At 71.4% G+C, this 230,686-nt stretch carries 185 protein-coding genes, 3 tRNA genes and 1 pseudogene (2 of these 189 only partly in view); 95 read left to right on the top strand and 94 right to left on the bottom strand.

The annotated features are described in order from the left end of the window. The 8 genes from NQO67_RS14285 to NQO67_RS14250 all read left to right on the top strand — a co-directional run. Positions 1 to 698 carry the 3' portion of a hypothetical protein gene (locus tag NQO67_RS14285; RefSeq protein ID WP_255950289.1) on the top strand. Its footprint begins 202 nt before the window's first position, so the window shows 698 of its 900 coding nt (coding positions 203-900); its start codon lies beyond the left edge, outside the window; its stop codon occupies positions 696 to 698. A gap of 6 nt (positions 699 to 704) precedes the next feature. Further along, positions 705 to 775 (top strand) — tRNA-Gln (locus tag NQO67_RS14280). Between the two features lie 136 nt (positions 776 to 911). Next, entirely contained in the window at positions 912 to 2,477 is a 1,566-nt protein-coding gene (glmU, locus tag NQO67_RS14275; protein ID WP_255950288.1) for a bifunctional UDP-N-acetylglucosamine diphosphorylase/glucosamine-1-phosphate N-acetyltransferase GlmU, read from the top strand. A gap of 369 nt (positions 2,478 to 2,846) precedes the next feature. Then, positions 2,847 to 3,833 (top strand): ribose-phosphate diphosphokinase, encoded by a 987-nt coding sequence (locus tag NQO67_RS14270; RefSeq protein ID WP_255950287.1) that lies wholly within the window; start codon positions 2,847 to 2,849, stop codon positions 3,831 to 3,833. A gap of 340 nt (positions 3,834 to 4,173) precedes the next feature. Beyond that, positions 4,174 to 4,767, top strand: a complete 594-nt coding sequence (locus tag NQO67_RS14265) for a 50S ribosomal protein L25/general stress protein Ctc (protein ID WP_255950286.1) — start codon at positions 4,174 to 4,176, stop codon at positions 4,765 to 4,767. Positions 4,768 to 4,908: 141 nt separating this feature from the next. Next, on the top strand, positions 4,909 to 5,505 hold the full coding sequence (gene pth / locus NQO67_RS14260) for an aminoacyl-tRNA hydrolase (RefSeq protein ID WP_255950285.1): 597 nt from the start codon (positions 4,909 to 4,911) through the stop codon (positions 5,503 to 5,505). A 192-nt stretch (positions 5,506 to 5,697) separates the two neighbouring features. Next, a complete protein-coding gene (locus NQO67_RS14255; protein WP_255950284.1) occupies positions 5,698 to 6,246 on the top strand; it encodes a hypothetical protein in 549 nt (182 codons plus the stop codon). A 232-nt stretch (positions 6,247 to 6,478) separates the two neighbouring features. Further along, a complete protein-coding gene (locus NQO67_RS14250; RefSeq protein WP_255950283.1) occupies positions 6,479 to 7,147 on the top strand; it encodes an LAETG motif-containing sortase-dependent surface protein in 669 nt (222 codons plus the stop codon). Between the two features lie 402 nt (positions 7,148 to 7,549). Here NQO67_RS14250 and ppc read toward each other — a convergent pair whose 3' ends face one another. Beyond that, complete coding sequence (gene ppc / locus NQO67_RS14245) at positions 7,550 to 10,270, bottom strand: phosphoenolpyruvate carboxylase (protein ID WP_255950401.1); 2,721 nt, start codon at positions 10,268 to 10,270, stop codon at positions 7,550 to 7,552. Positions 10,271 to 10,713: 443 nt separating this feature from the next. Between ppc and NQO67_RS14240 the strand changes: the two genes are divergently transcribed. Both NQO67_RS14240 and NQO67_RS14235 read left to right on the top strand, forming a co-directional pair. Next, positions 10,714 to 11,685, top strand: a complete 972-nt coding sequence (locus NQO67_RS14240) for an acyl-CoA desaturase (protein WP_255950282.1) — start codon at positions 10,714 to 10,716, stop codon at positions 11,683 to 11,685. Between the two features lie 59 nt (positions 11,686 to 11,744). Continuing rightward, positions 11,745 to 12,419 carry a TetR/AcrR family transcriptional regulator gene (locus tag NQO67_RS14235; protein ID WP_255950281.1) on the top strand — a complete coding sequence of 225 codons (675 nt, stop codon included), beginning with the start codon at positions 11,745 to 11,747 and terminating at the stop codon, positions 12,417 to 12,419. A 422-nt stretch (positions 12,420 to 12,841) separates the two neighbouring features. Here the strand turns inward: NQO67_RS14235 and NQO67_RS14230 are convergent, their stop codons facing one another. Together NQO67_RS14230 and NQO67_RS14225 are read right to left on the bottom strand one after the other, a co-directional pair. Continuing rightward, on the bottom strand, positions 12,842 to 13,261 hold the full coding sequence (locus tag NQO67_RS14230) for a VOC family protein (protein WP_255950279.1): 420 nt from the start codon (positions 13,259 to 13,261) through the stop codon (positions 12,842 to 12,844). Then, entirely contained in the window at positions 13,261 to 14,193 is a 933-nt protein-coding gene (locus tag NQO67_RS14225; RefSeq protein WP_255950278.1) for a trans-aconitate 2-methyltransferase, read from the bottom strand. The genes NQO67_RS14230 and NQO67_RS14225 overlap by 1 nt, the downstream gene beginning before the upstream one ends. A gap of 155 nt (positions 14,194 to 14,348) precedes the next feature. Between NQO67_RS14225 and NQO67_RS14220 the strand changes: the two genes are divergently transcribed. After that, entirely contained in the window at positions 14,349 to 14,846 is a 498-nt protein-coding gene (locus tag NQO67_RS14220; RefSeq protein ID WP_255950277.1) for a MarR family winged helix-turn-helix transcriptional regulator, read from the top strand. 304 nt (positions 14,847 to 15,150) lie between these two features. Then, positions 15,151 to 15,768 carry a hypothetical protein gene (locus NQO67_RS14215; RefSeq protein WP_255950276.1) on the top strand — a complete coding sequence of 206 codons (618 nt, stop codon included), beginning with the start codon at positions 15,151 to 15,153 and terminating at the stop codon, positions 15,766 to 15,768. A 115-nt stretch (positions 15,769 to 15,883) separates the two neighbouring features. On the opposite strand, the gene NQO67_RS14210 is transcribed toward NQO67_RS14215, so the two are convergent. Continuing rightward, positions 15,884 to 16,672 (bottom strand): LuxR C-terminal-related transcriptional regulator, encoded by a 789-nt coding sequence (locus NQO67_RS14210; protein WP_255950275.1) that lies wholly within the window; start codon positions 16,670 to 16,672, stop codon positions 15,884 to 15,886. A gap of 327 nt (positions 16,673 to 16,999) precedes the next feature. Between NQO67_RS14210 and NQO67_RS14205 the strand changes: the two genes are divergently transcribed. The 8 genes from NQO67_RS14205 (at position 17,000) to ccrA (ending at position 26,641) form a co-directional block, all read left to right on the top strand. Then, positions 17,000 to 17,500, top strand: a complete 501-nt coding sequence (locus NQO67_RS14205; RefSeq protein ID WP_255950274.1) for a GNAT family N-acetyltransferase — start codon at positions 17,000 to 17,002, stop codon at positions 17,498 to 17,500. Between the two features lie 98 nt (positions 17,501 to 17,598). Next, positions 17,599 to 18,828 (top strand): PucR family transcriptional regulator, encoded by a 1,230-nt coding sequence (locus tag NQO67_RS14200; protein WP_255950273.1) that lies wholly within the window; start codon positions 17,599 to 17,601, stop codon positions 18,826 to 18,828. 294 nt (positions 18,829 to 19,122) lie between these two features. Continuing rightward, positions 19,123 to 19,398, top strand: coding sequence for a DUF3311 domain-containing protein (locus NQO67_RS14195; RefSeq protein ID WP_255950272.1), 276 nt, complete (start codon positions 19,123 to 19,125; stop codon positions 19,396 to 19,398). Then, positions 19,395 to 20,969 carry a monocarboxylate uptake permease MctP gene (mctP, locus tag NQO67_RS14190; protein WP_255950271.1) on the top strand — a complete coding sequence of 525 codons (1,575 nt, stop codon included), beginning with the start codon at positions 19,395 to 19,397 and terminating at the stop codon, positions 20,967 to 20,969. The genes NQO67_RS14195 and mctP overlap by 4 nt, the downstream gene beginning before the upstream one ends. Positions 20,970 to 21,000: 31 nt before the next feature. Beyond that, positions 21,001 to 21,807, top strand: a complete 807-nt coding sequence (locus NQO67_RS14185) for an enoyl-CoA hydratase/isomerase family protein (RefSeq protein ID WP_255950270.1) — start codon at positions 21,001 to 21,003, stop codon at positions 21,805 to 21,807. Then, positions 21,804 to 23,936, top strand: coding sequence for an acetate--CoA ligase family protein (locus NQO67_RS14180; protein ID WP_255950269.1), 2,133 nt, complete (start codon positions 21,804 to 21,806; stop codon positions 23,934 to 23,936). Before NQO67_RS14185 ends, NQO67_RS14180 begins: the two co-directional genes overlap by 4 nt. Before the next feature lie 2 nt (positions 23,937 to 23,938). After that, positions 23,939 to 25,168 (top strand): MFS transporter, encoded by a 1,230-nt coding sequence (locus NQO67_RS14175; RefSeq protein ID WP_255950268.1) that lies wholly within the window; start codon positions 23,939 to 23,941, stop codon positions 25,166 to 25,168. Positions 25,169 to 25,363: 195 nt separating this feature from the next. Further along, complete coding sequence (gene ccrA, locus NQO67_RS14170) at positions 25,364 to 26,641, top strand: crotonyl-CoA carboxylase/reductase (RefSeq protein WP_255950267.1); 1,278 nt, start codon at positions 25,364 to 25,366, stop codon at positions 26,639 to 26,641. A gap of 93 nt (positions 26,642 to 26,734) precedes the next feature. Here ccrA and galK read toward each other — a convergent pair whose 3' ends face one another. The 3 genes from galK to galT form a co-directional block, all read right to left on the bottom strand. Further along, positions 26,735 to 27,901 (bottom strand): galactokinase, encoded by a 1,167-nt coding sequence (galK, locus tag NQO67_RS14165; RefSeq protein ID WP_255950266.1) that lies wholly within the window; start codon positions 27,899 to 27,901, stop codon positions 26,735 to 26,737. An 85-nt stretch (positions 27,902 to 27,986) separates the two neighbouring features. Continuing rightward, complete coding sequence (gene galE, locus NQO67_RS14160) at positions 27,987 to 28,949, bottom strand: UDP-glucose 4-epimerase GalE (RefSeq protein ID WP_255950265.1); 963 nt, start codon at positions 28,947 to 28,949, stop codon at positions 27,987 to 27,989. Then, entirely contained in the window at positions 28,949 to 30,052 is a 1,104-nt protein-coding gene (gene galT, locus NQO67_RS14155) for a galactose-1-phosphate uridylyltransferase (protein ID WP_255950264.1), read from the bottom strand. The genes galE and galT overlap by 1 nt, the downstream gene beginning before the upstream one ends. 279 nt (positions 30,053 to 30,331) lie before the next feature. On the opposite strand from galT, the gene NQO67_RS14150 reads away from it, so the two are divergent. Together NQO67_RS14150 and NQO67_RS14145 are read left to right on the top strand one after the other, a co-directional pair. Then, a complete protein-coding gene (locus tag NQO67_RS14150) occupies positions 30,332 to 32,002 on the top strand; it encodes a sodium:solute symporter family protein (protein WP_255950263.1) in 1,671 nt (556 codons plus the stop codon). 77 nt (positions 32,003 to 32,079) lie between these two features. Then, complete coding sequence (locus NQO67_RS14145; RefSeq protein WP_255950262.1) at positions 32,080 to 32,427, top strand: hypothetical protein; 348 nt, start codon at positions 32,080 to 32,082, stop codon at positions 32,425 to 32,427. Positions 32,428 to 32,468: 41 nt separating this feature from the next. Here NQO67_RS14145 and NQO67_RS14140 read toward each other — a convergent pair whose 3' ends face one another. The 10 genes from NQO67_RS14140 to rsmI all read right to left on the bottom strand — a co-directional run bounded on the left by NQO67_RS14140 (position 32,469) and on the right by rsmI (position 46,289). Continuing rightward, the gene (locus NQO67_RS14140) at positions 32,469 to 33,173 is read right to left on the bottom strand and encodes a response regulator transcription factor (protein ID WP_255950261.1); all 705 of its coding nucleotides are present in this window, start codon (positions 33,171 to 33,173) and stop codon (positions 32,469 to 32,471) included. A 311-nt stretch (positions 33,174 to 33,484) separates the two neighbouring features. After that, the gene (locus NQO67_RS14135) at positions 33,485 to 35,395 is read right to left on the bottom strand and encodes an outer membrane protein assembly factor BamB family protein (RefSeq protein WP_255950260.1); all 1,911 of its coding nucleotides are present in this window, start codon (positions 35,393 to 35,395) and stop codon (positions 33,485 to 33,487) included. 90 nt (positions 35,396 to 35,485) lie between these two features. Continuing rightward, positions 35,486 to 37,270 carry an outer membrane protein assembly factor BamB family protein gene (locus NQO67_RS14130; protein WP_255950259.1) on the bottom strand — a complete coding sequence of 595 codons (1,785 nt, stop codon included), beginning with the start codon at positions 37,268 to 37,270 and terminating at the stop codon, positions 35,486 to 35,488. A gap of 302 nt (positions 37,271 to 37,572) precedes the next feature. Beyond that, on the bottom strand, positions 37,573 to 39,390 hold the full coding sequence (locus tag NQO67_RS14125) for an ABC-F family ATP-binding cassette domain-containing protein (RefSeq protein WP_255950258.1): 1,818 nt from the start codon (positions 39,388 to 39,390) through the stop codon (positions 37,573 to 37,575). Positions 39,391 to 39,701: 311 nt separating this feature from the next. Next, positions 39,702 to 40,640, bottom strand: coding sequence for a 4-(cytidine 5'-diphospho)-2-C-methyl-D-erythritol kinase (locus NQO67_RS14120; protein ID WP_255950400.1), 939 nt, complete (start codon positions 40,638 to 40,640; stop codon positions 39,702 to 39,704). A 112-nt stretch (positions 40,641 to 40,752) separates the two neighbouring features. Next, positions 40,753 to 41,643, bottom strand: a complete 891-nt coding sequence (gene rsmA / locus NQO67_RS14115) for a 16S rRNA (adenine(1518)-N(6)/adenine(1519)-N(6))-dimethyltransferase RsmA (protein WP_255950257.1) — start codon at positions 41,641 to 41,643, stop codon at positions 40,753 to 40,755. 128 nt (positions 41,644 to 41,771) lie between these two features. Then, the gene (locus NQO67_RS14110; protein WP_255950256.1) at positions 41,772 to 43,565 is read right to left on the bottom strand and encodes a resuscitation-promoting factor; all 1,794 of its coding nucleotides are present in this window, start codon (positions 43,563 to 43,565) and stop codon (positions 41,772 to 41,774) included. Between the two features lie 135 nt (positions 43,566 to 43,700). Beyond that, positions 43,701 to 44,603 carry a TatD family hydrolase gene (locus tag NQO67_RS14105; RefSeq protein ID WP_255950255.1) on the bottom strand — a complete coding sequence of 301 codons (903 nt, stop codon included), beginning with the start codon at positions 44,601 to 44,603 and terminating at the stop codon, positions 43,701 to 43,703. Positions 44,604 to 44,664: 61 nt separating this feature from the next. Next, a complete protein-coding gene (locus NQO67_RS14100) occupies positions 44,665 to 45,189 on the bottom strand; it encodes a hypothetical protein (protein ID WP_255950254.1) in 525 nt (174 codons plus the stop codon). Between the two features lie 227 nt (positions 45,190 to 45,416). Beyond that, positions 45,417 to 46,289, bottom strand: coding sequence for a 16S rRNA (cytidine(1402)-2'-O)-methyltransferase (gene rsmI, locus NQO67_RS14095; protein WP_308295664.1), 873 nt, complete (start codon positions 46,287 to 46,289; stop codon positions 45,417 to 45,419). 179 nt (positions 46,290 to 46,468) lie between these two features. Here rsmI and NQO67_RS14090 point away from each other — a divergent pair, with 179 nt between their 5' ends. The 4 genes from NQO67_RS14090 to NQO67_RS14075 all read left to right on the top strand — a co-directional run bounded on the left by NQO67_RS14090 (position 46,469) and on the right by NQO67_RS14075 (position 50,947). After that, positions 46,469 to 48,226 carry a dolichyl-phosphate-mannose--protein mannosyltransferase gene (locus NQO67_RS14090; protein ID WP_255950253.1) on the top strand — a complete coding sequence of 586 codons (1,758 nt, stop codon included), beginning with the start codon at positions 46,469 to 46,471 and terminating at the stop codon, positions 48,224 to 48,226. 199 nt (positions 48,227 to 48,425) lie between these two features. After that, entirely contained in the window at positions 48,426 to 49,043 is a 618-nt protein-coding gene (locus NQO67_RS14085) for a YbaK/EbsC family protein (protein WP_374118985.1), read from the top strand. Further along, positions 49,040 to 49,894 (top strand): EamA family transporter, encoded by an 855-nt coding sequence (locus NQO67_RS14080; protein WP_255950252.1) that lies wholly within the window; start codon positions 49,040 to 49,042, stop codon positions 49,892 to 49,894. The genes NQO67_RS14085 and NQO67_RS14080 overlap by 4 nt, the downstream gene beginning before the upstream one ends. 99 nt (positions 49,895 to 49,993) lie before the next feature. Continuing rightward, positions 49,994 to 50,947, top strand: a complete 954-nt coding sequence (locus tag NQO67_RS14075; protein WP_255950251.1) for a TIGR03621 family F420-dependent LLM class oxidoreductase — start codon at positions 49,994 to 49,996, stop codon at positions 50,945 to 50,947. A gap of 30 nt (positions 50,948 to 50,977) precedes the next feature. Here NQO67_RS14075 and NQO67_RS14070 read toward each other — a convergent pair whose 3' ends face one another. From NQO67_RS14070 to NQO67_RS14060, 3 genes are read right to left on the bottom strand one after another with little or no spacing between them, the layout of a single operon-like run. Further along, a complete protein-coding gene (locus NQO67_RS14070; RefSeq protein ID WP_255950250.1) occupies positions 50,978 to 51,802 on the bottom strand; it encodes an energy-coupling factor ABC transporter ATP-binding protein in 825 nt (274 codons plus the stop codon). Beyond that, on the bottom strand, positions 51,790 to 52,551 hold the full coding sequence (gene cbiQ / locus NQO67_RS14065) for a cobalt ECF transporter T component CbiQ (protein ID WP_255950249.1): 762 nt from the start codon (positions 52,549 to 52,551) through the stop codon (positions 51,790 to 51,792). The genes NQO67_RS14070 and cbiQ overlap by 13 nt, the downstream gene beginning before the upstream one ends. Position 52,552: 1 nt before the next feature. Further along, on the bottom strand, positions 52,553 to 53,683 hold the full coding sequence (locus tag NQO67_RS14060) for an energy-coupling factor ABC transporter permease (protein WP_255950248.1): 1,131 nt from the start codon (positions 53,681 to 53,683) through the stop codon (positions 52,553 to 52,555). Between the two features lie 257 nt (positions 53,684 to 53,940). Between NQO67_RS14060 and NQO67_RS14055 the strand changes: the two genes are divergently transcribed. The 3 genes from NQO67_RS14055 to NQO67_RS14045 all read left to right on the top strand — a co-directional run bounded on the left by NQO67_RS14055 (position 53,941) and on the right by NQO67_RS14045 (position 58,866). After that, entirely contained in the window at positions 53,941 to 54,396 is a 456-nt protein-coding gene (locus NQO67_RS14055; protein WP_308295660.1) for an SsgA family sporulation/cell division regulator, read from the top strand. 164 nt (positions 54,397 to 54,560) lie between these two features. Continuing rightward, on the top strand, positions 54,561 to 58,577 hold the full coding sequence (locus NQO67_RS14050; RefSeq protein WP_374118984.1) for a S41 family peptidase: 4,017 nt from the start codon (positions 54,561 to 54,563) through the stop codon (positions 58,575 to 58,577). Between the two features lie 49 nt (positions 58,578 to 58,626). Further along, a complete protein-coding gene (locus NQO67_RS14045; protein WP_255950246.1) occupies positions 58,627 to 58,866 on the top strand; it encodes a hypothetical protein in 240 nt (79 codons plus the stop codon). Positions 58,867 to 58,909: 43 nt separating this feature from the next. Here the strand turns inward: NQO67_RS14045 and NQO67_RS14040 are convergent, their stop codons facing one another. Genes NQO67_RS14040 through NQO67_RS14030 form a run of 3 tightly spaced genes read right to left on the bottom strand, consistent with a single transcriptional unit; the run spans position 58,910 to position 62,468 of the window. Then, positions 58,910 to 59,803 (bottom strand): SDR family oxidoreductase, encoded by an 894-nt coding sequence (locus NQO67_RS14040; RefSeq protein ID WP_255950245.1) that lies wholly within the window; start codon positions 59,801 to 59,803, stop codon positions 58,910 to 58,912. Continuing rightward, positions 59,800 to 60,870, bottom strand: coding sequence for an alpha/beta fold hydrolase (locus NQO67_RS14035; RefSeq protein WP_255950244.1), 1,071 nt, complete (start codon positions 60,868 to 60,870; stop codon positions 59,800 to 59,802). Before NQO67_RS14035 ends, NQO67_RS14040 begins: the two co-directional genes overlap by 4 nt. Further along, complete coding sequence (locus NQO67_RS14030) at positions 60,867 to 62,468, bottom strand: flavin-containing monooxygenase (RefSeq protein ID WP_255950243.1); 1,602 nt, start codon at positions 62,466 to 62,468, stop codon at positions 60,867 to 60,869. Before NQO67_RS14030 ends, NQO67_RS14035 begins: the two co-directional genes overlap by 4 nt. 302 nt (positions 62,469 to 62,770) lie before the next feature. Between NQO67_RS14030 and NQO67_RS14025 the strand changes: the two genes are divergently transcribed. Continuing rightward, the gene (locus NQO67_RS14025) at positions 62,771 to 63,502 is read left to right on the top strand and encodes a MerR family transcriptional regulator (protein WP_255950242.1); all 732 of its coding nucleotides are present in this window, start codon (positions 62,771 to 62,773) and stop codon (positions 63,500 to 63,502) included. A gap of 131 nt (positions 63,503 to 63,633) precedes the next feature. Further along, a complete protein-coding gene (locus NQO67_RS14020) occupies positions 63,634 to 64,245 on the top strand; it encodes a GNAT family N-acetyltransferase (protein ID WP_255950241.1) in 612 nt (203 codons plus the stop codon). Positions 64,246 to 64,306: 61 nt separating this feature from the next. Here the strand turns inward: NQO67_RS14020 and NQO67_RS14015 are convergent, their stop codons facing one another. The 3 genes from NQO67_RS14015 to NQO67_RS14005 form a co-directional block, all read right to left on the bottom strand. Next, entirely contained in the window at positions 64,307 to 64,876 is a 570-nt protein-coding gene (locus tag NQO67_RS14015) for a hypothetical protein (RefSeq protein WP_255950240.1), read from the bottom strand. Positions 64,877 to 64,942: 66 nt separating this feature from the next. Then, a complete protein-coding gene (locus NQO67_RS14010; protein ID WP_255950239.1) occupies positions 64,943 to 66,766 on the bottom strand; it encodes an alpha/beta hydrolase in 1,824 nt (607 codons plus the stop codon). A 10-nt stretch (positions 66,767 to 66,776) separates the two neighbouring features. Further along, a complete protein-coding gene (locus tag NQO67_RS14005) occupies positions 66,777 to 67,241 on the bottom strand; it encodes a hypothetical protein (RefSeq protein ID WP_255950238.1) in 465 nt (154 codons plus the stop codon). A 312-nt stretch (positions 67,242 to 67,553) separates the two neighbouring features. Between NQO67_RS14005 and NQO67_RS14000 the strand changes: the two genes are divergently transcribed. The 4 genes from NQO67_RS14000 to NQO67_RS13985 all read left to right on the top strand — a co-directional run bounded on the left by NQO67_RS14000 (position 67,554) and on the right by NQO67_RS13985 (position 72,013). Further along, positions 67,554 to 68,501 (top strand): 2-dehydropantoate 2-reductase, encoded by a 948-nt coding sequence (locus NQO67_RS14000; protein ID WP_255950237.1) that lies wholly within the window; start codon positions 67,554 to 67,556, stop codon positions 68,499 to 68,501. Positions 68,502 to 68,587: 86 nt separating this feature from the next. Continuing rightward, on the top strand, positions 68,588 to 69,676 hold the full coding sequence (locus NQO67_RS13995; protein WP_255950236.1) for a mandelate racemase/muconate lactonizing enzyme family protein: 1,089 nt from the start codon (positions 68,588 to 68,590) through the stop codon (positions 69,674 to 69,676). Positions 69,677 to 69,754: 78 nt separating this feature from the next. Next, on the top strand, positions 69,755 to 71,116 hold the full coding sequence (locus tag NQO67_RS13990; RefSeq protein WP_255950235.1) for an MFS transporter: 1,362 nt from the start codon (positions 69,755 to 69,757) through the stop codon (positions 71,114 to 71,116). 84 nt (positions 71,117 to 71,200) lie between these two features. Continuing rightward, the gene (locus NQO67_RS13985; protein ID WP_255950234.1) at positions 71,201 to 72,013 is read left to right on the top strand and encodes an SDR family NAD(P)-dependent oxidoreductase; all 813 of its coding nucleotides are present in this window, start codon (positions 71,201 to 71,203) and stop codon (positions 72,011 to 72,013) included. Between the two features lie 61 nt (positions 72,014 to 72,074). Here NQO67_RS13985 and NQO67_RS13980 read toward each other — a convergent pair whose 3' ends face one another. From NQO67_RS13980 to NQO67_RS13940, 10 genes and pseudogenes are all read right to left on the bottom strand, one after another. Continuing rightward, positions 72,075 to 72,770, bottom strand: coding sequence for a GntR family transcriptional regulator (locus tag NQO67_RS13980; RefSeq protein ID WP_255950233.1), 696 nt, complete (start codon positions 72,768 to 72,770; stop codon positions 72,075 to 72,077). An 83-nt stretch (positions 72,771 to 72,853) separates the two neighbouring features. Next, positions 72,854 to 72,955 (bottom strand): annotated as a pseudogene (locus NQO67_RS44565) (IS481 family transposase); the annotation flags it as partial. Then, on the bottom strand, positions 72,942 to 73,538 hold the full coding sequence (locus NQO67_RS13975) for a TetR/AcrR family transcriptional regulator (protein WP_255950232.1): 597 nt from the start codon (positions 73,536 to 73,538) through the stop codon (positions 72,942 to 72,944). The gene NQO67_RS13975 and the pseudogene NQO67_RS44565, both read right to left, overlap by 14 nt. Before the next feature lie 21 nt (positions 73,539 to 73,559). After that, positions 73,560 to 74,330 carry an ABC transporter permease gene (locus tag NQO67_RS13970; protein ID WP_255950231.1) on the bottom strand — a complete coding sequence of 257 codons (771 nt, stop codon included), beginning with the start codon at positions 74,328 to 74,330 and terminating at the stop codon, positions 73,560 to 73,562. Next, positions 74,330 to 75,097: an ABC transporter ATP-binding protein gene (locus NQO67_RS13965; RefSeq protein WP_255950230.1), complete on the bottom strand. Its 768-nt coding sequence runs from the start codon at positions 75,095 to 75,097 to the stop codon at positions 74,330 to 74,332. The genes NQO67_RS13970 and NQO67_RS13965 overlap by 1 nt, the downstream gene beginning before the upstream one ends. A 101-nt stretch (positions 75,098 to 75,198) precedes the next feature. After that, positions 75,199 to 76,596, bottom strand: a complete 1,398-nt coding sequence (locus NQO67_RS13960; RefSeq protein WP_255950229.1) for an MFS transporter — start codon at positions 76,594 to 76,596, stop codon at positions 75,199 to 75,201. A gap of 49 nt (positions 76,597 to 76,645) precedes the next feature. Next, positions 76,646 to 77,722 carry a zinc-dependent alcohol dehydrogenase gene (locus NQO67_RS13955; RefSeq protein ID WP_255950228.1) on the bottom strand — a complete coding sequence of 359 codons (1,077 nt, stop codon included), beginning with the start codon at positions 77,720 to 77,722 and terminating at the stop codon, positions 76,646 to 76,648. Beyond that, positions 77,719 to 78,444 carry a TSUP family transporter gene (locus NQO67_RS13950; protein WP_255950227.1) on the bottom strand — a complete coding sequence of 242 codons (726 nt, stop codon included), beginning with the start codon at positions 78,442 to 78,444 and terminating at the stop codon, positions 77,719 to 77,721. Before NQO67_RS13950 ends, NQO67_RS13955 begins: the two co-directional genes overlap by 4 nt. Before the next feature lie 45 nt (positions 78,445 to 78,489). Further along, positions 78,490 to 79,386 (bottom strand): hypothetical protein, encoded by an 897-nt coding sequence (locus tag NQO67_RS13945; protein WP_255950226.1) that lies wholly within the window; start codon positions 79,384 to 79,386, stop codon positions 78,490 to 78,492. A 48-nt stretch (positions 79,387 to 79,434) separates the two neighbouring features. Then, the gene (locus NQO67_RS13940) at positions 79,435 to 80,397 is read right to left on the bottom strand and encodes a carbohydrate kinase family protein (RefSeq protein ID WP_255950397.1); all 963 of its coding nucleotides are present in this window, start codon (positions 80,395 to 80,397) and stop codon (positions 79,435 to 79,437) included. Between the two features lie 241 nt (positions 80,398 to 80,638). On the opposite strand from NQO67_RS13940, the gene NQO67_RS13935 reads away from it, so the two are divergent. Then, positions 80,639 to 81,463 (top strand): DeoR/GlpR family DNA-binding transcription regulator, encoded by an 825-nt coding sequence (locus NQO67_RS13935; RefSeq protein ID WP_255950225.1) that lies wholly within the window; start codon positions 80,639 to 80,641, stop codon positions 81,461 to 81,463. 139 nt (positions 81,464 to 81,602) lie between these two features. Beyond that, a complete protein-coding gene (locus NQO67_RS13930) occupies positions 81,603 to 82,637 on the top strand; it encodes a hypothetical protein (RefSeq protein ID WP_255950224.1) in 1,035 nt (344 codons plus the stop codon). Between the two features lie 98 nt (positions 82,638 to 82,735). Here the strand turns inward: NQO67_RS13930 and NQO67_RS13925 are convergent, their stop codons facing one another. The 8 genes from NQO67_RS13925 to galU form a co-directional block, all read right to left on the bottom strand. Then, on the bottom strand, positions 82,736 to 84,187 hold the full coding sequence (locus NQO67_RS13925) for an FG-GAP-like repeat-containing protein (RefSeq protein WP_255950223.1): 1,452 nt from the start codon (positions 84,185 to 84,187) through the stop codon (positions 82,736 to 82,738). Between the two features lie 589 nt (positions 84,188 to 84,776). Then, positions 84,777 to 84,850, bottom strand: a tRNA-Ala gene (locus NQO67_RS13920). A 152-nt stretch (positions 84,851 to 85,002) separates the two neighbouring features. After that, entirely contained in the window at positions 85,003 to 86,394 is a 1,392-nt protein-coding gene (sepX, locus tag NQO67_RS13915) for a divisome protein SepX/GlpR (protein ID WP_255950222.1), read from the bottom strand. 433 nt (positions 86,395 to 86,827) lie between these two features. After that, positions 86,828 to 87,463, bottom strand: coding sequence for a GNAT family N-acetyltransferase (locus NQO67_RS13910; RefSeq protein WP_255950396.1), 636 nt, complete (start codon positions 87,461 to 87,463; stop codon positions 86,828 to 86,830). After that, on the bottom strand, positions 87,460 to 88,089 hold the full coding sequence (locus NQO67_RS13905; protein WP_374118983.1) for a MogA/MoaB family molybdenum cofactor biosynthesis protein: 630 nt from the start codon (positions 88,087 to 88,089) through the stop codon (positions 87,460 to 87,462). Before NQO67_RS13905 ends, NQO67_RS13910 begins: the two co-directional genes overlap by 4 nt. Further along, positions 88,086 to 88,670, bottom strand: coding sequence for a cyclic pyranopterin monophosphate synthase MoaC (moaC, locus tag NQO67_RS13900; protein WP_255950221.1), 585 nt, complete (start codon positions 88,668 to 88,670; stop codon positions 88,086 to 88,088). The genes NQO67_RS13905 and moaC overlap by 4 nt, the downstream gene beginning before the upstream one ends. 116 nt (positions 88,671 to 88,786) lie before the next feature. Further along, positions 88,787 to 90,145, bottom strand: a complete 1,359-nt coding sequence (gene glp, locus NQO67_RS13895) for a molybdotransferase-like divisome protein Glp (protein WP_255950220.1) — start codon at positions 90,143 to 90,145, stop codon at positions 88,787 to 88,789. A 4-nt stretch (positions 90,146 to 90,149) separates the two neighbouring features. Beyond that, positions 90,150 to 91,055 carry a UTP--glucose-1-phosphate uridylyltransferase GalU gene (gene galU / locus NQO67_RS13890; protein WP_255950219.1) on the bottom strand — a complete coding sequence of 302 codons (906 nt, stop codon included), beginning with the start codon at positions 91,053 to 91,055 and terminating at the stop codon, positions 90,150 to 90,152. A 94-nt stretch (positions 91,056 to 91,149) separates the two neighbouring features. Between galU and NQO67_RS13885 the strand changes: the two genes are divergently transcribed. Then, positions 91,150 to 91,773 (top strand): 5-formyltetrahydrofolate cyclo-ligase, encoded by a 624-nt coding sequence (locus NQO67_RS13885; RefSeq protein ID WP_255950218.1) that lies wholly within the window; start codon positions 91,150 to 91,152, stop codon positions 91,771 to 91,773. A gap of 249 nt (positions 91,774 to 92,022) precedes the next feature. Here the strand turns inward: NQO67_RS13885 and NQO67_RS13880 are convergent, their stop codons facing one another. Beyond that, positions 92,023 to 94,833 (bottom strand): penicillin acylase family protein, encoded by a 2,811-nt coding sequence (locus NQO67_RS13880; protein WP_255950217.1) that lies wholly within the window; start codon positions 94,831 to 94,833, stop codon positions 92,023 to 92,025. Between the two features lie 294 nt (positions 94,834 to 95,127). On the opposite strand from NQO67_RS13880, the gene NQO67_RS13875 reads away from it, so the two are divergent. From NQO67_RS13875 to mscL, 5 genes are all read left to right on the top strand, one after another. Continuing rightward, positions 95,128 to 96,816 (top strand): potassium/proton antiporter, encoded by a 1,689-nt coding sequence (locus tag NQO67_RS13875; protein ID WP_255950216.1) that lies wholly within the window; start codon positions 95,128 to 95,130, stop codon positions 96,814 to 96,816. A gap of 189 nt (positions 96,817 to 97,005) precedes the next feature. Further along, entirely contained in the window at positions 97,006 to 97,359 is a 354-nt protein-coding gene (locus NQO67_RS13870; protein ID WP_255950215.1) for an FmdB family zinc ribbon protein, read from the top strand. 106 nt (positions 97,360 to 97,465) lie between these two features. Next, on the top strand, positions 97,466 to 98,317 hold the full coding sequence (locus tag NQO67_RS13865) for an S-methyl-5'-thioadenosine phosphorylase (RefSeq protein WP_255950214.1): 852 nt from the start codon (positions 97,466 to 97,468) through the stop codon (positions 98,315 to 98,317). Between the two features lie 397 nt (positions 98,318 to 98,714). After that, a complete protein-coding gene (locus NQO67_RS13860; RefSeq protein ID WP_255950213.1) occupies positions 98,715 to 99,413 on the top strand; it encodes a hypothetical protein in 699 nt (232 codons plus the stop codon). A gap of 147 nt (positions 99,414 to 99,560) precedes the next feature. After that, positions 99,561 to 100,061, top strand: a complete 501-nt coding sequence (mscL, locus tag NQO67_RS13855; RefSeq protein WP_255950212.1) for a large conductance mechanosensitive channel protein MscL — start codon at positions 99,561 to 99,563, stop codon at positions 100,059 to 100,061. 109 nt (positions 100,062 to 100,170) lie between these two features. Here mscL and NQO67_RS13850 read toward each other — a convergent pair whose 3' ends face one another. Next, the gene (locus NQO67_RS13850) at positions 100,171 to 100,353 is read right to left on the bottom strand and encodes a hypothetical protein (protein ID WP_255950211.1); all 183 of its coding nucleotides are present in this window, start codon (positions 100,351 to 100,353) and stop codon (positions 100,171 to 100,173) included. Between the two features lie 199 nt (positions 100,354 to 100,552). Between NQO67_RS13850 and NQO67_RS13845 the strand changes: the two genes are divergently transcribed. From NQO67_RS13845 to NQO67_RS13835, 3 genes are all read left to right on the top strand, one after another. Beyond that, the gene (locus NQO67_RS13845; protein ID WP_374118992.1) at positions 100,553 to 101,755 is read left to right on the top strand and encodes a P1 family peptidase; all 1,203 of its coding nucleotides are present in this window, start codon (positions 100,553 to 100,555) and stop codon (positions 101,753 to 101,755) included. A 342-nt stretch (positions 101,756 to 102,097) separates the two neighbouring features. After that, the gene (locus NQO67_RS13840) at positions 102,098 to 103,351 is read left to right on the top strand and encodes a L,D-transpeptidase (RefSeq protein ID WP_374118981.1); all 1,254 of its coding nucleotides are present in this window, start codon (positions 102,098 to 102,100) and stop codon (positions 103,349 to 103,351) included. 286 nt (positions 103,352 to 103,637) lie between these two features. Beyond that, positions 103,638 to 104,516, top strand: coding sequence for a DUF6227 family protein (locus tag NQO67_RS13835; protein ID WP_255950209.1), 879 nt, complete (start codon positions 103,638 to 103,640; stop codon positions 104,514 to 104,516). A gap of 823 nt (positions 104,517 to 105,339) precedes the next feature. On the opposite strand, the gene NQO67_RS13830 is transcribed toward NQO67_RS13835, so the two are convergent. Beyond that, positions 105,340 to 106,350, bottom strand: coding sequence for a sigma-70 family RNA polymerase sigma factor (locus tag NQO67_RS13830; RefSeq protein ID WP_255950208.1), 1,011 nt, complete (start codon positions 106,348 to 106,350; stop codon positions 105,340 to 105,342). A gap of 495 nt (positions 106,351 to 106,845) precedes the next feature. On the opposite strand from NQO67_RS13830, the gene NQO67_RS13825 reads away from it, so the two are divergent. Then, positions 106,846 to 107,370, top strand: coding sequence for a MarR family winged helix-turn-helix transcriptional regulator (locus NQO67_RS13825; RefSeq protein ID WP_255950207.1), 525 nt, complete (start codon positions 106,846 to 106,848; stop codon positions 107,368 to 107,370). Positions 107,371 to 107,582: 212 nt separating this feature from the next. On the opposite strand, the gene NQO67_RS13820 is transcribed toward NQO67_RS13825, so the two are convergent. Together NQO67_RS13820 and NQO67_RS13815 are read right to left on the bottom strand one after the other, a co-directional pair. Then, positions 107,583 to 109,232, bottom strand: coding sequence for an MFS transporter (locus tag NQO67_RS13820; protein ID WP_255950206.1), 1,650 nt, complete (start codon positions 109,230 to 109,232; stop codon positions 107,583 to 107,585). Between the two features lie 337 nt (positions 109,233 to 109,569). Beyond that, complete coding sequence (locus NQO67_RS13815) at positions 109,570 to 110,244, bottom strand: TetR/AcrR family transcriptional regulator (RefSeq protein WP_255950205.1); 675 nt, start codon at positions 110,242 to 110,244, stop codon at positions 109,570 to 109,572. A gap of 328 nt (positions 110,245 to 110,572) precedes the next feature. On the opposite strand from NQO67_RS13815, the gene NQO67_RS13810 reads away from it, so the two are divergent. The 3 genes from NQO67_RS13810 to NQO67_RS13800 all read left to right on the top strand — a co-directional run bounded on the left by NQO67_RS13810 (position 110,573) and on the right by NQO67_RS13800 (position 113,942). Next, entirely contained in the window at positions 110,573 to 111,853 is a 1,281-nt protein-coding gene (locus NQO67_RS13810) for a M6 family metalloprotease domain-containing protein (protein WP_255950204.1), read from the top strand. Positions 111,854 to 112,390: 537 nt separating this feature from the next. Then, positions 112,391 to 112,858, top strand: coding sequence for a VOC family protein (locus NQO67_RS13805; protein ID WP_374118990.1), 468 nt, complete (start codon positions 112,391 to 112,393; stop codon positions 112,856 to 112,858). A 322-nt stretch (positions 112,859 to 113,180) separates the two neighbouring features. Then, positions 113,181 to 113,942, top strand: a complete 762-nt coding sequence (locus NQO67_RS13800; RefSeq protein ID WP_255950203.1) for a DUF2127 domain-containing protein — start codon at positions 113,181 to 113,183, stop codon at positions 113,940 to 113,942. Between the two features lie 250 nt (positions 113,943 to 114,192). Here NQO67_RS13800 and NQO67_RS13795 read toward each other — a convergent pair whose 3' ends face one another. After that, positions 114,193 to 115,953 carry a cellulase family glycosylhydrolase gene (locus NQO67_RS13795; RefSeq protein ID WP_255950202.1) on the bottom strand — a complete coding sequence of 587 codons (1,761 nt, stop codon included), beginning with the start codon at positions 115,951 to 115,953 and terminating at the stop codon, positions 114,193 to 114,195. 605 nt (positions 115,954 to 116,558) lie between these two features. Here NQO67_RS13795 and NQO67_RS13790 point away from each other — a divergent pair. Continuing rightward, positions 116,559 to 118,904, top strand: coding sequence for a protein kinase domain-containing protein (locus NQO67_RS13790; RefSeq protein ID WP_255950201.1), 2,346 nt, complete (start codon positions 116,559 to 116,561; stop codon positions 118,902 to 118,904). Beyond that, positions 118,901 to 121,462, top strand: a complete 2,562-nt coding sequence (locus tag NQO67_RS13785) for a protein kinase domain-containing protein (protein WP_255950200.1) — start codon at positions 118,901 to 118,903, stop codon at positions 121,460 to 121,462. The genes NQO67_RS13790 and NQO67_RS13785 overlap by 4 nt, the downstream gene beginning before the upstream one ends. Before the next feature lie 88 nt (positions 121,463 to 121,550). Here the strand turns inward: NQO67_RS13785 and NQO67_RS13780 are convergent, their stop codons facing one another. The 3 genes from NQO67_RS13780 to NQO67_RS13770 form a co-directional block, all read right to left on the bottom strand. Next, entirely contained in the window at positions 121,551 to 123,197 is a 1,647-nt protein-coding gene (locus NQO67_RS13780) for an FAD-dependent monooxygenase (protein ID WP_255950199.1), read from the bottom strand. Positions 123,198 to 123,703: 506 nt separating this feature from the next. Next, the gene (locus NQO67_RS13775; RefSeq protein ID WP_255950198.1) at positions 123,704 to 125,242 is read right to left on the bottom strand and encodes a sodium:solute symporter family protein; all 1,539 of its coding nucleotides are present in this window, start codon (positions 125,240 to 125,242) and stop codon (positions 123,704 to 123,706) included. Next, positions 125,239 to 125,496 (bottom strand): hypothetical protein, encoded by a 258-nt coding sequence (locus tag NQO67_RS13770; protein ID WP_255950197.1) that lies wholly within the window; start codon positions 125,494 to 125,496, stop codon positions 125,239 to 125,241. The genes NQO67_RS13775 and NQO67_RS13770 overlap by 4 nt, the downstream gene beginning before the upstream one ends. Before the next feature lie 307 nt (positions 125,497 to 125,803). Here NQO67_RS13770 and NQO67_RS13765 point away from each other — a divergent pair, with 307 nt between their 5' ends. Continuing rightward, complete coding sequence (locus NQO67_RS13765) at positions 125,804 to 126,535, top strand: FadR/GntR family transcriptional regulator (RefSeq protein WP_255950196.1); 732 nt, start codon at positions 125,804 to 125,806, stop codon at positions 126,533 to 126,535. 75 nt (positions 126,536 to 126,610) lie between these two features. On the opposite strand, the gene NQO67_RS44235 is transcribed toward NQO67_RS13765, so the two are convergent. From NQO67_RS44235 to NQO67_RS13730, 7 genes are all read right to left on the bottom strand, one after another. Continuing rightward, positions 126,611 to 127,501: an NAD(P)-dependent oxidoreductase gene (locus NQO67_RS44235; RefSeq protein WP_255950195.1), complete on the bottom strand. Its 891-nt coding sequence runs from the start codon at positions 127,499 to 127,501 to the stop codon at positions 126,611 to 126,613. Then, on the bottom strand, positions 127,498 to 129,018 hold the full coding sequence (locus tag NQO67_RS13755) for an MFS transporter (RefSeq protein WP_255950194.1): 1,521 nt from the start codon (positions 129,016 to 129,018) through the stop codon (positions 127,498 to 127,500). Before NQO67_RS13755 ends, NQO67_RS44235 begins: the two co-directional genes overlap by 4 nt. Positions 129,019 to 129,129: 111 nt before the next feature. Next, positions 129,130 to 130,173: an Ldh family oxidoreductase gene (locus NQO67_RS13750; RefSeq protein ID WP_255950193.1), complete on the bottom strand. Its 1,044-nt coding sequence runs from the start codon at positions 130,171 to 130,173 to the stop codon at positions 129,130 to 129,132. Then, positions 130,170 to 131,183, bottom strand: coding sequence for a hydroxyacid dehydrogenase (locus NQO67_RS13745; RefSeq protein WP_255950192.1), 1,014 nt, complete (start codon positions 131,181 to 131,183; stop codon positions 130,170 to 130,172). The genes NQO67_RS13750 and NQO67_RS13745 overlap by 4 nt, the downstream gene beginning before the upstream one ends. Beyond that, entirely contained in the window at positions 131,180 to 132,619 is a 1,440-nt protein-coding gene (locus tag NQO67_RS13740; RefSeq protein ID WP_255950191.1) for an NAD-dependent succinate-semialdehyde dehydrogenase, read from the bottom strand. Before NQO67_RS13740 ends, NQO67_RS13745 begins: the two co-directional genes overlap by 4 nt. 28 nt (positions 132,620 to 132,647) lie before the next feature. Then, entirely contained in the window at positions 132,648 to 133,811 is a 1,164-nt protein-coding gene (locus tag NQO67_RS13735) for a UxaA family hydrolase (protein ID WP_255950190.1), read from the bottom strand. Then, positions 133,787 to 134,104 carry a UxaA family hydrolase gene (locus NQO67_RS13730; protein WP_255950189.1) on the bottom strand — a complete coding sequence of 106 codons (318 nt, stop codon included), beginning with the start codon at positions 134,102 to 134,104 and terminating at the stop codon, positions 133,787 to 133,789. Before NQO67_RS13730 ends, NQO67_RS13735 begins: the two co-directional genes overlap by 25 nt. A gap of 437 nt (positions 134,105 to 134,541) precedes the next feature. Here NQO67_RS13730 and NQO67_RS13725 point away from each other — a divergent pair, with 437 nt between their 5' ends. From NQO67_RS13725 to msrA, 3 genes are all read left to right on the top strand, one after another. Then, complete coding sequence (locus NQO67_RS13725; RefSeq protein WP_255950188.1) at positions 134,542 to 135,591, top strand: YeiH family protein; 1,050 nt, start codon at positions 134,542 to 134,544, stop codon at positions 135,589 to 135,591. An 861-nt stretch (positions 135,592 to 136,452) separates the two neighbouring features. Next, on the top strand, positions 136,453 to 136,974 hold the full coding sequence (msrB, locus tag NQO67_RS13720) for a peptide-methionine (R)-S-oxide reductase MsrB (protein ID WP_255950187.1): 522 nt from the start codon (positions 136,453 to 136,455) through the stop codon (positions 136,972 to 136,974). Then, a complete protein-coding gene (gene msrA, locus NQO67_RS13715; RefSeq protein WP_255950186.1) occupies positions 136,971 to 137,519 on the top strand; it encodes a peptide-methionine (S)-S-oxide reductase MsrA in 549 nt (182 codons plus the stop codon). Before msrB ends, msrA begins: the two co-directional genes overlap by 4 nt. 40 nt (positions 137,520 to 137,559) lie before the next feature. Here the strand turns inward: msrA and NQO67_RS13710 are convergent, their stop codons facing one another. Next, positions 137,560 to 138,471: a LysR family transcriptional regulator gene (locus NQO67_RS13710; RefSeq protein WP_255950185.1), complete on the bottom strand. Its 912-nt coding sequence runs from the start codon at positions 138,469 to 138,471 to the stop codon at positions 137,560 to 137,562. Between the two features lie 235 nt (positions 138,472 to 138,706). After that, positions 138,707 to 139,042 (bottom strand): hypothetical protein, encoded by a 336-nt coding sequence (locus NQO67_RS13705; protein ID WP_255950184.1) that lies wholly within the window; start codon positions 139,040 to 139,042, stop codon positions 138,707 to 138,709. 227 nt (positions 139,043 to 139,269) lie between these two features. Between NQO67_RS13705 and NQO67_RS13700 the strand changes: the two genes are divergently transcribed. Continuing rightward, positions 139,270 to 141,036: a serine/threonine-protein kinase gene (locus NQO67_RS13700; protein ID WP_255950183.1), complete on the top strand. Its 1,767-nt coding sequence runs from the start codon at positions 139,270 to 139,272 to the stop codon at positions 141,034 to 141,036. Between the two features lie 60 nt (positions 141,037 to 141,096). Here the strand turns inward: NQO67_RS13700 and NQO67_RS13695 are convergent, their stop codons facing one another. The 5 genes from NQO67_RS13695 to NQO67_RS13675 form a co-directional block, all read right to left on the bottom strand. Next, entirely contained in the window at positions 141,097 to 141,759 is a 663-nt protein-coding gene (locus NQO67_RS13695; protein WP_308295658.1) for a hypothetical protein, read from the bottom strand. Continuing rightward, complete coding sequence (locus NQO67_RS13690; protein ID WP_255950182.1) at positions 141,756 to 143,018, bottom strand: hypothetical protein; 1,263 nt, start codon at positions 143,016 to 143,018, stop codon at positions 141,756 to 141,758. Before NQO67_RS13690 ends, NQO67_RS13695 begins: the two co-directional genes overlap by 4 nt. 203 nt (positions 143,019 to 143,221) lie before the next feature. Beyond that, a complete protein-coding gene (locus tag NQO67_RS13685) occupies positions 143,222 to 143,992 on the bottom strand; it encodes an ATP-binding cassette domain-containing protein (RefSeq protein WP_255950391.1) in 771 nt (256 codons plus the stop codon). A 104-nt stretch (positions 143,993 to 144,096) separates the two neighbouring features. Continuing rightward, positions 144,097 to 145,104 (bottom strand): zf-HC2 domain-containing protein, encoded by a 1,008-nt coding sequence (locus NQO67_RS13680; protein WP_255950181.1) that lies wholly within the window; start codon positions 145,102 to 145,104, stop codon positions 144,097 to 144,099. A gap of 65 nt (positions 145,105 to 145,169) precedes the next feature. After that, positions 145,170 to 145,754 (bottom strand): RNA polymerase sigma factor, encoded by a 585-nt coding sequence (locus NQO67_RS13675; RefSeq protein ID WP_255950180.1) that lies wholly within the window; start codon positions 145,752 to 145,754, stop codon positions 145,170 to 145,172. 156 nt (positions 145,755 to 145,910) lie between these two features. On the opposite strand from NQO67_RS13675, the gene NQO67_RS13670 reads away from it, so the two are divergent. After that, entirely contained in the window at positions 145,911 to 147,986 is a 2,076-nt protein-coding gene (locus tag NQO67_RS13670; protein WP_255950179.1) for a S9 family peptidase, read from the top strand. Between the two features lie 56 nt (positions 147,987 to 148,042). On the opposite strand, the gene NQO67_RS13665 is transcribed toward NQO67_RS13670, so the two are convergent. The 4 genes from NQO67_RS13665 to NQO67_RS13650 form a co-directional block, all read right to left on the bottom strand. After that, the gene (locus tag NQO67_RS13665) at positions 148,043 to 149,125 is read right to left on the bottom strand and encodes a WD40 repeat domain-containing protein (protein ID WP_255950177.1); all 1,083 of its coding nucleotides are present in this window, start codon (positions 149,123 to 149,125) and stop codon (positions 148,043 to 148,045) included. Between the two features lie 93 nt (positions 149,126 to 149,218). Then, positions 149,219 to 149,539, bottom strand: a complete 321-nt coding sequence (locus NQO67_RS13660; RefSeq protein ID WP_255950175.1) for a GYD domain-containing protein — start codon at positions 149,537 to 149,539, stop codon at positions 149,219 to 149,221. A 149-nt stretch (positions 149,540 to 149,688) separates the two neighbouring features. Continuing rightward, on the bottom strand, positions 149,689 to 151,065 hold the full coding sequence (locus NQO67_RS13655; protein WP_255950174.1) for a glycoside hydrolase family 43 protein: 1,377 nt from the start codon (positions 151,063 to 151,065) through the stop codon (positions 149,689 to 149,691). Positions 151,066 to 151,492: 427 nt separating this feature from the next. Continuing rightward, positions 151,493 to 152,317 carry a transporter substrate-binding domain-containing protein gene (locus NQO67_RS13650; RefSeq protein WP_255950173.1) on the bottom strand — a complete coding sequence of 275 codons (825 nt, stop codon included), beginning with the start codon at positions 152,315 to 152,317 and terminating at the stop codon, positions 151,493 to 151,495. A gap of 417 nt (positions 152,318 to 152,734) precedes the next feature. Here NQO67_RS13650 and NQO67_RS13645 point away from each other — a divergent pair, with 417 nt between their 5' ends. The 3 genes from NQO67_RS13645 (at position 152,735) to NQO67_RS13635 (ending at position 155,036) form a co-directional block, all read left to right on the top strand. Next, entirely contained in the window at positions 152,735 to 153,175 is a 441-nt protein-coding gene (locus tag NQO67_RS13645) for a hypothetical protein (protein WP_255950172.1), read from the top strand. A gap of 541 nt (positions 153,176 to 153,716) precedes the next feature. After that, the gene (locus NQO67_RS13640) at positions 153,717 to 153,920 is read left to right on the top strand and encodes a hypothetical protein (protein ID WP_255950171.1); all 204 of its coding nucleotides are present in this window, start codon (positions 153,717 to 153,719) and stop codon (positions 153,918 to 153,920) included. A gap of 474 nt (positions 153,921 to 154,394) precedes the next feature. Then, complete coding sequence (locus tag NQO67_RS13635; protein ID WP_255950170.1) at positions 154,395 to 155,036, top strand: DUF4232 domain-containing protein; 642 nt, start codon at positions 154,395 to 154,397, stop codon at positions 155,034 to 155,036. A 307-nt stretch (positions 155,037 to 155,343) separates the two neighbouring features. On the opposite strand, the gene NQO67_RS13630 is transcribed toward NQO67_RS13635, so the two are convergent. Together NQO67_RS13630 and NQO67_RS13625 are read right to left on the bottom strand one after the other, a co-directional pair. Next, a complete protein-coding gene (locus tag NQO67_RS13630; protein ID WP_255950169.1) occupies positions 155,344 to 156,462 on the bottom strand; it encodes a sialidase family protein in 1,119 nt (372 codons plus the stop codon). Between the two features lie 450 nt (positions 156,463 to 156,912). Further along, positions 156,913 to 157,041: a hypothetical protein gene (locus NQO67_RS13625; RefSeq protein ID WP_255950168.1), complete on the bottom strand. Its 129-nt coding sequence runs from the start codon at positions 157,039 to 157,041 to the stop codon at positions 156,913 to 156,915. 139 nt (positions 157,042 to 157,180) lie between these two features. Between NQO67_RS13625 and NQO67_RS13620 the strand changes: the two genes are divergently transcribed. Beyond that, entirely contained in the window at positions 157,181 to 158,398 is a 1,218-nt protein-coding gene (locus NQO67_RS13620; protein WP_255950166.1) for an ROK family transcriptional regulator, read from the top strand. A 95-nt stretch (positions 158,399 to 158,493) separates the two neighbouring features. Here NQO67_RS13620 and NQO67_RS13615 read toward each other — a convergent pair whose 3' ends face one another. Further along, complete coding sequence (locus NQO67_RS13615) at positions 158,494 to 159,615, bottom strand: serine hydrolase domain-containing protein (RefSeq protein ID WP_255950165.1); 1,122 nt, start codon at positions 159,613 to 159,615, stop codon at positions 158,494 to 158,496. A 290-nt stretch (positions 159,616 to 159,905) separates the two neighbouring features. Continuing rightward, complete coding sequence (locus tag NQO67_RS13610) at positions 159,906 to 161,117, bottom strand: serine hydrolase domain-containing protein (protein WP_255950164.1); 1,212 nt, start codon at positions 161,115 to 161,117, stop codon at positions 159,906 to 159,908. A gap of 682 nt (positions 161,118 to 161,799) precedes the next feature. Between NQO67_RS13610 and NQO67_RS13605 the strand changes: the two genes are divergently transcribed. After that, positions 161,800 to 162,267: a DUF4240 domain-containing protein gene (locus NQO67_RS13605; protein ID WP_255950390.1), complete on the top strand. Its 468-nt coding sequence runs from the start codon at positions 161,800 to 161,802 to the stop codon at positions 162,265 to 162,267. Positions 162,268 to 162,956: 689 nt separating this feature from the next. Beyond that, positions 162,957 to 163,808: an enoyl-CoA hydratase/isomerase family protein gene (locus tag NQO67_RS13600; protein ID WP_255950163.1), complete on the top strand. Its 852-nt coding sequence runs from the start codon at positions 162,957 to 162,959 to the stop codon at positions 163,806 to 163,808. Positions 163,809 to 164,675: 867 nt separating this feature from the next. On the opposite strand, the gene NQO67_RS13590 is transcribed toward NQO67_RS13600, so the two are convergent. Further along, complete coding sequence (locus NQO67_RS13590; protein WP_255950162.1) at positions 164,676 to 164,966, bottom strand: CPCC family cysteine-rich protein; 291 nt, start codon at positions 164,964 to 164,966, stop codon at positions 164,676 to 164,678. A 270-nt stretch (positions 164,967 to 165,236) separates the two neighbouring features. Between NQO67_RS13590 and NQO67_RS44560 the strand changes: the two genes are divergently transcribed. Further along, positions 165,237 to 166,442: a YaaC family protein gene (locus tag NQO67_RS44560; RefSeq protein ID WP_374118980.1), complete on the top strand. Its 1,206-nt coding sequence runs from the start codon at positions 165,237 to 165,239 to the stop codon at positions 166,440 to 166,442. Between the two features lie 783 nt (positions 166,443 to 167,225). Here NQO67_RS44560 and NQO67_RS13580 read toward each other — a convergent pair. After that, positions 167,226 to 167,678 carry an ATP-binding protein gene (locus NQO67_RS13580; protein WP_255950160.1) on the bottom strand — a complete coding sequence of 151 codons (453 nt, stop codon included), beginning with the start codon at positions 167,676 to 167,678 and terminating at the stop codon, positions 167,226 to 167,228. A 57-nt stretch (positions 167,679 to 167,735) separates the two neighbouring features. Then, positions 167,736 to 168,143, bottom strand: coding sequence for an NUDIX hydrolase (locus NQO67_RS13575; protein WP_255950389.1), 408 nt, complete (start codon positions 168,141 to 168,143; stop codon positions 167,736 to 167,738). A gap of 112 nt (positions 168,144 to 168,255) precedes the next feature. Here NQO67_RS13575 and NQO67_RS13570 point away from each other — a divergent pair, with 112 nt between their 5' ends. The 10 genes from NQO67_RS13570 to NQO67_RS13525 all read left to right on the top strand — a co-directional run bounded on the left by NQO67_RS13570 (position 168,256) and on the right by NQO67_RS13525 (position 175,311). Further along, the gene (locus tag NQO67_RS13570) at positions 168,256 to 169,044 is read left to right on the top strand and encodes a GntR family transcriptional regulator (RefSeq protein WP_255950159.1); all 789 of its coding nucleotides are present in this window, start codon (positions 168,256 to 168,258) and stop codon (positions 169,042 to 169,044) included. Positions 169,045 to 169,246: 202 nt separating this feature from the next. Then, positions 169,247 to 169,597 (top strand): SCO3933 family regulatory protein, encoded by a 351-nt coding sequence (locus tag NQO67_RS13565; protein WP_255950158.1) that lies wholly within the window; start codon positions 169,247 to 169,249, stop codon positions 169,595 to 169,597. A gap of 2 nt (positions 169,598 to 169,599) precedes the next feature. Further along, positions 169,600 to 170,985, top strand: a complete 1,386-nt coding sequence (locus tag NQO67_RS13560) for an FtsK/SpoIIIE domain-containing protein (RefSeq protein WP_255950157.1) — start codon at positions 169,600 to 169,602, stop codon at positions 170,983 to 170,985. 85 nt (positions 170,986 to 171,070) lie between these two features. Then, on the top strand, positions 171,071 to 171,739 hold the full coding sequence (locus NQO67_RS13555) for a DUF2637 domain-containing protein (RefSeq protein WP_255950156.1): 669 nt from the start codon (positions 171,071 to 171,073) through the stop codon (positions 171,737 to 171,739). Between the two features lie 22 nt (positions 171,740 to 171,761). Then, positions 171,762 to 171,953: a mobile element transfer protein gene (locus NQO67_RS13550; RefSeq protein ID WP_255950155.1), complete on the top strand. Its 192-nt coding sequence runs from the start codon at positions 171,762 to 171,764 to the stop codon at positions 171,951 to 171,953. A 20-nt stretch (positions 171,954 to 171,973) separates the two neighbouring features. Beyond that, positions 171,974 to 172,168: a hypothetical protein gene (locus tag NQO67_RS13545; protein ID WP_255950154.1), complete on the top strand. Its 195-nt coding sequence runs from the start codon at positions 171,974 to 171,976 to the stop codon at positions 172,166 to 172,168. Positions 172,169 to 172,182: 14 nt separating this feature from the next. Next, on the top strand, positions 172,183 to 172,491 hold the full coding sequence (locus tag NQO67_RS13540) for a SpdD protein (RefSeq protein WP_255950153.1): 309 nt from the start codon (positions 172,183 to 172,185) through the stop codon (positions 172,489 to 172,491). A 138-nt stretch (positions 172,492 to 172,629) separates the two neighbouring features. After that, complete coding sequence (locus NQO67_RS13535) at positions 172,630 to 173,988, top strand: replication initiator (protein ID WP_255950388.1); 1,359 nt, start codon at positions 172,630 to 172,632, stop codon at positions 173,986 to 173,988. Continuing rightward, positions 173,981 to 174,160, top strand: a complete 180-nt coding sequence (locus NQO67_RS13530) for a helix-turn-helix domain-containing protein (protein WP_255950152.1) — start codon at positions 173,981 to 173,983, stop codon at positions 174,158 to 174,160. Before NQO67_RS13535 ends, NQO67_RS13530 begins: the two co-directional genes overlap by 8 nt. Continuing rightward, on the top strand, positions 174,160 to 175,311 hold the full coding sequence (locus tag NQO67_RS13525) for a tyrosine-type recombinase/integrase (protein ID WP_255950151.1): 1,152 nt from the start codon (positions 174,160 to 174,162) through the stop codon (positions 175,309 to 175,311). Before NQO67_RS13530 ends, NQO67_RS13525 begins: the two co-directional genes overlap by 1 nt. Positions 175,312 to 175,439: 128 nt before the next feature. On the opposite strand, the gene NQO67_RS13520 is transcribed toward NQO67_RS13525, so the two are convergent. Together NQO67_RS13520 and NQO67_RS13515 are read right to left on the bottom strand one after the other, a co-directional pair. Then, positions 175,440 to 175,512, bottom strand: a tRNA-Arg gene (locus NQO67_RS13520). A gap of 209 nt (positions 175,513 to 175,721) precedes the next feature. Continuing rightward, complete coding sequence (locus tag NQO67_RS13515; protein WP_255950150.1) at positions 175,722 to 176,930, bottom strand: phosphotransferase family protein; 1,209 nt, start codon at positions 176,928 to 176,930, stop codon at positions 175,722 to 175,724. A gap of 555 nt (positions 176,931 to 177,485) precedes the next feature. Here NQO67_RS13515 and NQO67_RS13510 point away from each other — a divergent pair. The 3 genes from NQO67_RS13510 (at position 177,486) to NQO67_RS13500 (ending at position 180,096) form a co-directional block, all read left to right on the top strand. Beyond that, positions 177,486 to 178,208 carry a chitinase gene (locus NQO67_RS13510; protein WP_255950387.1) on the top strand — a complete coding sequence of 241 codons (723 nt, stop codon included), beginning with the start codon at positions 177,486 to 177,488 and terminating at the stop codon, positions 178,206 to 178,208. 165 nt (positions 178,209 to 178,373) lie between these two features. Continuing rightward, positions 178,374 to 178,895 carry a glutathione peroxidase gene (locus tag NQO67_RS13505; protein WP_255950149.1) on the top strand — a complete coding sequence of 174 codons (522 nt, stop codon included), beginning with the start codon at positions 178,374 to 178,376 and terminating at the stop codon, positions 178,893 to 178,895. A gap of 310 nt (positions 178,896 to 179,205) precedes the next feature. Continuing rightward, a complete protein-coding gene (locus tag NQO67_RS13500; protein ID WP_255950386.1) occupies positions 179,206 to 180,096 on the top strand; it encodes a MerR family transcriptional regulator in 891 nt (296 codons plus the stop codon). 128 nt (positions 180,097 to 180,224) lie between these two features. On the opposite strand, the gene NQO67_RS13495 is transcribed toward NQO67_RS13500, so the two are convergent. Next, positions 180,225 to 181,916, bottom strand: a complete 1,692-nt coding sequence (locus tag NQO67_RS13495; protein WP_255950148.1) for a DUF8823 domain-containing protein — start codon at positions 181,914 to 181,916, stop codon at positions 180,225 to 180,227. A gap of 647 nt (positions 181,917 to 182,563) precedes the next feature. Beyond that, positions 182,564 to 185,437 (bottom strand): D-alanyl-D-alanine carboxypeptidase, encoded by a 2,874-nt coding sequence (locus tag NQO67_RS13490; protein ID WP_255950147.1) that lies wholly within the window; start codon positions 185,435 to 185,437, stop codon positions 182,564 to 182,566. 328 nt (positions 185,438 to 185,765) lie between these two features. On the opposite strand from NQO67_RS13490, the gene NQO67_RS13485 reads away from it, so the two are divergent. From NQO67_RS13485 to NQO67_RS13460, 5 genes are all read left to right on the top strand, one after another. Continuing rightward, the gene (locus NQO67_RS13485; protein ID WP_255950146.1) at positions 185,766 to 186,527 is read left to right on the top strand and encodes a GOLPH3/VPS74 family protein; all 762 of its coding nucleotides are present in this window, start codon (positions 185,766 to 185,768) and stop codon (positions 186,525 to 186,527) included. A 533-nt stretch (positions 186,528 to 187,060) separates the two neighbouring features. Next, positions 187,061 to 187,918 carry a helix-turn-helix domain-containing protein gene (locus NQO67_RS13480; RefSeq protein WP_255950145.1) on the top strand — a complete coding sequence of 286 codons (858 nt, stop codon included), beginning with the start codon at positions 187,061 to 187,063 and terminating at the stop codon, positions 187,916 to 187,918. A 274-nt stretch (positions 187,919 to 188,192) separates the two neighbouring features. Next, entirely contained in the window at positions 188,193 to 188,402 is a 210-nt protein-coding gene (locus NQO67_RS13475) for a DUF397 domain-containing protein (RefSeq protein ID WP_255950385.1), read from the top strand. 407 nt (positions 188,403 to 188,809) lie between these two features. After that, positions 188,810 to 190,390: a sodium:solute symporter family protein gene (locus NQO67_RS13470; protein WP_255950144.1), complete on the top strand. Its 1,581-nt coding sequence runs from the start codon at positions 188,810 to 188,812 to the stop codon at positions 190,388 to 190,390. 809 nt (positions 190,391 to 191,199) lie between these two features. Further along, positions 191,200 to 191,442, top strand: coding sequence for a hypothetical protein (locus NQO67_RS13460; protein WP_255950415.1), 243 nt, complete (start codon positions 191,200 to 191,202; stop codon positions 191,440 to 191,442). 51 nt (positions 191,443 to 191,493) lie between these two features. On the opposite strand, the gene NQO67_RS13455 is transcribed toward NQO67_RS13460, so the two are convergent. The 4 genes from NQO67_RS13455 to NQO67_RS13440 all read right to left on the bottom strand — a co-directional run bounded on the left by NQO67_RS13455 (position 191,494) and on the right by NQO67_RS13440 (position 200,040). Then, entirely contained in the window at positions 191,494 to 192,621 is a 1,128-nt protein-coding gene (locus NQO67_RS13455; RefSeq protein ID WP_255950143.1) for an ADP-ribosylglycohydrolase family protein, read from the bottom strand. Positions 192,622 to 192,845: 224 nt separating this feature from the next. Further along, positions 192,846 to 196,214, bottom strand: a complete 3,369-nt coding sequence (locus NQO67_RS43775; protein WP_305125775.1) for a tetratricopeptide repeat protein — start codon at positions 196,212 to 196,214, stop codon at positions 192,846 to 192,848. Positions 196,215 to 196,502: 288 nt separating this feature from the next. Beyond that, on the bottom strand, positions 196,503 to 199,058 hold the full coding sequence (locus NQO67_RS13445) for a bifunctional FO biosynthesis protein CofGH (protein WP_255950384.1): 2,556 nt from the start codon (positions 199,056 to 199,058) through the stop codon (positions 196,503 to 196,505). A gap of 157 nt (positions 199,059 to 199,215) precedes the next feature. Beyond that, the gene (locus NQO67_RS13440) at positions 199,216 to 200,040 is read right to left on the bottom strand and encodes an oxidoreductase (RefSeq protein ID WP_255950142.1); all 825 of its coding nucleotides are present in this window, start codon (positions 200,038 to 200,040) and stop codon (positions 199,216 to 199,218) included. Between the two features lie 176 nt (positions 200,041 to 200,216). On the opposite strand from NQO67_RS13440, the gene NQO67_RS13435 reads away from it, so the two are divergent. The 3 genes from NQO67_RS13435 to NQO67_RS13425 all read left to right on the top strand — a co-directional run bounded on the left by NQO67_RS13435 (position 200,217) and on the right by NQO67_RS13425 (position 203,134). Next, positions 200,217 to 201,125 carry a LysR family transcriptional regulator gene (locus NQO67_RS13435; protein ID WP_374118979.1) on the top strand — a complete coding sequence of 303 codons (909 nt, stop codon included), beginning with the start codon at positions 200,217 to 200,219 and terminating at the stop codon, positions 201,123 to 201,125. A gap of 154 nt (positions 201,126 to 201,279) precedes the next feature. Next, a complete protein-coding gene (locus NQO67_RS13430; RefSeq protein ID WP_255950140.1) occupies positions 201,280 to 202,308 on the top strand; it encodes an SDR family oxidoreductase in 1,029 nt (342 codons plus the stop codon). 10 nt (positions 202,309 to 202,318) lie between these two features. Beyond that, positions 202,319 to 203,134, top strand: a complete 816-nt coding sequence (locus NQO67_RS13425; protein WP_255950139.1) for a helix-turn-helix domain-containing protein — start codon at positions 202,319 to 202,321, stop codon at positions 203,132 to 203,134. Positions 203,135 to 203,172: 38 nt separating this feature from the next. Here NQO67_RS13425 and NQO67_RS13420 read toward each other — a convergent pair whose 3' ends face one another. Both NQO67_RS13420 and NQO67_RS13415 read right to left on the bottom strand, forming a co-directional pair. Then, positions 203,173 to 203,730 carry a DinB family protein gene (locus tag NQO67_RS13420; protein WP_255950138.1) on the bottom strand — a complete coding sequence of 186 codons (558 nt, stop codon included), beginning with the start codon at positions 203,728 to 203,730 and terminating at the stop codon, positions 203,173 to 203,175. Between the two features lie 110 nt (positions 203,731 to 203,840). Continuing rightward, positions 203,841 to 205,625 carry a VCBS repeat-containing protein gene (locus tag NQO67_RS13415; protein ID WP_255950137.1) on the bottom strand — a complete coding sequence of 595 codons (1,785 nt, stop codon included), beginning with the start codon at positions 205,623 to 205,625 and terminating at the stop codon, positions 203,841 to 203,843. Positions 205,626 to 205,939: 314 nt separating this feature from the next. Here NQO67_RS13415 and NQO67_RS13410 point away from each other — a divergent pair, with 314 nt between their 5' ends. From NQO67_RS13410 to leuS, 4 genes are all read left to right on the top strand, one after another. Continuing rightward, positions 205,940 to 207,493, top strand: a complete 1,554-nt coding sequence (locus tag NQO67_RS13410) for a CehA/McbA family metallohydrolase (RefSeq protein ID WP_255950136.1) — start codon at positions 205,940 to 205,942, stop codon at positions 207,491 to 207,493. 514 nt (positions 207,494 to 208,007) lie between these two features. Beyond that, a complete protein-coding gene (gene afsR / locus NQO67_RS13405) occupies positions 208,008 to 210,965 on the top strand; it encodes an SARP-family global regulator AfsR (protein ID WP_255950135.1) in 2,958 nt (985 codons plus the stop codon). Between the two features lie 210 nt (positions 210,966 to 211,175). Then, positions 211,176 to 211,535 carry a hypothetical protein gene (locus NQO67_RS13400; RefSeq protein WP_255950134.1) on the top strand — a complete coding sequence of 120 codons (360 nt, stop codon included), beginning with the start codon at positions 211,176 to 211,178 and terminating at the stop codon, positions 211,533 to 211,535. 352 nt (positions 211,536 to 211,887) lie between these two features. Beyond that, entirely contained in the window at positions 211,888 to 214,353 is a 2,466-nt protein-coding gene (leuS, locus tag NQO67_RS13395; protein WP_255950133.1) for a leucine--tRNA ligase, read from the top strand. 139 nt (positions 214,354 to 214,492) lie between these two features. Here leuS and NQO67_RS13390 read toward each other — a convergent pair whose 3' ends face one another. Further along, entirely contained in the window at positions 214,493 to 215,155 is a 663-nt protein-coding gene (locus tag NQO67_RS13390; protein WP_255950132.1) for a GNAT family N-acetyltransferase, read from the bottom strand. Between the two features lie 247 nt (positions 215,156 to 215,402). On the opposite strand from NQO67_RS13390, the gene NQO67_RS13385 reads away from it, so the two are divergent. The 3 genes from NQO67_RS13385 to NQO67_RS13375 all read left to right on the top strand — a co-directional run bounded on the left by NQO67_RS13385 (position 215,403) and on the right by NQO67_RS13375 (position 217,925). Next, positions 215,403 to 215,828, top strand: a complete 426-nt coding sequence (locus tag NQO67_RS13385; RefSeq protein ID WP_255950383.1) for a MarR family winged helix-turn-helix transcriptional regulator — start codon at positions 215,403 to 215,405, stop codon at positions 215,826 to 215,828. 83 nt (positions 215,829 to 215,911) lie between these two features. Beyond that, positions 215,912 to 217,303, top strand: coding sequence for an MFS transporter (locus NQO67_RS13380; RefSeq protein ID WP_374118989.1), 1,392 nt, complete (start codon positions 215,912 to 215,914; stop codon positions 217,301 to 217,303). A 61-nt stretch (positions 217,304 to 217,364) separates the two neighbouring features. Then, positions 217,365 to 217,925, top strand: a complete 561-nt coding sequence (locus NQO67_RS13375; RefSeq protein WP_255950131.1) for a cysteine hydrolase family protein — start codon at positions 217,365 to 217,367, stop codon at positions 217,923 to 217,925. Positions 217,926 to 218,009: 84 nt separating this feature from the next. On the opposite strand, the gene NQO67_RS13370 is transcribed toward NQO67_RS13375, so the two are convergent. Both NQO67_RS13370 and NQO67_RS13365 read right to left on the bottom strand, forming a co-directional pair. Next, positions 218,010 to 218,663: a LuxR C-terminal-related transcriptional regulator gene (locus tag NQO67_RS13370; RefSeq protein WP_255950381.1), complete on the bottom strand. Its 654-nt coding sequence runs from the start codon at positions 218,661 to 218,663 to the stop codon at positions 218,010 to 218,012. A 236-nt stretch (positions 218,664 to 218,899) separates the two neighbouring features. After that, entirely contained in the window at positions 218,900 to 220,144 is a 1,245-nt protein-coding gene (locus NQO67_RS13365; RefSeq protein ID WP_255950130.1) for a sensor histidine kinase, read from the bottom strand. A gap of 236 nt (positions 220,145 to 220,380) precedes the next feature. Between NQO67_RS13365 and NQO67_RS13360 the strand changes: the two genes are divergently transcribed. After that, positions 220,381 to 222,378, top strand: coding sequence for a serine hydrolase domain-containing protein (locus NQO67_RS13360; protein WP_255950129.1), 1,998 nt, complete (start codon positions 220,381 to 220,383; stop codon positions 222,376 to 222,378). Between the two features lie 406 nt (positions 222,379 to 222,784). Next, entirely contained in the window at positions 222,785 to 224,284 is a 1,500-nt protein-coding gene (locus tag NQO67_RS13355; RefSeq protein WP_255950128.1) for an alkaline phosphatase family protein, read from the top strand. A 139-nt stretch (positions 224,285 to 224,423) separates the two neighbouring features. Here NQO67_RS13355 and NQO67_RS13350 read toward each other — a convergent pair whose 3' ends face one another. The 3 genes from NQO67_RS13350 to NQO67_RS13340 form a co-directional block, all read right to left on the bottom strand. Continuing rightward, complete coding sequence (locus NQO67_RS13350) at positions 224,424 to 225,446, bottom strand: SCO1860 family LAETG-anchored protein (protein WP_255950127.1); 1,023 nt, start codon at positions 225,444 to 225,446, stop codon at positions 224,424 to 224,426. Between the two features lie 244 nt (positions 225,447 to 225,690). Next, a complete protein-coding gene (locus tag NQO67_RS13345; protein WP_255950126.1) occupies positions 225,691 to 228,960 on the bottom strand; it encodes a tetratricopeptide repeat protein in 3,270 nt (1,089 codons plus the stop codon). Positions 228,961 to 228,995: 35 nt separating this feature from the next. After that, positions 228,996 to 230,686: the 3' portion of a tetratricopeptide repeat protein gene (locus NQO67_RS13340; RefSeq protein WP_255950125.1), read on the bottom strand. 670 nt of this gene lie beyond the right edge of the window; only the last 1,691 of its 2,361 coding nucleotides appear in the window; its start codon lies off the right edge, out of view — the gene reads right to left on this strand; its stop codon occupies positions 228,996 to 228,998.

The following is a 230,686-nucleotide window of genomic DNA, read 5'->3' as shown; positions in this document are numbered from 1 at the left end:
GCCCGAACGCCAAGGACGACCTGCGCGACAGGGCCCGCGAGCTGCGCCTCCAGGGGTGGACGTACGACCGGATACAGGCGGAGCTGGGGTGCTCGAAGAGTTCGATCTCGTTGTGGGTGCGGGATCTGCCGAGGCCGGAGCAGCGCCCGCCGTCCGAGCAGGCGAAGCTGGCGGCGACGAAACGCTGGGAGCACGAGCACGCCGTGCGTGACGCCGAGCGGCAGCAGACCAAGCACACCGCCAAGCAGGAAATCGGCGCCCTGAGCGACCGGGATCTCCTCCTCACGGGCGTGGCGCTCTACTGGTCAGAGGGAGCGAAAGACAAGTCGTACGCCAGACGGGAGAGGGTCACCATCGTCAACAGCGACCCAGAGCTCATCCGGGTATTCCTCGACTGGCTCCGCCTACTGGAGATCGAACCCGAACGGCTGCGGTGCCACGTCATGATCCACGAATCCGCGGACGTGTCAGCAGCCGAGCAGTACTGGGCCCGCGTCGTCGGCCCGAATGTGCGCTTCGGCAAGACAACACTCAAGAAGCACAACCCGAAGACCATCCGGAAGAACGTGAGCGAGGCTTACCGCGGCTGCCTGATGCTCAGGGTCTTACAGAGCGCCGACCTGTACCGTCGCATCGAGGGGTGGTGGTACGGCATAGTAGGGGCTGCCTCCGCACACGGTCCGGAAAATCGGGCATAGCGGCAATCCCGGGTCGTCTAAGGGCAAGACGTCAGATTTTGGTTCTGATCATGGGGGTTCGAGTCCTCCCCCGGGAGCTTGATGCTCGGTTCGGGTCCTGACCTCCCAGGTCAGGACCCGCTTCCATGCTCGCCCCCGCTCCCCCCAGTATTCTGCGGATATCCCCTCACCCGAACACCAGGACGTCTCCCGCACCCCAGCCGAAGGGCAACCATGAGCTCCAACCTTCCCCACGTTCCCGACTCGGCCGAAGCCGGGGAGGGTACGCCCGCACCGGCCGCCGTCGTCGTGCTCGCCGCTGGGGAGGGCACCCGCATGAAGTCGGCCACACCGAAGGTGCTGCACGAGATCTGCGGCCGTTCGCTGCTGGGCCATGTGCTCGCCGCGGCGCGGGAGTTGGAGCCGGAGCAGGTCGTCGTCGTGGTGGGGCACGCGCGCGAGCAGGTGGCCGCGCACTGTGCCGAGGTCGACCCGGCGGCGCGTACGGCGGTGCAGCACGAGCAGCGGGGCACGGGGCATGCCGTGCGGATCGCCCTGGAGGAGCTGGGCGGCGCCGCTCGGGAACCGGTGGCGTCGGCGGCGGTTCCGCCGGTGGACGGCACCGTGGTCGTGGTCTGCGGGGACACCCCGCTGCTCACTGGGGAAACGCTCCGGCAGCTGTCCGCCGCGCACGCCGCCGACGGCAACGCGGTCACGGTGCTGACGGCTCAGGTACCGGATGCGACGGGTTACGGCCGGATCGTGCGGGACGAGGCGACCGGCGCGGTGACCGCGATCGTGGAGCACAAGGACGCGACGGATGTGCAGCGTGCGATCCGGGAGATCAATTCGGGCGTGTTCGCGTTCGACGGCCGGTTGCTGGCCGAGGCGCTGGGGCAGGTGCGTACGGACAACAGTCAGGGCGAGGAGTACCTGACCGATGTGCTCGGCATCCTGCGGGCGGCCGGGCACCGGGTGGGTGCGGCGTTGGCGGACGACCACCGTGAGATCGCCGGGATCAACAACCGGGTCCAGCTGGCCGAGGCGCGCGGGATTCTCAACGACCGCCTGCTGGAGCGGGCGATGCTGGCCGGTGTGACGGTGGTGGATCCCGCGTCGACCTGGGTCGACGTGGGGGTGACGTTCGGCCGGGATGCGGTGGTGCAGCCGGGGACGCAGTTGCTCGGGTCGACGCATCTGGCGGAGGGCTGCGAGGTGGGGCCCCACTCGCGGTTGCGGGACACCCTGGTCGGCGCGGGCGCGCGGGTGGAGTTCGCGGTGGCGGACGCGGCTGAGGTGGGTGCCGGGGCGAGTGTGGGTCCGTATGCGTATCTGCGTCCGGGTACTCGGCTGGGTCCGAAGTCGAAGGCCGGGACGTATGTGGAGATGAAGAACGCGTCGGTGGGTGAGGGCACGAAGGTGCCGCATCTGTCGTACGTGGGGGATGCGACGATTGGTGAGTACACGAATATCGGTGCGGCGAGCGTGTTCGTGAACTACGACGGTCAGGAAAAGCACCACACGACGGTGGGGTCGCATTGCCGTACGGGTTCAGACAACATGTTTGTGGCACCGGTGACGGTTGGCGATGGTGCGTACACCGCCGCCGGTTCGGTGATCACGAAGGATGTGCCGCCTGGTTCGTTGGCGGTGGCGCGCGGTCAGCAGCGGAACATCGCGGGCTGGGTGGCGCGTAAGCGTCCGGGGAGTGCGGCGGCGAAGGCCGCGGAGGCAGCTGAGGAGGCCGCGGCCGCGGAGGCGTCGGGCGAGGTTTCCGGCGGGTCGGACGACGGCGACTGATCCGCGGGCGGGTGTGACGGGTTCGCGGGGCGCTGGGCTCGCGGGTCCGGGTTACGGGTACGGGCGCGCGTCGTGTTCAGCGGGCGTGGGTCCGGGTCATGGGTCGGCCGGTCGAGTGGCCGGGTGCCATGGATTGTCGTGGGCTACAGCGTCGTAGCGCTCCGCAGTGGATCGTAACGCCTCGTTCTGGCCAGGAAGTGGCCAGAAGGTGGCCGGAAAGTGGCGCGCCAAAGACGGCGTACCGTGTTACGTGCACAAATGCGGGGGCCCGGGGGCTGTCCCCCCGAACACATCGTGGCTGGCTCGTCGCACAGGGACGCGTGCGGGTGCAGCGGCTGAGAACCCTGAGACTGCCGAGGAGACAGTGCTGTGACCGGGATCAAGACGGCGGGCGAGAAGAAGCTGATGTTCTTCACCGGCCGGGCGCACCCCGCGCTGGCGGAGGAAGTGGCCCATCAGCTCGGCGTCGCGACCGTGCCGACGAAGGCATTTGATTTCGCCAATGGCGAGATCTACGTCCGCTACCAGGAGTCCGCTCGTGGGGCGGACTGTTTTCTGATTCAGAGCCACACCGCGCCGATCAATAAATGGATCATGGAACAGTTGATCATGATCGATGCGCTGAAGCGGGCCTCGGCTCGGAGCATCACCGTGATCGTGCCGTTCTACGGGTATGCGCGCCAGGACAAGAAGCACCGGGGCCGTGAGCCGATCTCGGCGCGCCTGGTGGCGGACCTGATGAAGACGGCCGGCGCGGACCGGATCCTCACGGTGGATCTGCACACGGACCAGATCCAGGGCTTCTTCAACGGTCCGGTGGACCATCTCTTCGCGCTGCCGATCCTTGCGGACTACGTGGGTGCCAAGGTCGACCGGAACAAGCTGACGGTGGTCTCGCCGGACGCCGGCCGGGTGCGGGTGGCGGACCGCTGGTGCGACCGGCTCGGTGCGCCGCTGGCGATCGTGCACAAGCGCCGCGACAAGGACGTGGCGAACCAGGTGACGGTGCACGAGGTGGTCGGCGATGTGAAGGACCGGGTCTGCGTCCTGGTGGACGACATGATCGACACCGGGGGCACGATCTGCGCGGCGGCCGAGGCGCTGTTCGCGCACGGTGCGGCCGATGTGATCGTGACCGCGACGCACGGTGTGCTGTCCGGGCCTGCCGCGGACCGTCTGAAGAACTCGAAGGTCAGCGAGTTCGTGCTGACGAACACCCTGCCGACGCCGAGCGAGCTGGAGCTGGACAAGATCACGGTGCTGTCGATCGCGCCGACGATCGCGACGGCGGTGCGCGAGGTCTTCGAGGACGGCTCGGTGACGAGCCTGTTCGAGGAGCAGGAGCAGTACCAGTAGCGGGGCAGGAGCGGGAGACGCCCGCCCTTCGTCGCCGGTCGCATGACGCCCGCCCCCTCTCCGACGGTGAGGGGGCGGGCGTGTGGTCGGGGTCGGGCGCGTCGGCCGTTTTGGGGGCTGCTTTGCCCGCCGGGTAGTCTGGGGGACGTTGCTCGGCGAGGGAGGTCGCACTTCGTGTGCGGCGGTCCGTTATCGACGCGCTCTTCGTGGCAGGCCAGTCGTCTGGCCGGGTGACCTTTCCAGCTCATCGAGCAGGCTCACCGAGCAGCTCATCGAGCCGGGAACCCGATCATCCGAGGTCGGCGCCCGACCGGGTGTCGACGAGTTGCGAGGAGTGCAGATGTCCGAAGTGAAGCTGGCCGCAGAGCCCCGTACCGAGTTCGGCAAGGGCGCCGCGCGCCGTATCCGCCGTGCGAACAAGGTGCCGGGTGTGCTCTACGGCCACGGCGCCGACCCCGTTCACATCACGCTGCCGGGCCATGACCTCCAGATGGCGCTGCGTACGCCGAACGTTCTGCTCTCGCTGGACATCGAGGGCAAGAACGAGCTGGCGATCCCGAAGGCGATCCAGCGCGACCCGCTGAAGGGCTTCCTGGAGCACGTGGACCTGCTGCTGGTGAACCGCGGCGAGACGGTGTCCGTCGAGATCCGCGTGCTCACCGAGGGTGCGCTCGCGCCGGGCGGCAACCTGCTGGAGCACGTGCTGGACGCCCTGCCCGTGGAGGCCGAGGCGACCCACATCCCCGAGTCGGTGTCGGTGTCCATCGAGGGTCTGGCGGCCGGTGCGTCGGTGCTGGCGCGTGACATCGCCCTGCCGTCCGGTGTGGCCCTGGCCGTGGAGGACGACGCGGTGGTCCTCCAGGTGCTGGCGGCGCAGGCCGAGGAGGCGCCGGCCGAGGGTGCCGAGGCCGAAGAGGAGGCCGTGGAGGCCTGAGGGTTTCCGGCCACGGTCGCAACCCTGCGGATTTCCGGCCGCTTGGCCGGCCGCTGAGGTCTTCAAGGAGGCCGGTGCGTCGACGGTGTCGGCGCACCGGCCTCGCCGGTACGGGAGTGCGGGAGAGGAGGTCCGGGGCCGGTGGCGTCGGACGAAGGCGGGCTTTGGCTGGTGGCGGGGCTGGGGAATCCGGGGCCCGGCTATGCGGGGAACCGGCACAACGTGGGTTTCATGGTGGCCGATCTGCTGGCCGAGCGGATGGGCGGCGGCTTCAAGAGGGCTGCTCGGGCGCAGGCGCAGGTGGTGGAGGGCCGGATCGGGCCGCCGGGTCCGGGCAGCCGGCGGGTGGTGCTGGCGAAGCCGCTGTCGTACATGAATCTGTCGGGTGGGCCGGTGACGGCGCTGCGGGATTTCTACAAGGTGCCGACGGAGCGGATCGTCGCCGTCCACGATGAGCTGGACATCGACTACGGCACGCTGCGGCTGAAGCTCGGCGGCGGTGACAACGGCCACAACGGTCTGAAGTCGATGACGAAGGCGATGGGGCCCGAGTACCACCGGGTGCGGTTCGGTATCGGTCGGCCGCCGGGGCGGATGCAGGTGGCGGACTTCGTGCTGAAGGACTTCTCGTCGGGTGAGCGCAAGGAGCTCGACTACTTCGTCGATCGGGCAGCGGATGCGGTGGAGTGTCTGATCATGGAGGGGTTGGAGCGGGCGCAGGGGACGTACAACTCGTGAGGCGGGTTTCCTCTCGCTCGTGAGGTGGGCTCCCGCCACGTACATCGGTCCCGTGCGTCAGTCACCCGTATCAGTCCACGAGATCCCCACAACTCCTGACGTCTACGGTCACTTGTGACCTGTCGGCGCACTTGCGACGACTGTGGGGGAGGACATTGACCGACCTCCGTCCTATGGCCAAGGCTTGCCGGCATGGCTGACCTGGCTGACGAGACGGATGTGACGGGCTCGGCGCGGCGTGTCGGCGGGGCGGCCCGGCGCGGTCGACTGCGGCGGGCGGGTGAGAGCGCGTACGGGCTTTTGTTGCTGGCCCGTCAGGTGGCCCTGGTGGGGCTGGTGCTGCTGATCGTGGCCGCTGGGGTGCGTACGTCGTGGAGTGCGGCCGGGTGGGCGGCGGCCAAGGACGGGCGGGGCACGATGACGGTGGCGCACTGCTCGGACGAGGAGTGCACGGGGTCCTTCGAGCCGGCCGCGGTGGATGCGGCGCCGCAGGATCGGGTGGTCCTCAAGGACACCGTCGGCACCAAGGTGGGTGAGCGGGTCGCCGTGGCGACCCGGCCCGGCACCGCGGAGGTGGTGCGTACCGGTGCGGCGGGCGTCTTCCGTGCGTGCCTGCCGGTCGGGGGCGCGTTGGTGTTGGCGGCGGTGGTGATCGCCGGGGGGTTGCGGATGCGGCGTACGGCGTGGGTGACCGGCGTCGCGGGCTTGGGCGTGCTGGTCGGCGCGTTCGTCACCATGTGAGACGCCTCAGCCCCGGTGCGGACCTGGGCCCGGACATATCCGCTTATTCCACTTGTTCCGCTTATTCAAGGGTTTCGCAGGTCACCTGATTGTTATGCGGAATGTATGGGGCAAGAGGGACTGTCAGGTACCTATGGAACGCTAGGTTCCTTGACGGTCCGTGAGGACAACGGGAGGCTGGCTCCCTTCTGCGCCACCCCCCTCCACGTTTCCTCACCACGTTGGACTGCCCATGCGCACCTACGCTCTCTCCGGTACGACGGCGGCCGTTGCAGGCGTCGCTCTGCTGTTCGCCCCGGTCGCCCAAGCGCACACCGCTCCCGGCGACAACGGCACCGTCAAGATCCACGATGCCGCCACCGGCGCCGAACTCCACAAGAACGAACCGCATGTCTGCACCTTCTATCTCGACGCCTTCGGTTTCGACTCCGCCCAGCAGGTGACCTGGCACATCGAGGCGTGGGCCCCGACCGCCGGCACCAAGGGCGAGACGGTGAAGTCGGGCACGTTGACGCTGGACGGCTCGGGCCATGGCCGTACCGCCGACCTCGGCCTGCCCGACGGCCACTACAAGCTGTTCTGGAACTTCGACGGCGAGCACGGCAAGGCGAAGCAGAAGGTCTTCTGGACGGACTGCAAGGGCGAGGGCGGTGGCGGCAAGCCCACCGGCACGCCGTCCGCCACGCCGGTGCCGTCGACGACCGCCACGTCGTCCCCGACGTCGAGCGCGCCGGCGGGGGCGTCCGCCGCCCCGTCGCCGTCCGGTCAGGGCGACAGCGGTGACCTGGCCGAGACGGGCTCCGGTGCCCCCGTGGGAGCACTGGCGGGCGCCGCGGTGGCGCTGCTGGCGCTGGGCGGCGGCTTCCTGATGTTCCGCCGCCGCCGGACCGGCCAGCACTGATCCCAGCGGCCCAGGGCGCCCACGGTGCCCTGGGCCCTTAGGCCCTGTCGTCAAACTCCCGTCTGCCTGGCGACGCCATGCACGCCCTCTCGCCGCACCGGGCACAAGCCCACGTACATCCAGTACGCGGACTCGCGCCCGCCGCGCCGAGAGCACGCACCTGACGCCGCCAGGGCCGCCCTTCGGGCAACGACGGGAGTTTGACGACAGGACCTAGGGGCGCGGGGAACTGCGCAATCCACCACCGGCCGGTGGTCCGGCTACGACAGAAACAGCCCCTTCGGGCCGGTGGCGACCCGCAAGGTCGCGTCGTGGCCGGTCGCGCAGTTCCCCGCGCCCCTTTTCGGGCACCGGGGTACCCGAAGTCAGGGTGCGGGGTGGCCCAGAGGGCGGCGTCCGGTGTCAGCCGGTGTTGCGCAGGCCCGCCGCGACTCCGTTGACCGTGAGCAGGAGGGCGCGGCCGAGGAGGGGGTCGGCCTCGGCGCCTTGTTCGGCGGCGGCGCGCTGGCGGGCCAGTAGGGCTACCTGGAGGTAGGAGATGGGGTCGAGGTAGGCGTCCCGGATGGCGAAGGTCTGCTGGAGGACCGGCTGGTTGTCCAGGAGCTTCTCCTCGCCGGTGATCTTCAGGACCTCGGTGACGGTCAGCTCGTGTTCGGCTTCGATGGTCGTGAAGACGTGGCGGAGTTCGTCGGGCACGAGAGATTCGACGTAGTGCCGGGCGATGCGCAGGTCGGTCTTGGCGAGGGTCATCTCCACGTTGGAGATGAAGTTGCGGAAGAAGTGCCACTGCTCGTGCATCTCGTCCAGGACCGGGTCGAGTCCGGCTTCACGCAGGGCCTTCAGGCCGGAGCCGACGCCGAACCAACCGGGCACGATCTGGCGGGACTGGGTCCAGCCGAACACCCACGGGATGGCGCGCAGCCCGTCGAGCGAGACGCCCGAGCCGGGGCGGCGGGAGGGCCGCGAGCCCAGGTGCAGGTCGGCGAGCTGGTCGACCGGTGTGGAGGCGAGGAAGTACGTCGGCAGGTCGGGGTCTTCGACGAGGCGCCGGTAGGCGGCGTGTGCGGCGTCGGAGACGACGTCCATGGCGGCGTCCCAGCGGGCCAGGGCCTCGACGGACTGGCGGGGCGCGGTGTGCAGGGCGGAGGCCTGGAGGGTGGCGGCGACGGTGAGTTCCAGGTTCTCGCGGGCCAGGGACGGCACGAGGTACTTGTCGGAGATCACCTCGCCCTGTTCGGTGACCTTGATCTCACCTTCGAGGGTGCCCCAGGGCTGGGCGAGGATCGCGTCGTGGGAGGGGCCGCCACCGCGGCCGACGGTGCCGCCGCGGCCGTGGAAGAGGCGGAGCCGTACGCCGTAGCGGTGCGCGACGTCGCGCAGTCGGCGTTGGGCGCGGTGGATCTCCCACTGGCTGGTGGTGATGCCGCCGAACTTGGAGGAGTCGGAGTAGCCGAGCATCACTTCCTGGACGTCGCCGCGGAGGGCCACCAGGCGGCGGTAGGAGGGGTCGGCGAGCATCTCGTCGAGGATGACGTCGGCGGCGCGCAGCTCTTCGGTGGTCTCCAGCAGCGGCACGATGCCGATCTTGGCCCAGCCGGCGTGCAGGTCGAGCAGGCCCGCCTCGCGGGCGAGGACGGCGGCGGCGAAGACGTCGTCGGCTCCCTGGCACATCGAGATGATGTAGGACTCGATCACTTCGGGTCCGAAGGTGGCCAGGGCGCGCCGCATGGTGTGGAAGACACCGAGGGTCTTCTCGCCGGCGGCGTCGAGCGGTGCCGGGGTGGGGGCGAGCGGGCGGCGCGAGCGCAGTTCCTTGGCGAGCAGCTTGGCGCGGTATTCGCGCGGCATGTCCGCATAGCGCCAGGATTCCTCGCCGAGCCGGTCGAAGAGCTGGCCGAGGGTGTGGTGGTGGGCGTCGGCGTGCTCGCGTACGTCCATGGTGGCGAGCTGGAGGCCGAAGGCGGCGAGGGTGCGGATGATGCGGTTCATCCGGCCGTCGGCGAACAGGGCTCCGCGGTGTTCGCGCAGTGACGACTGGATGAGGACGAGGTCGTCGAGGAGTTCGGCGGTGCCCAGGTAGTCGCGGCCCGGCTGGTGGGCGGTGCCCTTGGCGAGGCGCAGCTTGGTGTTGATGAGCTTCTGCCGGATGCAGGTGGCCTTGAGGCGGTAGGGCTCCTCGGCGTTCAGCCGCTTGTAGCGGGGGCTGATCTCGGGGAGGTGGTCCAGGTCGGCCTGGAGGGAGCCGTGGAGTTCGTCGGTGGCCCCGGCGTAGCGGATGGAGTTGGACAGGAAGCCGCGGAGTTCGTCGATGAGTTCCAGGGCGTCGTTGATGCCGTGTTCGTGCTGGAGGATCAGGACGTCCCAGGTGACGTCGGGGGTGACGTTCGGGTTGCCGTCGCGGTCGCCGCCGATCCAGGTGCCGAAGGTGAGCGGCCGGGTGGCCTCGGGTACCTGGACGCCGACGCGGGCCAGCTCGGCGGTGAGGTCCTCCAGGACGTCGCCGACGGCACCGGCGTGCAGCTCGTCGAGGTAGTAGATGGCGTTGCGGGCCTCGTCGGCGGGCTCGGGGCGTACCACGCGCAGCTCGTCGGTCTGCCAGACGAGGTCGATGTTCTCGGCGAGCCGGGTGTCGTAGCGGCGCCGGTCGGACTCGATGACGGGGGTTTCGAGCAGTTCGGCGATGCGGCGCAGCTTGTTGAGTACGGAGCGGCGGGCGGCCTCGGTGGGGTGGGCGGTGAAGACCGGGCGGACGTTCAGGTTCCGCACCGTGTCGCTCAGGTGGTGGGGGTCGGCGTCCTTGAGGCGGTCGGCGGTGCGGGCCAGCAGGCCGCCTTCGGCGGCGCGCCGGGCGCGGAGCTCGCGGCCACGGTGTACCTGCTCGGTGACGTTCGCCAGGTGGAAGTAGGTGGAGAAGGCACGGACCAGCTTGGCGGCGGTCTCCAGCTCGGTCTCGCCGAGCAGGCGTGCGGCGGCCTCGCCGTCTTCCCGGGTGAGGCGGCGGACCCGCTCGACGAGCTCGAGGAGGTCGCTGCCTTCCTGGCGGACCAGGGTCTCGCCCAGGAGGTCACCCAGTCGGCGGATGTCGGCGCGTAGTTCGGCGCCGGGCTGGGTGCCCGAGCTGATGGTGGCCCGGCGGCTCGGGGTATCCCCTGCTCGAACCCGGTTGAGAGCTTGGGGAAGGTCGTCTGCACTGCTCACAGGTGCGGCTCCTTGCAGGTGAGGTTGGTCTCACGGCTGGGGGAGGTGTACCGGTTCCACGGGGTCGCCACTGGTCAGTGCCGGGCCGGGTCGCCGGGTGGCGCTCTCCCCGGTTTTCTGCGTCCGTGGGTCGGGGACCCGGGAAGGAACACAGCGGACCACGCTGTCCGACCGAGACCCAGGATAGGTGGCCGGGCGGTGCGGGTGGTGCGAAGCTCCTCAGTGGGGCCTGAGTGACGGATGAGCTCGGATGTGCGGGCTCTTGCTGCTCGGCGACGCGCTGCCATACTTACGATGCCGTAGGTTACGGGATCGTAGGGTTCCGGCCGGGCACCTTCATCGCCCTCGACACCCCCCAGGGGATGCCCATGAGCACAAGCTCAGATCTGATCGAAGACGCCGCACCGGCGCCAACCGACACCGCTGTTCCCTCCGCGACGCTGGGCGGTGAGCAGAAGCGTTCGATCGAGCAGATCACGCTGCTGCTGTTCATCACCGTCCCGTTCCTCGCCCTGGTCGCGGCGGTGCCGCTGGCCTGGGGGTGGGGGGTGAGCTGGCTCGATCTTGGCCTGCTGGTGGTCTTCTACTATCTGGGCTGCCACGGGATCACCATCGGTTTCCACCGCTACTTCACGCACGGGTCGTTCAAGGCCCGGCGTCCGCTGCGGATCGCGCTGGCCGTCGCGGGGTCGCTGGCCGTGGAGGGCCCGCTGGTCCGCTGGGTGGCGGACCACCGCAAGCACCACAAGTTCTCGGACGCGGAGGGTGACCCGCATTCGCCGTGGCGTTACGGCGAGACGGTGCCGGCGCTGATGAAGGGCCTGTGGTGGGCCCACGTCGGATGGATGTTCGACGAGGAGCAGACGTCGCAGGAGAAGTACGCACCGGATCTGATCAAGGACCCGGCGATCCGCGCGATCTCCCGGCAGTTCGTGCTGTGGACGGTGGTGTCGCTGCTGCTGCCGGCGGTGATCGGCGGTCTGGTGACGATGTCGTGGTGGGGCGCGGTCACGGCGTTCTTCTGGGGTTCGCTGGTGCGGGTGGCGCTGCTGCACCACGTCACCTGGTCGATCAACTCGATCTGCCACGCGGTCGGCAAGCGCCCCTTCAAGTCCCGGGACCGCTCGGGCAACGTGTGGTGGCTCGCGGTGCTGTCCTGCGGCGAGTCCTGGCACAACCTGCACCACGCGGATCCCACCTCGGCGCGGCACGGCGTGATGCGCGGCCAGATCGACTCTTCGGCGCGCATCATCCGCTGGTGCGAGCAGCTCGGCTGGGCGTACGACGTGCGCTGGCCGTCGCAGTCACGGATCGCCTCGCGCCGCAAGCAGCCCGTGTAGCGGTGTCCGGCTGCGCGGGGAGTCCGGCTCCCGGGGGATCGCCGGCCTGACGGCACGGCATGATGGAGAGCGTGGCGACCGATTCCAGCACACCGAGCAACGAGAAGCCGCGACGGGCCCGTCGGGTCCGCATGACGGGTGCGGAGCGACGCCAGCAACTCCTGGTGGTCGGTCGCACGCTGTTCGCCGCCCGAGGTTTCGAAGGCACGTCGGTGGAGGAGATCGCGGCCAAGGCCGGGGTCTCCAAGCCGGTGGTCTACGAGCACTTCGGCGGCAAGGAGGGCCTGTACGCGGTGGTGGTGGACCGCGAGATGCGGCGGCTGCTGGACATGGTGACCAGTTCGCTGACCGCGGGCCATCCGCGCGAGCTGTGCGAGCAGGCGGCGTTCGCGCTCCTCGACTACATCGAGGAGCACACGGACGGGTTCCGCATCCTGGTCCGGGACTCCCCCATCCCGCAGTCCACGGGCAGCTTCGCCTCGCTGATCTCGGACATCGCCACCCAGGTCGAGGACATCCTCGGCCGTGAGTTCAAGAGCCGCGGCTTCGACCCGAAGCTGGCCCCCCTGTACGCCCAGGCACTGGTCGGCATGGTCGCGCTGACCGGCCAGTGGTGGCTGGACGTCCGCAAGCCGAAGAAGGCGGAGGTTGCGGCGCATCTGGTGAATCTGGCGTGGCATGGGCTGGATGGGCTGGAGCAGAAGCCGCGGCTGATCGGTCACCGGAAGTGTTAGCACCTCCGGTCGCCACCGCGGCGGCGGTCAGCATCGTGGTGCCTGACTCCACCGTGGTGCCTGCCTCCACCTCGGCGGCGGTCACCGCCGTCGTGCCCGACTCCACCGCGGGCCGGGCCGCGCGCCCGTTTCGGCGTCCGGTGCCCACGCAATAAGGGGCGCGGGGCTGTGACATCTTGCGGCTCCGCCGCGGGGCGCGACCGGCCACGACGCGACCTTGCGGTCGCCACCGGCCTGAAGGGGCTGTTTCTGTCGTGTTCGGGCCACCGGCCGGTGGGGGCTGGTCGCGCAGTTCCCCGCGCCCCTATCGGGCGCCTTCGGCGCCACTGGGGGCACCCCGGCGTTCAGGTCGCGCCCACGCGGCGAAGCCGCAGATCGACACAGCCCCGCGCCCCTTGTAGGCGCCTTCGGCGCCATCGCGCTCAGGCGCCGGTCGGCTCCAGGAACTCCAACCGGTTGCCCACCGGATCCTCCGAGTAGAAGCGGCGGTGCCCGGGGAGGTCGTCGTCCCAGACGACCTTCGCGCCGCGCTCGGCGAGCCGTGCCGCGTAGGCCGCGATGCCGTGCACGCGCAGGCCGGGGTGCGCCTTGCGGGCGGCGCGGAAGTCCTGCTCGATGCCCAGATGGAGCTGGACGCCCGCCCGTCTCGCACCACCGCCCTCAGTCGACTGAGCTGCGCTCGTGCCGCTCTGCTCGGCCTCGAACCAGCAGCCGCCGCGGGCCGCCAGCGCCGGGGGCTTGGGGATTTCCCGCATGCCGAGGACGCCGACGTAGTACGCGCGCAGGGCGTCCTCGGAGCCGGGTGGTGCGGCGAGCTGGACGTGGTCGACGGCGATCAGCATCAGGCACCTCCCAGCCCGCCGGCAGCCTCGGCGCCCCGGGGCTTCGTGGCCACCGCGAAGATCCGTCGGAACGGCAGCACCGTGCCGTGCTCCGTGGTCGGATACGCCTGCCGCAGCAGGTCGCGGTACTCGGCGAGGAACGCCTCCGTCGCCGCCGGGTCGTCGGCGAGCGCGGTGAGGACGGGCCGCAGGCCGGTGCCCTTGACCCAGTCGAGCACCGGGTCGTCGCCGGTCAGCAGGTGCAGGTAGGTGGTTTCCCAGACATCGGCCGAGCAGCCCAGGGTGGTCAGCCGGTGCAGGTACTCGGCCGGCTCCAGCACCGCGTCGGCGTGCCGCAGCAGCCCGGCGAGACGGTCCTTCCACCGTTCGGACTCGGCCATCTTGCGCATCAGGGCATGGCTCGGTGCGTCGAAGTTGCCGGGCACCTGGAAGGCGAAGCTGCCGCCGGGCGCCAGGCCGTCCAGCCAGGCCGGGAACGACTCGGGGTGCCCCGGGACCCATTGCAGGGTGGCGTTGGTGATGATCAGGTCGTACGGCTCTCCCCCGCTGCCTTCAAGGGCTCCCCCACTGCCTTGAGGGCGTGGGTGGTGCCCCCGTCCGGTGCCCCCGGGCGAGGGCGTCCAGTCGCGGGCGTCGGCGTGCGCGAAGTCGAGACGGCCGCCGCCGGCCGTGGGGCCCGCGTGGTCACGGCGGGCCTGCCGCAGCATCTCGGGCGAGTTGTCCAGGCCGGTGATGTGCGCGGTCGGCCAGCGCTCGGCGAGCAGCCGGGTGACGTTTCCCGGGCCGCAGCCCAGGTCGGCGACGCGTAGCGGCCGGTCCTTCGGTGCCGGCGGCTCGGGTACCCGGGCGAGCAGGTCGGCGAAGGGGCGGGCGCGGTGTCCCGAGTGACGCAGGTACTGGCCGGGGTCCCAGGTGGGTGTGGTGCTGGGCATGACGGTGCTGCCTCCTCGGTCTCCGCGGGGCGGTGCCGAAACCCCTCCCCGCACCGGGTCGTGTTCGCTGCCGGACTCCTGAACGGCATCGTGTCGCCCATGATAAATCTTGATGTCAAGAGACTTCACGTCGACAGACCGATTAGACTGATCGCATGGAGGACGAGGTCGATCGGCTGGTCGCAGCGTGGCGCCGGGAGCGCCCGGACCTCGATGTGGAGCCGCTGGAAGTGCTCAGCCGGGTGAGCCGGCTGGCCCGGCATCTCGACCGTGCCCGGCGACTGGCGTTCTCGGAGCACAACCTGGAGCCCTGGGAGTTCGACGTGCTGACGTCGCTGCGGCGCGCCGGAGCGCCGTACCAGCTCTCCCCCGGGCAGTTGCTCACCCAGACCCTCGTCACCTCCGGCACCATGACGAACCGCATCGACCGGCTCGCGAAGAAGGGCCTCGTCGAGCGGCTGCCCGATCCCAGTGACCGCCGCGGAGTGCTGGTGCGGCTCACGCCGGACGGCCGGGACCGGGCCGATGAGGCGCTGGCCGGGTTGCTGGTGCAGGAGCGGGCGTTGCTGGCTGAGCTGTCCCGGGCGCAGCGCAGCGAACTGGCGGCGTTGCTGCGGCAGCTGACGGCCCCGTTCGACAACACGCCGGGCTGACGCCCGGGTGCCCGGTCCGTGCCGGGTTCCCGTCAGGGGCGCGGGGAGTTGGTGGGTACTTCCACGCGGGCCGCGGGCCGCGGGCGGTCCCGGTCCGGGGGAAAACCCCCGGGCAGAGAGGGGGCGGCCATGAGTGACGTGGCCTTCGCCGGCTGGGATCGTTCTGGGTATGAAGCCGACAACGAGCCGCATGGCGACTCCGACAGCTCAGGTGGCTCGGACACCTCAGGTGACTCAGACGCCTCAGACGACTCGGACGCCTCAGACGACTCGGACGCCAGCGACGACTCCGACCGTACGCCTGTTGTTCGCCGCCGCACCGGCGTGCTTTCTCGCCGGGTGGCTGCTGATGCGGCCGATCGGCGGGCAGGCGGAGCCCGGTGGCTGGTGGACCGCCGCGCACGCGGTCTGGCTGGCGGGGTTCGTGATGTTCGCGGCGATGGGCCTGCGCTTCGGTGGGCTGATCACCGCGGATGACGCCGGAGCTGCGACGGGACCGACGGCCGGGCGTAGGGCCGTGCTGCGGGCGAGTGTGCTGCTGGTCCTGCTCAGTTCACTGGCGAACGTGGTGCAGTTGGCGCTGGACCTGGTGGGCGGGTTCCGCGCGGCGGACCGGGCGGAGTTGCAGGACATGTTCGGGGGCGTGAAGGACATTCCCGGCGCGGAACAACTGATCTACGGCGTCGGAGCCCAGCTCGTCTTCGTCGGCCTGGTGGCGTTCGCCATACTGGCCGCGGTCGCGCGGCGGGCCGAGGCGTGGACGGCGGCGCTGGTGACCGGAGGCACGGTGGTGCTGGCGGTCGCGATGGGCTTCGGACGCAACCACTGGCTGGTGCCGGTCGGTATGACCGTCCTGCTGGCCGGGCTCGCCGTGCTGGGCGGGCAGTTGACGCGACGCCCGGCCCGCGCAGCGGATTCGTGACCGTCGTGGTGGCCGTCGACCCGTCGCGGGTGAACTCTTCCATCGCCCGGCGCCTTGTGTCCGCCCTCAAGAAGGCAGTCGGCGAGGTGGACGTCCTCACGCGGCCGGCCGCGGTTCAGGACGCCGCCTCCTCCAAGTCCGCCGGGCCGACGCCCGCCCGGCGGGCCAGGGCCACGGCGGCGAGGGTGGAGTGGACGCCGAGCTTGCCCAGCACGTTCTGCATGTGGGTGCGGACGGTGTGCGGGGAGAGGAAGAGGCGCTCGGCGACGGCCTGCCGGCCGAGGCCGGCGACCATGCAGCGCAGTACCTCGCGCTCACGCGGGGTCAGCGACTCGATCAGGCGCTCGCTCTCGGTGCGGTGCTTGCGCGCCGCGGTCAGCTCCCGCAGCACGCCGGTGAGCAGGGCGGGCGGCAGATGCGTTTCATCACGGAGTACGCCGCGTACGACCGTGAGCAGTCGGGAGAGCGAGCAGTCCTTGGCGACCCAACCGCAGGCGCCCGCGGCGAGCGCGAGCGCGGCTCGGTGCGGGTCGTCCCGCTCGGCGAGCACCACGCTGCGCACCGCGGGCTGTGCCGCTCGCACGCCGGCCACCAGGGAGATGCCGTCGACGACACGGTCCGCCCCGCCGTCCGGGACCGCCACGGCGCGCCGCACGCCGTGCTCCGCGGCCCTGCCGGGACCGGCGGCGGCTGCCGCGTCCAACGCGAGGCTGCCGAGGTCGGCGTCGACGAGCAGCACGTCGAACGGCCGCCCCACGGCGGCCGCACGCTCCAGGCAGCGCAGCGCCATGCGGCCGCTGCCGGCCGGCGTGACATCGACATCGGGCTCTGCGGCGAGGGCCGCGGCCAGCGACTCGGCGAAAATACGGTGGTCGTCGACGACCAGGACTCGGATCCGAACCACGTCACACCCCCACAGGCCGGGGGGCGACCGGTGCGGGTACGGCGCCCGGAGTGATGCGAACCGGACCGTACCGGCCCGGATTCCTGCGGGTCACCACAGCCGCACGGCCGCCGCCGTACTGGAACTGTCTCCCCCACACCGGGCGTCGTACCCGACTTCTCTCGCCCCCTGATCGGCACCGGCCCCCACCGGTGCAGTACTCAGAGTAAGGCTGCCTGGCCTGAGCGGAAGGAGATTTACAGAACTCGTCGTCGGCGGGCGCGTCACGACGGGGCGTGCCGAGCGGTCGGGCGAGCGGCGCTCGCCGGTGTGGCGGGGCAGGAGTTTATGGTGAGACGCATGTTTCGGCTTGAGACGGAGATCGACAGCGTCGACAAGGCACGGCAGGCCCTTCTCAGGTCCCGGCTGCGGCAGACCAACACCGAGGCGTCCGCTGAGCTGCGCGCCCTGCGCGGGACTGCGCACGAGCGCGAAGCCCCCGTGCAGTTGTGGGTGTACACGGACGAGAGTGCCGGCGGCAGCGGCGGGGCCGCGGCGTCGGACGGGAACCTGGTGGCCGGGCTCGACGCGCACACCTGGGCGGGGTGGCTGCACGTCAACCTGCTCTGGGTCGACGCCGGCCAGCGCGGCACCGGCATCGGTTCCCGGCTGCTCGCGGAAGCCGAGCGGATCGCCCGTGAGCAGCGCGGCTGTCGCCACTCCCGGGTCTGGACCTGGGACTTCCAGGCCCCGAAGTTCTACCAGAAGTACGGCTACGAGATCGTGTGCACGATCCCCGACTATCCGCCGGGCATCACGGAGTACACGCTGACCAAACGCATCGGCTGAACCGACGTCCCGGCTCGCCCGACGACCGCACGGACGCGCCGTCCTGGTGGGGCCTGAGGTGCACGGGCCAGGCCCCGGACCGCACCGCAGGAGGGCCGATGGCACCGAGGAGGGCGCCGGCCGGTTATGACGAGCGGCGCCGTGAGGTGCTCGCCCGGCTCCATGCGCGCCGGCACGAGCTGGCGCACGAACTCGTCGGCGCGTACCGGAGCGTGATCACCGAGTACCGCGAGCTGCCCGAGTCGGTGCTGTCGCGTGATGTGTTCGAGGTGGCGGTACGGAACATCGAGCACCTTGTGGGCACGTTCGAGGACGGCTTCGAGGTCAGCGAGCAGGACCAGGACTGGTTGTTCCGCAGCGCCGCACGCCGGGTGCACCAGCAGGTCAGCCTGCCGTCGCTGCTGCGCACGTTCCGGCTGTGGGGCAACCATCTGTGGCGTTCGATGGCCGAGCTCGCGGGCGACGACGACGTGGGGCGGCAGCTCACCATCGACGCGGCGGACGGGGTGATGGCCTACGTCGACCAGGTGTCGCTGGGCGTGAGCCGGGCCTACGAGCAGGAGTCCGCCGAGGTGGCCTCCGACGAGCGGACCCTGCGCACCGACGTGCTGGAGACCCTGCTGTCCGGGGAGCCGGTGAACGAGCGGGCGCGCCGGCAGGTCGCCCTGCTGAACATGACCCTGCGGCAGCGGCTGCTGGTCGTCGTGGTGCGCACCACCGACCGGGCGCGGACGCCGCAGGCGGTGCGGGACGCGCGTGAGCTGCTGGCACCGCTGGCGAAGGTCTGCCTGGTGGGAGCGCGTGGCGCCGAGGTGGTGTGCATCTGCTCGGCCGAGTCGGGTGCGGAGGCCGCCGCGCTCGAACGCGCCGCGCACTCGCTCGCCGCCGGGCTGGGCCTCGTGGTGGGCATCGGCCGGGCGCACCCGCATCTCGACGGGGTGCGCCGCTCCTACGCCGAGGCGCGCGACGCGGCACGGCTCGGCGCGGCGGCCCGCCCCGGTCGGGCGGTCAGGTTCCCCGACGTGCTGCTGGACCAGGTGCTCCAGTCCATCCGCCCGATCGACGCGCTCCTGGAAGAGACGGTTCAGCCGCTGGTCGAGTACGACGCGCGCAAAGGTGCCGGACTGCTTCTGACCCTGCGGGCGTACGTGGCGGCCCGCAGCAACCTGACGCACGCCGCCGAGCAGCTGTCGGTCAGCCCGAACACCGTCGTCTACCGGCTGCGGCGAATCCACACGCTGACCGGCTGGAACCCGTCGGACGTCGACGATCTCCTGCTGCTCACCCTGGGCCTGCGGCTGCACGACTCGTCCCCGCCGCTGCACTGACGGACCCTGCCACTGACGGCCCTCCGCTCGTGCGGTGTCCCTCCCCCTCTCGGTTTCCGCGAAGGACCGGGGTCGAAGACCTCGGTTTCTGCCATGACGTGCCTTCCGCCCCGGCCGTAGCGTGGCCACACCGCGATCGCCATGAACGGCCGTAAATCGTAGGAAAACCTGCTTTCAGCCGGCACCGCTGCACCCAGTGCGTGCGCGCACCGTGCGTCTCGCCGCCGCTGCGGCGCACCGCAGGTTCCGCCGTCCCACCTGATGCTCAAGGGAGAGTTCGTGATGGGCCACCGCATGTCTGCGCCCGCCCCCGCACCCGACCCCGCACCGGCCACCGCTTCGGGCCGCCGCCGTCTGCGGATCGTGCTGTGCACGGTGCTGATCGGCGCTCCGGTCGCCCTCGGGCTGGCCGTACCGCTGTACCAGCGCCAGGGTCCCGCGCTGGCCGGCATACCGTTCTTCTACTGGTTCCAGATGTCGATGGCGGTGCTGGCCGCGCTCGGTACCGGCAGCGTCTACCGGCTGCTGTTCGCCGGGGCGGACGACGCGTACGGGCAGGCACCGTCATGAGGTTCGACGGTGTCGCCTTCGGGGTGTTCGCCACGCTGCTGGCGCTGATCACCGGCATCGGGTTCGTCGCGGGCCGGTGGCGGCGCGCCGGAGCCGACAGCCTCGACGAATGGGCGCTGGGCGGCCGTACGTTCGGGCCGTTCATCACCTGGTTCCTGCTCGGCGGCGACCTGTACAGCGCCTACACCCTCATCGCGGTGCCCGCGGCGGTCTTCAGCATGGGCGCCTTCGGCTTCTACTCGATCCCCAACGCGATCGTCCTGTACGCCCTGGGCTTCCTGTTCCTGCCGAGGCTGGTCGCGCTCGCGCACGCACGCGGCTATGTGACGCTGACCGACTTCGTGAACGAGCGGTTCGGTTCGCGGACGCTGGGGCTGGCCATCACCCTGACCGGGCTGCTCGCCACGCTGCCCTACCTCGCGCTGCAACTCGTCGGACTCGAAGTGGTCTTCGGGGCGCTGGGCCTGGGCGGTTCGGCGGACCAGAACTGGTTCGTCCGTGATCTTCCGCTGCTGATCGCCTTCGCCATCCTGGCGGCCTTCACCTACTCGTCGGGGGTCAGGGCGCCGGCGCTGATCTCCTTCGTCAAGGACGGTCTGACGTATCTCGTGGTCATCGTCGCCGTCGTGGTCATCCCGGTCAGGCTCGGTGGGTTCGGTGCGGCCTTCGAGAAGGCGTCGGCGGCGTTTTCGTCCGGAGGTGCGGGCGGCGGTGATGCGCTGCTCTCCGTCCAGCCGAGCGTCTACGTCACGCTGGCGCTCGGGTCCGGCATGGCCTTCTTCCTGTACCCGCACTCGATGACCGGGGTGTTCGCGGCCCGGGGGCCGAAGACGGTCCGGCGGAACATGTCGGTGCTGCCGATCTACACGGTGCTGCTGGGGTTCGTCGCGTTGCTGGGCGTGCTGGCGCTGGCGGCCGGGGTGCGGCCCTGGGGCGGCAATCCGCAGTACGCCGTTCCGCAGTTGCTGGCCGGGATGTTCCCGTCCTGGTTCGTCGGGGTCGCCTTCGCCGCCATCGCCATGAGCGCCCTGGTACCGGCCGCGATCATGGCCATCGCCGCGGGCAACCTGGTCAGCCGGAACCTGTACCGCGAGTTCGCCCGCCATGAGGTGTCGCAGCACGCCGAGACCCGCGTCTCCAAGATCGTCTCCGTGCTGGTGAAGGTCGGCGCGCTGGTCTTCGTGCTCACCATGGACAGCAACTTCGCGCTGAACTTCCAGCTGCTCGGCGGGATCTGGATCCTCCAGACGCTGCCCGCCGTGCTGCTGGGCCTGTTCACGCGGCACTTCGCCGACCGGTGGGCCGTGCTCGCCGGCTGGGCGGTCGGCATCGGCTACGGGACCTGGGCGGCCTACGGAGTGAAATCGCCGTCCGGAGGGCCGTTCGGCGGCTCCACCGCCATCCCCTTCTTCGTCCACAGTCCGCTCTACATCGCGATCTCGGCGCTGCTGCTCAACCTGGTCGTGGCGGTCGCCGGATCCACCGTGCGGCGCGCGTTCGCGCCACGGCCCCGGGCCGGCGGCCTCCCGCACGCGGACGTCCCCGTGCCGGTGACCGCGCACGAGGCCTGACCCACGCCCGCCCCCCCAAACTGGAGGTTCCATGGCTCCCGGAATCCGCGTGTCCGACCAGGGCCCGGTGCGCATCCTGACCATCGACAACCCGGCCAAACGAGGCGCCTTCGGCCACGGCATGGCCCCCGCTCTGCTCGCCGAGCTCGACCGGGCGGACGCCGACCCGGCGGTGCGCGTCATCGTGGTCACCGGCACGGACGGCTGCTTCTCTTCGGGGCACGACCTGCAAGAGGTGCTCGACGCCCCCGAGACGGCCGGGGACCCGGTGGCCAACGCCGCGTTCACCCGCCCCGCGGAACTGACCACCCCCGTCATCGCCGCGATCGACGGGCCCGCGTACGCGGCGGGTTTCATCCTGGCGCTCAACTGCGACCTGCGGGTGGCCGGCGCCGGTGCCCGGTTCTGCGCGGTGGGCGCCGCGATCGGTCTGGTGCCGGTCGGCGGGCAGCTCAGCAGGCTGCTCGACGTGGTGAGCTATCCGGTCGCCTTCGCATGGCTGGCCACCGCGGCTCCGTTCGACGCCGAGGAGGCGCTCCGGCACGGGTTCGTCGAGCGGATCGGCGACGGCGACCGCGCACTCGACGACGCGCTCGCGCTGGCCCGGGACATCGCCGAGGTCTCGCCGGCGGTGCTGGCGGCGGTCAAGTCGGGTCTGCGGCACACCCTGGCGCACGGGCTCGACGCCGGCCGGGCGGCGGAGCCGCTGCTCGCGGCCCTCGTGCAGCGGCTGCCCGACGGTGCGGAGGGCGTGCGCGCGTTCCTCGAACGCCGCCCTGCCGACTATCCCGACGCCCCCGGGGACCTGCGCGAGCGCATCGCGAAGGTGCTCGCGTGAGCGCCGCGAACTCCCCCGCCGCTGCGCCGGTGCCCGCGCCCCGGCGGCTGCGCGAGGACGTCGTGCGTGACCTGGCCGCCCGTTACGGCCTGCCCGCCAACCCCGTCGTCTTCGCGCCGGGCGCCGAGGAGGCCGCCGCCGCCGCGCGGCGGCTGGGGCGGCCCGTCGCCGTGAAGCTGGTGGCCGACGGCGTGGTGCACAAGAGCAGGGCCGGCGGCGTGCTGCTCGGCGTGGCGCCCGACGATGTCCTGGACGCCACCGAACGGCTGCTCACCGAGCAGCGCGCCAGCGGCGTCGAGGTGCGCGGGGTGACCGTCGAGCCGATGGTCGAACCGGGTCTCGAGGCCGTGGTGGGCGCCCTGTACGAGCCCTCGTTCGGGCCGGTCGTGATGGTCGGCTCCGGTGGTGTGGACGTCGAGACGCTCGGCGACGTCGCGTTCGCCCTGGCGCCCGTCGACCACGGCGGCGCGATACGGCTGCTGGAGCGGACCAGGATCGGCGCGATCCTGCGCCGCCGGCTCCCGCCGGCGCACGAGAGGCTGGCCGAGTTGCTGGTCGGCATCGGCGGCGCCGACGGCATGCTGCTGAACGAGCCGGTCGACCAGATCGACCTCAACCCCGTCGTGGTGAGCGCCACCGGCATCGTCGCCGTCGACGCACGCGCCGTGGCCCGGGAACCCGCCGGAGACGTGCACCCGGCGGCGCACGCGCCCGACCCCGCCGAGGCCTACGAGGCGCTGCACCCTGGCATCTACCCGGGCTCGCTCGCCGTGCTCGGCGCCTCGGCCGACCCGCGCAAGATGGGTCACCGCGCCGTGCGCACCGCGGTCGAGCTGGGATTTCGTGGCTCCGTCCACCCGGTCAGCCGGTCGGCGGCCGAGATCCTCGGCCGGCCTGCGGTCGGCTCCGTCGACGAACTGCCCACGGGCATCGACCGGGCCGTGGTGGCGCTGCCCGCCCCCGCCGTGCCCGACGCGCTGCGCCGGCTGGCGGCCCTGGGCACCAGAACGGCCCATGTGTACACCGCCGACACCGAGGACCTGGCGGCCGTGGTCGCGGGGACCCCGATGCGGGTGTTCGGGCCGAACTGCATCGGCCACTACACCCCGTACGCCCAGCTCACCATGATCGGCTCCGGCGCCTCGCCGACGCGGCGGGGCGGCATCGCGGTGGTCTCGCAGTCCGGCACCTACGCGGGCGACGTGGTGCGGCGCGGCAACGAGCTGGGCCTGGAGTTCAGCTTCGTCAGCTCGGTCGGCAACTGCCACGACGTGTCGCCGTCGGAGCTGCTGGCCTTCTGCGAGGCCGACGAGCGGACCACGGTCGCCGCGTTCTACCTGGAGGACGACCGCGACGCCGGCCGCTTCTTCCGTCTTGCGGCGGGCATGAGCACACCGGTCGTGCTGTTCAAGGGGGGTCGCAGCGCGGTCGGAACGGCCGCCGCCGCCTCGCACACCGGCGCGCTGGCGGCCGATCCGCGACTGCTCGCCGACGCCGCACACGCCGCCGGTGTGACGCTGGTGGACAGCCTCGACGCGCTCCTCGACACCCTGCTCGTGCTCCAGCACGTGCCCCACCCGGCGGGTCCTCGCCTCGGTCTTGTCGGCAGCGGCGGCGGCGTGGCCGTCGTCGGAGCCGACGTGGCCGGCGCGCACGGGCTGCGCCTGGCCCCGCTGGGCGAGGCCACCGCCGGTGCGCTGGCCCGGTTCGCGGCGCCGGGCACGAGCCTGGCCAATCCGGTCGACATACCGGTGTGGTCGCTGTTCGACGACAGCGGGCCGTTCACCGGCGCGCTGGTGCGGGCCGTCGCCACCGACCCGTCGATCGACTGCGTGTGCGCCTATCTGGACGTCGGCACGGTGTACGACCTGCTGGACGGTGCCGAGGCCGCGGCGCTCGTCACCGCGCTGACCGATGACCTGCTCGCCGCCGACCGCGACGGCACCCCCCTGGTGCTGGTGCTGCGCAGCAGCACCAGCCGGGAGCAGGACGAGCTGGTGCGCGGGCTGCGGGAGCGCGCCGCGGCGCACGGCGTGCCGCTGCTCGACTCGGTCGACCGTGCCATCGCCGCCGTCGGCCGCGGATGGCAGGCCGCCGGCCGGCCCAGGAGCGCGGAGGGGACACTCTGACCATGGCCGACACCACCACGTCCGCGAGCGACACCGGCACCCGCCTGCGGCGTCGCGCGCGACTTGCCCTGGCCACCATCGCCCTGAGCACGTTCCTGTCGATGAGCGTCTGGTTCTCGGCCTCGTTCGTGATCCCGCAGTTCCAGCAGCTGTGGGCGCTCAGCGGCAACGAGTCGGCGCTGCTGACCATCGCGGTCCAGCTGGGATTCGTGCTGGGCGCGGTGACGCTCGCCGGCACCGGTCTCGCCGACGCGGTGCCCGGCGCCCGGCTGATGAGCGTGGGCGCGACGGGTGCGGCCATCGCCAACCTGCTGCTGCTCTGGGCGCCCGGATACGGGATCGCGCTCGGCCTGCGCGCACTGACCGGCGCGTTCCTGGCCGCGGTCTATCCGCCGGCGCTCAAGCTGGTCTCCTCGTGGTTCCGCACGGGCCGGGGCACCGCGCTCGGGGTGATGATCGGCGCCCTCACCCTCGGCTCGGCGGCCCCGCAGCTGGTCAAGGCCACCGGCGGGCTCGGCTGGCAGTCGGTGATCGTCGCGACGTCGGTGCTCACAGCGGCCGGCGGCCTGCTGATCCTGCTGGTACGGGGCTCGGGCCCCCACCCGTTCCCGCGCTCCGCTTTCCACCTCCCGTCGGCGCTGCGTGCGGTGCGCAGCCGGCCCGTGCTGCTCGCGAACCTCGGCTACGTCGGGCACATGTGGGAGCTGTACGCCATGTGGGCGTGGGTGGGCACGTTCCTCGCCTCGCTCGGCCCGTTCGCGCACCGCCCCGACGGTCCGCGTGAGGCGTCGCTGGCGGCGTTCTGCTGCATCGGTGTCGGGGCGGTGGGTTGCCTGGTCGGCGGGCTGCTCAGCGACCGCTTCGGCCGGGCCAAGGCCGCGCTGCTCAGCCTGGTGATGTCCGGCGGTGCCGCCGTGCTGCTGTCCGCGGTGCGCACGCTGCCGCTGCCGGTCGTGCTCGCCGTGGCCTGCTTCTGGGGCTTCTGGGTGATCGCCGACTCGGCGCAGTTCTCGGCGCTGGTCACCGAGAACGCCGATCCGCGGTACGTGGGCAGCGCGGTCACCCTCCAGCTCGCGGTCGGCTACGTCACGACCGCGGCGACCATCTGGCTCGTCCCGGTGCTCGTCGACCGCGCCTCGTGGTCGGTGGCCCTGCTGGTGCTCGCGATCGGTCCGGTGGTCGGCATCGCGGCCATGGCCGGCTACCTGCGAGGACAACGCGCCACGGCGTGAACCCCGGCGTCCGGCCGGGGGCTTCGCTTCCGCCGGACCGTGGCTTCGCTTCCGTCGGCCGGTGGCTTCGCTTCGGCCGAGCGGCGGCTCCTCGCTTCGGGTGCGGGGCGCTCGTCCCCGCCTCGCCCCGTTCCCACCTGACAACCCGTTCATCTCTCTCCCTTGAACCAGTTCACAACCGTCGGAGGTAGTGGCATGTCCGAAACAGATCAGCGGCGCAGTGTCGTGACGGCGGGGACCGACGTGGTCCCGGTGGGCGAGCTGCCTCCGCTGGGGCGGGTGCCCTCGCACATGCATGCGCAGGTGGTGCGCCAGGACCGCTACGGCGACCCGGCCGAGGCGTTCCGCCCCGAGGTGGTGCCGACCCCCGAGATCGGGCCCCACGAGGTGCTGATCGCCGTCATGGCCGCCGGGATCAACTACAACAACGTGTGGGCGGCCCGCGGCTACCCGGTCGACCAGGTGGCCGTGCGGCAGAAGCGCGGCGAACCGGAGGACTTCCACATCGGCGGCTCCGACGCCTCCGGCATCGTCTACGCCGTCGGCTCGGACGTCACCGGAATCGAGGTCGGCCAGCACGTCATCACGCACCCCGGCTGGTGGGACGCGCAGGACCCGTGGGTGCGCGAAGGCCGTGACCCGATGATCGCGAACTCGGCCCGGATCTACGGCTACGACACCAACTACGGTTCGTTCGGCCAGTTCACCCGGGTCCAGGCCCATCAGGTGCTGCCCAAGGCGGAGCACCTGACCTGGGCGGAGGCCGCCGCGCCGACGCTGGTGGGCACCACCGCCTACCGGATGCTGCACGGTTGGGCGGGCAACACCGTCGAGAAGGACGACGTGGTGCTGATCTGGGGCGGGTCCGGCGGCCTGGGCACCCAGGCCAGCCAGCTCGCCCGGCTCGCCGGCGCCGTCCCGGTGGCCGTCGTCTCGGACGCCGAGCGCGGCGCCTACGCCGAGAAGTACGGGGCCGCGGGCTGGATCGACCGCCGGCGGTTCTCGCACTGGGGCATTCCGCCGCTGGTCGACGACAAGGCCGGGCAGCGGGAGTGGACCGCGGGCGCCCGGGCGTTCGGCAAGCGGGTCTGGGAGATCGTCGGCTCCCGCCGGGACCCCGCGCTGGTCTTCGAGCATCCCGGGGCGGCGACCATCCCCACCAGCATCTTCGTCTGCCGCCCCGGGGGCATGGTGGTGATCTGCGCCGGCACCACCGGCTACGACGCCATGGTCGACCTGCGGTACCACTGGACGCGGCAGAAGCGCCTCCAGGGATCGCACGGCACGAACGACGCCCAGGCGATCGCCTACAACGACCTGGTCAGGAGCGGGAAGATCGACCCGGTGCTGGGGCGCACCGTCGCCTTCGGCGAGATCGGTGCCGCGCACGCGACCATGGGCCGCGGCGAGGACGTCTTCGGGAACGTCTCCGCACTCGTCGGCGCGGCCTCGCCGGACGCGGGCCGTGCATGAGAGGCGGCACGTGAGAGGCGGCACGTGAGAGGCCGCGCGTGAGCGTGGGTGTGCGCGCCGGCGCCGGTCGGCGCGCACACCGTCCCACCCCGCTCACACCACCCGGTGCGCCCCTTCCGACGGCACCGCGGTGAAGACCCGGGGTGCCGTGAAGTCCGCGCGGGCGAAGGCGTCGCGTACCGCACGGGTCACGTCCTCGGTGCGGTCCTGGTCCACCAGGACGATCGCCGAGCCGCCGAAGCCGCCGCCGGTCATCCGGGCGCCCAGCGCGCCGGCCGCGTTCGCGGTGTCGACGACGAGGTCGAGTTCCGGGCAGGAGACGCGGAAGTCGTCCCTGAGGGATATGTGTCCCTGGGTCAGGACCGGTCCCACGGCACGGACCTGACCGGCGTCGAGCAGCCGGATCACCTCCGTCACCCGGTGGTCCTCGGTCACCACGTGCCGCACGCAGCTGCGCACTTCTTCGTCGTCGATCCGGCGCAGCGCGGCGTCGAGCTCCGCGTGCGCCACGTCGCGCAGCGCGGGGACACCCAGGGCCGCGGCGCCCGCCTCGCAGGACCTGCGCCGGCTCGCGTAGGCGCCGTCGGCCAGCGTGTGCTTGACGCGGGTGTCGACGACGAGCAGGCACAGGCCGTGCACGGTGAGGTCGAAGGGGACCTGGCGTTCGGTGAGGTCCCGGGTGTCCAGGTAGAGGGCGTGGCCCGACGTGCAGCTCGCGGAGGCCATCTGGTCCATGATCCCGCAGGGCATGCCCACGAAGTCGTTCTCCGCGTGCTGGCACAGGCGGGCCATGCGCGCCCGGGACAGGCCGAGCGAGAACAGCCCGTCCAGGGCGAACGCCGTGGCGACCTCCAGCGCCGCCGACGACGAGAGGCCGGCGCCGGTCGGCACCGCGCTCGCGAAGTGCAGGTCGGCGCCGCCGACGGGCAGCCCTGCCGCGCGCAGCGCCCACAGCACCCCGGCCGGGTACGCGGCCCAGCCGCCGTCCGGGCCCGGCTCCAGCTCGTCGAGACGCAGCTCGTAGGTGCCGCCTGGCACGTCGGCCGAGTGCAGGCGCAGGATCCCGTCGGTGCGCGAAGCGGCGGCGGCGAGCACGGTGTGCGGCAGGGCGAGCGGCATCACGAAGCCGTCGTTGTAGTCGGTGTGCTCACCGATCAGGTTCACCCGGCCCGGTGCCGCCCAGACGCCGTCCGGTGCGCGCCCGTACAACTCCTGAAAGCCCTTGGCCACTGTCTCGGCCGACTCCGTGGACGACGTCACGGCTCCCCCTCCTCCTGCTGGATGCTGCTCCGGGACGACTGCCGTCCTGGACGACTGCTGGCTCGCCGGGGTCGGCCCCGGTCGGCTACTCCGCCGCCACCCGCTGGGCGAACGCCCAGGCGTCGGCCACGATGTCGGCGAGGTCCGGGCGGGCCGGACGCCAGCCGAGGCGGTCGCGTGCGGCGTCGGCGGACGCGACCAGGACGGCGGGGTCGCCGGCGCGGCGGGGTGCGGTCACCTCGGGGACGGGGTGCCCGGTGACCCGTCGGACGGTCTCGATGACCTCGCGCACCGAGAAGCCGGCGCCGTTGCCGAGGTTGCAGATCAGATGCTCGCCGGGCCGTGCCGCCTGCACCGCGAGCAGGTGCGCTTCGGCCAGGTCGGCGACGTGGATGTAGTCGCGGATGCAGGTGCCGTCCGCGGTCGGGTAGTCCTCGCCGAAGACGGAGATCGCCTCGCGGCGGCCCTGGGCGACCTGGAGGACCAGCGGGATCAGGTGCGACTCGGGGTCGTGCCGCTCTCCGCAGTCGCCGTACGCGCCCGCCACGTTGAAGTAGCGCAGCGAGACCGCGGCGAGGCCGTGCGCGACCGCCTCGCCGGTGATCATGTGGTCGACGGCGAGCTTGGACGCACCGTACGGAGAGGTCGGCGCGGTCGGGTCGGTCTCGGTGATCGGGGTGTTGACCGGCTCGCCGTACGTGGCGGCGGTGGACGAGAAGACCAGCGTGCGCACCCCGGCCGTGCGCATCGCGGCGAGCAGCTCCATCGTCCCGCCGACGTTGTTGTCCCAGTACTTCTCGGGCTTCACGACCGACTCGCCGACCTGCGAGAACGCGGCGAAGTGCAGGACCGCGTCGTACGAGGGGTCGAGCCACTTGCCCGCGTCGCGGATGTCGCCCTCGACGAACGTCGCCCCGGCGGGGACGCCCTCGCGAAAGCCGGTGGAGAGATTGTCGAGGACGGTGACCTCGTGGTCCGCCTCCAGCAGATGCTGGGCGACGACGCTGCCGACGTATCCCGCACCACCCGTGACCAGGTACTTGCCCATTACTCGCTCGCTACCTCTCGCAGTCGCATCGCCGCGGCCTCCGGCGGCACATCGTTGATGAACACACTCATGCCGGATTCGGAACCCGCGAGGAACTTCAGCTTGCCGGAAGTGCGGCGGATGGTGAAAAGCTCGAGGTGGAGCGCGAAGTCGTCGCGGTCCACCCGGTACTCGCCGAGATCGCCGAACGGGGCCTGGTGCCAGGCCGAAATGTACGGGGTCGGGGGGCGGCGGACGGGCCCGGCGCCTTCTCCAGCCGGCGTGTCGCCCGCCTCGGCGTCGAAGATGCGGTCGAAGCGCCTCAGGAGCTCCAGGTAGATCCGCGGGAACTCGGCCCGCGCCGTCTCGTCGAGGGCGAGCAGGTCCGGTACCCGGCGCTTGGGGTAGAGGTGCAACTCGTAGGGCCAGTGCGCGGCGTACGGGACGAAGGCGACCCAGTGGTCGGTGTCCAGGACGACGCGGCGGCCGTCGGACAGCTCGTCGGCGACGACGTCGTCGAAGAGGTTGCGTCCGGTGTCGTCGCGGTGCGCGGCCAGCGAGCGGAGCATCAGGGCGGTGCGCGGGGTGACGAAGGAATAGCCGTATATCTGGCCGTGCGGGTGGCCGAGGGTGACGCCGATCTCGGCGCCGCGGTTCTCGAAGCAGAACACCTGGGTCACGGCGGGCAGCCGGCCCAGTTCGGCGGTGCGGTCCGTCCAGGCCTGAAGGACCAGACCGGCCTGCTCCTCGGTGAGGTCGGCGAAGGACGCGTCGTGATCCTCCGTGAAGCAGACCACCTCGCAGCGGCCGGAGTCGCCGGCGAGCGACGGGAAACGGTTCTCGAACACGGCCACGTCGTACGTGGCGTCCGGGACCTCGCTCATGCGGCCCTCGCGTGACGGGCAGAGCGGGCACTCGTCGGCGGGCGGGTGGTAGGTGCGGGCCTGGCGGTGCGAGGCGACGGCGACCGCGTCGCCGAGCAGCCGGTCCCGGCGGATCTCGGAGCGTTCCGGGCCGGCCGGATCGAGCGGGCGACGGTCGACGGCGTCGCGTACCGCGTCATCCCGCAGGTCGTAGTAGATGAGCTCGCGACCGTCGGCCAGCCGGGTCGACGTCTTCTTCACTCCTCGATCCCCCGCTTTCTGCACCCATATCCATGCCCACGGCCATCAAACACACAACTAAACATAACAGACCACAACCAAACAGGTGCGTCAATCCCCCGGACCCCCCGAAGCTGGGTGATCCCTGTGAACTTCCCCTCACATTAGCGCGACGATACAAGGACAAAAGCACCCGCTCGATCACAATCAAACAAAGAACATCAACCCAACGGTTCAATTCTTGAACGAATCGGCGTAGGTTCCGGGCAGTTCAGTTCGCGCAACGAAGCGAGTACCCCCATGACTTACCTCGCCGACGGGCTCCGGCTCCCCACGAACGGGCTCGACTACACGATCCTGGCGATCTACTTCGCCGTGGTGCTGGGCATCGGCTTCGCCGCCCGGCGCTCGGTCAAGACGTCCCTCGACTTCTTCCTCTCGGGCCGTTCGCTGCCCGCCTGGATCACCGGCCTCGCGTTCGTCGCGGCCAACCTCGGTGCCACCGAGATCCTGGGCATGGCGGCCAACGGCGTCCAGTACGGCGCCTACACCGTGCACTGGTACTGGATCGGCGCCATCCCCGCCATGGTCTTCCTCGGCCTGGTGATGATGCCCTTCTACTACGGCTCGAAGGTGCGCTCCGTCCCGGAGTTCCTGCTGCACCGCTTCGGACCCTCCTCGCACCTGCTCTCCTCGATCATCTTCGCGGTGTCGTCCGTCCTGATCGCGGGCGTCAACCTCTACGCGATGGCGATCGTCCTCCAGGCGCTGCTCGGTTGGCCACAGTGGGTGGCGATCGTGGTCGCGGGCGCCTTCGTGCTGGTGTACATCACCGTGGGCGGCCTGTCCTCGGCGATCTACAACGAGGTGCTCCAGTTCTTCGTGATCCTCGCCGCGCTGATCCCGCTGACCATCGTCGGCCTGAAGCGGGTCGGCGGCTGGGACGGCATGAGCGACAAGCTCACCGCCACGCACGGGGACGACTTCATGAGCGCCTGGGGCGGCACCGGCATCGGCTCGGCCAACCCGCTCGGCGCGAACTGGCTCACCATCGTGCTCGGCCTCGGCTTCGTGATGAGCTTCGGCTACTGGACCACCAACTTCGCCGAGGTGCAGCGGGCGCTGTCCGCCAAGAACCTCTCCGCGGCCCGGCGCACCCCGCTCATCGCCGCCTTCCCCAAGATCCTGATACCCATGGTCGTGGTGGTCCCCGGCCTGATCGCGCTGGTGATGGAGCCGGCCATCGGCACCGAGCACAGCGACCTGACCTACAACGACGCCATCCCCGTCCTCATGCGCGACCTGCTGCCCAACGGGGTGCTGGGCATCGCCGTGACCGGGCTGCTCGCCGCGTTCATGGCCGGTATGGCGGCCAACGTCTCGTCGTTCAACACCGTCTTCACCAACGACATCTGGGCGGCGTACCTGAAGAAGGGCCAGAGCGACCGGCACTACCTGCTCACCGGGCGGGTCGTCACCGCCGTCGGGGTGCTGATCGGCATGGGCACGGCGTTCATCGCGTCCAGCTTCAGCAACATCATGAACTACCTCCAGACGCTGTTCTCGTTCTTCAACGTGCCGCTGTTCGTGGTGTTCATCATCGGCATGTTCTGGAAGCGCACCACGGCCGCCGCCGGGTTCTGGGGGCTGCTCTCCGGCACCGTCGCCGCGATGGTCAACTACTTCTGGTTCTACAAGCAGGGCGTCATCGACATCCCGAGCGATCAGGGCGCCAACTTCGTCTCCTCGATCGTCGCCTTCGTGGTCGGCGCGGTGGTGATGGTGGTGATCTCCTACGCCACGAAGCCCAAGGCCGCCGAGGAGCTGGCCGGTCTGGTGTACGGCACCAGGTCGCCCGGCATGACGGAGCCGCCGGCCGCGGGCGACGAGGCGTGGTACCGCAGGCCCGCGCTGCTCGGCTGGGGCGCGGTCGTGCTGGCCGCCGCGTGCTACGTGCCGTTCTCGTTCTGAGCGGCCACCGCGCCAGCCCTGGCCCAAGCGCCGCCCCGACCCTCCACACGCCTCGCACACCGAAGGACGTAAGCACCATGTCTGACGACCACGTCAACCGAACAGACGGCGCGCCGGACGGCGCCGTGCCACCGGAGACCGAGTACCAGCACGAGGTCAGCCAGCTCGAGAAGCGCTCCGCGACGGCCGCGCGGCTCTTCGACATCCGGCTGATCATCGGCGGGCTGTTCGTGATCTACGGGGTGATCGTCACGATCGCCGGCATCACCGCCTCCGACGCCGACCTGAAGAAGGCCCAGGACATCAACATCAACCTGTGGACGGGACTCGGCATGCTCGTCCTGGGGCTGCTGTTCCTGCTGTGGCTCAAACTCCGCCCGACCCCGCCGGCGCCCCCGTCGGTGCACGACCAGCCGTCGTCCTGACGGCCGCGGAGGGCACCGGCCCCGGCAGCCGGCGGCCCGGACTACCGGGCGCCCCTGCCGGGGCCGGTGTCCTCCGGCCGGCTGCCCGCCCGGTCGAGCAGGCCCGTGCGGGCGGCCAGCGCCGCCGCCTCGAGGCGTGAACCCACGCCCAGCTTCATCAGGACCCGCTGCACATGCGTGCGCGCGGTGGACGGCGCGATGCCCATACCCGCCGCGATCAGCCGCGTCCCCTCCCCGTCGGCGACCCGCACCAGGACCTCCACCTCGCGCGGGGTGAGCATCCCCAGCAACCGCTGGCCCTCGTCGTCCGGTTGGGCCACGGGGTTCAGCAACTCGGCGAAGGCGCCCTGCAACAGGGTGGGGGCGATCGCCGCCTCCCCGGCACGGGCCTTCATGATCGCCCGTTCCACGCCCTCGATCCGCTCGTCGTGGCGCACGTAGCCGCTGGCGCCCGCAGCGAACGCGGCGGCGATGCCGCGCGGTGACGGGACCGGGCCGAGCACCACCACCGCCACCGTCGACCGATCCTGCTTGATCTTCACCACCGGATCGAAGATCCCCGGCCGGTCCGGTGCGGCGGTGCCCAGCAGGCAGACCTCCGGCGCACGGTTGATCACCAGCTCCGCCGCCCCGGCGGCGGGTGCGGCGGCCGCCAGCACCCGGTGCCCGCGCAGTTTGAGCGCCGAGGCAAGCGCCTCGGCGTGAAGTCTGTGGTCATCCACCACCACGAGTCGCACCGCCGCCATGAGCAACCCCCCAGTCCCCTCCGCACCGAGCCGGCGCCCCGGCCAGGTCGGTAAACACCCCAACCCCCCGTCGTCCATCTCGGGAAACTACACGCCTGTTCGACATTGCGCTCCCCCACCGGCGAGATCGCCGTGTCGCCGACCGAAATCCTCTCCTTCGCCCCCCTGTCGCTCGTCGTTCCGGCCACCCTCCCGCGAACAGCCACCCGACCCGCGAACACGCAGACGACCCCGCCCGAGAGGGGGCGGGGTCGTCGGGTCGTGCTGCCGGTCACTCGGTGCGGGCGGTCACAACCCGCACCTCCGCCGGACTAGTCGGCGGCGAAGCCGAGCACCGTGTAGTTCTTCTCGTCCGCGGAGAGCGGCTTGCTGATCAGCTCCTTTCCGAGGAACAGCCGCCCGTCGGCGTACCAGATCTCCGCCGAGTCGGGGACCATGCTCATCAGCGCGTCGAGCACCGTCTGCGACGCAGGAGTCTCCAGCAGGGTGGTCTGCTTCGACGTCTTGGTGTTGATCGTCACGATCTGCGAGCCCTTGTCGTACGGGCCGTCCTTGTAGGCGAGGACGTTGGAGCCGTCCATCCGCACCGGGAACATCGTGTACTGGTCGCCCGCGTCGAACCGGTCACCGGTGGACTTGCCGGTGGCCAGGTCGAACGACACGATCTCGTTGGTGTTGCCGTACTCGCCGCCGCCCTGGTGCTGCTCGGTCGGCACGTACACCCGGTTGTTGCCGACGATGATGCCGTGGCAGTCGTGGACGTGGTTGACGTCGCAGTCGTGGCTGTACTTGCCGTCCGGCAGCGTGATCTTCGTCAGCAGCTTGCCGCTGTCGTCGAGCGAGAACACGTCGGTGACACCGCTCGCGGTGATCTCACCGGAGTCCACACCGAAGACGACGGGCTTGGTGGAGATCACCTTGGCGTTGTCGATGCCGGCGGGCAGCTTGTACGACCACTTCGGGTTGCCGTTGCTGGGGTCGAGCAGCTGCACTTCCAGTTTCGGGTTGTCGTAGTCGCCGCACTGGCGGACCGCGACCAGCTGCTCACCGCCCCGGTAGCCATCGTCCTTGCAGGTGTCGGCGGCCTGCGGGGACCACAGCAGCTTCCCGGACTTCAGGTCGAAGGCGGCGCCGCCGTCGGTGTCACCGCCCAGGGCGACCGTGTTGCCGCTGATGCTGGCCTCTTCGAACCGGGCCTTGTCGTCGCCGTTGTCGACCTGCTTGGTCCACAGCTTCTGGCCGGTGTTGAGGTCGATGGCGGAGATCTTGCTGCACGGCTGGACGTCGTGCGCGCCCTTGACCTTGGCCTCCTCGTAGATGACCGCGGTGATCCCGTCGTCGGTGACCTCGGGTGCGCTGCCGCAGGTCTGGCCGTCCAGCGGCATCTTCCAGGTCTGCTTGCCGGAGTCCGTGTCGTAGCCGATGATCTCGTTCAGGCCGGCCTTGGCGAACACCTTCTTGTACAGCCAGGACCCGGGCACCGAGTACACGGCGTCCTTGGGAACCTCGGGCTGGGGCACCTGGAAGAGGACCTTGGCCGACGTGTTGCCGGGCACCTTCTCCGCACCGCCGCTGCCCTGGCCGCCGCTCCCGCCGTCCTTGCCTTCCTTGCCGCCGGAGCCGCCCGAGCCGCCCGAGGACGACGATGCCTCGTCCTTCTTGTCGTCGGACCCGGACTTGGAGTACCAGATGCCGCCACCGACGATCAGCGCGATCGCGACGACCGCCGCGACGATGATCACCAGCTGGGAGTTGACCTTCTTGCCCGGGGACACCGCCGCCTGCGGCGCCGTCGGCGACTGGTAGCCGCCGTAGTTCTGCTGCTGGCCCGGGTAGCCGTAGCCCTGCTGCTGACCGGGCTGGACCGCGGGCTGCGCGAAGACGGTCGGCTGCTGGGCCACGGAGGCGTCCTGCGGGGAGCCCTGTGGGGAGCCGTAAGCGGGCTGTCCCTGCGGCTGCGCCGGCGGCTGGCCGGGCGGCGGTGGCGTCTGCGGGGGTGCCGCGGGCGGCGGGGGCGTGCCCTGGCCGGCACCCGGCCCGGGGTAGCCGTACCCGGGCCCCTGCTGCTCCGGGGGCTTGGCGAAGTCGGGCGGGGTGGATGGCGGGCCCTGCGGCGGTGCGGGCGGCGGCTGCGGGGTCCCGTAGCCCCCGGGCTGGGGGCTCTGCGGGGTGCCGTAGCCCCCCTGGGGCGGGCCGTTGGGCGGCTGAGGCGGCTGGGTCATGGCGGTCACCTTCGGAAACGGGCTTCGGAACGGGTCGGGGACGACGCCCGGGGCCCGCGGGGACGCGGGCTCACCGGAGCGTGGGTGCAGTCACTTGCCGAAGGCCATCATGAGTTTCTCCTGCGCCTTGTCACTGCCGGTCAGCTGGGTGGTGGAGATGACGAAGCGGCCGTCCACGTAGGCGATCTCCGCCGAGTAGAAGCCGTTCTCGATGTCCGCGGTGCTCGCGGGGTGCTGGAGCAGCTTCGTCGGCTTGTGGCCGCCGCTGGTCGGGATCGACAGCACCGCGCCGCCCGCCTCGTACGTGGGCTTCTGGTAGGCGATGACGTTGCCGCCCTCCACCCGCAGCGGCAGCATGCTGCTCTCGGCGGGCGCCTTCACGCGCCAGCGCTCCTTGCCGGTGTCCAGGTTGACGGCGACGATCTCGTTGGCGCCGGTGTCCGCCTCGGTGGGCAGGTAGAGGGTGTCGGCGTCGGCAGCCGTGCCGTTACAGCCCTGTAGCTCGGACTCGATGATCGACATGGGGCAGTCGGGCGAGAAGCTCTCGTTGATGTCGACCTGCGAACGCGTCGTACCGCTGCCGTTCTTCAGCGTGCTGATGTTCCACTGCTTCTTGTCCTCGTTGGTGAGGTAGAGGACGACGGGGCTGGTGGAGTAGACGCGCTTGAGGGACCAGCCCTTGGGGATCTCCTTGGTCCACTTGGTCTTGCCGGTGTCGGGGTCGAGTTCCTCCACCCGCTCGTGCTCGGTGTCCTTCCCCGCCGAGCACCCCATCGACAGGAGCACCTTGGAGCCGCCGGTGAAGGCCTGCGGGAAGCAGACCCCGTCCTCCTCTTCCTTCTTGGTCCACAGCTGGTGGCCGTCGCTCATCGACAGGCCGGTGCCGGACTGGGAACGGCCGACTATCAGCGTGTTCTTGGAGATGTACATCTCCAAGCTCAGCGAGCTGTCGAACAGTCCCTCTTCCTTGATGTTCCTGGTCCAGCCCTTCTCACCGGTGTTCAGGTCGACTTCCACCAGCTGGTTGCACTTGGCGGTGTCCTTCACGCCCTCCTTGTAGGCGACGACGATCTTGCCGTCGGCGGTCGCCTGCTTGGAGGTGGCGCAGATCTCCTGAGGGAAGGTGATGGGCTCCCAGGCCTGGCTGCCGTTGGCCACGTTGTAGCCGAACAGCTGCTTGTACGCGGCCTTGGCGGCGATCTTGTCGGTGACCCACATGCCGTTGGCCTCGGCACCGTTGCCGGGCGCGTCGGGCGCCCCCTTGTACCAGAGCACCTTCGCCTCGCCGGGCTGGCGGTCGGCGTTGAAGTCCTCGGGGTCGTCGCCCCTGCTGCCGCCGTTGCCGCTGCCGTCGCCCTCGTCGGCCGACGCCGAGGGGCCGGGCGAACTGGTGTGCTTGGCGACCGGCTTGTCGTCGTCCCCGCCGCTGGTGACCGCCCACACCACACCGCCGGCCACCAGTACGAGGGCCACCGCCGCGCCGATGAGCACCGCGGGCTTGCCCTTGAAGGGGTTACGGCCGCCACCGCCGGGGCCGCCACCGGGCACCGTCGGGTACTGCTGCTGAGGCGGGTAGCCGTACTGCGGCTGGGTGTAGGGCCCGGGCTGCTGCTGCGGGGCGTACGGGCCCGGCTGCTGCGGCTGGCCGAAGCCGCCCGGCTGCTGGGGCGGGCCGAACCCGCCCGACTGCTGCGGGTAGCCGTAACCCGGCTGGCCCGCGGGCGGCGTGGGCGGTTGCTGGGGGTACCCGTAGCCGGGCTGGCCCGCGGGCTGGGCCGGCGGCTGCTGGGGCGGCGGCGGGGGTGTGCCGTGCGGCGGCGGGTCCTGCGGAGCTCCGAAGCCGCCCTGGGGCGGTTGGTTGGGTGGCTGAGTCACAGCGCTCCCCCTCTTTCACTGAAATCTCGCCTCGCCGGCCCCCGCTGTGACCCGCGTGTCCTGACGTGCTGGAGGTGTCCCGCTGGATACCCTCTAGCCCTTGAGGCACCCCCGAGGGGACCACGGCGCTGGTTTTCGGCATGCCTGACGGGTCTCGGACATGTCCCGAGGCCGCCTTTCTATCACTTGGTCGCCCTAGCACACCTGGCCGGTCCATGCCCTGTTCCCAAGGGCGGACCGGCCCGTGATGGCACTGTTACGCGGTTTTCACGCATCCTTCGCGATCAGAAAGCGGGGGCCTCTCATCCGGCTTCACCCAACTCGTCGGCGAGTTCCAGCCAGCGGTTCTCCAACTCCTCGCGGCGGGTGACGAGTTCCCTCAGCTCGCCGTCGAGCACGGCCACCTTCGCGAAGTCGGTGGCGTGATCGGCGATCTGCGTGTGCAGCGCCGTCTCGTCCTGCGAGATCTTGTCCAGCTGCCGCTCGATCCGCTGGAGTTCCTTCTTCGCGGCGCGCGCCTCGGCGGCGGAGACGGCCTTCTCCTTCTTCGCCGGCGTGGCCGCGGGCGCCGGGGCGGCCTCCTGGAGCATCCGACGGCGGCGTTCCAGGTACTCGTCGACGCCGCGCGGCAGCATCCGCAGGGTCCGGTCGCCGAGCAGCGCGAACACCCGGTCCGTGGTGCGCTCGAGGAAGAACCGGTCGTGGGAGATCACGACGAGGGTGCCGGGCCAGCCGTCGAGCAGGTCCTCCAGCTGGGTCAGGGTCTCGATGTCCAGGTCGTTGGTGGGCTCGTCGAGGAAGAGCACGTTGGGCTCGTCCATCAGCAGCCGCAGCAGCTGCAACCGGCGCCGCTCACCACCCGAGAGGTCGGCGACGGGCGTCCACTGCTTCTCCTTGCCGAAGCCGAACGTCTCGCAGAGCTGCCCCGCCGTCATCTCCCGGCCCTTGCCAAGGTCGACCCGCTCGCGTACCTGCTGCACCGCCTCCAGCACCCGCAGCCCCGGATCGAGTTCGTGCACCTCCTGCGAGAGGTAGGCGGGCCTGACCGTCTTGCCCACCACGATCCGGCCGCCGGCCGGCTGTCGCTCGCCGTCGCTCGCCGCGGCCTCGGTCATGGCCCGCACCAGCGATGTCTTGCCCGCGCCGTTCACGCCGACCAGGGCGATGCGGTCGCCCGGTCCGAGCTGCCAGGTCACCCGCTCCAGCAGCGTCTTCGGACCGGCCTGGACGGTGATGTCCTCCAGGTCGAAGACGGTCTTGCCGAGCCGGGACGAGGCGAACTTCATCAGTTCGCTGGTGTCGCGCGGCATCGGCACGTCCTTGATCAGCTCGTTGGCGGCCTCGATGCGGAAGCGCGGCTTGGACGTGCGCGCGGGCGCGCCACGGCGCAGCCAGGCCAGCTCCTTGCGGATCAGGTTCTGCCGCTTGGCCTCCTCGCTCGCCGCGATGCGCTCGCGCTCGGCACGCGCGAAGACGTAGTCCGAGTAGCCGCCCTCGTACTCGAAGACGGTGCCGCGCTGCACGTCCCACATGCGGGTGCAGACCTGGTCGAGGAACCACCGGTCGTGCGTGACGCAGACCAGGGCGGAGCGGCGGGCGCGCAGGTGCTCGGCGAGCCAGGCGATGCCCTCCACGTCCAGGTGGTTGGTGGGCTCGTCGAGGACGATCAGGTCCTGCTCGGCGATGAGCAGCTTGGCGAGCGCGATGCGCCGGCGCTCGCCGCCGGACAGCGGGCCGATGACGGTGTCCAGGCCGTGCGGGAAGCCCGGCAGGGCGAGGCCGCCGAAGAGGCCGGTCAGCACATCCCTGATGCGGGCGTCGCCGGCCCACTCGTGGTCGGCGAGGTCGCCGATCACCTCATGGCGGACGGTGGCCGCCGAGTCGAGCGAGTCGTGCTGGGTGAGCACGCCGAGCCGCAGCCCGCCACTGTGCGTGACGCGGCCCGTGTCGGCCTCCTCCAGCTTGGACAGGATGCGGATCAGGGTCGTCTTCCCGTCGCCGTTGCGCCCGACGACGCCGATCCGGTCCCCTTCCGAGACCCCGAGGGACACCGAGTCGAGCAGTGCACGCGTGCCGTACACCTTGCCTACGGCCTCGACATTGACCAGATTGACGGCCACCAGCACTCCTGACCCGACGCTGCGGTTTGATCGATCAGCGTTCCAGGTTACGGGACCCGGACGCCCGGGGTGCGCCCCGTGGGGGCGCGGGGAACTGCGCGACCAACCCCGACGAGACCGTCGGGTCGTCATCGGCCCGAAGGGGCTGTCTCCGTCGTATCCGGACCACCGGCCGGTGGGGGCTTGTCGCGCAGTTCCCCGCGCCCCTTTATAGGCGCCTTTGGCGCCATCCCAGGGGCTCACGGCACCCCGGCCCACCTATTAGGGGCGCGGGGAACTGCGCGACAGGCCCCGACGAGACCGTCGGGTCGTCACCGGGCCGAAGCGGACGCTTTGGTCACCGTCGCCCCCGCCGCAGGCGAGGAGGCGACCCGTACGGCGCGGCACGTGCCGGAGTCCTGTAGTGCCGCCGCGACGGCCGGCGCCGTGGCGGCGTCCGTGAGGAACGCCGTGGTCGGGCCCGAACCGGACACCAGTGCGGCGAGGGCGCCCCCCTTGGTGCCGGCCGCGAGGGTGTCCGCGAGGGCGGGGTACAGGGAGAGCGCCGCCGGCTGAAGGTCGTTGCTCACCGCGGCGGCCAACGCCGCCGCGTCACCGTCCCGTAGCGCCCGGAGCAGCGCTTCGGAGGCCACCGGCGCCGGCACCGGACGGCCCGCCGCGGCGGCGAGGCGGTCGAACTCGCGGTACACGGCGGGGGTGGAGAGACCGCCCTCGGCCAGGGCGAACACCCAGTGGAACGAGTCACCGACCGGCAGCGGTCGCACCTGCTCGCCGCGTCCGGTGCCCAGCGCCGCCCCGCCGATGAGGCTGAAGGGCACGTCGCTGCCGAGTTCGGCGCAGAGTTGCAGGAGTCGGGCGCGGGACAGGCCGGTGTCCCAGAGCGCGTCACAGGCCAGCAGGGCCCCGGCACCGTCCGCGCTGCCGCCCGCCATGCCGCCGGCGACGGGGATGTTCTTGTCGATGTGGATGTGCACGGCGGGCGCGCGCCCGGTCCGCTCTGCGAGCGCCGTCGCGGCCCGCGCGGCCAGGTTGCCGCCGTCCAGGGGCACCTCGGCGGAGCCGGGCCCGTCGCAGGTCAGCCGTAGTTCGTCGGCGGGGGTGACGGTGATCTCGTCGTAGAGGCCGACGGCCAGGAAGACGTTGGCCAGGTCGTGGAACCCGTCGGGGCGCGCGGGCCCCACGGCGAGCTGCACGTTGACCTTGGCCGGGACCCGGACGGTCACGGCCGGGGTCTTGGGGTTCCGGTTCACCACGTACTCCGCATCCGGGCTGCCGCCCTGTACTCCGCCGGGCGCCGGTCCCACACGGTCGACGCCCGGTCCCTTCCGGTCGCCGTTCGCCACGGCACCGTCACCGTCACCGTCAAGGCTGTTCCGGCTGCTGGTCCGACCGGCCCGGCCGTTGTTCGGCGATCCGGGCGAACTCCGCCACGGTCAGCGACTCACCGCGCGCCTGGACCGGCACACCGGCGGCGACCAGGGCCGCCTCGGCCGCCGCCGCGGATCCGGCCCAGCCCGCCAGGGCGGCCCTGAGCGTCTTCCGCCGCTGCGCGAAGGCCGCGTCGACGACCGCGAAGACCTCTTGCCGGGAGGCCGTCGTCGCCACCGGCTCGGTCCTGCGGACCAGCGACACCAGGCCGCTGTCCACGTTCGGCGCCGGCCAGAAGACCGTACGGCCGATGGCACCGGCCCGTTTGACGTGCGCGTACCAGCCGGCCTTGACCGACGGGACGCCGTACACCTTCGAGCCGGGGGCCGCGCAGAGCCGGTCGGCGACCTCGGACTGGACCATGACCAGGACGCGTTCGATGCTCGGGAAGATGTCGAGCATGTGCAGCAGGACGGGCACGGCGACGTTGTAGGGGAGGTTGGCGACGAGGGCGGTGGGGGGCGGTCCCGGCAGCTCGCGCACGTGCAGGGCGTCGGCGTGCACCAGCGCGAAGCGTGCGGCGCGCTCCGGCAGCCGGGCAGCGACGGTCGCGGGCAGCGCTGCGGCCAGCGCGGCGTCGATCTCCACGGCCGTGACGCGGTCCGCCGCCTCCAGCAGTGCCAGGGTCAGCGAGCCGAGCCCCGGCCCCACCTCCACCACCACGTCGTCGGGCCGTACCTGGGCGGTGCGGACGATACGGCGGACCGTGTTGGCGTCGATCACGAAGTTCTGGCCGCGCTGCTTGGTGGGGCGGATACCGAGTCCGGCGGCGAGTTCGCGGATGTCGGCGGGGCCGAGGAGGGGGTCGGGGCGGGTGGGCGTCACGGGCCCAAGCCTACGGCCGGCGGGGTCGGGGGCCCGCCGGCCGGGTGGTCGGCCCGGGGTGCCGTCGGTCGACGGCACCCTCGTGAGGTCGTGGGGGTGCACCCTCGTGAGGGTCGTGAAGGTGGCCGTTACCCCGTCAGGTGGCGCCCGCAGACCGGCCAGGGTGCCGCGCCGCGCCGGGCGTAGAGGAGCTTCGCCAGGCGCGTCTGCTCGCCCGGGGACGCGTCCTGCGGACGGCCGATGCCGCCGAGCCCACGCCAGGTGCCGATGTCGAACTGGTACAGCCCGCCGTACTTCCCGGACGGGTCGACCGCTCTGGCCCGGCCACCGGACTCGCAGCGCGCCAGCGCCGCCCAGTCCAGGCCGTCGACGCGCCCGGGCACGCCGGGACCGGTCTCCTTGCGTGCCGGGGACCAACCGGATCCCGAGCCGCTCGCCCGGGCGCCGCCGCCACCGTCCGGTGCCGGCGGTTTCGTGCCCACCCGCAGGTGCTCGGGGCGTGGCCCGCGTACCACTTCGGACGCGAGCCAGCGCAGCGGCTGGGGCACCCCGTCGACGGTGCGGGTGGCGTAGGTGACCCGGCGGACGCCGGGGTGGCCGGCGCGTGCCACGATCTCGGTGCCGCGCGGCAGGCCGGGGTCCGCGGTCCGGCGCACCGGGTACGGGATGGTCTCGGAACGTACCTTGCGGCCGATCCGGATCCGGGTGACGGCGATGGTCTGCCCGTCGTGCGGGAAGCTGCCGGCCGCCATGGACAGGGTGTCCCTGCCGTGCAGCCGGATGCCGGCCGCGCGGACGGCCGCCGCTGCGCTCGCGGCGTTGGTGTGCAGGGTGCGGGTGCGGCCGTCGGCCCGGACGTGCACGGTGCGCTCGGTGCGTACCTGCAACGTGAGGCCGGTGCGGGCGATGGACCGGGACCGGGACACAGACACGTACGCGCCCTCGGGGCGTACCCCGAGGACGCGTAGTGCTCCGTCGACCGTGTGCGCGGTCGTCCACACGTGGCGGCGGCGGCCGTCGACGGTGATCCGCAGCGCGCGTGCGTGGCGCACGGTCACCTCGTCGCCGTCGGACAGCGGGGCGTCGGGTGTGGGTGCGACCACGTCGTGGGTGCCGACGACGACCCCCTCGTCGTCGAGGAGCTCGGCGACGTCGTCGGCGAACGTATGCAGTATGTGCGGCTTGCCGTCGATACTGAGCTGCACGGACTTGTCATGGGCCACGAATGCCGTCGTGCCGCCAGCGAGACAGGCCACGACCAGCGCCTGCGGAAGCAACCGGCGCAGCGGTTCGCGCCTGACGACCCCGGCGCGCCCGGCGCGCGACCCGCGTGACGTGCTCCGTCCCGAGCGGGCCTCGCCGTGACCGGTGTGCAGCTCACCGTGGACGGTCCTGGCTTCGCCGTGGCCGCCGTGGCCGCCGGAGCGCGCCGCGTCCCGGCCGGCCCGCCGGGCGGCCCGTCCCTGGGCCCCGCACACGGCCCGCGCCGCGCTCAGCGCCCCGCGCGCCCCGCGGATCCCCGTCACTCCGCGCCCCGCGCACAGCGGCCTACGGCGCGCCCCGTCCTCGCGCTCCTCGTCAGGGCACCCGTCCTCGCGCTCCTCGTGAGGGCGCCCGTCGTCCGCATCCTCGTGCCGGCGTCCTTCGTCCGCGCTCGTCTCCCGGTCGTGCGCTTCGGGCTCCTGCCCGGTCCCGGTCGCGGCGGTGCCCGTCTCCGGGGCGCCCGTCTCCCGGCTGCCCGTCTCCGGGGCGCCCGTCTCCGGGGCGCCCGCGCCGGTGCGGACCGCCGTGCCCTCGGGCCGCCCGGTGAGGCCCCCCGTACCCTCAGGCCCTTCGGTGGCGTCTGGCACGGCGGCGTCCCGCTCGCCGTCTGGTGGACCGATCGGCGTGTCGATCGGTCTCTCGCTGCTGCTCGTGGTCATGCAACGCTCCAGGTGAGTCCGGTCTGGTGGACCGAAACTAATGAGCGTTGGTCACTCTCCCAAGCAAGTCGATCACTCCGTGTCGCGGATCGCTCCCACGAATGGCCGCATCCACGCGTTTCGTACCGTAATCATTCAGTAACCGAAAGCACGGGCGGTATTGGCGGATACGGCCGTCGACAGCATCTCCTCGGAGACACCCTTCACCTGAGCCATGGCGCGCACCGTGATCGGAATGAGATACGGAGCGTTCGGCCGTCCGCGGTACGGCGCCGGGGTGAGGAAGGGGGCGTCGGTCTCGACGAGGACGAGGTCGAGCGGGGCGACGGCGAGCGCGTCACGCAGCGGCTGGGCGTTCTTGAAGGTGATGTTGCCGGCGAAGGACATGTAGTAGCCGTGCGCGGCGCACTCCTCGGCCATCGCGGCATCGCCCGAGTAGCAGTGGAAGACGGTGCGCTCGGGCGCGCCCTCTTCCTTGAGGATGCGCAGCACGTCGGCGTGGGCCTCGCGGTCGTGGATGACCAGGGCCTTGCGGCGCCGCTTGGCGATCTCGATGTGGGCGCGGAAGGAGAGCTCCTGGGCGGCCCGGCCCTCGTCCCCGGTACGGAAGTAGTCGAGACCGGTCTCGCCCACCGCTCTGACCTGGTCGAGCCCGGCGAGCCGGTCGATCTCGGCCAGCGCCTCATCCAGCGCGGCGGCACCTCCACCCGGCCGCTCCCCCTGCCGTGACCAACCGTCCGGGTCGCCGTGCACGATCCGCGGCGCCTCGTTCGGATGCAGGGCGACGGCGGCGTGGATGGCGTCGTGGGCGGCCGCCGTCTCGGCCGCCCACCGGGAACCGGTCACGTCGCAGCCGACCTGGACGAGGGTGGTGACCCCCACCGCCGCGGCCTTGGCCACCGCCTCGTCGACCGTTCCTGGCTGCATGTCCAGGTGGGTGTGCGAGTCGGCGGCCGGCACCGTCAGTGGCTCGGGCGGCGGTGGCGGGGAGTTCCGCGCGGCTGTTTCTTTCGCGGATTTCGCGGATTTCGCGGGCATGTCCCCGATCCTACGAAGCCAGCGCGCGGCGCTTCACCCGGCAGTCCGGCCACCTGGCCCCTCAGCGCGCCCGGCGCGCCAGGTGCAGCGTGCGCAGCAGGTGCGACGCGTGCCACAGGTCCCGCCCCGCCCGGCCCGGCCGGCCGGCTCCGCCCTGCTGCGCGCCCTCGTCGGTCGCGCCGCCGCCCGCGGCTCCGGTGTCACGCGGGGCGCGCGTCGAGCCGCCGGGCCGGCGGGCCTGCATCGACTCGAGCACCGTGGAGACCCGTCCCGGGCGCATGATCCGGACGACATGGCCTTCGCAGTGGCCGCAGGTGGGACGGCTGAGCGGCGAGGGCACCTCGCGTCCTTCGGCCCTGTAGACGACGACCTCAGCGCCACGGGCGTCGACACGGTGCTCTATCTCGTACGACTGTTCCCAGCCATGGCCACACCGCAGACAGGCGAACGAGTACGACTCGTGTCCGACCCGGGTGCCCGTGGACGCCCGGCCGGTGACGGGGGGTGCGGTGCCGGCGCCGGTGCCCTTGCGGGCGCCGCTGTCCGTGTCGGTGGTGTGGCGGCCGGTCCCTGTGCTCTCACTCATGCCAGCTCCTCATGTCTGCTGGACGAGCACTTCCGGGGCCGGAATCCCCGCCTTCCCCGGCCCCCACGAAGTGCGGGGACGAAGCGTCCCTCCGCAGTCCAGTGGACGCCTTCCGACGGCGTGGACGCATCAGGCCTGTCGAGTGTTGAAGGGGATTTGGCCATTCACTAGAAATCGGTAGTGAATATGCCGAAAACCGCCTGGTGCGCGGCGCTTCCTTTTGCTTTTCACGATAGTCCTTTGGGGCGCTGCGGAGCGCTTCGAGCCGCGTTCTTTGCGGCCACCACGGCGTCGAAGACCTCGCGTTTGGGTAGCCCCGCCTCGGCCGCCACGGCGGCGATCGCCTCCTTGCGCCGCTCCCCCGCCTCCTCGCGCACCCGCACCCTGCGCACCAGCTCGTCCGGGTCCGCGCCGGCGCCCGCAGGGGCCGCACCGGCGCCCTCCACCACGATGGTGATCTCGCCACGGGCGCCGCCCTCCGCCCACGCCGCCAGCTCGCCGAGGGTGCCGCGCCTGACCTCCTCGTAGGTCTTGGTCAGCTCCCGGCAGACGGCGGCGCGGCGCTCGGCGCCGAACGTCTCGGCCATCGCGGCGAGGCAGGCGGCCAGCCGGTGCGGCGCCTCGAAGTAGACGAGGGTGCGGCGCTCCGCTGCCGCCTCGGCGAGCCGGGCCCGCCGCTCGCCGCCCTTGCGGGGCAGGAAGCCCTCGAAGCAGAACCGGTCGACCGGCAGCCCGGACAGCGCAAGCGCGGTGAGCACGGCCGACGGGCCGGGCACCGCGGTGACCCGGATGTTCCGTTCGACGGCGGCGGCGACGAGCCGGTAGCCGGGGTCGGAGACCGACGGCATGCCCGCGTCGGTGACCAGCAACACTCGGGCGCCGCCCTCGAGCGCCGCCACCAGGTCCGGGGTGCGGGCCGCCTCGTTGCCCTCGAAGTACGACACCACGCGCCCCGCGGGCCGCACCTCGAGTGCCTGGGTGAGCCGGCGCAACCGGCGGGTGTCCTCGGCGGCGACCAGATCGGCGCCGGCCAGTTCGGCGGCCAGCCGGGGCGGCGCGTCCGCCATGTCGCCGATCGGCGTCCCTGCGAGCACCAGCACACCCCCCGACGTGCGGGAATCGTCCCCCGAGCGGTCCCGGGAGCCGGCCGGAGCGGCGTCCGGCGCGGTGTGCGGGTACGGCTCGGGCGGGGCGTCTGACGCGGATCCATGGGTCACGGATCCATCCTCGCAGGGGCGGTCGGCAGGTATCACACAGCCACGTTCCCTACGATGGCGCGGTGACCAGTACGGCCTCTTCCACCAACGCCACCGACGCAGAGGCGGGCCGGATCCCGCCCGAGCAGCTGCCTTCCTGGCAGCAGCACCTGCGCCGGTTCGGCTACGTGGCGCGCCCCGTGATCGACGTCCGCGAGCGGCTGGTGCCCCCGTACACCGCGCCCAGCCCCCGCCTATGGGCGGCGCTCGGCATGGCCGGAGGGACCACCGAGCGTGCGGAACGGCTGGTCCGCCGGGGTGCCTGGCTGGGTCCGCTGCTGGTGACGCTCGTCGCGGGCGTCCTGCGGTTCTGGAACCTGGGCAGCCCGCGCGCGGTGATATTCGACGAGACGTACTACGCCAAGGACGCCTGGGCGCTGATCCACCGCGGCTACGAGGTGAACTGGCCCAAGGACGCCAACGACCTGGTCCTGGCGCACGGCTCCCATGTGACGCTGCCCACGGACGCGGCGTACGTGGTGCATCCGCCGGTCGGCAAGTACGTGATCGGCATCGGCGAGTGGCTGTTCGGGCTCACGCCGTTCGGCTGGCGCTTCATGACGGCGCTGCTCGGCACGCTGTCCGTGCTGATGCTGTGCCGCATCGGACGCCGGCTGTTCCGCTCCACCTTCCTGGGCTGCCTGGCGGGCGCGCTGCTCGCGGTCGACGGGCTGCACTTCGTGATGAGCCGCACCGCGCTGCTCGACCAGGTGCTGATGTTCTTCGTGCTGGCCGCCTTCGGCTGCCTGCTGATCGACCGGGACCGGGCGCGCGCCCGGCTGGCGGCTGCGCTGCCCGTCGGCCCGGACGGTGTGGTGCGGCCGGACGAGGAGGTGGGGCAGCACCTGCGGCTCGGGCTGCGGCCCTGGCGGCTGCTCGCGGGCGTCTGCCTGGGCCTGGCGTTCGGCACCAAGTGGAACGGCCTGTACGTGCTGGCCGCGTTCGCGCTGATGGCCGTCTGGTGGGACGTGGGCGCCCGCCGGGTCGCCGGGGCACGCCGCCCGTATGCGGCGGTGCTCCGCCACGACGTGCTGTGGGGCTTCGTCTCGACGGTGCCGGTGGCGGTGGCGACGTACCTGCTGTCCTGGCTCGGCTGGATCCTGTCGCCCGACGACGGCCACGGCGGCTACTTCCGCAACTGGGCGGTGACCGACGGCAAGGGCGGGAGCTGGACGTGGCTGCCGGACTGGCTGCGCAGCCTGTGGCACTACGAGCACGAGGTGTACCGGTTCCACGTGACCCTGGACGCCCCGCACACCTACCAGTCGAACCCGTGGAGCTGGCTGGTCCTCGGCCGCCCCGTCTCGTACTTCTACGACTCGCCCTCCCCCGGCAAGGACGGCTGCCCCGTCGACGCGGGCGGCAAGTGCGCCCGCGAGGTGCTGGCGCTCGGCACCCCCCTGCTGTGGTGGGCCGCCGTCATCGCGCTGGCCTACCTGCTGTGGCGCTGGGGCCTGCGACGCGACTGGCGCGCCGGCGCGATCCTGTGCGGCGTGGCGGCCGGCTACCTCCCCTGGTTCATGTACCAGCAGCGCACCATCTTCTTCTTCTACGCCGTCGTCTTCGTGCCGTTCCTGTGCCTGGCCGTGACCATGATGGTCGGCGCGCTCCTGGGCCCACCGGGCGCCACGGAACGCCGCCGCGTGATCGGCGCGGCGGCGTCCGGCGTGCTCGTCCTGATGATCACCTGGAACTTCATCTACTTCTGGCCGCTGTACACGGGGGACGCGATCCCGCTGGACGCGTGGCGGGCGCGGATGTGGCTGGATTCGTGGATCTAGCCACATAGCCGCTTGGCCACCTGGCCGTCTGGCCGTCTGGCCGGGCAGACGCGGTGGCGCCGTTCGCGCTACGTCACCGGGCGTAGCCGCCGGTGCGCGGTGCCGGACATATCGAAGCCGCGGTCGTGGACGGCCATGAGGGCGGTAGCCCCCAATACCCGCTCGCCCACCCCCCGCACCGCCTACTAGCGTGCCGCTCATGACACCTTCAGCCCGCTCCGGATCCCAGGCCACCGACCCCTCCCAGGCGGCGGAGGCCGCCCCGGGTGCAGCGGAAGCGGCCGGGCACGACGCCCATCCGCGCTTCGCCGCCGCCCTGCACGAGATGGGGCTCGCGGAGTTGCTGCCGCGGGTGCGGCGGTTCCCGGACGCGGCCAGGACCGCCGCCGAGGCCGCCGCGGCGATCGGGTGCGAGCTCGACCAGATCTGCAAGTCGCTGGTGTTCGCGGCGTGGGAGGCGCCGCTGGACGAGTCGGACGGGCCGGAGCAGGGCCGCGGGGAGGCCGAACCGGTGCTGGTGCTCATGGACGGCGCCTCGCGGGTCGACGTCGAGCTGGTGCGGCGCGAACTGGGCGTGGGCGCCGTGACGCAGGCCAAGGCCCGGCTGGTGCGGGACGCCACCGGGTACGCGATCGGCGGGGTGCCGCCCTTCGGGCACCGCACCGCCGTCCGGGTGCTCGCCGACCGGTCGCTGCTGGCCCATGCCACCGTCTGGGCCGCCGCAGGCGACCCGCATGCCGTCTTCCCGATCGACCCCGCGGCGCTGGTCAGGCATGCCGGCGCCACCCTGGTGGACGTCCGCGAGCCGGCACGGTGACGCCGCTGGTCGCAGCCGCGGTGCTGCTGGCCGCCGTCACCCACGCCGGGTGGAACGCCCTTGCGCATGCGATCAGGGACCAGCTGGCCGCCTTCACCCTGATCGGCGCCGGCGCGGTGCTCGGCGGCACGGTGCTGGCCTGCCTGACGGCGCCGCCGGCCGCGGCCGCCTGGCCGTATCTGGTGGTGTCGGGGCTGCTGCACACCGCGTACCAGCTGCTGCTGATGCGGTCGTTCTCGCTGGGTGACTTCGGGCAGATGTATCCGATCGCCCGGGGCACGGCGCCCCTGGTGGTGACCGTGCTCGCCGCCGTCTTCGTCGGCGAGACGCTGGACGGGGCGCAGGCGGCGGGGGTCACGGTGTGCTGCGCCGGCCTGGTGGGCGTCGCGCTGTGGGGCATCCGGGGCTCCGGCGCCCGACCGCACTGGCCCGCGCTGACGGCGGCCCTCGGGACCGGCCTGGCGATCGCCTCGTACACGGTGGTGGACGGCGTCGGGGTGCGCGCCTCGGACTCCCCGCTCAGCTACCTCGCCTGGTTGATGATCTTCGAGGGGGTGCTGATCCCGGTCTACGCGGTGTGGGTGCGCCGCGGCCGCCTGCTCGACGACCTACGCCCGCACGTGGTGCGCGGGGTGCTCGGCGGGGTCATGTCGATGGTCGCCTACGGGCTGGTGCTGTGGGCGCAGACCCGGGCCGCCCTGGCGCCGGTGGCCGCGTTGCGGGAGTCCTCGATCATCGTGGGCGCCGCCATCGGCGCGGTCTTCTTCCGGGAGCGCTTCGGGCTGCCGAGGATCGCGGCGGCCGGGCTGATGGTGGCCGGGATCGGGCTGATGCTGCACACCGGTCAGTGACCGCTCCCGGACACCGGCCCGGCCCCGCCTCGCCAAGCCGGCTTCTGCCAGCGGCTGTTTCCCTGGTGTTCGCGCGAGGTCTTGGCCACGATGCACGTTATGCGTCCGTTCCGCTTCCTCACCGACACCAGCGAACACCACGACGGTCCCGGCCTGGCCGCGTTCGCGCGCCGCGCCGAGTCGATCGGCTACAGCGCCCTGGTGATGCCCGACCATCTCGTCGCCCAGTACGCGCCGATCCCGTTCCTCACCGCCGTGGCCGCGGCCACCGAGACGCTCCGCGTCGGCACCTTCGTGTTCAACAGCAACCTGCGGCACCCCGCGCTCCTGGCCAAGGACCTCGCGACGGTCGACCGGCTGTCCGGCGGGCGCGTGGAGATCGGTCTCGGAGCCGGCTGGAACAAGCCCGAGCACGATGCGATCGGCATTCCCTTCGAGCCGGTCGGCACCCGGGTCGCCAAGCTCGCCGAAGCCGTTCGGGTCTTCAAGGGCTGCTTCGGAGACGAGAAGTTCTCCTTCGACGGCAGGCACTACACGATCACCGACCACGATGGTCAGCCGAAGCCGGTCCAGCGCCCGCACCCGCCGATCTTCATCGGCGGTGGAGGGAAGCGGCTCCTGACGCTGGCCGGCGGTCAGGCCCAGATCATCGGCCTGGCTCCCCGGCTCACGAAGGACGACGAGGGCCGGCCGCGCATCGACACGCCGAGCCTCACCGCCGCGGCCACGGAGGAGAAGATCGGCTGGGTCCGTGAGGCGGCCGGCGACCGCTTCGACGAGCTCGAGCTGAACAGCTACCCGGCCGGCGGCCCGATGGTGCTGACCAGCGACGCCAGGGGCGAGGCCCGCAGACGGGCCGACCGGCTGCGCGAGCGCTCCGGCGTCGAGCTCACCGTCGAGGAGATCATGGAATCCCCGCACGTGTTCATCGGCTCCGTCAGGGAGCTGACACAGAAGTTCATCGACCTGCGTGAACGCTTCGGCATCAGCTCGTTCCTCCTCGACGACATGGAGACGTTCGCTCCGATCGTCGAGAAGTTGGCGGGGGCCTGACCGCGCGGCACCCCGCGGTCGAGCGGCCGGTCAGGCGCCCGTTCCGACCGCCCGCCGCGGGTCGAAGCCGAAGGGCAGTTCCAGGCGGTGGCGGCGCATCAGGTCCTCGTCGGCGAGCAGGTCGGCGGTGCTGCCGTCCGCGGTGATGACGCCCTCGCTGAGGATGGCGGCGCGGGGGCACAGCTCCAGCGCGTACGGCAGGTCGTGGGTGACCATCAGGACCGTGACGTCCAGGGAGCGCAGGATGTCGGCGAGTTCGCGGCGGGACGCCGGGTCCAGGTTGGACGACGGCTCGTCCAGGACCAGGATCTCCGGCTCCATCGCCAGGACGGTGGCGACGGCGACGCGGCGGCGCTGGCCGAACGAGAGGTGGTGCGGCGGCCGGTCGGCGAACTCGGCCATCCCGACCCGCTCCAGCGCCCGGTGCACCCGCTCCTGAAGCTCGGCGCCCTTGGCTCCGGCGGCCGCCGGCCCGAAGGCCACGTCCTCGCGCACCGTCGGCATGAAGAGCTGGTCGTCCGGGTCCTGGAAGACGATGCCGACCCGGCGCCGCACCTCGGCCATGGTCCGCTTGCCGACCGGCAGCCCGGCGACCGTGACGGTGCCGATGCCGCCGGACAGGATGCCGTTGAGGTGCAGCACGAGGGTGGTCTTGCCGGCCCCGTTCGGGCCGAGCAGGGCGACGCGCTCGCCGCGGCCGATGGTGAGGTCGACGCCGAAGAGGGCCTGGTGGCCGTCCGGGTAGGCGAAGGCCAGGCCGGCGACTTCGAGCGACGGCACGTCCGGTGACGGCGGGGCGGACGGCGACGGCGACGGGGGCGAGGAGGGGGCGGAGGAAGTGCTCACAGGGTCCATCCCAACAGGCAGACGACAAGGGAGGTGCAGGGCAGGGCCAGCGCGTACGACCACTGGGCACGGGACGCCACGACCTCGTCGATCACCGGCATCGTTCCGGAGTAGCCGCGGCTGACCATGGCGAGGTGCACCCGCTCGCCGCGTTCGTAGGAGCGGATGAACAGCGCGCCGGCGGACTTGGCGAGGACGCCCCAGTGCCGTACGCCCTTCGCTTCGAAGCCGCGTGACTCGCGCGCGATCCTCATCCGCCGCATCTCGTCCGTGATCACATCCCCGTAGCGGATCATGAACGAGGCGATCTGCACCAGCAGCGGCGGCAGCCTCAGGCGCTCCAGGCCGAGCAGCAGCGCGCGCAGGTCGGTGGTGGCGGCCAGCAGGACGGAGGCGGCGACGCCCAGGGTGCCCTTGGCCAGCACGTTCCAGGCGCCCCACAGGCCGCTCACGCTGAGCGAGAGGCCGAGTACCTGCACCCGCTCGCCCTGCGCGACGAACGGCATCAGCACCGCGAAGGCCACGAACGGCACCTCGATGAGCAGCCGCTTCAGCAGGAAGCCGGCCGGGACGCGGGCGATGCCGGCGGTCACCGCGAGCAGCACCGCGTAGAGCGGGAACGCCCACACGGCCGCGCGGGGGGTGGAGACGACGATCACGACGAAGCCGAGCGCCGCCGCGATCTTGGTCTGCGGGGGCAGCGCGTGCACCGGGGAGTGCCCGTGCCGGTAGAGCGCGTGCGTGTGTCCTGCGCCCATGTCAGACGGTCTCCTGATCCGGTACGGCGGCCGGGCCGGCTGCCGCGCTGCCGCCGCCGCGGCGCCGCAGCGCCCAGAAGACGCCGGTGCCGGCGACGACGGTGACACCGACGCCGATCACGCCCGCGAGACCGCCGGAGAGCCGGGCGTCGGTGATGTCCTTGACGCCGTAGCCGGCGAGCGGCGAGTCCTCGGACGCGTGCTTGCGCTCCTTGTCGTCGATGCCCTTGTCGTGCGCGACCTTCTCCAGGCCGTCCGGGCTGGCCGACGCGTAGAAGCTGGCGAAGCCCGCCAGGAACAGGGAGGTGACCAGGCCGGTGATCCAGAAGGCGCGGTGCGGGTGGCGGGGCCGGGACGCGGGCCCGGCGGACGGGGCCGGGGTGGCAAAGGCGGCTGCCGCGGGTGCGTCGACCAGTTCGCCGCCGATGCGCAGCTTCAGCGGCTGGGCCAGGCCGCGGGCCCCGTACACCAGGTCGGGGCGTACGGCAACGACCGCGCCGACGGTGAGCGCGGTGATCGCGGCCTCGCCCAGGCCGATGAGGACATGGACGCCGATCATGGCGGTGGCGACCTTGCCGATCGAGACGTCGGTGGTGCCGCCGACGGCGTAGATCAGCGTGAAGACGACGGCGGCGGCCGGCACGGAGAGCAGTGCGGCCACGAACGCGGCGATCGGCACCGAGCGGCGGCCGCGCGGCAGCAGCTTCACCAGGACCCGGAAGACGGCGTAGGCGACGACGGTGGTGGTGATCGCCATGTCGCTGATGTTCACGCCGAGCGCGGTCAGCCCGCCGTCGGCGAAGAGCACGCCCTGCATGAGCAGCACCACGCTGACGCAGAGCACTCCCGTGTAGGGGCCGACGAGTATCGCCGCCAGCGCACCGCCCAGCAGATGGCCGCTGGTCCCCGCGGCCACCGGGAAGTTCAGCATCTGGACGGCGAAGATGAACGCGGCGACCAGCCCGGCGAGCGGTGCGGTGCGCTCCGCCCCGGATCCCGGCGCCGTCGAGATGCCGGGCGCGCCGCCCAGCTCCCGGCGGGCGCCGCGGAGACTGACGGCGATGGCGCCGGCGGCCACGACACCGGCCGCGGCCGACACGGGGGCGTTGATGAACCCGTCGGGGACATGCATGGGGGCTCCGCATCCGGGGGTAGCCGATGGTCCGCCGACCATCATGCCTTATTGCGATTCGCTTGCAATAGCGAGGTCCGGTCAAATAGGCGCGCGCCGCAGTCCCCGGCGCCGCCTGCCACCACCCCTCCCTCCGCTCCCGCCCGGCCCCCCCGCCCGGCTCCCCGTCCCGCCGTTTCGCCGCGCCGAAAATATGGGACATTAAGGACGTAGGGCGAGTGAGTACGACGAGGAGCGAATGAGCGTGAGGAGCGGCCATGTCCTTCGCCGTCGAGCAGCACGCACGGGCCCGCGTCGTCATGGGCGCCACCGACGAGGAGCGCAGCGCGGTGCCCGTGGAGTTGCGCTACGACCCTGACGCCGCCCCGCGCAGCGTCTGCATCAGCCTCCCGGACTCCCCCGGCGCCGTCCCGCACGACTGGGTCTTCGCCCGTGACCTGCTGGAACGCGGACTGCGCGGGCCCGCGAGCACCCTCGACGGCGAGGTGCGGATCTGGCCGAGCGGCCGGGTGCGCGCCGTGGTCGAACTGCACTCGACGGAGGGCGTGGCCCTCGTCCAGTTCGACTCGTCGGCACTGGCCCGCTTCTTGCGCCGGACCTACGCGGCGGCGGCAACGACGGCGCGGGCGACAGCGGCCCCGGCGGCGGCACCCGCACCCGCACCGGCACCGACACCGGCACCGGCACCGACGGCGGCGCAGCGGGGGCTGTGAGCCACGGGCCGCCCCGGCCGGGCCCGAGGCCGCGCCCGCGGCCAGACGCTACGGCAGCCGGAGACCCGGCCGACGGTGCACGACGGCGGGACGGCGGCCTGCGGGAGACCGGAACCCGGGCCGCCCGAGTTGCCGCGTCCCGCACGCCGGAAAAGCATGGTGGGGTGAGTGATACGCGCGAGAACGCACCGGTTTCTCCCGATTTCCGAGGCTACCTACGCTTTCCGCATCTGCACGGCAATCGACTCTGCTTCGTGGCCGAGGACGACCTGTGGGTGGCGCCGCTGGCGGAGGAAGGCAGCACGGCGGACCGGGCCTGGCGGCTGACCGTCGACCGCACCAAGGTCGGGGCCCCCCGTTTCTCCCCGGACGGCCGCCACATCGCGTACACCACGTGGCGCAGCATCGACCCCGAGGTGCACCTGGCGCCGGTCGACGGCGGGCCGGCGGAGCGGCTCACCTACTGGGGCAGTACCGACACCCGCGTGTGCGGCTGGACGCCGGCGCACCCGAACCGCCCGCCCGGCATCCTCGCCGTCGCCTCGCACGGCCAGCCGTTCCCGCACTTCACCCGCGGATACCTGCTGCCCACCGACGGCTCGCCTGGCACCCAGCTGCCGTGGGGCCCGATGGCCGACATCGCGGTCACCGACCTCGAAGGAGAGCATCTCGCCCTGGTGCTCACGGGCAAACCGGTGCACGAGCCGGCTGCCTGGAAGCGGTACCGCGGCGGCGCGATGGGACGCCTGTGGCTGGTCCCGCACACCCTGCAAGGCGAGACCGGAACCCCGCGGCGGCTGCTCCCGGACCTCGACGGGCATCTGGAGAGCCCGATGTTCGTCGGCGACCGGATCGCGTTCCTCTCCGACCACCAGGGCATCGGCAACCTGTACTCGTGCCGTCCGGACGGCTCCGACCTGCACCGGCACACCGACCACGACCGCTTCTACGCCCGCAACGCCACCACCGACGGCCACCGCGTCGTCTACCAGTGCGCGGGCGATCTGTGGCTGGTCGACCGGCTCACCCCCGACTCCGTGCCGCGCCGGCTCGATGTGCGCTTCGCGGGCCAGCGCGCCGGGCGCCGCCCCTACCAGGTGCCCGCGGCGCAGAACCTGAGCGGTCTGTCCGTCGACACCACCGGACGCGCCAGCGCCGTCGTCGTACGGGGCAGCCTGTACTGGCTCACCCACCGCGACGGTCCCGCGCGCGCCGTCGCCGACACCCCTGGCGTACGGGTCCGGCTGCCGGTGATGCTGGGCTCGGGCGGACGGGTCGCGTACATCACCGACGCGGCGGGCGACGACGCCATCGAGATCGCCTACCTGCCGCGCGCCACCGGCGTCCACCCGCCGCAACGGTATGCCGCCGGGCAGCTGGGCCGGGTGCTGGAGATGGTCGCCGACCCGGGAGGCAACCGGCTCGCCATCGCCTCGCACGACGGCCGGCTGCTGATCGCCGATGTGCCGGCGGAGCCGGAGGCCATGACCGAGATCGAGGCCGCGGCGTTCGCGGGGCTGCCCCCGACGGACGGCGGCCGGATCCCGGCGGGCGCCGGGGTGCCGGCGGGGGCGGGCGTACGGGAGTACCAGGACGACGGTTCCGCGGCACGTCGCGGCGCGTCTTCGGAGGCGGGGAACGCGGAGGCTGCGGGGGCACGCGGGGACCGTGACGCGGGGGATGCGGGACCCCGTCGTGACGCTTCCGCTTCCGAGCGCCGCCCCGACGCCTCCGCTTCCGAGCCCCGCCGTGACGCCTCCGCTTCCGAGCCCCGCCGTGACACCTCCGCTTCGGAGCGCCGTCAGGGGCGCGCGGTGGCGACCACCGCCGAGCGGCCGGCCGGACCCGCGGCCTCCGCCGCGCCGCCCGAACGCTCCGGCGCCACCGGCACCGGCGGCACCGGCGACCCCACCCGCTTCGTCGACCCCTCCCACCTCCACCCCGAGGACCCGTTCGCCCCCACCGACACGGCCGTGACGGAGCTGATCCGGTCCGACAACGGCCCCGTACGCAATCTCGCCTTCTCCCCCGACGGCGCCTGGCTCGCCTGGTCCCACCCGGGCATCGGACGCTCGCTGCGGCAGATCAAGCTGGCCCGGATCACGGGAAGCGCCGGCTCCACGGCGGTCTCGGCGGCGAGCGTGGCGGGTGAAGCGGGTGAAGCGGGCGCGGCCGGTCAGTCGGGTGCGTCGAGTGAGGCAGGGGCGCCGGACGAGGCGAGCGCGTCCGGCGCGTCGACCGCACCCGGTGTCCCGCAGCCCCCGCCCCGTCTGCCGCGAACCGTCGTCGACGTCACCGACGGCCGCTTCGAGGACGAGAGCCCGGTCTTCACGCGGGACGGCCGCTATCTGGCGTTCCTGTCCTGGCGCGGCTTCGACCCGGTCTACGACGTGCACACCGGCGACCTGTCCTTCCCGCTCGGCTGCCGGCCCTATCTCGTGCCGCTGTCCTCCGCGACCCCGTCACCGTTCGCCCTGCTGCCCGACGGGCGGCCGGCCGGGGGCGGGCACGATCCCGTCGCGGTGGATCCGCTGGACGCCCGCAGCCAGACCACGATGGCCGGCGGCGCCGCCGCGGTGGAGGTGGAGGGCCTGGAGAGCCGGGTGACACCGTTCCCGGTGGCCGCGTCCAAGTACTCCTCGCTGGCCCCGGTCGCCGGCGGCGGCCTGGTGTGGCTGCGCTGGCCGATCTCCGGCGCGCTCGGCGAGACCTTCGTGAACCCGGCCGACACCTCGGGACTCCCGACCCTGGAGTACTTCGACCTGGCCCGCGCCCGGACGATCGAACTCGTGCCGCACCTCGACTCGTTCGGCGTCAGCGGCGACGGCACCCGACTGGTGGTGGCCAGCGAGGGCGACCTGCGCGCGATGCCGCTCGCCGACGCCGGCCGCGGCGACACCACCGTCTGGATCGACCTGCGCCGCATCCTGCACGAGGTCGACCCGCCGGCCGAGTGGCGGGACGCCTACGACGAGGCCGGCCGGCTCATCCGGGACTACTACTGGGAGCCGCACATGGCCGGCATCGACTGGCCCGGCGTGCTCGCCCAGTACCGTCCGCTGGTCGAACGGGTGGCGTCCCCGGACGAGTTCGCCGATCTGCTGCGCGAGGTCATGGGCGAACTGGGCACGTCACACGCGTATGTGATCCCGGCCCGGCGCAACGAGGGCCCGCCGCACTACCAGCGTCTGATCGGGCTGCTCGGCGTCGACCTGGAGCGCCGCGGCGACGACTGGGTGGTCCGGCGCATCCTGCCCGGCGACTCGTCCGACTCCAAGGCACGCTCCCCGCTGGCCGGCTCGGGCATCCGCGACGGCGCCGTCCTCACGCACGTCGACGGCCGTCCGGTGGACCCGGTGCGGGGACCCTACCCGCTGCTGTCGGCGGCCGGCGGGACCACGGTCGAGCTGACCTTCCGGCCCACGGAGTCCGCGGACACCCAGGGCGGGGGGCGTCCACGCCGGATCGCGATCGTCCCGCTGATCGACGATCGCCCGCTGCGCTACCAGGACTGGGTGGCGGGGCGCCGTCGGGTGGTACGGGAGCTGAGCGACGGCAGGTGCGGCTACCTGCACATCCCGGACCTGGGCGGCTCCGGCTGGGCGCAGTTCAACCGCGATCTGCGCCGCGAGGTCTCGCGTCCGGCCCTGATCGTCGACGTCCGGGGCAACGCGGGCGGCAACATCAGCGAACTCGTCGTGGAGAAGCTCACCCGCACCATCCTGGGCTGGGACCTGACCCGCGGCGCCCAGCCGGTGTCGTACGCCTCGAACGCGCCGCGCGGCCCGATCGTCGCGCTCGCCGACGAGTCCACGTCCTCCGACGGGGACGTGATCATCGCCGCCATCAAGTTGCTGAACCTCGGGCCGGTCGTCGGCCAGCGCACCTGGGGCGGCGTGGTCGGCGTGACGGGCCGGCACCGGCTCGCGGACGGCACGGTGATCACGGTGCCGATGAACGCGGCCTGGTTCGACGCGTACGGGTGGTCGATCGAGAACCACGGGGTGGCCCCGGACGTTCCCGCGCTGCGCGACCCCCTCGAATGGGCCGAGGGCCACTACACCCAGCTCCACGACGCGGTCCGCATCGCCCTCGACCTGCTCAGGGACCATCCCCCGGCCACCCCGCCCGACCACACCCACGTACCGGCCAGAATCCGCCCCAAACTGCCGCCGCGGTGACCCGCTGCCCTGCGGGGCGCACCGCCGAGCGAGCGTGGAAGGAGACGCCATGGCCATGGACAAGGACCAGAAGAACAAGGGAACGGAAGCGGAACGGAACAAGGGCAAGGACCAGGAGCAGGAATTCGCACGGGAACACGAGCAGCGCAGGTCGCGGCGGGAGACCGGGCCCGCGGGTCGGGCCTCCGAACTGACGGAGGAGGAGCAGCGTCGCCATCTGTTCCTGGAGGACGAGCCGCGCTCGGCCCAGGAGGAGCAGGACCGCTACGAGCAGTGCTACGAGTGTTAGAAGCCCGCGGGGCGCCCCTGACACCGGAGGCGCCCCGGAACCGTCACTGCCCGCGTGCCGCCTCGTCCGCCGCGCCCCCGGCGCCGACCAGACCCCGGGGCACGTCGTCGAGACGGTCCCCGAAGTGCCGTACCTCCCGCTTCCCGACGGCACCGATCAGGGCCGGCAACAGGCCCCGCACCGGCTGCATCACGCGGAGCCAGCCCTGCCCGTACACATGCGTGGCGCGCCGCTCGATCCCGGCGACCAGCCGGTCGACGGAGGGCCCCAGCGGATACGTCTTGTTGGACGGCCACGGCAGCCGCTGCCGCATCTCCCGCATCACGTCGTCCCGGTCGGCGCCGCGCACCATGTCGGTGTCGGTCCAGGACAGATAGGCGATGCCGACCGTCACACCGCGCGCGCCGGCTTCGGGGCGCAGGCTGTGCGCGAACGCCTCGACACCCGACTTGGACGCGCAGTACGCGGTCATCAGCGGTGAGGGCGTGACCGCGGCGAGCGAGGCGACCTGGAGCAGATAGCCGCGGCTCTCCATCAGCAGCGGCAGGAACGCCCGTGCGGTGACCGCCGAGCCGATGAGGTTGACCTCGATGACCCGGCGCCACGCGTCCGGGTCCGAGGTGGCGAACGGTCCGCCGATGGCGACGCCCGCGTTGGCCACCACGATGTCGACCCGGCCGAACCGCTCCCCCACCTGCTCGGCCACCTCGGCCATCGCCACGTGGTCCGTGACGTCCGCGTGCCAGTACGCGCTCTCCCCGTGCAGCCGTTCCGAGACCCGCTTCAACGCGTCGGGTTCCAGGCCGACCAGCGCGACCTTCACGCCACGCGCCGACAGCTTGCGCGCCAGGAGTTCTCCGACGCCGCGCGCCGCCCCGGTGACGACGGCGACCCGCCCTTCGAGTACGGCGCCCCGAGCGCCCTTCACCTTGCTCATGCCGATGTCGCTCCCTTCGCGGGCAGTTGCTCGCCCTTCGCAGGCGGTTGCTCGCCCTTCACGGGCAGATGCTCGACGACCAGGGCGCGGATGCGCGAGGTCACCTCGTCCGGCACCTCCACCGGGGTCATGTGCCCCGGCCCGGTCAGCACGGTCAGGCCCGCGCACTGCGGCAGCGCGGCCGCGATGGCGCGCGCGTGGCCGGCCGGGGTGAGCCGGTCGGCCGAGCCGGCGAGGACCATGGTGGGCACGTCGAGAGCCCGCACCTCGGCGTCCACGTCGAGATGGGCGAGCACCCGGGACCACTCGTAGCGCGGACCACGCCTGCAAGCGTGCACGATGCGCGCGCAGACCTCCACCATCTCGGGCGTCGCGGTGCGCCCCATCGTCCCGTACTTGAGGATCCGCTTGGCGAGCGGCGTGACCGGCCCGAGCGGGGCGCGCGACGCGAGCAGCACGCCGGTGAGTCGGGTGCGCAGCCGTCCGGGGCGGAGCGGGACGATGCGGGACTCGGCGGTCAGCCGGGAGCTGCCGGTGCTGCACAACAGGGCGGCGGCCGTGCGCTCCCGCACGCCGTCCCTGCGGGCCGCCGCCATGATCGTCATCCCGCCCATGGAGTGCCCTGCCAGCACCGCCCGCCGCCCCGGCGGCAGGGTCTCGGCAAGCACCGCTTCGAGGTCGTCGACGAGTTGCCGGGTGCCGTACCCGCCGGGCCCGTCCGGCGCCGGACTGCGGCCGTGGCCGCGCTGGTCGTAGACGACGACCCGGTGGTCGGCGGCGAGGTCGCGCACCTGGGCCGCCCAGAACGCGGTCGAGCACGCCCAGCCGTGCACCAGCACCACGGCGGGCGCGTCCTCGGGACCGTGCAGTTCCACGTGCAACCGGGCTCCGTCGGTGGAGCCGACGGTCAGCTCGCGGACCGGGGTGGGCGGGGCATAACGACCGCCGCCTTGAACCTCCCGGACCTCCCTGCTCCCCCGGACCTCCCTGCTCTCGCGGTCCTTCTGGTCCTCCCGGTCCTCCCGGTCCTCCCGGCCTTCCTGGGTCTCGCCGCTCGCTCGGCTCATGCGCCGGCCACCGCCTTCTTCTCGTCCTGCCCGGAATCGTGGGATCCCTCGGCCGCCTTCGCCGTCGCCGGCCTGATCACCTGGTACTCGGCGAGGTCGAGGTGCCGGGTCGCGGTGCGGAACTCGGTGGTCGTGCCGGGCCAGAGGGTGGTGTTGCGGCCGCTGTCGTCGAGGTACCAGCTGGTGCAGCCGCCGGTGTTCCACACGGTTCGCTTCATGCGCTCCTGGACGGCCCGGTTCCAGTCGCTCACCGCGTTCGTACGGGCGTCGAGGGCGGCCGGCCCGCCCGGCCCGGCGCCCAGCACGTCGAGTTGGCGCAGGTAGTCGGCCAGGTAGTTCAGCTGGGCCTCGATCATGAGGATCATCGAGGTGTTCCCGAGCCCGGTGTTGGGCCCGATGACCATCATGAAGTTGGGGAAGCCCGCCGCCGTCGTGCCGCGCAACGCCTGGACCCCGTCCTTCCAGGCCGCCGCGAGGGTCTGCCCGCCGGTGCCCACCACCCGTTCCACGGCCGGCGTGTCGGTGACATGGAATCCGGTGGCGAACACGATCGCGTCGACCTCGGCCGTGCTGCCGTCCGCCGCCACCAGCGTGGTGCCGCGCACCTCGGTGAGCCCGGCGGTGACGACGCCGACGTTGGGCCGGGTGAGTGCCGGATAGTACGAGTTGGAGAGCAGGATGCGCTTGCAGCCGATGCGGTAGGTGGGCGTCAGCCGCTCCCGCAGCGCCGGGTCCTTGATGGCGCGCGCCAGGTTCCGCCTGGCGAGGCGCTCGGCGATGCCGAGGCGTTCCGGGTGCTTGGTGAAGGCCTGCACCTGGAGTTCGCGTATGCCCCAGAGCAGCCCGCGGCGCAGCCGGGCGGTCACCGGCAGCCGCCGGTGCAACGCGCGTTCCAGACCGGTGATGGCCCGGTCGGTGCGCGGCATGACCCAGGGCGGGGTGCGCTGGAAGAGCGTCAGGTGGGCCACGTCCGGCTGGATGGCGGGCACGATCTGGATCGCGGACGCGCCGGTGCCGACCACGGCGACGCGCTTGCCGCGCAGGTCGTAGTCGTGGTCCCAGCGCGACGAGTGGAAGACCTTGCCGGGGAAGGTGTCCAGACCGGGGATCTCGGGGATCTTCGGTTCGGCCAGCGACCCGATGGCCGAGATGACGACGTCGGCGGTGAGGGCGCGCTCCCCGGCGACGTACAGCTCCCAGCGCAGCCGTTCCTCGTCCCACACCATCTTGGTCACCGGGCTGCCGAGCCGGAGGTGCGGGCGCAGCCGGAAGACATCGGCGACGTGTTCCAGGTAGCCGCGGATGTGCTGGTGTCCGGAGAAGGTGCGCGGCCAGTCGGGGTGCGGCGCGAAGGAGAACGAGTACAGGTGCGACGGCACGTCGCAGGCGCAGCCCGGATAGCTGTTGTCCCGCCAGGTGCCGCCGATGGCGTCGGCCCGCTCCAGCACGACGAAGTCGGTGAGGCCCTCGCGGCGCAACCGGATGGCGGCGCCCAGGCCGCCGAAGCCGGATCCGATCACCGCGACCCGTACGTGCTCGGGCGGCGCACCGCCGGTCCCGCGCGCGCCGTCCGCCTCAACAGGCTCCTGCCCAGCCATCCCGCTCCTCCCGCCATCCCACAACCGCGCCAGTGAACACTGGCATCGTTGGGAGGGTAGGGCAGCGACGTACTCATGGGTAGGGGTTCGGGGAGGACAGTTACCGTCGGTACGGCAACGCTCACACGGGGCGCACGTTCCGGCGGGCCCCGCAGGCGGCCACCGGAACGTCCTAGGGTGATCCCGTGGGACACGGAGGAAGAGTGCGAGGAACGGCCCAGGGGCACGGGACGCCACCCGAAAAGGGACTCGACAAGGGACCCGGCAAGGGACCCGTACGGCCCGCATCCGGCGGAGCCTCCGTGCCGCACCAGGACGAAGCCCCGGCCACCGCACCGCGCGAGTACCGCACGGAAGAGCTCGCGAAGGCGGCCGGCATCACGGTCCGCACCCTCCGCTTCTACCGCGAGCGCAAGCTGCTTCCGCCGCCGCGCCGCCAGGGTCGCATCGCCTGGTACGACGAGCACCACCTGGCCCGGCTGCGCACCATCTCCGCCCTCCTGGAACGCGGCCACACCCTCACCGGCATCGCGGAGCTGGCGGAGGCCTTCGACCACGGCCGCGACATGGGTGACCTGCTGGGACTCGGCAAGCCCACGGAGGAGACCCCGGTCCGCCTCACCCCCGAGGAGCTGGCGGACCACTTCGCCGGCCAGGTCACTGCGGAGAACCTGTCCACCGCCCTGGACCTGGGCTACCTCGGCACGGACGGCGACGAGTTCGTGCACGTCAGCCGGCGACTGCTCGATGTGTCGACGGAGCTGGTCCACGAGGGCATCCCGCTCGCCGCCGTCCTGACGGCCGCCCGCCGGGTCCGCAACCACGCGGACGCACTGGCGGAACTCTTCACCGACCTGGTCACCGCCCACCTCCCGACCGCCACCCCCGAGGACCTGCACCGGCTGCGCCCGCTCGCCAAGGAGGTCTTCGAGGCGGAGATCTCCCTGGCCCTGGACCGCAGAACGGCACCGCAGCACCCCGCCCCGCCCGGCGGGCACGCGACGCCACGGCCGGGCGACGACGGCCCGCGTTGACCGCATCACATCGACGGCTCCACCGCACCGATCGACGACGCCGCCCCGCGCCCACCCCACGCACGTACGCTGGCACCACCGGACCGAAGACCGGCGCCACCCATTGTCTGCATAGAAGTACGCTAGTCCGCATGAACATACATCGCGTCTCCTACGCCCACCCCGACGCCATCGCACTCGACGCCCGCGTCCAGCGCGAGTACGCCGTGCGCTACGGAGAGGGGGACGGGGACGAAACCCCCCTGGACCCGACGATGTTCGAACCGCCGCAGGGCCTCTACCTCATCGGGTACGACGACGACGGCACGCCCGTCGCGACCGGTGGCTGGCGCTCCATGGAGGCGGACGGCTCCGGCGGGTACGCGGACGGCGACGCGGAGATCAAGCGGATGTACGTCGTGCCCGAGGCACGCGGTCGCGGCCTGTCCCGTGTGATCCTGGCCGCACTGGAGGCCGACGCACGGGCCGCGGGCCGCATCCGGATGGTCCTGGAGACCGGCATGGAACAGCCGGAAGCGATCGCGCTCTACACGTCGAGCGACTACGAACCGTGCACGAAGTTCGGCCACTACCGCGACTCGCCGCTCTCCCTCTGCTACGCCAAGCCCCTCGCACCCACGGCCGCCCAGGATCCGGCTTCGACCACACCCGAAGCGATCACGATCCCGTCCCAGCCCACCGCCCAGCCCACCACCACGGCCACCACCGCGGCGGCGGCCTGCGTGACGCCGGCCGACGAATAGCGCCTGGACAGGCCCCTCGCGCCCGAGGACGGGGTTTCGCCCCTGCGCGAAGGCCTCACGGTCAGAAGTGCTCGACCGTCTGCCCCTCGGGTGCCCGGTAGCAACCCGATGTGACCTCGATGCCGAGGCTGGGGGTGTCGCGCTCGGCGTACGCGACGATCCAGACGCTCATCTTCTTGGAGTCGTTGTCCGCGACCAGGTTGAGGTTCTTGTTGGGGCTGTTGTCGTGGTAGCTGTCCTTGAGGACCCAGCCCCCGGTGTTCAACTTCTTCTTGAGGTTCGCCACGGCCAGGTCGGTGTCGTCGGCGTTCTTCGGAGCGAAGTTCCACGGGTGGTAGACCACGAAGTACTTCTTCGGGTCCTTGCCCTCGCATTCCTTGACACCGGGCCCGGGTTCGGACGCTTTGCCGGGAACGCCCGTGAAGTCGAAAATCTGGCTGGAGACGTCCTTCACCGCGGCGACCGCGTCATCGGTGCTGGCGGTACCTGCGTCGGGGATCCCCGAACCGGCGTCGTCGGTCTTGTCGTCAGTCATGCCACATCCGCTGAGGAGGAGTCCGGTCAGTGCGAGCGCCACGGCGACGCCGGTCGCGTACGGCCGGCGAGCGGTGGAGCGTGGTACGTGGAGCATGGGGGTCCTAGGTTCCTTGGGCGGGCCGGTGACAGTGCGGGCGCCTGGGTGGTACGGCCGCGGCGCTCACCGGGGCTCCGTGACGTCGCCGTACTCGCCGACCACGACCAGAGCCTGATTCTTCAACGCGGTCGAGCCCCGGTTCCAGTACTGGCTGTGGCCTTCCGATCCCGTGGTGGCCGTGGGGCCGCTGCCCTCGGCGTGCGTGTTCATCTGGTTGGCGCCGAAGGCCTCGTCACTGGGGATGAGGAAGACGCCGCCACCGAGTTTCCACTGGCTGCCGCCGTGTCCCCAACGGCCGATGTCCGGGACCTTGTCCCCGTCGGCCTCCTCGTTCCACACGTGCCCCTTCGGTACGTCCATCTCCTCGGCCGAACCGACCTTGACGCCGGGGCTCCCCGCGAAGATCACGTCATCGGCGTTGAGGTGGCCGGTCTGGGCGGCGGCGCCGATGAGGGTGGTGCCGTAGGAGTGTCCGATGGCCGTGCGATGGGGTTCGCCCGTGCCGCTGTACGACGCGTCGAGGCCGTCCATGAAGTGCCGGTAGGCCGGTGCCCCGTCGTAGGCATAGTGCTCGAACGGGGCGTCCTTGACGATGTCCTGCGGGGCGTCGTACCCGAGCCAGGTGATGGTGGAGACCGAGGCGTTCGGGTCCGCCTGGTTCGTCTGGCGCCACAGTTCGGTCATCCGGTCGATGTTGCCGCCGATTGAGCCCAGGTTCGACGTCGTGCCCGGCACGTACACCGCCTGGTGCCGAGCCGTGTCCGGGTTGCCGTTGGCGACGATGGCCCGGCCGTTGCCCTCGGGGCTGAAGCCGAGCAGATACGCCTCGGGCAGTCCCTCCTTCCCGGTGGCGTCGAAGCGGCTGCTGATCGCCTTCATGCCGTTGAGGGAGGCGGTGAGATGGCGGTACTCGTCGCCGTACTTCCTGTCCCACGCCATCCACTCGTCGGTATGGACCTTGGACGGGAACATGCCCGCCGTGATCCACGTCCACTCGTTCGCGGGTGGTTTCGGGATCGAGTCCAGCTCGAGCTGGTACTCGGCCTGCTTCTCGGCGAACACGATCCGGTTGGCCTCGTCCCGGACCTCGGAGGGCAGACCGTCCAGGCTGCCCACGAGATCGGGGTGCGTGGAGAGGTACGCCTCCCGCTCCTCCGGCGTCAGCTCCCGCCACCAGTCGGCGTTCTGCTGGGGGGTGGCGTCCTTGGGAGGGCCGCCTATGGAGTCGAGGTACTTCTTTCCCGCCTCCCGAACGCCGCCCATGTCCGACAGGGCGTCCTTGAGGTCCCGGTTGGACACGGTGAGGTCGTCGTCGGCCTTCAGTGCCCGGATCTTCGGCTCCCACTTCGTATCCGCCTCCGTCGCCTCCTTGAGGGCGGCGGCGATGCGGTCCGCGATGGCGAGCGCCTCGGCGTGATGGGGGTTGGGGTCGAAGTGGGCGGACTGGCGACCGACGGCCTGGGACGTCGGGTCCGTGGTGCCGCCGACCGTGCCGCCCTTCGGGGGTAACTCGACCCCGTTCTGCGGCTTTCCCTCCGGGTAGGTGACGCTGCCGTTCGCGTTGACCGTGAACTTGAGGGCCGCCGCGTCGTCGAGTGCGGACAGGAGCTTCCTACGGGCGGCGCCGACGTCGTAGGCGAAGCCGTTGAGGGCCGTGCTCGCCAGTCCGCATTCGATCTGCGTGTAGTGGAAGTTGGCCGAGAGCTTCTTCAGCTCTCCGGCCGCCGCCTCCAGAGCCTGGCCCTTGAGGGCCTTGCGCATGCCGGCGACCACGACGTTGTCGATGTGGTCCTTGGCCGCGCTGGCCATGTCACCGACGGCGCGGTACGCGTCAGCCGCCTCCTCGAACTCGGACGGCTTCAGCTTCTTGAGCGTCGCGAGGTCCATGGTCGGCCGGTCACCGCCCCGTACCCGGCCCGCCGACGGCGGGCGTGTCGGCGTACCTGGTGTCGATCGCGGCGAGTGCGGACCGCACGGACTCGTCCGTACCCAACAGGTCGTGCCCGACCTTCTCCAGGACGTCCTTGATGCTGCCGCAGCGCTCGTCGACGCTCTTCACGTAACGCGCCCAGGAGTCGTACAGGTCCTTCTGCGCCCCGGTGCACAGGCAGCCGGCGTCGGAGCCCAGCCCGGTCTGCCCGTCCTCCAGCCGCTTCAGGGCCTTGCCGATCCCCTCGCGCAGCCCACCGACACCCTCACCCGCCTTGTTCCAGGCGGCCTTCGTCGACTTCAGGCCCCCGGTGACGCTGCTCGCACCCCCGCCGTCGCCCCCGGTGGGCTCGGCCAGGTGGTCGATCTGCATCCCGGCCGACGGCCGCCCGGCGGCCTGCGTCTTGAGCTGCTCCCATTCGTCCCACGCCACGCGCGAGCCCCTTCCCCCGTTGGAAAACATGACCAGGCGTCGTGCACGTCAACGCCAGATACTAGCCAGTAGCCGGACGGGTACGCAGAGCAGACGAGCGCGCCCGTAGGTGCCGCCCATACCGCCGGCACGCCGCACCCCAAGCCCGCGCACCCCGGCGCCGCCGCGCCCGCCGCGAAGCGCTCGGCATCCCAGGGCCCGCAGCACCACCCAGCGGAGGGCATTCATAGCACCGAGACCCTTGCATCCCCACAATTCCTATAGCATTCTTCGTTCACATCGAATTTCCTATAGGAAAAGTGAGTGTGAGGTGTGAGTGACAGCAAGCCTCCGGACCACCAGGACCCGGTCGCCGTGATCGGTCCCGGCTCCGTCGGGCTGGCGCTCGCGGCCCGGCTCGCGCTCCAGGGCCATCCCGTGACGCTCTGCGGGCGCCCCGGCTCGCCGCCCGTGCGCACCGTCACGCTCACCGACCAGCGGGGCGTGCGCACCGTCCCGGTGGACTGGCGGGACGAGCCGGACCGGGTGCGCCCGCACCCCTGGGTGGTGGTGGCGACGAAGCTGCACCAGGGCGGCGCGGCGCGACCGTGGCTGGAGCGGCTGGTCGCCGACGACACCGTGGTCGTGGTGGCGCAGAACGGCGTGGCGCACCGGGAACGGATCGCACCGCACCTGCCGGCCGCACGCGTGGCGCCCGCGTTGGTGCACTTCAACGCCGAGCGGCACGGCCGGGACCGGGTGGAGCTACGGCAGGACGGGCCGGGACTGGTGGTCGGCGACGACGAGGCGGGACGCCGGGCCCGGCGCGGGCTGCTCGACGGGACGGGGCTGGGGGTGCAGGCCGTCGCGGACCTCACCACGGCGGCGTGGCACAAGTTGCTGGTCAACGCCGTGGCGAACCCCGTCACGGCGCTGACCAACCGCCGGGTCGAGGTGTTCGGCGAGCCGTCCGTCCGACGTCTCGCGCGCACCATGCTGGGCGAGGCGGCCACGGTCGCACGCGCCGAAGGCGCCCGGCTGCCGGACGGCGCCGTCGATGACGTGCTCGCGTGGATCGACGCGCGCCCCGCCGGAGCCGGTTCGTCGATGCTCGCCGACCGGCTCGCCGGCCGTCCGATGGAGCACGACGGCCTGCTCGGCGCCGTGGTGCGCCGCGCCCGGGCGCACGGCATCGAGGCGCCGGTGTGCTCGGCGGTGCTCGCGCTCGTCTCGGCGCTCGACGGTGCGGCCACCCCGGGGACCGCCCGAGTCCGGGCGTGACACCCGCCGCCCCGCAGGGCCGGCCTGCGACCTCGCCGCATCGCCGGAACAGCACATCGCACGGAATCGAACGACAAGGAGCACCAGTGGCGAACGTGATCAGGGCCTCGGCCTACCTCGTGGACATCGAGGTGGAGACGGTGCGCACGGACGCGTCGCAGGCCTTCCTGAAGCAGGAGACCCTCTTCGTCGAGCTGACGACGGATGACGGGCTGACCGGCACCGGCTACGCGTACACGATCGGCACGGGCGGCCGGGCGGTGCTGTCGATGCTGCGGGAGCACCTGCTGCCCTCGCTCACCGGGCACGACTCCCGTGCGATCGAGGGTGCCTGGCGGACGATGTACGACGGCACCCGCGCCACCATGGTCGGCCCGATCACCGCCCTCGGCCTGGCAGCGGTCGACCTCGCGCTGTGGGACCTGCGCTGCCTGCGGGCGGGCGAACCGCTGTGGCGGGTCGCGGGTGGCCACCGCCCGGCGGTGCCCGCGTACGACACCGAACGCGGCTGGCTCCAGCTCGCCGAAGGCGAGCTGGTCGCGGGTGCGTTGCAGGCTCGTGAGCAGGGGTTCTCCGGCGTCAAGATCAAGATCGGCAAGCCGACCGCGGGCGAGGACGCCGCGCGTATCGGTGCGGTCCGCGACGCCGTGGGCCCCGGCATGGAGATCATGGTCGACGCGAACCAGGCCTTCACGCCGGCCGAAGCCGTGCGCAGGGCCGCCCGGTTGGAGCCGTTCGACGTGGGCTGGTTCGAGGAGCCGCTGCCCGCCGACGACGTGGCCGGCCACGAACGCCTGGCCGCCTCGACGGCCATACCCGTGGCGGTCGGCGAGTCCATGTACTCCCTGGCCCACTTCCGCGAGTACCTGCAACGCGGCGCGGCGGGGATCGTGCAGCCCGACGTCTCCAGGATCGGGGGCATCACCCCCTGGCTGAAGGTGGCCCACCTCGCCGAGGCGTTCGGAGTCGACGTCTGCCCGCACTTCCTGATGGAGATCCACGTCAGCCTCACCGCTGCGGTGCCCAACGGCCGCCTCGTCGAGTACATCCCGCAGCTCCGTGCGGTCACCACGCGCCAGCTGACCATCGCCGACGGGTTCGCGCACGCCCCCCGGGAACCGGGGCTCGGCATCTCCTGGGACCGCGACGCCATCGACGACCGGCGCGTCGCCTGAGCCGGTCCCCCGAACCTCAGGGCCGCCGGCCCGTGCTGCCCCGTGCTGCGAAACCCGTGCTGCGACAGGAGAACAACGATGTCCACCCCGACCAAGGCGGAGGGGTCCGCCCGACAAGCGTCCCCGCCGCGCTCCAGAGTCCTGCTGGCCTCACTCGTGGGCTCCGCGCTCGAGTGGTACGACTTCTACCTCTACGGCACCGCGGCGGCACTCGTCTTCAGCAAGACCATCTTCCCTTCCTTCGACGCGACCGCCTCGATGCTGGCGTCGTTCGGCACCCTTGCCATCGGCTACTTCGTGCGCCCGCTCGGCGGCCTCGTCTTCGGTCGCCTCGGCGACCTGTTCGGCCGTAAGAGGGTCCTCGTCCTCACCCTGCTGGTGATGGGCGCGTCGACGTTCGCCATGGCGTTCGTCCCGACGTACCAGCAGGTGGGCGTGCTCGCCCCGATCCTGCTTGTGGTGCTCCGTGCCGTCCAGGGGCTGGGTGCCGGTGCCGAGTACGGTGGTGCGGCGATCATGGCGTCGGAGTTCTCCGGGCCGCGCCGGCGTGGCCTGTTCGGGGCGGCACCGAGCGTCGGCGTCTATATCGGCATCCTCCTGGCCTCCGGGGCGTTCGCGCTGGTGACCCAGTTGCCGGACGACCAGTTCCTGGCCTGGGGCTGGCGCGTTCCCTTCGCCGCCAGCGTCCTGGTCGTCGGGGTGGCGCTGTACATCCGGGTGCGGCTGGCGGAGAGCCCCGCCTTCGTGGCGGCGCAGGAGCACACCCGTCAGGCCGAGGTGTCCCCGGTGCGCGACGTGGTGCGCACGGAGTGGAGGGCCGGTCTCGTCGTCTTCGGCCTCCAGACGTCGCAGAACGTCGTCGCCTACCTGAACCTGACGTTCCTGGCCGCCTACCTCACCGGCACCCTGAAGCTCTCCAGCTCGGTCGGCCCCGTCGCCGTCACCGTCGGGACAGCCGTCACCGCCCTGACCCTGCCGCTCTTCGGCTGGCTCACCGACCGGGTCGGCCGCAAACCGGTGGCGCTGGCCGGCATCGTCTTCTCGGCCGTCTTCGCCTTCCCGTACTTCTACGTCGTCGACCACGTCCACACGTCGCTCGCGATCACCCTGGTCGTCGTGGTGAGCATGGGCATCGGCGTGGGGTGCATGTTCGCTCCGCAGGCCGCCTACTACAGCGAACTGTTCACCGCACGGTCCCGGTTCACCGGGCTCGCCCTCTACCGGGAGATCGCGGGCGCCGTGACGGGCGGCCTGACGCCGTTGATCGCGGTGGCCCTCGTCGCGGCGGCCGGCGACCGGTCCTGGGGCGTCTCGCTGTTCGTCGTCGCCGCCTGCGCGATCGGGGGCGTCACGGTGGCCCTCGGCCCCGAGACCCGCGGCCGGGACCTCACGGCGACCACGGTCTCCGAGCTCCGCTCCTCGACCGGTTCCTACCGCTGACGTCGCTCCCGCGACCTCAGCCCCACGACCGAGGAACTCGACATCCAGCGCCGGATGACGGCGGCGAAAGGAGACCGAAGACCGATGACCGACGGGAACCACACGACCCGGCCCCGGGCGGCGGCGGAGACCAGGACAGCCGCCGAGTACGAAGGCACCGTCGCCCTGGTCACGGGCGGCGCCTCCGGTATCGGCCTGGCCACCGCACGTGAACTGCGTGCCCGTGGCGCCGAGGTGGCCGTGCTCGACCTGACCGAGTCGGACGAGCCGTTCTTCCACGTACGGTGCGACGTGACCGACGACGCCATGGTCCGCTCGGCCGTCGACGCGGTCGTGGACCACTACGGCGGACTGAACGTCCTGGTCAACAACGCCGGCATCGGTGCCCAGGGCACCGTGGAGGACAACGCCCCGGCCCAGTGGCACCGCGTGCTCGACGTCAACGTCGTCGGAACGGCCCGGGTCTCGGCCGCGGCCCTGCCCGCGCTGCGCAAGGCCGCCGCGGGCCCGTCCGGGCATGCCGCGATCGTCAACATGTGCTCGATCGCCGCGACCGCGGGTCTGCCCCAGCGTGCCCTCTACTCCGCCAGCAAGGGCGCCGTGCTGGCCCTGACCCGGGCCATGGCGGCCGATCACCTGCGTGACGGCATCCGCGTGACCTGCGTGAACCCCGGAACGGCGGACACGCCCTGGGTGGCGCGCCTGCTGTCGGCCGCGGACCGCCCGGACGCCGAACGCGCCGCGCTGGAGGCCCGCCAGCCGAACGGACGGCTGGTCAGCGCCGCCGAAGTCGCCGACGCCGTGGCCTACCTGGCCAGCCCGCGGTCCCGCGCCACGACCGGCATCGATCTCGCCGTGGACGGCGGGATGCAGGGGCTCCGCCTGCGCCCCCGGTGAGGCCGTCCGCCCATCGGCCCCTCATCGGCCCCTTCTCGGCCCCGCGCCCGCGCCGGTGTCCTCAACGGGCTGCGCCGCGGCCACCCGGCGGGCGCTGCGCGCGATCGTGCGGGCGGTGCCGCACCCGGCTCGACCGCAGGTGCGCGGCCATCGCCTCCGCGGCCTTGTCCGGGTCCCGGCGCACCACGGCGTCGAGGATCCGCTCGTGCTCGTCGATGGTGGTGGCCGCCGCCCCCGGTGCGCTGGTCAGCCGGAACAGGTGCAGGTGAGCGTGGAGCCGGGTCACCGCGTCGGCCAGCAACGGCCGGTATGCCGCGCGGGCCAGCACCTCGTGGAACTCCTGGTCGAGCAGGGCGAAGCGCCGGTAGACGGCGTACCCGGCACCGGTGTCCGGGTGGCGCTGCATCTCGTCGACGAGTGACTGCAACTGCCTCAGGTCGTCGTCGCTCGCGTTCTCCGCCGCGAGTGAGGCAGCCCGGGGTTCGAGCAGCAGCCGCATCTCGAACAGGTCCGTCAGGGCTTCCCGGTCGAGCAGATCGGTGGCCCGATAGCCGGCGTTCGGTCGCTTGACGACCAGGCCGTCCGACTCGAGCCGGGCGAGCGCCTCCCGGATCGGGGTCGCCGACACGTCGAGCCGGCGGGCGAGGCCTTCGATGCTCACTCGGGCGCCGGGTGCGATCTCATGGTCCATGACCATCGCCTTGACGGCCTCATACGCGCGTTCCGTGAGCGCATCCTGCCGAATCCCGTCCGCCATGGCATGAATCATAGAGAATCCCGCTCCGACCTGGGCGGGAGCAGGGGTGCTGCCCGGGTGTGCCCACCCGCAGCACGGTCGACACGACGTGGACGACGCCGACCGACCGCGCTCAGCGCCGGCCCTAACAGCCTGGGCCCGTAACAGGAGCCGCTGTCCGTCAGGACGCGCTCAACGGTTGTGCCCTTGCAGGGTGGTGAACGCCTGGTCGACCAGGGCGGGCAGGTTTTCGGTGCCTTCGCTGTCGACCCAGAGGGTGAGGGCGGTGGTCAGCGCGGCCAGTGCGGCGGCGGTGAGGACCCGGGTGGCCAGTTCGCTCTGGTCCGGTCGGCGGCTGGCGAGGGCCCGGGCGAGCATCTCCTCGGTGGTGTGCTGGTTTTCCCAGACTCGGGCGCGTAGGGCCGGTGTCCTCAGGACGAGCCGGGTGCGGATCAACAGCGCCTCCCTGTCGGTGGCGTAGACCGTCCGCAGTCCTTGGGCAAGTGCCCGGTGCAGGGCCGTGAGCGTGTCCTCTTCTTCGGGCCGCTCCGCGATGAGCTGGAGGATCATCGGGTCGTAGTCGTCGGTCTCGACGACGGCCTCTTTGGTGGGGAAGTGCCGGAAGAAGGTCATGTGGGACACCTCGGCGGCGGCGGCGATCTCCTCCACCGTGGTGTTCTCGTACCCCTTGGCCAGGAACAGCCGCAGGGCCTGTTCCTGGATCGTGCGGCGCGTCTGGGCCTTCTTGCGGGCGCGCAGACCCGGCGGCCGCGGCTCGGAGGCGGTCATCGATGCTCTCTCCTTCTCCTGTCAGGCGTTGCCGAGTTCGAGGCGGCGCCAACGCACGGTGGTCGCGACGATGGAGAGCAGCGCCACGGCGACCGGCAGGACGAGCTGGATGCCGGTGATGCGGATGCCGGCACCGCCGAGCCCGGCCCACAAGCCCGGCACGGCCCACGGGAACCAGCCGCCACCGCCGAACGAGGTGACGAGCTGGGTGGCGACGACCAGGCCGATGAGGCCGCCGACGGCGCCGAGGTAGCCCCGGGTGACGGTGGCCAACCAGGCCAACGGGAAGGTGTTGCACGCGCTCAGCAGGCAGACGCCGAGCGGCAGCCACCACCGCGGCGGCCGGGATCCGAGGTCGCCCAGGGCCAGACCCACCCCGAGCAGTACCAGGGTGGCGGCGGTCGACGCGAGCACGCCCCAGACCAGCAGGACGGTGCACTTCGCCAGCGCGACGGCGCCGCGGCCCGTGGGCAGGGCGAACAGCCCGGTGACGGTGCCCTCGGTGAACTCGCGGCCGAAGCACCAGGCGAAACCGAAACCGAGACACAGCAGCACCGCCACCGCCATCACCTGCGCACCGGTGCCGACGTAGGCGGCCCAGCCGGAGCCGTGCACCAGCAGCCGGGCCTTCACCGCGAAGCTGGACGAGGAGTTCGCGCGCAGGGCCACGATGGCGGCAGCGGCCAGCAGTGCCGGCGCCAGCACGATGACGGCCGCGCAGACGACGGCCACCGGCGCGCGGCGCATCTTCATGGCCTCCACGGCGAGCAGCCTGCCGAAGTCGCCGGTCATCACGCCTCCGCGGGCTGGTCCTGGTCGGCCTGGTGGATCAGGTCGAAGAACGCGCGTTCCAGGTCGATGCCGCGCGGATCGAGGCCGCCGACGATCCGGCCCCGGTGCAGCACCGTCACGGTGTCCGCGAGCCGAGCCAGCTCGTCCAGGTGGTGGCTGGACACCAGCACCGCACCACCGCGCCCGGCGACACCGGTGATGATCTCCCGGAGGCGGACCACCGCCGAGGGGTCCAGGGAGTTGCTCGGTTCGTCCAGCACGAGCACGGTGGGCCGGTGAACGAGCGCGGCGGCGAGCGCCACCTTCTGCCGGGTGCCCAGCGACAGCCGCTTGCCGCGCTGGTCGAGCCACCGCCCCAGGCCGAGGTCCTCGGCGGTGTCCCGCACGCTGGCCGCGACGGCCTCGCGGTCCATGCCGTGCAGCAGGGCGGCCGCGGTGATGTTCTCCCGGGCGGTGAGCTCGGGATAGACCGCCGGAGTCTCGATCAGCTGCCCGACCTCACGCCAGCGGGCGGCGGGCAGCGCGCCGACCGGGATGCCGAACAGCGACGCAGCCCCGCCGCCGGCCGGCAGCATGCCGAGCAGGATGCGCATCAGCGTTGTCTTACCGGCACCGTTCATGCCGACCAGCGCGTGGATGCTGCCGGACCGGATCGCCAGATCGACGCCGCGCAGGACGGCATCGCCACCCAGCGACCGGCGCACGCCTCGGGCTTCCAGCAGGACGTCGCCGTGCTGCTGCTCGGAGAGCACCGGCTGCCCGTACATGAGACCCACCAATGTTAGTCACTAACGTTTGTTAGATACTAACTCTAGAAGGTGGGAGTGGGGAACGGCGCGACTTCGCCGCCGTCCCAAGGCCCGTGGCGCTACCTCCCAGCCGTCCCCTCCGTGCCCGGCGCGTGCGCAGCCGTAGCGGCAGCCGTATCCGTGTCCGGCACCGCAGCCGCCGGCACCGAGGCCTCCGTCACCTGGCCCGAGGCGCCCGGCCGGGTCTCCGGCGTGCGGGCCACGCTGATCACCGTGACCACGCCGGACAGCGCGAGGAACGCGCCCACCAGCCAGGGCGCACCGCCGGCGAGGGAGAGCAGGGACGCGGCGATCAGCGGTGTCAGGCCGCCCACCACCGCGGAACCCTGGTAGGCCAGCGACAGCCCGGTGTAGCGGACGTTGCGGCCGAACAGTTCCGTGAAGTAGGTGGACTGCCCGGCGAACATCAGCGTCGGACCGAAGATGTACATGCCGGTCAGCGCCGTCCAGATCAGCGCTTCGGAGCGGGAGTTCAGCAGCAGGAAGAACGGGAACGCGGCGAGGGTCACGAACACCGCGCCGGCCAGGTACAGCGTCCGCCGCCCCCAGCGGTCCGTCAGCGCGCCGAAGACGGGGGTGGCGACAATGCCGAGACCGGAGGCCAGCAGCATGCCGTTGAGCGGCACCGACTTGTCGACGGCGAGTTGGGTGGAGACGTAGGAGATCGCGAAGGCGTTGCCGATGTTGGACGAGATGGCTTCGGCGAGCCGCGCGCAGAAGGTCAGCACCAGCGTCCTGGGCTGCTTGAAGATGTCGACCAGGGGCCGCCGTGCCACCTTGTTCTCCCGCTTGAGCGCCTCGAATTCGGGCGTCTCGGCGACCTTGGCGCGGATGAACAGGCCGACAGCCAGCAGCAGGGCACTGGCCAGGAACGGGATGCGCCAGCCCCAGGAGTAGAGGTCGTCGTCGGGGAGCCGGGTGATCAGGGCGAAGGTGCCGGTGGCCAGCATGATGCCGGTGGACGCGGCGGCCTGCGGGATCGAGCCCCACAGACCTCGGCGGTGCGGCGGGGCGTGTTCCACCGTCATCAGCGCGGCGCCGCCGTACTCGCCGCCGAGGCCGAAGCCCTGGATCAGCCGGAGCAGCACGAGCAGGACGGGGGCGAGCACGCCGGCCGCGCTGTGGGTGGGCAGCAGACCGATGGCGAAGGTACTGCCGCCGACCAGGGCCAGCGAGATGATCAGGGTCTTCTTGCGGCCGTGCCGGTCGCCGAAGTGCCCGAACACGATGCCGCCCAGCGGCCGGGACAGGAAACCGACGCCATAGGTGGCGAAGGCGCTGATGGTGGCGAGCGTCGGATTGCCGCCGGGGAAGAAGAGCTTCCCGAGGACCAGCGCGGATGCGGTGCCGAAGACGAAGAAGTCGTACCACTCCATCAGGGCCCCGGCGAAACTGCCGCTCACCACCTTGGCCATCCGGGGGCGGGCGGCGGGCGCGTGCGAATCGAGATGCGTCATCGGATCTCCTGATCTGTTCTGATCTCCTGGTGGGGACGGCCAGGGAGGTTCAGCCCGCGGCGGGCTCGGCCGACGGCGGTTCGGCGGGGTCGGGCCAGGCCAGGGTGACCTTGACCTGTTCGGGGTCGCGGGTGGCGGTGAAGGCCTCGGCGGCCCGTGCCACCGGGAACTCGGCGGTGACCAGCGCGCGGCTGATCGAGTCGTCGGCGGCGAGCCGCGCCAGTACGGCGTCGATGTCGGCGCCCAGGTAGAGGCCGGTGCCGCGCACGTCGATCTCCCAGCGCTGGAGCCGGGCGAGCGGCAGGGACCGGTCGCCGGAGGGCACCCCGACGACGACGAGGGTGCCGCCGGGCACGGCGGCGGTGGCGGCGGTGCGCAGGGTGGCCGGTGCGGCGACGCAGTCGAAGACGGTGTCGGCGGGCGCCGGTCCGTCGCCGTCCTGCGGGTCGAGCACGCGGTGTGCGCCGAGCGCGGCGGCCAGCGCCCGCTTGCTCGCGACGGGTTCGACCACCGTGATGTGGTCGGCGCCGCGTGCCACGGCGGCGTCCAGGACGGCGAGGCCGACCGGGCCGCCGCCGAGGATCAGCACCCGGCCGAGGCGGTCCGGGCCGCGCCGGACGGCGTGCCAGCCGACGGCGAGCGGCTCGGCGAGCACCGCGGCGCCGGCGGTGAGGCCGGCGGGCACCCGGTGGCAGTACCGCTGCTCGACGAGGAACCGTTCCCGCGCCGCGCCGGGCACCGCGAAGCCCAGCACCTTCGCCGCGTCGCACTGGTTGGCACGCCCGCCCCGGCACCGTTCACAGTCTCCGCAGGTGACCAGCGGGTTGACGACGACCAGGTCACCGGGCGCGCAGTTGCCGACCGCCGGGCCGACGGCGACGACCCGGGCCGCGCATTCGTGGCCGGTGACCACGGGCGGGGCGATGAACGGGTGGGCCTTGTCGAGTACGTGGACGTCGCTGCCGCAGATACCGAGGCGCACGGGCGCGAGCAGGACCTCCTCGGGCCCGGGGGCGCCGGGCGGCTCGGCCCGCTCCAGGCGGACGTCGCCGTCCGTGCCGAGCACCACCTGGCGGATGGTGGTGCCGGCGGCGGGGGCGCCGGTTGTGGCGCTGCTGGTGCTCACAGGGTGATCACTCCCTTGACTATGGCTCCGACGGCCCCGGCGCAGGCGGCGACCTGAACGGCCTGGCGGGCCCGCCGCGCGGAGACCCGGTGGCTGGCCAGCTGCCCGATGCCGGTGCCGGCCAGCGCCGCGACGGCGCTGAGGGCGATGACGTGCACCGGCAGGTCGAGCGGGCCCTTGGCGACCAGCGAGCCGGTGTTCAGCAGGATGGTGTAGAGCTGCATGCCGGCCACGAACGAGCGCTGCTCCCAGTCGGTCGCGGTGGCGTACAGGGTCACCGCGGGCCCCCCGATACCCGCGGTGACGTTCATGAGGCCGGAAGCCGCACCGGCCGCCGCCGTGCCGGCACGGCCGCGCAGCCAGCCGGGCCGGCTGAAGCGGTGCAGGCCGTACAGCGCGGCAAGGACCAGCGCGCCCTCGGCGACCAGCAGCGGCGACGCCGGTACCCGGGCCGCCAGCCAGGCCCCGGCCGGCAGCACCAGCAGGGCCGGCACGACCAGCCGCAGCACCCGGCGCGGCGCCACGTCGCGCCAGACGAAGGGCAGGATCAGCAGGCTGGACAGCAGCGAGAGGACGTTCGCCAGCCGGACCCCTTCGACCGGCCCGAGCAGCAGCGTCAGCAGCGGCCCCGCGACCAGCGTGAAACCGAGTCCGGTGACCCGCTGGGTGCCCGCGCCGACCAGCACGCCCAGCAGGACCGGGACGACGGTGCCGGCGGTCATGCCGGCCGGTCCGTGACCGGTGCCCGGGTCAACGCCTGGGCCAACTCAGCGGCCCTGAACCGCGGCGTCGACGATGGCGCCGAGCTCCCGCAGCCGGGGCACGGAGTCCGCCTGGAGCGCCGCCGGGATGTCCTCGGCGCCCACCACGGTGCGCCACACCGCCCGCCCCGCGAGGAAGCCCGAGGCGCCCTCCTCGCAGGCGAGCCGCACGGCGCGCGGGAACAAGTCGTGCGGTACGCCGCTGGAGAGCACCACCCAGGGGCCGTCGATGGTGTCGGTCAGCTCCGCGCAGCCGCGCCGGATCGCCGCCTCGTCACCCTCGCCGTGCAGCGGGACCTCGGCCTTGTAGAGGTCGGCGCCGAGCGAGCCCAGTTCGCGTGCGGCCGCGAACACGCCCTCGTTCCACTGCTCGGGCGTCCACGGGGAGCCGTCCTTGGGGGCGCGTGAGACCGGCTCCAGGATGCTGACCAGGCCCGCTTCGCGGGCGCGCGCGACGAACTCCTTCGTCATCGCGATCCGCTCGGCCGGGTCCTCGTCGGGCCGCCACAGCACCAGCAGCTTCAGCGCGACGCCACCCGCCTCGCGCACCCACGCGGGGTCGACCGTCTCGTCGATGTCGACCCGGCCGACGAACTCGCGCTCGTCCGCCGTGAAGTGGTCGACGGCGGCGATCAGGCCGCAGCCGGGGCTGACGGCTCCGGCGTCGAGCACCGCGTCCAGCGCGAACTGCTTCTCCAGGAGCACGGCGGACGCGTACGGGGTCAGCGCCCGCACCGTCGCCACCTTGAAGTCGGTGATCTGCCGGTCGGTCACCGGAGCTTCCTGGTGCTCGGCGAACATCGCCCGGAGCGCTTCGCGCTGGTCCACGGCCAGCATGGCGAAGCCGCCGGACGGGCGGGCCAGGGCGGACAGGCCGGGGGCGGTGCTGGGGGCGGTACTCACGGGGACTCCTTGCTGGTACGGGTGCGTGATGCGGTGGTTGGCGGCCGTTCAGGGGATGGGGGTGGGGGTGGGGGCGGCGAGGGTGAGCCGGGTGGCGGGCAGCCGGTCGGCGAGTGCCTGCGCCTCGGTGTCGGAAGGGATGCCGGAGCGCCCGTCCAGGGCCCGGCAGGAGAGGGCGGCCACCGCGTTCGCGTAGGCGAGCGCTTCGGGCAGCGGTGTGCGGCGCACCAGAGCGGTGACCAGCGCACCGTGGAACACGTCCCCGGCGCCCAGCGTGCTGAGCACCTCGACGCCGCGGTGCCCGGGCACGTGCCAGACGCCCGCGCCGTCCGCCGCGTACGCGCCGTGCGCGCCGTCCGTGGCGACCACGGTCCGCGCGCCGTCCGCGAGCGCTGCGGTCAGCAGGCCCGGGACGTCGGCGGCGCCGGCGCGGTCGCCGTAGACCTCGCGCAGCGCCTGGAGCGTGGGCACGTAGACGTCGACGGCGGCGGGGCAGCGGCGCGGATTCAGGTTGCCCGCGTCGTAGCAGACCACCGGCCGCGGCGCGCCGGACGGCAGGGCGGCCAGCAGCGGCTCGACGGCGGGCAGTCCGGCGTGGTCGACGTGCAGCCAGTCGGCGGCGCGTACGGCCGCCGCCTCCCCGGAGCCGTCGGCGATGCGCAGCTCGGGTCCTGGCAGCACGCAGATCGACCGTGCGCCGCGTGGCCGGTCGACCAGCACGGTGCAGGCCCCGGACGTCGCGCCCGGCGCGGTACGCACGCCGACCGTGCCGACGCCCTCCGCGCGCAGCCCGCAGCGGATGCGACTCGCCACCGGGTCGTCGCCGACCGCGGCGATCAACTCCGGCGCCAGACCGAGCCGGGCAGCGGTCACCGCGGCGGTGGCCGCGGGCCCGCCGCCGCAGGTGCTCATGGCCTCGGCGACCACGCGACCGTCGGGCGCGGGAAGGCACGGAAGCTGCATCACCGTGTCCCAGGTGACGACCCCCGCGAAGACGACACTCGACGGCACTGCCAACCCCCGGTTGATCGATAACGAACAGAGATTGCGGGGACGTTAACAAGGGCCTCCGAGGGCGTCAAGGGTTGTCCACATCTCGACGATCGCCCAAAAGACGAGGTGAAAGCGGCTGAACGGGGCCCGGAGCAAAGTCCGCGGAGGGTGCGCGCGTTGGCCATGTGAGGCGGTTCCCCCCGACCACGCACCACGGATGGTAGATTTCAAACAAACGTGGGAAGCAGGGAAGGAAGCAATGACGACCGGTGCCATGCGCTACGAAGCCGCCCCCGCCCGCCGTCGAGCGATCCTCGACCGGGTCAGGGAGACGGGCTTCTGCTCCATCGCGGATCTCGCCCAGGAACTCGACGTCTCCGAGATGACGGTGCGACGCGACGTCCGCCGCCTCGACGAACTCGGCGCGGCCCGGGTGGTGCACGGCGGCGTCAGCCTCCCGCCCGGCCAGGACTTCGACACCCGCGAGCACCGCAACGCGGGCGTGAAGGGCATGATCGCCGCGGCGGCCCGCGCGCTGATCGGCCCCCACGACACCATCGCGGTGGACGCGGGCACCACGGCCCACGCCCTGGCCGCCGCGCTGCCGGACGGTTTCAGCGGCAGCGTCGTCACGCACTCCGTGCCCGTCATGCAGCTCCTGCTGGAGCGCGAGGGCGCGCGCTGCGTCGGGCTCGGCGGCGACCTGTACCCGGCGAGCAAGGCGTTCGTCGGCCCCGCCACCGTGGAGGCCGCCACCCGGCTCCGGGTGCGCTGGTGCTTCCTGGGCGCCGCCGCCGTCGACGACCGTGGCTACTACGGCGTCTACGACCTGGAGCGGCCCACGAAGCGCGCCCTGGTCGACATCGCCGACCACGTGGTGCTGCTCGCCGACTCCAGCAAGTTCCGCAGCTCGGCCCCGGTCCTGCTCGGGCGCCCCGACCTGCTGCACAGCCTGATCACCGACGCGGAGCCGCCGGCCGCCATACGCCGCGCCTACGAGAGCCAGGGCGTGACCGTCACGGTCGCGTCCGGCGCCACCACATCCGAGGGGGCCTTCGCCGCCGCCGACGCCGCGCAGGCCTGAAGGGCCCGTCCCGCGGCGCCGGCCGCTGTCCCATCACTCCTGGTTCGGTGAGTCGTCAAGGCGGGCTGTCGCCGGGTGGCGTCACCGGGGCATCGAAAACGCCTGGCTCCCCGTGGCCTGCGTCTGATGCAGTAGGGAAATGAGTGACGGACGGGGACAGCGGCGGCAACGCGAGGAAGCACGGCGGGCGGCGGTGCGAGCGCTACCGGCGGTTCGGCTGCGGCATCATGCGGTCATCACGGGCCGCCCCGGCGAAGAGCGGGTGACCGCGTCGATCGGCCCGGACGGGAACCTCGTCGCCCTGTGGGCCGCGGCCCAGGACCGGCCGGCGTTCTCGGCGACCACCACGCAGGCCGGGGGCGCGAGGTTCCCGGAGCCACGCGCGTCACGCTCGGCCACCGCCCGGGTCTCGATCCACGCTCCGGAGCCGGCAACGGCCGCGGAACTCCCCGGGCTCCCGCTCGCCCACGTCACCGTTCAACCGCTGCCCCAAGGGCGGGTCCTGGTGGTGGGTGCGAGGTCGAGGTGGCGCCCTGAAGGCCCCGACCGCAATGCGATCGTCTACGACGCCGACGGAGCCGTGGTCGCGGAGGAGACCCTGGGTGACGGCATCGCGCACGTCTTCACCACGGCCTCCGGCCGTGTGTGGGTGGCGTACTTCGACGAAGGGATCTACGGGAACTTCGGGTGGAACTCTCCCGGTCCGGCTCCGATCGGAGATGCCGGCCTGGTCCGTTTCTCACCCGACCTCCAAGAGGAATGGCGTTTCCCTTCCGCGCGTCGCCGGCCCTGGGGCCCGATCCACGACTGCTACGCGCTCAACCTCGCCGGCGACACCGCCTGGACCTGCTACTACACGGACTTCCCCATCGTCCGGGTCCACGACGGAGCCCTCACCGGTTGGAGCAACGACACCATCGGAATCCGCGCCCTGGCCGTCGACGGCACGCGCGCCGCGCTGCTCGGCGGCTACGGCGCCGAGCGTGAGCAACTGACCGTCGGCACCCTCGACGACGGAGCGTTCCGCGTCGTCGGCCGGTACCGGGTCGTCCTGCCGGACGGGCAGCCGCTGCCCCCGAGGACACGGGCGTTCGGCCGTGGCGCCGACCTGCATCTCGTGTCGGGCGACGACTGGTACCGGCTGGACCTCGATCACCTCGCACCCGCCGGTTGAGCCTACCCGCGGGGCCGACGTGCGGGGGTGCGCCGGCTCCGCAGCCTGGCGTGGCCGCGGAGCCGGCGGTCCCGTGCCCGCAGCGGGCCCGACCGGGGTCAGCCCGCCAGCTGGGCCCCGAAGTACGGGGTGCCGACCGACGACACCTGGGCGGCGGTCAGCCCGATGCCCCGGGCTGCCGTGTCGAGCTGCGTCCCGTCCGAGGTGAAGGCCACGGCCTGTCCGTTGCCGCCGTTCTCCCAGGGCACGCCGACGACCAGGTCGGCCTTGCCGTCGCCGGTGGTGTCGCTGAGGAACACCTCGCCGCCGAAGCCGTCCCCCGCCTCGTTGTCCCCGGGGACGCCGGGCGTGTCCTGGGCCAGGGCCTGGGCACGGGGCTCCCTGAAGCCGATCGACGAGCCGTGCAGGACGGTGACCATGCCGGCGTCCGCGATGCCGTTCAGGTCCTCGCCCGGTGCGCCGATGGCGAGGTCGTCGTAGCCGTCGCCGTCGACGTCGCCCATCGAGACCTCGTAGCCGAAGCCGTCGCCGCTCTCCGAGGCGCCGGGGACGCCGGTGGAGTCCTGGGTGACGGTGTCCTCGCCGCCGGGACCTGACTCGGTGCCGTACACCACCTTCACGGCGCCGCCCTTGGCGATGCCGGCGCTGTCCGTGCCGGCGTCCCAGTCGTTGCCGATGACGATGTCGCCGTAGCCGTCGTTGTCGACGTCACCGATGTCCGAGATGACGCCGGCCGGCAGGTGCACGGCGCCGGCCGCCGTGAGGCCGCCGGTGGCGCCGGCCAGGTAGTAGTTCTCGTTGTACGCGTCCGTGTCGACCGCGTCGCCGTCGAAACCGTCGACGAGCAGGTCGGTGCGGCCGTCGCCGTTCACGTCGCCCGGCGTCAGGTTGAATATGTCGAGGCCCTTCACGGGCAGGACCGGCGTCGTCACGGTGTAGTGGCCGCCGGTGGTGCCGTCCGCGGTGAAGCCGCCACGGTAGATGTCGAGCTTGTTGTTGTCCGCGGAGACCGCGAGGTCGGCGCGGCCGTCCCCGTCGTAGTCCCCGGCCACCAGCAGGTTGCCGAAGTGGTCGTGGCTGGTGGGGGCCGGGTCGGAGACGGTGGTGCCGCCGTTCAGGCCGCTCTGGCCGCCCCACAGGATGACCGCGGTGCCGCCGTCGGTGTCCGAACCGACGTCCTCGCCCGTCACGGCCACGGCCAGGTCCGCGTAACCGTCGCCGTTGAAGTCCCCGGCCGTGCTGAACCCGCCGAAGTAGTCGTCGGTCTCCGCCGCACCCGGAACGCCCGCCGAGTCCTGGGAGACCGTCTGTATCCGGCCCGCACCCGCACCGTCCGGCGAGCCGTACAGCACGGAGACGGAACCGGCCCCCGTGTGTCCGTTCACCGCGGCGTACGGAGCGGAGACGGCGACGTCCCGGTATCCGTCGCCGTTGAAGTCGCCCTGAAGGCCGGTGGCTGCGGACGCGCTGGTCGTACCGGCGATGAAGAGGCCGCCGGTGAGAGCGCTCGCGCACGCGGTCGCCAGGGCGACGCGAAGTCTCTTGCCCATCAATCTGTCTCCTGCTCTGTACGAACGCCCCGGCCGTGAGGCGGGCGCCCGTGACTGCTGGCTCGATGGCCGTCCGGGTCGGCCGGTCCCCGAAGCCCGCGTTCCGGCTCGGCGATCGCGAGACCCCCGCAGGCATACGAGAGTTGTACACGATTTTCACTCAAATCCACTTACCTTTACGGATTACGCGTGAGTTGGCAGGGTCAACGGCTCCGCGCGGGCGCCGGAGCGGCGCGGCGTGACAGCCGTCGAGGACGGGACGTCCCAGGCGCCGCTCGGTCGCGACGAGGACCGCCACGGCAAGGACCATGCCGACGAGCCCGAGTCGGCCGTCACTCAGCGGGTGTTGGCCCTTCGGCGATCCGAGGCCGGGCACCATACGTCGACGGCTGCCGCCGGCCTGATCGGCAGCTGTCGAGGTGGTGTGCGTCGCGGTCCGGTCCTCGGCGGTCATCGCGCATCGCCCATCGGTTGAGCGATCCCGAGCGGGGTCGGGCCGGAGCCCGGAAACGACGAAGATCCCGACCGATCATGAAGATCGGCGGGATCTCGTCAACCACTACTCGGCCGTCTCAAGAACAGCCGTGCGTGGACCTGAGGGGATTCGAACCCCTGGCCCCCTCGATGCGAACGAGGTGCGCTACCGGACTGCGCCACAGGCCCCTGCAACGAAGGAAACTCTAGCATCCCCGTACGGGTGCTTGGAAATGCATACCTCCTGGCCCGACTGGCTGATCAGCGGGTTCCGGGCGACTGTCGAGCCCGGTGCGGCAGCGCGGCTGCGGCGCCGGCGCACCGGCCGTGACACGTCGGCCTCACTGGCCGGCGGCGCGAGGGCGGTCGCCGTCGGCGTACTGGTCGAAGAGGGGGGTGCGGCCGCGGCCGCGGGCGCCGGAGGCGCCTCCCCGGCCCTTGAGGTTGCCCCACCTGGACTGCCCGGGAGGCGCTCCCTGAGTGCGGCGGGCGCCGGGGCGGCGGCTGGTGTCGTCCTGGTCGTCCTGGTCGTCCATGTCGTCGTCGGAGCCGGTGGACGAGGCGTCGTCGTCCCGGTGGGCCCTGCTCTCCCGACCGCTGTCCCGGCCGGCCCGGGGCTGGTCCGCAGCCTCGGCGGAGCCGGCGGAGCCGGAGCCCGCCGCGGTGGAGCCGTCGCGCTGGCGGGCGCCGGCGCCGCGTGCCGGCGGTTCCGCGGCCGAGGAGCGCGCCGAGCTCCAGGTGTCCGGTGCGCCGAGGTCGACGTCGCCTCCGGCGCGCGGGGCCACGGGCGCGGTCACGTACGTGGGCAGGGGCACCGGCACCGGGTCCCAGCTGTCGCCCTGGCCGGCGGTGCCGCGGCGCCGCTCGCGCTGCTGGTCGTCGACCCACTCGGCGTGGTCGGTCTGCTCGACGAGGGCGCGGCGGTCCGCGGCGAGCGCGGAGGCGCCGGGCGCGGCGGGGTGCGCGGAGTCGTCCTCCGCGTCACCGGGGTCACCCGCGGGTGCCTCGGCGGACGGGGCGGCGCCGGGGCGCCCGTGCGACCGGCGCTCTCGCAGCCGCTGCGCGGCGACCTCGGCCCTGCGCCGGTCCATGATGTACATGAAGCGGCGCCGCTCCTGCCGGCGCAGGTACGCGATGTAGACGCTCAGCAGTATCGCCGGCACGCCGGGCGCCCACAGGAAGGCGATCCCGCCGAGCGCCGCCGCCACCGTGCCGAGGGTGAAGGCGAGGAACAGCAGCACCGTGGTGCGCCGTCGGCGCGCGAGCAGCTTGGAGCGCCGGGCGCGCGCGGCCTCCGCGGCGGTGGCCGCGCTCCGCCCGGGCGGCGGCACCGCGGAGTCGACGGGCGGGCGTTGCTCGGTCTTCTTCCGGGCTTTGCGGCCCTTGCGCCCCGAGTCGGCACCCGAGTCGGCCTGGTCGCCGTCGGCGGGCCGCGCGTCGGGGGTGGCCCGTACCTCGTGGCGGTTGGTGGGCACGGCAAGAGCCCGGACGTCCACCGAGCCGGTGAACCCGTCCGGGTAGCTCGGCTGTTGGTCCTCAGCCGAGCGCGCCTGGAGGTCCTTGGCGTACCGGCGCTCCATTGCCGCGCGTCCGGACAGCAGCCGGATGGCGGTACTGAAGCGTTCCGTCGGACGGGCTTCGTTCAGCTCGTCCTGCCTACGGAGCCACATCGGCACCAGGTAGGCGGCCCAGGCCCCGACGATGACTGCGTAGATCAGGCCGCTGCTGCTCACGCCTCACACGGTAGAGGGGTTTGCATGGGGCCATCTGCCAATTGCACCGGTGTGTCGCACGATCTGGCTGATATTCCGAGCCTTTCTTGCGACTGATGCGATCGGTTGGCCGCCACAAGAGCGAATTCGGTGAGGGATACGACCGAAGTAGAGCACAATTTTCGAACGTTTATTTTATTTGTGGGGAGTCTTTCAGAGCGGCCGGGGTCACGGTGGCCGGGATCGGATGCGTGGGGCGCGCCGGATGCGTCGAGGGCGGGGGGCGGTCGGCGCCGGTGGGGCGGGGCCGGAGAGGGAGGGCGGCCCGGCTGAACGAGAGGTGTGTTGGGTGTCGCGGGTGACCTGCGGCTCGTGGGCCCGCGTCGCCCCGTGGGCCGCTCCTCGCGCACGGCACCGCATCGCACCGTGCCACGGGCCTGGGCCACTGCGATGGTCAGGGTGACCCATGCCGGGCGTTTTCGGTGCGTTCCCGGCGCCAGCGGGTGAGCAGCCGTTCGGGGACTTCTTCCGCGGTGAGGGCGTACACGAGATGGTCCCGCCAGTCCCCGTCGATGTGGAGATAGCGCGGCCGGAGCCCTTCCTCGCGGAATCCGAGTTTCTCGACGACCCGGCGGCTCGGCGCGTTCTCGGGGCGAATGCAGACCTCGATACGGTGCAGGCCGACCGTGCGGAAGCAGTGGTCCACCACGAGCGCCACCGCCGTCGGCATCACGCCCCGGCCGGCCACCGACTGGTCGATCCAGTAACCGATGTGCCCCGAGCACATGGAGCCCCAGGTGATGCCCGCGACCGTCAGCTGCCCGACGAGGTGGCCCTGGTACTCGACGACGAACGGCAGCATGCGGCCGGCATGTGCCTCGGCGCGCAGATGGCGGACCATCTGACGGTAGGTGGGCCGATGGGCCATCGGACCGGTGGGCGGGGGCGGCGGGATGGTCGCCTCCCAGGGGCGCAGCCAGTCCCTGTTGCGGCGGTTGACCTCCCGCCAGGGGCGCTGGTCGCGCAGCCTTATGGGGCGGAGGACGACGTCGCCGTCCGCCAGCTCGACGGGCCAGGATGGGCTGTTCAGTGCGCACCCCCGGGTCTGGGGTGGTCGACGCCACGCAGTTGGGCCACGGCGTGCGGCAGCAGGTCCGTCAGGACGGCCAGGCCGTCTTTCACACCTCCGGTGGAACCGGGCAGGTTGACGATCAGCGTCCGGTCGGCGACGCCGGCGAGCCCGCGGGAGAGCGATGCCGTCGGCACCTTCTGGCGTCCGAAGGCCCTGATCGCCTCCGCGATCCCCGGCACCTCGTAGTCGATCACCCGCCGGGTGGCCTCCGGCGTGCGGTCGGTGGGGGAGATCCCGGTGCCGCCGGTCGTCACGATGACGTCGTACCCGGCCGTGACGCCGTCACGCAGCGCACGCTCCACGGGAGCGCCGTCGGGCACCACCGTGGGGCCGTCGGCGGCGAACCCCAGCTCCACAAGGCGTTCGGCGATCACGGGCCCTGTGGTGTCCGCGTACACCCCTGCCGCGGCGCGGTTCGACGCCGTCACGACCAGGGCCCGTCCGGCGCCCCGGGGATCGTCCTGAGGGAGGCCGCCATGGCGTTCATGCCCTACGTGACTCCCGTGGCCCGCGTTGCTCCCATGGCCCGTAGGGGTGGGCGTCTGTGCAGGTCGGGCGGGGTCCCCGGGGTGGGTGGGCGTCATGCCTCCGCCTCCGGGCGCGTCCAGTGGCCGGACTTGCCGCCGGTCTTCTCCTCCACCCGGACGTCCGTGATCACCGCGCCCTTGTCGACCGCCTTCACCATGTCGACCACGGTGAGCGCGGCCACGCTGACCGCGGTCAGGGCCTCCATCTCGACTCCCGTGCGGTCGGTGGTCTTGACGGTGGCACGGATCTCGACGGCGTCGTCCGCGACGGTGAGGTCCAGGGCGACTCCGGAGACCGCCAGCGGGTGGCAGAGCGGGATGAGATCCGGGGTGCGCTTGGCCCCCATGATGCCGGCGATCCGGGCGGTGGCCAGCGCGTCTCCCTTGGGCAGTTGCGCTCCGTGCACGCCGCGCAGCAGGTCGACCACGCGCGGCGAGACCAGTACGCGGCCGCTGGCGCGCGCGGTGCGCGCGGATACGTTCTTGCCCGAGACGTCGACCATGCGGGCGGCGCCCGAGGCGTCGAGGTGCGTCAGTCGGTCCTGGGCGCCGGTGCCGCTCCCCCGCGGCAGGTCCTTCTCGCCCTCCTGGTCGCGCGGAGGGGGGCCCGGGGTCTCCCCCGGAGACATCGCCGTCATGTTCTGTGCGCTCCCGGTCCTGGGCCCTGCGGTCCGCAGCGCGGGGCTCCATGTGCGCGACACGCTACCGCGCGATGGGGGTACCTCCCAGGCCCTTCAGGCACTGGGGGAGGTACTCAGCCGAGCAGGACCGTCTCGACCTTCGTTCCGGGCGCCACGGAGACGGTGTCCTCGGGGAGGACGATGAGCGCGTCGGCATGGGCGAGTGCGGCGATCAGATGCGATCCGGAGCCGCCGACCGGAGTCACGGAACCGGTGGCGGGGTCGTACCGGCCGCGGAGGAACTGCCGCCGGTCGGCGGGCGAGGTCAGCGCCCGCTCGGCGCGCAGCTCGGCGGTGACCGTGGGCCGGTGGACGTCCGGCAGGCCACCGAGGGTGCGGATGGCGGGGCGTACGAACAGCTCGAAGGAGACGTACGACGAGACCGGGTTCCCGGGGAGGGCGAGCAGCGGGGTGTGCTCCGGGCCGACGGTGCCGAACCCCTGGGGCTTGCCGGGTTGCATGGCGAGCTTGCGGAACTCGACCCCGCTGCCGCCGACCGGCTCGTCCACCCCGCCCGCACCGCTCTCGAAGGTGCCGATCGACGACAGTGCCTCCTTGACGACGTCGTAGGCGCCGACGCTGACGCCGCCGGAGGTGACGATGAGGTCGGCGCGGATCAGCTGGTCCTCGATGGTGGAGCGCAGGGTGTCCGCGTCGTCCGAGACGGCGCCGACGCGGTAGGCGATGGCGCCCGCGTCCCGTGCGGCGGCGGTGAGGGCGTAGCTGTTGGAGTCGTGGATCTGACCGGGACGCAGGTCCTCGCCCGGCTGCACCAACTCGCTCCCGGTGGACACGATGACGACGCGCGGGCGGGGGCGCACCCGGACGGTGCTGCGGCCGATGGCGGCGAGCAGCGCGATCTGGGGCGGGCCCAGGACGGTGCCGGCCTCCAGGGCGCGGTCGCCGGTGCGCACATCGCTGCCGCGGGGGCGTACATGGGCGCCCTTCTCGGCCGGGCGGTACACCCGCACCTCGCCGAAAGCGCCCTCGGGGGCGACGCTGTGCGCGCGCATGCCGGAGACCGGGCCGCCGCCGAGGCCGCCGTCGGTCCACTCGACCGGTACGACGGCTTCCGCGCCGGGCGGCACCGGGGCGCCTGTCATGATCCGGGCGGCCTGGCCGGGGCCGACGCTGGGCTGCTGGGCCTGGCCGGCGGCGACGTCGCCGATAACGGTCAGGACGGCGGGGAACTCCTCGCCGGCGCCCGCCACGTCGGCGGCGCGTACCGCGTAGCCGTCCATCGAGCTGTTGTCGAAGGGGGGCAGCGAGAGCGGCACCGCGATGTCCTCGACGAGGACGCAGCCCTGCGCGTCCAGGAGGCGCAGCTCGATGGGGTCCAGGACGCGGACCGTGGCGAGGATGTCCTCCAGGTGCTCGGCCACCGACCAGACATGGTCCTGACCGGCGGCTCGGGGCGGTGCGGTGCTGCTCACGTTGCTACATCTCCTCGGTGACGTAACCCTTCAACCAGGTCCGGAAGTCCGGGCCCAGGTCTTCACGTTCGCACGCGAGTCTGACAATGGCACGCAAGTAGTCGCTACGGTCTCCGGTGTCGTAGCGACGGCCCTGGAAGACGACGCCGTGCACCGGGCCGCCGATCTTCTCGTCGACGGCGAGTTGCTGGATGGCGTCGGTGAGCTGGATTTCGCCACCGCGGCCGGGTTCCGTCTTTCGCAGTATCTCGAAGATGTGCGGGTCGAGAACGTAGCGGCCGATGACGGCGAAATTGCTGGGTGCGTCCGCGGGCTCCGGTTTCTCGACGAGCCCGGTGATCCTGACGACATCACCCTCGGAGGTGTCCTCCACCGCAGCACAGCCGTAGAGGTGGATCTGCTCGGGGTCGACCTCCATGAGGGCGATGACGCTGCCGCCCTGCTGTTCCTGGACCTCGACCATACGGGCGAGCAGCGGGTCCCGCGGGTCGATCAGGTCGTCTCCGAGGAGGACGGCGAACGGCTCCCGGCCGACGTGCGGTGCCGAGCACAGGATGGCGTGACCGAGCCCTCTGGGGTCGCCCTGGCGCACGTAATGCATGGTCGCGAGGTCGCTGGATTCCTGCACCTTGGCGAGCCGTGCGCTGTCGCCCTTCTTGGAGAGCGCCTCTTCGAGCTCATAATTACGGTCGAAATGGTCCTCCAAAGGACGCTTGTTGCGTCCCGTGATCATGAGGACATCGTGCAGACCGGCGGACACCGCCTCTTCGACCACATACTGGATCGCCGGCTTGTCGACGACCGGCAGCATTTCCTTGGGGGTGGCCTTCGTGGCCGGAAGAAAGCGCGTGCCCAGGCCCGCCGCCGGAATGACGGCCTTGGTGATCCTGGGGGGGTGCGACTGTGTCATGTCGGACACCATAACGGGTGCGTATGTGAGCTAACTGTCACTTCCCATAGCTGGTTGCTATATGAGCGCGTTGAGAGAGAAATGTGAGTGCCCTATGCATCACCCTCAGGCGGAGTCTCCCGACAATTCCGAGCCTGACAAACGCGCGTTGCGACGAGGGTTCCTGTCGGTGAGGGCCGGGTTTACGGAAGATGACGTGCGGACGTCGTCCCGGCTGCTGGCCCGGCGGGCGCTGGAGGTCCCCGAGGTGGCCGGGGCGACCACGGTGGCCGGGTATGTCTCCGTGGGCGGCGAGCCCGGCACCGGCGCACTGCTGGACGCACTCCTGGAGCGCGGAGTGCGCGTCCTGCTCCCGGTGCTGCTGCCCGACAACGACCTGGACTGGGCGATCCACCGCGGTCCCGAGTCCCTCGCGCCGGTCCGCCACCCGGGCCGTATCACCCTCCAGGAGCCATGCGGCGAACGCCTCGGCCCGGACGCCGTCCTGACCGCCGACGCGGTGCTGCTGCCGGGCCTCGCCGTGGACACCCGGGGAATGCGCCTGGGACGCGGTGGCGGCTCGTACGACCGGGTGCTGGCACGGCTCGCAGCGGCAGGCGCCGACCCGGCGCTGGTGGTGCTGCTCTACGACACCGAGGTCGTCGACCGGCTCCCGGAGGAGCCACACGACCGCCCGGTGCACGCGGCGGTGACCCCGTCGGGGGTGCACCGGTTCTGAGCGGCCACTGGTCGCTGTGCGCCGTGGCCCGCCGTGGGTCGCTGCGAGCCGCCGCCGGGCCACTGCGCGCCTCTCCGCCGGCGTCGGGTCCTAGGAGACCGGCCCTCCACGAACGCCGCCGTACGGGCCCACAGCGGGCCTGTACCGGCGCCGCAGCACCGAACGGTCGAATCCCTCGGGCCGACCGGGCCCCGCCCCTCGGCCCGGTCCCGGCCTCCCGGTTCCGGCCGCACAGCCGCGACGCCCGGCTCAGGGCCGTAGCACCAGCGTGTCCTCCGTGCTGCCGTCGACCGCCTTCTTGGAGTACGACCAGGTGAGCAGGTCTCCGTTGAGCCACTTGTCCGTCTGGTCGGTGTAATGCGGGCTGAAGGCGTGTCCCGAGGCGCCGGTGAGGTTGATCCACTTGGACTTGTCGAGGTCCTTCAGGTTGACCACCATGCGCATGGAGGGCGTCCAGACCGCCTGGTAGCCGCCGGCCGCGTCCCAGCTGGTGGCGTCGACCGCGGAAGATCCACCGCCGATGTTGTAGGGCCCTCGGTTGAGGAGGTACTGGATCGGGCCGGGGCCGCTGGTGCCGAGGGTCTGGTTCTTCAGGGTGAGCCGGTGCAGGCGTCCCCAGCTCCAGGTGTCGATGTCCTTGCCGAGCTTCGCGGTCAGCTCCCAGCGGGCGTCCTCCAGGGCGCGCTTGAAGAGCTTGTCGCGCGAGGTCGAGGCCGGCTCGGTGCGCGTCTTGGGCAGGTGCCACCAGTCGTTGCCCTCGTCGTCGAGGAGCTTGCGAACCACCTCGAACCAGCGGTCGCCGCCGTCCGGCTGGGCCTGGTCGGCCTCGCGCTGACCGCACTCGCGCACCAGGTCGTCGCCGTCCACCGGAGCGGTCTTGTTGGCGGGCTGCACCATGAGGCACTGGCCCTTGACGCGCAGCTCCTTGGGGAGCTTGTTGCCGAACGCGAGCTTGAGGATGTTGCGCCAGACGGCGTTGAAGTAGGCCGCGGCCGCCGAGTCCGGGTTCTGCGTGTAGTCCCAGCCTTCCAGCAGCTTCTGGGCCTCACGGACGGACGGGTCGGAGATGTCGATCTTCAGCAGCTTGGGCGTCAGCAGCCTGGCGATCTCGCTGCTGTTGTCCATCTGCATCTGGCGCATGTCGTCCGGGGAGATCTTGCCGCCGTTCTTGATCTTGGACTGGATGAGGTCGTCTATCCGCTGGCTGCGGGTGCCGTACCCAGGGTCCTTGGTCAGCACGTACGGGTATTTCTTCTGGTCGATGACGGCCTGGTTGGCGGTGACGATGTAACCGCTCTTGGGGTTGTACTCGTTCGGCAGCGCGGACTGCGGGATGTAGCCGGTCCACCGGAAGTCGGGGTCCCAGCCGGGTGCGGGCAGCGAACCGTCGTAGCCCTTGGGGCGCTCGGGGATACGCCCGGGGGCCTGGTAGCCGATGTTGCCCTTGGTGTCGGCGTAGACCATGTTCTGGGAGGGCACCTCGAAGTCGGTGAGGGCCGTGCGGAACTCCTGCCAGTCCTGCGCCTTGTCCAGGGCGAAGACGGCGTCCATGGACTTGCCCGGCGTCAGGGCGGTCCAGCACAGCGCCACCCCGTACCCGTCGCTCCGGTCCGGCGCCGCGGTGTCCACGGTGGCCCGCTTGCCGACCTTGACCAGCTCGTCGTCGCGGTCGGACAGCAGCGGACAGCGGTCCCGGGCGCCGGCGCCGGCCCCGGGGATCGGGTTGTCGGTCTCCCGTACGGTGATCGTCTCGTCCGAGCCGCCGGCGACCTTGATGGTCTCCTTGCGGGTCTTGAAGGGCCTTGTCTCGTCGCCGTACTGGTAGCCGTCCCCGGAGAGCTTCTCCAGGTAGAGGTCGGTGACGTCGGCACCGAGGTTGGTCATGCCCCAGGCGACGGACTGGTTGTGGCCGATGATCACGCCCGGCATGCCCGAGAAGGTGTAGCCGGCGACGTCGAAGTGGCAGTTCGCGGAGACGGTGCGGCAGTGCAGGCCCATCTGGTACCAGATCGACGGCAGCTGGGGCGCCAGGTGCGGGTCGTTCGCGAGGAGCGGCTTGCCGGTGATGGTGTGGGCGCCGGAGACCACCCAGGAGTTCGATCCGATGCCCTGCCCGTTCACTCCGACCGATGCCGGGATGCCGTCCAGCATCTTGGACACGGCGACCAGCTGGCTCTGCATGTCGTCGGGGGCGGGGGTGTCGCCGGCCAGACCGGTGCCCGCGGTGGTGCTCGTCCGCCCGCCGGTGGACTGGGTGCCGCCCGAAGTGCCGCCGCCGTCGTAGGTCTTCGTGGCGGCGTTGTAGGACCCCTCCTGGACGATCGGCTTGTGCAGGTCGTACGGGTAGTCCGGGTAGAGATCACGTATCTGGGACGTGGTCAGGCGGCTGGTCATCAGGGAGCGGTCGATCTCCTCCTGCATGTTGCCGCGCAGGTCCCAGGCGATGGCCTTGAGCCAGGCGACCGAGTCGACCGGGGTCCACTTGCCGGGCTTGTAGTCGTTGGTGAAGCCCAGCGCCGCGTACTCCACGGAGATGTCGGCGCCGTCCTTGCCCGCCAGATAGGCGTTGACCCCCTTGGAGTACGCCTGGAGGTACTTCTTGGTCTCGGGCGAGAGCTTGGAGTCGTACTCCTCCTGCGCCACCCGGTGCCATCCGAGGGTGCGCAGATACTCATCGGTCTTGACCTGGCTCTTGCCGAACATCTCGGAGAGTCGCCCGGAGGTCGTATGACGGCGGACGTCCATCTCCCAGAACCGGTCCTGGGCCTGTACGTAGCCCTGCGCCATGAACAGGTCCGCGTCCGAGGACGCGTAGATCTGCGGTATGCCGTACGCGTCACGCTTGACGTCCACCGGGCCGGACAGCCCTTGCAGCGTGATCGTCCCCGTGGTCTGCGGCATGGACGCCCGCACCGTGCTGACGCTCCAGTACGCGCCATAACCGACGCCTGCGAGCAGCGCCAGGACCAGAACGATCACGAGGAGACGCAGACGGCGCCCCCTCTTCCGGCCGGACGTGCCGGGCGTATGACCGGAAGATGCGGTGGTGGTGGAGGGCATCGCTGTCCTTGCAGTCCTTCGCGAGCGGCAGGGTGAGTGGGCGGTTCCGGTGAGGTGCGGTGGCGTGCGTACGAGCAGAAGTGCGGGCGGCGCGGCGGCCGATGGGGCGCGGGCGCTGGAGCAACCATAGGCGCAGCCGGCTGCGGCCCCGGACGCGGCCATGGCTCTTGAGATGCCTTTGGGACGCCTCCCGAAGCCGCATCCCCAGGAGCCCTGGGGGACCGCATGACCCACGAGATGCCGCGGACGCGTCAAGGAACCGTTAACGATTAGGTAAGGTAATGAAGTAGTTCGATGTTTCCGGGCTCGCAAGCCCGGCGTACTGAGCGCACGCCCGCGCATCGGGCTCGCGCACCGGGAGGGCGCCTCGCCGGTGCACGGGCCCGGCGCCCGGACCAAAAGGGGAAGGAACGGCCGCTGACTGTCCACCACCTCAACCAGCTTCTGCTCGCCTGCTCACTCGTCCTGCTCGTCGCGGTCGTGGCCGTCCGGCTGTCCTCCCGCAGCGGGCTGCCCAGCCTGCTGCTCTACCTCGGCATCGGCATCGTGATGGGCCAGGACGGCCTCGGCCACATAACGTTCAACAACGCCGAGATGACCCAGGTGATCGGCTATGCCGCCCTGGTCGTGATCCTGGCCGAGGGCGGCCTGGGCACCAAGTGGAAGGAGATCAGGCCGGCGCTGCCCGCCGCTGCGACGCTCTCCCTGGTCGGCGTCGCGGTGAGCGTGGGTGTGACGGCGGCCGGCGCGCACTATCTGGTCGGGCTCGAGTGGCGCCAGGCCCTCATCATCGGCGCGGTGGTGTCCTCGACGGACGCCGCCGCGGTCTTCTCGGTGCTGCGCAAGATGCCGCTGCCGCCGCGTATCACCGGCGTCCTGGAGGCCGAGTCGGGCTTCAACGACGCCCCCGTCGTGATCCTGGTGGTCGCCTTCTCCGCGGCGGGCCCGGTCGATCCCTGGTACGAGCTCATCGGGCTGATCCTCCTGGAGCTGGTCATCGGCGCCGCGATCGGGCTGGCCATCGGCTGGGCGGGCGCCTACGGCCTGCGGCGGGTGGCGTTGCCCGCCTCGGGCCTGTATCCGATCGCCGTCATGGCGATCGCCATCACCGCCTACGCCGCGGGCGCGCTCGCCCACGGCAGCGGCTTCCTGGCCGTGTATCTCGCGTCGATGGTGCTGGGCAACGCCCGGCTGCCGCACTGGCCCGCCACCCGGGGCTTCGCCGAAGGGCTCGGCTGGATCGCCCAGATCGGCATGTTCGTCCTGCTCGGCCTGCTGGTCACCCCGCACGACCTGGCCCGCGACTTCTTCCCCGCGCTGCTGGTCGGCCTGGTGCTCACGGTGGTGGCCCGCCCCCTGGAGGTTCAGCTGAGCCTGCTGCCCTTCCGGCTGCCGTGGCAGGAGAAGGCGCTGCTCTCCTGGGCCGGCCTGCGCGGCGCCGTGCCCATCATCCTGGCCACCATCCCCATGGTGACCGGCGTCCCGGACAGCCGCCGGATCTTCAACATCGTCTTCGTCCTGGTCGTCGTCTTCACCCTGGTCCAGGGCCCGACGCTGCCCTGGCTGGCCCGGAAGCTACGGCTGGGGGACACCGAGGGCGCCGCCGACCTGGGCGTCGAGTCGGCTCCCCTGGAGCGGCTGCGCGGGCATCTGCTGTCGGTGTCCATCCCCGGGAACTCGCGCATGAACGGCGTCGAGATCAACGAGCTGAGGTTGCCCGCCGGCTCAGCCGTCACCCTGGTCGTGCGCGACGGCACCTCCTTCGTGCCGCTCCCGACGACCCTGCTGCGGCGCGGTGACGAACTGCTGGTGGTCGCGACCGACCCCGTGCGCGACGCCGCCGAGCGCCGCCTGCGCGCCGTCAGCCGGGGCGGCAAGCTGGCCGGCTGGCTGACCAACGAGCCGAAGGGAACGCAGAAGGGAGCACGGCGGGAGCCCGGGGCGCAGCGGCGCGGGCCCGGTGCCGTGTCGAACGGGAAGTAGGCCTTCCACACGCCCCGCACCGCCCCCGCCCCGTGCCGCCGGGTCAGCCAGGGACGGGGGCGGTGTGGGGCGCATGTGACGGCAGTGGTATCGGTCACCTGATCTCCACCTCAGTGGACTGTTCCCGCGGAATACGTCACTATGGATCGTCGTTAGCACTCATCGAGTGAGAGTGCCAGGAGGAAGACAGTGCCGACCTACCAGTACCAGTGCACCCAGTGCGGCGAGGGCCTTGAGGCGGTGCAGAAGTTCACCGACGACGCCCTCACCGACTGCCCGGCTTGCAACGGCCGCCTGAAGAAGGTGTTCTCAGCGGTAGGCATCGTCTTCAAGGGCTCCGGCTTCTATCGCAACGACAGCCGCAGCTCGTCGTCCAGCGGCTCCGGCTCGTCCAGTGCGAAGTCGACCTCCAGCACCTCGGGATCGTCCGACTCCGGGTCCTCGGGCTCCGGCTCCGGCTCCGGCAGCGGGTCGTCGAGCTCGTCCAGCTCGTCGAGTTCATCCAGCTCAACGAAGCCTTCGAGCAGCTCGTCGGCCGCCTGAGCAACAGCACCGCCCGGGGCACCATCCGCCCTGCGAACACCACGAGACCCTGTCGATTCCAGCGACAGGGTCTCCGTCGTCACCGGGCCCGGATACTGTTTTCACCATGGAGAATACGGCGAACGCGACTCAGGCCGAGATCGGCGTCATAGGCGGCTCCGGCTTCTACTCCTTCCTCGACGACGTGACCGAAGTGCAGGTCGACACCCCCTACGGTCCGCCCAGCGACTCGCTCTTTCTCGGTGAGGTGGCAGGACGCCGCGTCGCCTTCCTCCCCCGCCACGGCCGAAGCCACCACCTCCCACCACACAAGATCAACTACCGGGCGAACCTGTGGGCGCTGCGCTCCGTGGGCGTGCGCCAGGTGCTCGGCCCGTGCGCGGTGGGCGGGCTGCGCACCGAGTACGGCCCCGGCACCCTGCTCGTCCCCGACCAGCTCGTGGACCGCACGAAGGACCGGCCGGCCAGCTACTTCGACGGAGAGCCGCTGCCCGACGGCACCATCCCCAAGGTCGTCCATGTGTCCCTGGCCGACCCGTACTGCCCCGCGGGTCGCCGGATCGCGGTGAAGACGGCACGCGAGCAGGGCTGGGAGCCGGTGGACGGCGGCACCCTCGTGGTCATCCCGGGACCGCGCTTCTCCACCCGGGCGGAGTCCCTGTGGCATGCGGCGCAGGGCTGGTCGGTGGTCGGCATGACCGGCCATCCCGAGGCGGCGCTCGCCCGCGAGCTGGAGCTCTGCTACACGTCGCTGACCCTGGTCACCGACCTGGACGCCGGCGCCGAAGCCGGCGAGGGCGTCCTGCACACGGAGGTCATGGAGGTCTTCGCCGCCAATGTGGCGCGGCTGCGCACGGTGCTTTTCGAGGTCGTGGCCGGACTCCCGACGACCGGCGAGCGGGACTGCCTGTGCACGCAGGCGCTGGGGGGACTGGAGACGGGGATCGAGCTTCCCTGAGCCAGTAGCCAGCTCGGCGCTCGTAGGTCGTAGTGCGTAGCTCGTAGCTCGTAGATGTACGGATCCGGTGGCCGCGTTTCGGCGGGGTCACCGGCACCCAGGGCGGGTGCAGCGGAGGCTCACGTTCGGGTGAGGAAATTATCCACAACTCGCCAGTAATCCACGGGCTTCAGCGGGATTCGGCGTATCGCGTCATCGTGGGAGGGAAATTCCGAACTCCTCACGACAGGCGGTGTGCGTCATGTCGCAATTCCCCTCTTCTTCCGCATTCCCCTCCACCCCGGCGCTCCCCTCTCCTTCGGCATTCCCTTCTTCCGCTACGCCGGGCCCGGACCCGGTACCCGTTCCTTGCGGGTCAGCCGATCCCTATTCCGTACCCGCATCCGCATCCGCATCCATGCCGGACTCGGATCCGCATCCCCCTGATCGTTCGTCTCCGTCGCCCTTGTCACCGCTGTCACCCCTGTCGCAGCTCTCCCCGTTCTCTCCTCTGGCGCCCCGGACGCTGGACCCTCCGCCCCTGCCATCCGACGTGCCCGCTCTAGGCAGTCCGGGCAGTCCGGGCAGTCCGGGCAGTCCGGGTGCTGATGCTCCCCCGACGTGTGAGGTTCCGCTCTTCTCTCCGGTACGGGTGCGCGGTGGGCAGTACCGGCTGCGCAGGCTGATGCGGCATCGCAGACGTGCCGTGGCGGCAGGTCTGGCCATGACGGCCGCCGCGCTGGTCGCGGCCACCGGTCCGGCCGACACCGGCCGCGCCCAAGCCCAGCCCCGGCCACTGGACCGGTCGGCTGCACCCCACCCGGCACGCCCGGCCGCCGCGCTGGTGACCGCCCCCGTGCGCATCGCCGATGCCGCAGCAGTACGGCTGCTGCACCCCGGCGATCATGTCGATGTCATCGCGGCCGATGTCTCCGGTGCCGCTGGCGCCGCACCGCCGCGGGTGGTGGCGGCCGGGGCCCGGGTGGTGAAGGTGCCCGAGGCCGAGGACGGACCTGCGGAGGACGGCGCCTTGGTGCTGCTCTCGGTACCCCGGCCCATCGCGGCGGAGCTGGCCGGCGCCGGAGCCGCCTCACGACTGGCGGTGACCCTGTGCTGACTCTCCAGGAACCTGCGCACGGATTTTCCGTATTCTCCGTGTCAAGTCCCACATTCGAGTTAGCCGACGGGACCAGGCGGCCAGATTCTGCCGTAGGTTGCGAAGCCGATTACTCCATCAGCAGCCCATATACAGAAAGGCCCATCGGTGAGCGAGAAGCAGGATCCGAGCCTCTGGCAAGGCTTCAAAGCCTTCCTGATGCGCGGAAACGTCGTGGACCTGGCGGTCGCCGTGGTCATCGGTGCCGCTTTCACCAACATCGTCAACGGCATGGTGAAAGGCATCATCAACCCCATCGTCGGCGCCCTCGGCACAAAGGACCTGGACAAGTACAAGTCCTGTCTCAAGGGCCCCTGCGTCTACGACGACAAGACGGGCACGGTCCTCGAAGGCGTCCCGATCATGTGGGGCACCGTACTCAGTGCCGCCGTCAACTTCGTGATCACCGCCGCCGTGGTCTACTTCCTGATGGTCCTGCCGATGGCCAAGTACCTGGCCAAGCAGGCACAGCGCAAGGCCGCCAAGGAGGCTCCCCAGGAGGAGTCGATCGAGGTCACCGAGCTGGACGTGCTCAAGGAGATCCGCGACGGGCTCATCGCGCAGCGTGGCGGCCCGCCCCGCATCGGCGGACAGGACCGACAGCTGTAGCGACGACCGCCCGGTCCCGGGGCCACGGCCGGTCCCGGGGCCACGGTCCGAGCAGCGCCTGCCGGCGCCCTCGGTGCAGGCCCGCCGCCGGGCACCGACGCCGTGGGCCTCAGAGGTGGTGGGGCGGCTTCTCGTTGAGGAAACGCGCCAGCTCGGCGGCGCTGTCGTCGCCACCGGTGGGCCGCTCGCCCCACCCCTGGTCCGTGTCGTCCGAGGACCGCTGGTTCAGCGGGTCGTCGAAGACGAGCGCGTCCTTGGGGTCGCGCGGCGTGGGTTCGGGGGCCGAGGTCATGCGTCCAGCGTACGTGCCCCGGCCCCGCCCGGCGCCTACGGGAGCGACGCCGACACCCACCGTGCCGACCCCTACCCCTGCCGACACCTCCCCCTGCCGACACCCACCGTGCCGACACCCACCCACGCGGATACGCGGCCCCGGACCGACGCGTCCCCGGTGCGGTTCACCCCGCCCCACCCGCGCCCCCGTGATACCCCTGTGCCCCATGACGGTGCATGACAACAGCCAAGGCGGCCTCGGAGGACACCCGGCAGAGGGCCGCGGAGGACCCCCACCAGGGGATGCGGTGGACGAGCGTGGGCCGCGGGGAAGGGGCGACTCCGGGCTGACCGACGTCGCCGGTGTACGTGTGGGGCACGCCACGCTGACCGGGGAGGGCCGTCTCACCGGCACCACGGTGGTGCTCGCTCCGGAGGGCGGTGCGGTGGCCGCCGTGGACGTACGGGGCGGTGGCCCGGGCACCAAGGAGACGGACGCGCTCGACCCGCGCACGGTGGCCCAGCGGATCGACGCCATCGTCCTGACCGGCGGCAGCGCCTACGGTCTTGATGCCGCGGCCGGCGTCATGGCCTGGTTGGAGGAGCACGCCCGAGGCTTCAGGGTCGGGCCGGACCCCTCGCACGTGGTGCCCGTCGTGCCCGCCGCCTGCATCTTCGACCTGGGCCGCGGCGGCGACTTCCGGGCCAGGCCGGATGCGGCCACCGGCCGGGCCGCGGTCGAGGCGGCGGCCGCTTCCCGGCCTGGCTCCCCGGTCCCCACCGGTTGTGTGGGTGCCGGTACGGGCGCCGTGGTCGGCGGGCTCAAGGGCGGGATCGGCACGGCGAGCACCATGCTCGGCTCAGGCATCACGGTGGCGGCGCTGGTGGTGGTGAACGCGGCGGGTTCGGCACTGGACCCGGCGACGGGAGTGCTGTACGGCGAGTACTTCGCGGGGCGGCGGGTGCGGTACCCGGAGCCGGAGGTCCACGAGGCGGCCCTCGACAAGGTGAGCGCACCCCTGGCGACGCGCAGCCGGCCACCGCTCAACACCACCCTGGCCGTGGTGGCCACCGACGCGGCGCTGACCCGTGCACAGGCCCAGAAGCTGGCCGGCACCTCGCACGACGGCATCGCACGCGCCGTACGCCCCGTGCATCTGATGCACGACGGCGACACCGTCTTCGCCCTGGTCACCGGGGCGCACCCGCTCACACCCCCGGACCAGCGGCGGAAGGGGCGGCCTCAGGCCGAGTCGAGGGAGGCGACGGAGGCAGCCGCGGCAGGCGTGTTGAACGAGATCCTGGCGGCCGGCGCCGACCAGGTGACCCGGGCCATCGTCGGAGCGGTACGTGCCGCGGAATCGGTGCGGGGCGCGGGCGGCACGTTTCCCTCGTACCGGGAGCTGTACGGGTCCGGCTGACCTGAGGGGAGTGAGGCCACCGTCAGTGGTGCGTCCGCCCGCCCACCAGCACCTCTTCCGTGCTGTCCTCCCGTAGGCCCCCGTATGCCCCCCGCGCCGCAACTTCCCGTGATGTCACGGCGGTTCCTCGAAAAGTGGATGGAACCGTTCTCTTTGATCTGCGCTCTCTCCACACAACGGAGCAGAACACCTGGATCGCCCAGGCGGCGCAGATCAAGTACTTCACGAAACATGGAGCTACAGGTGATAAGGCAGGATGAAGTGGGGCAGGAACCGACGGTGCGCCATGCCTTCGAGCAGCACCCGGCTGCGCGGGGTGTGCGGGGCGTTCGGGGCGCGTGGGTGACACGCTCGACGGGGCCGACCGGGCGGTCCCGCGTGCACGCCAAGGGCCGTGCGCTGCTGGTGTGCGCCGCGCTCGCGGTCGGCGCACTGACCCTCACGGCCTGCGGCGGCGACGCCACGGCGGACGGGTCGGGGGGCAAGGGCGGTTCGGACGGCAAGGCTCCGGCGCAGACCACTTCGCCGCATATCGCCATCTCCGCGAAGGACGGCTCGACGGGGGCGTCCATCAACAAGACCAGCGTCAAGGTCAGTGACGGCACGCTGACCGAGGTGACGATGAAGGACGCGGCCACCGGCTCGTCCATACCGGGCCGGATGGCTGCGGACAGCACCACCTGGACGCCCACACGGCAGTTGGAGCGCGGCACCCGGTACCAGATCTCGGCCAAGGCCAAGGACGCCCAGGGCCACACCACGAGCGCCGACTCCCGGTTCACCACGGTGACCGTCGCCCACAGCTTCATCGGCACCTACACGCCCGACGGTGGCGCCAAGGTCGGCGTCGGCATGCCGGTGTCGTTCACGTTCGACAAGGCGATCACCGACAAGAAGGCGGTGCAGTCCGGGATCGACGTCAGCACCAGCAGCGGCCAGGAGGTGGTCGGCCACTGGTTCGGCACGCAGCGGCTGGACTTCCGGCCGCAGGACTACTGGAAGGCCGGCTCCAAGGTCACCGTCCGGATCCACCTGGACGGCGTCAAGGGTGCCGACGGCGCCTACGGCGTGCAGGACAAGACCGTGTCGTTCACCATCGGACGCTCCCAGGTCTCCACGGTCGACGTCCACACCCAGACGATGACGGTCGTCCGGGACGGCAAGACGCTCCGCCAGGTCCCCATATCGGCGGGCAGCGCGGCGCACCCGACGTACAACGGCGAGATGGTGATCTCGGAGAAGTTCGTCCAGACCCGTATGAAGGGCTCGACCGTCGGCTTCGGCGGTGAGTACGACATCCCCGACGTGCCGCACGCGATGCGCCTGACGAACTCGGGCACCTTCATCCACGGCAACTACTGGTACGCGCAGGGCAATCCGCCGTTCGGCCGGCAGGGCACCAGCCACGGTTGCGTGGGTCTACAGGACGTCAGGGGCGCCCAGGGGAACACCACCGCCAAGTGGTTCTACGACCAGTCGATGATCGGAGACGTGGTGATCGTGAAGAACTCCCCGGACGCCACCGTCACTCCGGACAACGGCCTCAATGGCTGGAACATGTCCTGGAGCGCCTGGAAGTCGGGAAGCGCCGTCTGAGGCGATGGCCGTGCGCGAGGGAGGCCCTGGCCGCCTACTGGGGAACACGGCCATGTACGGACAGGGCCCTCACCGGGTACGGTGCGGCGGACGGCGGGGCGTGCGCGGAAGTGTGCGCCCCGGCGGCGCACACCCTCCGTAGACGCGCTTGAACTGCCCTTCCATAGAAGCCAGATGGGAACTTCCCGCGCAGACCGTACGTTTTCCTGGTTCCTGGACACGATGCACCGGGAAGGGGCTACGGTATGCACTCACGAGGTGACATGTAGCGACGCCGGGAGATGCCTTGAGCGTTCCGTACGAGACAGCGCCCGAACCCGCGGGGTCGCACGAGACTCCGCAGGAGTTCCTTGAGCGGCTCCTCAGTCGCGCGATCAACTCCTTCGAGCTGCCCGACGACCTGCTGCACCGCCTCGGTACCGCCCTGGCCCACGACAGTTCGCTGGACTCCGCCCATCACAGCGCCGGGCTGCATCGCCTCACCTACCGGCACACCTGGCTGCTCGCCGACGGCGCCGCCGTCACGCTCTGGGAGCTGGTGCACAACACCTGCCCGTCCGCGGCGACTCAGGACACCGCGGACCCCGGCACCGAGCGCCCCCGCCGGTTGCGGACCGACCGTCGCCAGACCGAGCGCCCCCGGCAGGACGGCCGCATCCGGACCGAGCAGCGCGCGCCGCAGGACCAGCACGAGCTGTACCCCGACGAACAGCGGCTCGATGCCGCGACGGCGCGGCTGCCGCTGCCGCTGGACCAGCCCCTGCCCATCGGATTCGACCTGCCGTTCACGATGCCGCTCCCGCCGATGCCGCTCCCCCGCCACGTCTACGTTCCGGACGACTCGGCGGACCACGCCCGCCGGCTGCTGCGCCGCGCGGAGAACCCCGACCGGCCGGGCACGGACACCTTACGGCTGCTGGGCACCGCCTTCGCCCACCAGATCACCCAGGCCTTCGGACGCCCGACGCTGGGTGCCGAGGCCCGGTTGGGCTTCTCGCTCTACGAGCATGCGTTCCTGCTGGCCGACGGCCGCGAGATCAGCATGTGGGAGGTCGAGCACACCGCCACCCCCGATGGGCGGCACATGTGCGAGGTGTACACCTCCGAGAACGCGGCCCGCAGCGCCATGCACCTGCGCGCCATCAGGGCCACTCGGGCCAACTGACTACCTCGACGCGGCCCACGCTGGACGCGGCCCACGCTCGCCGCGGCCCACGGTGGGCGTCCGCACCGAGGTGGCAGAGCGATCAGCGGCGCCGAACGCATCCGCATCAGTGCCGCGCAGCTCCGCGTTCGTCCACTACCGCGGACGCGACCCGCGGCCTGGAGGGACCCGCCGTGCGGCGGTCACTGATGGCCCTCCGTGCGGCGGTCAGCGATGACCCTCGCTGAACTGTCGGATGAGGCCGGCGAACGCTGCGCGCTCCGCGGGGGTCAGGTCGACGGCGTCGGTGGTGGGCACCACTTGGCGTGGCATGGCCCGCAGGGTCTGGGCGGGGCGCCAGTCGGTGCCGCGCACCGCAGGCCGGCCGGACTGCCGCCGGCGTCGCATCAACCGCTCGCCGCGCGCCAGCCACTCCCACCGCGCCCACCTGCCCCAGCGCGGAACACGCCCCCGACGCCTCGGAAGCACCGGCCGCGTGGCTGCCGGCGGCCGTACCATGTGAGCCGGGCGGGGGCGGCCCGGTCGGGCGGCCCGGGTTCGGCCGATGCGGTGCCCGAGACGGGCCACCGCGCCGAGGACCGCAGCGCCGACGATGGCCGCGGCGGCGAGAACCACTCTGCTCCTGCGCCGAATTGTCGAGAAGTGTGCGGACATATCCCCCAGTAGACCGTAGGTCGGCCGCCTCTGATAGGCGATTATGAGACAGAACGGCCCGAAGCGATAGATCTCACAATCCGCCCGCCGATGATCGAGGCGCCCCGCACCTCTCAGTGAAGAGGTCGGGGCGCGGGAGAGGATGCGGAGGACGTGGTCCGCGTGGTCGTCACGCCGCGGCGTCGAAGCCGGTGTCGCGGGCGAGCTTCTTCAGCTCCAGCAAGGCGTGCTTCTCGATCTGGCGGATGCGCTCACGGGTGAGTCCGTGTTCCTTGCCGACCTCGGTGAGCGTGCGCTCGCGGCCGTCCTCGATGCCGTAGCGCATCTTGATGATCGAGGCGGTGCGCTCGTCGAGGCGGCTGATCAGGTCGTCCAGTTCCTCGCTGCGCAGCAGCGTCAGCACGGACTGCTCCGGGGAGACCGCGGAGGTGTCCTCGAGCAGGTCGCCGAACTGGGTCTCGCCCTCGTCGTCCACCGACATGTTCAGCGAGACGGGGTCGCGGGCCCAGTCGAGTACGTCGGTGACGCGCTCCGGGGTGGTGCCGAGGTCGACGGCGATCTCCTCCGGCTCCGGGTCGCGGCCGTGCTCGCGGTTGAATTCGCGCTGCACGCGGCGGATCCGGCCCAGCTCCTCCACCAGGTGGACGGGGAGCCGGATGGTGCGGGACTGGTCGGCTATCGACCGGGTGATCGCCTGGCGGATCCACCAGGTCGCGTAGGTGGAGAACTTGAAGCCCTTGCGGTAGTCGAACTTCTCCACGGCGCGCACCAGGCCCGCGTTGCCCTCCTGGATGAGGTCGAGCAGGGGAAGGCCGCTGCGCGGGTAGCGGCGCGCGACGGCGACGACAAGACGCAGGTTCGAGCGGATGAAGACGTCCTTGGCCCGCTCGGAGTCCCGGATCAGCGCCTCCAACTCCTCGCGGGTGGCGCCGGTCTTCTCTGCCGCCTTGCTCTCCACCTCTCCGTCGAGAATCTGACTGGCATAGACACCCGCCTCGATGATCTGGGACAGCTCGACCTCCCTGGCGGCGTCGAGCAACGGCGTGCGCGCGATCTCGTCGAGGTACATGCCGACCAGGTCGCGGTCGGCGACCTCGCCGCCTACGGCGCGAACGCTGTTTGCCGTGTCGGTCCCACCGGAGGCGGCGGACTGGCGACGGGCGACGGCACGGGTTGCCATGCGTACTCCCTTACGATGTCAGGCTTACGGTGGTCAGGTCAGTGCTCAGCGGGTTTCCGGATCCGGAGGGTCGGGTTCGGCAGTTCGTCCCTGGACTCGCCGGGAAGCGGAAGCTGCGGCTGGTCCGTTCTTGCCGGTCAGTTCATGCTGGTCCATGGCTTTCGTCGGGCGGGTCGGTCGGGCGCCTCTGCGGCTCTGCACGACGCAGTGCACGTCTTTCGGGTGCCCAGCGCATCCGAAGGAAACAACGACTGGAAACCGGACAGAATTCCCAAGCCGCCCATCGATTTTTCCGATCATGCAGTACCCTGCACGCCTCGTATCGCTCGAGCACTTGGCGACCCCGCCTACCCGGTCCTGGCCGAAGCTCACATGCGCAGGTCAGAACGGGTGCAGGGCAGGTAGAGAGAGCCCGGGGCGAGCGCGGAACGTGGCTGGATCGAGGGTGTGAGATGCCGGTTACCCCGTGCACTGGGTGATCCCTAGAGTGGAGTCATGGCAACGGCGTCCGCACCACGTCCCGCCCCCGGCCGGCGGGAGCCGCGCTGGCTCAGCGCCGACGAGCAGTGCGTCTGGCGGTCCTACATGCACGCCAGGATGCTGCTGGACGACCACCTGGACCGCCAGCTCCAACGCGACGCGGGCATGCCGCACGTCTACTACGGGCTGCTGGTCCAGCTCGCCGAGGCCCCGCAGCGGCGGATGCGGATGACCGAGCTGGCCATGCACGCCAAGATCACCAGGTCCCGCCTCTCCCACGCCATCACGCGCCTGGAGCGGAACGGCTGGGTGCGCCGCGAGGACTGCGCTTCGGACAAGCGCGGCCAGTTCGCCGTCCTCACCGATCGGGGCCACCGGATGCTGGAGAGCGCCGCGCCGGGTCATGTCGAGGCGGTCCGCCAGGCCATCTTCGACCGGCTCAGCCCCGAGCAGCAGCGGGCGCTCGGCGAGATCATGCAGGCCGTTGCCGAGGGGCTACAGCCGCGGGAGGCCGGAGCCGACCTTCCGTGGCTCCGCTGAGACGCAGCACCGCAACGGGCGCAGCACCACAACGCCGCAGCACCGCAGTGCCGCAACGCCCGGCGCCCGGCGCCCGCCATCGACCGGACCAGCACACCGGACACAACGCCATCGACCGGACCAGCACCCGGACACAACGCCACCGGCCGGTGCGCCTCCGCTTGGAAGGCGCACCGGCCGGTACGGGTGTGGCAGAACCGCTCAGCGAACGCTCAGTGGGCGATCACCGGCACCGGAACATCCGCGTCCGCGCCCTCGGCGAGGTCGCTCTGGTCCTGCGCACCACGCTTGCCCACCGAGCCGGACCCGGCGGCCACGGGCGTGCCCACCCTCGGGCGCCCGCCCGTGATGAAGGTCAGGGCGATCAGCGCGGCCATCAGTAGGATGCCGGCGGCGATCCCGATGGCCGTGGTGTAGCCGTGCACCATGCCCTGGTGCAGCAGCCGCGTCCGGGCGGAGCTGCTGGTCGCACTGGCCGCGTGAGCCGTCAGGTACGAGGTGGTCGCGGAGGCGGCGATGGTGTTCAGCAGGGCCGTGCCGATGGCGCCGCCCACCTGCTGGGAGGTGTTCACCATCGCGGAGGCCACACCCGCGTCCTGTGGCTGGACGCCCTGGGTGGCCATGGACATCGCCGGCATGAACGCGGTGCCCATGCCCAGGCCGAGCAGCACCATGCCGGGGAGCAGCACGCTCACGTACGAGGAGCCGACGTCCAGCCGGGTCAGCAGCAGCATGCCGGTCGCTGCGGACAGGAAGCCCGGACCCATCAGCAACCGGGGGGCGACGCGCGTCATCAGCCGGGCGCCGATCTGCGTGGAGCCGGTGATCATGCCGAGCACCATCGGCAGGAACGCGAAGCCGGTCCTGATCGGTGAGTAGCCCTGCACTTCCTGGAGGTAGTAGGTCAGGAAGAGGAAGAGCCCGAACATGCCGATGATGGCGAGGCCGAGCGACAGGTAGACGCCCGCGCGGTTGCGGTCGGTGACCACCCGCAGCGGCAGCAGCGGTGCCTTGACCTTGGACTCGGTCCAGGCGAAGGCGACGAGCAGCGCCGCGGAGGCGACGAACAGGCCGATCGTCACGGCGTCGGACCAGCCGTCGGACTCGGCGTGCGTGAAGCCGTAGACCAGGGAGGTCAGGCCGAGGGTGGCGAGGATCACGCCGGGGATGTCGAGCGGTGCACGGTTGCGGGCGCCGGCCGGCTCGCGGATCACCAGCCAGGCGCCGGCGGCGGCGAGCATGGCGATGGGCACGTTCACGAAGAAGGTCCAGCGCCAGTCGAGGGACTGGGTGAGGAAGCCGCCGAGCAGCAGCCCGACGGCGCCGCCACCACCCGCGATCGCACCGTAGATGCCGAACGCCTTGGCACGTTCCTTGGCGTCGGTGAACATCACGGCCAGCAGCGACAGCGCGGCGGGCGCGAGCACGGCGCCGAACACGCCCTGGAGCGCGCGGGCGCTCAGCATCATGACCTCGTTCTGCGCGGCGCCGCCCAGCGCCGAGGCGACGGCGAAGCCGCTCAGGCCGATCAGGAACGCGCGCCTGCGGCCCCACAGGTCGGCGACCCGGCCGCCGAACAGCAGCAGACCACCGAAGGCGAGGGCGTAGGCGGTGATGACCCACTGCCGGTTGCCGTCGGATATGCCCAGGTCGTGCTGGGCGGAGGGCAGCGCGATGTTCACGATGGTGGCGTCGAGCACGACCATGAGCTGCGCGAGCGCGATGAAGATCAGAGCACGCCAGCGTCGCGGATCGGCGGTGGCGGGCGAGGTGCCGTTGGCAGGGGCACCGCCGGTCGTGGCGGTGCTGGCGGCAGCGGACGACGGAGCCGTCGACCGCCTGTGCCGGGCGGTGGAAGACATAGGGGTAGCTACTTTCGAGGTTGCAGGGGTGTCCGGAGTAGGACGGCGCGCGATGGCGTAAGTCATCGCGGCCACACGTCGTCGTGCGGGGCCGTGCCGCCGGAAGAGTGGTCGTGGTCCCCGGGCCGGTGTGGCGGGGAGGCCGGAAGGCCCGGGTGGTCGAGGGGTGAGGCGGCCGGCGTCCACGCGTGCGTGACGTCAGCCGGCCGCATCGAGGTCAGCGATCGTCGATGTCAGATGGCAGAGGTGACTGAGGTGACCGAGGTGACTGAGGTGACCGAGGTGTAAGGGATGGCAGAGGTGTAAGAGGTGGCAGAGGTGTAAGAGGTGCCGGAGCTCAGGGATGCGCGCGCTTGCAGCGCAGCGCCTCCAAAGTCACGGCCGTCCCCGGCAGGGTGGAGCGCGCGGGCTCCGTCAGGCCGTCGAGGAACAGCTGTAGATGGCGGTGGACGAAGGGGTCGATGCCCTGGCATGCGGTGCCGGGCAGCGGTCGGGTCAGCTGGGAGAGGGCGACCATCAGGTCTCCGACGGCGACGTCGGCACGCAGCTGACGGGTGGCGCGGGCCCGGGCCATGAGCCCTTCGAGCGCGGTCTCAAGCCGGCCGCGCGCGGCGGACAGCTCCATGTGGTCCTTGTCGAGGTGAGCGGTCAGCAGGGGGCACAGGGCGCCGATGCGCTCGTCCGCAGCGGCGTGCACGAAGCGGCGCAGCTCGGCGAAGGGGTCGGCGCCGGGCGCGTCCGCCGCGGTGCTGGCCCGCTCGGCCAGGTGCAGGACGTGGTCCAGGACGGACAGCACCACGTGCCGCATCAGTTCGGTGCGGTCGGCGAAGTGGCGGTAGACCGTGGCGTTGCCGACGCCGGCGCGGCGGGCGATCTCGTCGAACGGCACCTCGGGGCCGTGCTCGACGAACATCTCGCGCGCGGCGGCGACGATCCGCTCCCGGTTGCGCAGCGCGTCGGAGCGGGTGCGTGGCGCTCGGCGCTGTGCGGTGCCGGCGGTGATGGTCTCCATGGCCTGCCTCTCCCTCTCCTTGCGTCCTGCCGGGTTCCTGCTGCGTTTCCGCTGGGTTCCTGCTGGCTCGTCCGGGCGATCCGGGGAGCGAGTCCCCGTTTCACTCGGACACCCGGTTAAACGGGGAGACGTTCCCCGGTTATTTCCCGCCCCTCCTGTGACCCGCATCACAGAACCTACGGCCAGAAACCCACGATCGGCCGCACCCAACGCGCGTACCCGAGGCAACCGCCGCACGGTGCTGCTACGGGGTACCGCCGGGCAGGCGTGCTGCCGGGCGACCGGGGGGCACCACCCAGGGCCTTGAGGCGCTGGGGGAGGAGGCCGTATGCAGCCGACCAGCCGTCGCCCTCGCGCCCCCCGCCTCGTCCCGGTCGTCGCCCCGCTGACCGCGTTGCTGCTGGCCGTCACGGTGTCGACCAGCCCGGGCCCGCCGGCCAGCGGCCAGCACACCGCCGCAGGGCCGGCGGCCGTCCCGCGCAGCACGGCGCTCGGGCCCTGCCTGATCAGCGGCAGACAGGGCATCCAGATGTCCGAGGGGGTGCCCACGGGGCCCGGATACGCGCACTCCACGGGCACCGTAAGGGCCCTGAACCTCATGATCGACTTCTCGGACGCGCCGGGCCAGGGCCGTGCGCTCGACCGCCTCGGCGAGTTCTTCCCGCAGACCCGCGCGTGGTTCAGGACCGCCTCGTACGGCCGGCTGGACTACCGTCCGAGCGCCCCCATAAAGCACTGGTTGCGGATGCCCCGCACCTTCAAGGCGTACGGCTTGCAGCGCGGCGCCCCGTACGAGCCGGGCTACCGCAGGCTGGTCGTCGACATCATCGCCGAGGCCGACCCGGTGGTGGACTTCCGCGCGTACGACCTGGTGAACATCCTGATGACGCCGAACGCCGGCCCCTCCGCCCTGAACACGGTGCTGTCCGTGACCTTCGCCGGCAACCGCGACGCACCCGCGGCGGACGGCGTGCCGATGGCCAACGCCTCGTTCGTCTTCAGCCGCCAGGACGACGGGTCCGGCGCCTACGCCAAGACCGGATACCGGGTGCTGCCGCACGAGAACGGCCACATATTCGGCCTGCCGGACCTCTACACCCGCCAGGGCGGCGGCGCGGTCGGCCACTGGGACATCATGAGCGAGGACTGGGGGGCCAACAACGACCTGCTCGGCTGGCACAAGTGGAAGCTCGGCTGGCTCGACGACAGCCAGGTGGCCTGTGCGACGGGTCACGGCACGTCCGACCACGTCCTGACGCCGCTGGGCCGCCGCGGCGGCGCCAAACTGGTCGTCGTCCCGATCACCGCGACACGCGGCCTGGCGGTCGAGGTCCGCACCCGCGGCGGCAACGACGAGGCGGTCTGCAAGCCCGGCGTCCTCGTCTACGGCGTCAACGCGGACGTGGACACCGGCGAGGGCCCCATCACCGTCCACGACTCCACCCCGCACAGCGGCGGCTGCACCCGCAGCCCCAACGTCCAGGCGGAACTCTCCGACGCGACCTACGGCAGCGGCGAGACCTTCGACGACCCGCACGCCGGCGTCCGCATCGAGGTGCTGTCAGCCGACGCGCGCGGTGACTTCCGGATACGCATCAGCCGGCGGTGAGGAGCCGGTGCGGGACCGGCCCGACGGGCGGCGATGAGTTCCGGCGGCCGGCCCGGTCTTAGGTGTCGAAGGCGTCGAAGGCGTCGAAGGCGTCGAAGGCGTCGAAGGCGTCGAAGGCCGCAGCGGCCTGCCAGCCACCCCCGTGCCACCCGAATGGAGGAGCCGGCCATGGAGCCGACCGCAACCACATCGAGCAGGGCCACACCCGCGCTCGGCAGCATCCTGCTGGCGAGCAGGGCACCGGAGCGCCTGCGCGCCTGGTACGAGCGTGCCTTCGGGGTGCGTGCCGACGCCGCCGGGTTCCTGCGACTCGGTGACGTGGGGCTGCTGATCGACGGTCGTGACGATGTCGCGCCCGTCACCGCCGAACCGGCCCGGACCATCCTCAACGTCCACGTGGACGACGCCCGGTCCACGGCCGAGCACCTGGACTCCCTGGGCGTGCCCTGGCTCGCCGTTCTCGAGTACCGGGAACCCGCGGGTGCGTGGTTCGGCACGGTCGTCGATCCGGACGGCAACTACGTGCAGATCATCGAGCTGACCGAGGCGTACTGGACGGCACGTGCGCAGGGGGAACGGCGCGCGGGCGGCACCTCGCTCGCCGAGGCGGCCGTCTCGACCCGGCTGCCCGCCCAGGACCTCGACCGTGCGCGCCGCTTCTACGCCGAGAAACTCGGCCTCGAACCGGTCGAGACCCGCCCCGGCGGCCTGCGCTACCAGTGCCGAAGCGGCAGCTTCGCCCTGTTCCAGTCCGCCGGCCGCGCCTCGGGGGAGCACACCCAGATGGCCTGGGCGGTGGACGACATCGACGCGGTGGTGGCGGAGCTGCGCCGGCGCGGCGTCACGTTCGAAGAGGTGGACGTCCCCGGCCTGCGCACGGTGAACGGCATCGCCGAGGTCGCGGGCCACTACCCCTCCACCGGCGGCACCGGCGAGCGGGCCGCCTGGTTCCGCGACAGCGAGGGGAACATGCACGGCATCGGGCAGCTGATTCCCGCACCCTAAGGACCGACCACTTGCCTGGCCAGGCCTGGAACCCCCACGCTACCGGCCACCCCGGCGGCGAGTGAGCCGAAGGGCGCGCCGGTGTCCAGGAGCCGCCCGCGCGGAGCGCCCGACGAAGGAGGGTCGAGCACGGGCGGCTCCTGGACACCGGCTGAGGCGCCCGGAGGCGAACCGAGCCACAAAAAAAGGGGCACCGGCTGAGGCGCCCGGAGGCGAACCGGGCCACAAAAGAGGGGGCGTGTAACGTGGCGCACCCCATCAACCCGGTGTGGCAGCGCCCACCCGGGATCAGCGGACGCACGATCAGCGAGGGCACGGGGGCATGAAGGTCGACTGGAACCGGCGGGCGTGTGCCCGGCACGGGCATGTGACGTACGCGCCGGATGAAGCCACGCTGCGGGAGCGGCTGCGCACGGAGACCCGCCTCGGTGCGGCGTGGCGCTGTCTGCGCTGCGGTGACTTCACGCTGGGCGCGCCGGCCGGCTCAGGGCCGGCGGACCAGGCGCCGCTGGTGCCGCGTGGCAAGGTGCTGCGCGACCTGCTGCTCCTGCGCTTCCTGGCCTTCGAGCGGGCCGTGCGTGGCGTGTTCATCGTGCTGGCCGCTGCGGCGGTGTGGAAGTTCAGCAACAGCCAGGACTCGGTGCGCCGGCTCTTCGACGAGTATCTGGACGTCTTCCGGCCGGTCTTCCGCCATTTCCACTATGACCTCGACCACTCCCCCGTCGTCGACACCATACAGAAGTCGTTCGGCTACAAGCACTCGACGTTGGTGCTGGTCGCGGTGTTGCTGCTGGCCTACGCGCTGATCGAGATCGTCGAGGCGGTGGGCCTGTGGTACGCCAAGCGCTGGGCGGAGTACCTGACGGTCGTCGCCACCGCCGCGTTCCTCCCGCTGGAGGTCTACGAGCTCACCGAGCACGTCAGCTGGCTGAAGATCGGCACCCTCGTCCTCAACATCCTCGCCGTGCTCTACATCGCCCTGGCCAAGCGTCTGTTCGGTCTGCGCGGTGGCCATCGGGCGTTCGAGGCGGAGCGCCGCAGCGACTCGCTGCTGGAGGTCGCCGACACGGCCGGGGTGCGTTGAACGGTGGGCTCCCGGCCCGACGTCGAGAGGCCAAGGTGAGGGCAATCGCCGGTCGGCCGGAACCCGGTCGGTGACTTCCGTCCGGGGCGGGCCGTCGTCGTCCGCCATCGCCCGCAGGCCCCGAACCGCATCGCCATCGAGGGATACGAGGGATACGGCGGCGCCGCCCCCGAAGGAGCGGCGCCGCCGGTCGTGCGCTTTCGGCCAGTGTTCGCGGCAGTTGATCGGCGGACGCCGGCCGTCGTTCGCGTCAGGCCGTGCTGCCGGTCACCGTCGACCCGGACTTGGTGACGTGGTACTTCACCGTCGCGCCGCTCCAGTAGTGGAAGGTGAGGGTGACCGGGGAGTCGTCGTCGACCTCGGCGAAGAAGTCGGACGTCAGGGTGGTGACCTTGGCGGTGTAGTCCGGTGCGAAGGCGACCGCGAACTCCTTGTAGGGGGTCCAGTTCTGCGGGCCCGCGGGGGTGCCCTCGGCGTAGCCGGCCTCCATCGTGGCGAGCTGGTCGCCGTGGAACTCGGTGGGGACGGCGAAGGAGCTGGTCGTCCCGGTGGCGTTCGCCAGGACCGGGGTGTCGTAGGTGACCAGGTCGATCCGCCACGGAACGCCCTGCGAGAACCGTGCGGACAGCTCCGCGTTGGTGCCGTACTCCCGCGATCCGCTCAGCCGGGTGATCGCGGCGGCGGTGAGGGTGAGCTGGTCGCCCTGGACGGTGTAGTCGGTGCCGGACGCCAGGTCGGTGTCGCCGTAGCGCAGCCCCGTGAACGAGGTGCCGTTGAGGTTCAACGTGAGCTTCTTGTCGGTGATCGCGGACGAGCGGGCGCTGAACACCTGGTCGGAGGAGGCCGTAGCGGAACGGGTCGTCCAGCTGGACTTGATCTGTGCGAACAGCTCGGGGTCGTTCCACTGGAACCCGGTGCGCTGGAAGTGCTGCCCGTTGTCCCACAGCATGGTCGTGAGCTGCTTGGTGCGCGCGTAGTAGCCCAGGTACTCGAAGAACTTCAGCTTCTCGCCCTGCTCGATGGCGCCGGTGGTCTTGTCGAAGCCCAGCAGCCCGTACTCGCCGATGATCACCGGGATGCCCTTGGCGACGAAGGCGTTGTCAACCCGGTCGAAGGTGTCGGTGAGGTCCTTCTGGGTGGTGGCGTCGAACGTGGTCCCGCCCGCGATGTTCACGCTGAACGGCCAGTAGCCGTAGTAGTGCACGGTCGCGATGAGGTTGCTGTCGCCGAGTGCGGTGAACGCGGAGACCAGCTCGTCCACCCGGGCCTGCTCGCCTGAGGAGTGCAGGGTCGGCAGGACGAGCAGCCGGGTCGCGTTGTTGCCGCCGGACTGGCGGACGATGCTGTGGAAGGAGGTGTTGAGCTCGTTCAGCAGGGACGCGTTCTGGGCGTCGCCGGAGCTGCCGGTGAACTGCGGCTCGTTGACGCTCTCGAACAGCAGCTTCGACGAGGTGTCACGGAAGGCGCCGGCGACCTGCGTCCAGATGGCGTTGTAGCGGGCGAGCACGCCGTCGTGGTCGGACGGCATGTTCGCGATCCACTGCCAGGAGTCGTGGTGGACGTTGATCAGGACGTAGAAGCCGTCCGCCAGCGCCCAGTCGACCACCTCCTTGACGCGGCTCAGATACGTCGCGTCGATGGTGTAGTCCGGCGCGGAACCCTGGTGTTGGCCCCAGGTCACGGGGATGCGGATGCTGTGGAAGCCCTGCGCCCTGATGTTGGCGAGCAGTTCCTGGGTGACCTTCGGATTGCCCCATGACGTCTCGTCGCTCCCCGTGGAGTCGAACGAGTTGCCGAGGTTCCAACCTGGCTGCATCGCGGCGACGGCGTCCATCGGCCCGCTGGCGGCCGCGGGGCGGGTCGCGGTGGCGGGTGACGCGGCTGGGGCGGCCGTCGCCCGGGCGCTGCCGGCGGCCACCACGCTCAGTATGGCGAGCAGCATCACCACGCCACTCGCCAGCAGACCGATCCCTCCGCGCAACATTCCTGCGGGCTTGCGCACACCGGGCATGACGCTCCTCGTTTTCAACGTCATTTACGTCATCACGTACGACGACGGAGAGAGGAAACCGACCGCCCATTGCGGCCGGCTGGGCAGCATGTCCAAGCGCTGCATCCGCCCAGATGTTGGCAGTGACACGTCAGCCAGGCAACTGTTTCCCCTCGGACCACGCACGTTGCGCCTGGTCAGGGGCGCGTTCCGTCGTCCGACACGGAAGCAGTGCGCCGATAATCCGTTCACGGCCTCACACGGCGTCGAATGCATTCGACGGCGGACGATTGAATGCGACTTTTTCTCGGCGCTCTTCGGCTTCGTTCGACTTTTCGTCGGTGATGGGCCGCAATGATTCAGCGAGTTCCGTCGACTGCGCCGATGTCGTCGATTCCGTCAATCCACCCGACGGAGTCTGCGGAGTCGAACGTGCACGTGGCGGGAACCAAACGGCAGGGGGGAACGTCCCTGCCGTCGCTGGCGTCGCTCCAGAAGTACGACTCGACGTACCGACTCGACGTACCGACTCGACGTACCGACACAACGTGCCCACACATGGGGGAGCCATGGAAGCACCGAGGCCAGGCCCGGGTGAGGGGTCAGGTTCCGAGGAGCCGACCCTCGTGTTGCCCGCCACCATCGGCCCCTACGTGGTGATGCGCCCACTCGGCGGTGGCGGGATGGGCGTGGTGTCCCTGTGCCGCACCGTCTCGGGGCGGTTGGTGGCCGTCAAGCAGGTACGGGAGGAGTACGCGGACGATCCCGCCTTCCGCAGCCGCTTCCGCCGGGAGGTGGCGGCGGCCCGCAGGGTCAGCGGTGTCTACACGGTGCCCGTCGTGGACGCCGACACCGACGGGCACCGGCCTTGGGTGGCCACCACATACGTCCCCGGACCGACCCTCGACCAGGCGGTGCGCTCCTGCGGCTCCTTCCGGGAACCCGCGCTGCGCGCCCTGGGGACCGGACTTGCCGAGGCACTCCAGGCCGTCCACGCCGCCGGGTTGGTGCACCGCGACCTCAAGCCCGGCAATGTGCTGCTCGGCGCCGACGGCCCCCGTGTGATCGACTTCGGCATCAGCAGGGCCCTCGGGGAGACCCGGCTGACCGGTACCGGTGCCGTGGTCGGCTCCCCCGCCTTCATGGCGCCCGAGCAGATCGCGTCGTCCCATGACGTCGGCCCGGAGTGCGACGTCTTCGCGCTCGCGGGGGTGCTGGTGTACGCGGCCTGCGGGGAGGGCCCGTTCGGGTTGGGGGACGAGGGGGCGCTGAACCGGATCGTGACGGAGGAGCCCGACCTGCACGGGGTCCCGTCCGCCCTGCACCCGCTGCTGTTGCAGTGCCTGGACAAGACCCCGTCGCGGCGGCCCTCCCTGGAGGAGGTGCTGTCCGGGCTGGCGCCCGCCGACCCGGAGGCGCTCCTGGTGCCTGCGCTGCGGGAGGACCTGGCGGCACGGGCCCGCGAGGCCGAACTGATGGCCGTGGTCCCGCCACCACCGGGGACGTTGCCCGGCGACACGGGGAAGCGGGCCCTGCCCAGCCGCCGACGGGCCCTGATCGGCGGTCTCTCCGCCCTCGGCGCGCTGGCCGTGGGAGGCGCGGCAGCGGCGGTCTGGATGAACCACGACAAGGACCCGGAGGGCGCCGGCGCGAACCAGGGCGGCGGCAAACCGCTGGGTTCCAGCGTGAACGCGGTCAAGCTCACCGATCCGCCGAAGCCGCAGTGGTCGACCGCCATCCCCATCTCCGTCGCCACGCCGCTGCTCGACGTCCTCGACTCGACGGTGGTGGTGCACGACGGCACCTACGCGGCGGCCGGGCTCAACGCCGAAGCCGGCGGCGTCCGGTGGAAGCACGGTCTCGGAGCCGACGGGGCGCCGATCCAGGGCGACGCGCTCGGCCTCGGAGCGTACGTCCTCGGCACCGTCGGGAAGAAACTGCTCGTCTCCGGCATGAACACCGGCCTGTCCGCCGCGGGGCAGTACTACCTGGCGACCGTCAATCCGGCCGCCCCGCACATCACGTTCAAGACCACCCTGGCCGACGGGATGATGATGCCGTCCGCGCTGCTGGCCGGTCACGGCAGCACCGTCTACTGCCTGGTCAGCTCCTTCGACGGCGGCCTGTCGTTCGACAACCCCACGCCCCGCGCGACACCGAACTACCAGGTCAGCCAGACAGCCGCCGCCATCGACCTGGACCGCGGCCACATCCGATGGCAGAAGCCGATCGTCCAGAACTCCCTCTACGGCATTCGCTACGCCGCCGACGGCTACGGCTTCTACTACACCGAGGACACCGACGACGGCCTCGTCCTGCACGCGTTGAACGCGACGGACGGCAGCTCCCGGTGGTCCGTGAAGGTCCCCGCCGACCCCGACAGCCATCTCCCGGGCTACATGCAGTCCGGGAGCGGGGAGCTCACCTCCTCCCTCACCGCGACCGGCGACCTGCTGATCGCCGTCAACCAGAAGGGCGGCATGACCGCCCACGACGCCAGGAACGGACGGCGCCGCTGGTCGGTGGCCATGACCGCGGCGTCGGCGCCGGTCGTGGTGGGCGACCTGGCGCTGACCAACGACGGCAGCCGTGTCTACGCCGTCGAGCTGAGCACCGGCGACGTCCGGTGGCACATCGAGAGCCCCGTGCTGCTGTCCCCGCTCGGCCGCACCATCGCGGCGTCCGAGCAGGTCACCGCGGCCCTGTTCAGCCCCATCGCGATCGACACCGACGGCACGACCGTCGGGGGGACCGCCGGTTGCCTGGTGGTGCGGACGTCGGACGGCAAGGAGTTGTGGGCGGTGCGCGAGAAGCCCGGCTCCACCGCGGCACCGTCGCCGTCCGCCACCCCGTCCGCCATAGGAGGCGGCGCCCCCAAGGGATTCGACATGTGGGCCGTGGCGGTGCGGGACAGCACGGTGTTCGTGAGCGGCGAGGGCCGGGTCCGCGCCTACCGGGCGGACGCCGGATGACCGTGCCACCGCCGTCCCCGCCGTCCCCGCCGTCCCCGTCGTCCCCTTCGTCCCCGCCCGAACCATCCGCTTCCCCGTCGTCCCCGCCGGAACCGTCCGCTTCCCCGTCGCAGCCGCCGGAACCGACCGCCACCACGCCACGCGAACCGACCGCCAGCCGACCGACCGAGACCGCCACCACACCGATCGAACCGACCGGCACCCAACCCTTCGCCCCCTCCGGCACCGAGCCCCTCGACCCGACCGGCACCCAGCCCCTCGACCCCTCCGGCACCCAGCCCCTCGACCCCTCCGGCACCCAGCCCCTCGAACCGACCGGCACCGAGCCGCTGGACCCGCCCCAGCCCAGCTCCTCGTCAGCGACGCCGCTCCCGCTCCCCGAGACCGTCGGCCCGTACCGGGTGATCCGGCTGCTCGGCTCCGGGGGGATGGGGCGGGTCTATCTGGCCGCCACCCGGGGCGGGCGGCCGGTGGCGGTGAAGGTGGTGCGGGACAGCTACGCCCAGGACCGCCACTTCCGGGAGCGGTTCCGCGCCGAGACCGAGGCGGCCCTCAAGGTCAGCGGCGCCTTCACCGCGCCCGTGCTGGCCGCCGACCCCGACGCCACGCAGCCCTGGCTGGCCACCGCCTACCTGCCCGCGCCCTCGCTCAGCGAAGCCGTCGCGGCACACGGGCCGATGCCACAGGAGACGGTGCGCGGCCTGGCCGCAGGGCTTGCCGAAGCGCTCGCGGCCATCCACGCGGCGGGCGTGGTGCACCGCGACCTGAAGCCCTCCAACATCCTGCTCACCGCGGACGGCCCGAGGGTCATCGACTTCGGCATCGCACGGGCCGTGGACGCGGCCGGGCTGACCGGCACCGGCCAGCTGGTCGGCACCGCCGGCTACATGCCGCCCGAGCAGATCTCCGGACGCACCTGCACCGCAGCCGGGGACGTCTTCTCGCTCGGCGCCACGCTGCTGTTCGCCGCCACCGGGCACGGCGCCTTCGGAACGGGCAGCGCGCACATCCTGCTGTACCGCACGGTGCACGAGGAGCCGAACCTGGCGGGCGTACCGGAGGGGCTGCACGAAGCCCTCGCGGCATGTCTGGGCAAGGAGCCGTGGAAGCGGCCGAAGGTGCCCCAGCTGGCGACGCTGTTCGGCGCGCCGCCGCTGCCGGGCGCCGGTTGGCTGCCGGACGTCGTCCAGCGTGACGTGGCGCGGCGTGAGGAGACCGTACGTTCCGAACTGGCCCGGGGGTGGGCCGGCCGCTGGGGGCGGCGCCGGGTGCTCGCGGCGGCGGGCGGCGGTCTCGTCGCGGCGGCGCTCGGGGGCAGGTACCTGGCCCGCGGGGGCTCGTCCGAACGGACCCCGCGGCCTCCTCGCCTGCTGCACGAGAAGCCGCTCCCGGACGGCTTCACCAAGGTGTGGAAGGCGGCCGGCGGACGGCTCCTGGTCAGGAGCGACAGCGGTGCGGGGGCCGCCGCGCTGGACCCGGACACCGGCCAGGTCGTCTGGCAGAGCAAGCCGTACGGCTCCGCCGCGTCCGTGACGGACGGGCACACGGTGTACGTCATCGAACTCGACGGTGCGCTGCACGCCAGGGATCTGGCGACCGGCAAGCAGCGCTGGCGCTTCGCCCCGCCCGGCGACCCCCAGCCCGACTCGACCGACCTGGCCGTGGCGCCGGGCGGCGACGGATGGGTGTACGTCACGTCGCGCGCGACCGGCGGGCTGTACGCGGTGGACGGCACGGGCACGGTGCGCTGGCACCGGGACGCGCGGCTCACCACCGTCTACCCGCGCGGTCGGACGCTGCTGTGCGTGACACGGACAGCAGGCGGCACGGACGACCGCCGCACCGTGCACGCCGTGGACGCGCGCTCCGGCAAGGACCTGTGGCGCTACGCCACCGACGTCTTCGGCATCGGCACCAACCCGAGCAGCCGCCTGGCCATCGCCCTGCGCCACGACAGCGCCGAGCTGACCGCCCTCCGGCTGGCCGACGGCCACGCGCTGTGGAGCGTGGCCAGCGGCCTGGCCCCCGGCGACCACATCCAGGACGAGTCGCTGGCCGGCACGGCGCTGCTCGCCGGCGACGGCAGCACGCTGGTCTTCCAGCAGAGCCTCGCCAACGGCTCGTTCGCCGTCCTGGACACCGCCGGCGGAAAGACCCTGTGGCGCGCGCACCCGGCCCGGATACAGCAACTGGCCCCGGTCGGCGACACGCTCTTCACCACCCACGCTCCCCCGGTCGGCACGGACGTCACCGCCGGGCACGGCCCGCTCGTGGCCTACCGGTTGCGCGACGGAGGCCGGCGCTGGCAGACGCCGGACCTGGGGAAGGGCCTGCACCAGCTGCTCGGGGTACGCGGCGGTCTCGTGATGCTCGGCATCGACGGCGGCAGCGACCCCGGCCTGTACGGATACGCCCTCACGGGCGGCAAGCAGGTCTGGCACCTCCCGTACCAGGTCAACAGCACCACCCCGCCCTGGGCCGCGGTGACGTCCGGCGACCGCCTGTGGATCTCCAGCGGCACCAGCCTCCTGACCTTCACGGGCCCGCGACCCGCCTGAAGTCGCCGGCCCGGAAGTCACCGGCCCGGAAGTCACCGGCCCGGAAGACGCCGGACCGGAAGTCGCCGGCCCTGAAGGTGTGGGCGGGTCACGTGGACGGCGGTGTCGCGCGGGTGACGGTGACGGCGGCGAGGGCGCGGTGGAGGGTGGCGTCATCGGGCGGGCCCTCGCGCCAGCGGGCGCCGACGTGGCCGTCGGGGCGCACCAGGAGCGCGCCGTGCGGGCCCAAACCGCACACGTCGACGTGCTCGTGGGGAAGGGCCTCGACGTGCAGCGGCCAGGGTGTGGCCCGCTGTCCCTCCCAGCGGGCGGGGTCCGGGGTGAGCAGGGTGAACCACTCGCCGGCGGCGTCGAGCGTGGACCGGCCGGGGGCGAGCCAGAGGTGCGGCATGCGGTGGCCCGGCGCCGCGGCGGGGACGTACTCCGTGCCGGTGCCGGTGCCGGTGCCGGCGGCCGTGCCGGCATCCGTGCCGGAGTCCGCGCCGGCGTCGGACGGTTCCGGCGGGGTGCCGCCGTCGGGGAGCACGGCGTCGGAGTGGTACGTGACGCCGAGCACCAGGCCCATTTGCGCGAAGTACTGCTCCGACCAGGGAAGTTCGGCCTGCCGGGCCGGCGCTTCCGGGTCCGCGCCGAGCTGCTCGCGGCGCTGCTTCTGCACCTCCACCATCAGCTTGGTGTTGTCCACCGCCTGGCGGAGGGTGCGCCGGGCGACGGGGTGCCGTTCCGTCTCGTAGGTGTCCACCAGGTCGGGCCCGGCCCAGCCGTGCAGGACGGCCGCCAGCTTCCAGCACAGGTTGTGCGCGTCGGCGAGGCCGGCGTTCAGGCCGAGACCGCCGATGACGGGCACCGCGTGCGCGGCGTCCCCGGCCAGCAGGGTCCGGCCGTGCCGGAAACGCTCCGCGACGAACGCGTTCATCACCCAGCCCTGGACCCGTGACACCTCGGCCCGCCGGCCGGGGTCGAGGCCCAGGGCGCGCGAGACGAGGGTGGACCAGTCGTCGTGCGTGGCGTGCGCGGCGTCCTCGGGGGTGGGGAAGAACCAGGCCCAGCCGCCTTCCGGGTAGAGGGGCGTGAACGCCCCCTGCGGGGTGAGGTAGACCCCGGCGGGTTGGTGGGCGCACCAGCGGCTGAGGTCGGCGTCGAACATCACGGTGGTGAAGTCGCCCATCGCTCCGGGGCCCGCGGTGTCGATGCCCAGCAGCCGGCGGACGGTGGAGTTCGCACCGTCGGCGGCGAGCACGTAGCGGGCCCGTACCCGGGTCCGTGCCCCGCGTGCCCGGTCGACGAGGGAGGCCAGGACGCTTCCGTCCGCCTCGGTCAGGTCGGCGAGCTCCACCCCGAAGCGCATCGGGGTGTCGGCCGCGGCGAGCAGGACGGGCTCCAACCGGTCCTGCGAGGTGACGACGCCGAGCACGGGGCTTTCGGAGATCGGCGCATGGACCCCGACCATGGCCGCCGTGGCGAACTCGCGGCCGAGCAGGGTGTCGCGGAAGCGGATCCGGCCGTACTTCCGCGCGAAAGCGCCGGACGCGATCTCCGTGTCGAGCCCGAGCTGGCGGAAGATCTCCATGGAGCGCACGTTGACCAGCCGGGCCCGGGGAAACGGCGACAGCTCGTGGTGCCGCTCGACCAGCAGGCTCCGCACGCCCCAGCGTTCCAGCAGCGCGCGGGCGGTCAGCCCGACCGGTCCCCCACCGACGATCAGTACCCCCACCTCGGCGTCTGCTGCGGCCATGGGACGCTCCCTCTGCTCGCGTCGGGACGGTCGGGCACGCGGTGACCGTCAGCCGGGTCGCTGGGCCGGTCGGGTGACGTCCCACCGGCCCGGGGCGGGCTGCGCCGGCGGCGTGTGGCACCGCGTGCACACCGGTCCCATCCGCCCCGCGCCGGCGGCGGCGCCGGTGACCTGCACCGTCATGAGACCCATCGTCCGCACCCGGCGGACGGCTGCAAGGCCGGCGCGGACCGCGACCGCGTCACGGCCGCCCGAAGCCCGGCACCTGCGGGGCCCGCGTCCACCACCGAGCACCGTCCCGGTGACCTCGCCGTGGGCGGCGTCCCGCTCGCCGAGGTCGCGGAACGCTTCGGCACCTCGTCCGGGGCCTCCAGACCGTCCTGGACGGTCTGGAGGCCCGTTCGACGGCGGCCGCCACCCCCACCGCGGGTGATCCGCACCGCGAGTGATCCGCACCGGCCGCCGACCACGATCGCTCACGCACCGCTCCGGCCCACGTAACACGGTCATGTGGTGCTGGGCTGGGCGACCTCGGCGGCGGGCGCCGGCTCGGTCGTGCGGTCGGTCTCGGCGGTGGTCTCCGCCGCGATCTCGCTCAGGGTCGTCCCCAACGGCTGCGTCGTCCCGGTGGGTTCGGTCACCAGGCTCACGCCCACGAACACGATGACGTTGGCCACCAGGGCGATCAGGCCCGCGGCGATGCCACCGTACGGGTCGTGGTCGGTCAGGGTCAGGACGCCGCACACCAGCCAGCCGGCGAGCAGCCCGCTGACCATGCCCTGTTTCGTGGCCCGGGTCCAGAAGATGCCGCCGATGACGATGCCGGGAAACAGCTGCGCGATGAACGAGTAGGCCACCAGCAGCACCTGGACGATCAGCGCCGGAGCCGCCAGGGTGATCACCAGGGCCAGGCCGGTCAGCGGGAAGACCAGCGCACGGGTCAGCCAGAAGACGCTGCGGTCCGTGGTGGCCGGGCGCAGCACCTGGACGACGTTGCGGGAGAGCAGGCTGGCCGAGGTCATCACGATCGGGCCGGCCGGCACGATCGCCGACAGCATCCCGGCGACGACGAAGAGCAGCAGCGCCCAGTCCGGGAAGATGCGCTGCATGATGTGCATGATCACGTCGTTCCCGGCCAGTCCGGTGCCCAGGGCGATCACGGCCGCGAAGCCCACGACCAGCACGGCGACCTTGACGATCTGGTAGAAGGGCATGAAGACGGCCTGCTTCTTCAGCGCCTTGGGGGTGGTGGCGGTGAAGGCGGTGCCGAACCACTGGGGCCACATCCACTGGCCGAGCCCGGTGATCAGCACGGTGGAGATCAACCAGGTGGGTCCGAGGTCGTGCGCGGTGGCCGAGGGCAGCTGGAAGTAGTCCGGGATCTTCTCGCTGAACGCGCCGTACATGGACCCGAACCCGCTGAAGTAGTGCAGCGGCACCGCGATGAACACCGCGGCCACCGCGCCGAACATGAGCAGGTCCTTGACCACCGACTGCATGGCGTTGCCCCGGATGCCGCCGATGAACACGGAGGTGGCCAGCACGGCGAAGCCCAGTACGTTGCCGACGAGGGGCGGGATCGCGTCGCCGCCGATGACCTTGAATATCGCCGAGAGTCCCTCGATGTTGAGGTCGATGTAGGCGATCATGATGAGTGCCGTGGACAGCGCGACGAAGACGCCGAGCGCCTTGCTGCCGTACCGGTGGGCGACGAAGTCGGCCTGCGTGACGTACCCGTACTTCTTACCGAGCACCCAGATGCACGGCAGGATCAGGAACGCCAGACCATAGGCGACGTCGTTCTGGGCCACGTTGTAGAAGCCGGCCGCACCCTTGGTGTACGAGTATCCGGCGAGGCCCTGGAAGGTGAACGCGGTGTAGATCTCGCTGCCGAGCAGGAACCAGAGCAACAGCGGCCCCATACCGCGGTGGTGGACCAGCCAGCCCTCCAGGTTGTCGTTCTTCGTGCGGCCGGCGAGCGCCCCGATCACCAGGATGACGAAGGTCAGCCCGATGCCCACGAGCAGAAGCACTAGGGGACTCATGATGTTTCTCCTCGCTCCGTCGCTTTCCCGGCGGGCGGCCGGCCGTCGTGTATCAGCCGCCGGTCGTACAGGTACAGAAGTGCCATGAGCGCCGGGATGACGAGGGGCATCAACGTGAACCAGAACAACATCTCCGGCATGCCCGCGACGCGGCCGGCGCCGTCGTTGAAGAACACCGGCGGGACGCAGGTGTACAGCACGATCATGACGACGTTGAGCGTCAGCCATGCCATGACGGTCTTTCGACTTGCCATGCGGAACCTCTTTTCAAGTCGGCCAGAGGTCATACCTCTAGGCCATGTGACGCTAATCTCGCCGTCCTCACACGGTCAAGGGTCATGACTTGGCAAATGCGGGAGTCGGGGCGCCGGCGGGCGTGGCACGGATCGACTCCGGGTGCGGGACCATGCGGAGCGGCCCGGCGGAGAGGCCCTGCGGGTGCGCTTCGTGGGCGCAAACCGCGCGGCACGGCCCGGACATGGTGCTAGCCTAAGAGGGAAGAGGTCAGACCACGAACCTTCCTTTCTGTCGTGGTCCCGCAAAGAACCGGAGGGCAGTTCGGTGTGGGAGTCCCTGGACCGCGGCAGTACGGCCCGGCGTATCGAGGAGCAGGTCCTTCGTGTTCTGGACGAGGGGCAGTTGAAGGCCGGCGACCGGCTCCCTCCCGAGCGTGAGCTGGCCCGCCTGCTGGGAGTCAGCCGGCCGACCCTGCGCGAGGCGATCGGAGCCCTCCAGGCGCAGGGCCGCCTCCAGGTCCGCCACGGGCAGGGCGTCTTCGTCGCGGAACCCGCCACGGCCCAGGAGCTGCGCACCGCGATGGCCCAGCACGAGCTCACCGTGGAGGAGCTCTTCGCGATGCGCGAGGTCCTCGAGGTGCCGGCGGCGGGCTGGGCAGCCGAGCGGCAGGACGAGGGGTCGCTGACCCGGGTCCAGCGCGCGCTGGAGGCGCTGAACGAGGCCGCAGCCCGGGAACCGCAGGAGTTCGCCGAGCTGCAACGGCTGGACTCCGCGTTCCACCTGGCCATCGTGGAGGCGGCGGGCAACCGCTTCCTGCGCCAGACCCTCGGTGTCCTCCAGGACATCCTGGCGAGGGGCATGGAGACGACGCTGATGGTGCCGGGCCGCCTGGACAAGTCCCGGCAGGAGCACGAGCGGATCCTCGCCGCGCTGCTCGACGGGGACCCGGCGGGCGCGCGTACCGCCGCCCGGCGCCATGTGCGGGCGGCGCACCGGACCGCGGTGGGCCGGTTGCAGGCGCAGGAGAAGGCCCTGGCCCGCAAGCACGGCGCGTGACCCGGGTGCCGGACGGGCACACGGCCGTCGGGGCACCAGCGCCCCGACGGCCGACCCGGATCACCGGTACCGCAGTCATCCCCTCGGCCGGATCGTCTTGATCAGGGCCGTGACGTCCTCGGCACCGTGGCCGTGGGCGGAGGCGCTGACCAGTTGCTGGAGTGCGAGTGCGCCGAGCGGGACGGGCTGCCCCCACTGGGAGGCGACGTTGACCGTGAGTCGTAGGTCCTTGGCCGCGAGGTCGACCGCGAAGCGGGGCGTGTGGTCGTCGGAGACCAGATGGCCGAGCCGCATCTCCTGCTGGGCGCAGTGGGCGCCGGTGTCCTTCAGTGCGGCGTCGAAGGCCTCCGGCGGGATCCCGGCGCGCTCGGCCAGCAGGTAACCCTCGGCGAGTACCGCCAGGTTCGCCATGCCGACCAGGTTCGAGATCAGCTTGAACATGGTGGCGGCCTCGACCTCGCCCAGGTGGTGCAGGGGCGTGCCGATGGCGGCGAGCACCGGGCGCAGTGCCTCCACGGTCTCCTGCGGACCACCGGCGAACAGCGGGATCGTGCCCTCTTCGGCCTGCGCCGGGCCCTTGCCGACCGGGCAGGACACGAACGCGACACCGGCTTCGGCCAGGTGGTCCGCCACCTGGCGGGCGGTGAGCGGGTCGACGGTGGAGACGTCCACGCAGACGGCGCCTGGCTTGAGCAGCCCCGTGACGGAGTCGTGGCCGCCGTACAGGGCGAGCAGGTGGTGCGGCATCGGCAGGCTGGTGAAGACGATGTCCTTGTCCGCGACCGCCTCCGCAGCGGTCGGCGCGGCCGCCGCTCCCGCGGCCACACACGCCTCGACGGCGGCCGGGCCCGGGTCGTACACGGTGACGGAGTGTCCGGCGCGGCACAGGTTGCGTGCCATGGCGCCGCCCATCTTCCCGGCGCCGATGAAGGCGATGTGCTTCGTCGTCGTGCTGACAGTGCTCACGGCGTGGAACCCTCCGGCTCGGATCGAACGGTGTCGGGGTCAGGGTCGGTGTCGGTGTCGGTGTCGGTGTCGGGATCAGGGTCGGTGTCGGGGTCGACGGGCGGGACTTGCTCGTAGTCCTCGAGATCCACGTCCTTGCCGACCGGCTCCCACCGGATGACCAGGGCAGCCACGAGGCCGACGAAGGGGGCGACGGCGAGGTACACGAGCGCCCGCAGGCCGAAGCGGTCGGTCATGAGGGGGAAGAACACCAGGCCGGCGGTGGCGCCGACGCGCAGCATCGCCTGGGCGAGGCCGGTGCCGGCGCCCCGCAGCGAGGTCGGGTAGGACAGGGTGGCCAGCGTCATGCCCTGGGCGCCGGGACCACCGGAGTGGGCGAAGATGAACAGCCCGACGAGCAGCCCGCCGACGTAGGCCATCACCCCCTTCGGGCCCTCCCCGATCAGGCCGATGACGACCAGCAGCACCGTGGTGCAGGCGAAGCCACGCAACGCGAGGGTGCGCGAGCCCCATTTCTGGGTCAGCGCCGAACCGGCGAACCCACCGCTGACACCGAACACGAAGTTGAAGACCATCGGTCCGACGATGCCGGTCAGCGTGGACTTGCCGAAGAGTGTGGCGGTGATCTGGGACAGGTAGAAGCCGACCGCGAAGTACTGCATGCTCTGCATGCTCCCGACCACACCGGCCAGGATGGTGCGCCGCCGGTACCGCCCCTGGAACAGCTTCCTGAACGCGCCGAGCGTCAGACCGGTGGACGGCGGCCTGGGCACCGGTGGCGCGTCCGCGGCGACCGCCGCGTCGATGCCGTAGGACTTGCGCAGGATCCGCGCGGCGCCCTCCAGGTCGCCCTGGCCGGCCGCCCAGGACGGGCTCTCCTCCATGTAGCGGTGCCGGACGAGCATGACGACCAGGGCCGGCACGGCACCGAACCCGACGGCCCAGCGCCACAGGCTGTCGTGGCCGGACGCCGGTACGAGGTAGTAGAAGGGCAGCAGGATGGCGAAGCTGGTGCCCACCGCGACGTACCACATGGGCTGCCACAGGTTGACGGCCCGTCCCTTGCCGCGGGTGGCGGAGTACTCGGCGATGAAGCTGAGCGCGACCGGGAAGTCCAGGCCGATCCCGATGCCCATGAGGAAGCGGAACGCGATGAGCAGTTCCAGGTTGGGGGCGACGGCACAGCCCAGCGCGGCGACGACGAAGAACAGCATGTCGGCCATGAACAGCTTGTAGCGGCCGAGCCGGTCCGCGTAGTAGCCGCCGAACAGGGCGCCGAGCAGGGCACCGACCATGATGGCGGCGGTGACCACCGACTCCGTCAGCGCACTGAGGTGGAAGTCCTCCTTGATGTAGGTGACGCCGAAGGCGAGGCTGGTGAAGTCGTAGGCGTCGATGAAGATGCCGCCGAGGGCGATCAGGATGATCGCGAAGGAGTTGCCGCCCTTGGCCCGCCCCGAGTTGACCAGGTCGACCACGTCTTGCGGGGTTCTGATGAGTGCTGCGGGTCCAGCCACGGAAGCCTCCTTGCCTCGGGGCTGTTCGTTGCGTGCGGTGCCGGCTGCTCACGGCGTACGGCGCCGGCCGGCGTCCTGCGGGGTCACGCCCGCCGGGTCACGCCCGCGGGGTCACGCCTGCGGGGCGGGGGTCACGCCGAGGCGCTCGGCCCAGGCGTCGAGCTGTTCCAGGGCGCCGGCCGAGACGCTGAGTTCGGTGTCGGCCTTGAGGTCGTCAGGGGCGATCCGGGCGGCGCCGGGGGTCCGCCCGCCGCTCGCCTGCACCTGGGTGACGAGCCGGTCGAAACCGGGCTCGCCGATGCCCTCGACGGGGAACAGCCGCGGGTCCAGCGCGATGACCAGATGGGAGATGCCCTGCGGCTTGCCGTCGTCGGCGGGATCGAACATGTCCGGCACCTCGGCCGCGAGCCGGGGCCCCACGAGCCCGCCGGTCAGCGACTCGACCAGCAGCGCGAGGGCGTAGCCCTTGGCCCCGCCGAGCGGGGCCAGCATCCCGTGCAGGGCCAGCTGCGGGTCCGTGGTCGGCACGCCGTCCGAGCCGAGCGCCCACCCTTCGGGGAGCTCCTTGCCGGCCTGGGCGTAGGCCGCGATCTTGCCGCGGGCCACCGTGCTGGTCGCGAGGTCGATGACGACGGGCGTCGGCCGGCTCGGGATGCCGGCGGCCACCGGGCTCGTCGACAGCAGGGGCGTGGCACCGCCCCACGGTGGCATCACCGCGGGACCGTTGCTGAAGACCAGGCCGACCAGGCCCGCGTCGAGCAGCGGATACACGTAGGCGCCCAGCGCACCGCAGTGCGAGGAGTTGCCCACGCCGACCGCGGCGATACCGCTCTGGAGGCAGCGGGCGCGGGCGATCTCGGCCGCCTCCCACAGCTGCCAGTGGCCGATGCCGGCCTGGCCGTCGAAGACCGCGATCGGTCCGGTGTCGGTCACCGGCACCAGGTCGGCGTCGGCACGGCAGCCGCCGGCGGCCAGCCTCGTCAGGTAGTACGGCAGCCTGAGCAGCCCGTGCGACGGGTTGCCCCAGGCCTCGGAGAGGACCACGATCTGCGCGGTGCGCTCGGCACGTGCCTGGCTCAGCCCGGCGGCCCGGAGCAGTCCGGCGGCACGTCGTTGCAGGTCGCCGACGGTACGGACGGTCGCGGCTGTCGTCATGAGGCCACCTCCACCGGGGTGTCACGCGGGGTGTCGCGGAGCCGGCCCACGGCGTGCGACGCCGCCTGCCCGGACAGCACGGCGGCGATGTCCTCGGCGAGCATGCCGACGATCCGCTCCTGGCTCTCGGCGGTGATACCGGCGACGTGCGGGGTCAGGATCACCGTCTCCAGCCATTCCAGACGGCTCAGCTCGGGCGGTTCCGTGCCCCGCACGTCGAGCCCCGCGCCGGCCAGGTGGCCGGACTCCAGCGCTGCCATGAGGGCCTTCTCGTCGATCACTTCACCGCGTCCGACGTTGATCAGCAGCGCCCCGGGCCTGGTCCTGGCCAGTAGGTCGGCGTCGAGGAGGTGGCGGGTCTCGGGGGTGGCCGGCAGGTGCACGCTGAGGATGTCGGCGCCCGCCACCACCTCGTCCAGGGTGGCGAGCCGCACGCCGGAGGCCCGGATCCGTTCGCTCTGCGGGTCCGCGTACGGGTCGTAGCCCCACACCTGGACGCCGAACGCCGCGAGCAGCCGGGCCACCGCGAGACCGGTGGCGCCGACGCCGAGGATGCCCCAGGTCTTTCCGGCCAGTTCACGGCCGGGGGTACGCCGCCAGATGCCCTTGCGGGTGGCGCGGTCATGCTTGATCACGTCGCGCAGCAGGCTGAGGGCCAGCGCGAGGGTGTGCTCGGCGACGCTGGTCGCGTTGGCGCCGAGACCTGCGGTGACGACCACGCCGGCGGCGTCGGCCGCGTCGACGTCGATGTTGTCCAGGCCGACCCCGGCACGGGCGACGATCTTCAGGTGGGGCGCGGCGGCGAGCAGGTCGGCGGTGACCTCGGTGCGGTTGCGCACCACCAGGGCGCGGGCCCCGGCGAGGGCCTCGCGCAGGGTCTCGTCGCCGGAGCCGGTGCCCTGCGGGAGCCGGACGACGTGGTGGGTGCGCGCCAGCTCCTCGAAGGCGGTGCCCCACACGTCCTCGGCGATCACCACGTCGGCGGGGGCGTGCGTGCCTGCGGGCGTCATGCCACACCGCCCAGCGCGATGTACCGGGTCTCGGTGAACTCCTCCAGGCCGACCTGGGCGCCCTCGCGCCCCAGCCCGCTCTGCTTGACCCCGCCCATGGGCGCGAACGCCACGCTGGGCAGCGCGCTGTTGAACCCGACGATGCCGACCTCCAGTCGCTCTCCGATGCGGAACAGCCGGTCCACGTCGCGGGTGTAGGCGTAGCCGGCCAGACCCATCTCCGTGTCGCCGGCCCGTCGCAAGGCCTCTTCCTCAGCGGAGAACCGGAAGACGCCGGCCACCGGCCCGAACACCTCGGAACGTGCCAGGGCGACATGGTCGGGCACGTCGGTGAGCAGCGCCGGGGCGGCGTAGCAGCCGGTGGACGGCAGGTGGAAGTCCCGGGTCGCCTGGTGCGCGCCGGCCGCCAGCGCCTCGCCCACCATGTCCTCCACGGCCTTGACCCGGGTCTCGTCGATCAGCGGCGCCAGGTCGGGGAGCGGGTCGGCGGTGCCGTCGCCGACGGTCATGGCGTCGACGCGGGCGGCGAAGCGCTCGACGAACGCGTCGTGGATGCCGTCCTGGACCAGGAACCGGTTGGCGCCGATGCAGGACTGGCCGCTGTTGCGGAACTTGGCGATCATGGCGCCCTCGACGGCCGCGTCGAGATCGGCGTCGTCGAAGACGAGGAACGCCGCGTCGCCGCCGAGTTCCAGCAGCGGCCGGACGATGCGCTCGCTCGCCTGCGCCATGATGTCCCGGCCCACCCCCGTGGAGCCGGTGAAACTGACCACGCGCACCGCCCGGTGCCCGAGCATCGCCTCGGTCAACTCACCCGCCGGCCCGTGCACGAGGTTGACCACGCCCTCGGGGAGCCCGGCGTCGGCGAGGCAGCGGATCAGCTCCACCGCGGCGAGCGGGGCCTTCTCCGAGACCCTGGCCACCACGGTGCAGCCCGCGGCCAGTGCCGGGGCGAGCTTGCGCGCCTGGATGGAGACGGGGAAGTTCCACGGGGTCAGCGACAGCGCCACACCCGCGGGACGCCGCAGGGTCAGGTGGCGGCGGTCGGACTGCTCGTTCGGAATGATCTGCCCCTCGGGGCGGCGGGCCTCCTCCGCGAACCAGCGCAGGTACTCGGCGGCGAAGTTCACCTCGCCCACCGCCTCCGGCAGGCGCTTTCCGGCCTCCTTCGCCAGCAGCAGCCCGATGGCATCGGCTCGTTCGGTGAGCAGCTCGGCAGCCGCCCGCAGCAGGTCAGCGCGGTAGCGAGCGGTGGTGTTCGACCACCGCTCGAAGGCGCCGGCGGCCGCGTCCACGGCCGCCAGCGCCTCCCTCGACCCGCCGTACCCGATCGAGCCGACCACCGAGGCGTCGGCGGGGTTGGTGACGTCCACCCGGCGCTCCGGGTCCTGCCACCTGCCCGCGACGTAGGTCGTCAGCTTGTCGGTCACAGCCATCACTTCTCTCCTCGTCGACCCGGGTGTCTCAGGCGCTCGGGTAGAGCTTGGTGAAGACGTACTCCCGGTGCCCGAGGGCTTCGGCGGCGGTGAAGCGACCGTTGATCGTGCGGTCGATGCACTCCATCAACCGGTCGCCGGCGTCGGTGAGCGAGTACTCCAGGCGCAGCAGGCCCGCCACGTCGACGTCGATGTGCTCGGTCATCGTCTCGACGGTCCGGGGGTTCGCCGTGATCTTGACGACCGGCTCGATGGGGTTGCCGATCACGTTGCCCTGCCCGGTGGGGAACAGGTGCACGGCGGCGCCCGCTGCGGCCATCAGCGTGATGCACTCGGCGGCGGCCGAGGAGGTGTGCATGAAGTGCAGGCCCGGCTTGCGGGGCGCCTCCGCCTCCTTCAGCACCCCGACGACGGGCACCGATCCGGTCTTGGCGATGTTGCCCATCGCCTTCTCCTCGATCGTCGACAGGCCGCCGGCGATGTTGCCCTGGGTGGGCTGGGAGCCGAGCAGGTTGGCGCCGGTCGCCTCGATGCCGTTGATGCAGTCGTCGTACGTCTGCTGGAACGCCTTGCGGCACGCGTCGTCCGCGCAGCGCTCCGCGATGAGGTGCTCGCCGCCGGTGAGCTCGCTGGTCTCGCCGAACAGCACGGTGCCGCCGGCTTCCACCCAGCGGTCCACCGCCTCGGACGTCGTCGGGCAGGAGCCCAGGCCACTGGTGGTGTCCGACTCACCGCACTTGATGGAGAGCATGATCTCGCCGCGCTCGACCGGCTCACGTGCCAGCTCGGTGGCGTCCTGGAGGTAGACCTGGGCCACCCGGGAAGCGGCCTCGACGGTCCGCAGGTCACCGCGTCCCTCGATGGCGAAGCCGGTCACCGGCTTGCCGGAGGCGGCGATGCCCTCGACCACGCGGTCGGTCCAGTTCGGCTCGATGCCGATCACCACGACCGCGGCCACGTTGGGGTTCAGGCCGGTGCCGATCAGGGTGCGGAAGGTGAGTTCGAGGTCCTCGCCGAACTGGAGGCGCCCATAGGCGTGCGGCAGGGCGAGGGTGCCGGGAACCACCCGCGCCACGGCCTCGGCGGCCGCGTTCGACAGGTCGTCGACGGGGAGGATGACGACGTGGTTGCGGATGCCGACCGCCCCGTTGGGACGGCGGTACCCCGTCAGCTGGCGCGGGACGAAAGCCACCGGGCACTCCTTATGTTGTGGACGTGGACGTAGTCGCCGACGGAGATCGCCTTCGTGACGACCGCGACGCGCACGCCGTACTTGATCAGGTCGCTGCCCTCGGCCAGGTCCGTGACGGCGAACTTGTGCCCCAGCGGCACCCGCTCCTTGAGCGTGAAGCTCTGCCGCTGCCCCGTCTTCAGGACCGCTCCGTGCACCGAGCCGGGCTCCAGATCGACCACCGCGACGGCCACCGAGTCGCCGTCGTCGTGGATCAGGAACTGCGGCGGCCCGCCCGCAGAAGTACTGCTCATCAATGACCTCCTGAACTGTCTGGCCAAGCCCCGGTCATGTAACCAGAGGTCTGACCTCTGGTTGGGACCTTAGAGGACATGACCTCCATCCGTAAAGCAGGTCAGACGACTTTCCGTCGACGAACGCGACGCTCCTCCATCGGCGAACGGGGGCCCTCCCATCGCCGGACGGGGCGCCCCTCCGCCACCGGACGGGATCCCCTTCCGCGGCCGGACGGACCGTCGCGGACACCCCCTGGCCATAGCTTTTGCCTATGGCCTCCTCATGATCCGGGGGCTACAGGTACCGCGGGCTGCGCAGCACAGTCGAGAACATGAGCAAGGATGCGACGAGCTCAAGCGCCCTCAGCACCTCAAAACCCCCGAGTACCGCCAGTACCGCAAGCACCTCAACCGCCCCGGATCCCCCGACCGGGCCGCCGGCACCGTCGTCCCGAGTGCCCGGCCTCGTCCTGGCGCTGGCCATCGCAGCGGCCGCGACCCTGCTGGGCCAGCTCATCCCCGTCGTGGACGGTCCGGTGATCGGGATCGTCATCGGTGTGCTGGTCGCGGCCGTCTGCAAGCCGGGTGCGCGGCTGCGCCCCGGCATCGGCACGGCGAGCAAGTTCCTGCTCCAGGTGTCCGTGGTGGTGCTGGGTTCGCAGCTCTCGCTCGCCCAGATCGTCCGGGTCGGCATCGGCTCGCTGCCGGTGATGATCGGCACGTTGGCGGTCTGCCTGACCGCCGCCTACTGGATCGGCCGTGGGCTCGGCATCATCGGCGACCTGCGCACCCTCATCGGCGTGGGCACCGGCATCTGCGGCGCCTCGGCGATCGCAGCGGTCACCCCCGTCATCGGCGCCGCCAGTGTCGAGGTCTCCTACGCGGTGTCCACCATCTTCCTGTTCAACGTCACCGCGGTGCTCGCCCTCCCGTTCGTCGGCCACCTGATCGGGATGAGCCAGCACTCCTTCGGGCTGTTCGCGGGGACGGCGGTCAACGACATGTCCTCGGTGGTGGCCGCCGCCACCGGCTACGGCTCCTCCGCCGCCAACTACGCGGTCGTCGTCAAGCTCACCCGCACCCTGCTCATCATCCCGATCTGCCTGGGCCTGGCCGCCCTGGTCGGCCGCCGGACCCGCACGGCACCGGCCACCGCGGACGCCGCCGGCACGGCAGAGACCGCCGGCACCGCTGACACCGCCGGGGGCGCGGACGACCGCACCCGGCCGCGGGTCCGGGTGGGCAAGCTGGTGCCCTGGTTCCTCATCGGCTTCCTGGTGACCGCCACGGCCAACACCGTCGGCCTCGTCCCGTCCGGCGCCCACCACGGGCTCGGGGAACTGTCCGTCTTCCTCATCACCACGGCGCTCTCCGCGATCGGCCTGTCCACGGACCTCGCCGGCCTGCGGCGCACCGGGCCCCGCCCGCTGATCCTCGGCGCGTGCCTGTGGGCGATCGTGTGCGGGACGAGCCTTCTCTTGCAGCTCGTCACCGGTTCTCTCTAGCCGATCAATTCCAGCGCGTCATCCGCCTCCAAGTGATCGAACGCAGGCCGGACATCGCGAATGCTCACGTCGACGACTTTTCTTTTCCTGCACGAGCAAAGGAGAAACGGAGGCAGAATCAGGGCCGGCTGAGTGAATGGTCGCAACCTCGAGAATGTCGCTTCAGCGGGAGAGAAGGACAAGGATTCTTCACTCTTCGGATGGATGCGGTTTTGCGTCGCCTCTCTCCTGGTGTCAGGCTCTGGTCCACCGCACCGGGCACGCCTGGTCATCGGCCCCACCTTCACAGGGACGCGCTCCGGACGGGCATCGTGGCCTGCTGACGTGCGGAGACGTTCACACTGTGCAGGCGTCACGAACCCGTACGTGCTCCAGTTGCGAAGGGGGCCGGCGTCACCGCAGCAAGCGCCGGGGTGGCGGGGGCGCCGGCGCTGATCGAACACGGCCCAGCGGAGTGCGCAGGCACTCCCTCATCGTGGCCGCCGCGCTCGACGATGCCGGAACCGATGGACTCAAGGGTGTCACGGGCCGGGTCGAATCAGAGTGCGATCTGCCAGAAAATTTTCCGTGCACGCTGTGAGACCTGCGGTACTCCTGGAGTCGAGCAGTACCCTCGCACCTAGCACCCATGGGCCAACCAGATGGCGCCGATAAATGCGAGACGGAACCGGCCGACGAGGCCAACCAGAGCTTAGCCGGAGCCGGTGACGCATTATGGATCAGATCGGCATCCACGGTCGCGTGGTGCCCCCACCCGACCTTGAGAGCTTATTCGTATAAAGCTTCAAGGGTTCGGCACGAAGACACTTACGCGCATCACTACTTTCAGTAACGTTCGACAGTTCCAGAAAGGGAGGAATCGTGTCGCACGACTACCGAAAGACTCCGGAAGCGCTGAGCAATCTGACCGACATACAGTTCCATGTCACTCAGAAGGACGGTACCGAGCCTGCATTTCAAAACGAGTACTGGAACAACCACGAGCCCGGACTGTACGTGGACGTGGTCTCAGGCCAGCCCCTCTTCTCATCGATCGACAAGTACGACAGCAGCACCGGATGGCCGAGCTTCTCCAAACCGCTCGAGGGCAGTGCGGTCCGCTCACAAACCGACAGCTCACTCGGAATGACCCGCACCGAAATACGGTCCACCGGGGCCGACAGCCACCTGGGACATCTGTTCCACGACGGGCCTGCCGACGCCGGAGGCGAGCGGTACTGCATGAACTCGGCCGCACTGCGTTTCATCCCGGCCCGCGAGCTCAGGACGCAGGGCTACGGCGAGTACCTCGCGCTGTTCCCGGAGGCCGACACCACGGCAGCGGACACCACGGCAGCGGACGGCAGGACAGCCGGCACCACGACGGAGGGGCACGCATCGTGACCAGCGGAACTCACGACACCGGACAGATCACCCGCGAAGCGGGGGCCGAGACGGCAGTCCTGGCCGGCGGGTGCTTTTGGGGCATGCAGGACCTCATCCGCCGCCAGCCCGGCGTGCTGAAGACGCGAGTCGGGTACACCGGCGGCGACAATGATCACGCCACATACCGCAACCACCCCGGCCATGCCGAAGCGGTCGAGGTCGTCTTCGATCCCGCGCAGACGACCTACCGGGACATCCTGGCCTTCTTCTTCCAGATCCACGACCCGTCAACCGTGAACCGTCAGGGCAACGACGTCGGCGCGAGCTACCGCTCGGCGATCTTCCCGCTCACGCAGGAACAAGAGCAGGTCGCCCGTGACACGATCGCCGACGTCGACGCCTCAGGCCTGTGGCCGGGCAAGGCCGTGACCACGCTGGAACCCGCAGGGCCGTTCTGGGAGGCCGAGCCCGAGCACCAGGACTACCTGATCACGTACCCCAACGGCTACACCTGCCACTTCCCCCGCCCCGACTGGGTGCTCCCCAAGGCCCGAGCCGGCTGATGGCCACGTCGTGACCAATTTGCGCATGCATGATCCGCGCTCAGCGGGCAGCTCGGCGGCGGGCCACCTGGAGCAGTCGTAGCGCCGACTCCGGCAGCTCCCGGCCGCGCAACCACACCGCACGCAGGATCCGTTCAAGTCGCAGGTTCGCCTCGGTCGGCACGGCCACCAGCCGCCGCTCGGCCAGGTCGTCCTGCACGGTCAGCGCCGACAGCACCGCGGGCGCGACCCCGCTCGCCGCCGCACTGCGCAGCGGCGCGGTCGCGCCCAGCTCCAGGACGGGCGTCGCCACCCCGCCGTATGCCTTGAGGGCCGCCTCCAACGTCTCGCGCGTACCGGATCCGGCTTCGCGCAGCAGCAGCGGCGTAGCCGCCAGCTCGGCCCCGGTGACGGGGTCACGACGACGCGCCCAGGGGTGGTCCGGGGCGACCACGACCACCAGCCGGTCCCGGCCGACCGCCCTGGACTGCACGTCGCGCGGCACCCACGGTCCCTCGACGAAGCCGAGGTCGAACTCGCCGTGTCGAACACCCCCGATCACGCGGTGGCTGTTCGTCACCTCCAGCCCGACGTGTACCTGCGCCATCGACTCACGCAGGATCATCAGCCACCCCGGCATCAGGTGCTCGGCGACCGTCAGGCTCGCCGCCACCCTGAGCCGGTCCTCCTGGCGCGCCTTCAGCGCGGCGGCACCCTCGACCAGGGCGGTCGCACGTTCCAGCAGGCTGCGGGCCCAGTCCGTCACCACCAGACCGGCCGGGGTCAGATGGGAACCGCTGGTGGACCGGACGAGCAGTTGCACCCCGAGCCGGCGTTCCAGCGTCAGCATCCGGGCGCTGGCCGACGGCTGGCTGATCTCGAAACGGGCCGCCGCCTGCGTCAGGCTGCCGGTCTCCGCCACCGCGACCAGCAGCTCCAGCGCATACAGGTCCGGCAACCTGCGCGAGATCACGGCAGGACCCCCTCGGTATCGGCACCCCTCGCCGTCAGCACGCTCGTCGCATCTCCCACGGCGCCTTACTATCACGAGGGCAGAGGTCTTACCACCCGTCAGATAGGCCTGCTCACCGGAACGCAGCAGCGCACGGGCGCCGTGATCCCCCGAACCGGCAACGACGAAGGCCCGGGCGAGCCGGCGTACAGCCGGACACCTGGGCCTCAGTCGGGTACGTGTGCACGTACGGGCACTATGCAGAGCGGCCCCGCGCCTGGCGCCACTCGCGGAACTCCACCACCGACGCGACGAACACGAGGAACCCCACGATGGCGATCAACCAGGTCAGGACCGTCTTGCCGAACAGGTCATAGGCGAGGACGGCGATCCAGTTCATCCGGATGGTGCCGCCCTGGCGCTCCTTCTCGTCGAGATAGTGGTAGATGAACAGCGGCGCCGGGCCCATCAGGAGAATCCCCATGATGCCCGTCAGCCACCAGTGCGAGCCCGACTTCTCTTCGGCATCCGGGGCTTTACGGTTACCGGCGGGCATTTCGCCGCCTCTGGCCATTTCGGCATCTCTGGTCATGGCATATTCCCCCCGATAGTGAACGGCCGGGGACGCCCCGCGCAGCCGCCCAAATGGACGGCGGGATGCTACCACCGCGGTCGGGCGCAGATCGGCCGACGAATCGACGGACCAGACGAACCGATCGAGGCGAAGCTGCGTCTTGTGCTACCTGATCCATGTCGGGTGGGATGTCTCTTCACATCCATGGCCGTCGTGCTGTGGGCTTGGGTTGACGGGGGTTGGGGATGGACGCGCTCATGCCGGGCGATCCGAGCGTCGTCGGGCCGTACCGGCTGCTGGGGCGCCTCGGCTCCGGCGGCATGGGCCGGGTCTTCCTGGGGCGTTCGACGCAGGGCCGGACCGTGGCGGTCAAGCTGGTGCACCCCGAGCTCGCGACGGATCCGGAGTTCCGGCAGCGGTTCAGGCGCGAGGTGCAGGCGGCCCGCCGCGTCGTCGGGGAATGGACCGCCGCGGTGGTGGCGGCGGACACCGAGGCCACCGTTCCGTGGGCGGCCACTGCCTACGTCCCCGCGCTGTCCCTCCAGGAGGCGGTGCGCAGCCACGGCCGCCTGCCGGAGTCGTCCGTGTGGGCCCTGGCGTTCGGCTTGGCGCGTGCCCTGGAGACCATCCACGGCTGTGGTCTGGTGCACCGAGACCTGAAACCGTCGAACGTGCTGCTCGGCCTGGACGGACCCCGCGTGATCGACTTCGGCATCGCGCGCGCCGTGGACGGCGCCGGACTCACCCGGACCGGGATGGTGGTGGGAACACCGGGGTTCATCTCCCCCGAGCAGGTGGGCGGCCAATCCCTCACCGGCGCCAGTGACGTCTTCTGCCTGGGCGCCGTCCTCGTCTTCGCCGCCACCGGCCGCTCCCCGTTCCCCGCCACCGGCGAAGGAGTGGCCGCCGCCCTGCTCGCGTCCGTCTCCCAAGCGCCCGACCTGGACGGCCTGAGCACGCCGCTCCACGATCTCGCGGCGGCCTGCCTCGCCCGCGAGCCGGCCCGGCGCCCCACGCCGGCACGCATCGCCGAACTGGCCGAGTCCGCCGGATACGACCGCTCCCGCCCCTGGTTGACCCCGGAACTCCTCGACCACCTGGGCCGCGTCGCCGCGCGCTTGCTGGACATGCCGACACCGGCAGGACACGAGGACCAAGGCCAGGACCAGGACCGGGACCGGGACCGGGACCGGCACGAGGAGGGGGAGGGCCATGGCCATGGCCAAGGCCTTGGCCAGCACGAACGCCAGGACCGGGACCCGGACCCTGGCCGGGGCCAGGCCCAAGGCCACGGCGCACGGCAACCGGATCCCCACTGGCCGACGCAGACCGCGGTCTCCCGGCCTTTCGTCCCCGGGCCCGTCAGCCCTGGACATGTCGCCCCCGGACATGTCGCCCCCGGACCGGTCGGCCCGGCCGACTCCCTCCCGCCGACCCCCCGCTGGGACCCCACCCCGCCTACTCCACCCCCGCCCACCGGCTCTTCGCCATCACGGTGGACGCGGAAATGGCCACTGATCGTCCTCACGGCGGCCGTCCTCGTTCTCGTCGCCGTCCTGGCCCCGAAGATGCTGCGCGACAAGGGCGAGCAGAACGCGGACGGCCCGCGGCAGTCGGCGTCGTCCGCTCCGACCGCCTCCACCACCCCCGAACCGGCGGCGTCGACCACCTCGGCCAGCCCTCACCCCACGCACTCCGCAGCGTCCCCCTCCCCCTACAAGGGCACGTGGCGGGGAACCGTGACACAGGAGGGCAGCGAATTCCCGGTGATAGTCGTGTACAAGGGGGGAAAGGTCGGGGATACCGTCGCCACCATCAGCTACCCGAGTGTGCCGTGCAGCGGCCACTGGGTGCTTGTCGCCGAGAAGGACCACGGCGTGGTGGTGCAGGAGTTGATCGACAAAGGAAAAGACAAGGGCTGCACCGACTCGAAGAACACTTTCACCCGGTCCGCGAACGGAACGATGGAAGACGCCTCCGACTACTTTCGCGGCACCCTCAAACGGGACTGATCGGGATGCCGATCCGGGTTCGGGATCCCGGATCGGCGCCCGCCTGCCACCCGCGACGCGTCAGCCCCGCACCCCCTCCTCCCGTGCCCCGCACAGCGTGTAGAGCGCCCCGCCCGCGACGAACGCCCCGACGGCGACCGCCCAGGCGGCGGGCTGTGGTCCCGGCTGGATCGCCCAGGCCCACACCGTTGCGGCCCGGCCTCGCGCGTGGGCGCCCGACAGGTAGGTCGCGCTGAGGTACGTGATCGTCGGCAGCCAGCTCAACCGGGCGCCGATCACGGCCGCGGAGGCCGCCGTGACGCCCACCGCCCCCAGGACGTTGCGCACCATCGCCTCGGCGCCGAAGTCCGCGGCCTGGCCGGGTACGGCGAGTGCCAGCGCACCGGCGGCCAGCGCGGTCAGCGCCAGCAGCTGGACCAACCGGCGCGGCACCGCGCGACGCACCGCCGTCCGGTCCAGCTCGGCCGCGTACTCGTACAGGCTGGTGCCGATCGCCGAGGCGGCGAGCATCGGCGCGAGGGCCACGACCGGTACGCGTCTGTCCGGGTCGAGGTAGGTGGTGTGCAGCCGGTGTGCGCAGACGGTCGCCAGCACCGCGGTGACGATCAGCGTGACCACGGTGAGGGGGAGCGCGCGGGAGCGGGCGTAGAGCAGGTACCCGTAGGCCGTGGGGTGCCCGGGCAGGCCGGAGACGTCCGGCACTGCGTGCACGTCGTGGGTCACAGTGTGGGCACCTCGCCCTTCTCACAGTCGTCGAGGGAGGCGAAATAGCGGCCGAGCCAGGCATGTCGCTCGTCGTCGTCCATGGCACGCAGGCGGGCCAGCCCGCGCGTCTCGGCCTCGGCATCCTTGACCATCGCCGGATCGCCCGACTTGCGGGCGGCCTCGGCTCCCGCCTCCCGCCGCTGCTCGCTCAGGCGGTTGGACACGAGCCAGTCCAGGACCGCGTCGTCGGTGGGGCTGAAACGGGCGCACTCGATACCCGTCAGGCCTGCTCCGGCCTCCCAGGCGAACGCCTCCGGATCCACCAGTTCGCCACGTACCACGCTCTGGCCGAGGTAGAGCTCGGGCAACCGCGCCTCGTGGTGCCCGGGTCGCGGTGGGTCCCGGAACCGGACGGGGGCGTGGGGCACCCCGTCGAGCCGGCCCGTGATCCCCGACAGGGCGTGCGAGACCGCCGGCAGCAGATCGCTGTTCAGCGCGTCGACGCACACCCGCGGCGACGCGTCGTCACACACCGACGTCTTCCGCAACGGGTCCGTATGCCACATGTCGCCACCACACCCCATGAGGGGCACGGCGGCGGCGACCGCGACGGCCAGCGGCAGTACGGCGAGGTAACGGTGGCGGCGGACCGCGTACCCGACGACGACGGCACTGACGAGGCCGGCCAGCCAGGCGGCCATCACCCACGGCTGCCACCAGACCGGCAACTCGTCGACGTTTCCGGACGCGGCCGGGTCGAGGAAGCCGAACGCCGACGTCTGGCGGCTCCAAACCCCGATCACCACGTACGCGCAGACGGCGAGCGCAGGCGCGGCCAGTCGCCACCGCAGCAGCCGTCCGCCGACCATGCCGACCGTCGCCATCGCCGCCAGGTACACCGCGTCCGCCGCCGGCGGCCCGGCAAGCGGCCGGCCGGCCGAGACGTACGGCCAGCTGGCCAGCAGTGCCCCGGCCACCACGACCAGGTAGCCGACGAGGACGCCGAGCAGCACGGGCAAGGCCGCGACCAGGAACTGCGCAAGCGGGCCACGGGCACCACAGGCACGTAGCTCAGCCATCCGCGTCCGGCGCTCACGGCCCCCGTGCCAGCACCCCGCGGCCACGGCGAGCGGCCCGCCGAGCAGCGCCGCCACGTCATGGAGCTGGTCCTGCGTCTCGTGCCAGCCGCCCTGCCAGTACGCCGACTTCGCCACCATCGGCAGGCTGAGCGTGACGCACATCGCGAGCGCCGCCCAGCGAGCCGGCCCCCTGCGCACCTCGGCGAGGAGCGGATGCGCCGAGCGCGTACGGGGGCGCGGTCGAGGTCGAGGTCGAAGGCGGGGACGAAGACGGGGCCGTGTGGCCCGGCTCGTTCGCGAAGTGCCGGCGGCGGCCGCCCGGGACGGGGGCGAGGTCGAGGACGTAGAGGAAGAGTTCGAGGACGTCGAGGAAGAGGGCGCGGACGTCGAGTGCGGGCCGGTCATCCGCGTGCCTTTCCACTCGGCGCCGTCCCGGCACGGTGGCCGTGCAGGGCGAGCGTGTAACCCCGCTCGATGGGGTTGCCGTCCACCGCCGTGCCGTCCGCTCGCTCGCCGAGTTCGGCGAGGGATGCGGGCGTGCCCCGATAGGCCACCTGACCGGCCGACAGGAGGGTGACCTCGCTGCACGCTGCGGCCACGTCCTCCACCAGATGCGTGGAGACGATCACGGTGCTTGCGGTGCCGAGGCCCCGCAACAGCGCACGGAACTCGACCCGCTGCTCGGGGTCGAGGCCGGCGGTCGGCTCGTCGAGCAGCAGCACGGCCGGATCGTTGACGATGGCCTGCGCGATGCCGGCCCGTCGCACCATGCCCCCGGACAGCGTCCTCATCCTCGCGTCGATGCGGTCCGCGAGCCCGACCCGTGCCACGGCCCGCTCGACCGCCGCCCGTGCCCGGTCACCCGGCAGGTCCTTGAGCCAGGCCACGTACGCGACGAACTCCCGCACGGTGAAACCCGGGTAGTACCCGAACTCCTGCGGCAGATAGCCGAGCCTGCGCCGGGCCGCCGTGCGGCCCCGGTGGTGGGAAGGATCGTGACCGAGAAGTTCGACGCGGCCGCCGTCGGCGCGTGCGACCGTGGCCAGCACGCGGATCAGGGAGGTCTTGCCCGCGCCGTTCGGGCCGAGCAACCCGTGCACTCCCGGGCCGAAGACGAGGTCGACACCGTCGAGCGCAACGGTCCTGCGGTGCCGGACGGTCAATCCGGCCACCTGGACGGTGGCACCGGGCGTGCCGGTGCTGCCGGTCGCGCCGGGGGTGCCGGCGCGACCGGTGGTGCGGGTGGCGCCGGTGGAATCGAGAGGGTCGGCAGGGGTCACGGGTTCTCCAGATGGTTCCGCACGAACCCGCGGCCGGAGCCCGGGCCGAAGTCGAACGCATGGCGGCGCAGCGCCAGCAGCCCCGCGCAGAGCGCGCCGGCAGCGGCCCAACCGCCCTGCGCGGCCGCTCCCGACAGGTAGTGCGCAAGTTGCCGGGCGAGCGCGGCCGTCGGGATGATGCCGTCGCCCCCGGCGCCGGACGCGGGCACGCCGTGCGCCGAGAGCACCGGCAGCAGGACGGCGCACGTCCAGCAGGCGGCGACGATTCCGGTGGCCGTGCGGCAGCCGAGGTACGAGCCGAGCGCGAGCGCCGCCAGCACCAGGACGAGACCCGGCAGCAGCCAGGCCGCGGCACCCGGCGCGCCCGGGGGACCCGGCAGGACGGCGCCGGCGGCGGTGAGCAGCGGCAGGCTCACCCCGAGCACGGCGGCGGTCCTGGTCAGCAGCAACCGCAGTCCGCCGCCCGGCGCCGCGGCGCTGATCTCGTACATCGGGTCGGCGCCCGGCCCGTAGGAGAGCGCCACGCCCAGCAGGGGCAGCAGGGGCGCCAGCGTGAGCAGCAGCGGACGCATGCCGTCGGACCCCGCGCCGTGCGCCAGCGCCACGGCGCCGGCACACACCAGTACCAGCGCGACGATCCACGGCCCCCGCAGCGCAGGGCCGGCGGCCCAGGCGACCCGGCCGAGCCGACGGCCGACGCCCGCGAGGGACCGGCGAAAGCCCGTGCCGCCCGCTCCGATCGCCGCACCTCCCGCGCGCCGCACGCCCCCCGCAGCCGCAGGGCCGGCGGCCTTCTCGGCTCCCCTTCCGTCCTCCGCTCCCCCTGCCATGTCGCCGATGGTCGCCAGCACCGACGCGCGCGCCTCCGCCAGGTCCGCCGCCACACCGGTGGTGAGGACCGCACGCGACACCAGGGCGGCGCATCGGCTGCACGCCTCGACGTGCTTCTCCAAGGACCAGGCGGCGAGCTCCGGGAGGGACCCCGCCGCGTAACGCGCGCTCATCTCCGCGTCCACATGCCAAGCACGGGATGCGGGGCCCTCCGGCCGCGGCTCTTTCCACTTCCACGTCACAGGGCATCCCCCAACGGAAGTCCGGGCGTCGACAGTTCGGACAGCAGGGTGCGCAGTTCGCGGCGGGCCCGCAGGGCGCGGGTCTTGATCGTGCCCTCCGGTATCCCCAGCACGAGCGCGGCTTCCCGGGTGGTCAGACCGTCGATGACGGTGGCCCGCAACACCTCGCGCAGCTCCGGCGACATCCGGTCGAACGCGGTACCCACGTCCCCGTACTCGAGGCCGGCCAGCACCCGGTCCTCGGCGGACGGGGCAGCCGCCGGCGGTTCGTGCGCGACGCGTTCGTTCCGTGCCCGGGTGCGTTGCGCGTCCACGAGACGCCGCGCTGCGATCACCCAGAGCCAGCCGCCGCACGCACCGCCGCGGTGCGTCCCGGCGGAGCGCCACACGGTGACGAAGGTGTCCTGAAGGGCTTCGCGGACGGTCTCCGGGTCCCCGCAGCGACGTGCCAGCCGCGCGTGCAACCAGCCCGCGTGCCGGTCGTACAGCTCGGCGAGCGCGGCCTGGTCCCCCCGTGCCACGGCGCGCAGCAGCGCCGCGTCGTCATCTCGGTCTGCCCCTGCGGGGCGGAACAGTCTCACGCCCCCTCTATCGCTCGCGGCACGGCACACGGTTCACGCACGCCGGCGGCGATCCGAGCGCCCACTCCCACCCCGCCCCGTTCCGTCGCATTCAGTAATCCGCTGCATTCGGTAAAAGGATCGCCCGGCGCACCCGCGGGTGACAGGGTGCCGGCCATGCCCGCAGACGAACTCCCCCACCAGCTCGCCCGTACCCGACGCTTCTCGCTCGGCACCCCGAGCCGGTTCACCGTCTCACCGGACGGCGACACCGTCTTCTTCCTGCGCAGCAGGGCCGGGCAGGACCCGGTCTCGTGCCTGTGGGCGCTGGACGTGCCGACCGGGAAGGAACGGCTGCTGGCGGACCCGCGGCGGCTGACGGACCCCCAGCAGGAACCGTCCGGCGGCATCGTCGACTACGCCGCCGACGACGCCTGCACGGTACTGGCCTTCACGCTCGGCGGGCGGCTGTGGACGGTCCGGACCGCGGACGGCGAGCTGCGCCGGCTGCCCGTCGTGGAGCCGGTGGCCGATCCGCGGCCGGACCCGACCGGCGAGCGGATCGCGTATGCCGGCGGCGGCGCGCTGCGCGTGGTGGAGGCCGACGGCAGCCGTGACCGGACGCTCGCGGCGCCGGACGGGCCCGAGGTCTGCTTCGGGCGCGCCGAGCAGGTGGCGGCGGAGTCGATGGGCCGGCACCGCGGCTACTGGTGGGCGCCCGATGGCCGGCGGCTGCTGGTCGCCCGGGTGGACAGCACGCCCGTCCAGCGCTGGTACCTCAGCGATCCTTCGGATCCCGCGCGCCCTCCGTCCGCCATCCGCTATCCGGCCGCGGGCACGGCCAACGCCGACGTCAGCCTGTGGATCGCCCCGGTGGACGGTCCGCCCGGCTCGCTGATCCGGGTGGCGTGGGACACCGCGGCGTTCGAGTACCTCACCGCTGCGGGCTGGGACGGGCACGGGCCCTTCGCCGCGGTACAGAGCCGTGACCAGCGCCATGTCCAGGTGTGCGGGATCGAGCCCGGCACCGGCGCCATCACCGTCCTCGCCGAACAGCGCGACGACGCATGGGTGCAGCTCGTCCCCGGTCTGCCGGCGCGGACCGGCTCGGGCGCCCTCGTGAGCACCGCCGACCGGGAGGACACGCGCCGCCTGCTGGTGGCCGGGCGCCCCGTCACCCCGCCCGGTCTCCAGGTCGGCGCGGTCCTGGCGGTCGACGGCCACCGGGTGCTGTTCACCGCGTCCGGCGACGATCCGGCCGAGACCCACCTGTGGAGCCACGACCCGCAGCGCGGGTTGCGGCGGCTCAGCGGTGAGCCGGGCGTGCACGGCGGCACGTGCCGGGGCGGCACCACCGTCGTGACGACCCGCTCCGCGAACCGCCACGGCGTCCGCACGACCGTCCACGTCGACCGGGGCGAGCCGCAGCCACGCACGCGCACCGCGGAGATCGTCTCCCACGCCGAGCTCCCGGTGCTGGAACCCCGGCCTGAGCTCCTCCGCCTGGGTCCCCGTGCCGTGCGGGCCGCGCTCTTCCTGCCGTCCTGGCACCGCCCCGACGACGGGCCGTTGCCGGTGCTCGTGGACTCCTACGGCGGGCCGGCGCTGCGGAAGGTGAACGCGGCGCGCACGTGGTCGACGTACGTCTCCCAGTGGTTCGCCGAGCAGGGCTTCGCCGTGCTCGCGGTGGACGGGCGCGGCACTCCCGGCCGCGGGCCCGCCTGGGAGAGGGCGATCCACCTCGACATCGCGGGACCCGTACTGGAGGACCAGGTGCAGGGTCTGACGGAGGCCGCAGCGCTACGGCCCCAACTGGACCTGACCCGGGTGGCCGTCCGGGGCTGGTCCTTCGGCGGGTTCCTCGCCGCCCTGGCGGTCCTGCGCCGCCCGGACGTCTTCCACGCCGCGATCGCCGGGGCGCCGGTGACCGACCAGCGGCTGTACGACACGCACTGGCGGGAGCGCCACCTGGGCCACCCCGACCGGTACCCGCAGGCCTACGACCGCTGCTCACCGGTCCTGGAGGCCGCCACGCTGAGCCGGCCGCTCCTGCTGGTGCACGGACTCGCCGACGACAACGTGATCCCGGCGCACACCCTGCGTTTCTCCGCCGCGCTCCTGGCGGCCGGCCGCCCCCACGAGGTCCTCCCGCTGCCCCGGACCGCCCACACGCCCTCGGACCCGACGGTGGCGGCCAACCTCCTCACGCACGAACGGGACTTCCTTCGTCGTGCGCTGCGGCTGCCCGGGTGAGGCGCGCGGGCAGGGGCAGGTGAACGCGGGCCGGGGGGCGCGGCGGGGCGGGAGGCCTACGGGCAGCCGGTGGTCGGGTCCCACATCCGGACGGTCCCGTCATCGCCGGTGCTGGCGAGCCAGGCACCGTCCGGGCTGATGGCCACCGCCGCCACCGAGCCGGTGTGGCCGTGCAGCGCGCGGCGCTCCTCGCCGGTGGCCGCGTCCCAGATCCGCACGGTCGCGTCCTCGCCGGCGGTGGCGACCCAGCTGCCGTCCGGGCTGACCACCACGTCCGTCGCACAGCCGGTATGGCCCGTCAGGGCCCGGAGTTCCGCGCCGCCGGCCACGTCCCAGATCCGCACCGCCGTGCCGTATCCGAGGGTGGCGAACCAGGCGCCGTCCGGACTCACCGCCACCGCCGCCACCTGGGTGGTGGGCCCGTGCAGGGTGCGGCGCTCTCCCGTGGCCACGTCCCAGATCCGTCGCGTCTTGTCGTCGCCGGCGGAGACGAGCCAGGTGCCGTCCGGACCGACCGCCACGCAGTAGACCGAGTCGGTGTGACCGTGCAGGATGCGGCGGGTCTCCCCGGTGACCGCGTCCCAGACCCGCACCGTCTCGTCGATCCCGGCGGAGGCGAGCCAACTGCCGTCCGGGCTCACCGCCACCGCCGTCACCCGGCCCACGTGGCCGGTCAGGGCACGGCGCTCCGCGCCGCCGGCCGGGTCCCAGATCCGCACCGTCCCGTCGACCCCGGCGGAGGCGAGCCAACCGCCGTCGGGACTCACCGCCACCGACGTCACCTTCCCGCGGTGTCCGGTGAGGGTGTGACGCTCCTCGCCGCTGGCCGCGTCCCAGACCCGCACGGTCGCGTCCTCGCCGGCGGTGGCGAGCCAGCTGCCGTCCGGGCCGAACACCACCGCCGTCACCCGCGCGGTGTGGCCGGTCAGGGTGCGTCGCAGGGCGGGATGCGGCGGATGGGTCGACGGCGCCTGCTCAACGGTGGCGGCGCGTGCACCGGCTCGCTCCCTCGGGACCGGGCCCCGCGCGTCGCGCCCGGAGGTCGCACGGCGGGAGGCGGCGACGGCCATCAGGCCCACGAGTCCCCCGACCACACCGGCCACCGGACCGCCCGCGCTCCACCCGAACAGCACACTCACGACAGCAGCGCCCCCGCCCCTCCCCATCGCCGAGCCACGTGGCTCCCGGTCCACCCTGGCACGAGTGCGGCCCGGGCGTGGCCGGGACGGCCGCTACGCGCCGGGAGGGCGGAAGGGGACCTGACGGCGGGCGGCCTCGTCGATCTCATCAGGGGTGAGGAGCGGCGTGGCCCGGCTGTGGATCGCGCCGCTGGCCTTGACGGTGAGGCTGACCGCGGCCATGGACACCGAGTCGGGGAAGTCCAGGATGGACACGAGATCGTCCTCCCCGAAGGTGAAGTACATGGCCTCGACGGTCCCGCCGAGTTCGGCGACGACGCGGTCGACGGCCGCGCGGCGGCCACTCGCGCCTTCCTTCAGCAGCCCCTCCGCGCCCTCGGCGGTGTAGCTGGCCTGGATGAGGAACTTCGGCATAGGGGTGCTCCCTGCCCGTGATGTGTCCGGCGTTCCGGTATGCAGATGGCCCTTCCCGCCGCCGCGCCGACCGCCACGCGTCACGCGGCCGAATCACCCGTTGGAAGCCGCATTCCTGCACTGCCGGCCGGCGCCTCGATGCCGGCGCCTCAGTAGCCGACGTGGAACGTCGCGTCCTGCTGCTCGGTGGCCGTGGAGATCGGGTCGATGCGCAGCACGTAGTCGTAGTGGCGGATGTAGCGGGTCGGGTTGTTGTACGAGCGGAAGGACGCCCAGGACGAGTCGGCCAGGCCGGACGTGCGGTAGAAGGTGGCGTCCGCTGCGAACGTCGAGGTGCCGTCGTTGACGTCGAGTTGCAGCTGGTAGTCGTAGTGCCGCAGGTAGCGGGTCGGGTAGTTGACGGACTGGAAGGAGACCCCGGAGCCGTCGGCGAGACCGGGGACCAGCTTCCACAGCGAGTCCAGGTAGGGCTCGATGGGGTACGTGTCGATCTGGCCGACGTAGTCGGAATGGCGCACGTAGCGGTCCGGGAAGTTGTGGGACTTGAGCCGGTTCCAGGTCGGGGCGCCCCACTTCGCGATCAGGTTGTCGTACTCGGTCGTGGTGATCGTCGCGATGCCGCAGTGCTTGGAGTTGACCGGCTGGGTGTACGTCTTCTGGTCGAGGGCCGTCCAGCTGCCGGAGGCGAGGTTGCTGCTCTGCCAGGCGTAGAAGACGCCGTTCGGGGTGTAGGTGTCGCCCCACAGGTACCAGGTGCTCGAGGTCAGTGACTTGTAGACGGTCGGGGCCTCGGTGCCGCCGTGCGAGACGCTGCCGCTGAACTCGGTGAAGCTGCCCGGGTCGAGGGAAGTGGAGCGGGCGGCCACGAGCCCGCCGCTCTTCTTGAAGAACAGGTAGTTGTAGCCGTTGACGCCGACGGCCATGTCGCCGTCGATGACCTCGTAGCCAGGGTCGAAGAAGACCTGCGGGGACGAAGCCGTGACGAAGTCGGTGGTGTGGTTGACCATGATCACGTTGTGGCCGCTGCTGTTGACCGAGGAGTAGATGACCGCGTACTGGCCTCTGCCCGCGTCCCAGAAGGCCTCCGGCGCCCAGCTGTGGGTGGTCATGTCGTGCAGCTTCATGCGCCGGTAGCCGGTGAGGGAGCGCAGGTCGGTGGAGTCCCAGACGTGGATGTACTGGCTGTTGTAACTCCAGTCGGTGCCCTTGAGGTCGGTGGCGAGCACGACGAAGGTCCCGTCCCGCTTGCGCAGGATGAACGGGTCGCGCAGCCCGCCGGCGCCCGCGGTGGGGGTGGCCACGGGGTTGTTCTGGTTGAGCGGCGTCCAGTTGAGCGAGTCCGTGCTCACGGCGAGGTGCAGGCCGTAGTTGGTGCCGTCGCCGAGGTTGGTCGACTCGGTGAAATAGCACATCACGTACGCCGCATCGGCGGCGCGGGCGGTGCCGGCACCCATTGAGAGGGCCAGCGGCACGGCGGCGGTCACACCGAGGAGGCTGCGACGGGACAGGTGGGGGCGTGCACTCATCCTGGTCTCCGAGGTGGCGTGGGGACGGAAGGGAAAGGGCCAGTGGAGTGGAGCGGGCGGAGCAGGCGGAGCGGGCGGAGCGGGGCGAAGGGCCGCATGGGCGCGCGGGGGTGACGGCGAGGAGGTGGCGGGCGGTCCGTCACGGCGGACTTCGAAATCTCGAACAAAGTTCGGAATATCGGTCAGACGATAGAGCGCTCCCCGTTCACGCGTCAATGGGTCTGCTCCGGCCGGCTGTTGAGGGCATGAGGGGCACGAGGGGCATGAGGGGCATGAGGCGGTCGCCTGCCAGACCACGGCCCCCAGCGTGCTGCGTGGCCCCGGGCGGCTGCGCGTCCTACCTGCCGACGGCGTGACAGTGCTGACATCGCGGGTCGGCCGCCGCCCGGAGCCCGGAGGTGCCAGAGGTGCCGGAGGTGCCGGAGGGTCAGCCGAGCCAGTCCGCGGCGTACCCGTCGTAGGTGCCGTCGTGGGTGGCCAGGTGGACCCACTGGTCGACGTACTCCTGGAACTCCTCGTCGCCCCGCGGCAGGAGGTACGCCTTCTCGGCGAAGGTGAAGGGCTTGTCGGGGTTGATCGCGCAGAGTTCCGGGTGGAGCTTGGACTGGTACCTGGTCTCGCTGCCGTCCGTGATCATCACATCGGCGCGGCCTGCGACGATCTCGTCGAAGATCGTGGTGTTGTCGGCGTGCGTGATGACGGTGGCCTGGTGGATGTTGGCCTTGGCGAACGCCTCGTTGGTGCCCCCGGGGTTGACGATCACTCGGACACCCGGCCGGTCGATCTCCTCCAGGGACTGGTACTTGTCCTTGTCCTCGCAGCGCGCGATCGCGGACTTGCCGTCGACGAGGTAGGGCGTGCTGAAGTACGCCTTCCGCGCCCTGGCCAGCGTCACGGAGACGCCGCCCATGCCGATGTCGCACTTGCCCGCGGTCAGGTCGTCCATGAGCTCCGCCCAGGTGGTGGCCACGAACCGCGGCTTCGCCCCCAGGTCCGTCGCCAGGTTCTTCGCCATGTCGATGTCGATGCCGGTGTACGACTTCGTGGCGGGGTCCAGGTAGCTGAACGGCCGGTAGTCACCCGTGGTGCACACCCGCAGCACTCCCCGCTCGGGCACCGTGTCCAGGAGCGTGGTGGAACGGTGCCGGCTGGACGGGTTCGGGGCGGTACCGGCCTGCGTGGCGTAGGCCGTTCCCCCGATGACGGTGGCAAGCGCGAGGGCGAGAGCGGTCAGCGTGATTCTGCGGCGCATGGCTTCACATCTCTGTCCGGGGACAAGTGGGGCGCGTCCCCGGAACGAGCCGTACCGAGGGAGGCGTGACAAGTGGATGGAGGTTACATCGTTCGGAGCTGAAGAAGCCGCCCGCGGTAACCCTTGGACTGCGGCTTCCCGGTGCGGTGGGGATAACCCCCGGAGGAATCCGCGGGCTTGCAGGCGGGCCATGGCCGTGCCGTGCCTGGACCATGGGAAGGGCTGATCGCACCCGGTTCCCAGGCACGAATCGAGGCCATGATGTCGCGCCCGTCCCAACGAATTTCTTCCCCCAGCCACGCTCGTGCCCCGGCCGAGGCACGCGTGGCGCCCGATGCCCAGGCACCGCCCGCACCACCCGATGGCCACGCACCGCCCGCGCCGCCCGCGCCGGTCCGCATCGCCTGCGCGCTATGGGTGACGGCTGTCGCCGCCGGCGTGTTCGAGGCGGCCCTGGCCGTGGGGAGGTACCTGGCCGGCGGTTCGGACTCCGCGGCTGAGATCGCGGTGGGCCTCGCAGTGCGGCTGCCCGTCTTCACCGCCGCGCTCCTGGTCGCGCTCCACATGCGCCGCGGCCACGGCTGGGCCCGGACCGTCCTGACGCTCGGCCTCGGTGTGGTGGGTACGGCATCAATGGTGATCGAGCCGATCCAGGCGCTGGCGCAGGGCCGCACCCTTGGAACGGAGCTGGCGGAGGCCGGAGCGATGGATCTCCTCTTCGGGGCCAGCCGGGCGACACACGTAGCGGCGGTGCTCTCCGCGGTGGTGCTGATGTTCCTCCCCGCAGCCAACGACTACTTCATACGCTGTCGTGCCGACCGCGCGCCCGGTAGTCGCGCACCGGGTAATGCCAGGTAATACACCAGGTAATACACCAGGTAATGCCAGGCAATAACGGGCAGGCACGCTCGCACCGCTCGCGCATCCGCCGCTCCCGCGTGTAACACAAAGCCATGCTCCAGCAGGTTCCGCAGCGCGCGCCGGCATTGCGCTCGTCCAAGACCTCACGTCGTCCATCACGACAACGATTGGCTCCTCGGTAGGACGCTCGTGTGTGGACATCGTCGGGGAGGACCCTTAACACAGACCCAATATGAGTGTCAGCTCAATCCGTTGATCCGCGCTAGGGGTGACCCTTGCTGATAACGTACGAGTAGCAGGTCCATTCCGGTGCGAGCCGACATGTCGCATGGGAACTGGATGATCCGTGAACCACGACCCGGACTCCTGCCTCCGCCATCCGTCTGTGGCACCCACTGGGCACGCCACCTGACAACTCCCTCTTGCAGGACCCTGAGTTTTACTGTCGGCGTGGATCTCAGTTCTGACCGTTTTAAGTTACGGTCGAGCTGAGTGGATTCACCCGAGTTCGACCGCCAATCCAGAAGGTGTCGACCGGGTGGATTCTCAGATCATTCTCTCTTTGCTGGCCACTTCCGGCGTGGTAACCATCCTGCTGTTTGTCATACGGGGACTACTTGACCAGCTCCCGGATGTGATTGCGGCATGGCGGCGCGTGAAGAAGGCCTATAGGGCGGATGCGTCGCCAGCAGACGAAGGTCGGGACGTGGAGGGCAGCGGGGCGGACATGCGCGAGCAGTGAGCACACGATCAGTTGAGCAGGTCGGAACGCGAATCTCCTTAGAGGCTGCCCTCAGTCCCGGCCGGCCCCTGCTGGCAGGCTTCTGGGGCCCAGGTGGAGCGCCCCGCTGGACGAGCCACCACCCGAATTACGACCGGGACGGGGCGGACGCCACGACGCTGTGCGCCGGTGAGACGGTGACCTCTCCGACGAGCTGGGAACCGAGTCAGGTCGTCGTCTTCGCGGCACACGGCTCTTGCGCTCGCCCCGTTCCTGCTCGCCACGGTGACCGGTATCGGCGACCTGCGGGCGCTGCGGCGCGAGGTCTGATGACCGCCTGCATTCGTCGAGTTTCGAATGTCGCGGTCGGACCATCGCTCTGTCACGGGACTGTCCTCGTCCACCTCGGGTGCTAACGCGTCCCACCACGGGCTCCTCTGTCAGCGCACAAGGGCCCGCACCGGGCGGGCCGGAACCCGAGCCACGGAGAACCCCATGCGCCGCAACAAGAAGCTCTCGATCGTCGCCCTCGTAGCCCTCGCCGCCGGTCTGTCCCTGACAGCCTGCAACCCCGACGACACCAACGCCTCCGGCACCACGCCCACGTCGAGCGCCTCCGTGCCGGCGGGCCAGAAGGGCTCCGCTTCCTCCGACGCCGGCTCGCCCACCGCCGGCAGCCCGGCCGCCAAGAACGACGACAACGTCACGAACCCGGAGGACGGCGGCGGTTCCTCCGGCGCCCAGGACGCCACCTGCCGCACGGACGACCTGAACATGTACGCCGCCGTCTCACCCGAGGCGAAGGGCAGGACCGATGTCCAGATCTCCAACGACGGCAAGCAGACCTGCACCATGAAGGGCTTCCCCGAGGTCGACCTCGGCAACACCGACGACGTCATCCTGCACACCCAGGCCGCCGACGAACCCGCCGGCCTCGTCACCCTCAAGCCCGGTGACATGGCCGTCTTCCACCTCTCCTACCCCGCGCACGCCGCACCCGGCAGCGATCTCACCGAGTTCGACGAGCTCGTCGTCACCACCCCCGGCGAGAAGTACTCCCAGACCATCACCGACATCGACGGCGGCCCCATCGCCCTCCCCCAGGACACCCACGTCACCGTCTCGGCCGTCGACTGACGCCACCGACCACAGGCACCCCGGGCCGAAGGCGCAACAGTGCCTTTCACCCAGCAGCTTCTTGAGATGGTTGAGGAAGCGCATCGAGGCAGGCCCGGGATGGGGGCAGCCTGGCTGGAGTCGCCGGCGCGCAGACGCACGCTTCCCACGTGAGCAACGCTACGCCGGGCACGTTCTCCCAGCTCACACGCGGCAAGCATGCCAAGCGCGGCACGCCCGGCAATCGCACGCGGGAGCGCGGTAGGCGCCGCGGGAGCGGGCATGCACCGCCTGGATCCGTGATCGATCGAACGAGGCCGGTTCGCCGTCAGTCCAGCTGTATGACGCCGGCCTGGATCGGAGCCTGTTCGTCGTAGGGTGCGCCGGTCACGACGAAGACGAGGCCTGGTTGGCGCCACGATCCCGGGCCTGCCAACGGGATGGCAAACCGGCTGTAGCCCCGTGGCATCGCCGAAGACAACCGCGTCCACTTGTCGGGATCACCGAGGGCCCGGTTGACGAAGAAGTCCTGGTCGCTGTTGGCGCTCACGACGATGGTGCCCTGGGGGCCACCGGAATCCGACCACGCCACGGTCGGGGCGGCCGACGGGGCGTACCCGTCCTGGTCGATGAGCTCCTGCGCCGGGGACGGGCCGAACGACTCCGGATCCCGGGCGAGCTTGTAGCGCACGGGGTAGTAGGTGTCCGAGACACCGAACTCGTAGGTCATGATCCAGAGACTGCGATGCACTTGCGCGACGGTGGTCATGCCCGGTCGCTGGCTGTACTCCGCGCCCACGGCATCGTCGACGACCGGCCCCCAGTGCCGCAGGTCCGTACTGGTCTGATGCGCCAGCTTCTGCCCGTAACTCGGGTCTCGCTGGTCAGAGTAGTAGCAGACGAGCCGGTCACGGTGCAGCAGCAGGAACGGCTCCCACACGGGCGTGTAGCCGTTCTCCGCCCTGGGCGGGCCCCCCTCCGCCACCGTGCTCAGGTACTGCCAGGTCAGGCCACGGTCGACGCTCGCGTACAGCACGATCCGGGTGCTCGAAGAATCCAGCGAGTTGCCGGCGCACAACACCGCGCCCTTCGGGAGACCGGCGAAGGCGCGCGGCAACTCGTACAGGAACGGCTGCAACCAGATCCTTCCGGGCTCCCCGTTGTCGGGCACATTGCCGCGCTGAAGCCAGGTACGGCCGCCGTCGTCGCTCCGGAAGATCGGGAACCCACCCGGATTCCCGGAGTCGAACTGCTGGAATGTCGCCAGCAGAGTCCGCGACCCGCCCGGTCCCAGCTCGCTGAGCCGCACGGCTCGCGCGTACGCCGCACCGGACCCCGGGTCGGCCACGGTGACCGGACCGAAAGGAACCTCGCCCCGCGACGTGCCGGAGTTCGTCGGCGCCGCAAAGGCCGATCCCGCGTTGCCCAGGGACAGCGCCGCGACCACGGCTCCCCCCGTCCCGAGCAACGTCCGGCGCGTCAGGCGCGCAGCCCGGCCAGCCGCACCATCCACCTGCCGTCCACCGGTGGATGCGATCCACCGCGAGTCACGACCATTTCGCATGGTTCACCTTCGCTCTACTTAGATCGGCGGCCGGGGACATTACGCGCAACTTTGCCGCCAAGTCAACGGGACTACTCCCCAACGGGAGTTCTTTAGGCAAAAGTTGAAAGAAGACCACTCACGGGGTGACGTCAAGCCTCGTGCTTGTGCGGGTCTTTGACGTGATGGACAGCTCGGCAGGTCTTTGACGTGAAGGACAGCCCGCTGTCGGCGTTCGCCTGGCGCTACGCCAGGCTCGCGGTCCACGTCCACCGCCGCCGGCCGACCGGCAGGCACGCAGGCACGCAGGCACGCAGGCACGCAGGCACGCAGGCACGAGCATCGCGCGAGCGTCTACGCCGTGACCAGACTGGAAGCCCACCGGACGAGGACGTGGACGAGGACGTGGACGAGGACCAGCACCAGCACCAGCACCAGCACCAGCACCGCGGACTTCCGCCACATCAGAGCGGGCTCCACCACGTCAGAGACGCCACTTCACCGAGGACGCCTCCGCCGCCCACGCGGGGCAGCACCAGGGCCATGCCCCCTCCGCCACCCCGCCTTCCGCGTGCTGCCGTGTCGATCTCAACGGCATCGGCGTTGAACTAACCTTCTCCCCGTGAACCAGCCAGTTGGCGTGCCGCCTCCACCGCCGTCGCTCGGTGTGCGCGACCTCAACCGGCTGCGAGTGATCGAGTCGATCTACCTCCATCCAGGCTGTAGCCGGACCGACATCGCCCGACGCACCGGACTGTCGCGCGGCACCGTGTCCAGCGTGGCCGAGGAGCTCGATCGCGCCGAGCTGATCCGCGAGCACGAGGCTCCCGACGAGGAGCAACGCCGCCGCGGCACCGGGCGACGGCCCACGCTGCTCTCCCTCGTGCCGGCCGCGGCATTCGCGATAGGCATCGATATCGGCCACCAGCACGTGCGCGTGATCATCTGTGATCTCGCTGGCGAACCGGTTGCCGAACAGTGGTCTCCGGCACAGGTCGACGAGGCGTCGTCGGCAACTCTGGACCTCGCACACGACCTGGTTCGACGGGCGTTGCGGGACGCGGCTGTCGCCCCGCAACGGGTGCTCGGCGCCGGCATCGGGGTGGCCGCACCGATCGACCCGGGTACCGGCGAGATCAGGGCGGACGGAATTCTCCCGGGTTGGCAGGGCGTCGTCCCGGCGACCGAGATGCGCAAGCGTCTCGGCGTGGCCGTACAACTGGCCAACGATGCCGACGTCGGCGCCCTCGGCGAGAACGTCTTCGGCGCTGGTCAGGGCGTCAACGACATGATCTACATCCGGCTCTCGGCCGGTGTGGGCGCGGGACTCATCCTCGCCGGTCAGCCCTACCGCGGCGCCCGCGGCATTGCCGGTGAGATCGGCCACGTCTGTGTCAAGCCCGACGGCCTGATCTGCCAGTGCGGCAACCGAGGCTGCCTGGAGACGGTTGCGAGCCCCGTCGCGGTGGCGCGGCAGCTCGAGCATGTCGTCGATCGGCCGGCCGGCGACCAGTTGCTCAGCCTGATCGCGGCCGGCGACCGGCGAGCCCTTCGGGCCGTGGCCGACGCCGGTGAGGCTGTCGGGCTGGCCCTGTCCACGGTCGTGAACGTCCTCAACCCCGAACTGGTCGTCGTCGGCGGTGAGCTGGCTGCGGCGGGCGAGGTGCTGCTGGACCCGATCCGCGCCACCATCCACCGGCACAGTCTCGCGGGCGCGGCCACCACGGCAAAGGTCATCACCGGAGTACTCGGCGACCGCGCCGAGGTCCTGGGCGCCGCGGCGCTGATCCTGGCCCGGTCCCCCGCCGCACTCGCCGAACGCATGCGCACGCCCTCCTAGACGGATCCGTTAGACGGATCTGTTAGACGGATCTGTCCGAAGGCCTGCGGGCTACGGACGGATCTGTTAGACGGATCTGTCCGAAGGCCTGCGGGCTACGCGGCGCAGAAGGCGTCACCCATGGCCTGGTAACTGTCGGTCTGCCCCTTGGTGGGGGCCTGCATGTGGTACTCGTTGTTCGCGTGGACGACCTGTGTGCTGCCGTCGTCGCTGATCAGCCACTCGCTGAAGTAACCGAGCACGGCACCGTTGTGTCCCCAGGCCCATGTGCCGCAGGGCGTCTTCATGTGGGCGATGCCCAGCCCCCAGGTCTCGTCCGCACTGCTCGTCGGCACCGTGGTCGTGAGTTCCTTGAGCTGCTGAGGGGCGAGGAGCTTCCCGTCCATCAGTGCCCGCTGGAACGTGGCCATGTCGTCCAGGGTGGAGATGATGGCCCCAGCGGAGCCGCCGATCTGCACGTTGGAGCGGGTGACGTCGCGCCTGCCGATGACGTCCGTGTATGCGTAACCCCGCAGGTAGTTCCCCGACATGGCGGAATCGGTGGGGAAGCTCGTGTCGTTCAGGCCTAGTGGTTCGATGATGCGCTTTTCGATCTCCTCGCCGGGTTCGTTGCCGGTGACCGCCTTGATCACCATGCCGGCCAGGATGTAGTTGGTGTTCGCGTAGCCGAACTTCTCCCCCGGCGCGGACTGCGGCGCGTGCTGGGACAGGGCGACGTCCACCAGCTGCTGCGGCTGGTACGCGGCGTCGGGAGTGAGGTTGAGGAAGTAGTCGCTCTGCACTCCGAGGTCGGTGAAGTAGTCGGGCAGGCTCGACGTGTGGTTGAGCAGCTCGCGCAGTGTGATCTCGGAGCCGTCGTAGCCGTTCGCGTCGACCGCGTCCGGCAGCCACTTGGCAACGGAGTCGTCCAGTGACAGCTTCCCCTCACCCTCGAGCTGGAGAAGCACGGCGGCGGTGAACGCCTTGGTGTTGCTGCCGATGCGGAACTTCGCCTTCGGATCGGCCGCCGTCTTGGTGCCGACGTCGCCGACGCCCGCGTGGACGTACTCCGTGGTGTCACCGCTGCGGGTCAGCCCGATCACGCCCGGATAACCGTCGGCGACCGCCTGCTCGGCACCGGCTTGCAGGATGCCCGAGGGCGTCTCGTCTGCCGCCTGAGCACTGTTCACGGTGCCGCCCGCCAGCAGCACGCAGCCCAGAGCGGCGACGCCGGACATCACCCATCTCCGGCGCGCCGCCGGCGACCGCCGACGCCCGCCGACGGACCGCTCCTCGTTCCTGTCCGGCAAGGAGCACCCGGTGACCTGGGACACGTTCAACTCTTCTTCCCCTTCCTCGACGCCCTTGAGGCCCTTGAGGCCCTCGACGCCGGCGGGCCTCGGTGAACCCCGGCTGGCGGACGGCCGTGCTCGCGCCGGCACGGCCGTCCGATATCTGTTGTGCGTTGTGCGCGATGCGCGTTGTGCACGTTGCGCGCGATGCGCGTTCTACGTTCTCGGGGACGCGCCTACGCGGCGGCGCAGAAGGCCTTCTCCAGGGCCGCATGGGTGTCGGTCTGTCCCCGCGTGCCGCTCTGCATGTGGTCCTCGTTGTTCGCGTGGACGACCTCGGTGTTGCCGTCCTCGCTGATCAGCCACTCGCTGTAGTAGCCGAGCACGGCACCGGTGTGCCCCCAGGCGACCTTGCCGCAGGAGAGCTCGACGCGGCCGATGCCCAGGCCTGCCGTGATCTCCGTACTGCCGTCACTGCTCTCGGGCACCGTGGTCTTGAGCTCTGCCAGCTGCTCCGGGGCGAGGAGCTTCCCGGTCATGAGGGCCCGATGGAAGGTGGCCATGTCGTCCATGGTGGAGACGATGGCCCCTGCGGTGCTGAAGAACTGCATGTTGGACGCGGTGACGTCGCGCATGCCGCCGAGGATCGAGTACGAGTAACCGCGCAGGTAGTTCCCGGACATGGCGGAATCGGTGGCGAATTTCGTGTCGTTCAGGCCGAGCGGCACGATGATGCGCTGCTGGATCTCGTCACCGGGTTCGTTGCCGGTGACCGCCTTGATCACCATGCCGGCGAGGACGAAGTTGGTGTTCGCGTAGCCGAACTTCTCCCCCGGCGCGGACTGCGGCGCATGCTGGCGCAGGGCGACGTCCACCAGTTGCTGCGGCTGCCACGCCTTGTCGGGCTCGGTGTTGTTGTAGTAGGCGTTGCTGAGCTGCGCGTCCGCCGCGTAGTCCGGCAGGCTCGACGTGTGGTTGAGCAGTTCACGCATCGTGATCTTCGAGCCGTCGTAGCCGTTGGCGTCGACCGCGTCCGGCAGCCACTTGGCAACCGAATCGTCCAGCGACAGCTTCCCCTCACCCTCCAGCTGGAGAAGCACGGTGGCCGTGAAGGTCTTGGTGTTACTGGCGATCCGGAACTTCGCCTTCGGATCGGCCTCCGTCTTGGTACTGACGTCCCCGACACCCGCGTGCACGTACTCCGTGGTGTCACCGCTGCGGACCAGACCGATCACACCCGGATAACCGTCGGCGACGCCCTGCTCGGCACCGGCCTGGAGGATGCCCGCCGGCGTCTCGCCGTCGGCCTGCGCGCTGTCCGGGGTGACGCCCGCGAGCAGCACGCAGCCCAACGCGGCAGCGCCGGAAGCAACCCACCACCGGCGCGCCCCCAGGGCCCGCCGGCGCCTGCCGCCGAACCGCCCCTCCTTCCCATCCGGAGAGGTCATTCCGACGACCTGAGGCTCGCTCAATTCCCTTTTCCCCTTCTCGACGCCGGCGGGCCGCAGCGACCACCCGCCGTAGGGACCACCGGCCACCCGAGGACGGCCACCGGATGACGGCCACCACACGACGGCCACCAGACGACGGTGCCCACGGCCCATAGGCGCCCCGCGCCCCGCGTCACTGGCGGGTCGCGTCGGTCGGATTCCCGCCGCGGTCTCCCGCCGCGGTCTCCCGCCGCGCGTTCCCGACGAATTCGCCGCCCTGGTTCGCCAGGGTTCGCCACAGTTTCCGTTTCAGCTGCGGGTCTCCCACCTGGCCGCCGTCTCCGGCGCCGGGTGGCCCTCAGCCCGGTGATCCAGTTGGCGATGGTGCCATCGATGCTGTTCAGCGCACAGATCACGGGGCGGCCATATGTGACCGGTCGCCTCGACAGGCACGTTGAACAGCGCACTCGGCAACGGAGAAGACCGGCACGGCATGGACGAACTCGGCACGTTGCCCCGTCCGCTACGGTTCCGCTCCGGTCTGACGCAGGAGCGACCTGCCTGCACGGTTCAACGCCCGGCCCCGTCGACGACTGGTCCGACGGCCGCCCCGGAGATACTGCGATATATGCCGCCGTCTCCAGCCTTGTTGACGTCAGCCGTGGATGTCAGATGGCTCTGGCATGCTGCGCCAGTGAGAATGACATGGGCCGCCTTCTGGGAGCTGATAGCCACCCTGAACGGCAGGGCTACGCAGGCGAGTTGCCGGTGCCTGGCCGATGAGCTGAGCCGCCGTTCCGTCCCCGACATCATCGGCTTCGCGGAACGACATGCCGAGGCTCTGTACCGCCTGGACCAAGAGAAGTTCGGGATGCTTCCCGTTGCCGACATGACGGGCCGGACCGGCGAGCCATTCCCGCAGTCTGGCGACGGGTTCCTGTACGCCCGTTGCGCTGTCGTCGCCGCTGGGCAAGCGGAATGGGAAGGCGTCTTCTTCGACGTCGGCAAGTTCGCCCCGTACACCGCCACCGAGTGCCTCGGGGAATGGCTGCTGTACGTGCCGGATCAGGCATACGAACTCGCTACCGGAAAGAAGTGGGACCGCTCAACCCGGTACTGCTTCGAGAGCTACTCCAACAGAGATGGATGGCCGAACCTGGAGGGCTGAGGTGGACGGACATTCGCTTGATGGGGACCCCGCAGACGTTCTCGCAGTGCGCGGCGGGCACGACGATGTCCGCCATGCACGAAATCCGTGAGCTGCGAGGCTTGCCAACGAAAGCATCGGTACTGGGCCCCGGTGTCGCCAGGGGTCTCGGGAAGCTGGGTCTTCCCTGGTCAGAGGCGGTGAGGTCGGGCGCCCGATGGTCGTCGTCGGCCGCCCTGGGCGTCCTGGGAGTCCTGGGCCACGTGACGCACGGGACCGCGGCAACCATAGGTCACAGCACCAGCCGGCGTTCGTGGCCGCGAGCACCGCGATCCGGCGGCGGTCGGGAGAGAGGGCGGTTATGCCGCAGTCGGCGTAGCTGTCCGTGCGAGTCGGTGCCATACGGATGGCGGGTCCCAGAAAACCTCGAACGCCGCTGGCCGCAGTACGGCGTTGCCGAGGCCGGATCGATCGGGGCGACGGGCGGCTACTGAGATTCAGCGCGCGATGTCGCCTGCCGCAGTCTTCTGAACTGCGCCGATCGGCTGAACCAGTGTCCGTGATCTGTCCGCCGCGCCGTCGTGGACCTGGGCCGCATCACCCTGTCGCGCGGATAATCACGCGAATCGGCCTGAGAACGGCCACCCCCGGCGGCCAGCACGGCAACGTGTGATCAGAGGTATGGAGCTGCAGGCCAAGGAGACGATTCCGTGAAGAAATGGACGCATTTCTCTGTGACCGCCGAGACCAGGCGTTTGTGGAGGATCACGTTCGACAGCCCGCCGATCAACCTGGTGTCCCCAGAGATGCTCACCGAGCTTCCGAGACTGGTCGATCAGATGGAGGCTGCTTCGGAGCTGCGGGTGTCCGTGTTCGAGTCGGCGAACAGCGACTACTTCCTGAACCACTACGACACCTCCAGGGTGGCTGAGACTCCCAAGGAACTGGGCGCCAGCGGCCACCCGCTCCTGATTGACGCCAGCACCCGCCTGTCACGTCTGCCGGTCGTCTCGGTCGCCAAGGTCAGGGGCCGCGTCAGGGGGGTCGGCAGTGAGCTGATCCAGGCGATGGACATGCGATTCGCCAGTGAGCGGGCGCTGTTCTGCCAGCCCGAGACCGCCAACGGCAACCTGCCTGGCGGCGGTGGCCTTGAACATCTGCCCCGGCTGCTCGGCCGTGCCCGGGCGCTGGAGGTGGCCTTGTCCAGTGACGACTACTCGGGTGAGCTGGCCGAGCGGTACGGCTGGGTCAACCGTACGGTCCCCGACAGTGAACTCGACGCGTTCGTCGACACCCTGGCCCGCCGGATCGCCTCCTTTGACAAGGAATCGATCGCCGCCGTCAAACAGCAGGTCAACCGGTCCACGCTGCCGTCCGCGGAGGATCTGCAGTCCTCCTACGACCTCTACATGCACTCCTTCGGCTGGCCGGGTTCCCAGCGCAGGCTTCCGGCTGCCACCGCCGCAGGACGCAATCAGCCGGGCGACTACGAATTGCGCCTGGGCTACCACCTCGGACGCCAGCCGGCGGACGACACACACGATGGCGCACGTGCGTACTGATCTTGAATGCGTCATGGTGGTGTGCGCAGGCCGGTGCCGGTGAGGAACCCATCCAGGACGTTGTGGCGGTATTGGAATTGGCGTAGACCCTGGCGGACTGCGGTGATCAGGTCGGGGGCCCCACGCCTCCTACTGATCTCGAACTTTCTCCAAGTGCAATGCCGGGTGGCTGATCAGGTAAGCGAAAATGCGCTCTGACCCGCAGGAACAAGGATCGTCGAGATCCTTGTTCCTGCGGTTGCGGTCTACCAAGGATTGATTCGGGGTGATTACGACGCTGTTCATCTCCGCAAGTGCGGTCCAACCCACGCCGTACGCAGGCGTGCGGATCACCTGCGTACGCAGGCCCGAGGACCGCCTGACGGATTACATTGGTGATGACCATCCCGAATCGATTAGGACAGCCACCGTAGCGGTGCGGTAATCCAGCATTCCTGCCCCCCGACTCCCACGGGAGTGTCGCATAGCCTCTCATCGACTCGGATGGCCGCCGACATGGCCCAGCAGATTCGAGGGCGTGGCAAGGAGCGAAAGCCACGCAACGAAGACGGTCCGAGCCAAAAAGATCACCTGATCCGACATGACGACTCCGGCTCCGGCTCCGGCTCCGGCTCCATGATCCGTGCCCGCACATGAGTGAGGCCCAGGTGAGCCGGTCGCATACCGGCTCACCTGGGCCTTTGTCATGCTTGCCGCGTCGGCGGCGCTGGTGCCCCCGGCAGGATTCGAACCTGCGACACCCGCTTTAGGAGTTCGATCCATGCGCCTTGCGGGCCGCTCAGAGCCCTGCCCTCCAGACGGTTCGGAATCCAGTCCAGGGCGCCGGGATCCGCGGCCGTCTGCCCTCGTTGATGTCAGCTGGTGATGTCAGACCGCTGGGTGTTCGTCCGGCAGAGGCTCGCGTACGAACGCGGTACACCGCTCGTCACAGGCCCCCATCACATGGAAGTTCCGGCGGGCCTCCGTGAGGCTGAGCCGGCCGTTCGGGCCGCCTCGAACCCGGTCAGCATCGTGGTCGTCCTGCCCGTCGTCCTCCCAGAAGCACACAGGACAGATCTCGAAGTTGCCACGCTCATCGAGCGTCAGGAAGCCACAGCAGGGACAGCGGTGCGGGCCGTCCTCGGCCTTCCCGTGGACGTTGATGAACGGAGTGACCATGGAGGGCATCCTGCCCTGCCGACGATCACGACTCAATAGATAAGAGAGCTGCCCAGTCAGCTGACCCATCAGCTTGGGAAGATCGTGTGCTCTGGCCTCGCCTCTTCTGCCGTTGACAGTCGAGGCTGTCCCCGGTGTTCCCCGTGCCTTCCCGTACGACCTGGCACGGTTCTGGCACGTGTCCGGCCCTTCTCATCATGGCCACTGTTCCCTAGGTCTCTGCGGGAGTGGACGTCCTGAGCGAAAAAAGAGCAGGCGAGAACCAGTCTGATGTGTAAGTATCGCACTCTACAGATAAACGCACGCCAGAAAGGTTTCGGCATGGGGGTATCAATCTCGCGATGGTATCCGTTTGATGGCGGGCAGCCAGAAAACCTAGAAGTAGTAACCAAGCGGGACGCCTGGATAGAACTTAGGGCTTTGCGAGCAAATCCCCCATGCCCCACTAGCGCCCGCACCGATTCATTCCGCTCTGCATTAGAGCAATCGGAGCAACTGTTTCGAGCGGCAGAGGGTGCGGGATATGAATCAAAACCCTTGCTCCTATTCTATGGATTAAGTCAAGCCGGTAGGGCGATAACCGCAGCGAGCCAAAAACTGAGCAACAACGAGTGGGCACTTAGTGGGCACGGGATTCGCGCTACAGGATTGGGCGGCCCAGTCGAAAATATTGCGGTTTCAGATCATGGCTCCATGGCGCCTGACAGGAATCCTAGCCTCTTGCGTGTTGCTCAGGCTCTCGACTCACCTTCGATTCCTGCGAAGGTCACGATGCAGCAGCTCTGGTACCTGATTCCTGAATTGCGCGGCCAGCTGCAAATCTCACGATTGGCACCCTATCCGGCTCTATTTATAGAAGATGCCAATTTCACTGGAAAGACGTCTACGACGGCGCTCGTTTGGGGACTACCCCACGACTTCACCCATACTAAAGGCTGGGCGGGCCATCGGGGGTATGGAGCGGAGGCCGAGCGTGAAGTAATCGAATACTTGAGCCACTATCCATCTTTGAAGTGCCACCGCTTTGCCGCCATAGAACCACCGCTATCGTCCGGAAGGGAGTCGCACAGCATTTCGTGGGGTGATAAACCGAGGATAGAAAAAGCGCACGACGGCGGAGTGCAGATCGCCATGGAGCTCGAAGAACGCCTGCCGGTCGAGGGTTTTGGATTCAATCATCCTTCGGAGTTTCCGCGCAATGTAGCCCTTCGGAAAATTTCCTTCACATACCCAAGTCTCGGGATGCGTGTCGCATTCCCGGCTATCACAGGGAACATCAAACCGCTTCACCCCATTATTGCATGGTGGGCGATACTGTACGGACTATCCATGCTGGCGAGATATGAGCCATCCGCATGGAATAAAGCCATAAATATAAACGAGAGTCGTCATGCTGTAATCCTAGAAATCCTTTTGGATGAGGCAATAAGCGCCTGCCCATCTTTGATTCGTCAGAGCCTGTGTGCAAGTGCGTAAATGAGTGTTGATGATGACTACTCACTATGCGAGAGCTGTGCGGAAAGGTCGGCGTAGCGGCTTTGGGCTGGAGCTGCTTTGGCGTGAGCGATCGGGGCCCCTTACGCTCGCTCGCGGATCGGGCTGGCTCCTTGCCTGCCCGCAGTGCCCGATGTGGGGCCCCGATCTTCGAGGCTCGCGCCAAAGTGGCTGCGTAAAGCCGCGGAGCCGACCGCCCCAGCCACGATGTACCCCTTCTCTGACGTCATCCGGCTGATCGCTGTGTACGCGGCACGGGCGCCGGCCGGGCTGGAGCGGGGCGGAGACGTGAGCGCAGGCCCGGCCGGGGCCCGGGCCGCGCGCGGCGAGCGTAAGCGAGCCGCCTTGAAGTCGTAGAGAAAGTTGTAACTCAGTGGCCTTGGGCGCGGTGTCGGCCCTGAGTGCGCTGTCGGCGGCGCCGGTTGACGGCGAGTCTGAGCGTGGGACGGATCGTGAGTATGTAGCGGGTGCCGTCCTCGAAGGCTGTGAAGGTATACGAGCGGCCGACTGCCAGTAGGCGTAAGGCGTGCTCGTGCTCCTCGTGGTCCTGGAGCCAGTGGACAACGGGTGCCGCTGCCGGGGCGTCGAGCTGGTCGGCGATGTCCTGTGCTCGGCTACGGAGCCATCGCATAGCGAGTCGTGGCGTAGTGGCTGAGTGGGAGCCGAGCCAGTGGGTGCTAACCAGTGGGACGACGGCGGCGGCTTCTGACCAGTAGACGGTGCTGTGCTGCCGTAACGACGCTGGGGACTGCGGGTGGAGGAGTCTCAGCATGGCTGACGCTCCCTGGTGGTGGCGGTGGTCGCGTGCCATGCGTCGTTGCTCGGCTTGGGGCTCTGCAGGGTGGCGATGACGGCGTGGCCGTGGACGCCTTTGCGGATTTCCATGCGGTCGGCCAGGGCTTCGACCAGGGCCAGGCCGCGACCGTGCAGGGCCGTGCGATGCGGGCGCTGGATGTGGGGCCTGGTGGGGGCACCGCCGGAGTCGGTCACTGTGATCGTGATGGCCTGCGGGGTGCGGGTGACGGTGAGGTTGAACGAGTGCTGGCTGAGGCCGCTGTCGCTGTGGAGGAGTGCGTTGGCGCTCAGCTCGGTGACGATCAGGGCGGCGTCGTCGGCGTGGGGGCTGTCGCTGAGGACATCGCGTGTCCAGCGGCGGGCGCGGCCTACTTCTTCGAGAAGTCCGGGGCAGGTGAGTTCCCAGATCCGCACTGTGCTCATATACTCGTGCATACAAGTTCCTTTGTGCTGGTGGCCGCTATGGACAGTGAGTTAGAGCTAGACGAGTTTCACGCCGTCGTGCGCACGCACGGCCGGCGGAGAGGCCGCGTCCAGGGCATCCAGGACGCGGATTGCGTAAGCCTCATCGGCCAGGTCGGTGACCTCTTCACGCGTGGCCCAGCGCAGCGCGTAGGTCTCCTCGCCGGTCGTCGGGGCGCCGTCTTCCGCTTCGCAGCGGAAGACGAGGGAGACGATCAAGCCGGTCATGTTCTTGTAGACGCCGGTGAGGGTGGCCGGGAGAGCGATCTTGACGCCGGTCTCTTCGAGGACTTCGCGTTGCAGCGCCTCGTAGATGGTCTCGCCGGGTTCGAGAACACCCCCGGGTGGCTCCCAGTGGCCGTTGTCCCTGCGCTGGATCAGCAGCGCCCGTCCGCGGTCGTCGATGATGACTCCCGCGACACTCACGGAGTGCGGGCGCTCGGTAGTGCTCACGTCTCTCGGCTTTCCCTCGCTGGCTAGGCTTCTCCACCGTAGCAACAGGACTCGACCTGTCGTCTAGATATCTGAAGGAGTAATGATGGCGGCTCTCCCTCCCGGGCTTCTCGGGACGCTGGACCCCACCAGTGACCGCGCGGTGTTCAGGCAGATCGCCGACCAGCTGCGGGAAGCCATCGACAAGGGGCGTTTCGCGGAGGGAGCCAAGCTGCCGTCCGAGGCGGAGCTGACCGACCATTTCGGGGTCTCCCGGATGACCGTTCGCAACGCGCTTTCCATCCTTCAGAGTGAAGGGCTCGCCTCGGCCGAACATGGGCGCGGTGTCTTCGTTCGGCCCAGGCCGCCGGTACGGCGTCTGGCTTCGGACCGGTTCGCCCGGCGCCATCGGGATCAGGGGAAGTCGGCGTTCACGGTGGAGGCGGAAGCGGCCGGGAGCCGGCCAGAGGTAGACAACCTCGTCGTACGCGAGGAGCGCTCCACCCCGGAGATCTCCGCACGGCTCGGGTCGGCGCGGAAGGTTCTCGCTCGGCGGCGCCGGTATCTGCTGGACGGGAAGCCGGTCGAGTTCGCCGCCTCCTTCCTGCCTTTGGACATCGCCCGCGGTACTCCCATCGCCGAGCCGAACCCGGGCCCCGGCGGCATCTACGCCCGGCTGGAGGAGCTGGGGCACCGCCTGGATCACTTCGACGAAGAGGTGCGCGCCCGGATGCCGGCACCGGATGAGGTGAAGACGCTGCGGCTGGCTCCCGGGGTGCCTGTCATTCACCTGGTGCGTACCGCGTTCGACACCGAGGGGCGGGCTGTCGAGGTCTGCGACACCGTGATGGCCGCGGACGCCTACGTGCTCGCATACCAGCTACCAGCCACCTGACCTGCACGGATGGTGTTCGACACGGCGACTCGTCTCGTCTTCTCCTGAACTCGTACACCTCCCGATGCATACTCGTATAGACGAGTGGGCAAGACATGTGGCACAGTGGTTCGCGTTCCAGTGAACCGGGCACCGTAACGCATCTTGTCTAGACGACTATGTGTTGTGGTCGTCCGGGTGCTACCGAAGGAGAAGAGAGAGCGTGAAGAGCATTCGTGTCGACACCTCGTCCGCGACGATCCTCCTCACCGAGGCGCCCGCGCCGAAGGTGCGGGACCGGCAGACCGGGGAGATCGCCAAGGACGCCGTCAGCGGTGAGGCCCTGATGAGGCTCGGTGTCGTGTTCATCGACGAGGGTGAGTCCTCGCTGATTCAGGTGACCGTGCCGGAAAGTGGCGTCTCGGATGGGCTGGCGCTCGGAGCGCCGGTGTCCCTGCCGGGGCTGGTGGCTCGACCGTGGGAGTCGGTGTTCAACGGTCAGCAGCGGCATGGCATCGCCTACCGGGCCGCCGCCGTCGCTCCCGGTGCCGTGCCGGCCGGGATAGGGGCCTGAACATGGCCGACCTGATGACGTTGACGGAGGTGGGCGGTCCCATCGCGGGGCTCTGCGGAGGCGCCACCTACCTCCGGGCCCGACACCCGGCCGTGTACTGGCCCACCATCGGACTGCCCATCTCGGCAGTGCGGCTGCTGGGCTCGTACGCCTCGGTAATGGAGTCGTGCGGGCTGACGGTGCCGCCGTCACGGCTGCGAGTGTTGGCCGTGCGGGCGATGACGCGGCGGGAGGTACGCCCCGTTCCGCCACGGCGTGGTCTGCTGCGGCCTACGGCTACCGGCCTGCGGGTCCGGCTGCGGCTGGCCCCAGGGCAGGAACCGGCTGACGTGGCGGCCTCGGCGGAACGGCTGCGACACGCCTGGGGCGTCCACGCCGTCTACGTGCACGAGATCAAGCCCGGGGTGGTCGAACTGCGGCTCATCGGCTTCGACGTGCTCAAGCGGGTACGGATGCCGCGCACGCGCCGTGCTGACAGCCTGCTGCGGGTGCCGGTGGCACTGCGGGAGGACGCGACGCCGTTCGTACGCGACTACCGGGCGATACCGCATCAGCTCACCCTCGGGGCCACGTTGTCGGGGAAATCCATGTACCTGCGGCACCTGATTCACGGCCTCGCGCCGCAGTCGGTCGCCCTCGTCGGCATCGACTGCAAGCGCGGCGTGGAGCTGGCGCCGTTCGCCCCTCGGCTGTCGGCGCTGGCCACTGACCCGGAGCAGGCGGCCGAGTTGCTGCCCGTGCTCGTCAAGGAGATGGAGGACCGGTACGACCTGATCAAGGCTCGCCAAGGCATCGCGCCTGGTACGCCCGACGAAGAGATCACCTCGGACATCTGGGGACTGCCCGAGGCTGAGCGTCCGGTGCCGATCGTGCTGTTCGTCGACGAGGTGGCCGAACTCTTCCTCGTCGCCACCCGCAAGGACGAGGAACGGCGCGACGAGATGGTCACCCAGCTCATCCGGCTCGCCCAGCTCGGCCGGGCCGCGGGGATCTACCTGGAGGTGTGCGGGCAGCGCTTCGGCGCCGAGTTGGGCAAAGGCGCCACGATGCTCCGCGCCCAGCTCTCCGGCCGGGTCTGCCACCGCGTGAACGACGAAGCCTCCGCCAAGATGGCCCTCGGCGACATCGCACCCGAAGCGGTCAGTGCCGCCTGCGCCATCCCGGCCGAACGGCCCGGCCTCGCCGTGGCCGGTGACACCTCCGGCGGCTGGTCCCGCATCCGCACGCCATACCTCTCGCTGGCCAACGCCGCCGCGCGCTGCGACCAAACCGCTCACCTGGTGCCCAACGTGCCTGCGCTGGCGCCCTTCCGGCCAGCAGTTCCCGTCGCGCCAACCGACACGCGGCCGGTCTCGCTCGTGAAGCCACGGCAGGCCGCCGCGGACTGACCTTCCCTACCCCAACCGGCTGGCGCGACCGATTCGCGCCACGTCCCTACCCCTCCCATGCCGAAAACCGGAAGGAGACCCCGTTGTGCGCGCCTACCTGGCTCGTGTCGATGCGGTGCTGATCCAGGCCGTGATCGCCGCCGCGCTGTCCTTCGCGCACCTGCACGACCTCGCCTCGGCGGCCGGACAGAGCGGCTGGAAAGCGTGGGCCTACCCGGTCTCCGTAGACCTGCTCCTGGTGGCCGCTTGGCGGCGGCTGCGCAGCGGCCGGGACAAGGGAGCGGGCTGGTGCTGGTTCGTCATCGCCCTGGCCGCCTCGCTCGGGGCGAACGTCTCGACGGCCGGGCTGCTCGACCTGCACGCCGTACCGGCCTGGCTCCGCGTCCTCGTCGCCGGCTGGCCTGCCCTCGCCTTCCTCGGCGGCACGCTCCTCGCCCACGGCACCGAGGAAACCGAGCCCAGCGCGAGCGTGAGTCCGGAACCGGAAGGCGCCCAGCCCGCCGAGCAGACGCCGGAACCGGGCCCCGAGCCGACTGCTGACCCTGCCGAACTCGAACCCGCTGAAGCAGCCCCGACTACGCCTGCCTCGGCGCCGTCCGCTCCTGCCGTACCCGCCGCTCTCGTAACGCACGCACGCAAGATCGCCGACGCCCACCAGGCCCGTACCGGCTCGCCCATCGACACCACCACCCTGCGCGCCCGCCTCGGCGTCGCGCCCCAGCTCGCCGAGCAGATCGCCGCCCACCTCACCTGACCAACAGGAGACAACGCCCGTCATGGCGCCCACCCGCCGCTTCCGCAACGTCGTCCGCATTGGCCCCGTCCAGGTCGGCACCGCCCTGGACCACCGCGGCCGGGAGAAGCACACCGCCGCCTGCACCGCCCCGCGCTGCGGCTTCTCCAGCGACTACGACTCCCGCGCCGCCGCCGAACTCGCCGCCCGCACCCACCGCTGCCCGGTGCGCTGAACGAAGGAGACCCCGCACCCGTGACCCTCAACCTGCCCCTGGTCGTCGTCCTCGGCCTGATCGCTCTCGGCGCCGTGAAATTTCTCGGCGTCCGCGTCTGGGTCGTCGTCGTGGTCGCCCTCTTTGGCTTCTACCTCGCCGACACCTTCCTTGCCCCCGCGATCGACTCCACCACCCGAGACGGCGTCCAGGTGGTCAACGGAACCCACCACTGATCGGGAGGTCAGCCATGTTCCTCAAGCCCCAGGTACCCGAGAACCCCACCCTGACCGCCGCCACCCACTCGACAACGGCCGGCCTCACTCACCAGCCCAAAGCCCCGGCGTGCTCCTGCCATCACACACCTGGCGGCCCCGCCCAGCCCGCACCACCGCACCGGGCGTTGCCCACAGTCAGCACGGGAGCAATCGCCGTCGTCCTCGTGGGCGGCGTCGTCCTGACCGCGCTGCTGACCGCCGTGGCCGTCTCCGCCATCTCCGTCGCGGTGGCCGCCGTGGTCCTGCGCTCACTGCTGCGGTCCCAACAGCGTCACCGCTGAATCCGCCTGCCGGGGCGGCCTCGATACCGCCAAGCATCCACCGCCCCGGCAGCGGCCCCCTTCCGACCCGTAAGCCGACGAAGGAGAACCCCCATCATCACCCGCACCACCCCCGCCCCCGTACCGGGCATCGCCAACATCGCCGCAACAGGCGCCCTACCCGCCCTCGCCCGGCAGCTCACCACCCTCGGCGGCTGCACCCACCCCATACGCCTGACCGGCCACCGCACCGAACACCACGTCAACACCATCACCGGAGAGATCGGCCCCGCCCTGCGCCGACTCGACTCCGCCGAACTGCCCGCCGGCGACCTCCTGGTCCGCTGCGGCAACCGCCGCACCACCCGCTGCCCGGCCTGCGCCGAGACCTACCGCCGCGACACCTTCCACCTGATCACCGCCGGACTCCGCGGCGGCAAAGGCACCCCGGAAACCGTCACCGCGCACCCGCGCGTCTTCGCCACTTTCACTGCCCCCAGCTTCGGCCCGGTCCACAACCGCCCCTCCGGCGGACGCGCCTGCCGCTGCGGACGCCACCACCAGGAAACAGACGCCGCCCTGGGCACCCCGCTCGACGCCAACCGCTACGACTACGAAGCAGCCGTCCTCTGGAACGCCCACGCCGGAGCACTCTGGCGCCGCTTCACCATCCACCTACGCCGCGAGATCGCCCACCGCGCCGGCCTCACCCAACGCGCCTTCCGCCACCACGCACGCCTGTCCTTCGCCAAGGTCGCCGAATACCAGAAACGCGGCGCCGTCCACTTCCACGCCGTCATCCGCCTCGACGGACCCGAAGGCGGCCACACCCCACCCCCAGCCTGGGCAACGGCAACGCCCGACCTCCTCACCGACGCCATCCACGCCGCCGCCCACAAGACGACCGTGCCCGGCCCCGTCATCGACGGACGCGCCCACACCTTCGCCTTCGGCCGCCAACTCGACATCCGCACCATCCACGGCCCCGACTTCCACGGCGACGCCTCACTCAACGACCGCGCCGTGGCCGCCTACATCGCCAAGTACGCCACCAAGGGCGCCGAAACCGCGACCGGCACCCTCGACCGCCGCCTGAAGTTCGCCGCCGAACTCGCCCAACTCGACATCAGCCCCCACGCCGAACGCCTCATCCGCACCGCCTGGGCCCTCGGCGCCCGCAAAGACCTGGCCCACCTGCGCCTACGCGCCTGGGCCCACATGCTCGGCTTCCGCGGCCACTTCTCCACCAAGACCCGCCGCTACTCCACCACCCTCGGCGCCCTCCGCGAAGCACGCGCCCAATGGCGCCGCCTACAAGCCGCCATCACCCGCGGGGAAGCCGCTGCCCATCCACAGCCTGTGGGCGACGCTCCGGCACCCCAGGAGACCACTCTCGTCCTCGCCCACTGGACCTACGCCGGAACAGGACTCACCCCCACCGAGCAATGGCTCTCCGCTTCCCTCGCCGCCACCGAAACCACGCCCAATCCGCGCCTGAAGGAGGGTGCGCATGTCTGAAGAGCTGCTGACCGTCCCACAGGTGATGGCCAGGCTGAAGGTAGGCCGCTCCACGGTCTACGACCTGATCCGCTCCCGGCGCCTGCCGTCGCTCACCATCGGCCGGGCCCGTCGCGTCCCGGCCTCCGCCCTGCGCGACTTCATCCGCGCCCAACTGACGGAGGCGGCGTGATGGCCCAGCAGCGCAAGCGCAACCCCAACGGCGCCGGCACCATCACCAAGCGCAAGGACGGCCGCTACCAGTGCGCCGTCTACGTACTCCAGCCGGACGGCACCCGCGCCCGAAAGTTCGCGTACGGCAAGACCTGGCAGGAGTGCGACACCAAGCGTCGCGAACTGCTCGCCAAGGTCGACCAAGGCGTGCCCGTGCCCACCCGCTCGGCCAAGCTCTCCGAGTGGCTGCCGTACTGGCTGGAGAACGTCATCAAGCCTCGCCGGAAGCTGAGCACGTACGACAAGTACGAGGCACACGTCCGGCTGTACCTGGTGCCCCTCCTCGGGGCGAAACGGCTTGAGTCCCTTGCCGTTGCCGACGTGCGCCGGTTCCTCGTCCGTCTGGAGAAGGAGACCACGGCGGCAACGGCCAAGGAGTCGCACCGGGTCCTGCGCTCGGCACTGTCCTCGGCCTGCCGGGAGGAGCTGATCGCGCGCAACGTCGCGAAGCTCGTCGAGCCGCCCCGGACGGACAATCGAGAGCTGCGACCCTGGACTCTGGACGAGACCTTGGACTTCCTCTCGGCCGCCCGCAAGGACCCGCTGTACGCGGCCTTCGTGCTCGCCATCGCCATGGGGCTGCGGCGCGGAGAGATCGTCGGTCTCCGGTGGGCAGACGTCGACCTGGACAACCGCGTGCTCTACGTCCGCCACCAGACACAGCGCCGCCGAGGCGTCCTGTACGACGACGATCCCAAGAGTCGTCGGCGCCGCGCCGTCCCACTGCCCGCGCTCTGCGTCGCGCCCCTGCGCTGGCACCGGATGCGGCAAGCAGCTGCCCGCGTCAAGGCTGGCGAGAGCTGGCGGGAGTCGGACTACGTGTTCGCCACCCGCACCGGTCGCCCAGTCGAACCGCGGAACGTCTATCGGTCCTTCACGCGCGTCGCCCAGGCCGCCGGCCTCCGCGTTGTCCGGCTCCACGACGCCCGACACGGTACCGCCACCCTCCTCACGGCGGCCGGCGTCGCGCCCCGCGTCGTGATGGAGATCCTTGGCCACTCCCAGATCAGCATCACCATGGACGTCTACACCCACGTGGTGCAGGACACCCAGCGGGAGGCCATGAGCCACATGGACCGGCTGCTCAGGCGGCGTCCCGGTCGTCAGTGATCGCTCGCCGACCGCCGCCGCTGACCGCCCCCGTTGATGTCAGAAATGGATGTCATCTGGCACGGGATGTGGCACGAAAGACGCCCCAGATCGATCGGTCCGGGGCGTCTTTGCTGGTCGAGCTGCTGTGCCCCCGGCAGGATTCGAACCTGCGACACCCGCTTTAGGAGAGCGGTGCTCTATCCCCTGAGCTACGAAGGCGTGGGTGGCGGCAAAGGCATGTCGCCGCAGTCAGTGTAGCGGGTGGGGATCCGGGGCTCGCCGCTGGGAAACGGCGCCACGGGGCGGGAGCGAGCGGCGCTCCCGCCCCCCTTGCCTGCCTGCGCCTGCCTGCACCCGCCATGCGCGGCATGGCAGCGCGCGGCATGGCAGCGCGCGGCATGGCAGAGACGTGGTCCCTTCGCAACCGGCTACGCACGGGCCCACTCATCGAACGTCTCCGTGAGTGGGCCCAGTACCGCGGTGCGTAGCCACGCGATGCGTTCGGCGTCGTAGCTGCGGGGGACCGATTCCACCCACATGATCAGGTAGAGGTACGTGCGGTACAGGGTCAGGCGTCGGCGGGTCGACGTGTCGAAGACGGCCTTTCCGCCCGCCGCGCGGTAGCCGGTGAGGAAGGCGTCGTCGTCCTCGATGTCGCGGAACAGCGCGAGCGACACGAACTCGGCCAGCGGATCGCCCCAGAACGCCCGCTCGGCGTCGATGAGCGCCGTTACCCTCGGGCCTACGCCGGGGCCTACGCCGCGGGGGCGCGGCTCCCCGTCTCCCCCGTCTCCCCCCTCTTTCCCCTCCACCCCCTCTTCCTTCTCGTCGGTCTGCCGGCCGGCCCGTTGTATGAGGATGTTGCCGTCCCAGAGGTCAAAATGGACGAGCGTGGGGACCGTGACCTCGTCCAGTACGGGGCCCTGCGCGGCGAACAGCTTGCGGATCTCGTCGGCCGGCCGGGGCAGCCGGACGGCGAACCGGTCGGCGTCGGTCAGCACGGCGTCGACCATCTCCAGGAACGCCGGTCGCCAGGCGGAGTGCAGCGGGCCGAACGGCTCGGCCGGGTAGCCGAACGCCTTGCCGGTGATGGTGTGCAGGGCCGCGACGTGCCGGCCGAGGTCCTCGCGCAGCGCCCGGCGCTCGGCGTCCCCGAGCTGTTCACCGCACTCGTACCAGGACTCGCCGGGGCAGTCGGTCATGACGAGGTGGCCGACGAAGCCACTGCGGGATTCGGTATCGGATCCCGTATCGGATCCCGTATCGGATCCGATACCGGCAGCGTCAGCGTCGGGGTCAGCGGGGAGCGTGAGCGGGAGCAGCGCCTCAGGGACGGGGACGTCCGGGACCGCCCGCGCGGCCTCGTAGTACCGGGCCTCGGTGGCGAGGATGCCGTTTTCGTAGCGGAGGATCGGTTCGCCAGGACCGGGCGCCAGCTTCACCACAAGCGGGGTGTCGTCTGTCCGGTGCACGCGGAAGACCGTGTTGTAGGTGCCGCCGCCCAGCTGACGGCAGTCGGTGACCTGGGTCCACGGCACCCCCACCGTGGCGAGTGCCTCCCTGAGGCGGGGGTGTTCCGGGGCAGGCTCGGCGGCGTACGTAGAGTCGTGCTCCGGATCGGGCACCTGATGCTCCATCGGAACCACCCGATCTGCCTGATCCACCCGATCCGCCTGATCCGCCTGATCCGCCTGATCCACCTCGTCCTCCCCGCGGTTCTTCAGGTCCACTCGTCGACTGTGGATCCGTTGGGATGTGCCGTGCCGGTCCCCCGGTGGTAACGAGACCCAGCGTGCGGGGTGGCCGAGGGCCGCAAGTGATCAGCCTCCCCGGGATCCCGTTGAGTTTTCAAGCGTTATCGGGTCCCCGAGCCGAGGTAGCGGAGCCGGGCGACCCAATTCCTGCGACTGGTCTAGACCTAGCCCGCCGCCAGACCTATCCTCACGGCGGCGGGCGCGCACACTCCATCCCTGCGCCTGCACCTACATCTACCCCTGCACCTCGCCCCGCCGAGACCCGCCGTGCCCTCCCCGCCTGCCCCGGCCCGACCCCCCCTCCCCTTTCCTCCCCTCCCCGGCTGTCCTCTGCCCTCCCCTGTCGCAGCCCTCCCGCCCTCACCACAAGGAGTGACGACGCACGTGTTCCGACGACGTCCGAACGGCACCACCGCACTGCTCACCGTCGCCACGGCCATGCTGGCGTCCCTGGTGCTCTCCGTGACCGCACCGCTCGCGTCCGCGCGGGAGCGGGACGGGGCGCAGGGTGACCGTCACTGGCCGGGGCATCCGCACGGTGACGGGTTCGTCGTCAGTGAGGCGCAGTTCGAGCGCATGTTCCCGGATCGGGATCCGTTCTTCACGTACGACGGGCTGCTGACCGCGACCGCGGCGTACCCGGACTTCGCGCACACCGGCGGGCCGGTCACCCGGCGGCAGGAGGCGGCCGCGTTCCTGGCGAACGTCAGCCATGAGACGGGTGCGCTGGTCTACAAGGTGAACCAGAACCCGGCGTCGTACCCGGTCTTCTGCGACGCCACCCAGCCGTACGGGTGCCCGGCCGGGCAGGACGCGTACTACGGGCGGGGCGCGATCATGCTCAGCTGGAACTTCAACTACAAGGCCGCCGGGGACGCGCTCGGCCTCGATCTGCTGAACGACCCGTGGCTGGTGGAGCAGGATCCGTCCGTCGCCTGGGCCACCGCCCTGTGGTACTGGAACACCCAGAACGGCCCCGGCACCATGACCGGCCACGATGCCATGGTCCGCCACCAGGGCTTCGGCGAGACCATCCGCAGTCTCAACGGCACCGCCGAGTGCGACGGCGGGAACACCGAGCAGATGCAGCACCGGGTCGCCCTCTACCGCCAGTTCACGCACATGCTGCACGTCCCGGCCGGCCGCAACGTGACCTGCTGATCCAGTTTGCCGCTGCCCCCGTCCCTGCCGATCCGGTCTCCACTGCCCCCATCCCTGCCGCCCCCACCCCCCGCGCACTCTCCACCCCCCGCGCCCACCGAGCCCCCCACCCGCACGGCCAACGCATCCATACGCCCCCTCCCCGCACCGCGTTAGCATCCGCCTATGACTGACGAAACCACCCAGGACGGGTACAGCGATGTGTACGACGTGGAGATCGGCGCACTTCAGGGCGGGTCCGCGGACCTCGGACGGTTCCGTGGGAAAGTCGTTCTGATGGTGAACGTGGCCTCGCGGTGCGGGCTCACCCCGCAGTACACGGGGCTCGAGCGGCTGCACGAGCGGTACGCGGAGCGTGGTTTCAGCGTGCTGGGGGTGCCCTGCAACCAGTTCATGGGGCAGGAGCCGGGGACGGCCGACGAGATCGCGGAGTTCTGCTCGGCGACGTACGGCGTGACCTTCCCGATGACCGAGAAGATCGAGGTCAACGGCGAGCAGCGGCACCCGCTCTACCAGCGTCTCGTGCCGCACGCCGACGCCGAGGGGCACACCGGCGACATCCGCTGGAACTTCGAGAAGTTCCTGATCGGTCCGGACGGCACCGTCCAGGCCCGGTTCGCGCCGCAGACCGAGCCGGAGGCGTCCGACGTGATCGCCGCGGTGGAGAAGGCGCTCGCCGAGGAGTGAGCCGGGCCCGGACGGTACCGTCCGGGTCGGGCTGCGACACCACCCCGCGGGTTCCTTGACCCTGCCCTTGGGGCAGGGTTCATCGTCCCGGACGCCGGGCGGCAGTCGTCCGGTGACGGAGGATGGACCTGTGGACGCGGACGACAGGAACGACGGCGTGGGCGGTGGCCCTGCCCGCGCCGGCGGCACCGGCGGTGGCACCGGCGGCAACGGCGGCACCCCGGAGGCAAGGAGCGCGGGGCACGACACGGGCGGCACAGGCGGCACAAGTGGAACAAGTGGAACAAGTGGCACGAGTGACGCCGGTGGCATCGGGCTCGGCACGGGCCCCGGGGGCCACCCCGACAACACCGGCCTGCTCACCATCGGCGCCTTCGCCGCCCGCGCCCGTCTGTCGCCCAAGGCGTTGCGCCTGTACGCCCGTACGGGGCTGCTCGCCCCGGTCCATGTCGACGAGCTGAGCGGCTACCGCTACTACCACGCCGACCAGGTCGAACGCGCCCGGACCGTGGCGCTGCTGCGGCGCCTCGACATGCCGCTGGCCGGGATCGCCGAGGTGTTACGCACTCCCGGCGAACCGGCGGCACGGCAGCTCGTCACGTTCTGGCGTGAGGTCGAGGAGCGCGTCGCCGCCCAGCGGACGCTGGTCGACTACCTCCGTGCACGACTCTCCGGAAGGAGTTCCCCGTTGTACGGAAGCTTCGAGGTTCGCACCGTGGACGTGCCTGCGCAGTACGTCATCGCCCAGTCCCGCCACACCCTCGCCCATGAGCTGCCCGCCTGGATCGTCGGCTCGCTCGACCGGCTGGTCACCGGGGCCGCTGCCTGCGGCGGGGTGGCCGGGGCGCCGTTCGTCGTCTACCACTCCGAGGTCACCGAGGAGAGCGACGGGCCCGCCGAGTCCTGCGTCCCGGTGCGGGACGCGGCGGCGGCACGCGCGTGGGCGCTACAGCAGGGCCGCACCTGGGCCACCCAGGCGCGCGAGGAGCCGGCCCACCGGCTCGCGTACACCAGGATCGTCAAGGCCCAGGTGGCGTATCCGCAGATCATCGCCGCATTCGAGGCCGTGGAGGAGTGGATCGCCGGGCAGCGCCTGAAGATCGCGGGGCCGTGCCGGGAGATCTACTTCTACCAAGGCGACTGGGCCGCCGCCGCACCCGACGACGAGGTGTGCGACGTGGCGTTCCCGATCAGCGACTGAGCAAGCAGCCGAACACAGCTACCGAACACAGCTACCGGACACAGCTGCCGAACACAGCTACCGGACACAGCTGCCGAACGCAGTGCCGGGCCCCGGGGGTCGCCCCGGGGCCCGGCACGCTCACGTTCTCACCGCAGTTCCTTCGGGCACGGGGTGCCGCGCGGCAGCTGGTAGGGCGCGGCCAGGCGGTAGACGCCGGCGTGGGGTGCGAGCAGTTCGGTCCACTGGTCGCCCGCCTCGTCCTCCTCGGTCTCCATCAGGCAGCCGTGCAGGTTGACGAAGCTCTTCGGCTGCCCGTCGGGGCGGTTCTTGGACGCCTCGGTCTCCTGCGGCAGCTCGACGCCCTTGCCCTGCGCGTCGACCAGGCTGAGCCAGGGTGAGTAGGGCACCCGGATCAGGACCCGGCCCGGGTGCTTGACCTCGATCGTCAGCTCGCCCTGTTCGGCGCTGTCGACGACGGCGGGCGGGGTGGCCAGCGGGAGCGGGTCGGTGACGGTGAACAGCTGCCAGTTCGCGTCGCCCCAGACCTGCTGGAGATACGGCTGGCCGCGCTGCACGAGCTGGCGCTCCCTTATGCCGCCGTCGCCGTCCGGCTCGTCCTTGGGCAGGACGACGTAGCGCACCGCCCAGCGGCGCAGCCATTCGTGGTAGTTCGCCGAGTTCAAGGTGTCGTCGTAGAAGAGCGGGTTGCGCTCCAGGTCGGCCTGGCGGTTCCAGCCGCGGGCGAGGTTCACGTACGGCGCGAGCGCGGAGGCCTCGCGGTGGCTGCGGGCCGGAACCACCTCGACCCGGCCCCGCTCGGCGCCCACCTTCTGGAGTTGGTGCACCAGCGGCGCGAGCTCGTGCGCCCAGGAGGCGGCCGGTGTGGTGCGCACGATGTCGTCGACCGAGTGGACGCCTATCCACACGACGAAGCCGGCCGTCGCCACGACGGTGGTGTACCACTTGCGGCTGCGCGGCACGGCGAACGGCAGGGCGGCCAGCAGGACGACGCCGGTGAAGAGCATCGACAGACGGGTGATGTTCGAGCCGATCTGCGAGCTTATGCCCCAGGCCAGCAGCACCGACAGACCGTAGACGGCGCTGGTGAGCCGGACCGTCTTCCAGCCCTTGGGCACCAGGAGGTAGCCGGCCACGGCGCAGGCGACCGGGCCCAGGACCGACAGTATGGTCATGGGCTGGGTCCCCGAGAACGGGAACAGCAGCCAGGACAGGACCACCACCAGGCTCGGTGCGATGCCCAACGCGTACGCACCGGGCCGCCGCCGCTGGAAGAACAGGGCGACCGCGACGAGCCCGACGAAGAGCCCCGCGACCGGTGAGGCGGCGGTGGCGATCCCGGCGAGCGGTGCCGCGACGGTGGCCTTGGCCCACCGCTTGTGCCGCAAGTCGTGGGGCCAGCAGAAGACGGCCGTGACCGCCCCGAGGCCGAACAGGATGCCGAGGCCGAAGGTGACCCGGCCCGAGACGGCGTTGCACAGCAGCCCGAAGACCCCGGCGAGCGCCGGCGGCAGCGGTCGCCGCACGGCGCGGCTGCGCGTCAGCATCAGGGTGAGCAGCGCGGCGGAGACGGTGCCCGAGACCATCATCGTGCTGCGCACGCCGAGCACCGACATCAGGTACGGCGAGACGATGCTGTACGACACCGGGTGCATACCGCCGTACCAGGCCAGGTTGTACGCCGAGTCCGGGTGCCGGCCGACGAACTCCGCCCAGGCGTCCTGGGCGGCCAGGTCCCCGCCTCCGTTGGCGAAGGTGAAGAACCAGACGATGTGCAGGACGGCGGCCAGCGTGGTGGCCACGGTCACCGGGTGGCGCACGAAGCCACGCACCCGGGCGCGGGCCGGACGGTCGGCGACATCGGAACGGTCGGCGTCGGTACCGGTACCGGCATCGGCATGGGCATCGGCATCGGAACGGTCGTCGTCGGCACGGTCTGGGACGCGGCCGGCGACGTCCGGCGAAGAGGGCGGCGCGGCGGATCGCGCGGCGTCCGGGGCCCGCTCGCCGTCGTCGGAATCGGTTGCCTCTGGGGCGGCGTGGGCGTGGTGGGGTGCGGGGTGCTCTGTTCCGGGATGCGCCGTTCCAGGATGGTCTGTTCGTGTACGCGTGCTCGCGTCCGCTCTGGTGCCCTGTGCTGCGTCCGGCCCGGCGTCGTCGGCTCGCGACGGCTCCGCAGTGCCCACTGAAGGCTCTCCCCGCTCGTTCCGGCCGGGTCCTGGGCCTTCGCCCTTGGAAATTCCGGCGCGCATGTCCGTCTGACGTACCCCGATTTTCGCGACGCTAGCACGCGGCTCGCCGTGGACGGCCGGGGTGGGCTCCTCACGGGGGCACCAGGGGGTCCAAGCCGGCCATGCGGGGGTCTCCCACAGGGGGATCGGGTGAGGTCAGCGGCAAGGTCCACCGTGCGCGGCCGTGGCCCCCTGCACCCGGGGTGCAGGGGGCCACGGCTCGGGCGTGCTGCTGCTCAGCCGACCCGGGTGAGCTTGGGGCCGAAACCGGGCTCCGTGAGGTCCTTCTGGAGGGCCACCGGCACCTTGATGGCGCTGCCCGTGCCGCCGCCGGTGCCGGTCGACTTGCCGCTGCCGCCGATGCTGAGCATGCCGACCTCGGTGCCCGCCTTCGCCTCGTGCGGCAGGGGCTTGCCCTTGCTGTCGTCCAGGCTGAGGCCGACCCGCAGCCCGGACCAGCCGACGGCGGCGACGTCCTTCGTGACGACGACCGGGGTACGGCCGCCGAGCCCGTCGTCGACGTACCCGACGACGTCGCCCTTCTTCAGGATGACGGCCGACTTCAGGGCGTCACGCGCGGCGAGCATGGCCGTCTTGCTGACCGTGTTGACCGTGTCGATGATCGACGGTCCCCTGTGCTGACCGAGGATCGCGCCGACGACGGTGACGACCTGTCCGCCGGTCTCCTTCGTCGCGGCGAACACCAGGTTCCCGCCCGCCTTGGTGGTGGAGCCGGTCTTGATGCCGATGGCGCCGTCGTAGGGCACCAGGTTGTTGTAGTTCCGCCACTTCTTGCCGGAGGGGTCCGTCCAGTTGGGCAGCTTGGTGATGGCCATCAGCGCCGGGATCTTCACCAGCTCGTCGGCGAGCTTCACCTGGTCCTCGGCGGTGCTCACGGTCGTCGACGTCAGCCCGGAGGGGTCGGTGTAGGTGGTGTGCTTCATGCCGAGCTGCTTGGCCATCGCGTTCATCTTCGCGACGAACGCCTTGTTCGAGCCGGCGTCCCAGCGGGCCAGCAGCCGGGCCACGTTGTTCGCGGACGGAATCATGATGGCCGCCAGCGCCTGCTCTTCGGTGAGCTGGTCGCCCTTCTTGATGGTGTTGAGCGTCGACTCGCCCTCGGAGTCGTAGCCGCCCTCCTTCTCGGCCGTCGCGTCCACGGTGATCTTCGGCCCCTCGGCGCCGGTTTTCAGCGGGTGGTCCTTGAGCACCAGGTACGCGGTCATCGCCTTGGCCACCGAGCCGATCGGCACCGCCTTCTGGGCGCCGAAGTGGTCCATGGTGCCGACGCCGGACACGTCCAGCCAGCCCTGTCCCTCGTCGGGCCAGGGCAGTGCCGTCGTACCGCCGTCGAAGGAGTACGAGCCGGCTGCGGTGAGCGTGAACGTCGGGTCGGGCAGCGGCCGCACCGCCTGGGCGATCATGAAGGCCACCACCAGCAGCACCGCCACCGGCGTCCAGATCTTCACCCGGCGCAGCGTGGTGCGCAGCGGGGTCTGCGGGGGCGGCGGGGTGTTCGTCAGCTCGGCGAGCAGGTCGAGCGGCTGCCGCGGCCCCGACACCGGCGGAACCGCCGGCCCGGGTTGCGCCGGCCATGGCGCACCGCCGCCCTGCGCGCCCGGGGTTGCCGCCCCGGGCCGCTGCCCCGGCGGCCCCTGCGGCGGCCCCGGCACGTCGAGCGGCTTCAGCGCGACGAACTTGCTGGTGCGCTCCAGATCGCTCTCCGGCCGTGTCCCGGACCCCCCGGCGGACGGCCCGGCCTGGGCGGGGTCCTGCCGCGGTAGCGGCTGTGTCGTGCCGAAGGCGCCTTGAGGGGCCTTGATCGGGGCGTTGCCGGGGGATTTCGGGGGTGCCCCCGCCCCGGCACCGGACCCGGGCTCCTGGGCGGTCTTGGGCGCGGGTGCGGCTTCCGTAGATCCGGGTGCGGCTTTGGGCTCGGGTCCAGCGTTGCGGCCCGGGGCGCCGGGCCGGGCCGCGCCGGGTCCGGCGGTCGGTGCGGACTCGGCCGCGGAGTCGGGGGCGGACTCGGGCGCAAAGTCGGGTGCCGTCCCGGGCTTCTTGCCGAAGCCGTCCAGCTTCAAAGCCGTCGTCGGCTGGTCGACCGGGGGCGTGGGCCGCAGCGCCCGGAGGGCGGTGGTCTTCGAGTCCTCGCGAGGCCCGGTCTTCGCGTCTTGGCGGCGCTCGCTGCTCGCGTCTTGGCGGCGCCCGGTCCTCGCCTCGTCGCGACCCGCCATCGATGCCTCTTCGCGACGCGCCTTCGCGGCTTCGTCGCGGCCCGCCTTCGCGGCTTCGCGCGCCTCGTCGCCGGCGCGGTCCGGCGCCCCGGATCCGCCCTCGTCGCCGGCCTCGGTACGTGCGGCGGCGCCCGCAGCCGCCTTCTCGCCCTGCTCCGGGGTGGCCGGTGCCCCTGGCTCGTCCCCCGAGACCCAGGCGGCGACGGCGGCACGCAGCCGCGCGGTGTCGGCCAGGCTCTGCTCGCTGCCGGTCGGCCCCGCGGGACCGTCGGACGCGGCGGACGAGGCGGACGAGGCACCGGCCGCTTCCCCGGCGCCCTTGCCGCCGCCGGCTGCGCGCGCCTCCTGGGCGGCGTCGCCGTCCGAGGTGCCGGCCGCGGCGGCGCCGCCCTTGGCGGAGTCCTGACCGGAGTCGTGGGCGACGGCCCTGGTGTCGCCCCGGTCGGCGCCCTGGCCGCCGTCCTTGGCGTCCGGCCTGTCATCCGGCTGAGCGGCGCCGCTGGCGCTGCCCTCGTCGCCGCTCCCGCGCTCGCCGCGCTCACCACGCTCGCCGCGCTCGGCCTCCGCGGCCGTTCCGCGGTCGCCGTCCCCGGCTCCGTTCCCGTCGCCCGTCTTGCCGGATTCCGTCCGGTCGGACGCAACCGTGTCGCCCTCCGGGGGCGTCTTGCCCGGTGCAGGAGACGCCGAGGGCTCGTCACGCTTCGGCAGGGCGCCGAACATGGCCGTCGGCTGGTCGACACGGCCTGAGTCCTCGCGGGCGACCGCGAGTCGGGGGTCACCACCGTCCTTGGATGGCGCAGGGACCGGTGCCGGAGCCCCGGGCGAACCCCCCGGTGCCTTCTGCTGCTCCGACCTGTCGGGGGACTGACCCGCCACCGATGCCTCCTCCATATGCCCCTGCCATACGCCCTGTGTGGGTGCCCTCAGTCGCCCGTGCACCCACGGACCACCGACCATTCGCATACCCGGCCCCGCCGCCCGCACATTCAACGACTCGCCGCCTACACGATCCCGCAATCCCACGGTCCCGGTCCGGCCGCGCCTGCCGTGTCCGAACCATGTACCAGTGTCCCGTGTGCGGGCTTGACCCCTGTGGTAGACGAGAACGACATACCTACTGGTTCCCTTACGAACCGGTCACGCGCTCTCGACAGACCAATGTGAGAGGGGTCACCCTGTCATTCATCCACGCGGGGAGGCATGGATGGGCAGGAGCCGCAGAACACTTCCGGAGGAGCTTCTGCTGCTCGCTCTGGACCCGGCCACGGGTACCACAGCGCAGCCGCAGTCGCTCGACCTCGGTCTGGCCGGAGCACAGCTAGTGGAGCTGGCGCTGGCCGGACGAATAGCCCCAGACGGGGATCGTATCGCCGTGGTGGTGCCACGGCCGACAGGAGATCCGACACTGGACAGCGCATTGGAGCTGCTGCGCAGGCGCGGCGCTCCGGTGAGGGCGGTCAACTGGATCGGCGGGCCCCGACTGGGGCTACGCCAGACCTACCTCTCGCACCTGGAGCGGTGCGGCATGGTGCATGCCGTGGCGGGCCAGATGTGCGGGGTGTTGCCGACCACGCGCTACCAGGCGACCGACACGGCCATCAGCCGGGAAATCAGGGCCCGGCTGGATTCCGCGATCCGTACCGGCGTACCGCCGGACCCGCGGACCGCGGCGCTCGCAGCGCTGGCCCATGCGGTCGGTCTCGGCAAGCATCTCTATCCGGGCAACGAGGGGCGCTCGTCGCGCTCCCGTCTCAGGGACCTCATCAGGCACGACCCGATGGGCGGCCTCGTGGCGCACGCCGTGATGGACGTCCAGAACGGAGTCGCGGTACAGCCGCGGCGGGCACCGGCGCCGGCACCGGCACCGGCCGGGGCCGGACGGCAGTCGGGACGCGCCGCGCCGGAACCGGGGCGCGTGCCGATGCAGCCGCGGCGCGGGTCCATGGCACGGGCGGCGGCGCACTGAGTCCACCCTTCGGACGGATCCGGGTGCGCCGGGACCCGCCCGGGGCAAGGCGCGCACGGCGCACGCACGTATGAGTCTCCGGTTCCACCGGGAGCCGCAGAGGGCCGTGCGAGGCAGGCGCCCGACGTTCAACCGACGTCGGGGCTCGCCTCGTGCGGCCCTCTTCCATGCCCGGCAGCTTCCATGCCCGGCAGCTTCCATGCCCGGCAGCTTCCATGCCCGGCAGCGACGCCCGGCCCTCGACTACGCTCGCCCCTGAATACCGCCGGCCGCGCGCCGGTCCCGCAAGCGGCCCCACAACCGGCCCCACGACCGCTCGGTATCCGTAGGTCTGTGCGGTGTCAGTTCGGACGGGCGACAAATTGTTGCCCGACTGCCGGCTATGCGCCGCATATTTACGGCATATCTGTCGCATATCCCTTGCATATCCACTGTTTCCCAGCGCCGAGCGGCCTCTTGGTGGCAATCTGCTCAACAGCAGATACACAAAGTGCCGGCCCTAAGAACTGGCCCCCAGCCGGAGGTGCACGTCCGTGGCGTCCCATGTCAACCCCACCGTCCGACGACGCCGCCTCGGCCAGGAGTTGCGGCGGCTTCGCGAGCTCAAGGGAATGACCGCCGAAGAAGTCGCCGAGCGCCTGCTCGTCTCGCAGTCGAAGATCAGCAGGCTGGAGAACGGCCGCCGCAGCATCAGCCAACGCGACGTACGCGATCTTTGCGGCGTCTACGAGGTCGACGACCAGCGCGTCGTCGACGGTCTGATGCAGATGGCCAAGGACTCCCGCCAGCAGGGCTGGTGGCACACCTTCGGCGATATCCCGTACAGCGTCTATATCGGCCTGGAGACGGACGCGGCCTCGCTGCGCATCTACGATCCACAGGTCGTGCCGGGCCTGCTCCAGACCCGGTTCTATGCGGAGGCCCTGATTACCGGCGCGCTTCCGGAGACGCCGCAGGCCGACATCGACAAGCGGGTGCAGGTGCGGATGCGCCGTCAGGAGCGCATTCAGTCCACCGAGAACCCGCTGCGGCTGTGGACCGTGATGGACGAGGCGGCGCTGCGCCGCAAGGTCGGCTCGCCGGGCCTGATGCGGGAACAGCTGGAGCATCTCGTCGAGCAGTCGCAACTGCCCCATGTAACGGTGCAGGTCATCCCGTTCGACATGGGGGCGCACCCCGGGCTCAACGGCCAGTATGCGATTCTCGAATTCCCGGACGCCGCGGATTCAAGTGTGGTCTATATCGAGGGTGTCACCAGCGATCTCTATCTGGAGAAGTCGGGTGACGTCCAGAAATACAGCGTGATGTACGAGCACCTGCGGGCACAGGCCCTGAATCCGGAGCAATCACGCGAGTTCATTTCCGGCATCGCCAAGGATTACGCGCGCTGACATGGGCATGCGAGGTGTGCAGGGCCCACAAGAGGGCGGCGAGAAGGCCAACGGCGGCCCACCGAGCGCAAATACGCGGCACGGTACACCTCGGTAACGTTGCAGTGTAAGACCAGCATGGAATATGCCATCCGGTCGAGTGAATGATGACGTCATGTCCCGGAAGGGCCGAGTAGCGTCGATCACGACCGGCGCACCGGAGCGCCGGACCGGTGCCTCGCCGTGCGCGGACACCGGCAATCCGCACATCGATGATTGGCTGACCGGAGCAGACATGGCAATCAAGCAGGGCGCTACGCATGTATGGACCAAGTCCTCTTACTCGACGGGGAATGGCGCGTGCGTAGAAGTCAAGTCGCCGCAATCGCAAGCAATTGCGGTGCGGGACTCGAAGGTTCCCGAGGGACGGACGCTTGCCTTCGCGCCGGGTTCTTGGGGCGCGTTCGTGTCTGAGGTGTGCCGGGGCGCCTTCGACCTCGACTGATCCCCCGCGGGCCACGCCCGCACCACACAGAGCCCTCTCGACTGGTTCGCCGTCCCGGCCGAGGGGGCTCAGCCGTGCCCGGACGACCCCGCGCCGGCACCGCCGACGGCAGCCACGCTCAGGCGTTCGCAACCACGCCAACGCGGGCACGGATCCGCCCAGCCGGAACAGTCACCGCCGCAACGCCAAGAAGGCGTAAAATCGTTCCTCTAGTTGACCTTCGTTCATATCTGTGACCGCGAAGGTCTTGACCAGCCCTGGCGTCCAACGGTTCAATCCCCCACGTCCCCTCCCGTAACGGTAGCCCGACCTGGGGACCGAGCCCATACCCACGGCGTGGGCGGCACGGTGACGAAGCGCAGCACCAGTACGTGGAAGTTCACAAGGCGGATCTCAGGAGGGGGCACATGAACGGTTTCGACTGGGCCGTGCTCATCGCATACTTCGGTGTGATGGCGGCCATCGGCTGGTGGTCGCACAACCGCGTCGGCGACGTGGGCGACTACTTCACCGCCGGCGGCAAGATGCCCTGGTGGCTGTCCGGCATCTCGCACCACATGTCCGGTTACAGCGCCGTGCTGTTCACCGGGTACGCCGGCATCTCCTACCAGTACGGCATCACGTCGTACGCCACCTGGTGCTTCCCGATCGCCGTCGGCATCGCGATAGGCATCAAGACCTTCGCACCGCGGCTGAACCGGCTGCGCTCCCGGCTCGGTGTCGCCTCGCCGCTCGAGTACCTGAAGAACCGGTACAACGTGCCCACCCAGCAGGCGCTCGCGATATCCGGCGTGCTGCTCAAGGTGGTGGACGTGGGCGCCAAGTGGGCGGCGATCGCCACCCTGCTCTCCGTCTTCACGGGCCTCTCCCTCAACGAGGGCATCGTGATCACCGGTGCGGTCACCGCGGTGTACTGCACCATCGGCGGTCTGTGGGCGGACGCGCTCACCGAGATGGGGCAGTTCATCATCCAGTTCGTGGCGGGCATCTCGATGCTGGTCGCGGTCTTCCTGGAGCTGGGCTTCTCCAGCCTGTGGAACATCTGGGACAAGCTGCCCGCCGAGCACCACCACCCCACCACCGGGCCCTACACCCTGACGTTCTTCCTGGCGATCGTCTTCATCAAGACCTTCGAGTACAACGGCGGCATGTGGAACCAGGCCCAGCGCTACATGGCGACACCGAGCGCCAAGGACGCCTCGCGGTCCGCGACGCTGTCGTCGGCGCTGTGGGCGGTCTGGCCGCTGGTGCTGTTCTTCCCGATGTGGGCCTCGCCGCTGCTGGTGCACGCCACGAAGCCGGACGCGTCCGACTCGTATGCGCTGCTCACCGAGCGACTGCTGCCGCACGGGCTGCTCGGCCTGGTGGTGGTCGGCTTCTTCTCGCACACCATGGCCATGTGCTCCTCGGACGCCAACGCCATCGCGGCCGTCTTCACCCGTGACATCCTGCCCGCCTTCAACCGGCGGGCGCGCGAGTGGACCCACCGGATCGGCCTGATCGCCGCCCGATGGACCACGATCGCCTTCCTCGGCCTGTCCATGGCCGTCGCCACCCAGGTCACCTCGCCGGCCTTCGGCAGCATCATCTCCGTGGTGATCAAGTGGGTCGCCGGCCTGATGGGACCGATCGCGATCCCGTTCATGCTCGGCATGCTCCGCCCGTGGCGGCGTTCCGGCCCGACGGCGGCGCTGGTCTCCTGGGCGCTGGGCCTGTTCGCCTTCTGGCTGACCAACTACGGCATCGACGACCTGAGCACGCAGGTCCAGACGGCCACCCCGGTCGCCACCTCGCTGGTGCTGTACACCGTGATCGGCTGGATCAAGCCCGAGGAGAACGACGAACGGAACGCGATCCTGGAGCGCGTGAACCGGTTCGACGACGAGGACGACGCCGCGGCGGAAGTGGCCGTCACCGCGAGCCCGGTGGACGACCTCGGAGACCTCGGGGACCTCGGGGACCTCGGCAAGGAGACCGCAAAGGACTGACCCGGCCACTCGGCCCCCCTGTCGACTCCGTCGCCCCGCGCCGCCCGTCCGCCGACCCGGTGGGCGGGCGGCGTCGTGCTCCCCCGCGACCGGCCGCGGTCCCGGCGCCAGTGCCGGTGCCGGTCGGTGAAAACCGGTCATGAACATGAACCTGCTCTTCGGTGATACACCGGTCCTCCCCACGCGTCAAGAGAGTGCTCCGATGACTGAGCCAGCATTGGAGATCCTTGCGCATCCTGTTGACGTAAACCCCGCTCGTCCTAGCGTCCCGCCCGTCGATAGATCGGATCTATGTTCACGTAGAGGAACGAGAGCCGACATCCTCAGGAGGCGCGATGGGCAGCAGAAGAGACGTTCCCCGACGGACGGTGCTGGGCGGCGCCGTCGCCGGCATGGCCATGGGCACGGCGGCCGGCCCCGCGGCGGCACAGCCGCACGACCGGCCCGGAGCGGAGCACCAGACGGGGCCCGTACGGCTGCCGTGCCCACGTCGGCGGGCGCGCTGGCCGCCGACACCGGTGGCGAGCAGGCCTGGCGGCGTGTCCTCGCCGACTCCGACCCGGTCTGGCGTACCCTGCCCGCGGCCTGGGAGGAGGGCCCCTTCCTCGGCAACGGGTTCCTCGGCACCGGCGTCTACGCCGAACCGGGCGCGAACGCGATGCGCTTCACCGTCCAGCACAGCGAGGTCCAGGACCACCGGCCCGAGTTCGGCTCCACCTTCGGTCTGGCGCGGCTGCCCATCGGACACCTCACCCTGGAACCGGTCGGCACCGTCACGGGCGTGTCGACTGGCGACCCGGTGGGTGCGGGTGTTCAGCGAGGCGGGGGCGCGGTGCGTGCTGCGCACGGACATCGACGGGTCCGTGGACGTTCGGGACGGGGCGGGGCGGCCCCTGGAGTGGGTCTCCCTCGACAACGGCGACCTGCACATCGAGCTGTCCCGCGGCCAGGAGGCGTGGGTGTACCCGCGCGGTACGCGTCCCACTCCGGTGGTCCGCCCGGTCACGCCGAACGCGCCGGCGGAGCGGTGGGGGCTGCCGGGCGCCCCCTGATCCCCTGATCCCCTGATCCCCTGGCTCCCTGGCTCCCTGGCTCCCTGGTCCTCACGCCCGGGGATAGCGGGCGAGCCAGCCCTCTGAGGCACGGCCCGGACCGTGCAGGGCCGGGCCCTGGGTCATCTCCATGGCGAAGTCGTCGGCGATCTCCAGGAGGGTGGCGCGGCCCTCGACCTGGGCCACCCAGGCCGGTGGCAGTGCGGTCTCGCCGTGCAACGCGCCGAGCAGGGCGCCCGCGAGCGTCCCGCACAGCGCGGAGTCGGCGGCGCCCTGGTTCACCGCCAGGCACAGCCCGTGCCGGACGTCCTCGCCGACCAGGGCGCAGTACACCGCCACCGCGAGCGCGCCCTCCGCGTCCCGGTCGGCGGCCAGTTCCTCCACCCGGGCCGGGGTCGGCATGCCCTGGCGCACCGCGCCCAGCGCGTGCTGGAGCGCGGCCGTGACGGGCGGGTGGCCGGGGCGGGTCGCGAGCAGCGCCAGCGTGCGCTGCACCGCCGTGTCCATGGTCTCGCCGCGCGCCAGCGCATGCACCAGCGCGGCGTGTGCGCCGGCCGTGAGATAGGCGACGGCATGGCCGTGGGACTGCACCGCGCACTCGAACGCCAGCTGCGCCACCAACTGCGGCTCCCAGCCCACCAGCAGCCCGAACGGTGCCGAACGCGCGGCGGCCTGGGCACCCCGCTCCTTCGGGTTCTTCGGCTTGTCCAGGGTGCCCATGACGTCGTCGCCGAAGCCGAGCAGGCAGGCACGTGCCGGATCGCGGCGGGCGTACAGCCACTCCTCGCGGGCCAGCCAACCGTCCTCGGCGCGCCGCTCGTCGGGTCCCCAGTCGCGCTGGGTGGCGGCCCAGCGGTGGTAGGCGCGGTGCAGGTCGGAGGGCGGATGCCAGGCGCCGGTGTCACGGCGCACCTGGGCGCGGATCAGCCCGTCGACGGTGAACAGCAGGAGCTGGGTGGCGGCGGTGACGGCGCCCTGCCGGTCGTGCGCGAGGGGGAAGGGCGCGAAATCGGTGAGGCCTTCCGCGCCGTGTGCGGCGCGGATCTCCTCCAGGGTGAGCGACGCCACCGGCGCGCCGAGTGCGTCACCGAGCGCCGCGCCCAGCAGGGTGCCACGGACCCGACTGCGGAAGTCCTGCTGCTCCGCACGCCCCCATACAGCGGTGACTCCAGGGTTCACCGGGCCTCCTCCTCACCGTCCTCGCTTCGCCGTCATCCCGACGTACCCCCGGACGTCCCGACGTCCGGGGTTCCGGGTGTCCCCGGCCACCGGTGCTGGCCCGCCCTCGCTGCACTGTAATCGACCTCTGAGGGTCGCTTCAGGGGCTTCGGCGGGTGCGGCGCCGGGTGTCTTGAAGTCGCCGGTCGTCCGTCACCGGGACAAGGTCCCCCCGCGCCGTCCGGTCAGTCCGGCAGGTCGTGTGCGTACCGGGTCTGGACGGCGTCCCGGGCGGCGACGACGTGGGCCAGGCGGGGGGACAGCCGGAGGCGGTCGGCGCCGGGGCTGCGCAGGAGGGTGTGGAGCTCGGCGTACCACTCGTGCAGGGCGCCCCAGTCCTGGACCTCCCCCACGCCCACGCCCAGGGCCGTGTCGGCTCGGGCCCAGTCGCCGAGTGCGTAGCCGACCACGGCCCAGGCGGCCGGGCGCCGGCCCACGTCCCGACCGGCGTGCGTCGCCATGTCCCGCACGCGCCGCCACTGTGCCGCGGCCCGCGCCAGGCCCTCGGACTCCGAGAGGACGAGGGCCTGGAGGTGTGCGGAGGGCAAGGGATGCTCGAAGGACGCTCGCTGAGCGCATCGCCGCGCCAGGTCCCACTGTCCGGCCCGGTGGTGGGCCACGGCGGGCCACAGGTCGGTGACCAGCGTGTGGTGGTGCCGCAGCTGCCGCAACGCGTCGTCGGGACGATGGTCCAGGAGCAGTGCCCAGGCGGCCGTCCAGCCGATCCGGGCGGGGTCCGCACCGCTGTCGATCAGCCAGTCCAGCTCTGCCGTGACCTGTGCGGTCCGGCCCATCCGCAGCAGGACCCGGGTACGTTCGAGGTGCGCGACCAGGCTGTCCGCCTGCGCTTCCAGGGCGTGGTCCACGTCCTGGAGCGCCTTGTGGTGATCCCCCTCGGCGGCATGGGTCGCGCCCCGCTCGGCCAGCGCCCAGGTGTGGTCGGGGGCGCTTTCCAGCACACGGTCGAGATCGGCCATGGCAGCGGCGTTCCGGCCTGCTTCACGGTGCGCGATGGCACGCTCGATGAGGGGTCCGTACGCGCTGGGCCGGATGGCCACCGCCAGGTCGAGGTCGCGGAACGCACCCGGCCGATCCCCCAGGCATCGCCGTACCCTGGCCCGTTCAAGCAGGGCCCAGGGATAGTCGGGGTGCAACTCGATGGCGCGGTCGAGGTCTGCCAGCGCGGCGCGGTGCCGGCCAAGGCCGCGTAGCGCGGCGGCGCGGGAGGCCATGGCGGTGAAGCTGGCGGGCCGCAGGTCGAGGGCTCGGGTGAACTCCGCGACGGCTTCGTGGTTTCGGAAGGCCGACCGGTAGACCTCGCCCCGCTCGGAGGCGATCCATGCGGAGTCGGGGGCCAGCCGTACCGCGCGGTCCAGGTCGGCGAAGGCCGCGTCCCAGCGGCCCCGGTCGCCGTGCAGCCGCGCCCTGCGCACCAGCGCCCACAGGTAGTCGCCGTCGATGGCGAGCGCCCGGTCCAGATCGGCCAGTGCCTCCTCGTGCCGGCCGAGCCGGCCCTGGCACACGCCCCGGGACGCGAAGGCGCCGGGGCGCGTCGGGTCCAGGGTGATCGCCCGGTCGAAGTCCGCGACGGCCTGCGCGTCGTCGCCGGCCATCCGGTGCGTCTCACCGCGTTCCTCGATGATCCACGCCGTGTCGGGCGCCAGTTCGTCGCAGCGGTCGAAGTCCCGCACCGCCGCCTCGTACGCCTGGCTCTGCCGGTGGGCGAGGCCGCGCCCGTGCCAGCCGCGTACCAGGCGGGGGTCGAGCGCGACGGCCCGGTCGTAGTCCGCCAGCGCACCCGTCAAGTCCCCCGACTCCCGCAGCTCACGGCCGCGCGCCGCATGGGCCAGGGCCCGCCCGGCGGCGTCCAGGCCCGGCCGGGACAGCAACAGGCCGAACGCGGCCAGCACGCCCTCCGGTTCCTCGCCGGCACCGGCCGCGTCCTGGTGCGGTGCGCCGGCGGCACGCGCGTCGTCCTCCCGACCGGAGTCCTCCCCGGCGTCCTCCCGCAGCACCCGTGCCAGGAGCCGCCCCCAGGTCCGCAGCTCGTCGTCGTCGGCGTCCTCCCCCGCGTCCGCGAGCATCCGCGCCCACTGCCGGCCCGCCACCGGCCCCTCCTCGCACGCCTCGACGGTCTCCCGCAGCGCTCCGGGGAGTTCGGCGGCCGGGCGGGCGCACAGCAGGTGGTACGTCTCCTCCAGCCGGTACGCCCGCCAGTCCTCGTGCTCCCACAGGTCGACCGGTTCGATCCCCTCCGCCGCCTCGGTGCGCCAGGCGGCGAACGCCGCCGCGAGCCGGGCGTGCCGGGCGGCGAGGTCGCGGCGCGAGGTGTGGCGCATCAGGCGCAGCATCGGACCGCGGACGACGTCGTGGTACTGGATCCGGCTGCCGCGTGGGCTGACGAACGGCAGCCGGCACAACCAGGAGTAGAGCCCGGCGGCCGGTTCGTCCACGGCGGCCCGGAAGACGTCCTCGTCGAGCCGGCGGGGCAGGGCGCCGGCGAGGGCCGCTGCGCGGCGTACCGGGTCCGGCTCCCACTTCAGGAAGCGCTCCACGGCGGTCGAACTGGGGTCGCCGACGTCGTCGGCGCTCTCCGGCTGGTTCTCGGCGAGCATGGAGAGCAGCACCGGCAACCCGCCGGAGAGCCGCAGCACCTCCGCGACCACCGTCTCGTCCGTCACGCCCTTGGCGGCCAGCAGCCCCCGCGCCTCCGACTCGCTGAACGGCGTGAGCGGCAGGTCGGCCACGAAGTCCGCCCAGCCGCCCCAGCGCACCGCGTCGAACGGCCGCTGTCCCGACAGCACCACGACCACGTGCGCCGGCAGCGCCCCGTACCGGTCGGTCGTCATCACATCGCGCAGCCAGCCGTCGAGGAACGGTCCGGTCCGCTCGTAGGTGTCGAAGAACAGCACGATCCAGGGTGCGTCGAGGCCGGTCAGTTCCCCGACGAGGACCGGTGTCAGGGCCCGGTCGGGGGCCAGGACCAGCTGGACGTCGTCCTGGCTGGTGAACCGTGCGCCGAGCGTGGCCCGCAGCCGGTCGGTGCCCTGCGCCAGTTCGGCGGGGTCCAGCGCGCCCGCGAACGCGCCGACCACCGGCACCATGCCGAGCCCGGTGAGCCCGGCGCGTGCGACCGCCATGCTGCCCGCGGACGGCCGCGGGGCCGGGGCGGCGGGTGAGCCGTCGACCGCGGCCTCCCGCAGGGAGACCGACTCGGCCTCGTGCCGCTTCTGCCGGTAGGCGGCAAGCCGCTTGTCGAGCGTCTTCAGGGGGTGCCCCTGCCGGGCGGACTCGGCACTGATCCGGGCCAGCGCCTCCGGAACGTCGCCGACGGACTCGTCCAGGTAGGCGGTGAGCGCGCCGCGGTCGCGCGCCATCTGCTCCATCTCCCGGACCAGGAACGTCTTGCCGACGCCCGCCGGACCGTGCACGTGGAACAGGAAGCGGTGCCGGTCGTCTTCGGGTGGCAGGTCGAAGTTCTCGCGGAACGCGGCGAGTTCGTCGTGCCTGCCGATGAACTTCGCGCGGCGGCGCCGGCGGATCAGCTCGTGCATGGACGGTCCTGTCCGCGCCACGGCTCGCTCCCTCCTGATGGGTCGTCCGGGACCCATCCTCCCCTGGAAGGGGCGCCGAAGGCGCACCCTTAGGGGCGCGGGGATGGGGGTACCTCCCACGCCTTTAAGGCAGTGGGGGAGCGACCAGCCCCCACCGGCCCGGTGGTCCGGAGACGGCAGAAACAGCCTCTCTCGGACGGTGACGATCTGACGGTCTCGTCGTGGCCGGTCGCGCAGTTCCCCGCGCCCCTTAACGTGCGCAAGACAACGGGCACCGCGGGTTCGCCCTTAATCCACCACCGGCAACAACTCCGGCAGGTGACCGTCGGAAGCGGTCGCCGCCCGTTGCCGTTCCTCCGGAACGGCCCCGTAGAGCGTCGTGCGCGGACGCGCCGGGCGCCCCGCCACGTCCGCGATGGCGGCGAGATCGCGGACCGAGCGGTAGGAGCCGTAACGGGAACCGGCCATCCGGGAGATGGTCTCCTCCATCAGCGTGCCGCCCAGGTCGTTCGCGCCGGAGCGCAGCATCTGCGCGGCGCCGTCCGTGCCGAGCTTGACCCAGCTGGTCTGGATGTTGCGGATGTACGGGTGGAGGAGCAGCCGGGCCATGGCGGTGACGGCGCGGTTGTCGCGCAGGGTCGGGCCGGGGCGGGCGATGCCGGCCAGGTAGACGGGTGCGTTGGTGTGGATGAAGGGGAGGGTGACGAACTCGGTGAAGCCCGCCACGCCCTTGTCCAGGGCGGTGCGCTGGATGTCCGCCAGGGTGCGCAGATGGCCGAGCCAGTGCCGGGGCTGGTCGACGTGGCCGTACATCATCGTGGACGAGGAGCGGATGCCGAGTTCGTGCGCGGTGGTGATCACCTCGCGCCAGGTGGCGGCGGGCAGCTTGCCCTTGGTGAGGACCCAGCGCACCTCGTCGTCGAGGATCTCCGCCGCGGTGCCCGGGATCGAGTCGAGGCCGGCCTCCTTGGCGGCGGTCAGCCAGTCCCGTACGGACATGCCGGTGCGGGCGGCGCCGTTGACGACCTCCATGGGCGAGAAGGCGTGCACGTGCATGCCGGGTACCCGGGTCTTCACGGCGCGTGCGATGTCGAAGTAGGCGGTGCCGGGCAGGTCGGGGTGGATGCCGCCCTGCATGCACACCTCCACCGCACCCACTTCCCAGGCCTGCGCGGCGCGCTCGGCGACCTGTTCGACGGAGAGGGTGTAGGCGTCGGCGTCGGTGCGGCGCTGGGCGAAGGCGCAGAAGCGGCAGCCGGTGTAGCAGACGTTGGTGAAGTTGATGTTCCGGGTGACGATGTAGGTGACGTCGTCGCCGACGACGCTGCGGCGCAGGTCGTCGGCGATGTTGCACAGCGCGTCGAGCGGGGCGCCGTCGGCGTGCAGCAGGGTGAGCGCCTGGTCGTCGGTGAGCCGGGTGGGGTCGTCGGCGGCCTGCCGCAGTGCCGCGCTCACGTCGCCGTCGATGCGCTCGGGTGCCGCACCGGACGCGGCCTGCTCGCGCAGCGCGTCCCAGTCGCCGTAGACCGCGTCGAAGTCGTCGCGCCGGTCGGTGGTGCGGCCCTCGGTGTCGATGGTGCGGTGCAGGTCGGTGCGGCCGGACGAGCTGAGCACCGGGTCCGGCTCCTGCCAGGGCAGCCCGGTCGGGCGGGCGTCCTCGCGGGCCAGACCGGTGCCGTCCTCGACCAGCGCCGCCACGTGCGGCAGCAGCCGCGGGTCGAGCCAGGGTTCGCCGCGTGCGATGAACTCGGGGTAGACGGTGAGCCGTTCGCGCAGGTGGAAGCCGGCTTCCGCGGTGCGCGCGGCGAGTTCGTCGAGCTGTGGCCAGGGCCGCTCGGGGTTGACGTGGTCGGGGGTGAGCGGCGACACCCCGCCCCAGTCGTCGATCCCGGCGCCGATCATCAGCGCGTACTGGGCGTCGACCAGGTTCGGCGGGGCCTGGATCCGGGCGTCGGGGCCGAGGATGTGCCGGGCCACCGCGATACAGGCGGCCAGCTCCTGAAGTTCGGCGTCCGGCGCGCCGCGCATCGCGGTGTCCGGCTTGGCGCGGAAGTTCTGCACGATGACTTCCTGGACGCCGTGGTAGGCGCGCTGGATGCGGCGCAGCTCGAAGAGGGCGTCGGCGCGCTCCTCATGGGTCTCGCCGATGCCGATGAGGATGCCGCTGGTGAACGGGACGTTGCTGCGGCCCGCGTCGTGCAGCACCCGCAGCCGCACCGCCGGCTCCTTGTCGGGCGAGCCGTGGTGCGGGCCGCCGGGCTCCGACCACAGCCGGGTGGCGGTGGTCTCCAGCATCATGCCCATGGAGGGTGCGACCGGCTTCAGACGCTGGAAGTCGCTCCAGGTCAGCACGCCGGGGTTGAGGTGCGGGAGCATTCCCGTCTCCTCCAGCACCCGGATCGCCATGGCGCGCAGATAGGCCAACGTGTCGTCGTAACCGTGCGCGTCGAGCCACTCGCGCGCCTCCGGCCAGCGGTCCTCGGGGCGGTCGCCGAGCGTGAAGAGGGCTTCCTTGCAGCCCATCGCTGCGCCCTGCCGGGCGATGTCCAGGACCTCGTCCGGTGTGAGGTACATGCCGTGCCCTGCCCGGCGCAGCCGGCCGGGGACGGTCACGAAGGTGCAGTAGTGGCAGCGGTCCCGGCACAGCCGGGTCAGCGGGATGAAGACCTTCTTCGAGTACGTGAGCGTGCCGGGCCGGCCGGCCGCCGCGAGACCCGCGTCGCGGATCCGGGCGGCCGAGGCGGTCAGGTCGCGCAACGCGTCGCCGCGGGCCTGGAGCAGGACGGCCGCCTCCGTGGCGTCCAGCGAGACTCCGTCCCGCGCTCTGCGCAGGGCGCGGCGCATCGCGGTGGGTGTGGGCGCTACCGGGGCATGATCCGTCATAAAACCGAGCATACGAGCGATCACCGGGAGCCCCCTGCACCGACTCCGGCCGGGCCGGCGCCACGGACGGCGCCGTGGTGCACGCGCCGCCCGCCCGCGCACGGCGCGCCCCGCGCCCTCACGCGTCGAAGGCCGTCGCCCGCGCCCGCTCCTGCCACTCCTCGATCTCCGCCCGAACGGTGCCGAGTTGGCCGAGCACCGCATCCACGCCGTCGGCACCCAGCGGCAGGTGCAGCGGCGTCTTCTCGGCCGCCAGCGCGGCGATGATCACCGCGGCGGCCTTGGCCGGATCACCGTTGGCAATGTCACCCTCGCCGACCATCGCGCGGGTGGCGCCGACCGTCTCCGCGTAATCGGGGAGTTCGGCGCTGGCGGTGGTGTTGGACATGAGCGAGGTGCGGAACCCGCCGGGCTCGACGACCAGCACCTTGATGCCGAGCGGCGCGACCTCGTGGGCCAGCGCCTCGGACATGCCCTCCAACGCGAACTTGGTGCCGCTGTAGGCGGAGAACCCGGCGAACGACATCTGCCCGCCCATGCTGCTCATCTGCACGATGGCGCCCGAGCGCCGCTCGCGCATGTGCGGCAGCACGGCCCGCACCAGCGCGGCGGGCCCGAAGACATGCAGGTCGAACAGGTCGCGCAGATCGGCGTCCGAGGTCTCCTCGAAGGCGCCGACATGGCCACGCCCGGCGTTGTTGACCAGGACGTCGACACGCCCGTGCCGGCGCACCACGTCGGCCACCGCGGCGTCGATGGCCGCCGCGTCCGTGACGTCCAGGGCGAGCGCCTCCACCTGGTCGGGGTGGGCCGCCACCAGGTCGTCGAGCGTGCCCGCCCGCCGTACGGCGCCCACGACCACGTCGCCGGCCGCCACGGCGGCGCCGGTGATGGCCCGTCCGAAACCGCTGTTGGCGCCGGTGACCAGCCAAACCTTGTTCATGATCGTCTCCGTCTCGATATCCCGCCGGATGACCCGCCGGATGTCCTGTCGGACGTCCCCTCGGATGTCCCACCGGGAGCGCCCGCCGCCCGTTTCCGTAGCGGCGCTCCCTGCTCCGTCCACATTCGTCGCACCTCCCCTTGCCCGTCCAAGACCTGCCGTGATAGCCGATGGTTATGACTGATGTGCACGGTCGCGACCTGCGGTATTTCGTCGCGGTGGCCGACGAGCTCCACTTCACCCGCGCCGCCGAGCGACTCTTCGTCTCCCAGCCCGCGCTCAGCAAGCAGATCAGGGCACTGGAACGGCAGCTCGGCACCCCGCTGTTCACCCGCGACCGACCCGGCGTACGCCTCACCCCGGCAGGCGAGGCCCTGCTCCCGCACGCCCGGCGGGTACTGGCCGCCTGGGACGACGCCCAGGCCGAGGTCGAACGGGCCAAGGCCGCCACCCGGGCCACCCTGGTCGTCGGAATGAGCACCAGCCCCGGCCGCGGCGGACTGCTCCCCGCCGTCCGCTCCCGTTTCACCTCCGCACACCCCGAGGTGACGGTCCGGCTGCGCCAGGTCAGCTGGGACGACGCCACGGCGGGCCTGGCGGACGGCAGCACCGACGTGTCCTACGTCTGGCTGCCGCTGCCCGACGAGGAGCGGTACGCGTGGACGGTCGTCGCGGAGGAACCCCGGCTGGTCGCGCTGCCGGAGGACCACCGGCTGGCGGAGCGCGCCACGATCCCGTTCACGGACCTCGTCGACGAGCCGTTCCTCGCGCTTCCGCGCAGCGCCGGACGGCTGCGTGACTACTGGCTCGCCACGGACGCGCGCGAGGGCCGCCCGGCGCGCATCGGCGCGGAGGTCGCCAGTACCGAGGAGACCTACGAGGCCCTGGTCGCCGGGCTCGGCGTGGTCCTCCTCGCGGTGGGCAACGCCCCCCTGATCACCCTGGGCGGCGTGACCACCCGCCCCGTCTCCGGCATCGCGCCCAGCCGTTTCGTGCTGGCCCGGCGCAGGGACGACCGTCGGCCGCTGGTGGCGGGGTACGTCCGGGCGTGCGGAGAGGTCGTGCGGGACACGGGTACGGGGTGATCGACCGTTGCGGTTCCGGCCGGCGGCCGACGTACCCGAGCGCCGCGGAAAGGTGCCGGCGTCCCGCTGGGAGCCAATGCGCCGATCCTGTCCCTCGGAGTACTGGTATCGGCAGGATCTGGAACGCGACGCTCCGTCCGCCGACCATGAAGGCATGGCACATGTACTCGTCACGGGCGGAACCGGGTTTCTGGCCTCCCACACGATCGCGCGGCTGCTGACCGCAGAGCACACCGTCACGACCACGGTGCGCTCCCTGGCGCGGCGGTCGGACGTCGAGCGGATGCTCACCGTGGCCGGAGCCCCGCATGCGCACGGCGTCTCCTGTGTGGCGGCCGACCTGACGTCCGACCGCGGCTGGGACCGGGCCGTGGCGGGAGCGGACTACGTCCTGCACATCGCCTCGCCGTTTCCCGCAGCGCGGCCGAAGCACGAGGACGACGTGATCGTCCCGGCCCGGGACGGGGCCCTGCGAGTGCTCCGTGCCGCCCGGGAAGCGGGCGTCCGGCGCACGGTGCTGACCTCCTCCTTCGCGGCGGTGGGCTACGGCCACGGGCGGACCGGACGGACGTTCACCGAGGACGACTGGACGCGGACCGACGGGCCGGGGGTGTCCGCGTACATCAAGTCCAAGGCGGTCGCCGAACGGGCTGCCTGGGACTTCGTCGAGCGCGAAGGAGACGGGCTGGAACTGACGGCCGTCAACCCCGTGGGGATCTTCGGGCCGGTCCTCGGACCCGACTACTCCGCGTCGATCCGCATCGTCCACGCGATGCTGACCGGCGGGATGCGGACCGCGCCGCCGATCTGGACCAACACGGTCGACGTACGCGACGCGGCCGACCTGCATCTGCGTGCCATGACCGCGCCCGAGGCAGCCGGACAGCGGTACCTGGCGCTCGCGGGCGAGCCGGTCTCCTTCCAGCACATCGCCCTGACCTTGCGCGAGCGGCTGGGCGAGGCCGCCGCCAAGGCCCCCACCCGATCCGCACCGGCCTGGCTGCTGCGCCTGCTGGCCACGGTCAGGCCGCCGCTGCGTGAGACGGTGCCGCAGCTGGGCGTCGTGCGCCGCGCCTCCCACGCGAAGGCCCGCAGGGAGCTGGACTGGGTCCCGCGTTCCAACGAGGACGCCGTCGTGGCCACCGCGGAGAGCCTGGTCCGCCTCGGGCTGCTGAGCGGTTAGCGTCGAGAGCATGGTGCACGAGACCGCCGACACCCTGGGCGGGTTCCTGCGGGCCCGGCGGGGGCAGCTCAGCCCGCAACAGGTCGGGCTGCCCGCCGGCGAGCGGCGCCGCGTACCCGGACTGCGGCGGGAGGAGGTCGCCCAGCTCGCGGGCATCAGCCCCGAGTACTACCTGCGCCTGGAGCAGGGCCGCAACCTCAACCCCTCCGACCAGATCCTGGCCGCCCTGGCCGGCGCGCTCCAGCTCGACGAGGACGCGCTCGCCTACCTGCACCGCCTCGCCCACCCCGCCCCGCCCGCCCGCAGGCCACGCAACCGCGCCCGTGCGAACCAGGGCGATCTCCAGCCGCTCCTGGACAGCTGGCCGCACACCCCCGCCTACGCCCAGGGGCCCGGCGGGCGCGTCGTCGCGGCCAACCGGCTGGCCGTGCTCCTGTGCCCGTTCTTCGCCGTCGGGCAGAACCCGCTACGGGCCGCCTTCCTCGAGCCTGAGATGCGCAGCCTGTACCCGCAGTGGGACGACATGACCGCCAAGGCCGTCTCCGGCCTGCGCACCATGATCGACGTCGATGACGCCGACCCGCAGCTGCTCGAGACCATCGGCGAACTCACCGTCGTCAGCGAGCGGTTCAGCAGGCTGTGGACCCGCCGCGAGGTACGCCGCCGCGACACCGGCCTCACCCGGCTGAACCACCCGCTCGTCGGCGAACTCGACCTGCACTACGAGAAGATGCTGCGCCCGCAGGCCCACCAGCTGATCGTCGTCTACCACGCCGACCAGGGCTCCACCAGCGCGGAGCGCCTGGCCCTCCTCGGCAGCCTCTGACGCAGCCTCTGACCACCCGCCCGGCACCCCGGCGCCGGTCAGCCCATGGTCTTGGCGCCGTCCAGGGACTCGCGGATGATGTCGGCGTGGCCGGCGTGCTGTGCGGTCTCGGCGATGATGTGCAGCAGTACCCGGCGGGCCGACCACTGCGTGCCGGGCTCGTTCCACGGAGCTTTCGGCAGTGGCCACACCGCGTCCAGGTCGGGCAGGGTGGCAACCAGGTCGTCGGTCCGGCGAGCGACCTCGGCGTAGTCCGCCAGCACTCCGGCCAGCGTCTCACCGGGCAGCATCCGGAACCAGTCGGCCCACTGGGCCAGGTCGGCCTCGGTCATGGCCGTGAAGTCCGGCATCGCCGACGGGCCGTTCAGGATGAAGCCCACCCAGTTCTGCTCCACCGCGGTGACGTGCTTGATCAGTCCGCCCAGGCAGAGCTCGCTGGCGGTGGTCCGCAGCCCGGCCTGCTCATCGGTGAGGTCACGGGTGGTGAAGCGCAGGAAGTTCCGGTGCTTGGCCAGCGTCTCCAGCAGGTCGGCGCGCTCGCCGGTGACGGCCGGGGCCTCGGCGGGATCGCGGGGGGTCAGTTCGTTGACGGTCATGGTCTTCGCCTTCCGGTGTTCCTGTTCCGTCGGTCGAGGACCACGCTAGGAGGCGTTGCGGTCAGCTTCTGTCCTCGATCCCGGGCGCGGAACGGCCGGCCGCGTCACGGTCACGAGTTGAAGTCCGCGCCGAACGGGGACCTGAACTCGTCGGGCGCGCCCAGGGTGCTGGGCACGATGAGGGACGAACCCTTCGGGGTCACCCCGCACGCCGTCGACGAGAACACCCAGACCGAGCCACGGGCGCGCGGGGCGCCGGCCGGATCGCTCTCGCCCCCCGCGAGCAGGTCGGCATGGCCGTCGCCATCGGTGTCGACGAGCTTGGTCGCCGTCCCGATCGAGTAGGACCCCTTGGCGGTGCTGCTGGGCAGGCCCTTGGTGGCCGCGGTGAGGACCTGCGCGTCCTTCCCGGTCAGGCCGTCGGCGGTACCCCGCAGCGTGACGACGTCGCCGCCGCCCCCGGGGGGAGCGCCGACGTCCTTCGCCGGGGCCCCGACGGACACGTCCGCGTACCCGTCGCCGTCGATGTCCCCCACGGAGATGCCGGAGCCGAAGTACTCGGTCCCGCCCTCTTCGTCGCCCGTCTCGTCGTGGTGGGCAACGCCCGGTACGCCGGGGCTGTCCTGGTTGAGCATGGTCATCTTCCCGACGTCGGGGCCGTTCTTGCCGCCCGGCAGGTAGACGACCGCGCCGCTCTTGAGATGCGGCCGGTCGTACTTCTTGGCGTACTTCGGCTCCTGTATCCCACTGCCGAGGTCGTCGGTGGAGATGTACACGAAGAAGGCGTTGGTGATGATGTCGCCGTACCCGTCGCCGTTCACGTCTCCGACGGCCACGTCGTCGCCCTGGTCCTGGGGACCGTGGACCCCGCTCAGGGCGGTACCCGCGGCGAGGCCGTCATGGGTGCCCTTCCAGAGGACGAGGTCGCTTCGGCGCTTGGGCCCGTTCCGGGTGTTGCCCGTGGAGACCAGGTCGGTGATGCCGTCACCGTCGACGTCACCGGTGGCCATGTCGCTCATCCCGGCGTCGGGTGGGCCGTCCGGGTCCTTGAGGGGCGGGCCCTGCACGTCGCGGACGCCGCCGGCCGGCCGGCCGTCGCGCCCGAAGGGACCGGACAGGATGCGCACGTCGTGGCCCCGTACCTCGGTCGCGAGATCCGGGGCACCGTCGCCGTCGAAGTCCCCCGCGGCGACGAGCGCGCCGACGTCGTCGTGGGAGGCGGCGTCGCTGGCCAGCGTGACCGAGCCGGACAGCCCGCTCGGGCTTCCCCAGATGACCGAGAGGGAGCCCTGCCAGTAGTAGTGGCGGGGGCGGTCGTTGTCCACGCCGTCGCTGCCCCACCCCTCGTCGTGCCCGTTCTCGCGGGAACCGACGATCAGGTCCGCGTACCCGTCCCGGTCGAGGTCCGCGCTGGTCACGGACGTGCCGTAGTAGTCACCCGGCTCGCTGACCCCCGGCATGCCGGGCCTGTCCTGGTCGAAGAGCTGCTTGGACGAGGTCCGCAGGCCCTGGGCCGAGCCGTACGCGACGGCCACGTAGCCGCCCTTGCGCAGGGTCTTCCTGGGAACGAGGTCGCCGTACGGGACGGGGAAGGCGACGTCGGAGTAACCGTCGCCGTTGAAGTCGTCATGGAGCGGGCCGCGGTGGCGCTTGCCGGCGCCCGACGAACCCGATGCGCCGTCCGTGCACCAACTGGCCGGGGTGGCGGGGAGTTCCTCGTCGTGCGCGCCGCCCCCGGTTGCGCTGGGGCTGGAGTGGGCGGGCGTGCCGGCGCCGGCGCTCTTGCGGGAGTCGGCACCCTTGCCGGGGTCGTCGTTCGAGCACGCCGCCGTGGACAGGCCGACCGCGAGAGCCAGCACCAGGCCAGGGACGTGTGCGACGCGGCGTGTGTTCATCGGTGTCCTCCCTGCCGGGCGCGCAGCTGCAACTCCGTGCTCACCCGCAACTCCTGTGCTCACCCTGTTCTGACGTGTCGGCCGGGAGGCCCGTTGCACGACTGGCCATAACGTTCTGCATGCGAAGACGTGGAGACGCGTGGAGATTCAGCGAGCGCCGGACATGGGGGACCCGGGGGCGGGAACCCCACGCGCCCCACATGCACCCGTCGTTTCCCTTCCCTTCCACGGAAGTTCGCGGCTGAATACGAGGGTTGGCCAGAGCCACCACCCCACGCCGTACCCAGCGCGAACGACCTCCAGGGGGCACCGCAATGTGTCAGGAACACGCCCGCCGTGACGCCGGCCACCCCGGCAGGGGCTCCGGCCTCGCCAGACGCACGCTGATCAGCACCTCGGCCGCCGCCGCCCTAACCTTGGGCACCGTGAGCTTCGCACGCGCCGCCGACGGTGCCGCCCCGGCCTCCGGCCAGGAGACGAGGACGGTCAAGGGCACCCTCCCGCCGGGCGCGCCCGACTTCGTCTACCTCCCCGTCGAGGTCCCGTCCGGCGTGCACGAGATCCACGTCGCCTACACCTACGAGAAGCCGTCCGTGCCGGCCGGCACCCAGGGCAACGCCCTCGACATCGGGATCTTCGACGAACGCGGCACCGCGCTCGGCGGCGCCGGCTTCCGCGGCTGGTCCGGCGGCGCCCGCACCGAGTTCTTCGTCCGCGCCGACGAGGCCACCCCCGGCTACCTCGCCGGCGCGATCCATCCCGGCACCTGGAACGTCGTCCTCGGCCCGTACACGGTCGCCCCCGACGGGCTGCCGTACGAGGTGACCGTCACCCTCACCTACGGCGAGCAGGGCGAGACGCCCGAGCCGACCTATCCACCGGAGCGCGCGAAGGGCCGCGGTCGCGCCTGGTACCGCGGCGACTGCCACCTGCACAGCTGGTACTCGGACGGCAAGCGCACCCCGGCCGAGATCGCCGCGCTGGCCCGCGAGGCGGGTCTGGACTTCATGCACACGTCGGACCACAACACGAACTCCTCGCACCCGTTCTGGGCCGACCAGGCCGGCGACGACCTGCTGATCCTGATCGGCGAGGAGATCACCACCCGCAACGGCCACGTGCTCGCGCTCGCCCCCGAGCCCGGCACGTTCATCGACTGGCGCTACCGGGCCCGTGACAACCGCTTCGGCACCTTCGCCCGCGAGATCCGCCGGCGCGGCGGCCTCGTGGTGCCCGCCCACCCGCACGGCACCTGCCTCGGCTGCTTCTGGAAGTTCGGCTTCGACGAGGCGGACGCGGTCGAGGTCTGGAACGGCCCGTACACGCCCGACGACGAGGTCTCGCTCGCGGAGTGGGACAACACCCTGGTCGCCGGGGTGCGCACCGGACGGCGCAGCTGGCTGCCGGCGATGGGCAACAGCGACGCGCACCGCGACCCGGACGTGGTCGGCCTGCCGCAGACGGTGGTGCTCGCGGACGACCTGTCCCGCGAGGCGATCCTCGCCGGCATCCGCGCCGGACGGAGCTATGTCGCCGAGTCGTCGGCGGTGCAGGTGGCGTTCACGGCGTCCGGTGGCCGCGGGGAGCACGCCGGCATCGGCGAACGGCTGGGCGCGGACGACAAGACCCCGGTCACCGCCCGCCTGGAGGTCAAGGGCGCACCGGGTTGCACCACCCACATCGTCACCGACCAGGGCACCCTCTTCACCGGACCCGCGCTGCCGGAGAGCGGCGAGGGCACGATCGAGTGGCACACCACGCCCTCGTACGCGGCGTACGTCCGTGCGGAGGTCCGCCATCCGGCGACCGTGCCGGGCCTGCCGGGCGCGCTCGCGGCGTTCACGAACCCGATCTTCCTGGGAGCCTGACCCGGCCGCGTACCGCAGCCGCAAGCACGGCCGTGAACACGGCCGCAACCACGACCGGCCGAACGGGTTGTGGGCGCCGACACAGGGGGCGCTCACAACCCGTTCGCGCGCCCCCCGACCCCCTTCGGCGTCACAGCGTCGTCTCGCTGGCCCCGCAGCTCGCATCCCGCCCCCACCCCCGCCGACGGTGCACCTCCACGGGGCGATCGTGCGCCCCCACCGCGGCCGCACGCCCCCGATAACCCATCGCCCCCGGTTGCTCACCACGGGTAACATCGGGAGGCCACATCAGCGGACCCGTCCCATGGCAACCGCCCCGGGTGTCCCACGCGTCCCAGGATCCATAATTCGCCCCACGGCCCCACCCCAGCGAAAAGGCCGTACTACCGGTCATCGTGGCGAGAACACATCTCCACGTGCGAGGACCCTGTGAGAGCTCATCCAGCAGAGCTGACGCGTTGCCATGGACAAGGCAAACTGGCGGAGGCGATCGAGACCCGTGCAGGGAGCGGCCATGACCGGTGAAGGGCCCCTAGCGGAGCAGGACCGTCCGCCCGTGGAAGCCAACTCCACGGAGACGGTGCTGCACTTCGGCGTGCTCGGTCCCGTACGCGCCTCACGCGCCGGGGCGGCCCTTCCCATGGGCTCGCCGCTGCAACGCGCCCTGCTCGCCGCGCTCCTGCTGCGAGACGGCCGCACGGCCACCGCGGGAGAGCTGATCGACGCCCTGTGGGGCGAGATCGCGCCGTCCCAGGCGCTGGCCGCGGTGCGCACCTACGCGTCCCGGCTGCGCAAGACGCTCGGCCCCGGCGTGCTGCGCAGCGAGTCGGGCGGGTACGCGATCCGGATAACCGAGCACGCGCTGGACGTCTCGCAGGCCGAGGAGTTGTGGGCGAAGGCCCAGAAGTACCGCACCGCCGGCCGCGCCAACCGCGTACGCGAGCTGATCAACGAGGCGCTGGCGCTGTGGGACGGCGAGCCGCTGGCCGGCGTGCCCGGGCCGTTCGCCGAGACCCAGCGGACCCGCCTGGAGGAGTGGCGGCTGCAACTGCTGGAGACCCGCCTGGAGACGGACCTGGAGCAGGGCCGGCACGCCGAGGTGGTCTCCGAGCTGACCGCGCTCACCGCGGCGCACCCGCTGCGCGAACGGCTGCGCGAGCTGCTGATGCTGGCGCTGTACCGCAGCGGCCGGCAGGCCGAGGCCTTGGCCGTCTACGCGGACACCCGCCGGCTGCTCGCCGATGAGCTGGGCGTCGACCCGCGGTCCGCCCTGAAGGACCTCCAGCAGCGCATCCTGGCCGCCGACCCGGGCCTGAGCCTGCCGGCGACCCCGGCCGCCGAGCTGCTCGTGCCGCAGGTGCGCCCCGCGCAGTTGCCCGCCACGGTCCCGGACTTCACCGGCCGCCAGGGATCCGTGCAGGAGCTGTCGAAGGTGCTCTCCTCGGCCGGCGGACGCGTCATGGCGGTCTCCGCTGTGGCCGGCATCGGCGGCGTCGGCAAAACCACGCTCGCGGTGCACGTGGCGCACGCGGTGCGCAGCGCCTTCCCCGACGGCCAGCTCTACGTGGACCTCCAGGGCACCAGCGCGCGCCCGGCCGAGCCCGAGGCGGTGCTCCGCTCCTTCCTGCGCTCCCTGGGCACCGCCGACACGGCGATCCCCGACACCCTCGACGAACGCGCCGCGCTGTACCGCTCGGTGCTCGACGACCGCCGGGTCCTGGTGCTGCTGGACAACGCCCATGACGCGGCCCAGGTGCGCCCGCTGCTGCCCGGCACCGAGAACTGCGCGGCCCTGATCACCTCCCGGGTGCGCATGGTCGACCTGGCCGGCGCGCACCTCGTCGACCTGGACGTGATGTCCCCCGAGGAGGCACTCCAGCTCTTCACCAGGGTCGTCGGCGTCGAGCGTGTCACCGCCGAACGCAAGGCCGCCCTGGACGTGGTGGCGGCCTGCGGCTTCCTGCCGCTGGCGATCCGCATCGCCGCCTCCCGCCTGGCGGCCCGCCGCACCTGGACGGTCGCCCTGCTCGCCACCAAGCTCGCCGACGAGCGCCGCCGGCTGGACGAGCTCCAGGCCGGCGACCTCGCCGTCAAGGCCACCTTCGAGCTGGGCTACGGCCAGCTGGAGCCCGCGCAGGCGCGCGCGTTCCGCCTGCTGGGCCTCGCCGACGGCCCCGACATCTCGCTGGCCGCAGCGGCGGCCCTGCTCGACCTGCCCGCGCCCCGCACGGAGGACCTCCTGGAGGTCCTGGTCGACACCTCTCTGGTGGAATCCGCAGCGCCGGGCCGCTACCGCTTCCACGACCTCGTACGGCTCTACGCGCGTTCCTGCGCCGAGCGCGACGAGCAGCCGGCGGACCGGGACGCGGCACTCGCCCGGCTGCTGGACTTCTACCTGGCCACCGCCGCGGGCGTGTACGCCATCGAGCGACCGGGCGACCGGCTCGTGGAGCACCTGGAGCCCACCGAGTATCCGGGGCTCGCCTTCCCGGACCGGGACACCGGACTCGACTGGCTGTTCACCGAGTCGGACCCGCTGCTCGCCTGCATCCAGCAGTGCGCCACCGGACCCTTGCTGCGGCGGGCCACCGACCTCCTGATGGCCGCGATGGACCTCGCGGAGTCCGGAGCGAACTCCCGGCGGTACCAGGCGGTGGCCGCCAGCGTCAGCGAGGCGGCACGCGCCGCCGGGAACCTCCTGACAGAAGGCCGGGCCCGGACGTTCCTGGCCCTGGTCCACAGCATGAGCGGGCACTTCCAGGAGGCCGACGACGAGGCCGTCCTCGCCCTGAAGGCCGGATCCGCCGCCGGGGACCCGCTGGTCATGTCCATGATTCCGAACATCCACGGCCTCATCGCCTATTACGAGCATCGTTACGACGACGCGAAGGAACATCTCCAGGAGGCCGTCGAGGCGTTCCGGAACGATCGCAACCTCCCCGGCGAGGCGAGCGCCGTGTGCAATCTCTCCCGGATCCACCTCGCCATGGGTGAGACCGAGACCGCGGTCGGCCTGGCCTCGCAGGGCATGCGGATCTACGAGAGCGTGGGCGCCACCTTCCGGCTGGCCAACGCCAAGTACGCCCTCGGGATCGTCCTGGTCGCGGCACAGCGGCCCGACGAGGCGATGCAGCACTTCACGGCCGCGCTCGACACGTTCCGCGAGACCCGCCAACGCCTGTGGGAAGGCATGGCCCACTTCCGCCTCGCGGAAGCCCATCTGGCGGCGCAGCGGCCCGCGCGCGCGGCGGAGCACGCGGAACAGGCGCTGGGACTGCGCGGCCTGGGCGGCGAGTGGCGCCGCGGGATGATGCTCACCGTTTTGGGCAAGGCTCTGATGGGGATCGGTCAGAGGGTGCGTGCGGAGGCCTGCTGGCGCGAGGCGCTGGCGATCTACGACAGCTACGACAAGCTCACGTCTCCGGAAGCCGCCGAAGTGCGGGCCCTGCTGGGCACGGTCACCCCCGTATAGCGGACGCGCGACGGTTCGCGGCGGAACCGTTCATCAATCGTTTATCGCCTCACGGCACCCTCTTCTGTGTCGATCCATCGCATTCGGGGGGCAGATGGGTCGCCGCGGCCTCACCGCTAAGGTGAACGGCCCGGAGCGTCCGCCCGGCGTCCTCGGGGGAGCCGCCGGGTGGACGCTTCCCGCCCCACCATTCCCAGTCCAGGAGTTGCGATGAGCGCCGACGACAAGCTCGGGCAAGAGCGGACACCGGAGGGCGAGCACAGCCCGACCCTCCAGACGAAGCAGAACGACGACGAGCCGACCGGGACACCCGTCAAGCCCTACTCCGACGTCCACATCCCCGCCCCGCCCAAGGCACTCCAGGACAGCGAGCCGGCCGGGACACCCGTCAAGCCCTACTCCGACGTCCACATCCCGGCTCCACCCAAGGCACTCCAGGACAGCGAGCCGGCCGGGACACCCGTCAAGCCCTACTCCGACGTCCACATCCCCGCCCCGCCCAAGGCACTCCAGGACAGCGAGCCGGAGAAGCCCAGCGACGAGTACGTGAGCGGCGAGGGCGGCGCGTAGAGCGGCACGACCGGGGGGAAGCGACAGCCGCGGTGGCGCGGAGGGGGAGCCATCGCGGCTGTCGCATGTCCGCCGTGCGGTGCGCCGCGAGCCGGCGCACCCGCGGGGGTCGCCGCCCTGCGCCGCGGGCACGGTATTTCCGCGCAATATCGCCAGAATATCGGGCTCCGTATTTCCGGAACGCCGCGTACGATATGTCCGGGACCGAATCGGAGGCCCGGAAATTCCAGACCTTGAACCAGGCGTCAAACCAGACATTAAAATCGTTCTTTTCCGGCCCGCCCATGTGATATAATGCCCATTCATTGCCATCGAAAGAATCAGCCCGGATTAAGTTCACCCTAGGAAACCCATGACCGAGGTCACCCCGCCGCCGTCCTTCGATCCTCGTGCGATCGAAGCGCACTGGCAGAACGTCTGGCGCGAAGAGCGTTCGTGGGAGGTCTCCAACTCCCACGCTGCCGACAAGAGGGCGTACGTCCTTGAGATGTTGCCCTACACCAGCGGGGAGCCGCATGTTGGACATCTCAAGAACTACGCGGTCGGAGACGCCGTAGCGCATTTCCTGCGGCGCCAGGGATATTACGTTCTGCATCCGATGGGTTTCGACGCCTTCGGGCTGCCGGCAGAGAATCACGCGATTCGCACGAACAAGCACCCCCGGCTGTCCACGGACGAGTCGATCGCTTCCTTCCGCGAGCAGTTCAAGCAGTGGGGCATTTCGATCGACTGGTCCCGCGAGGTCAGCACGCACCAGCCGGAGTACTACCGCTGGACCCAGTGGATCTTCCTGCAGCTGTACAAGCACGGCCTGGCCTACCGGAAGCGCTCCGCGGTCAACTGGTGCCCCCAGGACGCCACCGTGCTGGCGAACGAGCAGGTCGTCGACGGCCACTGCGAGCGCTGCGGCACCCTGGTCGAGCTGAAGCAGCTGGAGCAGTGGTTCTTCAAGATCACTGACTACGCCGACCGGCTGCTGCGCGACCTGGACGGCCTGGACTGGCCCGAGCACGTCAAGACGATGCAGCGTGCCTGGATCGGCCGCTCCGAGGGCGCCGGGGTCACCTTCCGGATCGCCGAGCCGGCCCAGGAGGTGCGGGTCTTCACCACCCGCCCGGACACCCTGTTCGGCGTCACCTTCCTGGCCATCTCGCCGGAGCACCCGGACCTGGACAAGCTGACCGAGGGCACCGAGCAGGAGGCCGCGGTCCGGGAGTACGTGAACGCCGCGCGCCGCGCCGGCCACGCCGAGCGGGGCAACGAGGACCGCCCGAAGACCGGCGTCCTGACCGGCCGTCACGCGATCCACCCGCTGAGCGGGCAGGAGATCCCGATCGTCGTCGCCGACTACGTGCTCATGGAGTACGGCACCGGCGCGGTCATGGGCGTCCCGGCCCACGACGAGCGCGACTTCCAGCTGGCCGAGGTCATGGGCCTGCCCATCCGGTCGGTGATCGCGCTGGCCGACGGCAGCGAGCCCGAGCTGCCCTTCAGCGGCCACGGCAGCGCGGTGAACTCCGGCGACTTCGACGGCAGGCCCAGCCGCGAGGCCGCCGCCGGCATCACCGAGCGGCTGGCCGAGACCGACCAGGGCGAGGCCGTCGTCAGCTACAAGCTGCGCGACTGGCTGCTGTCCCGGCAGCGCTACTGGGGCTGCCCCATCCCGATGGTCTACTGCGACGACTGCGGCCTGGTCCCGGTGCCCGAGGACCAGCTGCCGGTGCGCCTGCCGGACATCGAGGACTACGCCCCCAAGGGCAAGTCCCCGCTGGCCGCCGCGGAGGACTGGGTGCGCACCGAGTGCCCGCAGTGCGGTGGCGCGGCCCGCCGCGAGACCGACACCATGGACACGTTCGTCGACTCGTCCTGGTACTACATGCGCTACTGCGACCCGAAGAACGACACGGCGCCGTGGAGCCAGGAGGCGATGCAGGCCTGGATGCCCGTCGACCAGTACATCGGCGGCGTGGAGCACGCGATCCTGCACCTGCTGTACGCGCGTTTTCTGGTCAAGGCGCTGGCCGACTTCGGTCATCTGCCGGTGCAGGAGCCGTTCGCGAAGCTCTTCACCCAGGGCATGATCACCAAAGACGGCGCCAAGATGTCCAAGTCCAAGGGGAACGTGGTCTCCCCCCGGACGATCATCGAGGAGTTCGGCTCCGACACCGCACGCTGCTACGTGCTGTTCATGGGCCCGCCCGACCAGGGCGCCGACTGGTCCGACGAGGGCATGGGGGGCGTGCACCGCTTCTTCAGGCGGCTGTGGCGCTACACCGACGAGATCACCGGGACCGACGCCGAGGTGATCGGCAAGGCCGAGGACCCCGAGCGTGACCTGGCGCTGCGCCGCGCCACCGCCCGGGCCACGGTCAAGGTCACCGAGGACATGTCGGGCAAGTACGCGTTCAACACGGCCATCGCCGCCCTGATGTCGCTGTCGAACGATTGCAGCAAGGCACTCCAGGACGGCATCCGCCGGGACACCGCCGTCGAGGCCGTCAGCACCCTGGCCTCGCTGCTGCTGCCCTTCGCTCCGCACCTGTCCAGCGAGGTCTACTTCCGGCTCACCGGCAAGCAGGTCTGGAAGGAGCCGTGGCCCGTTGCGGACACCTCGCTGCTCCAGGTGTCGACGATCGAGCTGATCGTCCAGGTGAACGCGAAGACGCGGGGCCGCATCAGCGTGCCGGCCGACGCCTCCGAGGACGTCGTCCGGGAGACGGTCGCCGGGACCGACCTGGTCCAGCGTGAGGTCGGCGATCGCGCGATCAAGCGGATCATCGTCGTCCCCGGCCGTCTGGTGAACGTGGTCGTGGGCTGACGCCCTCGGCCTCCCCTTGCGCCCAAGGGCACACACCTTGTGCTCTTGGGCCCGCACGGCGCGCTCTTGGGGCACGCGAAGCGTGCATGAAAGGGGCGCGGGGAACTGCGCGCCCAGCCACGGGTGACCCTGCGGGTCGTCACCGGGCGGGAGGGGCTGTTTCCGTCGTGTCCGGACCACCGGCCGGTGGTGGGTTGCTCGCGCAGTTCCCCGCGCCCCTTTCAGGGGGCACCGTGGACCGAAGGTCCAGCATGTGAAAAACCTTGTCGTAGCGGCGTTCGCCGAAGGCGACGAAGCGCGGCAGCCGCCCGTACTCGACGAACCCGAGCGACCGGTACAACCGCAGAGCGACGTCGTTGTCCCCGCGGGCGTCCAGCGTGAGCACCTCCACGCCCGCCCGCCGCGCATCGTCGACGAGGGCGGCGACCAGCAGCCGTCCGACCCCACGGCCGTGGGCCGCCGCGTCGACCGCGACCTTCTCCAGGTCGGCGTGCGGACGGTGCGTGGGGCGGTCGTAGCGCAGCCAGTACCCCAGGCCGACGAGCCGCGGTCCGAGATAGGCGGCGCGCAGCGCACCGTCGCCGGCCCGCGCCGCGGCCAGCACCCGTTCGAGCAGGTCCGCCACCTCCGCACGCTCCGGCGGATCCACCCAGCCGAGCGCGGCGCCCGCGTCGACCAGGCCGGCGAGGATCCGGTGCGCCGCCGCGGCGAAGCCCGCTGTACGGCCCGGGTCGGACATCAGCTGTCCCGCGTCGAGCAGCGCGAGTTCACCGCCCCCGCCAGCGGGCAGGTCCGCTTCCATCGGCACACCTCCTGGGCTGCGGCCGGAGTTCCGGGAACCCGCAGCCTAGTCACCCGCATGTGGCCCATGAATCCCGCAACCTTCCCGCACGCCTATTTACACAGGGCAGCCTGCACAGTCTCACCTTTACAGATCAGACTGAAGAAAATAGCGTGGGGCCATGGACGAGAGCACTGGGGCAGGGACCAAGGGCGCCGGTACGGGCACCGGGACCCGGACCGGGACCGGGACCGGCGGTTCGCAGGTCCTGGCCGCGTCGGCGGTTCAGGCGGCGCGGGACCTGCGGGTGGTGCTGGGCCGGCTGCGGCGGCGGCTGCGGGAGACGTGGGACCCCGAGGGGCTGACCCCTTCGCAGACGTCCGCGTTGAGCAGGCTGCAACGCGGCGGGCCGGCGTCGACCAGCGATCTCGCGGCGGCCGAGCGGGTCCGCCCGCAGTCGATGGCGTACACCCTGGCCGGACTCGACGAACGCGGGCTGATCCGGCGGGACCCCGATCCGGATGACGGCCGCCGGCTGCTGGTCTCGCTCACCGACGCCGGTCTGGCCTTCCTCGACGACAAGCGGCGGACGGGCGAGGAGTGGCTGGCCGGCTGCCTGCACGCCGACTACACCGAGGAGGAGCGGCGCAGGATCCTGGACGCGCTGGCGTTGCTGGAGAGGCTCACGCCGTGACGGCGGAGTCCCCGAAGGCATCGAAGGCCGCGCGCCGGCCGGGTGGCCCCGGGGCGGCCTTCGACCGCCGGCTGCTGCCCCCGATGATGCTGGGCTCGGTACTGAACCCGGTGAACTCCTCGATCATCTCGGTGTCCCTGGTACCGATCGGCGCGGCGTTCGGGGCGCCGCCGGACCAGACGGCCTGGCTGATCTCGGCGCTGTACCTGGCCACCTCCATCGGCCAGCCGGTGGTGGGGCGGCTGATCGACCTGCACGGCCCGCGCAGGCTGTTCCTGGCCGGGTCGGCCATGACCGGCGTGGCGGGTGTCGTCGGCCTGCTCGCGCCGAACCTGGGAGTGCTCATCGCGGCCCGGGTCCTCCTCGGGTTCGGTACCTGCGCCGGCTATCCGGCCGCGATGTACCTGATACGCGGCGAGGCCCGGCGCACCGGCGAGGACAGTCCGCAGGGGGTGCTGACGGCGCTCGCGGTGGCTAACCAGACCATCGCCGTGATCGGCCCGTCCCTCGGCGGACTGCTCATCGGCCTGGGCGGCTGGCGCACCACCCTGGCGGTGAACATTCCGCTGGCGGTGGCCGGACTGGTACTCGGCGCCCGACGGTTGCCCAGGACGGTGCCGTCCCCCGCGGCGTCCTCGTCCGAGCCCGCCGGGGCGAGGGGCGCCGCCGGGCTGGACCTGCCGGGGATGGTGCTCTTCGCCGGGACGCTGATCGCGCTGCTGCTGTTCCTGATGGAGCCGGGGGCCGACCACTGGTACCTGCTCCTGCTGACCGTGCTGCTCGCGGGCGGTTTCACGGTGCGTGAGCTGCGGGTCGCCGAGCCCTTCATCGACCTGCGGCTGCTACGCGGCAACCTGCCCCTGGTCACGACCTACCTGCGCGCCCTGTTCGCCTACGTCGTCTCGTACGCCTTCCTGTACGGCTACACGCAGTGGATGGAGGAAGGCCGGGGCCTGACCGCCTCGCAGGCCGGGCTCGCCCAGTTGCCGCTGTTCGCGACGGCGATCGCCGTGTCGACCGTCACCGGGCGCCGCGCGGAGGTCCGCGGCAAGCTGCTGGTGGGGGCCGTCTGCCAGGTGCTGGCCTGCGGAGGCCTGTTGTTCCTGCGCGACGACAGCGCCGCCTGGATGCTGCTGGCGCTCGCCCTGCTCGTCGGCATACCCCAGGGGTTGAACAGCCTGGCCCTCCAGAACAGCGTGTACCACCAGGCACAGGCCGAGCGGATGGGCTCCTCCGCTGGGCTGCTGCGCACCTTCGGCTACCTGGGCGCCATCGTCGCCTCAGCGGCGAACGGCGCCTTCCTGTCCGGGCGGGCCGACACCGGCGGGCTGCACCACCTGGCGTGGTTCATGGTCGCGATCGCCGCGCTGTTCCTGGTGACGACCGTGGCCGACCGCTCGCTGTCCCGGATCGGCGCCGCCCCGGCCACCCCGCCCGCGGCGCCCCCACCGACCACCGACGCACCTGCTTCGTGAGAAACCACCGTCCACCGTTTCCGTTGAGAATCCCCCTCTTCAGTTAGGCAGAACCGCACCCATGACCGTGAACGGCAACACCGCCCTGCTCGTGATGGACGTCCAGAACGGCATCGTGAACCGCGTCCAGGACCCGTCCTACCTGCCACGTCTCACCGGCGCCGTCGACGCGGCCCGGGCCGCCGGCGTCCCCGTCCTCTACGTGGTGATCGGGTTCCGCGCCGACCACGCGGACATCAGCGAGCGGAACCAGTCCTTCGCCGCGCTGCCGCCGGGGGTGTTCACGCCCGACGACCCCGGGGCCGCGGTCCACGCCGACGTCGCGCCCCGTGCCGGCGATCTGACGATCACCAAGAAGCGGGTGAGTGCGTTCGCCGGCAGCGACCTGGAGCTGGTGCTGCGCTCCCGGAACATCGACCACCTGGTGCTGACCGGCATCGCGACGAGCGGCGTCGTGCTGTCCACCCTCCGCCAGGCCGCCGACCTCGACTACCGGCTCACCGTCCTGTCGGACGGCTGCCACGACACCGACCCGGAGGTGCACCGGGTCCTCGTCGAGAAGGTGTTCCCGCGCCAGTCGCAGGTCACGACGGTCGAGGAGTGGACCAAGTCCCTGGGGTGACCCCTCGGCAGGGGCGCCCCGTCAGAGGGCGCCCCTTTCCGGGGCGAGGCGGGGCGCCCGTACGGCGCAGACCAGTCCTACGGCTCACTTCGCGTCGCTGAGGAACGCGAGCACCGCCAGCACCCGCCGGTTGTTGTCGTCCGACACCGCGAGGTCCAGCTTCGTGAAGATGTTGGACGTGTGCTTGATCACCGCACGCTCGGTGATGACGAGCCGCTCCGCGATCGCCGCGTTGGAGCGCCCTTCGGCCATCTCGGCCAGCACCTCGCGCTCCCGCGGCGTGAGCCGGCCCAGCTTGCCCTCGTGGCTGGCGTCCTTCGCGAACAGCTTGCCGACGACGTCGGGGTCCATGGCGGTGCCGCCCGCCGCGACACGACGGACGGCCTCCACGAACTGGTCCGGATCGAAGACCCGGTCCTTGAGCAGGTATCCGATGCCTCCGGTGCCGTCCGCGAGCAACTCGCGCGCGTAGAGCTGCTCCACGTACTGGGAGAGCACCAGCACCGGAAGGCCCGGCACCTGGCGTCGGGCCTCCAGGGCCGCCTGGAGGCCCTCGTCGGTGAAGGTGGGCGGCAGTCGCACGTCCACGACCGCCACGTCCGGCTTCTCCTCGACGAGGGCCCGCAGCAGCGCCGGGCCGTTGTCGACCGCTGCGACGATCTGGAAGTCGTAGGCCTCCAGCAGACGGACCAGACCGTCGCGCAGCAGGAACAGGTCTTCGGCCAGGACGGCTCGCAGGGGCTTTGCCTGGGCGTCATCCGAGGGCGTAGCGGTCATGGTGCTCAGCGTAGGCCCGGACGGTGACCGGCACGTCACCCGAACGCCACAGTCGGCACACGGCCAAGTCCCGTCGCGTCCCGCCCTGTTCACCTCCCCGGCGACCACGACCGTCCCCCTACACGCCGAACTGGGGCCTCCCGGAAGGGAAAGCCCCAGCTCACGCCCTACGTCGTGCAGGGTTCACGCGTCCTCGGTCAGGACAGTGCGCACGGCAGCTCCATCGTCAGGGTGGTCGGCCCGCCCACCGGGCTGGTCACGGCGAGCAGTCCGTCGAAGGTGGCGAGCCGGCGCTCGATGCCCCGCAGTCCGGTGCCGCGCGAGGCGTCGGCGCCGCCCTGGCCGTTGTCGCTGACCTGGGCCCGCAGCCGGCCGTCCTCGTGCCACAGGTCCACCGCGACCTGCTGGGCGTTCGCGTGCTTGGCACAGTTGGTGAGGGCCTCGGAGATCGCGAAGTACATGGCGGACTCGACGGGGGCGTCGGGGCGGCCGGGCAGGTCGGCCTTGACGGTGACGTCCAGCGGGCTGTCCATGGCCAGGGCACGCACGGCGTCGGCGAGGCCGCGGTCGGCGAGCACCGGCGGGTGGATGCCGCGGATCAGGTCGCGCAGCTCGTTCAGCGCGGTCGCGGAGGCCTTGCGGGTGTCGGCGAGGATCGCGGCGACCGCCTCGGGGTCCTTCTTCAGCAGCTGCTCGGCCACGCCCAGGTTCATGCCCAGGGCGACCAGCCGGGCCTGGGCACCGTCGTGCAGGTCGCGCTCGATGCGGCGCAGTTCGGCGGCGGAGGTGTTGACGGCGTCGCTGCGGGTCTCGGCGAGGTGCTTCATCCGGCGCGAGGTGTCGGTGGGGCCGAGCAGCGCCTGGGCGAGCGCGGCGTGCGTCCGCAGCGCCCAGGGGGCGATGCCGAAGCCGGCGATCAGGGTGGGGACACCGAGGGCGGCGGCGATCCAGGCGGAGCTGGAGTCGTCCACGTGGACCCAGTAGTACCAGGTGTTTCCGCCGGCCGAGACGATGTCGTCGTACAGCTGCGGCTGGAGCAGGCCGAAGACGCCCGAGGCGACCAGGGCCAGCGGCAGCAGCGTCAGGAAGGCGCCGACGGTCGGGTTGACCAGCGACCAGGCCAGGTCCCGCCAGGTCGCCGGGTCGGTGATCACCCACTGGGTGCGCTGCCACCAGCCCTTGATCCCGGGCGCCTCCTCGGGCCGGGGCAGGTAGGGGTCCTCGATCCTGACCTTGGACCACTTTCCGGCCAGCCGGCGGGTGACCCCGATCGTGCCGCGCAGCGCGACGGCCGCTGCGACCACCAGGTAGACGCCGATGCCGGCGCCGACCAGCGTGATCGCGGTGGTGAGGAGGCAGAAGAAGAACGCCTCCGCCAGGGCCAGACCGGTCAGCGGAATGCCGCGGCCGACGGAACGAACGTGGTAGCCGATGGTGCTCATGATCGAATTCCCCCTGTCATACGGCTGGTCGCCGTAGCTCGGCTCGTTGCCGCGTCGTCCGCGGCGCTTCCGCCGCGTGCCCTGCGACCCGTTGCCGCCTGGTGTGAAGAAGTCTGCCGGGTGGCGCGCCCCGTATCACGGGACACTCGTCCCCTCCTTGGGGGTGTAGTCAGGTGCACCATGGACGCCACCCAGGTCCATGGATACGTCGTCGTGACGGTTCTTGAATGAAGGACATGACGACACAGGATGTGGTGAAGAAGCTGACTCGGGATGCGGCGAACGCGCCGATCCGGGACGTGACGGGCAAGCAGACGGACGGTGCGGCGCGCCAGCGGCTCGTGCTGACGGTCCTGGTGGCCCTGCTCCTCGCCGTGGCCGGCGTGGTGGCGGCACCGGTGGCCCCGGCCTGCGCCGCCAGCGCCAGCGGCACCACGGATGACCTGGCCGCCCTGCTGGACAAGGTGGTGACCCGGCAGCTCGCCGACGACCACATCCCCGGCGCGTCCGTCGTCCTGGTGAAGGACGGCCACCAGGTGTTCGCGAAGGGCTACGGCCTGGCGGACGTGGCACGCGGCACCAAGGTGGACGCGGACCGCACCGCCTTCTACATGGCCTCCGACGCCAAGGTCTTCACCGCGGTCGCCGTCCTCCAGCAGGTCGAGGCGGGCCGGCTGAAGCTGGACACCGACGTCAACCACTACCTGACCACCTTCAAGATCAAGGACAGCTATCCCGGCCACCCGGTGACGGTGCGGAACCTGCTCACCCACACCGCGGGCTTCGACAACGACATCTTCGGCCGGTCGAGCACCGCACCGCTGGGCACGGACGCGCTCGGCAAGGACCTCGCCGCCCACCAGCCGCGCCGGGTACGCCCGCCGGGCACGGTCGCCTCGTACGACAATTACGCGGTCGCGCTCGCCGGTTACCTGGTCGAGACGGTGACCCGCACCCCGTTCCCCGGCTATGTGCAGCGGCACATCCTCGCCCCGCTCCACATGGACCGCACCACGTTCACCGAGCCCGAGCCGCGCGACATGGACGCCACGGTGGCCGTCGGCTACCGCCCCGACGGCTCCGGCCAGGTCTCCGAGACCGGCCAGTACGGGGCGTGGACGCCGACCGGCGCCGGTGCGCTCACCACCGTCACCGACATGGGCAAGCTGATGAACGCGCTGCTCGCGGGCGGCGGCGAGGTGCTGAGCGAGAAGTCCGTGCAGGAGATGGGCAAGCGCCAGTTCGGCAACGACCCGCGGCTGCCCGGCATCGGCTTCATCCTGGAGCAGCGTGACCGGGACGGCCACCGGATGCTGGTCAAGGACGGCGACCTGCCCGGCTTCCACGGCAACATGGCGCTGCTGCCCGACCGCCACCTCGGCGTCTACGTCTCCTACAACGGCGACGGCACGGACGGCTCCGCCTCCTACGCGGGCCAGGAGCTGGTGAACGAACTCGCCGACCACCTCGCCGCGCCCGTCGAGAACAAGTCCCGGTCCACCGCCGACGCCGGCGCCTACGCCGGTGACTACCGCTCGACCCGGACCAGCACCTCCGACCTGACCAGGGCCGCAGCGCTCACCAGCTCGGTGCACGTGAGCGCGGGTGCGGGCGGCACGCTCACCACCACCGGCCTGTCCCGCGACCCGGAGACCGGCGAGCAGCACTGGGACCAGATCAAGCCCGGCGTCTTCCAGGAGCACGGCGGCCAGGACCGGATCGCCTTCCGCGACCACGACGGCATGCAGCTCACCGTCGCCTCCGACCCGACCGTCGCCTACGACCGGCTGCCCTGGTACGCCTCGCCGACGCTGCACCAGTACGTGCTGCTGGGCACCCTCGTCCTGCTGCTGGTGACGGTGCTGGTGCTGCCGGTGCTGGCGCTGGTGCGGCGCCGCCGGGGCGCCGCCTCGCCGCTGGGTGCGCGGGTCGCCCGGGTGCTGTGCTGGTCCACGGGTGCGCTGCTGGTCGCCGCCACCGTCTGCTTCATGATGCTGGCCGCCGACTCCAACGCGCTCAACCGCAGCATCCTGGTGGACGACTCGCCGCTGCTGACGGCGGTGCCCGCACTGACGAACGTGGCGCTCGGGCTGACCGGGGCGATGCTGCTGTGCACCGTGCTCGCCTGGCAGCGCCGCTGGTGGCGGCTGGCCGGCCGGGTGCACTACACGCTCAGCGCCCTGTCGGCGGCCGCGTTCCTCGCGGTCTGCGCCTCGTACCAGCTGGTGGTGTGATGGGCCGGCGCCCGACGGTCCACCGCCGGGGGTCCGGGCCGCGTCGCACGGCACGCGGTCGCCGCCGGACGGCACACCACCCCCGGACGGCGCGCGACCCGACGGCGCGCGGACCCTCGTACGGACCATGCCGACTCCTCCCCCCACGGCCTTCTCACGCACGATCCGGCGGGAACGGTTCCGCCGGAGCGGATCCCCCGGGCCCCGGTGCCGGTCACGGCGCCGGGGCTCTCGCATGCCCGATCGGCGCATGCCCCAAGTCGTCGTCGCGGGCGCCCTCGTGACCCCGCGTGGTCCCGCACCGTTCACGAACCGGCCCCCGCCGCACCCTGGCCATCCGGCGCACCCCCGCGAAAGGATCACGTTGCCGAAGCAGGCGGTAGGTCGGGAGAGTGGAGGGACGGGTATGGCACACGAGTCGTCCGGAGGCGTCACTCGGCGCAGATTCCTCGGCAGGGCGGGCTCGGTGGCCGCGGGTGCTGCGGCGAGCCTGAGCCTGTTGCCGGGCTCCTTGCAGCAGGCGCTCGCGGCGCAGCCGGAGCCGCTGCGGTCGCTGGACCAGATCGAGCACTTCATCTTCCTGATGCAGGAGAACCGGTCCTTCGACCACTATTTCGGCACGCTGCCCGGCGTGGCCGGCTTCGACGACCCGCACGCGATGCGGCTGCCGAACGGCGACTCGGTGTTCAGGCAGCCCGACGCGGTTCACCCGGACGGGTACGTCCTCCCGTTCCGCCTGGACACCACGAAGACGTCCTCCGCAGCCGTGCCCACCACGACGCACGCCTGGGCGCCGCAGCACCGGTCGTTCAACGACGGGAAGATGGACACCTGGATGCCGGCGCACCGGGCCGCCGACGGTGATGTGGTGGGCCCGCTCGCGATGGGCTACTACACGCGCGAGGACCTGCCGTTCCACTACGCGCTCGCGGACGCCTTCACGGTCTGCGACCGCTACTTCTGCTCGGTGTTCGGGCCGACGCACCCGAACCGGCTGATGGCGATCAGCGGCACCATCGACCCGGACGGCGGGCACGGCGGCCCGGTCGTGAACAACGCGTTCTCGCCGGACGCGCCCTTCACCTGGACCACCTATCCGGAGCGGCTCCAGGCGGCCGGCGTCGACTGGAAGTACTACACGGCCAATCCGCTGGACACGGACCTCGGCTGGTTCAAGCAGTTCCGCGAGGCGAAGCCCGGCTCGGAGCTGTACGTGCGCGGCATGACCTCGCACCACCCGGACGACTTCGCCGACGACGTGGCGAACGACCGGCTGCCGTCGGTGGTCTGGCTCGACTCGCAGTACCTGCCCGCGGTCTTCGGGCTCCCGGAGGCCAACGAGCACGCGCCCGCGCTGCCGGCCGCCGGCGCCGAGTACATCTACAACGCGCTGGAGGCGCTGGCTTCCCGCCCCGACGTCTGGGCCAAGTCCGTCGTCATCATCAGCTACGACGAGAACGACGGCTTCTTCGATCATGTCGCCCCGCCCACCCCGCCGCCCGGCACCCCCGGCGAGTGGGTCACCGCCCCGCTGCCCGCCGACGCCGCCGGGATCGCCGGTCCCACCGGCCTCGGCTACCGGGTGCCGGCTCTGGTCATCTCCCCGTTCAGCCGGGGCGGTTGGGTGTGCAGCGACACCTTCGACCACACGTCGCTGATCCGGATCCTGGAGCGGCGCTTCGGCGTCCGCGAGCCCAACATCAGTGCGTGGCGGCGTCGTACGGTGGGCGATCTGACGTCGGCCCTGCGGCTCGGCCATCCGAACCCGTCCTTCCCGAGGCTTCCGGACCCGGGTCCGCTCTACGAGAAGGAGCTGGAGGAGGTGGCGACGCTGCCGTCTCCGACGGTGCCGACGGTGCAGTCGATGCCGCACCAGGAACGGGGGCATCGCCCGCACACGCCGTGAGGCCACCGGCCGGCGCGTGATCCGGATACGTGCCTCGGTACGCGCCTCGGGCGCCGACCGCCTGTGCGGCCGGCGCCCGAGGGGTGGCCCGCGCTTCACTGCCGGGGAGGACGCAGCGAGTCGCGAGGCCGGTGACGGGTCACGCGTCCGCTGACGCGCCCGCCTTCTTCCGGCGGCTCATGTAGACGGCGCCGGCGCCCGCGACGAGCAGGACGGCCGCGCCACCGGCGAGGTACGGGGTGGTGGAGCTGCCACCGGTCTCGGCCAGGTCGCCGCCGGAACCGGTCTGGGTCTTGGTGCCGCCGTCGGCGCCGGCCGTGCTGCCCGCCGTGTCACCGCCGCCCGACGTGCCACCGCTGGAGGACCCGCCCGACGAGGAGCCACCGGACGACGAGCCACCGGAGGTGCCGCCGTCACCGCCGCCCGGCGTCGCGCAGCTGGCCTTGACCAGCGTCAGGCCACCGGTGACCTCGGCCACGTTGAGGTTGCCCGGGTTGACGTGGACGGTGAGCTGGAGGGCGGTCGACGCGGCCGTGGTGGACGTCTTGACCGTCTTGGCGAGGTCCAGGGTGACGTCGCCGACGCCGTCGACCTTCACGGTGGTGGTGCCGCCCGCGCGGATCGCGACCTTCTTGCCGAGGACGGTGACGTCGCCGACGAAGTTCGTGCCCGCGGTGGGGGCCTGGCCCTTGGCGCAGGTCGCCTTGGAGGTGACCGCGTCGACCTGGACGAGGCCGAGCGCCGGCAGACCGGGCAGGTGCACCGTGGCCTTGGTCAGGTTGGCGTAGCCCTCGGACTTCGTCTGGTCCGTGGTCGCCTTGGCGGTGGCCACGTCGGCACGCAGGATGCTGAACGGCCGGCCCTTGTCGACGCCGTCGAGCGTGGCCGTCAGCAGCGTCTTGTCCTTGTTCGCGGGCGCGTGCACCTCGTTGAGGGCGACGCTCAGCGGAACATCGACCTTCTTGTTGGCGAGCGAGACGTCGAGGCCGGTCTTGAGGACGACCGCGTCGGCGCTGCCGCTGGAGCCGCTGGACGCCGGCGTCGCGCTGGCCGTCGACGCCGTTCCGAGAGCCAGCGTGCCCGCGGCGAGCGCCACGGCGGCGCCGATGGCGGCCGAACGCCGCAGGGATGCGGGGAGGTGGGAAGTGGGTGTGTTGCGCAAGATGAAAAACCCCTCGATTGCATGGAGGTGAAGGAGGCACAGGTGTCGCCGTGAGTGAGGGTGGGGACAGGGCGACTGCTGTGCGGTCCTAGCAGTGTCATATTTGCGCACTGAGAGTCAACTCAGGTGTACAGACGGCTGATTCACTCTAACGAGTGGATTTGCTGGTGGACTATGCCAAACGACTGTGCAGATACGCCCGTGTCCGCTACGGGTTCGGTATGCATCCGTCCTGTCGTTCGACTCACGCAGCGGTGACGGCCTCCTCCAACCGTCGCCGAATCTGGCTGAGTTTCGACGCATCCACGGGGAGCCAGCGAGGCAGTCCGGCCAGGTCGGACAGGGCCGCCCGGATGCGGGCCGCGCCGGGCCGGGCGGCGATGAACGCCGCCATCCGGGAGGCGGCCTCGTCCCACTCCTCACGTGCGCAGTGCATGACCGCCAGGTTGCCCAGGGCATGGACGCTGCGCTCGGGATCCTCGGATGCCGTTGCGGCGGTACCGATCTCGAAGGCACGGGCCCAGGCGTCGGCCTCTTCCGGCCGGCCGAGGTGCCGCAATGCCATGGCGATGTGGAAGTGGCACCATTCCTCGTCGGGGTCGAGGGCCAGGGAACGCCGGAAGTCCGCCAGAGCTTCGTCGTGCCGACCCATCGACTGGTACATCTCCCCGCGCTGCGCGATCGCCCAGTCGTCCTCGAGGTCGGCCACGATCCTGGTGGAGAGGTCGGCGACGGCCTCCTCGTACCGGCCCATCAGGCCGTATATCTCGGCCCGTTCACCGAGTGCCCAGATGAACTCCGGCTCGACCTCGAGAGCCCGGGTGACGTCTGCCAACGCCTCCTCGTAGCGGCCGAGGGACCGGTAGGCCTGCCCTCGGCTGACCAGCGCCCAGGCGTACTCCGGATCGACCTCGAGAGCCCGGTCGAAATCGGCCAGCGCCTCCTCGTACCGCTCCATCAACCGGTACGTCTCCGCCCGCTGGGCAAGGCACCAGGCGTAGCCCGGGTCGACCTCAAGAGTCCGGTCGAAGTCGGCCAGCGCCTCGTCATACCGCTCCAGCGACCGGTACACCCGCCCCCGCTGTCCAAGAGCCCAGATGTAGTCGGGTTTGATCTCAAGAGACCGGCTGCAATCCGCCAGCGCCTCCTCGTACCGCTCCATCAACCGGTACGTCTCCGCCCGCTGTCCAAGAGCCCAGACGTAGTCGGGATTGATCTCGAGAGCCCGGTCGAAGTCGGCCAACGCGGCCTCGTACCGCTCCATCTGGCGGTGCAGTTGGCCACGGCTGCCCAGCGCCCACTCGTACTCCGGATCGACCTCGAGGGCCCGGTTGAAATCGGCCAGCGCCTCCTCGTACCGCTCCATCAACCGGTACGTCTCCGCCCGCTCCCCGAGAATCCAGTTGTGCTCCGGTTCGTTGTCGAGGATCCGATCGAGCTCGGCCAGGGCCTGATCGTTCCGGTTCAAGGACCGCAGGGCCATGGCACGCTGCGTATCCGCCCACACGTCCTGCGGGTCGATCTCCAGGGCCCGGGTGAAGTCCGCCAGGGCCTCGGCGTAGCGGTTGAGGTGATACTGGGAGTAACCGCGAAACCTCAGCGCCATGTCGTCGTCCGGATCGTGCTCGATGGCACGGTCGAAGTGGCTGACGGCCTCCTCGTGCCTCCCCATCAGCCGGTAGGTCTCACCGCGGCCGAAGTGCACCCGGGCCAGGTCGGGGTCGAGCGTCAGCGCCGACGTGTAGTCCGCGAGCGCGTCGTCGTACCGGGTCGCGAACCGGTGTTCGCGGGCCCGTACCGCGTACCCCAGCGCCCGCCCCGCGGGTTCGAGTTCGGGCGCGGCGATGAGGTGGGTCAGGGCCGTGACGAGGCCGGAGCCCTTGGTGTCGGCGGCGGCCTCGAGGCGACGGCCCCAGTCGGCGACGGTCGTGGCGCCGGTGTCCTGCCCGGCCCGCGCCACGATCTGCGCCCACCGGCGCAGGGTGTCGGCTCCGGCGTCGCAGGCGTCCACCAGGTCCAGCAGGGCCGCGGGCAGGGCGCCGCGCGGGTCGGCGCACAGCCGGTGGTAGGTCTCGTTCCGCCGGTGGGTCTGCCAGTCGGCGTCGTTCCAGTACAGGTCCCGGTCGTCGGTGGACAGGGCGTCCTCCACCGTGCGGCGCCGCTGCCCGTGGGCGTCCGCGAGGCGGGTGTGCTGCTCGCGCCAGCGGTCCGGGGACTGGGTGCGCTGGAGGCGCAGCATCGCCGTGCGCACGTACTCGTGGTAGCGGCAGCGGCCCGCCTGACCGGTGACGAACGGCAGGCCGCGCAGCCAGGCGTACTGGTCGGCGGTGGCGTCGGGCACGGCGGCGCGGTGGATGTCCTCGTCCAGTTGCAGCGGCAGTGCACAGGCCAGGGCCGCGGCGTGCCGCTCCGGGTCGTCGACCCATTTCAGGAAGCGTTCCACCGCGGTGTCGGACGGGTCGCCGACCTCGTCAGCGTGCTGCGGGCGGGCCTGGGCGAGGAGGTCGACCAGGACCGGCAACCGGCCCGTCAGCGTCAGGATCAGGTCGACGACCTGCTCGTCGGTGACGCCGCGGGACGCCAGCAGCCGGCGCGCCTCGTCCTCGGTGAAGACGTCCAGCGGCACGTCGGTGACGAGGTCCAGGTGGTCGCCCCAGCAGCGGGCGTCGAGGGGGCCCTGCCCGGAGAGCACGGCGACCACGTTCACGGGCAGGGCGCCGTACTCCTCGCCGATCAGCATCTCGCTCAGCCAGTCGTTGAGTACCGGGCCGGTGCGCTCGAAGACGTCGAAGAACAGCACCAGCCACCGCCGGCGCTCCGCCGCCTCGGCCAGGTCCTTCAGGAACGCGGGGGTCAGGACCTGGACGGGTGACAGCACCAGTTGGACGTCGTCGTGGTTGCGCAGCCGCGTGTTCAGCAGGGCCCGTAGCCGGTCGGTGCCCTGCGCGACCTTCTGCGGGTCCATCCGGCCGGCGAACGCCCCCACGCCGGGCAGCATCCCCAGGCCGACGAGCCCGGCCTGGGCCAGGATCGTGCTGGACGCGGACGCCGGGGCCGACGCCGGGGCGGCCTGGGCCCCGGCTGGCTGTCCGGTGCCGCCGTCCACCGCCGCGGTGGCGGGGGCCCCGTGCCCGAGCGCGGCGTCCGCCTCGTGCCGGCGCTGGCGGTAGGTCGCCAGCAGCTTGTCGAAGGTCTTGAGCGGCACGCCCTGCCGGTCGAGCTGGGCGCTGATCGCCTCCATCGCGTCCAGGACGCTGTGCACGTCGTCGTCCACGTACGTGGTGACCGCCTCCAGCCGGCGTGCCACCGACTCCCACTGCCGCACCAGCGACGTCTTGCCGACGCCGGCGTTGCCCCGCACGTGGAAGAGGTACTGGAAGGCGTCGTCGCCCGGGTCCCGGGCCAGGTTGTCCCGGAACTGCCCCAGCTCGTGGCTCCGTCCGACGAAGCCGCCCTGACGCCGCCGCCGGTTCAACTCCTGACGCGACGGCCGCGGCGTCCGCTCTCCCGGCATCTGCGTCCCTCCCCTGATCGTGCCCTGGTCGTGCCTCAGCTCTCCGGCCGGCGTGGTGCGGGCGCCGGCTGCGCCAGCGCCCGGGCCAGCCGACTGCGCAGCGGCCGCAGCCGCTCCGGGTCGACGGTGCACCACCGGCTGAGGTGCGCCAGGTCGTCCAGCGTCTCGTGGACCCGGGTCGCGCGCGGCCCGTGGGACAGAAATCCCGTCAGCTCCTCCGCCGCCCCCTCCCAGTCTGCCCGCGCACAGCGCATGACCAAGAGGTTCGCGCGGGCGTGTGCCCGGTCGGCCGCGTCCAGCGCCTCGTCCGTGGCTGCGGCGGTTCCGACCTCGATCGCCCTGGCCCAGTGGCCGGCCGCCTCCTCCGGTCGGCCGAGGGAGCCTGCCGCGAGGGCGTTGTGGAAGTGGTACCACTCGTCGTCGGGGACGACGGCGGCGGCGCGGGTGAAGTCCGCCAGGGCCTCCTCGTGGCGGCCCAGCGTCTGGTACGCCTCGCCGCGTGCCGCGAGCGCCCAGTCGTCGTCGGGGTCCGCCTCGATCGCACGGGTGAGGTCCGGCAGGGCCGCTTCGTGGCGTCCCAGGCTCAGGAGGGCCTCGCCCCGCAGGTAGGGGATGTCCTCGTAGCCGGGTTCGAGTTCGATGACGCGGTCGAAGTCCGCCAGCGCCTCCTCGTACCGGCGCAGGGCCTGGAAGCACTGCCCCCGGCGCTCGAGCGCCCAGGTGAACTCCGGGTCCAGCCTGAGGGCATCCGTGAAGTCGGAGACCGCCTCCTCGTGCCGGTCGGCCAACCGGTACGTCTCACCGCGGCCGACGCGCGCTCCCAGATAACGGGGGTCGATCCCGATCGCACGGGTGAGGTCCGCCACGGCGTCGTCGAACCTGCCGGCCGCCCGATGGGTCAGACCCCGCTCGGCCCACGCCCACGCGTACTCGGGATCCAACTCGATCGCACGCGTCAGATCGGCAACGGCCTCGTCATACCGATCCAGCCGCCGATACGACACACCACGCCCACCCAACGCCCCCACGTACTCAGGATCGATCCCGATCGCACGCGTGAAGTCCGCCACCGCCTCCTCGAACCTGCCGGCCGCCCGATGGGTCAGACCCCGCTCGGCCAACGCCCACGCGTACTCGGGCCCCAGCTCGATCGCACGGCTGAGGTCCGCCACGGCCTCGTCGAACCTGCCCGCCGCCCGATGGGTCAGACCCCGCTCGGCCCACGCCCACGCGTACTCGGGATCCAACTCGATCGCACGCGTCAGATCGGCAACGGCCTCGTCATACCGATCCAGCCGCCGATACGACACACCACGCCCACCCAACGCCCCCACGTACTCGGGGTCGATCCCGATCGCACGCGTGAAGTCCGCCACCGCCTCCTCGAACCTGTCCAGCAGGCGATACGTCTCCCCTCGGCCGCCGAACGCCCCCGAGTGCTCGGCGTCGATCCCGATCGCCCGGGTGAAGTCCCGTACCGCCTCCTCGTACCGCCGCATCTGCCGGTACGTCCCGCCCCGCCGGACCAGGGCCCACGCGTTCTCGGGGTCGAACTCGACGGCACGGGTCAGGTCCACCAGGGCCTCCTCGTGCCGGCCCAGGGACTCGTACGCGACGCCTCGGCCACCGAGCGCGAACACCGAGTCGGGTGTGTTCGCGAGCATGTGGGAGTAGTCCCGCACCGCCTCCTCGTGGCGGCCCGCGGTCCGGTGCGTCTCGGCACGCC

Origin of the sequence: Streptomyces odontomachi (assembly GCF_024435355.1) — a bacterium.
Classification (GTDB): Bacteria; Actinomycetota; Actinomycetes; order Streptomycetales; family Streptomycetaceae; genus Streptomyces; species Streptomyces odontomachi.
Note: the sequence above shows the minus strand (reverse complement) of the source record. Positions and strands in the feature narration are given on the sequence as shown.

Coding starts and splice junctions, on each gene's coding strand:
- glmU (WP_255950288.1), top strand. CDS start 912: ATGAGCTCCAACCTTCCCCACGTTCCCGACTCGGCCGAAGCCGGGGAG.
- NQO67_RS14265 (WP_255950286.1), top strand. CDS start 4,174: ATGTCCGAAGTGAAGCTGGCCGCAGAGCCCCGTACCGAGTTCGGCAAG.
- NQO67_RS14255 (WP_255950284.1), top strand. CDS start 5,698: ATGGCTGACCTGGCTGACGAGACGGATGTGACGGGCTCGGCGCGGCGT.
- NQO67_RS14250 (WP_255950283.1), top strand. CDS start 6,479: ATGCGCACCTACGCTCTCTCCGGTACGACGGCGGCCGTTGCAGGCGTC.
- NQO67_RS14240 (WP_255950282.1), top strand. CDS start 10,714: ATGAGCACAAGCTCAGATCTGATCGAAGACGCCGCACCGGCGCCAACC.
- NQO67_RS14235 (WP_255950281.1), top strand. CDS start 11,745: ATGATGGAGAGCGTGGCGACCGATTCCAGCACACCGAGCAACGAGAAG.
- NQO67_RS14230 (WP_255950279.1), bottom strand. CDS start 13,261: ATGCTGATCGCCGTCGACCACGTCCAGCTCGCCGCACCACCCGGCTCC.
- NQO67_RS14225 (WP_255950278.1), bottom strand. CDS start 14,193: ATGCCCAGCACCACACCCACCTGGGACCCCGGCCAGTACCTGCGTCAC.
- NQO67_RS14220 (WP_255950277.1), top strand. CDS start 14,349: ATGGAGGACGAGGTCGATCGGCTGGTCGCAGCGTGGCGCCGGGAGCGC.
- NQO67_RS14205 (WP_255950274.1), top strand. CDS start 17,000: ATGGTGAGACGCATGTTTCGGCTTGAGACGGAGATCGACAGCGTCGAC.
- NQO67_RS14200 (WP_255950273.1), top strand. CDS start 17,599: ATGGCACCGAGGAGGGCGCCGGCCGGTTATGACGAGCGGCGCCGTGAG.
- NQO67_RS14195 (WP_255950272.1), top strand. CDS start 19,123: ATGTCTGCGCCCGCCCCCGCACCCGACCCCGCACCGGCCACCGCTTCG.
- mctP (WP_255950271.1), top strand. CDS start 19,395: ATGAGGTTCGACGGTGTCGCCTTCGGGGTGTTCGCCACGCTGCTGGCG.
- NQO67_RS14185 (WP_255950270.1), top strand. CDS start 21,001: ATGGCTCCCGGAATCCGCGTGTCCGACCAGGGCCCGGTGCGCATCCTG.
- NQO67_RS14175 (WP_255950268.1), top strand. CDS start 23,939: ATGGCCGACACCACCACGTCCGCGAGCGACACCGGCACCCGCCTGCGG.
- ccrA (WP_255950267.1), top strand. CDS start 25,364: ATGTCCGAAACAGATCAGCGGCGCAGTGTCGTGACGGCGGGGACCGAC.
- galE (WP_255950265.1), bottom strand. CDS start 28,949: ATGGGCAAGTACCTGGTCACGGGTGGTGCGGGATACGTCGGCAGCGTC.
- NQO67_RS14150 (WP_255950263.1), top strand. CDS start 30,332: ATGACTTACCTCGCCGACGGGCTCCGGCTCCCCACGAACGGGCTCGAC.
- NQO67_RS14145 (WP_255950262.1), top strand. CDS start 32,080: ATGTCTGACGACCACGTCAACCGAACAGACGGCGCGCCGGACGGCGCC.
- NQO67_RS14140 (WP_255950261.1), bottom strand. CDS start 33,173: ATGGCGGCGGTGCGACTCGTGGTGGTGGATGACCACAGACTTCACGCC.
- NQO67_RS14135 (WP_255950260.1), bottom strand. CDS start 35,395: ATGACCCAGCCGCCTCAGCCGCCCAACGGCCCGCCCCAGGGGGGCTAC.
- NQO67_RS14110 (WP_255950256.1), bottom strand. CDS start 43,565: ATGACCACGAGCAGCAGCGAGAGACCGATCGACACGCCGATCGGTCCA.
- NQO67_RS14105 (WP_255950255.1), bottom strand. CDS start 44,603: ATGCCCGCGAAATCCGCGAAATCCGCGAAAGAAACAGCCGCGCGGAAC.
- NQO67_RS14100 (WP_255950254.1), bottom strand. CDS start 45,189: ATGAGTGAGAGCACAGGGACCGGCCGCCACACCACCGACACGGACAGC.
- NQO67_RS14085 (WP_374118985.1), top strand. CDS start 48,426: ATGACACCTTCAGCCCGCTCCGGATCCCAGGCCACCGACCCCTCCCAG.
- NQO67_RS14075 (WP_255950251.1), top strand. CDS start 49,994: ATGCGTCCGTTCCGCTTCCTCACCGACACCAGCGAACACCACGACGGT.
- NQO67_RS14070 (WP_255950250.1), bottom strand. CDS start 51,802: ATGGACCCTGTGAGCACTTCCTCCGCCCCCTCCTCGCCCCCGTCGCCG.
- cbiQ (WP_255950249.1), bottom strand. CDS start 52,551: ATGGGCGCAGGACACACGCACGCGCTCTACCGGCACGGGCACTCCCCG.
- NQO67_RS14060 (WP_255950248.1), bottom strand. CDS start 53,683: ATGCATGTCCCCGACGGGTTCATCAACGCCCCCGTGTCGGCCGCGGCC.
- NQO67_RS14055 (WP_308295660.1), top strand. CDS start 53,941: ATGTCCTTCGCCGTCGAGCAGCACGCACGGGCCCGCGTCGTCATGGGC.
- NQO67_RS14045 (WP_255950246.1), top strand. CDS start 58,627: ATGGCCATGGACAAGGACCAGAAGAACAAGGGAACGGAAGCGGAACGG.
- NQO67_RS14040 (WP_255950245.1), bottom strand. CDS start 59,803: ATGAGCAAGGTGAAGGGCGCTCGGGGCGCCGTACTCGAAGGGCGGGTC.
- NQO67_RS14035 (WP_255950244.1), bottom strand. CDS start 60,870: ATGAGCCGAGCGAGCGGCGAGACCCAGGAAGGCCGGGAGGACCGGGAG.
- NQO67_RS14030 (WP_255950243.1), bottom strand. CDS start 62,468: ATGGCTGGGCAGGAGCCTGTTGAGGCGGACGGCGCGCGCGGGACCGGC.
- NQO67_RS14020 (WP_255950241.1), top strand. CDS start 63,634: ATGAACATACATCGCGTCTCCTACGCCCACCCCGACGCCATCGCACTC.
- NQO67_RS14015 (WP_255950240.1), bottom strand. CDS start 64,876: ATGCTCCACGTACCACGCTCCACCGCTCGCCGGCCGTACGCGACCGGC.
- NQO67_RS14010 (WP_255950239.1), bottom strand. CDS start 66,766: ATGGACCTCGCGACGCTCAAGAAGCTGAAGCCGTCCGAGTTCGAGGAG.
- NQO67_RS13990 (WP_255950235.1), top strand. CDS start 69,755: ATGTCCACCCCGACCAAGGCGGAGGGGTCCGCCCGACAAGCGTCCCCG.
- NQO67_RS13985 (WP_255950234.1), top strand. CDS start 71,201: ATGACCGACGGGAACCACACGACCCGGCCCCGGGCGGCGGCGGAGACC.
- NQO67_RS13980 (WP_255950233.1), bottom strand. CDS start 72,770: ATGGCGGACGGGATTCGGCAGGATGCGCTCACGGAACGCGCGTATGAG.
- NQO67_RS13975 (WP_255950232.1), bottom strand. CDS start 73,538: ATGACCGCCTCCGAGCCGCGGCCGCCGGGTCTGCGCGCCCGCAAGAAG.
- NQO67_RS13970 (WP_255950231.1), bottom strand. CDS start 74,330: ATGACCGGCGACTTCGGCAGGCTGCTCGCCGTGGAGGCCATGAAGATG.
- NQO67_RS13965 (WP_255950230.1), bottom strand. CDS start 75,097: ATGTACGGGCAGCCGGTGCTCTCCGAGCAGCAGCACGGCGACGTCCTG.
- NQO67_RS13960 (WP_255950229.1), bottom strand. CDS start 76,596: ATGACGCATCTCGATTCGCACGCGCCCGCCGCCCGCCCCCGGATGGCC.
- NQO67_RS13950 (WP_255950227.1), bottom strand. CDS start 78,444: ATGACCGCCGGCACCGTCGTCCCGGTCCTGCTGGGCGTGCTGGTCGGC.
- NQO67_RS13935 (WP_255950225.1), top strand. CDS start 80,639: ATGACGACCGGTGCCATGCGCTACGAAGCCGCCCCCGCCCGCCGTCGA.
- NQO67_RS13930 (WP_255950224.1), top strand. CDS start 81,603: ATGAGTGACGGACGGGGACAGCGGCGGCAACGCGAGGAAGCACGGCGG.
- NQO67_RS13925 (WP_255950223.1), bottom strand. CDS start 84,187: ATGGGCAAGAGACTTCGCGTCGCCCTGGCGACCGCGTGCGCGAGCGCT.
- NQO67_RS13905 (WP_374118983.1), bottom strand. CDS start 88,089: ATGACGCCCACCCACCCCGGGGACCCCGCCCGACCTGCACAGACGCCC.
- moaC (WP_255950221.1), bottom strand. CDS start 88,670: ATGACGGCGATGTCTCCGGGGGAGACCCCGGGCCCCCCTCCGCGCGAC.
- galU (WP_255950219.1), bottom strand. CDS start 91,055: ATGACACAGTCGCACCCCCCCAGGATCACCAAGGCCGTCATTCCGGCG.
- NQO67_RS13885 (WP_255950218.1), top strand. CDS start 91,150: ATGCATCACCCTCAGGCGGAGTCTCCCGACAATTCCGAGCCTGACAAA.
- NQO67_RS13880 (WP_255950217.1), bottom strand. CDS start 94,833: ATGCCCTCCACCACCACCGCATCTTCCGGTCATACGCCCGGCACGTCC.
- NQO67_RS13875 (WP_255950216.1), top strand. CDS start 95,128: ATGTTTCCGGGCTCGCAAGCCCGGCGTACTGAGCGCACGCCCGCGCAT.
- NQO67_RS13865 (WP_255950214.1), top strand. CDS start 97,466: ATGGAGAATACGGCGAACGCGACTCAGGCCGAGATCGGCGTCATAGGC.
- NQO67_RS13860 (WP_255950213.1), top strand. CDS start 98,715: ATGCCGGACTCGGATCCGCATCCCCCTGATCGTTCGTCTCCGTCGCCC.
- NQO67_RS13850 (WP_255950211.1), bottom strand. CDS start 100,353: ATGACCTCGGCCCCCGAACCCACGCCGCGCGACCCCAAGGACGCGCTC.
- NQO67_RS13830 (WP_255950208.1), bottom strand. CDS start 106,350: ATGGCAACCCGTGCCGTCGCCCGTCGCCAGTCCGCCGCCTCCGGTGGG.
- NQO67_RS13825 (WP_255950207.1), top strand. CDS start 106,846: ATGGCAACGGCGTCCGCACCACGTCCCGCCCCCGGCCGGCGGGAGCCG.
- NQO67_RS13820 (WP_255950206.1), bottom strand. CDS start 109,232: ATGTCTTCCACCGCCCGGCACAGGCGGTCGACGGCTCCGTCGTCCGCT.
- NQO67_RS13815 (WP_255950205.1), bottom strand. CDS start 110,244: ATGGAGACCATCACCGCCGGCACCGCACAGCGCCGAGCGCCACGCACC.
- NQO67_RS13810 (WP_255950204.1), top strand. CDS start 110,573: ATGCAGCCGACCAGCCGTCGCCCTCGCGCCCCCCGCCTCGTCCCGGTC.
- NQO67_RS13800 (WP_255950203.1), top strand. CDS start 113,181: ATGAAGGTCGACTGGAACCGGCGGGCGTGTGCCCGGCACGGGCATGTG.
- NQO67_RS13795 (WP_255950202.1), bottom strand. CDS start 115,953: ATGCCCGGTGTGCGCAAGCCCGCAGGAATGTTGCGCGGAGGGATCGGT.
- NQO67_RS13785 (WP_255950200.1), top strand. CDS start 118,901: ATGACCGTGCCACCGCCGTCCCCGCCGTCCCCGCCGTCCCCGTCGTCC.
- NQO67_RS13780 (WP_255950199.1), bottom strand. CDS start 123,197: ATGGCCGCAGCAGACGCCGAGGTGGGGGTACTGATCGTCGGTGGGGGA.
- NQO67_RS13775 (WP_255950198.1), bottom strand. CDS start 125,242: ATGAGTCCCCTAGTGCTTCTGCTCGTGGGCATCGGGCTGACCTTCGTC.
- NQO67_RS13770 (WP_255950197.1), bottom strand. CDS start 125,496: ATGGCAAGTCGAAAGACCGTCATGGCATGGCTGACGCTCAACGTCGTC.
- NQO67_RS13750 (WP_255950193.1), bottom strand. CDS start 130,173: ATGACGACAGCCGCGACCGTCCGTACCGTCGGCGACCTGCAACGACGT.
- NQO67_RS13745 (WP_255950192.1), bottom strand. CDS start 131,183: ATGACGCCCGCAGGCACGCACGCCCCCGCCGACGTGGTGATCGCCGAG.
- NQO67_RS13740 (WP_255950191.1), bottom strand. CDS start 132,619: ATGGCTGTGACCGACAAGCTGACGACCTACGTCGCGGGCAGGTGGCAG.
- NQO67_RS13730 (WP_255950189.1), bottom strand. CDS start 134,104: ATGAGCAGTACTTCTGCGGGCGGGCCGCCGCAGTTCCTGATCCACGAC.
- NQO67_RS13705 (WP_255950184.1), bottom strand. CDS start 139,042: ATGACCAGAGATGCCGAAATGGCCAGAGGCGGCGAAATGCCCGCCGGT.
- NQO67_RS13700 (WP_255950183.1), top strand. CDS start 139,270: ATGGACGCGCTCATGCCGGGCGATCCGAGCGTCGTCGGGCCGTACCGG.
- NQO67_RS13680 (WP_255950181.1), bottom strand. CDS start 145,104: ATGAGCGCGCGTTACGCGGCGGGGTCCCTCCCGGAGCTCGCCGCCTGG.
- NQO67_RS13670 (WP_255950179.1), top strand. CDS start 145,911: ATGCCCGCAGACGAACTCCCCCACCAGCTCGCCCGTACCCGACGCTTC.
- NQO67_RS13660 (WP_255950175.1), bottom strand. CDS start 149,539: ATGCCGAAGTTCCTCATCCAGGCCAGCTACACCGCCGAGGGCGCGGAG.
- NQO67_RS13655 (WP_255950174.1), bottom strand. CDS start 151,065: ATGAGTGCACGCCCCCACCTGTCCCGTCGCAGCCTCCTCGGTGTGACC.
- NQO67_RS13650 (WP_255950173.1), bottom strand. CDS start 152,317: ATGCGCCGCAGAATCACGCTGACCGCTCTCGCCCTCGCGCTTGCCACC.
- NQO67_RS13635 (WP_255950170.1), top strand. CDS start 154,395: ATGCGCCGCAACAAGAAGCTCTCGATCGTCGCCCTCGTAGCCCTCGCC.
- NQO67_RS13615 (WP_255950165.1), bottom strand. CDS start 159,615: ATGTCCGGCGTCGCCGCTCTGGGCTGCGTGCTGCTGGCGGGCGGCACC.
- NQO67_RS13610 (WP_255950164.1), bottom strand. CDS start 161,117: ATGACCTCTCCGGATGGGAAGGAGGGGCGGTTCGGCGGCAGGCGCCGG.
- NQO67_RS13605 (WP_255950390.1), top strand. CDS start 161,800: ATGACATGGGCCGCCTTCTGGGAGCTGATAGCCACCCTGAACGGCAGG.
- NQO67_RS13590 (WP_255950162.1), bottom strand. CDS start 164,966: ATGGTCACTCCGTTCATCAACGTCCACGGGAAGGCCGAGGACGGCCCG.
- NQO67_RS44560 (WP_374118980.1), top strand. CDS start 165,237: ATGTGTAAGTATCGCACTCTACAGATAAACGCACGCCAGAAAGGTTTC.
- NQO67_RS13580 (WP_255950160.1), bottom strand. CDS start 167,678: ATGAGCACAGTGCGGATCTGGGAACTCACCTGCCCCGGACTTCTCGAA.
- NQO67_RS13570 (WP_255950159.1), top strand. CDS start 168,256: ATGGCGGCTCTCCCTCCCGGGCTTCTCGGGACGCTGGACCCCACCAGT.
- NQO67_RS13560 (WP_255950157.1), top strand. CDS start 169,600: ATGGCCGACCTGATGACGTTGACGGAGGTGGGCGGTCCCATCGCGGGG.
- NQO67_RS13550 (WP_255950155.1), top strand. CDS start 171,762: ATGGCGCCCACCCGCCGCTTCCGCAACGTCGTCCGCATTGGCCCCGTC.
- NQO67_RS13540 (WP_255950153.1), top strand. CDS start 172,183: ATGTTCCTCAAGCCCCAGGTACCCGAGAACCCCACCCTGACCGCCGCC.
- NQO67_RS13530 (WP_255950152.1), top strand. CDS start 173,981: ATGTCTGAAGAGCTGCTGACCGTCCCACAGGTGATGGCCAGGCTGAAG.
- NQO67_RS13525 (WP_255950151.1), top strand. CDS start 174,160: ATGGCCCAGCAGCGCAAGCGCAACCCCAACGGCGCCGGCACCATCACC.
- NQO67_RS13515 (WP_255950150.1), bottom strand. CDS start 176,930: ATGGAGCATCAGGTGCCCGATCCGGAGCACGACTCTACGTACGCCGCC.
- NQO67_RS13510 (WP_255950387.1), top strand. CDS start 177,486: ATGCTGGCGTCCCTGGTGCTCTCCGTGACCGCACCGCTCGCGTCCGCG.
- NQO67_RS13505 (WP_255950149.1), top strand. CDS start 178,374: ATGACTGACGAAACCACCCAGGACGGGTACAGCGATGTGTACGACGTG.
- NQO67_RS13485 (WP_255950146.1), top strand. CDS start 185,766: ATGGGCAGGAGCCGCAGAACACTTCCGGAGGAGCTTCTGCTGCTCGCT.
- NQO67_RS13475 (WP_255950385.1), top strand. CDS start 188,193: ATGGCAATCAAGCAGGGCGCTACGCATGTATGGACCAAGTCCTCTTAC.
- NQO67_RS13470 (WP_255950144.1), top strand. CDS start 188,810: ATGAACGGTTTCGACTGGGCCGTGCTCATCGCATACTTCGGTGTGATG.
- NQO67_RS43775 (WP_305125775.1), bottom strand. CDS start 196,214: ATGCACGAGCTGATCCGCCGGCGCCGCCGCGCGAAGTTCATCGGCAGG.
- NQO67_RS13445 (WP_255950384.1), bottom strand. CDS start 199,058: ATGCGCCGCGCCCTGCGCAGAGCGCGGGACGGAGTCTCGCTGGACGCC.
- NQO67_RS13440 (WP_255950142.1), bottom strand. CDS start 200,040: ATGAACAAGGTTTGGCTGGTCACCGGCGCCAACAGCGGTTTCGGACGG.
- NQO67_RS13435 (WP_374118979.1), top strand. CDS start 200,217: ATGACTGATGTGCACGGTCGCGACCTGCGGTATTTCGTCGCGGTGGCC.
- NQO67_RS13430 (WP_255950140.1), top strand. CDS start 201,280: ATGGCACATGTACTCGTCACGGGCGGAACCGGGTTTCTGGCCTCCCAC.
- NQO67_RS13425 (WP_255950139.1), top strand. CDS start 202,319: ATGGTGCACGAGACCGCCGACACCCTGGGCGGGTTCCTGCGGGCCCGG.
- NQO67_RS13420 (WP_255950138.1), bottom strand. CDS start 203,730: ATGACCGTCAACGAACTGACCCCCCGCGATCCCGCCGAGGCCCCGGCC.
- NQO67_RS13415 (WP_255950137.1), bottom strand. CDS start 205,625: ATGAACACACGCCGCGTCGCACACGTCCCTGGCCTGGTGCTGGCTCTC.
- NQO67_RS13410 (WP_255950136.1), top strand. CDS start 205,940: ATGTGTCAGGAACACGCCCGCCGTGACGCCGGCCACCCCGGCAGGGGC.
- afsR (WP_255950135.1), top strand. CDS start 208,008: ATGACCGGTGAAGGGCCCCTAGCGGAGCAGGACCGTCCGCCCGTGGAA.
- NQO67_RS13400 (WP_255950134.1), top strand. CDS start 211,176: ATGAGCGCCGACGACAAGCTCGGGCAAGAGCGGACACCGGAGGGCGAG.
- leuS (WP_255950133.1), top strand. CDS start 211,888: ATGACCGAGGTCACCCCGCCGCCGTCCTTCGATCCTCGTGCGATCGAA.
- NQO67_RS13390 (WP_255950132.1), bottom strand. CDS start 215,155: ATGGAAGCGGACCTGCCCGCTGGCGGGGGCGGTGAACTCGCGCTGCTC.
- NQO67_RS13380 (WP_374118989.1), top strand. CDS start 215,912: ATGATGCTGGGCTCGGTACTGAACCCGGTGAACTCCTCGATCATCTCG.
- NQO67_RS13375 (WP_255950131.1), top strand. CDS start 217,365: ATGACCGTGAACGGCAACACCGCCCTGCTCGTGATGGACGTCCAGAAC.
- NQO67_RS13365 (WP_255950130.1), bottom strand. CDS start 220,144: ATGAGCACCATCGGCTACCACGTTCGTTCCGTCGGCCGCGGCATTCCG.
- NQO67_RS13360 (WP_255950129.1), top strand. CDS start 220,381: ATGACGACACAGGATGTGGTGAAGAAGCTGACTCGGGATGCGGCGAAC.
- NQO67_RS13355 (WP_255950128.1), top strand. CDS start 222,785: ATGGCACACGAGTCGTCCGGAGGCGTCACTCGGCGCAGATTCCTCGGC.
- NQO67_RS13345 (WP_255950126.1), bottom strand. CDS start 228,960: ATGCCGGGAGAGCGGACGCCGCGGCCGTCGCGTCAGGAGTTGAACCGG.